Raw genomic sequence first — 230686 nt, 5'->3', positions numbered from 1 at the left:
TATCTCAAAAGAATAGACGAGGACAGATTTATTGGACTTCTTAATGTTAAAGATTTAAAAAAAATAGAAAAAGATAAGTTTCAAATTTTAGATTCAATTAGAAACTTAAAAGAAGATTTTGATGCACCGGTCACACTAAGTATCGGTGTTGGAGTAGGAACAGATTTTTTACCGGAGCTTGGGGAATTGGCGAAAAGTTCATTAGATTTGGCTTTAGGGCGTGGCGGAGATCAAGTAGCTATAAAGGATGTTGACGGAACAATTAGATTTTATGGCGGAAAAACAAACCCTCAAGAAAAAAGAACGAGAATTAAGGCACGTGTGGTATCCAATGCTTTGGCAGATATTGTTAATGATAGTGATAAAATTATTGTTATGGGACATAAGCGTCCTGATTTTGATGCTATAGGTGGTTGTATCGGTATTTATACTTTTTCGAAAATAGTCGGTAAAGAGTGTTATATCGTTTTAAATGAGAGCGATATGGATGAAACAATTAAGAAAATTATGGCTGAAATTCACTCGACGGATGAGAATCTTGCGAGAGTATTTGTAACAAGTGATGAGGCATGGGAACTTATGACACCGCAAACTACTCTTCTTATAGTTGATACGTCAGATGCCTCTCGTGTTATTGATGTCGGTATTTTACAAAAAGCAACTAAAAAAGTAATAATAGATCATCATAGACGAGGAGAAGATATTATTACTAATCCGCTGCTAACCTATATAGAGCCATATGCGTCGTCAGCATCGGAATTAATAGCAGAATTAATAGAATATCAAACGAAGATAGAAAAAATAACACCGCTGGCTGCTACAATAATGCTTGGCGGAATAGTTGTTGATACTCAAAACTTTTCTATAAGAACAGGGTCAAGAACTTTTTCTGCCGCAGGGTATCTTCGCAGTAATGGAGCAGATCCTACTAAAGTAAAAACAATATTAAAAGAACCTATTGAAAACTTTATGAATAGGGTAGAAATTATTAATAATTCCATTCAAAAAACGTCAGAGATAGTTATAGCATTAGCACCAAATGATAAAAAATATACTAATGTAATGCTTGCTCAAAGTGCTGATTTACTTCTTAGCCTTAAGGGGATAGAGTGCAGTTTTGCTGTCGGATATTTAGATGAAAATAAAGTCGGGGTATCGGCACGTTCATTAGGAAATATGAATGTTCAGTTGGTAATGGAAGAGCTTGGTGGTGGAGGACATCTTGCCAATGCGGCAACTCAAATTGAGGAGACGACAATTGAAGAAGTTCTGGAGAGATTGAATAAAGCGATAGATGAAATTTTATTAGCATAAAAAGGAGATATGGGACATGAAAGTAATTTTTGTAGAAGACGTAAAAGGTAAAGGTAAAAAAGGAGAAGTAAAAGAAATAGCAGATGGTTATGCGAAATTTCTTTTAAATAATAAGAAGGTAGTTATCGCTAATAATGCGAATATGGCAACTCTAAAAGGTCAACAAAAACGTGTCGAAAAAGATAAACAAGAGGAATTGGTTCAAGCTAATTTATTAGCTAAACAATTGGAAGATATTGAGGTAAAAATTAGTGTAAAAGCGGGAGAAGGGGGACGTTTATTCGGTTCTGTTTCTTCTAAGCAGATTGTTGAAGAGTTAAAAAAACAACATAACCTTAAAGTAGATAAGAAAAAAATTGACCTACCTCAAGGAATTCAGTCATTAGGGTACACTAATGTAAAAATAAAAATTCACAATGAAGTGCAAGGTGTGATTAAAGTACATGTGGTAGAACAAGCGTAAAAATGAGGTGGTAATATGAAGTATCATATTGATTCGGTCATTTTGGCAGAACAGTCGCTTTTAGGGGCTTTAATGAGAGATCCGGAAAAGTTGGTTGAGGTAAAGGCTGCTGTTGAAGTTGAAGATTTTTATGATGAAAGAAATAAAGACGTTTATAGTGCGATTTTGAGATTAGATGAAGCGGAAATTACACCCGATACTACTACGATATTTGAAGAAATAAACGACAGCGGGGCATTTCGAACATCAAATGCTTCATTATACATAGTGGAATTATATGATGTAACACCAAGTACACGTAATATTATGCACTATGCAACTTTGGTAAAACGCTATTCAATTTATCGTGAAATACGTGGAGCTCTTCTTAGCAGTACGGAGGAGATGAATGCGGGGAATGCTGATATTGATTCGTTGACAGCGACACTTTTCGATCAAGTTGAACGAGCTATGGAGCGTGCCAAACAATCACACTTTAAAAACATGAAAGATGTTACCGATGAAGTTTTTAAAGAAATATTGGCTAGAATGTCAGGTGAAGGGCAAAACGTTGCAATGCCAACCGGATTCAGTTCTTTGGATCAGTTGGTAGGACTGGGGAAAGGAGATTTGTTTATTTTAGCGGCAAGACCCTCAATGGGTAAAACAGCTTTTGCTTTGAATATCGCTTTAAATATTGCGGGTAAAAATCATAAGACTGAAGATGAGAAAAAAACGGTAGCACTTTTTTCTCTGGAGATGGGAGCGGATCAGCTGGTATCTCGTATGATTTGCAGTGAAGGAATGTTGGATTCTGAAAAAATTAAAAAAGGAACACTTGATAATGATGATTTATTTAAGTTAGAAACTGCGGTTCATTTTTTAAATCAGAAAAATATTTTCATTGAAGACAGTGCATTTATTAAGGTTAATGAAGTTAAAGCAAAATGTAAATTGTTAAAAAGTGAGCATGGATTGGATTTGGTCGTTATTGATTATCTTCAACTTCTACAAGGAAGCAAAAGAACGGATAATCGTCAGCAGGAAGTATCAGAAATATCACGAAGTTTAAAACAAATGGCAAGGGAATTGGACTGCCCTGTCATTGCACTTTCTCAACTTTCACGTGGTGTGGAATCACGTCAGGATAAACGCCCGATGATGAGTGATTTAAGGGAGTCGGGAAGTATTGAGCAAGATGCTGATATAGTATCATTTTTATATCGTGGAGATTATTACCGCAATGCTGATACAGATGAAAGTGAAATACAAGAACAAAACGATGTATCAACTGTTGAGGTAATTGTTGCAAAAAATAGAAATGGGCAAACCGGAACTGCCGAACTTGCTTTTATGAAACGATATAATAAATTTGTTTCAAAAAGTTATGGAGAATAAAAGGTAAGTAGGGAAAGAGCTTAAAATTTATATTGTTCTCACTTTAAAAATAAAAGTAAAGGGGAAAAGTAGTGAATAAAAAAAATAAAAGAATAATTTCGCTTGTTGTGGTAGTGGTATTAATATTTTTATCATTAGCAAAAGGAACGCTATCACAACAGAACGGTAATACAAAAAAAGAAGAAACAATCAGTGAGTATTTATGGTCATTTTTGGCAAATCAATCGACAACAAAATTAACATTAAAATCTGGAGATGATAACCAAATAATCCAAAAAATCTCTATTGAGGGAGAAATAACTTCGGAGATGACAAATGAATATTCAAAAAGTTCAGTTTTGAACCAGATAAAAACTGCAAAAAATAATTCAGATGTTAAAGCCATATTGTTATCTGTAAATACCCCAGGTGGTGGAGTATATGAAACTGCAGAATTATATAAAGCATTAAAAGAAAGTGGCAAAGATGTTTATGTTGTTATGAAAAAACAAGCAACCTCAGGTGGATATTATGTATCTATGGCAGCAAAAAAAATATTTGCCAATAATGAAACGACAACAGGTTCTATCGGAGTTATTATGAGTTATATCTCAGCTCAAAAGTACCTTAATGATAAAGGTATTAAACAAGAAACTATTCGCTCAGGAGAACAAAAAGCAATCGGCGGTGTTGCTGAAGATTTACCGGAATCAACAAGAAAAATTTTGCAAGAGCAAAATAAAGAATCATTTGATCGCTTTGTAAAAGTTATAGCCGAGGGAAGAAATATGAGTGAAGATGATGTTAGAAAATTAGCAGACGGCAGAACTTATAGCGGAACCCAAGCGGTAACGAATAAATTGGTTGATAAAATTGGTACGGAAGATGACATGATTAATTACATCAAAGAGGAGAAAAAGTTATCAAATCCAAGCGTTATTGAAATTCGCAGCGAACGTGCTTCAAGTAATTTTTTAACACGTTTTATTAGAGCAACTACACGTGCTTTTGTTTCAGAGTTAAATAGCGAAAGCTCAACAAGAATAGAAAAAAATTATCTAGGTTAGGTGATAACATGGAAAATAAACAACAAAACTTGGATAGAGAAAATTTCATAACTGAAAATGATAAAGAAGAGCTAAAAACGGAAAATATGACGGAAGAAACCAAAATAACAAAAGAAAATATAGAAGATTTTATCTTGCCGACAACATTAGAAGATTATAGAGAAATATCAAAACATTTTTATGCAGGTTTTTGGATAAGATTAATCGCTTATATAATTGATATAGCTGTTACTTATGCAATAACAGGACTTTTCAATACATTAACTTTCAATAAGTTAAATATCACGATGAACATACCGTTACTTGGAGAAAGTTCGCTAACTTATATCTTTGTTATGCTTTTCTATTTTGTGATTATGACTTATTCAATAAATCAAACACTTGGAAAAATAATAATGGGATTAAAAGTAGCGGCAATTTCTCCAAAAAAATTAACATTAATTGATGTTTTATACAGAGAAATTGTTGGAAGATTACTAAATATGGCATTGTTCAGTTTACCTTATTTAGTAGTTGCTTTTAATAGTAAAAAAATGGGTTTGCATGATTATATTGCAGATACTGTTGTAATAAAAGAAGATTTTATGAAATTAAGAACTCATATGAATAAAAAAATAGAACAGTTGAATATTAGATAAAAATGATTGCCTTAAAATTAAAAAGGGTATATTTAATTTATATGAGGTAGTTTATTTGTAAAAATTCGCTTTGTAAGATCTTTTATATCTAGTAGACCTTGCAGGGTGACTTATTAAAATCTCATTTTTAGAAATCATGATTTTTTAAGTCCCCTTTTTTTAGGGCAAATAATAGTGAGGTGGTAGTTAGTGAAGGAAAAGACTAGAAAAAAATTTATTTCTGAACGTGATAATCTTGCCGAAAGTTATAGAAAATTGGCAAGTGAAAAAATATTTAAACAAATAGAGAAATTAAAAGAATTTAAAAACTTAAATAAAATATTTATCTATGTTTCTTTTGGAAGTGAAGTTGCAACTGAACAATTTATAAAGAAATATCTTAATGAAAAAAAAATATTTGTGCCAAAAATTTCAGGCGAAGAAATGCTGATTATCCCCTTACATAAATGGGAGGAACTTAGAAAAAAAGGGGCATTCGGTATATTAGAACCGACTAATACGGATAATTATATGGGAGAAATGGATATTGCTATTGTTCCTAGTGTTGTATATGATAAAAAAGGTTATCGTATAGGGTATGGAAAAGGTTATTATGATAAATATCTATCGAAAACAGCACCTAAACTTATGATTGGTGTTTCTTATGAAAAAATATTACAGGAAAATCTTCCGATAGAATCTCATGATATTGCGGTTGATTTTGTTATTACTGAAAAAAAGGTTAGGGTAATAAATGAAAATTACTACAAGCGTTAGAACTAATGACAAATTAATAGAAAGAGCAAAAGAAATTGCGCATCAAAAAAAGTTTGATTACATTGAAAGAAAAAAACAAACTGTAAAGGATATTTTAAGAAAATATAAGGAAGTAGTTGTCGTTTATAAGGATAAATTAGTATATTATAATGAAGAAAATGAATTCTTTTTCCATCCGGATACGGCTTTTCTTAGAATTAAAAATAACGACAATGAACCGTTAATTGAAATAATCAATGCAGAAAATCAGAGAGTACTTGATGCGACAATGGGATTAGCAAGTGATAGTATTGTAATCAGCTATTATGGTCATAAAGTAGTGGCTGTTGAAAAAAGTGAAATTATCCATTTAATTGTAAGTAAAGGTTTAAAAAATTATATTTCTGATAATAAAATGTTAATAAAAGCATTAAGGAATATTGAAACAATTTTGTCCGATAACCTTGAATATTTAAAGAATTGTACTGATAATAGTTTTGATGTGGTTTATTTTGACCCGATGTTTATAAATTCAATTATGGAATCCAATAATCTACAAGGGATAGAAAAAATAGCAAGTAGGGATAGTTTGAGTGAAGAGTTGCTAGTAGAAGCGAAAAGGGTAGCAAGTAAAAAAATTGTGGTAAAAGCACATTTTCGTGATGATATTTTTGAAAAATTCGGTTTTAAAAGAATTGTGAGAAAAAATTCGAAATTTCACTATGGAGTTATAGAATTAGATAAGTAAATTTCTAAAATACAAATAAAAATAGGAGCGACTTAAAAATCGTGAGTTCATTAGAAACAAACTTTGTTTAGTCGCACCCTCTATATATTTTAAAACAAAATTATATTGATAACACTTATGATTTTATCAATATAATTTTGTTTTCGTTTTTCATCGCTTTTGTAGTAAGATACCCGTCAAAACTGGTTATATTTTTGAAATCTTTATATAAATTATTTTCTTCAGATTTAGCTTTTACAATTTGCTTGAATGCCTTGTAATGTTTTTTATACTCATTAAGTTCGACACCTTTTGTGTAACAAAGTTCAACAATATCAAGAAATTGAATTATAATACCGACTTCTTTCGGGGTATATAATGAGTAATTTATCGGATAATTAAATTCCATAGATACCTCTATTATTCAAAAGTATAACCAACTCCACGAACAGTACGTAAGTTTTTGTCAAAACCAATCTTACGAAGTTCTTTTCTAAGTCCGGAGATATAAACCTCAATAGCGTTAATAGTGGTTTCAGAATCAACTCCCCAAACACGATCAAAAATTTCTTCCTTTTCTAAAACAATATTATTATTAATAACAAAGAAAGAAAGAAGTTCAAGATATTTGCCTTTAATTGTATTTAAAGTAATTTCTTCTGTTTTAACAAGTTCATTTTTTAAATCAAGTGTAAGATTTTTATACGTGATTTTATTTTCTGCTTGGAGATTACTTCCACGTTGCAGAAGGTTAGCCATGGTAGAATTTATTAAAGAAGCTTCACAGTAGCGAGGTAGATATTCTGTAATTCTATGTTTCATCACTCTGGATTTTTCATCTGTAGATTCTGTAACGGAAAGAATAATAGTAGGAATTCTTTCTTCTTTCGTTTCTCTTGAGTAATCTAATATATCAATACCACCTTTTCCGGGTAAAATACTATCAGCAATAATAAAATCGTAAGAATTATTGTCGATTAGAGTGATAGCATCAATTCCGTTATAACATACATCAGCATCAAATTTTTCTGAAATAGCAGTCTTTAATCGTGCTGCTAAAAATTTATCATCTTCTATAATAAGTGCTTTAAGCATTAGAACTCCTCCTTTTTTATTTTTATACTCCTAGATAACTATTTTATAACTTTTGGCTGAAAAATACAACTAAAAAATGAAATATTTTTAACTTTCTTTACGGAAACAAAAGCGAAAAATTAAAATAGCCAGACTAATACCGATAAAAACTCCTAAGCTATCGATAAAAACGTCTTTTATATTTCCATCTCTATCAGCAATAAAAATTTGATGAAATTCATCGCTTATAGCATAAAGAACTGAGAAAGAAAAGCCTGTAAAAGCTATTTTTGAAATATTTATTTTATTTAGATTTTTTGAAAATATGTTGGTAAAATAATTAAATGCTGAAAAACCTAAAATAAAATATTCGCTAAAATGTCCAAGTTTTCTAATAAAGAAGTTATCGGAAATTTTTGAAGATTCATAACCCGCTTGGTGCGAAAATAAAAATATAATAATACAGATTATAATTAAAAAACTTAGAGAAAGGTATTTTTTGTATAAAAATTTAATAAAAATTTCCCCTTTATAATATTATAGTTATCTTTATATCTTTAATAATAACATATTTATAGAAAAAATGATATTAAAATGAGGTGAAAATTTTAAAAAAATAAGAATTGTATAATTTGATATAAAATTTAATAAGAAAGCGTCTTAGTGTAAAATAAATTGTGAATAAATATCGAAAATTTATTTTTTTTGTATAATTAATTGAGAAAGAATTATAAAGAATTTTTTTGTTTAGTTTTATGTTAATATTTATAATGAAATATACCGCAGAAAAAATTAAAATAAATAATTATACAATAAAATATTAAATAGCATGCAGTAGATAATTTAGTAAAAGTAAGACAATTCTAAAATTAGGAGATATTTTCTATCTTTTTTATTTTATACAGATATGATATAATTAAAGAAAACGAATGCAAACGGGAGGTAATTTTATGCCGAGAATAGTAGCAAAAGGGATAAAAAAAGATGATTTAAAAAAAATTAGCGGGGAGTTGTTTGATACAATTTCTAATATTATAGAAAGACCGCGTGAAGCTTTCACATTGGATTTAGTTGAAACTGTAGCAATTAGTGATGGTGAAGAATTAAGTCGTGTTAGAATTGAAATAAGTTGGGTAGCACGCCCGATTGAAGTTTGTGAAAAGGTTGCACAAGCTGTTAATAATCTGATTAAACCATTAAATTATGATAGAGTTATGGTTTCCTTTAATGATATTGATTTAAAAAAAGAATTTGATTTTGTTAAATAAATTTTAAAAGACTTTGGAGTCGTAGAATAATCTACGGCTCTTTTGTGTTATACATTGTATAAAAATAATTTAATTAAAAAATAGAATAAAAAATATATTTTCACTTGAAGTGTATGGCTATTTATGGTACACTAAAAATGAAATAAGTGTATGGCTATTTATGGTACACTATGAAAGGTGGGATTTTATGTTTAGTAATGGTAGCTTTTCTAACAAACCGCTTTATAAGCAAATAGTTGACGAAACAAAAGGGTTAATAGCGAAAGGAATGCTTAAGGAAAATGATAAGATGCCTTCGGTTAGAGAGTTTGCAAAAATAAAAAAAGTCAATATAAGTACCATTCAGAAGGCTTATCAACAGTTGGAAAATGAGAAGATAATTACAACAATAGTAGGGAAAGGAACATTTATAACAAATAATTTTGATAATATAAAACCAAACTATAAGTTAATTGACACATTGATTGAAGATTTAGTAAGAGAAGCAAAAGTTTTAGGGATAACTAAAGAAGAATTACTAAAAAAAATTAGCGATATGTTTGAAGAATAAGGCAGGGGATATTATGGATAAAAATGTAAACTTTAATAATGTTTTAAAAATAATTTTAGTAGAGTGGAAATTATTGGAATTATCAAAAGAAAAACTTTTTGAAAGAGTAGAGCAATTTTACGAAGGGGTGAATAAAAATGAAACTGAAAATAAAAAATTTGAGTAAAAATTTTGGTAAAAAGAAAGTGTTATCCAATATTAGCTTTTCGGTTGAAAATTCTGAAGTTGTTGCTGTTATAGGGAGAAATGGCAGTGGCAAAACTACACTTTTCAAGTTGATTGCGGGTATCTATGATTTGAAAGAAGGAGAGATGTTTATAGATGAAACTGATTTGCAGGATATAAAAAATGAAATAATTTATAGTCCTGACAAATTTAACTATTTTGAAAATGAGAAAATAAAAAATATAATACGCTACTATGAACTTTCATATCCGAAATTTTCTAAAGAATATTTTATAGCGGAGATTGAGAAAAACAAGATAGATTTAAGTACAAAGGTTTCTGAATTATCTAAAGGTCAAAGGGCTATTTTATCTGTTATTTTGAGCTTTTCTTGTAAAACTTGTTTTGTATTGTTAGACGAGCCGTTTGACGGTATAGATGTTTTAAATATTAATTTAATTATTGATTATATCATAGAAGCTCAAGAAAATGGTGTGGGGATTTTGATAAGCAGTCATCAGTTGGCATATGTTGAAAATATCAGTAACAAAATTATTTATTTAGATAATAAAGATTATTTAACGAAAGAGGTTAATCCAACCGATTATATAAAATATCAACTGGTTTATAAAGAAGAAATTCCACAAAGTATACTCCAAAATGAGAACATAGCCGTTATAAGTAATATCGGTAGAGTTTATACAGTTATAACTTATGGCGATAATGATAAGCTAATTAAAGACAGTGGAACTTTACAGTACGATAAGTTACCGGCTACGCTTGAGGATATATTTATATTACGAAATAGGGAGGGAAGATAATTATGTTCAATGATATTTTTAAAATAATTCAAATTTATGTAAAAAAATATTTTATTTTTATTTTAATATTGTTAGCGGGATTTGTTATTGTTTCCGGAATAACCACAGCAAACAGAATGAAAGAGTTAAAAGATGATATTGCCGGTTATGAGTTTGAGAAAAATATCGGTAATAATAAAAGAATAGAGAATAGTAAAATTATTAATGTAGATGAGCAAGAAAAAAACAGTTATAAACTAACAACTGAAAAAATAAAGTATATTGAAAATTTCAATGGAAAATTGTCAAAAAAAGAGCTAACGGAAATGCAGAATAGATTTGCTGTTGACGTTTATTTAGGAAGAATTTCAGAACAAAGTGAAAGGAACTTTTATCGTTCCGGCGATATAAATGTTGTTAAACAAAGAGAGCAATATTTTAAATATTTAAGCCAAGAAGAAAAAAATAATTTAAAAAAATACAATGAACTCAAAGCCAAAAGTTCTAATAATGGCAAGAATACAGGTAAAAATATAGAAATGTTAAAAATTTATCCGGAATATTTTGGGGATAATCCGATAAAAATAAAAATGTTTGTATTGGAAAATTTTGAGAAAAGTAAAACAGAAGTAAAAGAAACTTTGCATAACGAAAATACAAATATAATGTACATTATTTTAATGTTAGTTATTGTGGTTACTATTTTCGGATTTGAGTACCATACTAATTTTGGTAAATTTATAGCAAGTTTACCGTTTAAGAAGGAAAAAATATATTTTGCAAAGTTAATTCTTACGATAATCATTGTAGCGGTAGCGTATTTGTTGGTGGGTATTTCGAATGTTTTAGTAGTGAAAAATAGCGTTATATCGGAATTGTATTCTATTACAAATACCTTTACAGCCCATAGCAAGATCTTTATTTTAGGATTAGGTATAGTTATTTTAGGGGCAATAAGTTCCAGCTTTTGCGGAAGTATTATCAGCATTATAGCTATGTATGTTCCATTACTTACCCTGCATATCTATCCTATAATGATATTTTATATAATTTGGCTGGTTGTAGCAGGTAAAAAGTTAATAATCGAACATATAGTGATAAGTCCAAATTCTGTGCCGATAGCTTATTATGTAACTTATGTAGAATGGAAGTATATATTAATATGGCTCGGGGTAATGTTTATAATTTCTTTATTAATGAGTAAAGTTTACAAAAAACACAATATTGAAAGTGAAGGAAAATTTTTCACAATAAATATAATCGATAAATTACTGTACTTGTACGGAGTATTAGGAATAATAGCAGGAATGTATGCTATATTAGGATTAGCATTCTTTGTTAATAAGTATATAATTACAGTAATATCAGTAGTATTAATTCCGATAATTACATGGAAGTTGATGAATATTAAACTGAGAATATAAGAAATAATCAAAAGAAGAAAATCAATTTATATAATTACTTTGGTTTCGGTTTATTATTACGATTTTTGTGATAAGTAGGCTATAACTTTCTATAATAAAGAATATAATATTTTAAAATCAATGATATTTATGTAAATATTGTTGATTTTACTTTGTAGTAAGTGTTTTCTTAACTTTTTTATAGAAAAAGGGATAACAATCAAATTTTCTTAATTAACAATTATAGGTATTATTTGAAAATTCAAATATAATGTCAGTGTTTTTTTATAAGTTAATTTTAAGAAATTTAATTAAAATATAGATAGAACAATAATATTTATTTTAAGATATATTAAATATCTATGTATTGAGTGTAAAATTAGTATAATTATCTTTGTTAATTGCATGAAATAACGTTTTTGATTTAATAAGAAAAACTTTTAATTAAAAGCAGGAATTACAAGATATTTTCAGTAGAAAAATAAGAAATAATTATTCACATCTTAGTAGAAAAACTTTTTCAAGTATGATATAATATAAAAGAAAATTTATGAGAAAGGAATCTTCTATCAATAATGACAAATTTAGATGAAAATAAAGATGTATTAAACGATAATCTAACAGATAAGGGAAGTAAAACGGAAGGTTACTCAGATTTGTTAGAAAAAATAAGACAGCAGGTTGATAGCGAAAACAATTCAACTGTTCAAGAAAAATCTAATTTCACAAAAGACTTTTTAAGTGAATATAAAAAAGAAGATGTACAGGAAAATAAAGATGTACATAGTGAAACAGTTGTTTTAAATCGTGAAGATTTGCAAAAAGCATTTGAGCAGGAAAATGTTTCAAATGTTCCAAATGTTTCTGTAGAGGTAGGGAAAACTACGGAAAAAAAAGAACAAGGTGAAGTTGTTCTTGAAGTGTTGGGATTAAAAAAACGAATTGGTTTAAAAACCATAGTGGATGATATTACTTTTGAAATGAGAAAAGGTGAAATCATAGGGTTGCTTGGACCTAACGGCAGTGGTAAAACTACTATTATGAGAATGATGGTAGGGTTGACCAAAATTTCTAAGGGTGATGTTTACTGTTTTGAAAAACCTCTCGGTTTAGGGAAAACGAGAATGTTAAAAGAAATAGGTTCTATGATTGAAACACCTGAATTTTATAACTATATGTCAGGTTGGTCAAACTTGAAACAAATAGCAAGAACATGTGGAAAAAAAGTTAGCCGTTCAAGAATAAAAGAATTGGCTGAGTTTGTAGGGCTTAAAGATGTAATTCATAAGAAAGTTAAAACCTATTCTCTAGGAATGCGTCAACGTTTAGGCTTGGCGCAGGCTTTATTGAATGATCCTAAAATTTTAATATTGGATGAACCAGTTAACGGATTAGACCCACAAGGAGTTCAAGATTTCCGTAATAAGTTAAAAGAGATTGCAGCGACAGGGGTTTCAATCTTGATTTCTTCGCATTTATTGGATGAAATTGAAAGAGTTAGTGATAGAATTATCGTTATTGAAAAAGGTCACATTATAGCAGATGATAAATTGGCGAATTTGAAAGCTGATAATATCGTCAAAACGTTTGTTTCGACATATGATAACGAAAAAGCGGAAGCATTAATTGAGGAATTAGGTATTCGTTACAAAAAAGAAAATGCCGGATTTGTCTTTGAAAACTTATCAAGAGAGAATAAGGCTCAACTATTAACATACTTAGTAACGAACAATGTGGAATTGGATACTGTTAAGGTGCTAAGTACATCATTAGAGGATCGTTTCTTGGAAATTACCGGAAAGGAGAATAAATAATGAAATTGTTAATTAATGAATTTGTTAAAGATTATAAAAAGAAAACAACATGGTTGTATATATTATTAGTATTTTTAGTAATTATTGCCTATAATTTTTATTTATATAAAGCAGTAGGTGTTGACAGTTTTAATGCTGTTGGTTCTTTAGCAGGAATTACTGAAATTTCCGCCGGACTTGGCAGTATTTTGGTTTTAATTATGTTTGCCAATAATCTATCACAGGAATATTCAAAAGGAACGGTTAAATTTTTATACACAAAACCTAAGTCACGTTCTGCAATTTTAACTGCAAAAATAGTATTGGCTATTTTAAATTATTTTATTTTTGTTATAGTTGGAACAGTTTTTGAGTATATTATTAAAAACTATGTATTTTTTAAAGGTAAAATGGATTTAGGAAAACTTAATGAAACAATCGCAGAAGGTTATTTCGGACGAACAGTCTTGAATCAACTTATTATTTCTAATTTAGCGGGGCTTGCCGTTATGATATTTTATATATCTATGGTACTTTTGGTTTGCGTAGTATTCAAAACACAGATACTATCTCTTGTCCTTGTGATGTTTGCAGTTTTGGGCGGATCGATTATTCAAGGAATAACAGCACTGGCAGTTCAAAAATGGTCTTGGATAAAATATCATATGTTTGATGTGAATTTGTTCGGCAGTTTCTATAACCGTGAATCAAGTCGTAATCTTGTAAAATCAGTATATAAATTTGATGATGCCAATGCACTGGTGATTATGTTAGTAGCTTATACTGCGATATTTTTGATTATTTCGTATATAATTAACGCGCGTCGCGATATTACAATTGATTAATAATTTTAAAACTTTATAGATAACTAGGAGGTAAATATAGTGAGAAGTTCTTTGCAAAAAATAGAGCGAATTAAGGATATATTGGATTTAAACGGAAAAGTTTTGACTTATAAACACAGTGATGAAGAGATTACTTTGAATCTTGGAGAAGAGCAATTAAGTAGTATTTTCAGCAGATTTATAAAAAGAAATCTTTCAACAATTAAAAATGAATTAAATAATGGGAAACTCGTTAAATGTCAAAGTGGGTTGGGTATCTCTTGTCTGTTTATTCCGAGTGATAATGAAGAAGAATTTTACCTGTTAACTCCATTTTTAGAGTATCTTATTCCGACAAAATTATTCCACGAATCATTGACGAAATATGGTGCCAGTATTAGCGAATTGGTTTGTGATGTTTATTTTTCATTGCCAATCACCCCGAGAAAGAAATTTAATTATCTTGTAGAGCTTCTTATGGGTTCAGAAAATGTGGATTATTTAGATTCTATAGTTTTAATAGAAGACACAAGTGTAAAAAATGTAAGACGCAGTGCAGCTAAGAAAAATAATTATTTGAATAGTATTTTAGAAAGTGAAGTTAAATTTAAAAAGGAAATATTAGAAGCTGTAGTTGATGGTAACATTTCTAGGGTTAATATGTTGTTTGATTTAAGACATAAAATTCATGGTGTTGATGAAGAATCTGTAGAGCAAGGAATTAATGTAAGACGTAGAAAATCATATAATATGAACGACTTATTAAGATATGCTTTAGAACAACATAGCAATGATTATCTTGGAGTTGAGGAGTTATGGGTTAAAATAAAAAATAAACTTGATAACTATGATTTATCAGAAGATGTAATAAGAAGTTATTGCTTGTTGGTTGATAGAGAAAAATATAAAGATAAACAAGCTGTTGTAAGAAATTGTATAGCTTATATTAATGATCGTATTTCCGAAAAAATTAGTTTAGATAATGTTAGTGATTATTTAGGGGTAAATAAAAGTTATCTATCTTCAATTTTTAACAAAGATATGGGAATTAGTATTGTAGATTATATTCATGATAAGCGTGTATCAAATGCTTGTTATTTGCTAGAAAATACAGATTTCTCTATTTCGGAAATTGCGGATTATATAGGTTATTTTGATACAAGTTACTTTATTAGAATTTTTAAAACATTAATGAAAGTAACTCCATTAAAATATAGAGAATCCCTTTCAAAAAAATAAAGTATTCCCTATTTTGGAACTGTTCCCAAAACTTGTCTAAGTTTTGGGGACAGTTCCTTTTGTGGGGAATATTTTTGTAGCTAAAAATAAACTTAAATTATTTCAAAATCGTTACAACATTGAATTTATATTACAAATTAGAAATTTTATTGAATAGACTTTTGTAATAAATTATAATATAGTAGACGGTAAAGTTTAGAAATAAAAATGTAAGGAGTAACGAAAGATGAAGAAGAGTGGTTTAAAAGTAACTAGTAAAGTTATTGCCGGATTAGTTTTATTAACAGGAATTACGGTTATCCCGGCAAATGCGAACGAAGTTCAACCTGCTGCGGTAGACGTGAATGTTAAAGATGTAAAAGTAAGTGTTTATGAAAAAAATGGTCATTATTATGCGAAACTGACAACTACTAAAAATGTAACAAATGTAGTGGTGAGAGTAAGTGTAGATGGTAAATCAGAATTTATAATTAAAAAAGATGCGATTAAAGCTGGAGAAAATGTAGAGTATGAATTAAATATTAATGCTCCTGTTCCTGCTAAGGTGCTACCGAAAACAGCTGTGAAAAGAGAAACAATAAAAACTTCAACAACAGTTAAAGGTCATAAGTTTGATGTTACTGTAACTTATGATGTTGAAGCTAAAGAAGAACCTAAAAAACCTGAAGAACCTAAAAAGCCTGAAGATAAACCAAAACAAGAAACAGGTGAAAATAAAGGTAATGAGAAAAAACCTTCTGAAAAACCTAAAGAAGAAAAAACTCAACAAGCAACAAATTCAGCGGTAAAAGAGAAAACTCCGACTCCGAATAATGTAGTACCGGCGGAAAAACCGGCTTCAGAGGCTACTGTTGCTGTAAATAGAGCGGCAGCCGCACCGAGTGTATTACCATTAAATACTAGTAAACATACTAATTTTAAAACAAGTAGTACAGTTTTGAATACCCAAAAATCAAAACAAACTCAAACAACTAAGGCACAAACAACCAATCCGGCGGTAACAAAAACACAAACAACTACTTCAGTAGCTACCAGCCGTGAAGAACAAATTAGACAGGCGTATATCGCTAAAGTAAATCAATTACGTGCGATGAACGGTCTATCACAATTAAAACAAAATGCTGCTTTAAATATTGGAACTAAACAAAGAGCGACTGATGTATTGTCAAATCCTATTACATCTTCTATTCACGGGGTAAGAGGTTCATTAGAAAAATCGGCAGCTGCAGCGGCAGGATATGCTGATCCGCAACATATTTTATATAATGTAGCGGTAAGTTCTAATTATGGAACGCCGGAACAAGTAGCACAACGCTTATTGGATATTTTATATAAAGAAATCGGAAATGTTGTAACTCAATACCCTTATGGACATAGAAATACGTTACTTGACAAATCGGCAACCGAATTAGGTGTCGGTGTAACAATCGCCGGAGGTAGAGTAGCATTAGTTCAACACCAAGATCATCATGGAGCATTCCAAGGTAAAACTCCGATTCCCGGGGTATATCTTGACGGAAGCAGAAACTAGTATCGTATAGAATGTAATTAAAGAGAATACGCAAAGGTAAGGACTTTACTTTTTGGGTATTCTCTTTTTGTGTTTTAATATTAATCTTCAACAAAACTAAATAATTAAATAACTCTTTTAAAATTGCAAGTATGATAGTATAATAATATATATAGAGGAATGGGGGGTAGTGTATGTCTGAGAAGAAAAAATTAGATATGATAGTATGCGGAGGTTGAAACTCAAAAATAGGGCCGGGGGCTTTATCGAGTATATTAAGTGATCTGCCGAAAAAAGAAGATAAGAATTTAATAGTAGGGTATGAATCATCTGATGATGCTGCCGTTTATAAAATTTCAGATGATAAAGCCATTATTCAAACATTAGACTTTTTTACAACAATGATAAATGATCCGTATTTGTATGGACAAATTGCAGCTACAAATGCTTTAAGTGATGTTTATGCTATGGGTGGAGAAGTAATTTCCGCTTTAAATATTGTTGCATTTCCTGAGAGTATGGATTTAGAAATATTACATCAAATATTAAAAGGTGGTGCTGAAAAAGTTCATGAAGCCGGTGGAGTTTTAGCCGGTGGACATTCTATACATGATGCAACACCTAAGTATGGATTATCAGTTACAGGGGTAGTGCATCCGGATAAAATTTTGCAAAATAATAATTGTAAAGCCGGAGATAAGTTAATAATAACCAAGCCGCTTGGAGTAAGTATTATTAACACGGCATATATGATAAAAGGATGTTCTGATGAGGCATTTGCCCAAAGTGTAAAACAAATGACGACATTAAATAAATACTCGGCAGAGATAATGAGAGATTTCCCTGTAAATAGTTGTACTGATATTACAGGTTTCGGATTTTTGGGACATCTTGTAGAAATGTTGGACGGGAAATATTCAGCAGAAATTATTGCAAAGGATATTCCTTATATTGAAGAAGCATATGATTGTGCTAAAGAATTTATAATTACTTCAGGTGGGCAATTAAACAGAACATATGTGGAGCCTAATGTGGAATATAGAATAAAAGATTTTGCGTTAGAAGAAATAATGTATGATCCGCAAACTTCAGGAGGATTGTTAATAAGTGTACCGGCAAATGTAGTGGATGAACTTTTGGAGCGTTTAAATACACTTGATGTAAAAAGTGCGATAGTAGGAACGGTAATAGAAAAACAAGAAAAAGCAGTTATAGTGAAATAACTATAACATTAAAAAATAAATATTAATACTAAGGAGAAATTCAGCATGAAAAAACAACAATTAAATGCTAAAGGATTGGCTTGTCCTTTACCTGTTATTCAAACAAAAAAATTATTAGTGGAAAATGATGTAGTGGAAACAACGGTTGATAATTTTGTTGCAACTCAAAACTTGGAAAAATTAGCTACTCAGTTAGGATACAATTATTCTATGAAAGAAATATCTAATACAGAGTATATTGTAACAATAAAAAAAGATAAAGATTTAGAAGATGGTGTGGTTATTGATACTTTATTGGATAAATGCGTTGTTCCGGTTACCCAAGCAAAAAGAACATTAGAAGAAGAAACTAAAGTAATATTATTAGTAAAAGCACAAGAAAGTGTAGATAGCCTTGAGAAATTTGCTGCAAAAAATAATTATTCTTTTATAGTAAAAGAAGTAGAAAATGGATATAAAGTAATAATAGAGCGAGAAGAAAAAGAAAAACAACCGGAAATACCTGCGTTTAAAGATGATAGTTATATAGTTGTTATTAATAAAAGTATAATGGGGCATGGTAGTGAAGAATTAGGGAAACGACTAATAAAAGCATATCTTTACGGCTTGACAGAACAAGAAGTGTTACCGCAAAAAATAATATTTTACAATGGTGGAGCATTGTTGGTAGATAAAGAACGTAGTCATGTATTAAACGAACTTCGTGAATTAGATAATCGTGGTGTGGAAATAGTTTGCTGCGGGGCGTGTATAGATTATAATAAAATTGATTTAGCGGTCGGTAATCCGACAAATATGTATTTTATTGTAGAGGATATGAGAAAAGCTAATAAAATTATTCATCCGTAGGAGGCTCAATGGTAGAAGAAGGTTTAGTAGTATTTAACAATACTCATGATGCGATAAAGGCTGATGATATTTGTTTAAAAAAAGGAAATGGAGCTTCGCTTATTCCAACTCATCCCAGTATATCAGTAGGTTGTGGTTTTATGCTGAAAATAGCTTGGGAAAAATTTGATGAATTGGTAAAATTACTTCATGGCGAACAAATAGAATACAAGGGGCTGTACTATTCGAAAAAAATAGGAATTAAAAGAATGGTTGTTGAATTGAAAGATTATGAGTTAAAATAAATTTAAAAAGGAGTGGAACAAAGTAATATAGAGTTTTCTTATTAACTTTGTTCTGCTTTTAATAAAAATTGAGGCGGAAAATAGATGGAAAATAATGTAATAATTGGAACGGCAGGGCATATTGACCATGGGAAGACGACGCTTATAAGAGCATTGAGCGGAATAGAAACAGACACTACCATGGAAGAAAAAGAGCGTGGTATGTCAATAAATTTAGGATTTGCTTATTTTGACCTACCTAGCGGAAAACGCTGCGGTGTTGTTGATGTGCCGGGTCATGAAAAATTTATAAAAAATATGTTAGCAGGAGTAAGTGGCATTAACTTGGTATTGCTTTTGATTGATTCAAGAGAAGGTATTATGCCTCAAACAAAAGAACATATTGATATTTTAACGCTACTGAGTATAAAAAATTATATCATCGTTATGACAAAAATTGATCTTGTAGAAGAAGAATATAGAGAATTGGTAAAAGATGATATAGAAGAATTTATAAAAGGAACCGTGTTAGAAAATTCACCGATTGTAGAAGTTGATTCTATAAGTAAAAAAGGGTTGGATACTCTGTTGGAGATTATTGACAAAAAAACAGAAGATATAGAAGCGAAGAATATAGAAAAAAACGCACGCTTAAACGTCGATCGCTCATTTCAGGTAAAAGGATTTGGCACCGTTGTAACCGGAACTTTGACCGAAGGTGTAGTTGCTGTTGGTGATGAACTTACTATTTATCCCGGTGAAATTAAAGCTAAGGTTAGAAATATCCAAGTACATTCAAAAGATGTAGAAAAAGCCTTTGCCGGTCAAAGAACAGCTATAAATTTGGCGAATATAAAATTTGATGAGATAAGTCGTGGAGATACATTAGCAACAACCGGAAGTCTTACTAAAACGTATATGTTAGACAGCGAGATAACATTAATAGATGATTCGCGGGCTAATCTTGAACTTTGGGACAGGGTTCGACTTTATGTCGGAACTGTTGAAGTTATGGCAAGGATTGTGCCGTTAGGACAAGATGAGTTAAAACAAGGGGATAAAGGGTTTGCCCAGCTACGCCTAGAAGAAGAAGTCGCTGTGAAAAATTATGATAGATTTATCATAAGAACTTATTCACCGATGATAACAATCGGTGGTGGTGTAATTTTAGATGCCAACCCTAAAAAACATCGCCGTTTTAATGAAGAAATACTTAGAAAATTAAAAGTTCAATTAGAAGGAAATTCGAAAGAGTTGGTGGATAATTATTTGTTAACCCATATTCAGTACATTATCCCCAAAAAAGAACTTATTCAAGATTTGCAATTACCAAGTAACGAAATAGAGGAAGATTTATCATCATTATTGGAAGATAAAATAATTTATGAGACGAAATTAGGGTTTATTCACAGTAAAAAATATGAAGAATTGCTGGAAAGATTAAAAATCATTTTAAACGATTATCATAAACGCAATAGGTTAAAAGCAGGTATACCTAAAATCGAACTTATGTCCAAATTTAAGTTGGCACAAAAAGAAGTGCTTGAAATAATAAAGTTATTTATAAAAAATAATGAAGTACATTATATTGGTAATTTAGTTTCGGAAAAAGGTTTTGAAGTTAAATTAGACAATAAGCAAATAGCCGAAAAAAATCGTCTTGAAAAAGAATTGCTGAACGGTGGCTTTACACCGCCAACAATAAAAGATTTGACAAAAGGTATTAAATTCAGTTTGGAGATTTTAGAATCACTGGTGGATAATACTATTATTCGTTTAGATAGCGATTTAGTTTTGCATAAGGATATTCTTGAACAAGCGATAAATATGGTGGAAGATCATTTTAAAACAAATGAAAAACTTACATTGGCAGAGTTTCGTGATATGAGCGGATCAAGTAGAAAATACTCGATGGCTATTTTAGAATATATAGATAAACTTGGAATAACACGTCGTGTAGAAAACTATCGTGTTCTTAGCAAAAAAATAAAAAAGGGGGAAGTTTTAGGAAAATAATATAAAAAATTATTTTACCTAAACAAGAGAATATTATGAGTTATTATTTTGATTATGGTGCAACATCTTTAAAAAAACCAAAAGCTGTTGCTGATAAAGTATACGAAGTATTGTCTTCGGCACAATATGCAAATGCCTCTCGTGGTAGCTATCAGGAGGCTAATAATGCTTTTCGTGCCGTATTTGAAGCAAGAAAAGCAATTTCAGAATTTTTCGGTTTAAAAGATGAAAGTAGATTAGTATTTACAGGCAATTCGACAGAAAGTTTAAATATAGCAATTTTAGGATTACTTAATAAAGAAGATCATGTTATTACGACAACTATGGAACACAATTCTGTATTAAGACCGATTTATTTGGCACATGAAACTATCGGCTGTGAATATACAATTATAAAAGGGGATAAGACAGGACTTATATCTTATGAAGACTTGGAAAATGCGATTAAGCCCAATACAAAAATGATTGCCATTACTCACGGTTCTAATGTGACAGGTAATATTATAGATGTGAGAAAAGTATCGGAAATTTGTAAAAAACACAATCTTATTTTAGTGGTAGATGTTTCGCAAACAGCGGGAGTTATTCCTATTAATGTAGAAAAAGACGGCATTGATATCCTTTGCTTTACAGGACATAAAAGTTTATATGGGCCACAGGGAATTGGTGGTTTATGTGTAAATATGGAATCTCCGGAAATACGCCGTTATAAAGTTGGTGGCAGTGGTGTTCGTACCTTTGACAAAGTTCATCCGGGAGAATATCCGCTACGACTTGAAGCGGGAACTTTAAATACAGCAGGAATTTTGGGATTGTATGAAGGAATAAAATATATAAAAGAAAAAGGTATTGAGAATCTATATAAAAAACAAATGAGCTTTGCCAATAAGTTTTACAATTCTTTAAAAGGTTTGGACTGTCTTGAATTTTATGGAGATTTTTCTAAGAAAAAAACAGCGGTAGTATCACTAAACTTTAAAGGTGTACCGGCAGGAGATGTTGCTGATGTACTGGCAGAAGAGTATAATATCGCCATTCGAGCGGGCGCTCATTGTGCTCCGTTGATGCACGAGGTGCTTGGAACACGTGAGCAAGGTATAGTTAGGTTTTCTTTTTCGAGTATGAATACCGAAGAAGAAATTGATTATGCCATAAATGCAATAAAAAAAATAGCTGAAAATATTTAATTATAAATTTTATAAAGGAGAAGTATTATGCCAAATAAGTTGTTGTCGAAAATACCGGCAATAAATAAGATATTATTGTTGGATAGAATTAAAGAGTTAATAAACTCATATTCGGAAGTAGCGGTAAAATCTGCCATAAAAAGTTATATTGAAAATATAAAAAATAAAATTTTAAATGAAGAATTATATGAAGTACCCAGTTTAGAAAAAATAGTAGACGAAGTTAAAAAAATAGTAGAAAAAGAAGATGAAAATTCATTGCGTCGGGTAATAAATGCAACAGGAACTATTTTACATACAAACTTAGGGAGAAGTTTACTAAGTCAAAAAATAAAGGAAAATATTGAAAGTATAGCATTTAATTATTCAAACTTAGAATTTGACATTGATAATAAAAAACGTGGTAGTCGCTATGTTCACCTAATAGATATTATAAAAAAAATAACAGGAGCTGAAGATGTTCTTGTAGTTAACAATAACGCCGCAGCTGTATTGCTTACACTAAATACTTTGGTAAAGGATAAAGAAATAGTTGTATCACGTGGAGAATTGGTAGAGATTGGTGGAGCATTCAGAATACCTGAAATTATTAAACTAAGTGGCGGGATACCGATTGAAGTAGGAACAACCAATAAAACCCACTTAAAAGATTATGAAAATTCAATAAATGAAAACACCGGTGCATTGCTTAAAGTTCACACCAGCAACTATAAAATATTAGGCTTTACAAAAGAAGTTTCAAACGAAGAAATAGCATATTTAGCACGTGAAAATGAGTTGGTATCTATTAATGACCTAGGAAGCGGTCAGCTTGTTGATTTTTCAAAATATGGTTTACCTTATGAACCGACGGTAAAAGAAGTATTGGATAGCGGTATTGATATTGTAACTTTTAGCGGTGATAAACTCCTTGGTGGGCCACAGGCGGGAATTATCGTAGGTAAAAAAGAATATATAGATAAAATGAAAAAAAATCAACTTACTCGAGCATTACGTGTAGATAAGATGACTTTGGCTGCTTTAGAAGCAACGTTAAAACTTTATTTAGATGAAAAAGTTGCGCTAGAGCATATTCCGACACTGCATATGATCTCATTATCAAAAGAACGTTTATTCGGTAAGGCGGATGTATTAAAGACAAAATTAAGTGATTTAGATTTTATGATAACTATTGAGGAAGACAAGGCTGAAGTGGGCGGCGGAAGTTATCCGGCTAGTAGTTTAGAAAGTGTTGTAGTTAAGTTAGAACATAAAAATTTAAGTTCAACTGAAATAGAAAGAAGATTATTAGAAGTTGAAATACCAATAATTACCAGAATAAAAGATAATAGTATTATTTTAGATATGAGAACATTAAGAACAAGAGAATTTGATTTGGTAAAAAACTCATTGGAAAAAATTACAAAATAATATTATAAAAAGATTAATTTTCTAAATGTAAAGTATCGATAGATTAAAAGAAAAAATTTACCGGATAATTTTTGTAAAAAAATATTTTTTTCTAAATATTCCTGACTAATTTTTCTGAACAATAACGCTATGTACATTTGTAAATGATGTGAGACAAAAAAAGTAAAAAATAAATACCGGATATAATAGAATTACATAGAAGCTAGCTTCTATGTAAACCGTATGAAGCCCCCGACGTAAATTACATTATTTGATTAGATTTGCCAGCTTTAATTCCTTAGAGAACATTTCAGATTTCTAAAACTTATTTGTCAAGGATTTGAAAAAGGCGTAGCCCTTGTCCTTGACAAATAAGTTGTGAAATCTATTATCTAACAAGGAATTAAAGCCGGCATATTTTTATAGACTCTTTCCGTAACTCTTTTCTTTTTTCAACAGGAGAAAGCCAATTTAAAGTCTGCATAGGAAGACGGTTAGAGCGATATAGATACTTTTTCATCTGAGATATAAGATCATCATACGAAAAGAAAGATAAACGCCTGTAAAAACGTTCATTATCATTTCTATGACTACGTTCAACCTTACCGTTATGTCTAGGAGTTCTAGGTCTAATAAGTTGATGTTTAATGCCAAGATTATTACACAATACATCAAAAGGGTGTATTCGTTTAGTATCTTTAAAATGTGTAAATTCAAAACCATTATCAGTTTGAATTATCTTGGGTTTATACCCAAAATAATCAATAGCCATTTTAACAAATTGAACAGTAGAGTATGATGATTGTTCTTTAAAAGGGAAAATAAATCTTTCCCTAGTAGCTTCATCAATGATAGTATATTGATAAAATTTATCAGGAATTTCTCCTACATAACAACGTTTAGGAACATATTTCACATCAAGTTGCCATTTTTTACCAATTTCAGTAGGTGTATTATAGGGTTTAGGTTTATAAGGAATTACTTTTTTCTTAGTATCTTTATAAAAACCTAATTTTCTAAGCACTCTAAATAAAGAACAAGGATGTCTTTTATAACCTTTGTTGAATTTAAGTTTAGCATATAATTCAATCATAGAAATATTAGGATTACGTTTAATAAGATTTTTAATCCAAGACAATTCTTCAACTGTATGGGCGTTAGGGTGAATGGAATGAGGTCTATGAGACTTATCTATAAGAGACTCTTTAGTACCGTCATATTTTTTATTCCAACGCAAAAGAGAGGCTTTTGATATTTTATAGCGCCTACAAACAAAACGAATAGAGTTACCGTTTCTATAAGTTTTAACTGCAGCTATTCTTGTTTGTAAAGTATGAGGTATATATCGTTGTGTTTTTTCTATATTTTCTGTTATAATAGTTTTCATAAGAGTAAATTCCTTTTTTTGATTTGTAGGTAACTTCATTATACAGGATTTACTCTTCTTTTTTTTATTATATGTCTCACATCTATTGTAACACTACACTAATTTTTCTGAACAATAACGCTAATCATTGACTTTTTTAAGCATTTACTATATAATTAATCAAGAGTTTTTTGTATTTTAAACGATAATACTTAAAAGTATTTTTGGAGGAAGAATAAATGTCACAAATTTTAAATAAAGAAGATGGAAAAGTAGTTATCTCTTTTTCAGCATCAAAAGAAGATTTTTCGAAAGGCTTAGATAGAGCATTTGCCAAAGTTGTTAAACGTGTCAATGCACCCGGCTTTAGAAAAGGTAAATTACCTAGACCGGTATTTAACAAAATGTATGGGGAAGAATCTTTATATCAAGATGCGATTGATGCTATTTTACCGGCTGCATATACTAAAGCGTTAGAAGAATTGGAAGTTACACCGTTAGCAGTGCCTGACATTGATGTTAAAGAAATCAGTAAAGAAAATGGCGTAACATTTGAAGCTGATGTAGTAGTTAAACCTGATGTGAAATTAGGTGTGTATAAAGAATTAAACATTGAAAAAGAAACTATTTCTATAACAGATGAAGATGTAGAAGCAAGAATTAAAACTATTTTAGGTCGTGAGGCTGAATGGCAAATAAAAGAAGGAGAATCTAAAAAAGGTGATATAGTAGTAATCGACTTTAAAGGATTCGTTGGCGATGAAGCATTTGAAGGCGGAGAAGCTAAAGGGTATGAATTGGAATTAGGTTCAGGTTCATTTATCCCGGGATTTGAAGAGCAATTAGAAGGAAAAGTTGCACCGGTAGATACGGAAGTGAATGTAACGTTCCCGGAAAATTATCAAGTAGCAGATTTAGCGGGAAAAGCCGCACGTTTTGAAGTGACTATTCACGATGTAAAAGAAAAAATTCTACCGGAATTAACAGATGAGTTTATAAAAGAATTTTCTAAAGAAGCGGCATCAACGGTTGCAGAATATAAAGATAAATTAAAAGAAGAACTTAAACTTGAAAAAGAAGAATTAACAGAAAAAACTCATTCTGATAAAATTATTACAACAGTTGTTGAAAATGCGACTGTCAATATACCCGGAAAATTAATAGAACAAGAGATTGAATCAATGTTTGAACAATTTACCGGTAATTTATCTCGCCAAGGGTTGTCGTTTGACCTATATGAGCAACTTACCGGAAAAGGTACCGATTCGGTAAAAGAAGAAATGAAATCAGAAGCGGAAAATAAAATTAAAACATCATTTGTTTTAGGTGAAATAGCTGAAACAGAAAATGTTGAAGTATCGGAAGAAGAGATTGATTTAGAAGTAAAACAACTGGCTGAAATGTATTCTATGACTGATGAAGGCATTAGAAGTCGTATTAGTGTAGAAAGTTTAGTTTCAGAACTAACAGCTAAAAAAGTTGTTGATTTCTTAAAAGAGAATAACTAACAATAATTAATACTTAAATTATTTTGTAATAGATCCCTAAAGTTAGATAAGAATATGTCTAGCATTAGGGATTTATTTATAGAGTTATTATATGGAGATAAAATAAAAATTTATAGATTAAACAAGGAGAAAGGCTTGCAAATTTGCAAGCCTATATTATGAAAAAAATATTATTAACTGATTATCATTATATAATATCAACTTAAACTATAATTAAAATAAAAGAGAAAATAAAAGTTTACTAATTATTGATTGCTAAATAGTTATAAATGTTGCTAGAGTGCTTATTCGTAATGATTCCTTAATTTGAAATTCTATTGACTATTAGTACATAAACATATAAAATTAAAGTAGAAACAAAAGTAATTTTTAGGAGGAACATTAAAATGGAAAAATGTCAATGTGAACATCACTGCCATTGCCATGATGCTGTAGAAAATTGTGAGTGTGGTAATTGTAAAGAAGGAACTTGTAATTGTGAAGAAAATTGCAAATGTGGTTGTCATAGTGCAAAAGAAGATTGCGAATGTGGTAACTGCAAAACAGGAGAATGTCACTGTAATGACCATGCGGCATAAGGAAAAAAAGAAGGCTGATTTTTGTCGGTCTTCTTTTTTTAATATATTAAACTATATTAGCATGAATAGGAAAGTGATAACGAATATATTGCTTTTTTCTATTTTTAATTTAATAAATTTTAAAAATGCAATATATTTGCTCAGATATTATCACAATTTTGTCACAATATATTTAGAAGAGCAAACAATATATTATTTTCGCCTAAGTAATAAAAGAAATTCACTAAAATGTAAGCGATTTATTGTAAATAATTTAGATACGAAATGAATTTAATATTAATAATATATATATATTAATATTAAAAAATGGAATATATCTTATAAGAGTAATAATTTATTTCTGTATTAATATGAGTATGCAACAGAGAATTTCTATATTATCACAGATTAAATTGAAAATAAAAGCGAATATAGTAAAATCCTAATAGCTGTTTATAAATGTTGAAAATCAGTGTTAAATAAAGGGGGTTTTTAAGGCAAAGCAAATATTATTATTTTATTTCAGTTTGAAAATTTGACAACCAATTTTAAAAGTTGTATATTAGTGGAGTAATATATGAATACATAATTTATATACATTTAATATATATTAACTTTGGAGGTTATTATGGTAAAAACATCAAAAGACTTAACTAAACAAGAGCATTTAGAAATGTATGAACTAATGCAACTTATAAGAGATTTTGATATGGAGTTAAGTAAACTATACTCACGTGGTTTAGTTCATGGTATGACTCACTATTCTGTAGGAGAGGAGGCAGCAAATGTCGGTGCAATCTACCCGTTAAAAAAAGAAGATTTAATGTATTCTAATCATCGTGGTCATGGACAAACAATCGCAAAAGGTATCGAAATTGATCGTATGATGGCGGAAATTCTTGGTAAAGCGACCGGACAATGTAAAGGACGTGGAGGGAGTATGCACGTTTATGATTTAGAGCATGGGAACATGGGTTGCAACGGTATTGTAGGTGGCGGACACGGATTAAGCACAGGAGCTGCCTTAGCACAAAAAATGAAAAAAACCGATAATATCGTTGTATGTTGTATGGGAGATGGTGCAACAAATGAAGGAAGTTTCCACGAATGTTTGAACATGGCATCTAACTGGGATTTACCACTTATTTTCTATGTAATTAATAATAAATATGGTATTTCAATGGCGCAAGAAAGATGTATGCGTGTTGAAAAAATTACCGAACGTGCTGCCGCTTATAGAATTAAAGGTATCCATGTAGAAGATGGTAACGATGTTCTAGCAGTGTATGATGCAATGCAAGAAGCTATTGAGCATACAAGAAGCGGTAAAGGGCCTGTGTTGGTTGAAGCTGTATCGTATCGTTGGTTCGGTCACTCTGCTTCTGATGCCGGAAAATATCGTAGTCGTGAAGAAGTAGCGGAATGGAAGAAAAAAGATCCTAACGTAAAATATAAAAAATTCTTATTAGAAAATAATATTGCGACAGAAGAAGAATTAAAAGAAATTGAAACTAGAGCAAATGCAACTATCAATGATGCGGTAGAATTTGCAAAAGAATCACCACTATCTGAACCGGAAGTTGCATTCCAAGATAACTACGCTGATTAATTTGCGTAATATTTAATAAATACCAGAATAATATTTATACATAGGAGATTGATAGTTATGACTAAAGAAACAAAAATTATGACAATTCGTGAAGCCATCAAAGAAGCGATGACTCATGAAATGCGTGAAGATGAAAATGTATTTTTAATGGGTGAAGATGTCGGTATCTTCGGAGGAGATTTCGGTACTACTGTCGGTATGCTGGAAGAATTTGGCGAAGAACGTATAATTGATACACCGATTAGTGAAGCGGCTATTAACGGAGCAGCGGCAGGAGCTGCTTCTGTAGGAATGCGTCCAATCGTTGATGTAACATTCATGGATTTCGTAACAATAGCAATGGATGCTATCGTCAACCAAGCGGCTCCGATGCGCTATATGTTAGGTGGAGATGTTCAAGTGCCGGTAGTATACCGTTGTGCTTCCGGTGCGGGAACAGGAGCTGCAGCACAACACACTAAAGCATTAGAAGCGTGGTTTTGTCATATTCCGGGCTTAAAAGTAGTAGCACCGGGAACGGCGGGTGATGTTTACTCTATTTTGAGAGCATCTGTAAGAGATAATAACCCTGTTATCTTTATTGAACCAAAGGCATTATTTGGGCGTAAAGGTGAGGTAGAAGTTGGGAAAATTGGTGTTATCGGCAAAGGGGACATTAAAGCTGAAGGTAGCGATATTACATTAGTTAGTTGGGGACGTATGCTGGAGCGTAGTTTAGAAGCTGCAAAAGAGCTGAAAGAAGAAGGCATTTCGGTAGAAGTAGTAGATCCGATTACTTTAGTACCGCTGGATACTGATATTATTGTGAAATCAGTTAAGAAAACAGGTAAATTAGTAGTATGCCACGATTCATTTAAAACCGGCGGTTTTGGGGGAGAAATTGTTGCGCGTATTGCAGAAAGTGATGCGTTTGATTTCTTGGATAGTCCTATATACCGTGTGGCAGGAGCTGATACAAATATTCCATCAGCTAAAAATTTAGAAAAATTAGTTGTTCCGGATGTAGAAGACATTAAAGAAACAATTAAAAAAGCGATAAATAAAAAATAATAATTTAGTTAGCGAAGGATGTGAAATACAAAATGGCAGTAGAGGTTATTATGCCAAAAGCCGGCAGTGAAATGGAAGAGGGCGAAATCGTACAATGGTTTAAAAAAGAAGGAGATCATGTAGAAGCAGGAGAAGTCCTATTAGAAATCGTCACTGATAAAGTAAATATGGAAGTAGAAGCTGACGCTAGCGGTACACTTTTAAAAATATTGGCACAAGCTGGGGATGTAGTCCCTGTGGTACAAACTATCGCATGGATAGGGGAAAAAGGAGAAGAAATTCCCGGAGCAAGTGCAACAGGAGAGGTAGCACCAGCGGAAACAATAGTAGAGAAAAAAGTTGATGTGACGCCGGTTAAGGAAATAGAAAAAATAGATTATTCAGGATTGCGTGCAACACCTGCGGCAAGAGCGTATGCACGTGAAAAAGGAATTGATTTAGCAAAAGTTAAAGGAACAGGTGCTAAAGGACGTATTCACAAAGAAGATGTACTTGAATATAAACTTAACAGCAAGGTGAAAATTTCTCCGTTAGCAGAACGTATTGCTGAAATTGAGGGAGTTAGTACAACAGGTATTGTCGGTACGGGACCAAACGGTAAGATTATGAAAGCAGATGTGCTTGCAGTGCTTCATGGTACACCGAAAGCGGCACCGGTGAAAAAAGAAGAGGTAGCACCGGCAAAAGCTAAAAAAGCGCCGCTTGCACCTAATGAAAATCAATGGGGCGTTGTTGAAACGGTACCTATGTCGCCGATGCGTAAAGTTATTTCTAAACGTATGAGTGAATCTTATTTCAGCGCACCGACTTTTGTAGTTAATGTTGAAGTGGATATGACGGAACTATTAGCATTACGTAAAAAAGTTGTTGATACAATCATAGAAGAAACAGGTAAAAAAGCAACGGTAACTGACTTTATTTCATTAGCAGTTATTAAATCATTGATGAAACATCCGTATGTAAATGCTTCATTATCAAAAGATGAGAAAGAGATGTATCTACATCATTATGTAAACTTATCAATAGCTGTAGGTATGGACAGCGGATTAGTGGTACCGGTAATTAAAGGTGCAGATAAAATGAGTCTTAAAGAGTTAGTGGTAGCTTCTAAAGAAATTACAACAAAAGCTCTTAACGGAAAATTAAAACCGGACGAAATGGCTGATTCAACATTTACAATCAGTAATTTAGGTATGTACGGTGTTAAAAGTTTTGTACCTATTATAAACCAACCTAATACAGCAATTTTAGGTGTTAGTGCAACTGTACCGAAACCGGTTGTAATGAACGGCGAAATAGTTGTAAGACCGATTATGACTCTTACCTTAACAGCAGATCACCGTGTAGTAGACGGATTAGAGGGGGCTAAATTCATGAAGACATTGAAAGAAGCTATTGAAAATCCACTATCATTACTAATCTAATAATGATATAATGTTAAAGAGAAAATATATATAAACTAGTATTTAAGGAGTGAGAAAAACATGGCAGTAGAAGTTATTATGCCAAAAGCCGGTAGTGAAATGGAAGAAGGCGAAATCGTACAATGGTTTAAAAACGAAGGGGACGAAGTTAAAGAGGGTGAAGTCCTACTTGAAATTGTAACTGACAAAGTAAATATGGAAGTGGAAGCCGAAGCGAGCGGAACATTATTAAAAATCTTACATCCGGCAGGATCAACAGTGCCGGTAGTGCAAACAATCGCATGGATCGGACAACCCGGTGAAGAAATACCGAGTGCGGATGGAACGGTAGCGGAAGCTCAAGAAGTAGTAAAAGAAGTTGCAGCTGATGTCAAAGTTCCGGAAACTAAAAAAGAAAAAGTATTACCGAAACGTGAACGTCGTGGAGAATACGATGTTGCCGTTATCGGTGGTGGACCTGCCGGTTATGTTGCAGCTATTAAGGCGGCTCAATTAGGTGGAAAAGTAGCATTAGTTGAAAATCGTGAACTAGGTGGAACTTGCCTAAATCGTGGTTGTATCCCGACAAAAACATTCTTACACAATGCAGAAATTATTAACTATATTCACTCAGCAAAAGATCGTGGTATTAAACTTGTGAATGATGCCTTTACGGTGGATATGGAAAGAACCGTAGCGGTTAAAAATAAAGTTTCTAAAACATTATCAGGTGGAGTGGCAGGACTTCTTAAATCTTATGGTGTTAAAGTATTTAACGGTGTAGGTAGATTAACAGCCGATAAAAAAGTTGTTGTTGATGATAAAGAAACTATTGATGCTGATAACGTAATTTTAGCAGGTGGTTCTAAAGTTAGCAGAATTAATATTCCGGGAATGGATAGCGATAAAGTATTAACAAGTGATGAATTTTTAGATATTACGGAAGTACCGTCACGTTTAGCTGTTATTGGTGGTGGTGTAATCGGTTCTGAATTAGGACAGGCATTTGCAACATTCGGTTCTAAAGTGACTATTGTTGAAATGGCTGACAGATTAATCGCCAATATGGATAAAGATGCTTCTGTAGCATTAGAAAAACAATTTAGAAAACAAGGAATTAACGTTCTTACTTCAACTAAATTACTGGAAATTGTTGATAAAGGGCATGAAGTGGTAGTTAAAGTAGAAGGTAAAGCTGATATTGTAGCAGATAAAGTATTATTATCTATCGGACGTGTACCGGATAACACTTGTCTTGGAGAGCTAGCAGGTAAATTCGAAATGGAACGTGGACGTGTGAAAGTTGACGAGTATATGGAAACATCTGTAAAAGGTATTTATGCACCGGGAGATATTAACGGTACTAAGATGTTAGCACATGCAGCGTTCAAAATGGGAGAAGTTGCTGCTGAAAATGCAATGGGACATAGTAAAAAAGTTGACCTTAAGTCTACTCCGGCAGCAATTTATACACACCCGGAAGTTGCAATGGTAGGTTTAACAGAAGATCAGGCTCGTGAAAAACATGATGTAAAAGTTGGGCGTTTCAACTTTGCTGCTAATGGACGTTCATTAGCCTCTAACCAAGGTGAAGGGTTTGTTAAAGTAATTATGGATACTAAATATAGAGAAATTTTGGGTATTCATATTGTTGGACCTGTAGCGGCTGAAATTATTAACGAAGGATCAACGCTTATCCAAACAGAAATGACAATTGATGATGTGATGGATATTATTCATGGACACCCAACATATTCAGAAGCATTATATGAGGCTATGGCTGACTGTATTGATATGTGTATACATGCTCCTAAAAAGAAAAATAAATAATTAAAGAGAAAATATAAACCAACTCTCTAAAATTTGGATAAAAGTTTTAAGAGTTGGTTTTTTATTTGAGAAAATCTATAAATAAGGTTATCAGTAAAGAAATTTTTAAAAAATTTAGAATAATTAATTAAAAATATTTTCTTTTATTAATTTATATAATAATAATGATAGTATCTATAATTATAAGTCATGTTATGGAAATTTTTTTTAAATTTTAATTAATAAATTTTTATTATAGGATATTATTTTCTACCGCAATGCAGTATATCCTAATATTTTCTTTATGATATTATTAGTAAGATATAAAAAAATATGGTACAATCTATAGTGGGAAGTAAAAAAGATGATCTGGGGATTAATATTAAGGATAGGGTTTTAAATAACATATCTTTAAGTAATACAATAGGACATCTTTTTTATTTTTAAGTTTTAGTGAGTTGTTATATATATCAAGGAGGAAAAATAATGAAAAAATTTAAAATAGAGAATTGAAATTTTATTAAAAGAATTTACTCACAGCATTATTTTAAAGAAAGGAATGTTATTAACTAATGTCAATACTAAAAAAGAAAAAATTTAAAAATATAGTTAAGTTGCTAGGTATAACTGTTATATTTTTAATAACAACTATAATGAACAGCTTTATAAACAATAAAGCTGCTTACTCGGAGAATATAAAAGGATATCCTAATGTTGCAACCGCAACCTCTCCTGATAATATCTATCACGCTAAGGATAAAGCGAACAGATTACAAATTTATACCTCTGACGGTAAGGTAGCTGAAGATTTTACATTTTGTATAAATGAGGGTAAAGGAACTCCTACATATGACAATAACAGCGGTCATAGCTACGGTACATTTGAACGACTTAGCGGTTCGGATGCAACTACCCTAGTTAATGAGTATAAACGTAACCACGCTAATAACGGGTATCTTGGAGAAGTTACAATCCCGAATAATTTGAATGAACAACAATTTCATGAGCAAATTACCAAATTAATTTATATTTATCAGAAAGATAGAACTAATATTTTAGGTAGATCAGGGCTTGAGGCCTTAGGAGAAGCTCCTGCACGTAATGGGTTCTGGAATGTTATTCAAGACTGGGTATATTATTATACAGAAGGTGGAGGTAAGCACCCTACAAAATATGACTATCCGGCACAAAATGCTGCTTCTCAGATGGTAGGAGAATTGATAAAAAAACCTATTAAAGAAATAATTCCCGATGAAGATTTATTCGAATTAAGAGTCTATAAATCACAACCTATTGGAGGAATATGGACTAAAGGGGTTCAATCAATAGTTACAGGACGTATTACAACTAAACCTGCGGTATATTTCGGTAAACAAGCCTATAAAGAAGGGATTACCAATGAAGAAATAAAAGATATTTATACAAAAGAACAATGTTTAGCAGGTGCAAAATTTAAAATATTGGATGAAAACGGAAAACCGCTTGTGCTGGGCGATACAACAACAGAATTAAGTTGGGAAACAAACGGAAAACTTCAAGGTGTGCTATTAAATGCCGGAACATATTATTTAGTTGAGGAAAAAGCACCTGACGGTTATGAAAAAGAAGCCAATATTAAATTCCAAGTTGGGACAGACGGTAAAGTTAGCGTTCAGGAAAGTAGTACGGTAAAACTAGTCGATAATAATATTATTGTTTTAGATAAAAAAACAGAAACTAATAACTATAAGGTAAAAATTAAAAAAATTGGTGACGGTAATGTTATGATTTCCGGAGCTAATTTGGAACTGAAAAAAGATGACGGTAGTGTTGTAGGAACATGGACATCAGATAAAAACTTTGAAAAAGAGTTTAGCTTAAAAGAAGGAAAATATGTTTTAACAGAAAAATCTGCACCTAACGGTTACAAAAAAATTGATAAAGATATTGAATTTACAGTTGATAATCAAGGTAAAATTAAAGTTACAAGCGGAAATGAAGATGTTAATTTAACAGAACAGGATAAAACTTTAGAACTTAAAAATAAACAAGTTGAATTTATCGGAACTTATGCAACAACTAAGATAAATGATGTAGAAACCGGTAAAGAAGTAACAGTAAATAATAATACAACAGATAAAATAACTATTTTGGATCGCATTGATTATACAGGATTTTCATCAGGAAAATATGTTGCTTTTGCAAGTTTGATTAAAAATAATGATGAAAATAATGTTGTAGCAACAGCGAAAAAAGACTTTGAAGTCAAAAATAATGAAAGCAAAGGTTCAGTAACTGTTGATTTAAGTTTACAAACAGATAAACTAGATAAAGATAACAGTAATAAATTTACCGTTCTTGAAAAAGTATATAAAGCAGAAGATGTTCAAAACGGTACTGTGCAGGCAGGGAAAAAACCTGTAGCAGAGCATGTCGTTAAAGATGATCAAAACCAAACGGTTACAATTAAATCTATAGAGCAAAGTTTTGTATTTAACTTCTGGAAAGTTGATGAAAATGATAAACCGTTAAAAGGTGCAAGACTTAGAATTCTTGATGAACAAGGTAATCAAGTTCCATACCAAATTTGGAATTCATTAGAGGATAAATTTACACCGATTACACTTAAAGCAGGTACTTACACTTTAAATGAGGTTGTAACACCGAACGGGTATTACACACTTACAGATAAAAAATTCACTGTTGATACTAAAGGACAACTTAAATTTGAAAATATGGACGGAATAAAAATCAAATCCGAAGCAGGTGTAGGTTTTGAAATTCGTGTTACTAATAAGAAAATTGTGTCAAGTTTACAAACAACAGTAGAAGTAAATGGACAAAGTTCAACTACAGGACAACCGGCAGAAGTAACAGAAAACAAAGACGGGGTGAATGTAGTAGATACAATAAAATATAAAGGTTTAATTCCAAAACAAAAATATGAAGTAGTAGGTACTTTATACGAAGTTAAAGATGGGAAACTGGTAGATCCAAGTAAACCTATCACAATAAGTAACGGAGACGGCGAATATACAGTTTCAGATTCAGGTGAAGGTGAATGGAAATTAAACTTCGGAAAAGTGGACGGAGTGGAAGCCGGAAAATCATATGTAGTATATGAAACAGCAACTTCATTAGAAAAACTGGTAGATGAAGATGGTGACGGTAAACTGGATAAAAAACATGAAGTAGAACATAAAGATCCAAAAGATAAAGCACAAACATTTGTAGTAAAACCAAAAACACCTGAACAAAAAGAAGTACAATTCAGTAAAATAAATGTAGGTGGAAAAGAAATAGCCGGAGCAGAAATCCAAATAAAAGATGCTCAAGGAACAGTAGTGGAAAAATGGACTTCAAAAGAGAATGAAACTCATAAAGTAAAATTAACAGAAGGAACATATACATTCCACGAAGAAGCAGCACCAAATGGATATGTTAAAGTAACAGATATAACATTTACAGTAGATAAAGACGGAAATGTAAAAGTAACAAAAGAAAATGGAAATACTGTAAAAGCCGAAGGTAACAAACTAACAGTAACCGACCAAGAGGAACCTGTAACACCACAACCGAAGGAAGTACAAATCAGTAAAGTAGATTTAGGTGGAAAAGAACTGACAGGAGCGAAAATTAAAATCTTTAAAGATGGAAAACCTGTAGAGGAGTGGACATCAACAAATAAAGTACACAAAGTTAATTTAACAGAAGGAACATATACATTCCATGAAGAAGCAGCACCGGAAGGATACTTAGCGGTAACAGATATAACATTTACAGTAGATAAAGACGGAAAAGTCAAAGTAACAAATGTAAATGGAAATATTGTAAATGCACAAGGAAATAAACTAACAGTAACCGATAAAGATAAACCGCAACGGGAACAACCGAAAGAAGTGCAATTCAGTAAAGTAAACTTAGGTGGAAAAGAAATCGCCGGAGCAAAAATTCAAATCAAACAAGGAAATAAAGTAGTAGAAAGCTGGACATCAGCTGAAAACAACACATATAAATTAAAACTGGCAGCAGGAACATATACATTCCATGAAGAAGCAGCGCCGGAAGGATACTTAACGGTAACAGATATAACATTTACAGTAGATAAAAACGGAAACGTAAAAGCAACAAATGTAAATGGAAATATTGTAAATGCACAAGGAAATAAACTAACAGTAACCGATAAAGATAAACCGCAACCGGAACAACCGAAAGAAGTACAATTCAGTAAAGTAAACTTAGGTGGAAAAGAAATCGCCGGAGCAAAAATCCAAATTCTAAAAGATGGAAAAGTAATAGAAAGCTGGACATCAGTTGAAAACAAAACACATAAATTAAAACTGACAGCAGGAACATATACATTCCATGAAGAAGCAGCACCGGAAGGATACTTAGCGGTAACAGATATAACGTTTACAGTGAATAAAGACGGAAACGTAAAAATAACAAATGTAAATGGAAACACTGCAAAAGCAGAAGGAAATAAACTAACAGTTACCGATAAAGATAAACCAAAAGATCCGATACCGCAAAAACCAAAACCGAACTTACCTAAAACAGGATTAACAGGTAACGGTATGGCGGAAGTAATAGGAGGATTGTTACTAGTCGGAGCGGCATTAGCTTACTCAAGAAGAAGAAAAGGTTAATAACTAACCGAATAAAAACTGACCTAAAAAATTCTAATAGAATTTACCTATTAGCAGTCAGATTCAGTGGTTTATTAATTTGGGAATATATTAAAAGAGTTTTTTCCAAATCTAATAAAACTGTAGGGGTGACTTAACAAAATCAATTTTTAACGAAATCAGGATTTTCAAGTCGCTCCTTTTTTGTAGTATATCAATAAAAATTTTAAATATAACTTTATTATTGTCAAAAAAGGTTAAACTATGATACAATGTAGAAAAACACATTTAGGAGCGTAAATAATTATGGTAAATATTTATGATAAAGCAAACGAATTTGAAAGAGCATTAAGAAATAGTGATGAATATCAAGCATCAATAAAAGCTACAGAAGCATTATATGCAGATGAAGAAGCTAAAAAATTATATACTGAATTTGTATCAGTACAAAAAAAAATAATGGAAAAAGCAGATTCTGATAGTGAGCAATCAAAAGAAGAATTAAAAAACCTTGAAGAAATTCAACAAAAATTAATGGCTAATTCAAAATTTTTAGAGTTTATGCAAGTTCAACAAAAATTACAAATTCTTATTGAGGATTTGAATAAAATAATGTATAAACCGTTGGATGAATTATTTGAAAAATATGGAAATCAATAAAAATAATTTTTTATAAAATATGTAAATGAACAATATCCCATAAAACTCATTTGAGTTTTATGGGATATTTTATAATATTTAATTCTATATTGTGGAAAGATTATAGTTCTCCGTCAATATTTGCTTTATCAGTAATTTTAGCTACATCTGATTCAACAGTGGATTTTCCAGATTTTAAGTCTTCTACTGCTGTTTTAACTTTTGAAGCAATATCATCGCTTAAGTTAGGATTTTTCTCAGGAAGTCCAACACCATCTTCTTTGATTGTGAAGACTTTTGCTTTTCCGCCTTCAAATTTACCATCTTTAATTGCGTCTAATACTTGAGTTACAGCAACATCAATACGTTTAACTGCTGATGTTAAGATAACAGATTTTTCTACATCTTTATTATCTTTATCTTTAGCTTTGAAGATACCTTCTGAATATTGGTCTTTATCTACCCCAACGATCCAATGTTTAATTTCTCCGCTTTCTTTAACATCTTTAGTAGCTCTTTCTTGTGCTTCTTTAATAGATCCGCTACCTGTACCGCCGGCTGCTACGAAGATAACGTCTGCTCCTGCATCATACATTGTTGCTGCCAAAGTTTTACCTTTGTTTGTATCGTTGAATGATCCGCTGTAGTTATAAATGATTTTAATATCTTTATTAGCTGCTTTAGCACCTTGAACAAATCCTAAACCGAATTTCACTACTGCCGGAATTTTAGCACCACCGATAAATCCTACTTTACCGGTTTTAGATTGTAAAGCTGCTGCATATCCGGCTAAATATCCTGCTTCATGTTCAGCGAAGTTAATAGATTCTACATTTGGTTTTTCAACTACTCCATCAATAAAGATGAATTTTTTATCTCCAAATGAATCTGCTACTTTTGGTAATTCTTTTTCAAAGTAGAAACCTGCCAATGAAATAACATCAGATGCTTTCGCTGCATTTTGTAAGTTGGCAGCGATGTCACTTTGGTTTTTAGTTTCTATCGGATTAAGTGCTTTACCACCATTTTTTTCAACCCATGCTTTTACAGCTTCTACATTACTTTGGTTGAAACTTTTATCTTTTGCTCCGCCTTCATCAGTAACTACTCCGATTTTTAAATCAGATTTTGAAGATGAACCGCTATTATTAGACGATTTAGAAGAACATCCTACAATAATTAATGCTGCTGATAACACAACTGCAATTAGTGAAAAAACTTTTTTCATAAAAAATAATCTCCTTTATAATTGTATATATTAGTTATATTAAAATAATACCACAAAATAACTTAAATATCAATATTTTATTTATTTTAATACTACATATTTTTATAATGTTCGGGTTATAACGATTAAATACGTTTTCTTTTATATATAAAATCTTAATGTTCATTATTTATTTGTGCAATAGGCTAATACATATGAAAAATAAAGCATTTTCACAACTTTTTTTGACTTTGATTATCACTAAGATATTATTTTAATATATTAGTTTATAATTATCTAAATAATAATATTTATTTTATAAAAAATAAAAAATAAATCTGATTTTAAGTGTTATATTAGAATATTGTATATAAACTAGAAAATTTTTGTATGCAAGTAATTATTGCCTATTAAATCGAACGGATTACCGATAGAGATTTTGAAAAATAATGCTTAAATAAAAAAATCAGGATGAAATTTCATCCTGATTTTTTACTTTTTATAACTCGCCTTCAATATTAGTAGCTGTTCCTTTTTCTTTTAATTCAGAACCGGTACCGACTATTTCCACTTTACCTGATTTTAATTCTTCTACAGCTGCTTTAATTTTTTCCGTTGTAGTTTGATCTAAATTAGGATTTTCTTTCGGAATACCTACACCGTTTTCTTTAATTCCAAAGATATGATCGCCGTTTTTAAATTGATCTGCTTTTATATCGTTTAAAATTTTTGTAACGGCTACTTCAATATTTTTCACCGCTGAAGTTAAAACAGCTGATTTTTGATAGTCTTTTCCATCTTTATCTTTTCCTTTGAAGATTCCTTCTTCGTATTGATCTTTATCCACTCCGATAACCCAGTGTTTTATTTCTCCACTATCTTTCATATCAATAACGCCACGTTCTTTTGCTTCCGAGATGACACCGTTACCTGTGTTTCCTGCAGCTACGAAGATAACGTCCGCTCCTGAGTCGTACATTGTTGCTGCTAAGGTTTTACCTTTGTTTGTATCTGAGAATGTGCCACTATAGTTATACATAATTTTAACATCTTTGTTCGCTGCTTTAGCACCTTGGACAAAACCGATACCAAAACGCTCTACCGGTGGAATTTTTGTTCCCCCGATAAATCCTACTTTACCGGTTTTAGATTGTAAAGCTGCTATATATCCTGCTAGATAACCTGCTTCTTGCTCTTTGAATATAAGAGATGCAATATTCGGTTCATCAACAGAAGTATCTATATATAAGAATTTTTTATCTTTATTTTGTTGAGCAACTTTTGGAATTTCCTTTTCAAATTCATAACCTGCTACCGAAATTATATCAGATGCTTTTGTTGCGTTTTGTAAGTTTGCAGCTATATCTGATTGGTTTTTAGTTTCAATGACAGCCGGATCTTTTGAACCGTTAGCTTTTGTCCATGCTTGTATAGCCTCGACGTTAGCCTGATTAAAACTTTTATCTTTTGCTCCGCCTTCACCTGTTACTATACCGATTTTATAGTTTTTTCCATCGGTAGAGCCGGTTTCTTTTTTATCATTTTTTGATGAACAACCTAAAGTCACCAATGATAATGTTAATAAAATTGTTATAAGAGTGCGTATTTTTTTCATAATATCCTCCTTAGTTCGCTTTCTCTATAATATTTTATAAATACACAATAACACAAAATTTAAACGATTTCAACATGTTTTTTTAATTTTTTTACAGTAAATGAAAATTCTACTTTTTTTATTTGGTTTATGCTATAATATTTGTGATAAAGCATTTTCAGGAGGAATGAGGAATTATATGACTTACTATAATAATATTGTTGAAACGGCTAATTATATTATAAAATATTTTAATGCTAAGATAGATTATGCTGTAGTTCTTGGCAGTGGCATCACACTTGAATTAGAAAATCAACAAGAACTTGGCTATGAGGCTATCCCAAATTTTCCGGGAAATAATCGTGCTAATCATGTAAAAGGTCATGCTAATAAACTTACATTTGGGCAAATTGCCGGGAAAAATGTTCTGGTTCTTAATGGCAGACTTCATTACTATGAGGGACATAGTATGAAAGACGTTGCATTTATGACTTATGTTGTGAAATTTTTACAAGTAAAAGGGTTATTTATCACTAATGCTTGTGGAGCTGTTAATACCGATTTTTCTGAGGGGGAAATTGTTTGTCTTGATGATTTTATCTCATTGGTTAGTGATAATCCGTTAATAGGAGAAAATGATTTGCGTCTTGGAGAACGTTTTGTTGATATGACAACACCGTTCGATCCTTATTTAGTGGAAACACTAAAAAATTCTGCAAGGGAGTTGGATATTAATTTACCACAAGGTACTTACGGTTTTTTCCAAGGACCATACTTTGAAACCCGTGCCGAGATTCAGGCGTTTAAGACAATGGGATGTGACTTAGTCGGTATGTCTACCGTTCCCGAAGTTATTGCAGCAAATCACGCAGGGTTACCGGTGGCGGTTTTAGCTTGTGCTACTAATATGGCAACCGGTATTCAAGAGAAAAAGCATGATCATGAGCATGTTTTAAAAGTTGCAAAACAAATAAGTATTAATTTAAAACAATTACTTGTAAAAACTTTAGAAAATTTAAAATAGAGGTGTGTATTATGGAAAAAACAATTTTCGAAAAAATTATTGATGATGAAATTCCCAGTTACAAAATATATGAAGATGAACATGTGTATAGCTTTTTAGATGTTTTTCCAATTACTAAAGGTCATACTTTAGTAATCCCTAAAAAACATAGCCGTAATATTTTTGATTGTGACCCTGAAGTAGCAGCAAATATCGGTCGTGTTTTACCTAAAATTGCCAATGCGGTAAAAAATGCTTATGGTTGTGACGGTGTTAATATTTTTCAAAATAATGAAGAATACGCCGGGCAAAGTGTATTTCACCTGCATTTCCATATTGTTCCACGTTACAAAAATAAAGACGCTAACTTTGATAATTTGGAGATAAAATGGCCACCACAAAAAATTGAATCTGATGAATTTAAAGAAATTCAACAAACAATTATCAATAATATTAAGTAGTTTATAAGGAAAGTGCAAATAACATAGTAAACTTTTATAATTTATAAGTTTAGTTGTATAAAATTGTTAATTAATTCGGCGAAGTAATGACTTTTTTGGAGATTATTCTATAAAAGTCATTATTTTTTTGTAGTATGGTAATTTTAAAAAAGTTTTTATGCTATCCTTTGTGTATAATTTATTATGTTATTTAGTATTAAATAATAAAAAATTTGTTTTTAAATTATTGTTATAATTTTTAATTATTTCAAGAATAAATAATAACGTATACAATTCAGTTTACGACTGTAAAATAAAAAAGTACAAATAATAACAAATTAATAGTATAAAATTGTTTAAAATACTTTTCTAGTAAGAAAAAATATATTATAATATATAGGTAAGAAAATACAAAAGTGAGGTAAAGATATGTATGCTATAGAAATGCTGAACATTACTAAAAAGTTTGGCGACTTCTACGCTAATAAAGATATTACCATTCAGGTTAAGAAGAATGAAATTCATGCACTTCTTGGAGAAAATGGTGCTGGTAAATCTACGTTGATGTCGGTTCTTTTTGGGATGTATCATCAAGAAGAGGGTGTAATTAAACTTGATGGTAAAGAAGTTGACATCAAAGATCCGAAACATGCTAATAAATTGGGAATAGGAATGGTGCATCAACATTTTAAACTGATTAAAAATTTTACAGTTGCTGAAAACATTATCTTGGGAATGGAAGAAGTAAAAGGCGGTAAAATAGATTTAGAAACAGCTGCTGCGAAAATTTCAGAACTGTCAAAAAAATATGGACTTGAGGTAAATCCTAAAGCCTTGGTAGGAGATATTAGTGTCGGAATGCAGCAAAGGGTAGAAATACTTAAAATGTTGTATCGTGATGCTAACATTTTAATATTTGATGAGCCGACTGCAGTATTAACACCTGCGGAGATTGAAGAGTTTTTGGCAATTTTAAAAAATCTTCAAGCTGAAGGAAAAACAATACTCCTAATTACGCATAAATTAAACGAGATTATGGCAGTAGCCGATCGTTGTAGTATTATTCGTCGTGGGGAATACTTCGGTACTGTTGAGATATCTGAAACAACTAAAGAAAAATTAGCAAGTCTTATGATTGGTAAAGATTTGGAAATAATCAAATATGAGCGTTCACGAGATGGCGTGAAAAATATATTAGAAGTGGCAGGCGTTTATGCTGATACTACTGAAAAACAAAATATTTTACATGATTTCAACCTAGAAGTAAAAGAGAAAGAGATCCTTGGTATTGCCGGGGTTGATGGGAATGGCCAACAGCAATTTGTAGAGGTATTAAATGCTCTTTTAAAACAAACAAAAGGGAAAATTGTTTTTGAAGGGCAAGATATAACTACGCTATCAACATCAAAACGTAAAGAGTTAGGTCTTGAAATTATAGCAGAAGACAGACATAAAGATGGACTGGTTCTTGATTTTAGTATAGAAGAAAATGCGGTGTTGGAAAATTATTATACATCAAAATTTGCCGGTCGCGGTTTTTTGAAAAAACCTGTTATTTCTAAATTTGCAAAAGAATTATGTGAGAAGTATGATGTGCGAAAAGCAGGTGATGAAAAAATCTCTGCCCGTAGTATGAGTGGAGGGAATCAACAAAAACTTATTATCGGTCGTGCGTTAGAGTTAGATCCGAAATTATTAGTTACAACACAACCCACTCGTGGTCTTGATGTGGGAGCAATAAATGGTATTCACAGAATGTTGATAGATTATCGAGATAGAGGAAACAGTGTTCTTCTAATTTCGTTTGATTTAGATGAGATATTAACATTATCGGATAGAATAGCGGTTATTCATAACGGTAATATTATTGATGTTGTAGATAATGATGAAAATGTAACTAAAGAACAATTAGGTCTGCTTATGGCAGGGGTTAAGAAGTAGAGAGGAGAACGTATGTTAAAGAAAATTTTAACTAATGCGGTACTACCGATATTAGCTTCATTTATTATAGGTGCTATACTTATTTCAGCAATAGGAGCAACACCGGGTGATGTATTAAGTGTAGTAGGAGCTATTTTCTCAGATTCAAATAGTATAGCTGAGATTTTTGTATCAACTATTCCGTTAATTTGTACAGGGTTATCGGTAGCGTTCGCATTTAGAACAGGTTTATTCAATATAGGAGCAGAGGGCCAATTTATAATGGGTGGACTTTTTGCGGGGATTGTAGCTATTAAAATGCAGGGTATGAATTTTTACTTAGTATTGGTAGCTGCAATATTGGCTGGTATTATAGTTGGTGGTATTTGGGCAGGAATAGCCGGATATTTAAAAGCAAGATTTAATATTAGTGAAGTAGTTGTAACAATCATGCTTAATTATACGGCATTATATTTCGTTCAGTTTGCAGTTCCTAAGTTTATTCGTGGAACAAATGATATTATTTCTAAACCGATAGCTGATGATACCGGTGTTGGATATCTACATAATTCTCTGATTGAAGGAATTTTTAACAACTATCGTCTTGGTACGGATTTATTTTTAGCAATTATAGGTGTTATTATTTTCTATATCGTTATGGAAAAAACGGTATTTGGATATGAACTTCGTTCAGTAGGATTTAATCCGAATGCTTCTAAGTTTGTCGGTATGAAAGTTAATAGAAATACGGTTCTTTCAATGGCTATTTCCGGAGCTTTTGCAGGTTTGGGAGGAGCATTATACAATATGGGACCGGTAGGGCAGGTAGTAGCAGGTTCAACATTCCAAGGTTTTGGATATATGGGAATTGCGGTAGCCTTAATAGGTGCTAATACTGCATTAGGCTCATTATTAGGTGCGTTATTATTTGGATTCTTAGGTGTATTAACGCCACAACTATCATTTATCGGTATTCCAAAAGATATAGCTAATATTTTAATCGGCTTAATAGTATTATTTGTAGCAGCAAAAGCTATTTTTGATAATAAGTTACTTGATAAACTATTTAACAGTAAGAAACAGAAAGGAGAAAAATAGATGGATACAATATTATCACTATTAGACTCAATGTTACAATATACAGCACCTATTCTAATAGCAGCTATCGGTGGTTTCTATTCGGAAAAAAGTGGTGTTGTTAACATTGCCCTTGATGGTTTCGTAATTTTCGGTTCATTTATAGCTTCATTTATAGCGGTATCAGCATTTGACGGTTCGCCAACAATGACACAATTAATACTTTGCTTATTGATAGCAACACTTTGCGGTGGTTTAATGTCGCTTATTCACGCATTTATCAGTATTAATTTAAAAGCGGATCAGGTAATCTCCGGTACGGCGATAAACTTAATTACGCCGGCTATAGCATTATTTTTGGTCAACCATTTTAACGGAACATATGAATTACTTTTAGCTAACGGTTTTCCAAGATATACAATTGTCGGGAAATTTACGGTATATCCAACGGTTATGGTAGCAATATTGTTGGTAATTATTACCTATTATATTATTTATAAACGTCCGTTCGGATTAAGACTTCGTTCTGTTGGGGAAAATCCGCAAGCCAGTGATTCATTGGGACTTAATGTTTTTAAATATCGTTATATCGGGGTATTTATATCAGGGTGTTTAGCAGGATTAGCCGGAGCGATTATTGCAACAACATTTAGCCAAGGCTTTAATGCAGCAATTACGGTATATGGATTTGGTTACTTGGCATTAGCAGCTTTAATTTTTGGTAAGTACAATCCAATAACAATAACTTTAGCATCATTATTCTTTGGTGGAACTAAGGTATTTGCGGAAAAAGTTTCAATTTTAGCACCGGATTTACCGATTCCGGTATCGTTTTGGAATATGTTTCCGTTCGTTGCAACGATTATTGCCTTAATTGTCTTTTCTAAGAAAACTTCTACTCCTGAGGCACTTGGAGTACCTTATGATAAGGGTATGAGATAAAATAGAGAGTAGTTAACGATTAAATAGATAAATATAAAAAACTTTATATTATATTGAAAAAAATTAAAGATGACTGTTTTTGGTATGTAAAAGCAGTCATCTTTTTTGGTAAGTAAATACCACACAACACGTGGTTATATATCTTTTCCTTTAAATTTCGTATTTATTGAAGAACATTTTTGGATTAGTAAATTATTTTCTGTGCTTCATTTATTATGCAGTCAAACTTTTAGGATTTTTTGTGTTGGAATATACTTATATTTCAAATTCCAGTTGTTTTTCATTTGAAGACAGTATTTTATACTTGCCATTGGTAATATCAGCAATCCAATTATTAAAATTTTCAATATCTTCCTGTATAACATATATTGTATAAATGATTTTATCAGTGTAATCTAAATGATTTACGATAAAATTAGTTTTTTGAATTTCATATTCTATTTTTCCATTAAGATTATAATCCAACTCTATTTTTATTTCAAAAGCATTTTTTCTTTCGACGAGAGTTGAATTTTTTAAAGCGTTGATAACACCACCACTATAGGCACGTACAAGACCGCCGGTTCCTAATTTTGTACCACCGTAATATCTAATAACAACAGCACAGACATTTTTAATATTATTTTTCACTAAAATATCAAGCATTGGAGTTCCGGCAGTACCGCTGGGTTCACCATCATCATTTGCACGTGTTATTTCGTTATTATCACCAATAACATAACAAGAGCAAACATGAGTTGCATTATAGTGTTTTTTTCTCATTTTTTGAATAAATGTTTTAGCATCTTCTTCGTTATTAATTCGTACTAAATGTGTTATAAAAGTAGATTTTTTTTCGATAAATTCATCATAAGAATTTTCCTTAATTGTAATAAATTGTTTTGACATAGGTTCTCCGATAAATAAGTTTTTTAGTATTAAATCAAGTTTTGTAATCATTATCTTACAATGTTTGAAAAAAGTCAATATTATAGAGTAGCAAAATAGGAGTAGATCTAAGATATTGATTTCAAGAAATCAGTTTTATAGATCCACTCCTGAAAAACTATACCGTTTGTGTGTTTGTAAATGATACAGTTTTATATGAGTAGTTAGCATTTTAAAAGTTTATCTTTAAGATTAGATAAAACTTATTTTTGTTGTTAATTATTTTTATCGATAGTCGGACGATTTTCGTTACTGATAGTAGGATCATTTTTCAAATCCGCTTCCGATAGTCTATCAGGAAGATTAACCAATAAATCTTCAGGTGCTAAAGAAGTAAGACTTATAGGTTGGTATCTTGAAGCGGGAAGTAGATTTTTTGTTCTATATTCCTTGCGTCCGATAGCAATTCTACCTTGGTAGTAGATATTAAGCAAATCTGTAGCATTAGGTAATGATAAATCCAAGTTATTTCTTAATGCCGAAGAAGCGTATAATAGAGAACTTGGTTTTGGATAATAGTAATAAACACCATTATACATTACATCATAGCCGGATATTCTGTGTGATACTATTTCAATATCATCGTTAATGAACATTTTAATTGCTGAAGATATTTGTGTAGTTTCCAAGTTGTGTTCAACATTATTACCGGCAATATTAATTACTTCGTTAATTTTTGTTAAAGCATTTAAACTTTTAGCTTTATCAATTAATGCGTGGATAGCTTGTAGTTGTCGTTGACCACGTTCGATATCACTATCATAGTAACGACTGCGTACAAAAGCGAGTGCTTGCGCGCCACTTAGCGTATGCCAACCTTTTTTAAGTTTTATAGTATTTGCCTCTCCATTAGCGTTTTGTTCATCCATATCAAACGGAACGTATAAATCAATTCCGCCAAAAGCATCAACGGTTTGCTCGAATGCTTTAAAGTTTATTAATACATAAAAGTTAATAGGTGTATTAAGTAAATTTTCTACTGCATTAACTGTACCTTGAACGCCGTTGTACGCATGAGCATGAGTTATTTTATCAAAGAAAAAAGCATTTTCCGTATTATTATCTTTCTTATCTCGCATTAAAGTAAGAGAATCCCTAGGGATACTAACCATATCCATACGTTTTTTATCTTTATTTACAGTAGCTAAAATCATAGAATCGGTTCTACTATCCTCTCTTGTTTGCCCTTGAGCTGCACGAGAGTCATTTTCATCAATTCCTAAAAATAATACCGAGAATTTTTTAAAATTTGGATCCACAGAAGAAAGGTAATCGGCTTTTTTATACCCCTTATTAGCGGAAGAATGGAAGTTAAACAGTGTATATCCTGCAAAAGCAATCGTTCCAAATAATAATAAACCTATAACAGAAAGTATTATTCTTTTTAAACCGAATTTATTTTTTTTCTTATTTTCATAGCGACGTCTAGTTCTATCTCGTCTTGACATATTTTCAGTCATTCTAAATTATCCCCTTTAAAAAACATTTAACTTTTTTATTATACTATATAATTATCTATTTATCTACAAAAAAGAGATAATTGCTCCAAATAATAAGTAGAAATCTTTTGATATTATTGTTCTAATGTTTTAAAATAGATGTATTGAAATAAAAAATTAAGGAGTTTCTTATGCCGGAATTACCAGAAGTTGAAAATATAAAATTTGGTTTAGAAAACAAATTAAAAGAAAAGAAAATTATTGAAGTAACTTTTTCCGAAGTTGTACAAAATGGTCATTCTACCGGTAAGCAAACAATAGTAAAGCAAGATTTATTGGAATTTAGAAAAAATATTGTAAAAAAAACTATTTATAACGTTGTACGCCGAGGGAAATATTTATATTTTATTTTAGATAAAGGGTATCTTATTATCCATTTCGGAATGACGGGAGCTTTTTTTGTAGTAAAGGACGTAAGGGAAATAGATAATAAGAATTATTATAAACATCGACATGTTATTTTTAATCTAAATACCGGAGAAAAGTTGGTGTTTAGTGATATTCGTCGTTTTGGAGAGTTAAGGTATATAGATGATATTACAACATTTAAACCTTTTAACAATCTAGCGCCGGAACCGTTTGATTTAGGAACTGAACAATATTTTATATCTAAATTGAATGAGAAAAAATATAAAGAACAATCGATAAAAGCACTGCTTCTTGACGGGAATGTTTTTTGCGGTTGTGGTAATATTTATGATTGTGAAGTGCTATATAGAAGAAAAATTCATCCGTTAACTACAGCTGATAAACTTAGTTTATCAGATAAGAAAGGATTATTTAGAGAATTAGTTAATATTTTAGCGTTTGCGATTAAAGAAGGTGGCTCAACAATTTCTGATTATGTTCATACTGACGGTGGAGAAGGAAATATGCAAAATTTTCATCAAATATATGGTAAAAAGAATTGTCCTATAGGTCATAATGTTGAGAAGATAGAAATAAAAGGTAGAGCGAGTTATTTTTGTCCGATTTGTCAGAAAAGAAAATAAGAAGGAGATTGGATATTGGAGAATGCAATAGATTTTATAAAAAAGTACATTAGTGTAATAGTAGGTTCGGTTATATTTGCAGCAGGCTTGGAATTTTTCTTAATACCGAATAATATTCTTGATGGTGGTGTTATAGGTATTTCGATTATTTTTAGACATTATTTACCTTTACCGCTCGGAGTGTTTATTTTCATTTTAAATATTCCGTTTTTATATTTGGGATATAAGCAGATTGGTAGAGGTTTTGCAATTGCATCTATATTTGGGATTACGGTTTTATCCGTTGCGACATCGGTGTTTCACCCATATAAACCGTTGGTAACGGATCCGTTTTTAGCATGTATCTTCGGTGGTATTATACTCGGTATAGGAGTTGGACTTGTCATTAGGAATGGCGGGACACTTGACGGTAGTGAAATGTTTTCGATATATGCAACGAAAAAACTGCCTATTTCCGTAGGGGAAATGGTACTTGGTATTAATATAGTTATCTTTATTATATCTGGGTTTGTCTTTACATGGGAAGCGGCACTATATTCAATGATTAGTTATTTTATCGCTTCGAAAGTAATGGATATTGTTATAGAAGGGCTTAATGACTCTAAATCTGTTATGATTATTTCCGCTAATTATCAAACCATCAGTCAAGAAATTCAAGATAGATTAGGGCGAGGGGTAACATTACTTCATGGGGAAGGTGGTTACTCAGGTCATGAAACAAAAATTGTTTTTTGTGTTATTACTCGAATAGAAGAGTCTAAACTTAAAAAAATTGTTTTCAAAAATGATAAAAATGCTTTTCTATCAATAGGAACGGTAAGTGAAGTAAGCGGTGGAAACTTCAAGAAAAAAGATATACATTAATACTAATAAAACCGAAAATTTAGAGGAATTTTGTTGATGTTAAGTTATAAGTATGTAGTTATTTTTTAGAAGAATAAAATTTTAAAATCATGATTAATCTTAAAAATTAATCATGATTTTTTGTTTAATAATGATTACTTAGGACAAAAAAGAGTAACTATGGTATAATAAGATATAAATTTTACTAAGGATAATAATAATGAAAATTAAAGAGATAATAGTAGTTGAGGGTCGTGATGATACCAATCGGGTAAAAGAAGCGGTTGATTGTGATACGTTTGAAACAAACGGCTCGGCACTTACAAAAAAAAAGATTGAGCGTTTAATATATTTAGAAAAAACACGAGGTATTATTGTTTTAACGGATCCGGATTATGCAGGTAAACGCATAAGAAGTATTATTACAAATAATATTCCAACAGCAAAGCACGCTTATATATCAAACAAAAGAGCGGTTGATAGCAAGGGGAAAATCGGTATTGAAGCTGCAAAAAAAGAAGATATTGTAGCGGCGTTGAAAAAACTATATACACCGTTAACCGAACCGATAAATGAAATTACAAATGAATTATTGATTGAATTAGGTCTGGTTGGGGGAATGACATCAAAAATACTGCGTGAACAATTATGTGAATGTTTAAATATTGAATACACAAACGCTAAGCAATTATTAAATAAATTAAATATGTATGGAATAGAAAAAGAACGATTAATAGAAGAAATGAACAGAATAAATAAAGGATAAAAAGATGATAGGTACACCTAAAAAAACATTTGAAATATTAAAAAAACATGGTTTTACTTTTAAAAAAAGTTTAGGGCAGAACTTTTTGGTGGATGCTAATATATTAAATCGTATAGTAGACGGTGCGGGGATAGATAGTAATGTTGGTGTCATTGAGATAGGTCCCGGTATCGGTTCATTAACGGAAGCATTAGCTAAAAAAGCTAAAAAAGTAATTTCGTTTGAAATTGACGCTCGTTTATTGCCAATTCTATCGGAAACGTTGGCTATGTATTCTAATGTTGAAATTATTAATAACGACATATTAAAAGTAGATGTTGATTCAATTATTACTGAAAAAATGGCAAATTGTAAACAGATCATGGTTGTAGCAAATTTACCATACTATATTACTACGCCGATTTTGACACACTTAATAGAAAATACAACTAAAATTGATGGATATGTTGTGATGATGCAACGTGAAGTTGCTAACAGATTAAGTGCCGAAGTAGGAACAAAAGATTATAATTCTTTAACAATTTTATTGAATTACTATACTGATGTAGAATATTTATTTACAGTGCCTAAGAAAGTTTTTGTGCCGGCACCGAATGTTGAAAGTGCCGTTGTAAAAATTATGACGAAAGAGAAAAATGAGTTTGAAATAGAGGATGATTTTTTTAAATTTGTTAGATCTTGTTTTGTTCAACGTCGTAAAACGTTATTGAATAATTTAATATCAGGTTACGGTAAAGACAAAAAATTAGAATTTCAAATCAGTTGTAGTAATATAAATATAGATAGCACAAGACGTAGCGAAACATTAACACTAAAAGAGTTTTATGAGTTGTATACAGAGTTGAAAAATAAAAAATTAATATAAATTAAGGGAGAATTGGCATGGAAGAATTAAAAGACATTATTACATTATTTAGAAAAAAACGTGGCTGGAATGATTACAACAGTGAGGCAAATTTTGCAAAAAGTATTTCAATAGAGGCGGCGGAATTATTAGAACATTTTCAATGGGATGAAAAAAATTTTGATAAAAAGGAAGTTCAGGACGAACTTGCCGATGTCCTTATATATTCATTAGCGATGTGTTATCATATGAAAGTGGAGCCGAAAGAAATAATCAAGGAAAAACTTATTGATGTGGCAAGACGTTATCCGGAGAAAAATTGCTAAAGTTATTAACTAAGGGTAATATTTAGAATGTAATTTTAATATTTATTAACCTTAAAAATAAAAAAACTGGCTCTGTGTCAAATACGGGGCATGAGAAAAAATAAGGATAAAATGCTAAGCAATGCAGTGTTGCTTGGCATTTTTCAAAACGCCCTTAAAAGAAATATTATTTTTATACTCAGAAACAAATAACCTAGAAACAACTAAAATGCGTAATCTAAAGTTATAAAAGCTATTATAACCATAAGAAACTCTCTTTAAAACCTTTATCTTATTATTAATACCCTCCAAAGAACCATTAGAGATAGAATACCTAACACTATTAAGCATATACTCTTTATGTTTTCTCATAGTATTAATAGCCTTACTAACACCATCAGATAAACCGATAGTAGATTTTTCAATTAATTCTTTAAACTCCAACTCATTTCTATACCTTATTGCATATCTAATATCCTGAACTCTCTCATAGCTAGCCTTAAATATTACAATCTAATCCTAATAAATAATCTAAAATATCACGTCTAGTAACTAAACTCCTAAAACTCCTATTAAAGAAAAACCTACCATGAGTAACATTACTTTCATCTTCTAATATTAACTTCCAATTATTTTTTAAAAGAGTATAATTAATACCTTTTTGTTTTTTGTAAATATTCATTAGCTTAACTCTAGTTCTATTAAGTTCTCTATTAACATTTTGAATAAAGTTCTCTATTAACATTTTGAATAATATGAAACCTATCTATAACAATTTCAGCATTAGGAAACTTATTTCTAATCAACTTCATATAAGGAGTATAAATATCAATACAAATAGCCTTAACATTACTTCTAGCCTCTTTAGAAAATCTGGAAAAATAATTATTTAAAATATACTCAGTTCTACCATCAACTATATCAATAATCTCATGAGTTAAAGCATCTAAAAAAATAAAACTCATACCATTTTTACTATCTTTAGTAAACTTTAACTCATCAAAGCATAAATACTCAGGTAAGGTATTATAGTTAAGAATGTCTACATGGGATTTACATTTATAAAGAGTTCTTATAACAGTATTAACCGATACATTATTCATTTTGGCTATTTGTTTAAAAGATAAAGTATCAGCTAAATCACTCATTATAGAAAACTTAACATTTTTAGAAATACTACAGTATTTATCTACAAAAGAAGTAGTAGCTACAAATTTTTTATTACAAGTTTTACACTTGAAACGTTGCTTTCTTAGTTCCAAATAAGCAGGGATACCTGATATTTTTAATAGATTAATTCTAGTAAGTTCATTAAAGCCGTTTTTAACTACAGTATAACCTTTATTAAGACAACCACAGCATTTACACTTCTTGGGTTTATATGTTAAGGTACCTTTGAATACAAAGTACTTTTGATTATTTTTTATAGTTTCGTTATGTGTTTTCTCAATAGTTATATTTTTATCTTTTATTTGTAGTAGGTTTTTAATGAATTCTCCCTCTTTTATTTCTTTTGTTTTTGTGTTAAAATTATTCATGACAGATATCCTTTCATAGTTTATTTTTTTTGCACTTTAATTATATTGGATATTTGTCTTTTTGTATATTAAAAAACAATACGAGGTATGGATTTTTTCCCATGCCCCGTATTTATTATACAACCAAAAAACTCAGCCGATTAAGTTCGACTGAGTTTTCTTAGTTATCTACTTGTTTTAGTTTGTAGAACTTTTATATCTTTTGATTTGTAAAATAAAGCATATAATACTGTTACAAAGATAGTTAAGACGGCACATAAAATATAGATACCTCTATAAGAAAGTAAGCTGTGTACAGTACCTAGTGCGTACGGTCCGAATCCAAGACCGAGGTCAAGACCGATAAAGTAAGTAGAAAGGGCAATACCTACCTTAGTTGAATCAACCAATTTTAGACAAACGGCTTGACCATTTGACATAAATGTACCATATCCAAGTCCGATTAAAGCACCGGATAATAATAACATAAAACTACCATTTGTAAAACTTAGCATAATTAAACCAAGTGCAAGGAAAACAAAGCTGGGATACATTACGGCATTTTCTCCACGTGCATCAAAAATTCTTCCGGCAAAAGGACGAGTAGCTGTAATAATAAGTGCATAGACAACAAAGAAAAATGCACCTGCTGTACTTAGATGTAAATTATCTGCATAAATTGATAAGAAACCAAGTACACTGGAATACGCAAGTCCGATTAAAAATGCTACTAACGAGATAAATAATACTTTGTACTCAATAAATGTATTTAATGACCAACTATTAAGTAAAGATTTTTGCTCAGCAGACAGTTCAATATTTTGAACCGGAAAAAGAAAACAGAAAGCGGCAACGATTACTGATAATGCAATAGCTAATATAATAATTGCATTAAAACCAAGCATTGGTAACAGCAACATGCCTATAAATGGTCCTACAGCGGCAGCTAAACTGGTGCTAAGTCCATAGTAGTTAATACCTTCGCCGTTACGTGATTTTGGGATATATGCGGTAACAATAGCATTAGCGGCGGTAGAAATAGTACCGTAAGCAAACCCGTTTAAAAATCTAACGGTATCAAGTATGATAATATTATATGAAATAAGATAAGCAGCTGTTGTTATTAAGTAAATCAATGCACCGAAGCGCAAAATTTGTTTTCGACCGGCAATTTCCAATTTTTTACCCATATAAAGACGAGCGATAAGAGTACCTATAATATAAATACCGGCAGCGAAGCCTGCTTCAGCAGCACTGGAGTGAAGTTCGCCGGTAGCAAATTTAGCAGTAATAACCACAAAGCAATAGTAAATTAAAAATACAATAAAATTAATTGAAGTTATTGTGATAAAGCCTTTATTAAATAATTTTTCATTTTGAATAGTGTCACTAGAATGAGTGTCCATTAAAATCTCTCCTTGTAAAAAGTAATCTCTAATTTTTTCTTATATTAACTATAATACTCCTATGAAAATTAATTTTCAATAGGGAATTTTTTCATGAAATGATAAATATTCAATTTTCATCGTACAATAAAGGGAATAAGTTTAATATGTAAAAAACCCCTGAATATAACATTTTTTAATGAGTTTTATAAATAGAGAGATTTTTATTTGCTTAAAACAAAATAATGAAAACGAATTATTTCCAAAGTTTTCAAAAACTCTGTTAAAAGATGAAAACGAAATATTAAACGAAAATATATAACTTAAAATGCTCTTAATATATTTTTAATAATTTTTTAAAATAAGGATAGCTGATTATAATATTGTTTGATTCGGCATTCGGTAAAAGTTACAACGAAATAAAGAGTGTTGAAAGAAACGTTTTGGAAAAGCAGTTAAGTTAATTGCCCAAATAATTAATAAAATATTTAAAAGATGAGATTTTAATAAGAAAAAGTGTGATAAGAATATTAATGCTTATGGTGATTGTATTATTGTTATCGGCTGTATTAATTATACTTTATTAAAATTTGAAAGTAGTTTAAATATTAGTGATTTATAGAAGTAATTGTCAGATATTTTTAAAAAGTTTTAAAAAAGATATTGACAATTTTTAAAGTGTTTGTTAAAATAATGGCAAAGATAGAAAGAAGGAGAAAGAAATAAATGAGACTGTATCAAGTTGACGTATTACAACTGAATATTCGTTGGCAAAGCCACTAGATATGGAGTCGATCTTGTTTCTTAATCAAAAAGCATAGATACGACTCTCAACTGAGAAGTGAGTATCTATGTGGATTATTTGTGATACATGAACAAAGACCACATAGGAATATATCCGGGTGGTCTTTTATTATACTTTTGTTCATAGTAAGACTGTCGGGATAATGCCGGTGGTCTTTTTTTCGCATAGATACGCTTCGAAAATATATTAAAAATATTATTAACAAATTTAAAGGAGATATCAAAATGAAAATTAATAAAATTTTTGTAGCATTCGCAGTATTATTAGCATGCGTATTAGGTTATGGGGTTTATACGCATAATAAGGGTGATGAAACTTCTAAGCAACAGGAAAACAAAGAGGTTAAGGTTGGTGTACTTCAGCTGCTAAGTCATCCGGCTTTAGATCAGATTTATAAAGGCTTGGAGGATGGACTTGCAAAAGAAGGATATATTGTCGGGAAAAATTTGAAAATTGATCTACAAAATGCTCAAGGGGATCAAAGTAATTTGGCGAGTATGGGGCAAAAATTAGTAAGTGATAACAATGATATTTTAGTCGGTATTACTACACCTGCAACCCTGTCATTATCAAATTCAACAAAAGAAAAAACTATTATTATGGCAGGTATTACATATCCGGTAGAGGCGGGATTGATTCAGGCAGAAGATAAACCGGGCAATAATATTACCGGAGTTAGTGACAGAACACCGATTAAACAGCAACTTGAAGTCATGAAAAAAGTTCTACCTAATATGAAAAGAGTCGGTATTCTTTATACAGCGAGTGAAGATAATGCGGTAAAACAAGCTCAGGAGGCGGAAAAATTGGCTAAAGAATTGGGGCTTGAAACAAAAACGGCAACGGTAGCAAATACAAATGATATACAACAAGTAACGGAAAATTTGGCATCACAAACAGATGCAATCTTTGTTCCGATTGATAATACAATAGCAAGTGCAATGGCAACAGTGGTGAAAGTAACGGATGCTAAAAAAAATTCCGGTCTTTCCGTCAGCTGATACTATGGTAGCGGACGGTGGAGTATTGGGACTTGGAGTTGATCAATATAAAATTGGGCTTGAAACTGCTAAAGTAGTTGCCAAAGTCTTGAAAGGTGAAGATACAAAAACAATGCCAATAGTGTTGGCAAATAAAGGAGTTATTTACTTAAATGAAGCAAAAGCTAAACAGTTAGGTATTGAAATTCCAAAAGATATTAAAGATAAAGCAAAAATAGTTGATAAAAAATAATGTATTACAACTAATGTGTATGTTGTTTGTGTAATATTGATAGTAGAGGTAAATTATATATGGATTTAATTATATCGGCAATAGCTCAAGGTATGCTATGGGGGTTATTGTCATTAGGTTTATTTATCAGTTTTAGGGTATTAAATATTGCGGATATGACGACAGAAGGTGCATATCCGTTAGGTGCGGGTGTGTGTGTTATTTGTATTCATAACGGAATAAATCCTATTGTCGCAACATTAATAGCGATGTTTGCGGGAATGGTTGCTGGGATTATTACCGGTTTTCTTATTACGATATGCAAAATTCCCAGTTTGTTGGCAGGAATTTTAACTATGACAGCACTTCTTTCTGTAAATCTTCGTATTATGGGAAGACCTAATTTAAGTTTGTTAAATAAAGATACAATTTTCAGTAAATTATCACAGTTGGGTTTACCGACACATTATGATACTGTGTTAGTCGGTTGTTTGTTGTCAATATTAATTATCTTAGCGATGTCATTATTTTTTTCAACAGAATTAGGGCAAGCACTCATTGCTATCGGTGATAACAAAAAAATGGCAACTGCGTTGGGTATTTCAACAAAAAATATGACAATTTTAGGTTTAATGCTCGCTAATGGGATTATATCGTTAGCCGGTGCGATCTTAGCACAAAATAACGGGTATTCAGATGTTAATAGTGGCATTGGAGTGATTGTTGTAGCTTTGGCAGCTATTATTATTGGCGAAGTTATTTTTAAAGATGTAAGTTTTACACAACGTTTAGCCTGTATTATTTTTGGTGCTATTATCTACCGTTTGTTATTGGTTGGTGTTCTTAACCTAAATATTATTGCGGCAAATGATTTTAAATTAATCTCAGCGTTGGTGATTACATTATTCTTAACGTTATCGCAATTAAAGGTAAATAAAAGAGGCGGAAAGTAAAATGTCAAACATCGAAATAAAAAATATTAATAAAACATTTTTCCCTAATACCAATAGAGCACAACACGCTTTAATTGATGTTAATTTAACAATAAATAATGGAGACTTTATTACTATTTTGGGAGAAACGGAGCCGGAAAATCAACGTTTCTTAATGCTATTGCAGGTTCGTTTTTATTGGATAGCGGTGAAATTTTAGTGGACGGGAAAGATATTAGTAAAATTGTTGAATATAAACGTGCGGAGTTCATAAGTAGAGTTTTCCAAAATCCTTTAGATGGGACAGCGCCACGTATGACAGTTGCTCAAAACATGGCATTGGCACTTCGACGTGGTAAAATAAGGGGATTGAAAAAATCAATAACAAAAGAAGATAGGGTATTATTTAAACAGTTATTAAAAACTTTGGAGTTAGGACTGGAGGATAGGCTTGATAGTGAAATGGGACTTTTATCCGGAGGGCAAAGGCAGGCTATTGCACTGCTGATGGCTACGGTAAAGACGCCAAAATTATTACTTCTTGATGAGCATACTGCAGCACTTGATCCTAAAACTCAGAAAAAAATAATGGAATTAACACGAAAAAAAGTCGAAGAAAAAAAATTAACGGCATTGATGATAACGCACAATATTCAAGATGCGGTAAAATATGGAAATCGTATTATTATTTTACATCGTGGACGTTTAATTAAGGATATATGTAATGAAAAAAAAGAAAAGTTAGATTCGAAAGCAATTTATGAGTTGTTATATAATTTAGAAGATACGGAATAATAAGAGAACCAGCTTAAAAATATTTTTAGGCTGGTTTTTATATTTGATTAGTAAAAATAATTGCAATGATAATAACTATCATCAGTTATTGTAAGTATATTATTTTTATTTTTATTTCCATAATATTAAAAATATATGGGTTGCAATATATAAAATACGAAGATTAGTTTTTAAATTTAATATTAACAACCAAAGAAGCTAAAGTAATTAAATAATAGAGTTTACTAATTATTAAATTATACTTTTTGTTTCAATTAATAAAAAAATATTTAAAACAGTAGAAAGAGAAAAGTTATTATAATTTATTAACAAAAAAAATTATATTCAAGCATATAAAATGCTATAAATAGGAGTTTTCAAATGATAATATATATCATTTTCAAAATTAAAATAAATAAAAATATAATTTATAAAAATGAAAATAAAAAAATAGATAAACTGCACAATAAATTAAATAATAAAAAATAGCTGTATAACAAAAATGATAAAAAAATAACATTTCGCTATTTTTTTAAGAATATAAAATGTTGCGTTACTAAAAGAACAGCTGTATAATAACAGTGAGAATTATAGAAGGGAGATTTAGAAAATGGAATATATTTTTCCGCTTAAGCAACATGTAGGCGCCCCGTCTGAAGTAATAGTAGAGAAAAACTCTACTGTAGCAAGAGGTGAAATGATAGCAAAAAAACCGGATGCCGCATTGGGTAGTAATATATTTTCAAGTGTCAGTGGAATAGTAACTGATGTAACAGAAGAAAAAATAGTCATTGAAGAAAAAGATACAGATTTCTCTACATACAAACCGTTAACCTCTACTACACCTGAAGATTTAATAGCAGAATCGGGTCTGGTAGGATTAGGCGGCGCAGGGTTTCCGACTGCCGTGAAACTTGGAATACGTTTTGAAAATGGAACCGGAACAGTAATTGTTAATGCAGCAGAATGTGAACCGATATTATCACATAATATCGCACGTATAGAAGATAAGCCGGAAAATCTTCTTAAAGGATTGCGTATCGTAATGAATATAGTTAATGCTAAAAAAGGAATTATAGCGTTAAAAGGTATTCATTCGGAAGCTGTGCAAATATTAAAATCAGCTGTTCAAGATGATGATATTACCATTTTTGAATTGGAAAATATTTATCCGATGGGAGAAGAGCGTGCTATTATTAGAGAAAGTTTAGGAGTGTTGTTAAAACCGGATAAATTACCGTCAGAAGCAGATGCTGTAGTAATTAATGTAGAAACGGTGTTGAAAGTAAGAGAGATAGTAGAAGAGAAAAAACCGTTGATTGATAAAGATTTAACAGTAGCAGGTAAACTGACGGATGCCGGTAGTATCCATGTGTTATTCGATGTTCCTTTAGGGTCATCGGTCGGCTCACTATTTGATAAATGTGGAGGTTTAGATAAAGAGTATGGTGAGTTGATTATGGGAGGACCTTTTACAGGGAAAAGAACATATGTTGAAGCGCCGATTGTAAAAACTACAGGTGGTTTAATTGCCGCAGAAAAATTCTTACCAAGTCCTGAAAAAATAGGAGTATTGGTTTGTGCGTGCGGTGCAAATGAAGAAAGACTTCGTGAACAAGCAGCTAGTATGAATAGTGAAGTAGTAGGTGTGGAGTTCTGTAAAAATGCTATGTTGATGAAAAATGGAACCAGAAAATGTTTAAATCCGGGAATTTGTCCGGGACAAGTACAAAAGGTAATGTCACTAAAAAAAGCAGGTGCGCAGGCTGTTTTAATCAGCAACTGTACAGACTGTACGAATACTGTAATGTCTTGTGCTCCACAATTAAAATTGCCGGTTTACCATTGTACTGACGGTGCATTAAGATCCGTTAACTATAAACTGATAAGAAAATTTAAAAACTAATACGAGAGGAGAAGATATGAATATGGAATTTCGCTGACATATTTAAAATTATAAAGTAATATACATAAAAATAATACATATTGGGAGGTAAAACAATGTCTATTACAGTAGAAACATTAGAAAAACACTTAAAAGATCCAGCGATTTTTTGTTGTAGAAGAGAGAAAGGTCAAGTGATCGGAGCTGCCGATTTAGAAGATCCGGGTCTATTCGAAGACATGATTGATGCGGGATTGCTAACATTAAGTCCTGACGGGCTTACTATAGAAGAAGTGTTAGGAAGTACATTATTGGAAGATGTAGAAGCTTTAACACCGATAAAAAAAGAGTACTTGGATAAAGTAAACGAAGTACAAAAAGATATTACAGAAGAAAAACAAGGAAACGTGGTTGAAGAAGTAAAAGATGCTAAATCATCGGTTTATACACAAACAACTCACGGAGGTAATGGAATGATTCATATAGAAATTGGTAAAGCCGAAAAATTTGAAGGATTGAAATTAGATGTTCCTGTAGTAGTGGGTGCCGGAAATGCTCCGGAAGTGGCAGAAGCACCTGAAAAAGAAGAAAAATCAGGTGAGAAAAAAGTAATCCGCACATTAACTAAAAAACATATCAAAATAACAGATGTAAAATTAGGAGACAAAACTTCTATCAAAGATGGTGTTATTACAATTGATAAAAAATTAGCAAAAGCTGCACTTGGTGAAGATGAATTATGTAAAAAATTAGAGTTAGATGTTATCTATCCTGATAAACGTCACATCTACACTGAAACAATTATGGACGTGTGTCCTATTGCAACAAAAGTAGAAGGAAAACTTGGTGAAGGTGTAACTAAAGTATTAGATGGTGTAGTATTCATGCTAACCGGTGTTGATGAAGACGGAGTTCAAGTGCATGAATTCGGTTCTTCAGAAGGATTCTTAGATGAAAAAATGTTCTATGGACATCCGGGCTGTGCAGATGAAAACGACATTATTATTCGTTGTCATGCAACAATCGAACGATTATCAGGTATGACAAGACCGGGACCTTTTGCAGCACATAAATGTCAAGACTTTATTGTACAAGCAATTCGTGAAGAATTAAAACATTATGACGGTGAAGTAGTAAGAGAAGAAATATGTGAAGATGTAAGAAGAAGCGGTAACCCACGTGTTGTATTGGTTAAAGAAATTATGGGACAAGGTGCTATGCACGATAATGTTATTTGTCCGACAGAACCATGTGGTATCATTGGAGGTCAAAAAAATGTTGACTGCGGTAACGTGCCGATTATTTTAACACCGAACCAAGTACGTGACGGTTCTATTCACGCTTTAACTTGTATCGGACCTGCAACAAAAGAAATGACTCGTCACTACATTCGTGAACCGCTTGTAGAAGGTTTAGCAGAAGATGCAGAACTTGATTTAATCGGGGTTATCTGTGTTGGTTCACCACAAGTAAATGATGAAAAATTATGGGTATCTGAACGTTTAGGATCTTTATTTGAATCATTAGACTTAGACGGTGTAGTTATCACAACAGAAGGATTTGGTAACAACCATATAGACTTTATCGAACATATCGGTCAAGCAGGGGTAAGAGATATTCCGGTAGTAGGGGTTTCATTCTGTGCTTATCAAGGTCAGTTAGTAGTGGGTAACAAATATGCTACTGCTATGGTAGAAGAAAATATCGATAAAGGCGGATTTGAAAATGATATAGCCGGATGTTCTTGTGTAACACCGTCAGTAGCAGCACGTGCAATTCAAATGTTGAAAAACAAAATGGCAGGCGTAGAAGTAAAACCGGCAGAGAAAAAATGGAATAATGACGTTATTAATGCTAATAACAAACTTTTAGGTCTTCCGGAAACAGTATTAGTAGACAGTAAAACATATCACTAATTTAGGAGTAATAATGGATTATATTATAAATCCGGTAATGATGGGCGGCATAATTAAGGAAGTAAAAGATGATAAAGTAAAAATTCATCTTCACGGTCGTTTAGGCGTGATTACTGTACCGACAAAACTAATTAAGACAGATAATATTTTAGAGATGGGACATGTATTAGAATTTTACTTTAGTTATATTCAAGTAATGGAAGACCCTTATGAATATGATAGTTCAGATATACTTTATGAGGAAATGCAACCATGTTTACTGGGAGGAAAAATTACTCAAGTAAATGATACTGCCATAGAAGTAGCAATAATGGACGGATTGGGTACTATAGCTGTACCAAGACGTTGGGCGTTTACAACTGTGGTGTTAGAAGAAAATCAAGATGTAGAATTTTATCTTAGTCACATGAGAGTGATAGGAAAAAAGGAAATTACATTAGCTAGAGCTTAAGGAGAAAATACAATGAAATTAACAACAAAACCAGGGATGCAATCAGAAATTTTCGTGCCTATTACACCTAAAGCAATATTTACAGAACTAAAAAAACCGTTAAGCGAATGTAAAGTTGCATTTATTACAGCAGGTGGAATACATATCAAATCACAAGAACCGTTTAATACATCAGGGGACTTTACATATCGTACAATTCCGTTTGATACACCATCTAGTGAATTAATGGTAACACATGGTGGTTTTGATAACTCTGATATTAATAAAGATCCAAACGCAATGTTACCGATTGATAGATTACATGAATTGGTAGCAGAAGGATTTATCGGATCATTATCAAAAGAAACATATACATTTATGGGTGGAGGCGGTAACGTCGAAAAATTCACCAATGAAACAGGACCGGAAATTGCTAGAAAATTAAAAGAACAAGGTGTAGATATTGTATTATGTACAGGTGGATGTGGTACATGTCACCGTTCAGCAACTATCGTAACACGTTGCTGTGAAGAACAAGGAATGAGTTGCTGTGTAATTGCTGCACTACCACCAATTGCTCGTCAACAAGGGGCACCACGTATTACTGCACCTCACGTACCAATCGGTTCAAATGCAGGGGAACCTAATAATATCCCTATGCAAACAGCAATTGTTAAAGAATCATTAGAATGGGTAAGAGATTGTCCAAGTTTTAATGAAACAAAAATATTACCTTATGAATACCGTCATAACGTGTAATATTGAATGTATATAGAAATGAAGAAGGGGGGTATCCTCCTTCTTTGTTTGGAAAGGAGTTGTAGCTATGGGGTTAGGACCGAGTATAAAAATGACAACGCTTCATCACTATCGATGCCCACTTGTAGAGGTGGCGACAAAAGATAATGATATTGAAATAGTTGGAATTATAGTAAGCGGTGTTTCTGAAAGTTATGATGACAAGGTTTATTCAGCTAAGAGAGTAGGTGATATAGCTAAGGCCTTGCAGGTAGACGGTGCTTTAGTAGCTATCGACGGTTGGGGAAATCACCATATTGATTTTGTTAATATAATTGAAAGTCTCGGGAAAAACGATATTTCAAGTATAGGTCTTAGTTTTATCGGTTTGCAGGGACGATTGGTATGTACAAATCAATATATAGATTGTATCATAGACATAAATAAGGGAACAACAGGCTATGAATCATGTATGGTAGGCGAGAATAACTTGACGGATTATGACGCTAAAAAAGCAGTGGCAATTTTGAAAAATAAGTTAAGTAAACAACAACGATTGAATAATATAAACAGCAATAAAGAGTTAAGAGTAGGGAAGTTAACCAAAAAAGTGTTTACTATTAACGAAGTAACGTTCGGTGAAAAAACGGAGCTGATTGATAATAAGCTAATTATCAGAAAAAATATAGCTAGGACATTTATCTCATTTGATAAGAGAATTAAACAAATAAAAGTAAACATTATAAAACCGCATGAACATAATATTTTTGTCAATTCTAACTTAGATTGCATGCCAATAGCGTGTAAATATTCCGGAGAATTAGGAGAAGGTGTAACGCATGAATTAGCTGGTGTTACAGTTATGGTAACCGGAGTAAAAATAGGAACGGGTTATCAACCGGCGAATATCGGATCATCAGAAGGTGTATTAAAGGATAGAGTATATTTCGATAGAGCAGGGACACCCGGTACATCTGATTATATAATTCATATTGATTTCTCGTTTTTTGACGGAGAAGGTCGAACAGCGGATGGAGTTATCGGTGCACATCGACTGGCGGATTTAATTGTTCAAGAAATTCGTGGTGTATTGGTAAAAGTAGATAATATTCCATATAAAAAGTATGAGTATTATGATGTAAGAAAACCTGATAAAGCTAAAGTGGTTATTGTGAAAATAGTATCCGGTTTGGGAAATATGTATGATACGGTATTATTTCCTTTAGAACCGGGTGGAATACTTGGGGGACGTAATATAAGAGATAGTAGAAATCTGCCTTATGTAATAAGTGTAAATCAATGTCGTGATGGTGTTATTCATTCCTTGTTGTAAAATTATAAAATAATTAAATATTTTTTGAAGAAATAAGTTAGAAAGCAATGATGTAAATTAGAATAAAATATATAGTAGTTTTTGATAAAGGTTTAATAAAAACACTTAATATTTAATTTTAAATAAGTGTTCTACTTGCTTATTTTTAAAAATTATAGTTAGATATGAAGTTTAGATTATTTGATTAAGAAAAATTTATAAGAAAGAGGATTATTGTTTAATTTGATTTAATTACCAAGTTAAATAATAATCCTTTTTTACGTTTAACCTAAATACTGTCCGATTAATATACCTATGTATGTTCCGATAATATAACCAAGGGTGCCGACCAACATTGCCGGAGCAACGAGTGAATTCCAACCTTTTGAAATAGCCATAGCGGCAGCTGTTGTAGGGCCACCTATATTGGCATTTGAGGCGATAATAGCCTCTTCAATAGAAAAACGAAATAATTTAGCCGCTCCAAAGGTTACAAGCATATTAACAATTATCATTATTGCACAAAATAGAAGTAATAATGGTGATTTTTCAACAATTGCTTGAATTGAAGCAGGAATTCCAATGACAACAAAGAAAATATAAATGAGAAAAGTTCCTATTTCATTAGCACCTTTAAATGATGTGAAGTATTTAGGAAAAAGTGATGCTAATAGTACGGTCAGCGTTGTTACTAATAGATATTTGTTAGAAATAAATGCTATCAGAGGCGATTTGCCTAGGGAAGCGAGGTAAGTAGATAAGCTAAAGCTAATAGCTACTATAATAACCGCAGTGGCAAAAGTAAATGCAATATCTCTAACTGCTACAGTCGTTTTGCTGCTATCGCTACTGTGTTGCTGTATATTCGTTTTATTATCGAATGTTGTGATAAAAAATTTTCTAAATATTGGAAGAGTAGGTATAACTATAAGTATGAAAAAGTACAACACCATTAGCAAATTATCACTAACCGTTGCAGCGGAAATCAAATCAGCGGGTACTTCAAAAGCACTCGCAACAGCAACAAAGTTAACTCCTCCACCAATATACGAACCGGTCATCACCCCGGCAATATGATTAAGTGCCGGTACGAGATTATGTAAAGCAAGATAACCGAAAACTGCACCTAATATTGTTCCAAGTGAGCTGATAAGAAAAATAATAACCATTCGTCCGCTTTCACGCCAAATTTTTCTTAAATCACATTGGAAGAGTAACATCGCCACTGCAAGCGGAACAACGTATGTCCAGATTGTATCATATACTGGAGATTCAAGCGGAATAACATGTAGGTTACTTAACGTTGCGGCAATAATAAGACCGATAATCGCCCCGCTAATTTTAGAGGCCCAACGATATTTTTCTTCTAAATAGATACTTAACGTTGCGATAGCTATAATAATTGCCCATAATGCCCATGTGTTTTCTGAATTTATCATGATATGTACACCCTTTCATTAAATAATTAATATTATTATACAATAAAATATTAAATAAAACTATTATAAAAAACTGCTTAAATAATGAGTTTCTTGTAGATATTCATATTATTGTTAAAAATTATTTAAAAGTTTGTAGGAATTATCTGAAAAAATATTTTATAGTTATATGGATTTTAATGTAATTGTTAAGGTTAGTATATGTAATCAATTATAAAAGTTCCCCATATATCCGATAAAAAGTTTTATAGATAATTATGGGGATATAGTTATTAACGGCGTCTATTATAATAAATATAGTAGACGGCAAATAATACTACAATACAGTACAATGTAAAGTTTGGATTATTAAGATAAAATAACATTGCACGATTGGATGAACGCATTAAAACACCTTGAATAATAGACGGTGCAAATAAAATTGCCAGTATATAGACGCTTTTTACACGTTGAGCTACCAGAAGAAGTACAACTAATAAACCAACTAATAAAAAAATTGCTAGATATTTATTGATTATAATATTAAACATTGCAGGGAACGTGAAAGGATTATAATAGACAATAAGTGCCAGTGTCATAATTATAATTGTAATAATGGTATTTTTAGTACGTTCATCTAGTTTTGATTTATTAGTGTATAAAAATATATAACTCAGATAAAAGCCGCCATAAACCAATAAAGCGACGGCAAATGCTTCGGCAATATTGAGAATAGCAAACGGGTTGACTAAGATAGGTCCAAGATAAAACAGCATATAAATGCCTGTAGATATTAGTAAATTTCGTTTTAATGTAGTCATAAAAATCTCCTGAAAATTAATTATTTTAACAAACCGGAAAGTCCATAAGCAAGAAAAGAAAAAATAATAATTATAATTATTAAAACAACGGCACTGGTGTTAAAAGTATATAATAGAGGAACTGCCAAGACTGAAGTAATAATTGGAATTAAAATATTTCTTTCTAAAAAGAACGAAATCATAAGATTAATCGCAAATGATGCAAAGGTAAAAAATAATATCAGTATAAGTCCCATTTTTGATAAGTTATTTTCTTTGGAAAAATGTAAAAATAAAAATGGAACAACATAGTAAAAAATACTCGTAATTAAAAAAGTAAGTAAAACATTTTTAGTTTTCATGACATCTCCTAGGTTTAAATATAAATATATACCTCTCTAATTTTAATAGTTTAATGTAAATAAGTCTAGTAATTTATGTTGAATAGTAGGAAAATATTTTTTGATAACGGTTGAAAATATTTCAGATTTAACTTGTTAAAAAAGTTTAATTAGAGTAAAATAAATATAACAATACTAAAAAGGAGAATTGAAATTATGTCAAAAGTTCATGTATTTGATCATCCATTAATCCAACATAAACTATCTTTTATCAGGGATAAGAGAACGGGTTCAAAAGACTTTAGACAACTTACTAACGAAGTAGGGTCTTTAATGGCTTATGAGATAACTCGTGATCTGCCGTTGGAAGAAGTAGAAGTTGAAACACCGATTCAAGTTACTACTTGTAAACGACTTTCCGGTAAAAAGATAGTTTTTGTTCCTATTTTGAGAGCAGGTTTAGGGATGGTAGACGGTTTAATGAATTTAATACCATCGGCAAGAGTAGGGCATGTCGGGTTATATCGTGACCCTGAAACTCTTCAACCACATGAGTATTTTGTAAAAATACCAAGCAAACCGGAAGAACGTTTATTTATTGTCGTTGATCCGATGTTAGCAACCGGTGGATCGGCTATAGCAGCCATAAATTCATTAAAACAACGTGGAGTAAGTGATATTAAATTTATGTGTTTAATAGCAGCTCCGGAAGGAGTAGAGGCATTACGTTTAGCGCATCCTGATGTGGATATTTTTATAGCAGGTTTAGATGAAAAATTAAATGATCATGGTTACATCGTACCCGGATTAGGCGATGCGGGGGATAGAATTTTCGGAACTAAATAATGAAAAAGTGATTTTTTCATAAAATTTTGTAAAATTTTAGAAATGGCTGGTAAATATTTTAAAATGGTATTATAATATTCAATAGGTATTTCTTGAATTTATCATACAACAGATTTAGAAATATAAGATACATAAGAAAAGAGGTGAGAGAAATATATGGAAGAGCATACATATCTTATTACCAAAATGTTTGGCTATGACATAACGGTCAATATTCCTAGTGTAATCACAACTTTAATTACACTGTTGCTTACTTTTATTTTTGTGATGTTTATTACTAGTAGAATAAAATTAAGACCTGATAGCAAACGACAAAATGCAGCTGAGTTACTTGCAGTTTTTGTTAGCGATAACGTTATCAAAGGTAATGTAAGCTGGAAGAAGTATGGTAAAGGATTGTGGGCAACGGCACTAACACTTATTTCCCTTATTGCTGTAGCTAATACTATTGGTGTTCTGATAGAAGTAAGTTATGATGAAGTAGTTTATGTAAATTCAGTAACAGCGGATCCGACATTTACTTTCTCTCTTGCGTTGTTAGTTATAATCTTTACTCACTATGCAGGAATTAAGTACAAAGGAACAAAACATTACTTTAGCACATATACATCTGCGGGTATAGGTATTACACCGTTTAAGGTATTAGAGGAGTTTACAAATCTTCTAACCTTATCAATGCGTTTATTCGGTAATATTTATGCCGGAGAAGTTTTATTAGCACTTTTAGCATCACTTGCAACAGTTGGTGTTTTCGGTGCAATAGCCGGTATAGCCGGGTTGGTAGTGTGGAAAGGATTCTCACTATTTATTGGTGTTATCCAAGCGTATATCTTTACGATATTAACATTTACATATTTATCACATAAAATTAGTGATGAGCATTAATTTGCATTTTATATAACAAACACAAAAAATGTGTAAAATTAATAATTAATAAAAATTTATTTATTATCCAAGGAGGAAAATATAATTATGGTAGGATTAATTGGAGCAGGATTGGCAGCAGGATTGGCAGCGATTGGTGCCGGTATTGGTAACGGATATTTATTCGGTAAATTTATGGAAGGTGTTTCTCGTCAACCTGAAATCGAACCTAAACTTAAATCTAATGCGTTTGTAATGTTTGCACTTGTTGAAGCGGTGCCTATCTTAGCTATCGTAGTAGCGTTTATTCTTTCATTCAAATAATAAGTATATCCGATTAAAAGAACAACAAGAAGAACAGGAGCAGTCAGCAAATGAAAAATTTAGTATTTTTAGCTACTGAACACTCTTCTCATCAAGGTTTTAACTTGGGGAATATGGCTATTAATATGGTAGCTGTATTAATCTTATTGGTATTACTGAAAAAATTTGCTTGGGATAAATTAATTGATATGTTGGATGAACGTCAGCAGTTGGTAAACAATCAACTGGATGATGCAGCCAAAAATCAAAAAGAAGCATTGGTTTTACTTGAAGAAAATCAAGAAAAATTAAAAAATGCCCAAAAAGAAATAAAGGCAATGATGGAAGACGCACGTGAACAATCTAAGATTGAAAAACAGGCAATTCTTGATGAAGCTCGAAAACAAGCGGAACAATTAAAAGTAAATGCTCAACAAGATATTGAAGATGAGAAGAAAAGGGCACTTGAAGAAATTAACAAACAAGTTGCTGAACTATCTGTATTAGTAGCTTCTAAAATTTTGGAAAAAGAACTTAGTGAGTCACATGGTGATTTCGTAGAAAAAGTTATAAAAGAGGTAGGGGTGAAATAATGAGTAAATCAGTGCTTGCTAATAAAATCGGAGATTCATTATTCGATGTTGCACGTGACAGTAGCTCATTAGAAGAAGTTCTTAATGATTTGAAAGAAGTTGCTTTAGCAATTACTTCAAATGACGATTTTATTACTTTGATGAACAACCCTAATATAGAAAAAAAACAGAAAATAGAATTAATAGATGCTGCATTTACCAATGTAAATCGAAATGTTGTTAATGTAGTCAAAATATTAGCAGGAAACTTGCAAATCAGCTTAATAAATTTTGTTCTGGAAGAATTTGAAGAACGTTTTAATAGATATTCGAAAAATATTCTTGTTAAAGTCGAGTCTGCTAGTCAACTTACACAAGAACAAATTTCAGAATTAAAAGAAAAACTTAAAGCTAAGTTGCAACTAGATAATGTAGAAGTTAGTAATGTAATTGATAAGAGTTTAATCGGTGGTTTGAAAATAACTTATAATAATAAAGTTATTGATGCCAGTATAAAAGCAAGATTAAATAGCATAAAAAAACAAATTTCTAATATCTAGTAGAAATTGAAACAAGGAGGGACATAAATGGCTATTAAAGCTGAAGAGATTAGTGCATTACTAAAATCGCAAATAGAAAATTATCAGTTTGAAGTTAAGTCAACGGATGTCGGAACAGTAATTGAAGTAGGGGACGGTATAGCACGTGTATATGGTCTTAACGAAATAATGAGTGGAGAGCTTGTTGAATTTACAAAAACCGGAGTTATGGGGCTTGCTCAAAACCTTGAAGATACTAATGTCGGGATTGTAATTTTAGGACCAACTACCGATATTAAAGAAGGTGATGAAGTAAGACGTACCGGACGTGTTATGGACGTTCCTGTTGGAGAAGAATTAATTGGACGTGTAGTAGATCCGTTGGGTCAACCGGTAGACGGGCGTGGTCCGGTAAATACAAATAAAAGAAGACCGATAGAATCGCCGGCTGTCGGAGTTATGGGGCGTAAATCTGTATCTGTTCCATTCCAGACAGGTATTAAAGCGATAGACTCATTGGTACCGATTGGGCGAGGACAACGTGAACTTATTATCGGTGATAGACAAACAGGTAAAACAGCTGTTGCAATAGATTCAATTTTGGCTCAAAAAGGTCAGGATGTTATTTGTATCTACGTTGCTATCGGTCAAAAAGAATCAACAGTTCGTAGTGTTGTTGAAACGTTAAAAGAACATGGGGCATTAGAATATACCATTGTTGTAACAGCAGCGGCTTCGCAACCGGCACCGTTACTATATATAGCACCGTATGCAGGGGTAGCTATGGCTGAAGAATTTATGTTTAATGGAAAAGATGTAGTAATAGTATATGATGATTTATCTAAACAAGCAGCAGCTTATCGTGAGTTATCATTACTACTTAAACGTCCACCGGGGCGTGAGGCATATCCGGGGGATGTATTCTATCTGCACAGCCGTTTATTAGAACGTGCGGCACGTGTTAACGAAGATTTTGGTGGTGGAAGTATTACAGCATTACCGTTTGTTGAAACCCAAGCCGGGGATATTTCTGCGTATATTCCAACTAATGTTATTTCTATTACAGACGGGCAAATTTTCTTACAATCAGACCTATTTTTCTCTGGTATCAGACCGGCAATTAATGCAGGATTGTCCGTATCTCGTGTAGGGGGATCTGCACAAATTAAAGCCATGAAAAAAGTATCAGGGACATTACGTCTTGACTTGGCATCATACAGAGAACTGGAAAGTTTTGCACAATTCGGTTCTGATTTAGATCCGGCAACTCGTGAAAAACTTGAACGAGGTAAACGTACGGTAGAGGTATTAAAACAAGATTTACATAAACCTATTCCTGTAGAAAAACAAGTAATGATTTTATATGCTCTAACACATGGTTATTTAGATGATGTTGAAGTGAAAGATATACATAGATTTGAACAAGAATTATATGCTTATCTTGATGCACATCCGACAGAAGCTATAAGACATATACAAGAAACAAAAGATTTACCTGAAGAAAAAGTTATGAATGAAGTTATTGAAACATTCAAAAAAACTTTTGCTTAGTGTAAATTATTCAGTAGAAAAAGGTGGTGAACTAATTGGCGTCACTAAGAGATATAAAAAATAAAATCAACTCGACGAAAAAAACTAGTCATATCACTAAAGCGATGGAGATGGTATCAACATCTAAATTACTAAAAGCACAGACCAATACTCAAAAATTTAATCCCTACATGAAAAAAATGCAGGAAGTAATGGCTACTATTTTTTCAAAAGAGGGTAGTATTAAACACCCAATGTTGGAAAAAAGAGAACTGAAAAAAACTCTTTATGTAGTTATTACCAGTGATAGCGGATTATGTGGAGGGTTTAACTCCAATATTATAAGAAATTTTGTTAATACTACAAAAGAGCGACATACAAGTCATGATGAATATGGTATAGTTGCAATAGGTAATTATGGTGCTGAATTTTTCAGAAAAAATGGTTATAGCATCGTTGAAAGTTACAGAGATATACCGGATGAGCCAAGTTTCACTCAGGTTAAGGAGATTACTAATAAAGTTGTGGGATATTTTACTGATAAAAAATATGATAAAATCTATCTCCACTACAATCACTTTGTTAGTATGATTCAACAAGTTGTAACGGAAGATCAAGTTCTTCCGATAGAAAATACAACACAGTTTAAAAATTCTAATAACCAAGTAACAGGTGCTTATGAATTTGAACCCGGGGAAGAAGCGGTATTAGATGTACTGTTACCACAATATGCAGAGAGTATGATTTATGGAAGTATATTGGACAGTAAGGCTAGTGAACATTCTGCAAGAAAAACAGCTATGAAAAATTCAACTGATAATGCAGGAAATATTATTGATACACTTACGATTAAATATAATCGTGCAAGACAAGCAGCAATCACACAGGAAATTACCGAAATTGTTAGTGGAGCGGCGGCTGCAAAATAGAAAGAAGAAAGGAGAAGCTATTAAGTTAGCAAACAACATATGAATAAAGGTTATATTCTCCAAGTTATGGGACCTGTAGTAGACGTTAAGTTCGAATCAGGGCATATGCCTAATCTATTGAATGCTCTTGAAGTATTTGTAGATAAAGGTGATGGAAATAAAGAAAAATTAGTTCTTGAAGTTTCTCTTGAAATTGGTGATAATGTCGTTAGAACTATAGCGATGTCGTCTACTGATGGATTAAATAGAGGAGCGGAAGTAGTAGATACAGGAGCACCAATTTCAGTGCCGGTTGGAAACTTTACTCTTGGGCGTGTATTTAACGTTTTAGGTGAAGCGGTGGATCATGGGGAAGAAGCTGATAGCAATGTAAGAAAAGATTCTATCCATAAAGAAGCGCCAACCTTTGAAGAATTATCTACTCATGTAGAAGTATTGGAAACAGGTATTAAAGTAATAGACTTACTTGCACCTTATATTAAAGGTGGGAAAATCGGATTATTCGGAGGTGCAGGTGTTGGTAAAACGGTTCTTATCCAAGAACTTATTAACAACGTTGCGCAACAACACGGTGGTCTTTCGGTATTTACCGGAGTAGGAGAACGTACTCGTGAAGGTAATGACTTGTATTATGAGATGAAAGATTCAGGTGTTATTAATAAAACTGCCATGGTATTCGGACAGATGAACGAGCCGCCCGGAGCACGTATGCGTGTTGCATTAACAGGATTGACAATGGCTGAATACTTCCGTGATGAAGAAGGACAGGACGTATTGTTATTTATTGATAATATTTTCCGTTTTACGCAAGCAGGATCTGAGGTGTCTGCATTACTTGGGCGTATGCCGTCTGCCGTTGGTTATCAACCGACACTTGCTACAGAGATGGGGCGTCTTCAAGAGCGTATTACATCGACGAAAAAAGGTTCTGTTACATCTATTCAGGCGATCTATGTTCCTGCCGATGATTATACCGACCCGGCACCGGCTACAACATTTGCTCACTTAGATGCAACAACTAACCTTGAACGTGCATTAACTGAAATGGGTATCTATCCGGCAGTTGATCCGCTGGCTTCTACATCACGTGCTTTAGCACCGGAGATTGTAGGAGAAGAGCACTACCAAGTTGCGACAAGAATTCAAAGAACACTTCAAAAATATCGTGAATTACAAGATATTATTGCTATCTTAGGTATGGACGAACTTAGTGATGAAGATAAGAAAACCGTTGATAGAGCAAGACGTGTTCAATTCTTCTTATCACAAAACTTCCATGTTGCTGAACAGTTTACAGGGCAACCGGGTTCTTATGTTCCGGTAGAAGAATCAGTAGAAGCATTTAAAGGAATTTTAGACGGTAAGTACGATCATATTCCGGAAGATTGCTTCCGTTTAGTAGGCGGTATAGAAGATGTATTAGAAAAAGCACGTAAATTGGGAGTTGAAGTATAATACAATAGGAGGGTAAATTATGAATACTTTAAATGTAAGTATTGTCACTCCTAATGGAGAAGTTTACAGCACAAAAAACGCTTCAATGGTTGTTCTTGGGACTACCAGCGGGCAACTGGGTATTATGGCAAACCATGTTCCAATGGTTGTATCATTAGCGATAGGACCGTTAAAAGTGGCGTTTCCTGACGGGAAAGAAGAACGTATAGCTGTAAGTGAAGGATTTGTGGAAACACATAAAAATGACATAACTGTGATTGTTCAGACGGCAGAGTGTGCTGATGATATTGATGTAGAACGTGCTAAAAGAGCAAAAGAAAGAGCGGAAAAACGTTTATCTGAAAGAAAAAGTACACTTGATGTAAGACGTGCAGAGTTGGCATTGGCTAGAGCATTGGCTCGTCTAAAAGTTACAGAAAAATAATTGATAAAAGAGATGCGATGTGCTTGTCGCATCTCTTTTTTACGTTTATAATAATTTAAGAGAAAATATAAAGAAGTGGTGAAATATGAATTTAGAAAAGTACGTTGGGACATGGAAAAAGCCGAATGATTTTGACGAATTTTGGAATAGAAAACTAGAAGAGATAAGACAAGTTTCCTTGGATTATAAAATAATAAAAAAAGAGTTTTCTAATTTTGAAAATATTGAGTATTATGATTTGTACTTTACAAGTTTTGACGGCGCTGTAATATATGCAAAATATATAAAATCAAAATTAAATAAACCTAGCCCTGTATTATTTTATTTTCACGGATATCCGGCATCCGGTAGAAATTGGTTAGAAAAAACAGCATATACTTCTCTCGGGTATTCGGTATTAGCTATAGATTTTCGTGGACAAGGCGGAAAGAGTGAAGATATAGGTGGAATTTACGGTTCAACCGTCTTCGGTCATATAACAATAGGTTTAGATGATATAATTGATAATTTGCTTTATGTGAAAAATATAATGGATATGTGCCTTTTAGTTAGAATAGCCGGTGAGTTGGATGGAGTGGATAAAAATAATTTTGTAACTTATGGTGCATCACAAGGAGGAGCTTTTTCCATTATGTGTGCAGCTTTAAATAAAAATATTAAAAAATGTATTTCGTTGTATCCGTTTTTATCTGATTATAAAATGGTTTATGATTTAGATAGAGATACCGGCGCTTATGGGGAACTCAGATTATATTCACGCTGGTTTAATAATGATGAAAAGCGAAATAAAGAAATTTTTGATAAACTGGCTTATATTGATACAAAAAATTTCTCCGGCAAAGTTAGAGCAAAGGTATTGTTTGGAATGAGTGGGGTGGATAGTGATTGTCCTTTGGAAACACAATATGCAGTATTCAACAATCTAATTTGTGAGAAAAAATTATGTTTTTATAAAAAATACGATCATGAAGCTATAGTTCCTTATAATAACGAAATATTCAAATTTTTATTGGAGAGATAATATGAAATTAATTAAAAATAGGAAATTTACTTATACAAAAGAAAAGATAAAATTTGAACACCTAAATGCGGATTATTTTAGTATAAAATTTTTAGCGGTGGATAATTCGAATATTTATGCAGATATGCTTGTTCCGAAAGGGAATATAAAAGGAGTTATAATCGAATTTCCGGAGTATGAAACACAAAATAAGGATTATTTAACTCTTAGTCGATATTTAATACTGGGATATGCAGTAGTAAGTATTCACGTTCGGGGACAGGCAGGAAAAAGTGAAAATAAACAACCGGGATCAATCTATTTTCCATATGTAGAAATTTTTAGCAATGAACCTTATTACAAATTTGTTTATCAAGATGCTCTTGATATAATTCAGATAGTAAAAAATGAATTTTCTAATATTGAGTTATTGTTGTTTGGAGTAGGGCAAGGGGCTGCACTTAGTGTAGTTTGTGCAGCTTTTAATAAAGATATTAAAAATTTATTTATCGCCGATATAGCTTTGTGTGATTTTAAAGAAATTTATAAAGAAAATAAAGATGAGGATTATTATTTGGCAATAAGAAAATTCTCAAGAAATTATCCTGAAAAAGAAGATTATTTATTAAAACAATTAGACGAAATAGATATACTGAACTATGCAGTCAGTGTGGGAAGCAAGGTGTATTATTGTTTTTCACAACTTGATGTAAAAACACCTAAAAATTGCCAAGAAAAATTTTTAGCATTATTAAAAAATAAAGAAGTAATTAATTATCGAAAATTGGAATATAAAGAAATTTTTCAGCATGCTTTTGACGATTTTATATTGAAAAAATTGTCAGAACGAAATTAATAACTTAACAGAATCTTTGTTAATAATTAACAACAGAGTAGCAAATATATACTGTTATTTTAAAATAGATTTAATGCTAATAAAATAATAGTTAGATTGCCGTAACATTTGAAAAAATAACATATATATAGTAAAATTATGAATAAGTTATATCAAGAAAGAGGTTAAATTAAACCGTTATGGATCTCAGTATCTTAATAAAAATTTTAATAATAATATTATTACTTATGGCTTCTGCTGTTTTTGTAATGTTTGAGTTTGCGTTGGTGAAACTTCGACCTACTCGTGTTAAAGAAATAGCGGAAGAAGGGAATAAAACAGCGAAGATATTGTTAGTTATGGTGGAACAGTTAGACCACTATTTATCAGCTACACAATTAGGAATTACAATCGTTTCGCTTGGTTTAGGTTGGTTGGGAGAATCAACGTTTCATGCGTTATTTAGACCGTTATTCGATTTGATGCGCTTAAATGAGACTTTAACACATACTATTTCATTGGTAGTTTCATTTGCGTTTATGACATTACTGCATGTGGTATTGGGTGAGTTAGTTCCTAAAACAATAGCTATTCAAGCGGCAGAAAAAACTTGTTTTAAAGTCGCATGGCCAATGTATATGTTCGATAAAGTGATGAGACCTTTGGTTTGGTTGCTTAATTCATTAGCAAACATTGTTGCAAAATTATTTGGATTTGAACCTGCGGCAGAACATGATGATATTCACAGTGAACAAGAATTACGTACCATTATGAAATTATCTCGAGCACACGGACAAATTAATGATATAGAATATCGTTATGTGGAACGTGTATTTGAGTTTGATAATAAAATCGCAAAAGAGATTATGACACCGAGAACAGAAGTAGAGGCTATTGATATGAGCGATTCCCTTGCTGTCATAATGCGTCAACTCAAACAAGAAGAGTATACTCGTTATCCCGTTATAGAAGACGGAGACAAAGATCAAATTATCGGGATATTGAATGTTAAAAAATTGTTATTTACTGATAAAAAATTAGAAACTACAGAAGACTTGGAAGAATATATTACTCCTGCTATAAAGGTATTTGAACATACTCCAATTTCACAAGTATTAGCTACAATAAAGCAAAATCGTGAACACATGATTGTCATAACTGATGAATATGGTGGAACAAGCGGAATAGTTACCTTAGAGGATATAGTGGAAGAATTAACCGGTGAAATTCGTGATGAATTTGATGAAGATGAACAAAGTTTAATAAAAAAATTAAAAAATGGTCATTATTTAATCGACGGGTGGGTTCCTATTCAAGATGTGAATGCTTTGTTTCATGCCCAATTACCGCATGAAGAAGTCGATACAATCGGTGCATATGTTTATTTAGAAAAATATGAAGCGAAAGTTGGGGCAGAATACTCAATAGATACCTTAACTTTCATAGTAAGAAAAGTAGAAGAAAATCAAATACGAACCCTTGAGGTATGGAAGGATAATAAATAGGCTTCAGTCAAAGACTGTAGCCTATTTTATAGTGTATTAAAATGTTAAAGCGAATATTACAATAATTGAACACTTTAATTATGCGTTAAATATAAGATTTTACTTTACTAATACGAACAATAATGGTATTATATACATATAATATACGAATTAGGAGTATTACATGAAATTAAAAAGAAGCGAACGAATAGTGGTAATGACGGAATATTTATTGAATAATCCGAATAAATTAATTCCACTTACTTATTTTGTATCAAAATTTAATCAAGCAAAATCTTCGATAAGTGAAGACATTTATATTATAAAAAACGGTTTTAAAGAAGAAAAGATTGGAGAAGTAAAAACATATGCCGGAGTGAGCGGTGGTGTTATTTTTACTCCGACTTTAGTAGAAGAAGATGCGGTAAAAATACTTAATGAGTTTGTAGAAAAAATAAAAGAAGGGGATAGACTTCTTGCCGGCGGTTATATCTTTATGTCGGATATAATCGGTAATCCGAGTTTAATGAATAAGCTGGGACGCGTAATTGCCACAGTTTATAAAAATAAAGAAATTGATGCTGTTGTTACTGTTGCGACAAAAGGGATACCTGTTGCATATGCTATAGCCTCTATTTTAAATAAACCGGTAATTATTATTCGTCGTGATAATAAAGTAACTGAGGGAACGACTGTTGCGATTAATTATGTATCAGGTTCTACAAAAAAAATTGAAACAATGATTTTATCAAAACGCAGTTTAAAATCACAATCAAGAGTATTGTTAGTTGACGATTTTATGCGAGGTGGCGGTGTCCTTACCGGAATGGAAAGTCTTATTAGTGAATTCGATGCTGAGGTCATAGGGAAAGTAATTATTACTCAATGTTTTGACTCAGTAAGGGAACATGAGGAAGATTATTTATATTTATCAAAAATAAATAATATTGATGAATATAACGGAACATTTGATGTTAAATTAGGTAATGTTATAGAAAAATTAAGACAAGCGGAAAATGAGGAATTAAAAAATGAGTAATAGATATGCGGTGATATTAGCGGCAGGTAAAGGTACACGAATGAAGTCAAAACTATATAAAGTTTTGCATAAAGTTTGTGACAGAACTATGGTTGAGCTTGTGTTGGACAGTTTAAATGATTTGAAAATGGACGAGGTAATTACAGTAGTCGGTCACGGTGCCGAAAAAGTAAAAGAGGTACTTGGAGATAGAACGAAATTTGTTTTACAGGCAGAACAATTAGGAACGGCACATGCTGTAAAAGTAGCTAAGGATATGCTAAAGGACAAGAACGGAACAACTATCGTCATGTATGGAGATACACCTCTTATTCGACCGGAAACCATTAATAATATGTTGGATCATCATGAACAAACGAAGGCAAAAGCAACGGTGTTGACAGCATATGCAGATAACCCTTTCGCATACGGAAGAATTATTCGAGATACTAACGGTAAACTGGAAAAAATAGTAGAAGAAAAGGATGCTGCCGAACCGGAAAAGCAAGTTAAGGAAATTAACTCAGGGATTTATTGCTTTGATAATAAATTATTGTTTGAAATGTTGGAAGAAGTAAAAAATGATAATAAACAAGGTGAGTATTATTTACCGGATGTCTTATATTTAATAAGAAATCGAGGGGAGATAATTGAAACTTATCTTTGTAATGATTTTGATGAAACATTTGGAGTAAATGACAGAGTAGCGTTGGCATATGCGGAAAATGTTATGAGAAATAGAATTAACACTAAACATATGTTAAATGGAGTTACTTTGGTTGATCCGGCTAATACTTATATCGCTCCAAATGCTATCATAGGAAGAGATACGACAATTTATCCGAATGTGACGATTAAATCAAATACCGTTATAGGAGAAGATTGTCAAATCAAGCCAAATTCATATTTAGAGAATTCTATAATTAAAAATGGTGTTAAGGTGTTATCATCAACTGTTACAGATTCTATTATCGGTGCCAATACGAGAATAGGTCCGTATTCTCATATTAGAAACAACTGTGTTCTTGGAGAAAATGTGAGAATTGGGAATTTTGTAGAACTTAAAAATACAAAATATGGAAACGGTTCTAAAACGGCACATTTAAGTTATTTAGGTGATACAACTGTAGGTAGCAACACCAATATAGGTTGTGGAACAATAACTGTAAACTATGATGGGAAGAATAAATATCGTACTACCATAGGAAGTGATACGTTTATCGGTTGTAATTCTAATTTAATTGCACCGGTAGAAATAGGAGATGGTGCTATTGTTGCGGCGGGAACAACGGTAACCAAAAATGTGCCGGATGATGCGTTGGTAATAGCTAGGGCAAAACAAGAAAATAAAATCGGTTATGCTAAAAAACTTCCTGCGGGAAGAAAATAGAAATATATTATACTTTAATTGAATTTAAAAGTGTTATACAAAAATATAGAAAATAAATTTTGGCAAAATTAGTTGCATTTTTTCAGAAAATAATTTATATTTCTGTATATGTAGGGAAATACTAACTGTATAGAAATTTTAAATAATCTATTTTACCGATTTAACTTATATTACAAGAGTGGAACAGAAGAAAATATATTCTGTTTCACTTTTTAATTTCTTGAAATAAGTACATAAAAAGTATATAATTGATAGTAAGCGGAAATGTATTAAATTTTTAACATTGTATTATAATAAAAAAAATAAGGAGTTATTATATTGAAATCAAAACATCAAAAAATATTAGAATATATAAAAAGTCTACCTATAGGAAGTAAAATTTCTGTAAGACAGGTGGCAAAAGAATTAAAAGTTAGTGAAGGAACAGCATACAGGGCTATAAAAGAGTCTGAAAATAGAGGGTTTGTATCATCTATCGAAAGAGTTGGAACTGTTCGTATTCAGAAAAAAGAACGTGATAATGTAGAAAAATTATCTTATTCAGAAATAGTAAATATTGTAAGTGGACAATTAATTGCCGGTCGCGGAGGTGTTCATGAAATTGTTCAAGATTTTGCGATAGGTGCGATGGATTCCGAACAAGTAGGACAGCATATTAGACAAGGAACACTATTGATTATCGGAAATCGTCCGAAAATCATAGAAATGTCATTAGATAAAGGATGTGCCATTTTAGTAACAGGTGGTTATATTCCTAATGAGAATATAAAAGCAATGGCGGATAAAAAAAATCTACCGCTTATAATTACACCGCATGATACTTTTTCCGTAACGCATTTAATTAACCGTGTTACGAATGACCAAATTATTAAACGTGATATTATTACAGTAGAAAGTATTTATATTAAAGTTGAAAAATTATATACCATTAATATGAATGATACCGTAAAAGATTGGTATGAACTTCAATTACAAGTAGGGCATACTCGTTATCCGGTTGTTAATGAATATGGAAAATTAGTCGGTATAGTTACCGCACGTGATGTATTTTTAAAAGATAAAGATTCTCTTATTAAGGAAGTAATGGAGAGAAAAGTAGAAACAACTACGCTTGATACACCAATATCTTCAGTAGCTAATACAATGCTTTCTGAAGGCTATGAATTGATGCCTGTAATTGATAACAAAAATACTCTTTTAGGTGTTGTAACACGAAAAATAGTTATAAACTCATTATTAACTAATAATCGTTTCCAAGAAGGGCATAATAATGATACCTTTGATGAAATTATGAGAAAAGGTATTGTGCCACGTGCTGACGGTTTGCAGGTAAAAGTAATACCGCAAATGTTAGACCAATTCGGTACTTTTTCCGGTTCAGCGTTACTAAGTATTATAGATGAATCAATTCATATAACCAGCTATAATTACAACAGAAGTGAAGTACTTATGCAAAACACGTCATTGTACTTTTTAAAATCAGTTCCATTAGATAGAACTATAACTACAAAGGTTACTATTTTAAGCATAGGTAGAAAAACTGCGAAGTTTGATGTTGAAGTATTTGATAAAACCGACTTGGTGGCTAAAGCAATGGTAACGTGTCAAGTATTCCAAAGAAATTAGTAGAAAGAAGAATTGTAATGAATAAAGATTATGAAACATTATATGAAGAAATCTTTCTTAAAATAAAAGAGAGTGATAAAATTATTATTCATCGCCATGAAAGACCCGATCCGGATGCTTATGGTTCACAAGGAGCAATGTATCAAATAATTAAAGCCAATTTTCCCGAAAAGAAAGTAATAACAGTAGGAAAAGATTCGCCATCATTATGTTTTTTATTTAAAAATAAAGAAGTAACGGAAGAAGATTACAAAGATGCGTTGGTAATTATAACCGATACTGCAAATTTCCCAAGAGTAGATGGTAAATTATTTACAAAAAATAACTTTCTAATAAAAATAGATCACCATCCGCCGTTGGATAATTATGCTGATATAAATTTGGTTGACACGGAAGTTTCGTCGTGTAGTGAGTTGATTTATAATTTCTACACTTATATAAATAAAAAATATGGTATAGTACTAAATGATGAAGCGGCAAAATTATTGTATTTAGGTATAGTAGGAGATACAGGAAGATTTTTATTCCCAAATACAAGTGCTGATACCTTAAGGGTTGCTTCAGAGCTTATTAAATATAATTTTAATATGAGTAAGTTATTGGATAAAATGGAAATTATTGATGATAATATTATGCGTTTTAGAGCGTTTATCTTTGATAATTATAATGTTTATCACGACGGGGTGGCATATTTAAAAATTACTAAAGAGGATATGGATAAATATAAGGTAGATCCGGGGGAGGTATCAACCGGTGTAAATTTGATTCGTAATCTAAAAGGACTGTATGCTTGGTGTTTCGCTATAGATGAAGGTAATAAGGTTCGCGTGAGATTGCGTTCTAAAGGGCCTATTATAAATACACTTGCAGAAAAATATGCAGGTGGTGGGCATCCTATGGCAAGTGGTGCAACCGTAAAAAACTGGGCTGAATTAGATGATTTACTTGATGATTTAGCAAAATTGGTATCTAACTATAGAAAAGAAAATGAAATTTTAGATTAAAACAAAAATAAGGTTGGGTAGATGATAATTTACTCGACCTTGTTGTTTGATTATAATAAGATATAGGAGGTGTGATATGCAGTTAGATCTATTAATTTCACCGAGCGGTTTTGGGAAGACCGATTTTATACTTAATGACATAGATAAAAATAGAAAAAATAGCAAGATAATAGTTTTAACGCCGGAGCAAAACAGTTATAATTTTGAAAAATTATTATGTGAGAAATTTGGCGGTACTTTTAACATTGATGTTATGAATTTTTCCAGTTTAACAAAAAAATTATATAAAAAACTAGGAATAGATACTTCAAATTCTTTAGGAGATGATATTAAACCATTTTATTTTTATAAAGCTGCCTTGAATTTAAAAAATAGTGATAATTTTTTAGTAAGAAGAATTTTGCAAGATAGCAGTTTTATTGAAGTGGTGCAAGATATTATAAGAGAATTAAAGCAATATAGAATAACTATTAATAGATTGGAAGATTATTTAGAAAATAATAAAAATCCGGAAGAAGCTCATAAAAATAAACTTGAAGCAGTTTTAGAAATTTATCTGGAATATACGAAATTGGTAAAAAAATCTTTCTTAATGGATAAAGAAGACTACATAGATGAGTTTTTACTTTATTCAAAGTATTTAGATTTAAGTAATTATATTTTTTATATAGATGCTTTTTACAATTTTTCTTTGCAAGAGTACAGTTATATAGAAAAACTAATTCAACTTTCTAAAAGAGTAGTATTTAGTGTAATAGCAGATGCAAACAGATATTTTAATGTAGACTTGAAGCAGGTGGCGGAAGGTTATGAAATAGAAAATATTAAATACAATAAATTTTACTTGGCGGATCTTCATGGTGACAATAAATATAAACTTGATATGTTTAGAAAATCTCATGAGGTAGTTGCTAATTTGAATGAAATACTTAGAAAAAATTCTAATATTGATTTTAATATCATTGCCATGGTAAAAAACAAAAATATAAATACGTTGTATTTTAAAATAAAGGAAGATACAGTTATAAATTCTAAAATTATAAACACTCATATCGGACGTTTTAAAGGTGTATCTAATGAATACTTAGCTAATAATTATTATAAAGCATTTAAGTCTTTAAAAGAATCGGACGACAGTATAAAAATAATTCGTGCTAAAAATAAAGAATTAGAAGTAAAGCAAGTAGCGAGAGAAATTTTGAAATTAAAATCGGAGAAAAATATTTTAGAAAATGATATAGCAATTTTGTATCGGGATAATACCTATGAGAATTATATTAATATTTTTAATGATTATGGTTTAGTCATTCACCTTGATAAAGATGAAAATGTAAGTCATCATCGATTAATAAAATTTTTAACATTGTCTTTAAACTTTGACCCCAAAAATTTTAAAGATAGTATAATAAAAATATTAAAAACACGTTTAACAAATATTGAAAAAATTTATAAGCAAAAAATGTTATCAGTTATTTTATTCAATGACAGTAAGCTAAGTAAAAGCGAGTTTGATAAAAGGGTGAAATTATTAGATAAAGAAAAGATAAGCGGTGTAATTATCAAGGATATTTCTATTTATGATATCGACAATATTTTAACAAGAAAATTAATAACAAAACTTGAAGATTTAAAAATAGATTACTTTACAGAACCTGTTTTTGATTTTAGTACAGAACAATTATTTGTGTTGGCAGAAGCCTTAACTGAACTAACAGAAAAAATACAAGCTATAATTAACGAAAAAAATAAAAAGATAACAGCTTATATAAAACAAATAGAACAGCTATTTAGTTATTGTGATATTAAAATGACTTTAGATAAAGAAGATGGTGAGTATGACAATATAGAAGAGTTGAAAATAGATAGTATTGATCGTCAAGTTTACAAAAAAACATTAACCTTATTAGATAATATAAATAATAATTTTAAAAACGAAGTATTAAGTTATAATAAATTTGTTGATTTATTAACTATAGGTTTATCAAAAATAAAATATCGCAGTATCCCCGAAATAAATAATTCGATAATAATGTCAACAATGGATCTTGCGAAAGTTGAAAATAAAAAAGTTGTTTTTGTTATTGGTTTTAATAAAGAAGTTCTTCCGAAATCTAAAAAAAGTGGTTTATTAGATGATAATGATAAAGAATATTTTATTACGAAAGAGTTATATATATCCCCGACCGTAAAAGCTTCATTGATAGATGAAGAGTTTGTTGCTTATATAGCATTAACAAGGGCAAAGGAATGTACATATATTAGTTATAGTAGCATTGATAAGAGTTTTAAAGAAAGTTTCGCCTCTACTTATCTAAATGTAGTAAAATCTATGCTGGTCAATATTTCAGAGAAAGAAACAGATAAAATATTGGAGTTTAATATTAATAATTATAGTTACTATTTGGAGAATATAAATGAAATCTACACAGCGCAGGAGTTTAATTACTTATTCGTAAAAATATACCGTCGTTATCAAGAGGTGAAAGGTAGCGAAACAAAAGAAGTTTCTCTATTATCACAATTAATAACGTTTTTTATAAATAACTATATTGGTTTGAGAGAACAGGAAACTAAGATAGAAACGGAAGTTTATTCAGAGTTGAATGATAGAATATATTTTTCTAATAATAATGTGGTGAGAAACTATCTACCTATGATTATAAAAGATTACAAATTTAAGTTATCGGAAGAAAATATTAGTAAGTTTTTAGAACTTCATGGAGATAAATTTTCAAATTTCAGTATTTCCAAAATTTCTGATTTTGAAAAAAACCCGTATTTATTTTTTATAAAAAGAATGTTGGGAGTTAAGGAAGATAGTAAAGTAGAACTTGACAATTTAGTAACGGGAAGATTTTTCCATGCGGTATTAGCTGATGAAAAAATTATAAATTTTATAAAAAACTCGGCAAATAAAGTAGATTTAGAATATTTGGAAGATATGGAAATTATAGAATTATTTAATATTCAAGAGAAGATAGAAAGTGTAGTTTACAATTCTACTAATAAAGATATACTGGAAACTCTACAATTTATTAAGATTTTAAATACATATAGTTATAATTTAAAAATATTAATTAGACGTTTAGTACTGGCTGTTGCAATAGAAATTAAGTATGTTGCTTTAACAAAATATGAGCCGAAATTTTTAGAGAAAAAATTCGAGTTAGTTATTTCTGAAGATAAAATTAGTTGTAAGGAGTTAGAAACAGGTAATGTTATAACCAAGAAATTAGAAAGAATATATAATGTTCCAACTTTGAAATTTACCGGAACAATAGATAGGATAGATGTTTTAAATAAGAATATTTTGGTTATAGACTATAAAAGTAGTGAAACGAATTTTAAATTGGATATGTTGGAGTTAGGATTTGTTTCACAGGTTTTAACCTATGCTCTGGCGAGTGAAATGCTTCTTAATAAAAAAAGTGATGATATTTTCGGTGTTTTTTACAGGGAAATAGCAAAAATTGGAAAAGAGCTAAGTAAATTTAGATTAAGAGGAATAGCTAACAGTGATTTAGTAAATCTTAGTGAATTTAAAGAAATTACAAGTGATATTATGTATCTTCGTATTACAAAAAAAGGAATACATGGTTCGGATATTCATAAAGCGTACAACAGTAGAGAACTTTCAATAATAACGGCTAAAAATTTAGATAACATAATGGTTGCTTTAGAAAAAATTTATACATTTGAGTATGTATTGGATGATTATGAAGTATCGGATAACTATATGTCAGAAAAACAAACTCTATATAACTATTCATCCAATACTGATACAAGGTTGGAATATAAACATAAAGTAGATATTAGTAAAAAGGAATTAAGAAAGAAAATTTTGGAAAGAAAATAATATTAAATTATCAGAAAATTCCACTCTTTTATCTTGACAATAATTTTTTATAGTGATATACTTTGAGTAATCTTAATAAAAACCAAAACTCAAATAAGTACAAAATGGCTATAATTAATAGAGAGTGTCGGTGGCTGAAAAGACATATTATAAAATTTTGGAAAATGGTTTGAGTGGTTAATGAAGTAAACATTATGTGAACTTTATTCGGGTATCCACGTTATAGGAAAGGCTATGTTGGTAGCTTAGAAAGTAAAAAATAAGGTGGTACCGCGGACGACGCCCTTATTCTGCATTTGCAGAGTAAGGGGGTCTTTTTTATTTATTACAATTTGAAAGGAGAAATATATGATTGAGTTAAAAAATGTTAACAAAATTTATAATAATAAGGTTCACGCCTTAAAAGATATTAATTTAAAAGTGGAAAAAGGTGATATATACGGGATAATAGGCTATTCCGGTGCAGGAAAATCAACGCTTGTCAGATTGTTAAACGGTTTGGAAGTTGCAACGAGCGGTGAAGTTATTATTGATGGTGAAGATTTTAATAAAATTAATGAAGAGCAACGTCGTCTAAAACGTCAAAAAATCGGAATGATTTTCCAACATTTTAACTTGTTGTGGAGTAGAACGGTTGCTGAGAATATTGCTTTTCCATTGGAAATTTTAGGTAAATCAAAATCTGAAATTAAACCAAGAGTAAGAGAACTTGCTAAATTAGTCGGTTTAGAAGATAGATTAAATTCTTACCCATCGCAACTATCAGGAGGTCAAAAGCAGCGTGTCGGTATTGCGCGTGCTTTAGCAGGAAACCCGACAATTCTTTTATGTGATGAGGCAACAAGTGCATTAGATCCCGAAACAACTGCGGAAGTACTTGATTTAATAAAAAAAATTCATGCTGAGACTAATATTACAGTGGTACTTATCACTCATGAAATGAATGTTATTAAAACAATCTGTACAAAAGTAGCTGTTATTGATAATGGAGGAATAGCGGAGAATGGTTTAGTTACTGATGTATTCTATCATCCGAAACAAGAGGTTGCAAAAAAATTCTTAAGTCAAACATCGTTTGCTTCGCAAACTGAGGAACAAGAAAATATTAAAGAATGGAAAGAAACATTTACTGATGGTGTTATAATTAAATTTACATTTAGTAACAGTACTTCGAAAAAACCGATTTTAAGCACATTAGTAAAAGAAATAGATTTCGATTTTACGATTATTAACGGACATCTTGATAAGACAGCAGATGCAAATATTGGAACTTTATTTGTTCAATTAATAGGAACAGACGAAAATATCCAAAAAGCAATTACAAAATTAAATGAATTAGGAATTTTAACGGAGGTGTTATAATGTTTGATTTTTCACGAATTAACTGGGATAAGGTACAAGGAAAGACAGTCGAAACATTAATAATGACTTTTGAGTCATTGATATTAGTTTTTATAATAGGGTTGTTTTTAGGGTTGTTATTGTATGTTACGTCAAATAGCAAAAGTACGTTCGGACGAGGATTTTATACCGTAATAACGGCAATCGTTAATATTTTTAGGGCAATACCTTTTATTATTTTGATTGTATTGTTATTACCGTTTACTAAAATTTTAGTTGGCAGTATTATAGGAGTGCAAGCGGCAATACCGGCGTTAGTTATTTCAGCCTCACCGTTTTATGCCCGTTTAGTAGAAATTGGTCTACGTGAAGTAGATAAAGGTGTTATTGAAGCGGCACGAGCAATGGGAGCAAAAAATTCAACAATTATTTTAAAAGTTCTTATACCGGAAAGTTTACCTGCGATTGTTTCAGGTATAACGGTAACAGCTATTGCCCTTGTCGGTTCGACTGCAATGGCAGGAATTATTGGAGCCGGCGGATTAGGGAATCTTGCTTATCTTGACGGTTTTCAACGTAATAATAATACCTTGACATTTGTAGCTACAATACTAATTTTAATTATAGTTTTCGCTCTACAATTTTTGGGAGATGCGGTTGTTAAGATAATAGATAAACGATAAAGTAGTTGAATAAAAAACAATAATTGGCACAGATGATTTTTAACTTTGAGTTGTTTTAAATAAAAATTTTTAAAGTTTGATAGATTTTGTAAGGTGGGATTGAAAGTAGATTTCTTTGAGATCATAATTTTCATCTCGCCTTTTAATTAATTTTTAATAACCTTTGTTAGAATTTGTAATATAATAGAATGATTATTTTTCAAGAGAGAGTTATTATGAAAAGCTATAAATTTTTAGAAAAAATAAGTGAATACGAAAAAAGCCTAAAGACAGCTTACATTAATAATATTTACAAAAATGCCAATCTTACTTATAAACAACTGCTGGAATATTCAGATAAACTTGCATATTATATACAAGAACGATTAGGTTACGATAAGACGCCAATAGTTGTCTATGGGCATAAACATCCGTTTATGTTGGTGTATTTTTTAGCGTGTGTGAAATCAGGAAGAGCTTTTTGTCCTGTTGACACTAATACTCCTAAAGAGCGAGTGGAAGAAATAGTAGATACAGTTAATACTAAATTGGTTTTAATTACAGAAGACATAAAATTGGAATGTGAAACTTTAAGTGTAGAATATGCAGAAAAAATTATTGCTACCGGTAAAAATAGAATAAATTCTAAATATTATGTTCAGGATGAAGATATATATTATATTATTTTTACATCAGGTAGTACGGGAAAACCTAAGGGTGTTTGTATTACTTACAATAATTTGAATAATTTCCTCAAGTGGTATACAGGGTATTATAAAGATAAAACAGAACTCACTTTTTTAGGACATCCGCCGTTTTCATTTGATTTGTCGGTTATGTCACTATGGCCTGCGTTATTTTTAGGTGCTACTCTTATTCAAATAGACAGAAAACATCAGGAAAATTTTAAAGATATGTTTATAGAACTATCTAGTTCTCAAGCTGATATTTGGATTTCAACACCGTCATTTATTGAAATGTGTTTTATGGATGAAAGGTTTAATTATAATTTACTTCCTAAAATAGAACAATTTATCTTTTGTGGAGAAAAACTTTTCAGTACAACGGTAGAGAAAATTCACAAGAAATTTCCTAATTCACAGGTTATTAATACTTATGGGCCAACCGAATCAACGGTTATGGTTACATGGATAGAAATAACAGAAGAGATAAATAAGAAGTATTCTACTAACCTGCCGGTAGGTGTGATAAAACCGAAAAGTCAGGTAGAAATAGTAAATCCGGATACTAACGGTAAAGGAGAAATTGTCATTATTGGGGATACGGTTGCTAAAGGATACTTTAAAAATGAAAAAATAACGAAAGAAAAATTTTCAACGAAAAAAATTAATAATACGGTACATCGTAGTTATCGAACCGGTGATATGGGTTATTTTGAAGACGGTTTTCTTTTTTGTGAAGGACGGATGGATTTTCAAGTTAAGTTACATGGGCATAGAATAGAGTTGGAGGATATTGATGCTAACCTATTAAAAAATAAGAAAATAAGGCAAGCAGCGACAATACCCAATTATAAAGATGAAAAAGTTCATAGTTTAACTACATATATAGTCTATGGTGAAAATATAGAACAACGCTTTGAAGTTATAAAAAAAATAAAATCGGAATTAAAAAAACTGGTTCCTGATTATATGATTCCTAAAAAAATAATTTTCCTAGATGAAATGCCACTTAATAATAACGGGAAAATAGATAAGAAAAAATTAAAGGGGATGTAAAATGAATTATTTTGAAGGTAATGAATTTTTCTTTTTTCTTATCATAGCGTTATTAGTTGGATTTATACTGAAATTATTTAGAAAAAATATAGAATATTATATATTGTTATTGTCAATTGTGTTTGCGGGTGTTATTTATGGTAAAAGTACATTAATGTTGTGCTATTTGGTAATTTTTATTGTATTTGAATATTTATTAGTATTTATTGCCCAACGTAACACAAATAATAAAAAGTTATTGAAATTATTAATATTTATTTCGATAGCACCGTTAGTATTAAACAAAATATTTACACTTGCAAGTATCCAACTTTTTACTTTTATCGGTATATCGTATATGTCGTTTAAAACAATTCAAATAATAGTTGAAATATACGATGGGGTGATAAAAGAAAAAATATTACCGGTAGAATATTTAAACTTCTTATTGTTTTTCCCAACAATTAGTTCAGGCCCGATAGATAGAAGTAGACGTTTTAAAGAGGATATAAAAAATGATTTATCAAAAAAGGAATATTTTGAGTTGGCAGGAGAAGGTGTATATCGTTTAATACTTGGTCTTTTGTACAAAGTTGTAATATCAACCTATTGTTATCATTACCTGATAACGTTAACAAATCATGGGGTTATTTCTTATTCAGTTAAATATATGTACTTATACACATTATATTTATTTTTTGATTTTGCCGGATACAGTTTAATGGCTGTAGGAAGTAGTAATATACTCGGTATACAGACACCGTTAAATTTTAATAAACCTTTTTTAAGTGTAGATATAAAAGATTTTTGGAATAGGTGGCATATCACATTATCAACATGGCTTAGGGATTTTGTATTTTCAAGAGTATTTATTTCAACCACTAAGAAAAAGATTTTTAAAACACGTCTTAATACAGCAATGTATGCTTATATGGTTAATATGATTTTAATGGGATTATGGCACGGATTGACCTTTAGTTATATTATATATGGTGTTTATCATGGAATATTAATGGCATGTTTTGAATATTATCAGAAAAAAGTAAAATTTTATAAAAGAAATAGGAATAAAAAATGGTATAAGGTAGTAAGTTGGGTTATTACGTTAAATTTAATCACATTCGGTTTATTTATTTTCTCAGGAGAAGCGGAGAAAGTAATACGTGTGATACTAAAAGTATAGGAGTAGAATAATGAGAGAAGAAATATTAGATATGTTGGAAGAAATCTGTGAAGATGAAATTGTAAAAGAAGATTTAAATGTTAATATGAAAGAAGAGGGGTTAATGGATTCATTAGCTTTTGTAGAAATGCTGGCGCATATTGAGGAAAATTTCGGTATTGTGATAGCACCGACAGAAGTAACATATGAAGAAATTGATACGCCGAATAAAGTTATTAGTTACTTGGAAAATAGAGTATAGTAATATGGCGAAATTAAAAGCATTTATTTTAGCTGTTGTATTAGTTGCACTGTCCTTAACGATGTTAAAATGTACTTATATAAAAAAAATAGAAAATTATTATAAAGTGGAGGATAATAGAGTTCGTTATAATATTTCAGCGGAAAAATATAAAAGTTATGATATATTAACAAAAAATATGACAAAAAATACCACCGTTTTATTAGGTTCATCGGAATTAACGGCAACGATTAATGAAAAGTATCATCCCAAAAATATTTTTAATTATAATGATTTTAATATAATGCAAATAGGTGTAGGAAATTCACAAAATATTATTCATGCGGCAACATTGGGTTCAATAGGAAATGCTATACCTAACAATAAGGTTGTTATGATTGAATCTATTCAGTGGTTTGATAATAAAAACGGTATTCAAAAAGATGCTTTTATCTCCAAAATTTCTGAAGAACACGTTTTTAATACTATGAATAATCCAAAAATAATGAAGAAAACAAAAGAAAAATTTATTAACCGTGTTATAGAATTAGCATCAAACAATAAGGAAATGGCTAAAAAATTTGAAAGTTATAAAAAATATTTTATAGATAACAAAGGTAGCGGTATTACTAGAAAATTTTTAGAATTAGATAATTATATTACCGGTTTTAAAACAAAATATAAGTTTTATAAAAATAACAGCATTGAAAATTATTCATTAAACGGAGCTGTAACACCGAAGTATAATTGGGAAGAACTTAAAGAACATTTTACAAATGAGGCTAAAAAACAAACAAGTAATAATGAATACGCTATAGAAAATAGTTATTATGATAAATATATCCGTAATAAGTACGAAAGTTTAAAAGATATTTCAAAAAATACGATGTATAATGATTCACCGGAGTATAAAGATTTAGATATATTTATCTCCATTGCCAAAGATTTAGGTATTGAATTACGTTTTGCACTTTTTCCATCAAATGGTAAATGGAATGATTATACAGGAATTACTAAAGAACGTCGAAAAGTTGCTTATGATAATATAAAAAGAATTGCTAAAGAAAATAATATAGAAATTTTTGATTATAGTAATAAAGAGTACGAAAAATATTTTTTATATGATACTATGCATTTAGGTTGGAGAGGATGGATAGACTTTGAACGAGATTTATACAATTTTGCAAAAAAAACTTAATGGTAAGTATAGCTTTTTATTGTGGACGATATTTTTCTATGCAGTTCTTATGATAATAATTATTTATTGTTTTATGACGGACTTTTCTAATGTAAAGGAGTTTGTTTACAGCAATTTTTAAAATAAAAGAACTAGAAGAAAACAATACATTGCATTGTTTAACTTCTAGTTTTCTTTTGTTTTTTAGTTTTTTTTCTAAGTTGTCCGATTAGAAAACCCACACCTTGACCGCAAAGGCTAAAGAAGATATATCCTAAACCATAAATTAAAATATCAAAATTCAATATAATTGTACATGATATTAAATAAAAAATTCCAATTATAAGTGAAAAGATATAGCTGAAATCAAGTTTGCTATACGCATATAAGAACGATATACAAAAACTTACAATAGGATATATAAAAATAAGTAATAAAATAATCATCCCGGATTTATTTGATATAAAATATGAACACAATGGTAAGATAATAAATAAAAAGAAAGAAAAAATCAAGTATGGTACTTTTTCTAAAAACTTCTGCATAATGCTCCTCCTAAATATAGACTTATTCTATCATATATTGAAATAAAAAACAAATGTAATCGGCTGTTTAATGGGAATAGACTGAGAATATCAATATATAAATTATGGATTATATAAGTTTATAGTATCTCTAATATAGAAATAGATATTTCATTATTAATAATTACAGTATATTAATAAAGTTAAAATTTCAGTTTGATTTTTAAAAGATAAATTTACCAATATAAAAAATAATATAATAATTTTATGATATTATTAAGGATTAGAAATAAAAAATATTATGCACAATAATAAGATTTGAAATAGCTTTCAACGTATGATAAGATATATAAGTAGTACATGAAAGGAGATAAAATAATGAAATTTTTTATAGATACTGCTAATGTAGATGATATTCGTCTGGCAAATGATTTAGGTGTAGTTTGTGGAGTAACTACCAATCCATCATTAATCGCAAAAGAGGGAAGAAACTTTGAAGACGTTATTAAAGAAATTACAGAAATAGTAGACGGTCCAATTAGTGGAGAAGTAAAAGCGACAACTGAACATTGGGAAGATATGGTAAAAGAAGCACGAGAAATTGCTAAAATTCATCCGAATATGGTTGTAAAAATTCCGATGACAGAAGACGGGCTACGTGCTGTAAAGATATTAAAATCAGAAGGTATAAAAACAAATGTAACTCTTATTTTCAGCGCCAATCAAGCATTATTAGCCGCACGAGCAGGGGCGACTTATGTTAGTCCGTTTTTAGGGCGTTTAGATGATATTTCACACAACGGTTTATTGTTAATTGAGGAAATTGTAGAAATTTTCGCCAATAATGACTTAGATACAGAAATTATTGCGGCTAGCGTTCGTAATCCGATTCATGTAGTCGAGTGTGCAAAACTTGGCTGTGATATTGCCACAGTACCATATAAAGTAATAAAACAGATGATTGCTCATCCATTAACAGAAATCGGTATAGAAAAATTCAAACAAGACTATAAAAAAGTATTTGGAGAATAGTGAATATTAGTTAAGTGATAACTAATAAATAAGGCAACTAGTTAAGCTTTATTAGATAGTAAGAAAAAATAAACCTTTAAAAAAACCGGCATATGCCCAGAAATTTGGGCATAGAGTATAAAACAAAAAGCCTTAAACGTTTATACTTTAAGGCTTTTCTAACTTTATTATTTAGTTTCTCTGTGTAAAGTCACTTTTTTTAATCTTGGACAGTATTTTTTAAGTTCAATACGATCCGGATTATTTCTTTTATTCTTTTTAGTAATGTAGTTTCTATCACCACATTCAGTACAAGCTAATGTTACATTTACGCGCATGAATATAACCTCCTATAAAATTTATCTTAACAACTTTTTCATACAACAGAAATTATTATACCACTACTTTAATCATTTTTCCAGCATAAAGTGTAATTTTTTAGAAAAACTTATCGTTTTATTTAAAATCATATTTGATTATTATAGTTATTAATTTATTTATATACCACTTTTAAAACAGTAAAACAAATTCTTTATTGTAATTTATAAATGTACAAACTTCATTTTTCAATATTAAGTTGTGATTATATCGTATTTAGTTTGTTGCTTAGTTGTATTTATGGTATAATATGTTGTGTTGCACAGGAGGTTATATGTTTGAATTTTTAAAGAAAAATAAACCTGAAATTAAAACAGAAAATGAAAAACTAAAAAAAATCCCAACACATGTTGCTATTATTATGGATGGAAATGGTCGTTGGGCTAAAAAAAGAAATATGCCACGTATCAAAGGGCATTATGAGGGTATGCAAACCGTAAAAAAAATTACTAAATATGCTTCAAAATTAGGAATAAAATATTTAACGTTATATGCGTTTTCTACGGAGAATTGGGCGAGGCCGAAAGAAGAAGTAAGTTATTTGATGGATCTACCGGAGAAAATGTTCAGTAGCTTTATGCCTGAATTAATGGAAAATAATGTTAAGATTAAAGTTATCGGTGTAGTTGAACAATTACCAGAAAATACTCAAAAAGCGGTGTTGAATGCTATTGAGCAGACAAAGGATAATACAGGACTGCATTTGATTTTTGCTTTAAATTACGGTTCTAAAGATGAAATAGTTTCGGCAGTAAAAAAAATAGCAAGTGATGTAAAAAATGAAAAGTGTGATATTAGTGATATTAATGCAGATATAATCAGTAATAATCTTTATACAAAAGGGACGCCGGATCCGGATTTATTAATAAGAACATCCGGGGAACAGCGTATTTCAAATTTTTTGTTATGGCAAATAGCGTATAGTGAATTTCTTTTTACCAAAGTTGCATGGCCGGATTTCACTGAAGCGGAGTTTTATAATGCACTATTGGTATATCAGAGTAGAGATAGACGATTTGGAGGTCTTAATGAAAACTAGAGTAAAAACGGCGATAGTTGCCTTAATTATTTTTGTACCATTATTATATCTGGGTAATTGGTATTTCAAATATACGACGTCAATACTTGGGATATTGGCTATGTATGAAATAAATAAAATGACATTTAAAAAAATAAACAATTCAGTATTATTAATTAGTGTGATAGCCGGAGCAATTATTTATACTAATTATCCCTTGCCGGCTGTTTATTTTTATAGTGTATTCTTTTTAATCGGCATAGCTTTTTTAATGACAGTAGTAATAAGTGGACATAAGATAAAACTCACTGAAATTGGTGTTATTATATTTCTAACTGCTTATGTTTTTGTTGGTTTTTATAGTCTATTTATGTTACGTGAGTTAGGCTTATCATATGTACTATATTTGTTGTTTACAATTTGGGTAACTGATAGTTTTGCTTATATAGGCGGAATGAAGTTCGGAAAAAATAAAATTTCACCAAATATTAGCCCGAATAAATCAATAGAAGGTTCTGTAATTGGTAGTCTATCATCAATTGTAGTAGCGTTATTATTTTACTTTATGACAACTATATTTACTAATATAGTTATGGCTGTTATAATCACATTGGTAATTAGCGCCATTGGACAGATAGGTGATTTAATAGAGTCAGCTTACAAACGTGAATGTGGTGTAAAAGATAGTAGTAATTTATTACCGGGGCATGGCGGAATTTTTGATCGTTTTGACTCCGTAATATTGGCAGCACCATGCTTAGCATTGTTGCTTAATTTAATAGCATAGTTTATAGAAGGGAGTATTAGATGCAAGGAATAATCGCATTTATATTAATATTTTTTGTTGTTGTAACAATACATGAGTTCGGTCATTTTATAGTTGCAAAACGTTCCGGTATTTTATGTCAAGAGTTTGCAATAGGAATGGGGCCGAAGATTTTCCATAAAAAAATAGGAGAAACAAACTTTACAATTCGTTTACTACCAATTGGCGGTTATGTTAAGATGCCCGATAATGTTTTTGATTTTAACAATGATGTATCACCATATGATTTAAAAAAAGGTATGCACGTTAGTTTAAAATTAGATAATAATGATAAAGTTGAGAAAATTATTCTTGATAAAACAAATGATGTTGACTTATTACCAATTGAATTAAACGATTTTGAATTAACTGAACAATTATTTATTGAAGGTTTTGTTGGGGAAGCTATTGAAAGATATAGTGTAAGAAAAGATGCTTGTGTAGTTTTTAATGGAATGGAAGAACAAATCGCACCCATTGAGCGTATGTTTTCATCACATTCATGGGGGAAAAAATTCTGGACACTATTTGCAGGCCCGTTAATGAACTTTGTTTTAGCACTGGCGATATTTTTAGGAATATCTTTGTATAGCGGCGTTCCAACTAACAGTACACGTCTGGGAGAATTAGCAACCAATTATCCCGCTGCTTCGGCAGGTTTAAAATCCGGTGATGTAGTTACTGAGGTTAATGGAGAAAAAGTATCAACATGGGCTGAAATGACAAGTAAAGTTATTGCTTCTAACGGTAGTGAATTAACACTAAAAGTAGTGTGTGACGGTCAAACACAAGAAATTAAAGTAACTCCGAAAGAAGATACAACGATAAAAAAAGGCAAAGAAGTAAAAACATACAAGTTAGGTATTAATCCTGCCTATGAGAGAGATTATCTAAGAGCTATCAAAAACGGCTTTTCTCAGACATTGTATTACGGAACGATGATTTTTACAGGTATTGTTAACTTATTTGTTTCAATATTTAGAGGGGGATTTAGTCTAAATCAACTAGGAGGGCCGGTGGCAATTTATGAAATGTCCAGCGCGGCTGCTCAGAGTGGGTTAATTACAACATTGCGTTGGACAGGAATACTAAGTGTAAACTTAGGACTTATGAATTTAATTCCGATACCGGTGTTGGATGGCGGTCGTATTGTTTTCGTTATTTACGAAGCAATATTTAAAAAACCGATTAATAAGAAGGCTCAATATTACATGACTGTTGCATTTGGTTTATTGTTAATGGCATTAATGTTGGCAGTTACATGGAATGATATTCAACGACTGTTTGGAAAATAAAGCAACTCCTCTTAGACAGTTGATTTTCAAAGTTAGATAAATATTTATACAAAGAATTTAGTTCTATACTGAACAGAACTAAATTCTTTTAGTTTTTTGTTATTACACAAAGTTTGGTACTAATTTCTATTATATTTTAGTTATTTGTGATAATATGGTAACTAATCAAATTACTTTATAAAGGATGAGTATTATGAATATTAGAAAAATTGTTAAAGAAAATAACCTTGAGGAATTGTTTAATGCTGTAAAAATTGGCATAGAAAAAGAAGGCCAACGAGTTCTGGAAAGTGGTGATATTTCTAAAACAGGTCATCCTAAAACATTCGGAATAAGACAAAAACATCCATATATTCAAACAGATTTTGCAGAATCTCAGATAGAGCTTATCACTTCACCTGAAAACTCTGAAAAAAATGTACTTCGTTATCTGGCGGCAATACATGAAGTTGTTTTAAAAAATCTTCCTAAAGATGAATTTATATGGCCGCTTAGTATTCCGGTAAAATTACCTAATGAAGAAGATATTAAGGTAGCGCAGTTTGAAGATAAATGGGATGTAGAATATAGAGAGTATTTAGTAAAAAAATACGGGAAATATAAACAAATGGTTTCGGGTATTCATTATAATTTTCAGTTATCTGATAATTTAATGAAGTCTATAGCTGATATTGAAAAAAAAGATATAGTAGATGTAAAAAATAATATTTATATGAAATTGGCTCGTCAATTTATTCGCTATCAGTGGCTACTTGTTTATTTATACGGTGCAAGTCCGTTAGTAGAGGATAAGTATTATTATAATAGTAATGATAAACCGAAAGATTATGTAAGAAGTATAAGAATGAGCCGTTTTGGTTATGTCAATGATGAAGATATTGTTGTATCTTATAACTCTTTAGAAGAGTATATTGATAATATAGTATCTTATGTAGAAACCGGAAAACTCATTGCAGAAAAAGAGTTCTACTCTAGCGTCCGTTTTAGAGGAGAAGATACTGTAAAAAAATTTTTAAATAACGGTATTAAGTATATAGAATTTAGACTATTCGACTTAAATCCGTATGCTCCTTTCGGAATTTTGGGAAAAGATATTCGTTTTATTCATTTATTTATTAAAACTTTAGTATGGTTAGATGAAAAAAATGCTGTTAAATCGGTAGAAATAGGAAAAGAGTACAGTGAGAAGATAGCTTTGGCGCACCCTTTGTCAAAACCTGAGTATTTAGAAGAAGGTTTGGAACTTTTGGATAATATGAAGGAAATGGTTAAAGAGCTAAAATTATCGGAAGCAGACTTAACTCTTATTGAAGAAAAAGAAAATGAATTAATAGATTCAACACTCACAATAGGCGGCAGATTGGTTAGAGATTATAAAAATACTTCACCGCTGGAGGTGGGAATGAAACTTGCAAAAAAATATAAAAAGCAAGCAACGGAAAATTATTATTCACTAAAGGCATTTGAAAATATGGAACTATCTACCCAAGCGTTAATAGAAGACGCAATAAGAAATGGAATTAAAGTTGATATTATTGATGAAAATGACCAATTTATACGTCTGGAGTGGAATAATCAGGTGGAGTATGTTAAAAACGGAAATATGACAAGTAGAGATAGTTATATTTCACCACTTATTATGGAAAATAAGATAGTTACGAAAAAAATTCTCGCTGAGCAAGGCTTTAGAGTACCTAAAGGGTATGAAGTATCAACTTTAGATGATGCTGTTATGGTATTTAATTATATAAAAAATAAACCTGTTGTCATTAAACCTAAAAGTACAAATTTTGGATTAGGAATTACCATTTTTAAGTATGGGATAAATGATATAGAAACCTATTCAGAAGCGATTAATTTAGCGCTAAAAGAAGATAAAGATGTAATAATTGAAGAATTTATCGAAGGAACGGAATATCGCTTTTTTGTAATCGAGGGTAAAACAAAGGCTGTTTTACTTAGAGTTCCGGCTAATGTTGTTGGTGATGGAGTTCATACAATAGAAGAGTTGGTAGAAATAAAAAATAACAGTTCATTACGTGGTGATGCCAAAAAAACACCTCTAAAAAAATTGGAGCTTGGCGAAATAGAACAGTTGCAATTAAAAGAGCAAGGGTTAACGATACATACAGTTTTGAAAAAAGGACAAGTAGCAAACTTAAGAGAAAATTCCAATATTAGTACCGGTGGTGATTCTATAGATATGACAGATGAAGTTCACAGCAGTTATAAAAAGTTAGCTGTAAAAATTTCGGATGCCATGTTAGCAAAAGTGTGTGGCGTGGATTTAATAATACCAGATATAAAATCGGAAGTAGATAACAATAATTATGGAGTGATAGAAGCAAACTTTAATCCTATGATGATGATGCATATTTATCCATATAAAGGTAAATCACGAAGATTATCACTTGATGTTTTGAGAATGCTTTTTCCGGATAAAAATATAATATAAAAATAGGGGTTTATCTAAAGTTAAAAATTTAATAGAATTTACTTATTAGCAGACAGATGCAGTAGTTCGTTAATTTTAAACTATTTAAAAAGTTTTTCAAAACTAACGAATTGTGTGGGAGCGACTTAATAAAATCAATTTCTAATGGAATTATGATTTTTGAGTTGCTCCTATTTCTATATTTTATATTATTATTGTTATGGGTATATATAAAGTAAAAATATATTTTTATCTACATATTGATGTAAAATATAAAAATAGTATATAGTGAAAAAATGAAAATAAAATTTTCTTAATGTATTTCTTATTTTAAATTTTGATAATTATAAACAAGATAATTTAGTTATTAACATGATGAAAAACAAATTATAACTAAGATTATTTAACATTTATAATGTAAAAATATTAATTAGTAAAAAAATAAACATTAGAAATCGTATTCAATGTTTGAAATGACTAAAATACAAACATTTACAAACGTTATGTAAAATGATATAATTTATGTTGTATACAAAGGTGTACACGTCATATTAAATTAATTTATAAATAAAGGAGGTACTAGGATGGTAGGAATTATCATCGCAAGTCACGGTGAATTTGCTGCTGGTATTAAGCAATCGGGAACTATGATTTTCGGAGAACAAGAAAAAGTAGAAACTGTTGTATTTATGCCAAACGAAGGCCCGGAAGACTTGCAAAGAAAACTTCAAGAAGCTACAAAAAAAGTAGATTCTGAAGAAATTCTTTTCCTTGTAGATTTATGGGGTGGAAGTCCATTTAATCAAGCGAATAAACTGTTTGAAGAAGCCCCGGAAAAAAGAGCTATCGTCGCAGGTCTTAACTTGCCAATGTTGATTGAAGCATATGCAAGTAGATTAACAATGACAACTGCACACGAGATAGCCAAAGCTATCGCTCCAACAGCGATTGACGGTGTGAAAGTTCGCCCTGAAGAACTTCAACCGAAACAAGAGCCGGTTAAACAACAATCGGTTGCACAAAGCACTATTCCGGAAGGGACGGTTTTGGGTGACGGCAAAATTAAATTTGTACTGGCACGTATTGATACACGTTTACTACACGGACAAGTAGCGACTAACTGGACAAAATCTACAAATCCTAACAGAATTATTATTGTATCAGATTCAGTATCAAAAGATGAATTGCGTAAAAAACTTATTGAGCAAGCAGCTCCTCCCGGAGTACGTGCTCACGTAATTCCATTAGATAAACTTGTTCAAGTGTATAATGATCCGCGTTTTGGAGATACTAAAGCGTTATTGTTATTTGAAACACCGCAAGACGCATTAACAGTTATTGAAAAAGGTGTAGAAATTCCTGAATTAAATATCGGTTCAATGGCACACTCTGTAGGAAAAGTTCAAATTAATAATGTTTTATCATTAGATCAAGATGATGTAGATGTCTATAAAAAACTTCGTGATTTAGGTGTCAAATTTGATGTTCGTAAAGTATTGAGCGATAGCCCGGTAGATTTATTCAAATTAATTGAAGCAAAATCAAACGAAGGTTTAAAATTATAATTTAATTATGTATTTATATTAGGAGGACACAATGGATTTTAATATTCTTTCAGTGATTTTAGTCCTTGTAGTTGCTTTTTTAGCAGGTATGGAAAGTATCTTAGATCAATTCCAATTCCATCAACCAATTATTGCATGTTCGCTAATCGGTTTGGCTACGGGACATTTAACAGAATGTATCATTTTAGGTGGTGCGTTACAATTACTAGCTTTGGGATGGGCAAATATCGGTGCAGCTGTTGCACCAGATGCAGCATTGGCATCAGTAGCATCAGCGATTATTTTTGTAAAAGCTGCTAATTTTTCTGCTGATGGACGTAACATTGCGATTGCAGCAGCTATCACATTAGCAACAGTAGGATTAGTATTAACAATGGCAGTTCGTACATTGGCGGTGGTAATAGTACACCGTGCTGATAGTGCGGCAGAAAACGGTAATTTTGCGGGAGTTCAATTCTGGCATTATGTAGCATTATGTATGCAAGGATTACGTGTAGCAATTCCGGCAGGTTTACTAATGTTTATTCCGTCAGAAGCGGTTAAAAGTGGTTTAGAGGCACTACCGGAATGGTTCTCAAAAGGTATGACTATCGGTGGTGGTATGGTAGTAGCAGTAGGTTTCGCTATGGTAATTAATCTAATGGCGACAAAAGAAGTATGGCCATTCTTCTTCTTAGGTTTTGCATTAGCACCGTTAAAAGAATTGACACTTATTGCGACAGGTATTATCGGATTATGTATCGCTATTGTTTACCTAAATCTTTCTAATAGAAAAGGTGGTGGCGGTGGATCTGCCTCATCAGGTGATCCATTAGGTGATATATTAAATGATTATTAGTAGGAGGAACGAATAATGGAGAGAAAAGTTACATTAAGTAAAAAAGATCGTCGTAGCGTTATGTTGCGTTCTCAGTTCCTTCAAGGATCATGGAACTATGAACGTATGCAAAATGGTGGTTGGGCATTCGCTCTAATCCCGGCACTTAAAAAATTATATCCGAATAAAGAAGATGCAACTCAAGCATTAAAACGTCATTTAGAATTTTTTAACACACACCCATATATTGCAGCACCTATCCTTGGGGTAACACTTGCTCTTGAGGAAGATCGTGCAAATGGTGCGGAAATTGATGATGCAGCTATCCAAGGTGTTAAGGTCGGAATGATGGGGCCGTTAGCCGGTATTGGAGATCCTGTATTTTGGTTTACAGTTCGACCAATTTTAGGAGCTATTGCAGCGTCACTAGCTTTAGGTGGTTCTATTTTAGGACCTTTGTTATTCTTTATCGCATGGAATGCTATACGTATAGGTTTCCTATGGTATACACAGGAATTTGGTTACAAAAAAGGTTCAGAAATTACTAGTGACCTTTCAGGCGGTATCTTACAAAAAGTTACAAAAGGTGCATCAATTCTTGGTATGTTCGTAATGGGTATTTTAGTTCAACGTTGGACTAATATCAGCTTCCCGTTAGTAGTATCAAAAGTACCGTTAGATGATAAGGCATTTATTCATTTCCCTGGAGAAAAAGAACATATTACAGGTGGTGTACTTCAAGATATTATTACAAAAGTGCAAAGTGGAGAATATTCTTTAACACCGGAAAAAGTAACAACATTGCAAGATAACTTAAACCAACTTATTCCGGGCTTTGCGGCATTACTATTAACATTCGTATGTATGTGGCTATTAAAACGTAAAGTAAGCCCAATCATAATAATCTTCGGATTGTTCGCATTAGGTATTTTAGCACATGTAGCCGGAGTAATGTAGAAATATTAAATATAGACCATTTATAATTAGAATTTCAAGTCTGATTATAAATGGTTTTATAAATTATAGCAGTCTATCATAAGAATAAATTAAAGATTTATAGGATATAAATTTTAAAAATATGACTGTTATCTCTTGCAAATAGTAAGAAAAATTGATATTATAACTAAATGTATATAGCACATATAAAGGCAAGAATACGGCTTGCAAGTTTCTACCATCTGACCTTAAATTAGATGACTATGGGCATTTTTTATATTATATTTTATTTAATAACTTTAAATTGAATATATTAAGAAACTAAAGAAAATTGCCTACTTTTATTTAAAGGGGCGATTTTTTATTTTAATATATTATTATTAAATTTTATAAAAAATTTTCATAAGGTATTATTTGTGTTACAAAAACTATAAGGAGATATTATTTTGAAAACATTTATTTTGAGTTTACAACACGTACTTGCTATGTATGCGGGAGCTGTTATTGTTCCCATTATTGTAGCAGCGGGGCTAGGACTTTCTTCTGAACAGACAACATATTTAGTTTCTGTTGATATATTTATGTGTGGAGTTGCAACTTTTCTACAAGTTTATAAAGGTAAATTTGTCGGTATTGGGTTACCGGTTGTTCTCGGTTGTACTTTTACAGCAGTAGCACCGATGATCTCTATTGGAAAAAATTTCGGGCTTGCTACAATGTATGGAGCAATTTTTATTTCAGGATTGGTTGTTGTTCTTATATCACCGTTTTTTGCTAAAGTGGCTAAGTTGTTTCCACCCGTAGTAACCGGTAGTGTAGTGACAATTATTGGAATTACTTTAGTTCCGGTAGCGATGAATTATATAGCCGGAGGGCAGGGATCAGCTGATTTTGGGAATCCTAAAAATATTCTATTGGCATTTGTAACATTGATTATTATTTTAATAATTTATAAATTTACAACAGGATTTATTCATTCAATAGCTATTTTATTAGGTCTTGTAATAGGGACAGTGTTGGCAAATTTTATGGGAATGGTAAGTTTTGCAGAAGTAGGTCAAGCCGGATGGTTTCAACATCCTACGCCGTTTAAATTTTCGGGATTTGAATTTAAGAGCAGTGCCATTTTAACCTTTGTTATTGTTGGAATAGTAAGCATGATAGAATCTACGGGGGTATATTATGCACTTGGAAATATTTGCGATAAAAAAATTGGAGAGCAAGATTTAAGAAGAGGATATTTAGCAGAAGGATTAGCAGTAATGTTAGGTTCAAGCGTCAACGCCTTTCCATATACTACATACTCTCAAAATGTCGGACTTGTTCAAATTTCCGGAGTAAAGAGCAAAAAAGTAATGTATGTTATGGTATTATTGTTACTAGTGTTTGGTTCAATACCGAAAATTGGGGCATTAGCAACCATAGTACCTCAGCCGGTTCTTGGTGGTGCGATGATTAGTATGTTTGGAATGGTACTCGCTTATGGGGTAAAAATGTTGGGGAGTACAGATTTTGCAAAGCAAGAAAATCTAATGATTATTGCCTGTTCGGTAGGATTAGGATTAGGAGTTACAACAGTACCGACAGCTTTTGCCAAACTACCGGAGTTTATAAGAGTATTTACGGATAGTGGAATAGTATTGGGAACGATTGTCGCAATTGTAATGAATTTAGTATTTAATAGAAAAAGTAAAGTTAAAAATAAATAGGAAAAATTTATAATTGAAGCAGGAATTATAAATTAATTATAGATTAGAAAAAGAAGTTTAGCTATTTTAAAAAAGTTATTTTTTGTATTGATAAATTTTATTTTAGGTTATAAAATATATTTAATAATTTACAGAGATGGTAATAAAGCTATAAAAATACATATATTACATATCGGGAGAGTAATCGTTGATGAAGCATTGTCATTTTATAAAAAAGGAGAAAATAAAATAGCGTGGACGGGGATATTTCGCTCAAAAAAACAACAAATTTCTATTCTGGTTTCAATTTACTTGATAGAACACCCAAAAGGATTAATTCTAATTGATACAGGATGGCATATTAATAATAGAACACATCAAATAAAAAATTTGTTATTTCAATATCCGGTCATAGTAAGGGATTATGTGCAACAAAAGTTAAAAGTTTGAATGATGAACACTATGTATTATTGGCGTCGAATGCGGGTTATGCAGCACGTTCGTGGGAAGAAAACTTAACACCGGGTGTTGTCGAAAATAGAGAACAAGCACAAAAATCACTTGATTGGGTTAAAACTCATACAATAAATGAAAATTGTATTGAAGTATTAGCAAATCATGATGATAAAGTAGAACCGCATATTATACGGTTATAGAAGTATAATAGCACATAAAGATATTGCAAAATAACTAATTATTAATTATTTAACGAAAAGAGAATACTGTAAGTAAGATAATATTTTGAAGATAAAAAATAATATTGAAGATGAGATAGATTGGATAAAATTTATCTCATCTATTTTTTAATTTAAAATAATTTTTAAAAAAATCGTAGCTAATTTAATCGTTTAACATCCAATTTTCAAAAGAACAGATATTTTCATCATCAGAAATAAATGAAGTTAATTCTTGTTCAAACTCTTCAATCAGCTTTGAATTATTTACATTTGGATATGGGTTTCTAATAATATAGCAAATCCGAGGAGGCGGTGGGGTTGTTAATGTGAAAAAAGTCAGATTAGGATTAGAACGCATGGCGCCGTTGATTACGGACATTGGTGCAACTCCCCAACTGTCATCTTGAATGTATCGTTGAAGCATGGAACCGGTATTAATGCTTAAGGCAGGGTGGCAAGATGGGTTGAAATGAAGGTCGTGCCAACTTTTATAATCTAACCCCCAGTTCAGTAAAACTTCTTTTTCGGTAGGTAACTCACCACAGTCCATATCGTTATGATAAGGGCTGTTTTTGCTACAGATGAGATACATAAGTTCTCGATAAATAGGTTTACTAACAACATCAGGATAGTTAATTCTTGAAAAGACAAAACCTATGTCAGCAATGCGGTCTTCCACCAATGAATATATCTCAGAAGAATGGTGAGTTCTTATATTCAGACGAATATTTGGATGTGTGGACATGAATTTTTTAAAAAATGATACGAAAGTATAGTTGTTCACTGCATCCACACTGGCGATTGTTAAAGTTTGTATATTTTCAATATCTTTTAGATGTTGGGTGTCCTTCCAAAGAGAAGCCCATTGGCTTGCAATTGGAATGAATGAATGTCCATAATTTGTAAGTTCCACTCTCCTATGACCTTTGTTTCGTATTAAAAGTTGTACTCCTAATTCATTTTCAAGTTGTTGAAGTCTTGAAGAAACTGTTGATTGTGATACATACAAATACTTTGCAGCAGCTGAAATACTTCCGTAAGTAACAGTTGTTAAAAAAGTTTCTATTTGTTCATAAAACATTTTTATATTCTCCTTCGTTTTCACATTTATTTTCGTTTTATAAATAACGAATTTATTGATATTTTATATCAAAAATATCTGTTTTACAAGTAATATATTATATGATATATTAAAATCATAGAAAAACAAAACTCAGAATACAGTACTGAACCTTGAAAATTATTATTAAAACAAAGGAGTTACCATTATGGAACAAAAACAATTAATCGCAGCTATAAAAAAAGTGGATACAGCCAGTATTTCAGATGCAATGGATAAACTAGGGATTTCTTGTGGTTTACTAGGAATTCAAGCGGTTGCCGGTGGGAATAAAATCTGTGGAGAAGCATTTACGGTTCATTATATCCCCTGTGGACTAGAAAAAGGCAATGTAGGAGATTTTATTGATGATGTAGAACCTGGGCAGGTTGTGGTCATTGATAATGGCGAACGAACTTATTGCACAGTATGGGGAGATATTATGACCTATACAGCAAAAACAAAGGGAATTGAAGGAACGGTGATTGATGGTGTCTGTCGTGATGTTGACGGTATCAAAGAATTAGATTATGGAGTTTATACAAAGGGTAAATATATGGTTACAGGAAAGGAACGTGTAACGGTCGATGCGGTGAATATTCCGATTGCTATTTCCGGAGTTCAAGTTCGCCCGGGGGATATTATTCTTGGAGATGATTCGGGTGTATTAGTAATTCCAAAAGAACGAGCAGAAGAAGTTCTTGTAATTGCTAAACATATTGAAGAAGTAGAACAAAAGATTATTGCTGAAGTAAAAAATGGTAGTACTTTGAAAGTAGCACGTGAAAGATTCGGCTATCATAATCTACAATCTAAGAATAAATAAAAGGAGGGATTTTTATGGTAGCAACATCTCGTAAAAAAACGGCAGCAATTCTTTCGCTTTCTGCCATCATGTACACTGCATATGTTGGTCCGGGCTTTGCTTCAGGAACACAGACGGTTTCTTATTTTAACAATAAAGGATGGATTGGTATTTTTCTCGGCCCAGCATTAGCAGGTTTGTTATGCTTTGTTTTTAGTATTCTTCTCTTTGAAGTTAATCGAATTTATCAACCGGTGTCTTATAGAGATGCCTATAACACTATTTATCGACCTAAAAGATTGCAACTTTTTTTCGGAACTTTTAAAGAAATTCAGGTTATTTCAGTTGTTCTGATTGCCTTATCAGCACAAATTTCCACAACAGCAATTCTGTTAAATCAGATATTTGGCGTGCCAAGAATTATTGGAACTATTGGTTTTTGTATTCTAGTGTTGCTGTTTGCACTCTTAGGGGCTGGAGTTCTTCGTAAGATGGGAGCTATCTTTGGAATTGCCGTATTATTAGTTTGTGCAGGAGTAGCAATTATCTGTCTTAAAAATGCTATCCCTCTTGCTAATAATTATTTGGAAGAACATATTTCCTATACATCTTATGGGTTTTCAGCATCGCAAGCCTGGTTTTCGATGTTGACTATTGTTGTCTTTTTCATGAATGGTTATGATGCCTGTGTACCGGCATCACGAGGTGTTCTAAAAACGAGAAAAGATATTATCTTACAATCTACTGTAACTGCAGTGCTATGTGCAGGTTCTACTATGATTTTTACATATATCTTTTCTGCAGGAATGCCGGATATTATGAAAGAAGACATTCCAACACTTTGGGCAATTGACACACTTTCAAACTCCGGAAATTTTTCTAAAATTTTATATGCTATATTTGCCATTGGTGCTATGGTTTCAAGCTCGGTTGCCTTTATATTTACAGTTTGTAATCGTTTTGAGCCATTGCTTGCAAAGAAATGGAAAAACAGTAGTATTTCAGTACGAAAATTTTTAATTGCTATAATTTTTGTATTGATTTGTACATTTGGATCAAGCCTAGGTTTGATTAATATTATTAAATACGGTTATGGTGGATTTACAATGATAGTAGGACCTGTTATGTTGATACCATTAATCGTGAGCGTTCCATATAGACTATGGAAAGATAAAAAAGATGGAATTCTTGATGAAAATTACACATTGATTACAAAAACTTCAGAAAGGTAGGGAAAGTATGAATTTAACAGAGGAAGTAAGACAAAAATTATTAAAATTACCAACAGGAAATATTGCAGATAATAATAATTTAGTTCCCAATCAAGGAGTTATGGATACAGCGATTAAACCTGTAGATTTTAGAATGAAGATGGTTGGCAGAGCTTTTACGGCCAGATGTTTTCCAGGAGATAATTTAGCACTTCATCAGGCAATTTATGCCTCAAAACCGGGAGATGTTTTGATATTAGACCTTCATGGATATGTCAACGCAGGTCATTTTGGAGATATTATGGCAACAGCGTGCAAACTCCATGGGCTTGCCGGGATTGTTATTGATGGTAGCTGTCGAGATGCTGAAGATATAAAAAAACTTGGGTTTCCTGTCTTTTCAAGAGGATTTAACCCATCAGGTACGGTAAAAGAAAGTCTAGCTCAGTTGGATATACCGGTTCACTGTGGAGGTATTCAGATCAATCCAGGAGATATTATAGTTGGTGATTGTGACGGTGTTGTCGTCATTCCTAAAGAATATGAAGATAAAGTATTTGAAAAAGCTTTGGCTAAATTCGATCATGAGGTGGAAGTTATTAGGAAGTTGAAACAAGGAAAAACAACTTTGGAAATATATGGATTTGATAAAATTATTAAAGAAAAAAGTATCTTAAAGACTTTATAGTAAAAATTTGAGAAGAAATATTTTTCTCAGAGGTAAGTTCTTTGAAATTTTATTTTAGTAGAAAAAAACTCATCATAAATTTTTAAGAGGAACTTTGGTATATTTTGATTAATTAGGTAGTTGTTAATGGGGTCAAAGTAACAGTTTATTTTAAAATGGAAATGGTGACAAGGGTTTAAACTTAATAAAAACTAAGCAATCATTCAAAACACGAGTGATTGCTTTTTTACTTATATAATATATAATAATTGAGGTATTACACCTAAAAAGGAAAATAGCAAAATTTATGTTATAATAAAAATAATATAATAGAGGAGAACTGGTGATGAATTTAACGCAGTATAAGTATTTATTATTTGATTTAGATGATACATTATTAGATTTTAAAAAAGCGGAAAGAAGAGCATTTAAAAAATTATTGTTAAACCATAATATAGAATATAGTGATGATTTATTTGAAAAATATATTACAATAAATAAATCATTGTGGAGAAAACTTGAATTAGGAGAGCTTAGCAGTAAAGATGTAACTAAGGGGAGGTTTAAACGTTTTTTTAGTTTATTAAATAAAGAAGTTAATGATGAGAAGTATGATAAGGAGTATAGAATTTATCTGGCAGAAGGTAACCAAGTATTTAAAGGAGTACCGGAACTTTTAAAAAAATTAGCACAAACTCATAAACTTTATATCGCTACTAACGGCGTAGCGGCAACTCAACGCACCCGATTTAAAAATAATAAACTAGATGAATATTTTGATTATATATTTATTTCAGAAGAATTAGGGTATAAAAAACCTGATAAAGAATTTTTTGAAAAAGTATTTGAAATAATTGGAAGTAAAAATAAAAGTGAAGTATTGATGATAGGAGATAATCTGGTATCTGACATACTAGGTGGGAATAATTTTGGAATAGATACCTGTTGGATAAACGCAGAAGATATAGAGAACATCACAAATATAATTCCGACTTATAAAATAAGAAGTGTAATGGAGTTAATAAGATAAAAATTATTATTAAAAAATATAATTCAACAGAAAATATGAAAGGTACTTGATTGTACTCCTAATGATGTGTTTAGTTTTGATGATGATTATGAAAAGGAAGAAGATGAGCAAAATTAAGTTAAAAGACGAAAGTGCATTGAATGGACTTTATAATGAAATAAATATTATAGTTGCTTATTCAGGTAATTATATCGTGAGGATATAAATTAGAATTGTAGAGGTTAGGCATGAATAAAAAATTGGAAGAAATGAGTTTAAAAGAACTTTGGCAACTGTTTCCGATATTTCTAGTTGAACATAATAAAGAGTGGATAAAATGGTATGAAGAAGAAAGAAAATTGATATTATCAGCAGTGCCGAGTAAAAGTATAAAAAGAATATCTCATATCGGTAGCACAGCTATATTAGGAATATTGTCAAAAAATATTGTGGATATATTGGTTGAAGTAAACGACAAGGCGGATTTAGATTTTGTTAAAAATATTCTCATAAATAATAGTTGGCTTTGTATGAATATGACTGAAACCCGCATTACATTAAATAAAGGGTACACAGAACAAGGATTTGCAGAAAAAGTATTCCATCTTCATATTAGACTTGTTGGAGATAATGATGAACTGTATTTTAGAGATTATTTGAATGAGCATAAGGAAATAGGCAAAGAATATGAAATTTTAAAACTGTCACTTTGGAAAGAATTTGAACATGATAGGGATGGATATACCAAGGCAAAAACAGATTTTATAAAAAAATATACAAATTTAGCAAAAAGTTTATATGGAAAAAGATACTAACCAAATTAGAAGTTGTGGAGGCGTAAATGGATATAAAAATAAAAGAAGTTGTAGATAAACCGGAAAAGGAAGCAGTATCGAGAGAAGTATTATATGACCTTCCGGAATGGTTCGGCATGCCGGAAAGCACGGAAGATTATATTCGTGATTCACAGGACAAGCCTTTTCTCGCTTGTTATATGAATGATAAGCCCGTTGGTTTTGTTGTATTAAACGCAACCAGCAAGGATTGTGCAGATATTTTTGTAATGGGCATAAAAAAGAAATTCCATCGAATGGGTATCGGATCGGTACTTAATGAAGCATACGAAACTATGGCAAGGAAGTTGGGTTACACATACTCACAGGTAAAAACGGTACAGATGGGACATTACAAAGAATATGATATTACCAATAATTTTTATATAGCGATGGGATATAAAGAATTGGAATGTTTTCCGACTTTATGGGACGAATGGAATCCGTGTCAAATATATATTAAATATCTTGGAGTGTAACAAATCGGCCCTATGTCAAATACGGGGCATGAGAAAATAAGAAAAAAAAGCTAAGCAGTACAAAGTTGCTTAGCTTTTCTCTTTTTCGGCTTTGACAGTTGATATTATTTTAAATCCATCCCTCTTCAGTTGCCTTTTTTACAGCTTCCGTTCTATTTTTACAATTTAGTTTTGCTAAGATATTAGAAATATAATTTCTGGTAGTACCCTCCGATAAAAATAAATTGGTAGCAATTTCCTTATTTGATAAACCTTCTTTAATGTTTTTTAATAAAATAATTTCTTGATTTGATAATGGGTTATGATTTGAAAAAATATTTTCCATAAGTTCAGGAGAGTACTCTTTTTTACCTATTAGAACATTATGGATAGTTTGCATAAGTTCTTCTATAGAGCGATCTTTAAGAACATAGGCATCAACATTATTTTTAACGGCACGTTCAAAATAACCGCTACGTTTGAAGGTGGTTACTATAATAACTTTGGTGGGAATATTATTTTTTTTAATCCATTCCAACACGTCCAAACCTGTCATTTTCGGCATTTCAATATCTAAAATTGCAACATCAATATTGTTATTTTTTAAGTAGCTTAAAGCCTCTTTTCCGTCACCAGCTTGAACAACATTTTCTATGTCTTCTTCCATTAATAATAATTTTGTCATGGCATCTCTTAACATACTCTGATCTTCAGCAATAAGCAATTTCATAAAAAATCCCCCTATTATTTTATAATTTTTTCGGTATAATTACTTGAATTTTTGTTGGATTATTTTTTGATATAATCGTAATAGTTCCATTTACTATTTTAATTCTTTCATAAATAGATTTTAGTTCATTTCCGGTTATTTCTTTAAAACCGACTCCATTATCTGTTGAAATAATGGTTATATCATTTTGTTTTTCATTAAGAATTAATGAGCAGTTGTCAGCATTGCTATGTTTAATAATATTATTTATCAACTCTTTTAAAATCATAGTAGTGGTAGTAGTGGTCCAACTGCTAAGTTCTTTGGTATAAATATTATTTTCTATTTTACATTTAATCTCTGCCAACGAAGTAATATCTTCAATAATTTTTAATTCTTCGTTTATTGTTCGATATTTTAGATTGTTAATAATAGAACGAGTTTCGTGCATAGATTTCGTACTGATTTCTATAATTTCACGAAGTTCATTTTGTGCTTCTTCTAATTTATTTTTTATTAAAAGTTTTTCTGCAAGTTCGGCTTTAAGTTTTAGCATAACAAAAACATGGCCTATACTATCATGTAAATCACGACTTATTCTATTTCTTTCATTTTCTGCTAATAAAATATTAATATGTTCGTTGTGTTTTCTATGTTCTTCCTTAAGTTTTTTATCAAAATATGCTTTGCGTTGGAAAATAAAAGTGGCTAAGCATAAAACGTAAAAACAAGACATAATAAATTTTTCAGGAATGCGGTAGTTCCCAAAAAGAATAGCTATTATTAAAAAGTTCAATATAGTAAAGAAGCTCGTAATTCTATATGAACGAAATGAAATATCTTTAAAATGCCAGACTATCAGATTACTAAGATAAAATGAAAATAGCATATTCATAGGATGAATCCAAATTGTCATGTAGATAATATAACAGGATAGATAAAACCAAAGAATAAAACTAATATACTTGTTATTAGCATAAATCATGGAGATATAACAAATTATAGCTGGTAATGTAAGCAATAACGTATATTTTGGATAACTTCCATCTAATACATATGTAATAGGAAAGGCGAAAAATATTAACGAAATATAAAAAGGGAAATTAGCCAATTTTTTAATTAAGTTTTTCATAGAAAACTCCTTCTACTATATTTTGATGTTGATAAAGTGAATTTAAAAAACTTTATTTACATTTTAGCATAAAATATAAAGTGTGTGAATAAACTAGATAATTATTCACACACTTTAAACAATTATTTAATTTCCATTTTTCTTTTAATAACTAAAGTAAGAATAATAAAACCAACGCCATAGGTTAAGAGAATGCCAAGGGAATTAAAAGAAAAGGTACCTTCTTTTATATATTTATTGACAAAGTTTAATAAATGATAGGTTGGAGTTACTTTTGAAATATTTTGTAACCATTCCGGGAAAAGATAGGTAGGCCACCATAAACCGCCTAGCATTGCTAAACCTAAATATAAAATATTAGACAAAAGACTTAATTTTTCCGTAGATTGAATTAAACTAAGAATAAGACCTATTCCTAAGAAAGTTGTACTACCTATAACCATTAAAATTCCTGCCATTATCCACTCTTTAGCACTCATATTGACATCACGTAAGAAATGACCGACCGTAAAGACAACAATAACTGCTATGATAAAAGTTACTAAAAGACGGGTAAAACGAGCAAAATAGTATTCAACTAATTTAATTGGAGCATTATCAATAATACTTAGGTAACTATTGGTTTCATCTTCTCTAATAGATAGCGGTAAAGAAAATAAAGCGAAACTGATACTGCTAAATGCTGTCATAGAAATAAGCATATCTTTAATGACACGAGTTTGAACACTCGGATCATCGAATTGTTGCATTCCCGAAAACAGTATAAAGAATATAACCGGAAATCCAAGACCCATTGTGAAATTTGATATGTTTCGTTTAGTAAGAATAAATTCCATTTTTAATAATGTTAAAAAATTTTTCATAATAATAACTCCTTAATTTTCTTTAGTAGTAGTAAAAATACTATCTAACAAAGTTCTATTTTGTACTTCCAAATCTTTAAAAGTACAACCGTTTCTTTCTAATAATTTCCAGATGTTATCTGCATCTTTAGTAAGGAAACTGAAACTATCTAGTTTAACTTCTAGACTGTATATATTTTCACAATTTTTTAATAAGTCAAAATATTTAACAGGAAGGGTAAATAGTTTTTCCACATCTTCAGCGCGCATGGCGTGCGGTGTGGTATCACGTATTAGTTCTCCTTTATGAAGAACCAGTATTCTGTCTGCTGTATGTTCGACTTCTTCAATGTAATGGGAAGAGTAGATAATCGTTGCTCCTTGCTTTTTTAAGTCATTAACGATTTCCCAAAAACGAACACGTGTAGAAGTATCCATACCGGCTGTCGGTTCGTCTAGGAAAATTATTTTAGGTTTTCCGATTAAAGTTAATACAAAAGACAATAATCTTCTTTGCCCTCCAGATAATTTTGATGCGAGATTTTCTTTTTGGTTATCATCAAAGCAAAGAATTTTATCTATTTCTTCGATATTAAGATGTTCAGGATAAATACTTTGAACAAAGTTAATTAATTCTTTTACTTTTAATTTATTGGGAATTTTATTCTCTTGTCTTAGCGCATTAACATATCTTTTTAATTCCAAATTTGTAGGCTTTAGACCGTTAATTGTAATATTACCTGAATTGATAAATTTATTACCCAAAAGACAATTCATTAATGTGGTTTTACCCGCTCCGTTAGGTCCTATCAATGCTAGGTAATCACCTTCATAAACATCAAATGAAATATTTTTTAGAATATTATTAGATTTAATGGTTTTAGTTATATTTTTTACTGAAATAATTTTTTTATTATCCATTTTTATTACCTCTTGTTATTTTGTAGTTACATTATATCATAGAAAAAATATAATTTTTCAGTAGGAGAAGTCATATAAAAATATGACAAATGTAATATATCAATAGCTTAACTTTAAAATGTATGCCAAATTTTTATTAATAATCAATTTTTTAAGTTATCTAACGTCAAAAAAGTACAATTTAATTCCAGATTAGAAACGATTTTTCTAGCAATAGTTTCTACAGGGAGAGGATAAACATTTTTGAAGAATTTAATTCCTAAAGTTGAAAAAATTTTGATAGGTATGACATTTAGATAAGAAGATAATCGGTTTTTCCCATACATTAAACCGGGTTTTACGATAAGGTAATCCAATCCTGAATTAATAATAAGTTTTTCTGCTTCCAGTTTACTGTTTAAATAACTTTTAAATCCACCTTGAGCAGATATAAAAACTAATTTTTTAATATTGGATTTTTCACAAAGTTCAATAGATTTTTTAACACTTAATGTATTTATTTTGCTATACTGATTTTTATTTTTTATAGTACCTATAAGATGAATAGCAATATCAAAATTATAGTTTTTGAGATTAAGGGTATTGATGGAAAAAATATTGGCACATATCCAAGGAAGTTGAGTGTTATTTGCGGTACGTGAGAGATAAGAAACAAAATGATCATGTTTTATTAACTCATAACTTAGGGATTTTCCGACAAAACCGCTACCACCGATTAAAAGTATATTCATAAGCAAATACCTCGTGAAAATATTAATTATATTTCAAGTTCATTTTATAAAATAGTAACATAGTAGAAGATAAAAGTAAAAGATTGTGAAAGGTATGGAGGTTGTAGTTATGAAAATAGGATTAGTTTTAGAAGGTGGAGGTATGAGAGGTCTTTACACTGCAGGGGTGTTAGATGTATTTTTAGAGAGTAATATAAAAGTAACTGATGTTATTGGTGTTTCAGCAGGAACGTTGTTCGGTGTCAATTTTGTTTCAAAGCAAAAAGGACGAGCGTGGAGATATAATAAAAAATATGTTAATGATAAAAGATATATGAGTGTATTAAGCCTGCTGAAAACCGGAAATTTGATAAATAAAGATTTTACCTACTATAGAATTCCGTTTCAATTAGATGAATTTGATAATAGAGTTTTTAAAAATTCAGAAATTAATTTTTTTGCAACAGTTACCAATATAGAAACAGGAGAAGCGGAATATATTAAAATCACAGATGTTTTTAAACAAATGGAAATATTAAGGGCTACATCTGCATTACCATTTATTTCGGAGATAATAGAAGAAAATGGGAAAAAATATTTAGACGGAGGGATAGCTGACAGTATTCCGGTAGAATTTTTTAAAAAACAAAACTTTGATAAAATAATAGTTATTTTAACAAGATCAATAGATTATCGTAAGAAACAGAGTAACGGTTTATTGTACAGGTTGTTTTACGGTAAGTATCCAAGATTGGTAGATAAACTAGAAAATAGATATAAAAATTATAATAATACTGTAGAGAAGATAATAGAACTGGAAAAAAACAATGAAATATTTGTCATAAGACCGAGTGAAGCCATTACAATAAAGAGATTGGAAAAAGATATAGATAAACTTCAACATATTTATGAACTGGGTAAAAAAGACGGTCATGATATAATTAAAAAATTGAAAGAATATCTGGCAGAATAAATAGTATACTGCATATGGAAAATCTATAATAAAATTATAAAAATAATAAGAGGGTGAAAAGATGAGTAATATAAAAGAAATATATTTAGCAGGCGGTTGTTTTTGGGGAGTAGAAGAATATTTTTCAAGATTAGACGGTGTGGTAGAAACAACCGTTGGATATGCTAATGGAAATTCAGAAGTAGCAGAATATAAATTGTTAAAACAAACCAATCATGCTGAAACTATTTGTATTAAATATGATATTGATAAAATTAGTTTAAGAGAAATCTTATTACATTATTTTAGAATAATAGATCCGTTAAGTGTTAATAAACAAGGAAACGATGTAGGAACACAGTATCGTACAGGGATTTATTATACCGATGAAGAAGATTTAAAAGAAATAGAGAAGGTATATAAAGAAAAAGAAGACGAATATCATCAAGCATTGGCAGTAGAATTGGAAGTTTTAAAAAATTATATAAAAGCGGAAGAATATCATCAAGACTATTTGAAAAAAAATCCGAACGGTTATTGTCATATAAATCCGAACTTAGCATCTGAACCATTAATAGATAAAACTAAGTATAAGAAAAAAGAAAAAGAACTTTTGAAGAAAGAATTAACACAAGAACAATATGCCGTAACGATGGAAAATTCAACAGAAAGCCCTTATACAGGGGAATATTGTGATAAATTCGAAGAAGGAATTTATGTTGATATTACAACAGGAGAACCGCTTTTTTCTTCGGAAGATAAATTTCATTCCGGTTGTGGATGGCCAAGTTTTTCTAAGCCGTTTAGCGTAGATGTTGCAAAGTATTATAAAGATAATTCTCATCTAATGGAGAGAATAGAGGTTAGAAGCAGAATAGGAGATTCGCATTTGGGACATGTATTTACCGACGGACCGAAAGAATTGGGAGGATTGAGATATTGCATTAATAGTGCAGCATTAAAATTTATTAAAAAAGAAGATATGGAAGAAGAAGGATATGGAGATTTAATACCATATATTAATAGAAGATATTCTAAGTAATAACGATTATCATTTAGTGTAGAAGAGAATTTTATTTTAGATATTTTTCAGCTAAAAAAGGAATTGTTTTCGAGATTTTATCATTTAAAAAGTGAAACAGTATAATAACAGTTATAAAAAAATGATAAATTTTCAAGCAATGATTGTAATATTAATTTTTTACGTTTTCTTTACTATTTCATTTATTTTCTATTAAATTTCATAATATTTAATACAAATATTTTATCATATAACAGGTAAAATATTGTAACAGAGAAGTAGTGTAGTATAACTGGAGTTCACAGTTTATACACAATTTCAAAAAAAATAATGTTGTATTATCCATATAGTTGATGTAAACTAAAAGTGTAACAAATAGTTTAATTATAAATTTATTTATCACACATTTATTATAAAATTTTAAGGAGTGAAATATATATGACAACAATTGCAGAAAAAAAAGCTTTCGTTGGTGGTAAATGGCAAACAGAAATAGATTTAGTGGATTTTATTAAATCTAACTATACAGAATACAGAGGAGATGCTTCATTCTTAGCTGGGCCTACTGAAGCTACTAAAACTTTAGTAGAAAAATTCAATGATTTGATGCGTCAAGAACGTATTGCCGGTGGAACATTGGACATGGATACTAGTATTCCTTCAACAATCCTTTCACATGGACCTGGATATATAGAAAAAGATTTAGAAAAAATAGTAGGATTGCAAACTGATAAACCGTTAAAACGTGCTTTAATGACATTCGGTGGTATTAACATGGCAGTTAACAGCTGTAAAGCATATGGTTATGAAGTAGATAAAGAAGTTATTAAAATCTTTACTGACTACCGTAAAACACACAACCAAGGTGTATTTGATGCATATACTCCGGAAATGCGTTTAGTAAGAAAATCTGGTGTTATTACCGGACTTCCTGATGCTTACGGTCGTGGACGTATCATCGGTGACTATCGTCGTGTTGCTTTATATGGTGTTGATCAATTAATCGAATGGAAAAAAGAAGATTTAACAAAAATCGGTGCTGACGGAGTAATGACTGAACATGTTATCCGTGATCGTGAAGAAGTGAGTGATCAAATTCGTGCTTTAGGCGAATTAAAAGGATTAGCTAACATTTATGGATTTGATATTTCAAAACCGGCAACAAATGCTCAAGAAGCAGTTCAATGGTTATACTTCGGATATTTGGCAGCTATTAAACAACAAAACGGTGCTGCGATGAGTATCGGTAACATTGCTACATTCTTAGATATTTATATTGAAAGAGATTTACAAGACGGAACACTTACTGAAGAAGGTGCTCAAGAGTTAATTGACCACTTAGTTCTTAAATTACGTTGCGTTAAATTCGCTCGTACTCCGGAATACAACCAATTATTCTCTGGAGATCCAATCTGGGCTACTTTAATCGTAGGTGAAATGTTAGATGCTGAAAGATCATTAGTAACAAAAACTGACTTCCGTTTCATCCATACATTAGATAATATGGGTAACTCTCCGGAACCAAACTTGACTATTCTTTGGTCTAGTAAATTACCAACCGGATTTAAAGAATTCTGTGCTGAATCTTCAATCAACCACAGTGCTATTCAATATGAAAGTGATGAATTATTAGCGGACTTCCTAGGAACTTGTGATAAATCTATCGCTTGTTGTGTAAGTGGTATGACTACAGGTAAAGATATGCAATTCTTCGGTGCTCGTGCTAACTTAGCAAAAGCATTATTATACACAATCAACGGTGGTCGTGATGAAAAACTTGGAATCCAAGTAGGGCCAAAAACAGAACCGCTACGTGGTGTATTAAACTACGATGAAGTATGGGAAAAATTCGGTGGATTTATGGATTGGTTATGTAAATTATACATCAACACATTAAACGTAATTCACTACATGCATGATAAATATTCTTATGAAAGTTTAGAAATGGCATTACACGATACTAACGTTAGACGTTTCATGGCAACCGGTATTGCAGGATTCTCAGTAGCGGTAGACAGCTTATCAGCTATTAAATATGCTAAAGTAACTCCAATTGAAGATGAAACAGGATTAGCAGTTGATTACAAAATTGAAGGTGAATTCCCAACATTCGGTAACAACGATGATCGTGCTGATGACATAGCGGTTGAGTTATTAAAAACATTTATGACTAAATTGAAAAAACACCCAACTTACCGTGCAGATGAAACTACAACATCTATCTTAACAATTACTTCTAACGTAGTTTACGGTAAAAAAACTGGTAACACTCCGGATGGACGTCGTGCAGGAGAACCGTTCTCACCAGGTGCTAACCCAATGAACGGACGTGACCAAAGTGGTGCGTTAGCTTGCTTAAGCTCAGTAGCTAAATTACCATATGAATACAGCCGTGATGGAATCAGCTTAACAGCGGCATTCACTCCAAATTCATTAGGTAAAACAAAACAAGATCAAATCAAAAACTTAACAGCAATGATGGACGGATACTTCAAAAAAGGTGGTTACCACTTAAATACTAACGTATTTAACAAAGAAACTTTACTTAAAGTTATTGAATCACCAGAAGATTATCCAAACTTCACAATTCGTGTATCAGGATACGCTGTACGTTTAATCAGTTTAACTCCGGAACAACAACGTGACGTATTAAGTCGTACAATGCACCAATTCATGTAATAAAAGTAAAAAAGACAGGAAAGGTAGGGGGCTTTTAGCCCCCACTTTTTTATGTTACAAATAAACAAATAGATTTACATATAATTATAAGATAATATATAATGATTATATGAATAAAATATTAGTAAAGGAGGAGGCAAGCTATGAAATTGACAAATTTAGCACCAGTAGAAGAAACTAATGAGCTAACTGCTAATATACATTCTGTTGAGTCGTTCGGTAACGTTGATGGGCCGGGGATTAGATATGTAGTATTTTTCCAAGGTTGTATGTTAAGATGTAAATATTGCCATAATCCGGATACTTGGAGAATGCATAATCCAGATGCAAAAGTGGTTACAGTGAGCCAATTAACCAAAGAGATAGTAAAATATCGTGATTTCTTTGAAGCCAGTAATGGGGGCGGAGTAACCGTTAGTGGAGGAGAATCATTATTACAAATAGACTTTATATTGGAGTTATTTAGAAAATTAAAAGAGTTAGGTATTAATACTTGTGTTGATACCTGTGGCGGATTTTATGTAAATGCTCCAAGTATGAACAAAAAAGTCTTGGAACTAATATCTCTTACTGATTTATTTTTATTGGATATAAAGCATATTGATGATGAACATCATATAAAATTAACAAAAAGAACAAACAAAAATATACTTCAATTTGCTGAATTTCTTAGCGATAATGGAGCGAAAATGTGGATAAGACATGTTCTTGTACCTAAATGGACAGATGACGATTATTATTTACAAAAATTACGTGAATATATTGATACATTGCATGGTGTAGAACGTGTTGAGGTATTACCTTATCATGATATGGCGAAGTTTAAATATAAAGAACTTGGAATAAAATATGAATTAGATGATATTAATCCGCCAACCAAAGATAGAATAGAAAATGCTATAAACATTCTCGGAGCAAGAAATGATGTTAGTTAAAATTATTTTTCAATAATGGATATTATTTGACAAACATAATTAATTTTGATATACTGACGGAGCAATATAAATACTTATCAAGAGTGAGTGAGGGATGAGGCCCGATGAACTCCGGCAACCTAGTCGATTGATTAAGGTGCTTTCCTTAGCAAAGTTAACTTTGAACGATGAGATATGAAGACCCCTCGTTTCAAGGCGAGGGGTTATTTTTATTATAAGGATAAATGAGATAGTTTTATATTAGTATCAGAAATAAAATATTTAGGAGATAAAAAAATGAGTAAAACATATTTATTTACATCAGAATCAGTAACAGAGGGGCATCCGGATAAAATTGCAGATCAAATATCTGACGCAATTTTAGATGAGATTTTAAAACAAGATCCATACGGAAGAGTGGCGTGTGAAACTTGTGTTAACACCGGTTTAGCAGTTCTCGTTGGAGAAATATCAACAACGGCTAATATAGATTTTCAACAAATAGTAAGGAATACTATAAATGAAATAGGATATAATGATCCGAGAAATGGCTATTCAGGAGATCATATTTCGGTTCTTATAGGACTTGATAAACAATCACCCGATATTGCACTTGGAGTTGATAATTCTTTAGAAACTAAAGAATCATCTGAAGTAAAAGAGGTAGGTGCAGGAGATCAAGGTTTAATGTTCGGTTTTGCAACTAATGAAACAGATTCTTATATGCCATTACCTATTTATCTAAGTCATAAATTGTCAAAACAATTGGCAGATGTTAGAAAAGATGGAACTTTATCTTATCTAGGACCTGATGGAAAAGTTCAAGTTACAGTAGAATATGACATTAATCATAAAGTAAAAAGAATTGATACTATAGTAGTATCGGCTCAGCACGATAAAGAAATACCTCAAAAACAAATTCATGCTGATATTAAAAAATATGTAGTAGAACCATGTTTAGATAGAGAATTGTTAGATGAGAATACGAAATATTTTATTAATCCAACAGGTCGTTTTGTAATAGGAGGACCGGTAGGAGATGCCGGTTTAACAGGAAGAAAAATAATCGTTGATACATATGGCGGTTTTTCTCGACATGGTGGAGGTGCATTTAGCGGTAAAGATGCAACGAAAGTTGATCGTTCCGGAGCATATATGGCACGTTATATTGCTAAAAATATTGTAGCAAGTGGGGTCTGCGATAAAATTGAAGTTCAATTGGCGTACGCTATTGGTGTTGCTAATCCGGTATCAATTTTCGTAGAAACATTCGGAACTTCAAAAGTTGATGAGGGAGAGATTGTTAAAACCATAAAAAAAGAATTCAAGTTGACACCAAACGGTATAATTGAAACATTAGATTTAAGAAGACCAATTTTCAAAAAAACTGCCGCTTATGGCCACTTTGGACGTGATGATGAGGACTTTACTTGGGAAAGATTGGACAGAGTAGAGGAATTTAAAAAATTATTAAAATAGAAATAAAAATTGGAGGCGACTTAAAAATCGATTTTGCAGAGTCGCCTCTGCACAGTTCATTAAATTTTGGAAAAGTATTTAAAGCGGATTGCCAAATTAATTAATACTGCGGACAACTACTAATAAACGAATTCTATTAAAGTTTTTAGCTTTTAAGATAACTCCGGTTCTTAATTTTACTTAAGTAGTTAATATTTGTAATAATATAGTTGCATATTGTTTGAAAAAACGGTTATTATGATGTTTAATATATATAAGGATATATTAAGAAAGTTGGAGATAGGCATGAATTTATACAATCAAATAGGAGAAAGAAATATTGACCTGTTAGTAAGTTATATGTATGATGATATTATTCCAAATGATGATAGAATTAATGTTTTATTTTCTAATGGTTTTGATAGAATAAAGGTAGAGCAAAAAAAATTTTTTAGGTTATTTCTTGGAGAACCGGGACATTCTATTTTTAATACACCAAATTTAAAGAAAAAGCATATAAATTTGCCAATCTCAATAAATGAAGCGAAGTATTGGTTTGAGGATTTTGAAATTGCATTGAATAGATTAGAGATAGATCCGGCAATAAAAAAATTTTTAAGTCAAAAAGTTAATGCACTTACAGTTCAGATGATAAATACTATAAAATAAAAAAACTGAAATTTAGAGGATTATTATGTTATAGATCTAAATTTCAGTTTTTTATTATGCAACATTTTCTTCTTCATCCACCTTAGTGAATATCTCTTTAAGCATTTCAGGACTGGCAGCCGTAATAAATTTAATAGAAGATTTTATATTGTATAAAAATGCTTCATCTTTATGGATTCTATGTGCTGAAATAGCACCTTGAATACTGGTGAAAAGCCATTCGCTAATAGGATTACATAATTCTTCTGCGATATTTTTATCAAAAAGAGCATCGGCAAGAAGCAATCTCCAATTTTCAAGTATGTCACTACATTTTTCAGCAATTACAGGTGAAAGTTCTGCAGTTTCTAATGCTAATAGCGTTAAAGAAAAACCACTTCGTTTACATGCCTTACCTTTTGAAATAAATAAATCAAAAATCGCAGTTAAATATTCTTCCAAAGTTTTCTCTTTTGGAGAAATAGTTTTAAATTCCTTTTTAACATTATAACTTATTTTATCCAAAGCTTCTAAGTAGATTTCATCCTTTCCTTTTGGGAAATAATAATATACGCTTCCTTTAGGGGCTTTTGCTTTTTTAATTATATCCTGAACACTTGTCAGAGAGTAGCCCTTAGTTCAAACGTTTTGGACAGTGGTTAATATAATGTTTTCTTTAACTTTATTATTAAGTGTCATGTCGTTTCCCTCCCTTATACACCAATCTGTATTCTTATTATACAATATTTATATACAAAAAATCAATAATATATAATAATTTATTTTAAAAATATAATTTAAAGAATTGCTAAATTAAAAGTGATGAGAACGGTTTACTTTTTAAAAAAATAAAAAATAAAATATAAAAAATAAAAAATAAATCACCACTAAAAAAGAAAATAGACTTAAATGTAATTTTTGTAAGTTACTAGGTAGATAACAGCCAAAATATTGAATAAATAGCGATTTTATAGTAAAATATAGAGTGATATTTGTAAGGAGATTGCCATGGTAAAAAAGAAGATATTTCAACTGTGTGTAGAGTTGACAAATGGAGAATTAAGCTCAAAGGCTTTAAAAAAATTGACAAAATCGAATTTAAGTAGATTAATGATACAACCTTTTGCGAAGGTATATGATATTGATACTGATGAAATTTTAGATGAATTAGATGATTTTAGAAATTTGAATGAATTTTTCATAAGAAAATTACACCCAAATGCCAGACCTATCGACAAAAAAGAAGATAGTTTCGTTAGTCCGACAGATGGTGTGATTTCAGAAGTAGGTCATATTTCTGAAAATAGTACATTTATTGTTAAAAATCAGGTATATAATGTAAAAACGCTGGTAGGTGATAAAGAATTCGCTGACAAGTATAAAGGTGGAACATATATAATTATTTATCTAAGTCCTAAGAATTATCATAGAATACATTTCCCGCTTAACAGCCAAGTAAAAGAGGCTTATAGTTTAGGAAAGTATTCATATCCGGTCAATAAGCTGGGATTAGAGTTAGGGGATAATATATTAAGTTACAATTATCGTCAGGTTTATAAATTATCAGGAAAAATTAATTATACACTGATACCTGTAGGTGCTCAAAATGTAAACTCAATTATTCCGACTTATGAAAGTATTTATGTTAAAAAAGGAGATGAGTTAGGGTATTTTGAATTTGGTTCTACGGTCGTGTTATTATTTGAAAAAGATAATATTCTATTAGAGGAAAATTTAGAAAACAAAGTAATTAAGATGGGAGAAAAAATAGCTACGGTATTGTAAGCTGTTGAGTGATATTAGTGATTTTAAGAAGATATTTTTTACCGGATGATTTTATAGAAAAATATGAGTTTATTGATGTTGAATATATGAATATGCACAATAAAAAAGTAATTATTTCCGATTTAGATAATACGCTTATTTCGTGGGATAGTAAAAAAGATACAAAAGAGTTGAATCGTTGGTTAAAACGAATGCGTAGAGCCGGATTTGATATTATTGTAGTATCTAATAACACAGAAGAACGTGTTGAAGAATTTTGTAAACAACTTAATTTACAGTACGTTGCAGGAGCTAAAAAGCCATTTACAACCGGTTTTAAAAAAGCTCTTCATAAGTTGAATAGAAAGCCGGAAGAAGCTATTATTTTAGGTGATCAAGTGTTAACGGATATATTGGGTGCTAAGAGTTTTGGCGTAATGAGTGTACTTGTTAAGCCAATTTCAAAAACAGATGCGTTTAAAACAAGAATTAACCGTTTTTTTGAAGGGATAATAATAACAATTCTAAAAAGAAAAAAAGTATTTCCACAGATGAAAGTATTAAAATATAAACTCACCAAAAAAAAGGTAAAGGGCAATAATGGAGGATATATTGGATAATAAATTATATTGTATAGGATGTGGAGCGGAAGTTCAATCAGAGAATCCTAAAAAGCAAGGGTATTTACCTAATAGCGTAATTGAGAAAAATAAAGATAAAGACTTAGTTTGTAAAAGATGCTTTCGTTTGAAAAATTATAATGAAGTATCTGATGTTGAATTGGGTGCGGAAGATTTTTACGCCTTAATAAAGACGTTATCCAAGAAAAAAAATGCTCTTATAGTTAAAGTGGTGGATATTTTTGATTTTTCCGGAAGCTGGATTGAGGATGTAGTAGATATAGTTGGTAATAATAAAGATATAGTTCTTGTTGCTAATAAAATAGATTTGTTGCCAAAATCAGTTAAAGAAAACAAGATAAAACAATGGCTCTTTAAAATGATGAAATCAAAAGGAATAAAAGTGAAAGATATTCTTTTGATTAGTGCTATTAAAAATTATGGAGTTGAAGAATTAGCATATAGACTGGATGAGTTAAGGGAAGATAAAGACATCTATATAATTGGAGCGACTAATGTCGGTAAGTCGACGCTTATCAATAAGTTAATAGAATTGACCAGTGGAGATAAAAATGTAATTACAACTTCACATTTTCCGGGAACAACTTTAGGTATGATAGAAATACCGCTAGATAAGGTAACCAGTATCTATGATACACCGGGGATTATTTTAGACTATGATATTGCACATTATTTGGATTCGAAAAGTTTAAAATTAGTAATGCCGAAAAAAGAAATAAAAGCACGTGTTTTTCAATTAAATTCGAAGCAAACGTTGTTTTTTGGTGGAATGGCAAGAATGGATTTTGTTTCAGGAGAACGCCAAAGTTTTACAATATATGCTTCAAATTTAGTAGAAGTTCATAGAACGAAATTGAGTAATGCCGAAACAATATTTGAAAAACATTTAGGAACAATGTTAAAACCGCCGTTTAAAGAGAATGTATCAATTTTTAGACAGCAGGTTAAGAGAAGTTTTAAAATAGATAATAAGAAGATGGATATAGTGATTTCAGGATTAGGGTGGATTACGGTAAATAGTGATAAAGGGTGTCTTATAGATATTTACACACCGAATGAAATAGAAGTATTTGTAAGAGAATCAATAATATAGAAAGAAACGAGAATATATGTTAAAAGGAAAACAAAAAAGACAATTAAGAGCTTTAGCACATCATCTAACTCCAATTTTTCAAATAGGAAAATCCGGAGTAACAAGCGATATGGTTAAAGGTGTAAGGGATGCTTTAGAGCGAAGAGAGTTGATAAAAGTCAGCATACTCCAAAATTGTGATGAAGATAAAAATGAATTAGCTACTCTGTTAGCGGAAAGAACGACTTCGGAATTGGTACAGTTAATCGGAAATACAATAGTTTTGTATAAACAAAGTTCAAAAGAAAAGTACAGAAAAATTGAGTTGGTGAAGTAGTATGAAAATAGCACTTTATGGGGGAAGTTTTGATCCTATCCATATAGGACATCTTATCACAGCAAGTTGTGCGTTAGATTTTTATAATTTAGAAAAAGTGATTTTTATTCCTTCGCATATAACACCGCTGAAGGAAAGAATTTTAAATGCCAGTGATAAAGATAGAGCTAAAATGGTAAGTTTAAGTATAGAGAGTAATAGAAAATTTGAATTAAGTGATTATGAAATAAGAAATTCTGCAATAAGTTATAGCTTTAATACGGTGAAATATTTTAAAGAATTTTATCCGGACGATAAGCTGTATTTTATAATTGGAACGGATAGGGTAAAAGATTTAAAAAAATGGTATAATATAATAGAGCTTTCAAAAATGGTGACTTTTATTTTTGTTGCAAGAGATGAAGAGAGTTTAAGAAACATTATTGAAAATGATGATTTTTATAAATCTATAAGCTATGAAATAATGCCGTCGCCAATTATTGAAATAAGTTCCAGTTTAATAAGAGATAATATAAAGAATAACAAAAATGTAGATTACATGATTACAAAAGAATGTAAAAATTACATAGAGGAGTTGAGTCTATATGGATTTTCAAGAAATTCAAAATAAAGTAAAAGAAATATTACCGGAAAAACGATATGAACATACATTAAGAGTAGTAGAAGTTGCTAAACATTTGGCACAAGTTTATGGAGTCAGTGAGCAAAGAGCAGCTCTTGCCGCTTTAGTACATGACGTTTGCAAACCGATGGACGAAGTGGAAATGAAAAAATATGTTATCTTACATAATTTAGATGTGAAGTTGCTTGATTATCCTGTAGCTGTATTACATGGGCCGGTGGGAAGTGCTTATATTGGAGAGAAGTTTGGTATTGAAGATGAAGAGGTAAAACTTGCAGTTGCTACCCATACATTCGGTAGAAAACATATGACTCTACTTGAGAAAATAATTTTTATTGCTGATTATATAGAACCGCAAAGAAAACATCCACACCTAAAAGAAGTAACAGAAATAGCCGAGTACGATTTAGATGAGGCGGTAAGACTTGCTGCAAAATATACATTAGTATATTTGATTGATAATGATGAGAGAATTTATCCGTCGTTGTTAGAATGTTATAATTATTATAATATAAAAAATTATCGAGTAGGTTTTAAAGAAAAAAATAAAGATAAAATTTTAGCGGACGAAAAAACGATAACTATAAGAAATAAAAGTGAAGCACACTTCAAAAAAGGAGATTTATTGGAGGCAACTACATATGAAGATCCGGATACAGTGTTTGCCACTTTGGAAGTAGATTTGGTAAAACCGGTAACCAGAGAAACATTGATTGAACGTTATGCTAAGTATTACGGTGTTACATTAGAAGAGCTGATAAATAAATTAGCGGAACGTTATCCGGATGATGATGTATTATATGTAGTGATGTTCCACATTATAAAAAAATAAAGAAAGAGGATACATAATGAAAGTGGAAAATTTATTAAAGATGGTAGTTGATGCTTGTGATGATAAGCATGGATACGACATCGTAGCTTATGATTTAACAGATGCAGGAGTATTGTATGATTATACCGTTATTTGTCATGCTCCAACATCAAGACAAGTAGAAGCTATAGCTAATGAAGTAAGAGAAAAAGTATTAAAAAGCGGTGTTGACATTTACAGTACGGAAGGTTTAAAAGAGGCTAGGTGGGTTCTTATGGATTTAGGTGATGTAATTGTCAATATTTTGACAAGGGATGACAGAGAATATTATGAATTAGATCTGTTATTTGAAAGATATCCACTAAAAGAGGTTTAAAATGTATAAAAATTTAAGTGTTGTTTATGACAAATTAATGGACGTTGATTACGATACTTATAAAGAGATAATACGAGAAGAATTAGGAGATAAAGAAGATCTTCTAATTCTTGATTTAGGTTGTGGGAGTGGTGTATTACTTACAGAACTGAAAAAATATGGCGGTGTTTTTGCAATAGATAATAGTGAGGAAATGCTTGCTTTAGCAAGTCAAAAAGAATCCGGTGTTAATTATTTTGTGATGAACTTGCTAGATATAGAGAAATTAAATCAAAGTTTTAATTTTATTGTAAGCGCATTTGATGTGTTTAATTATCTGGAAGATTTTCAACAATTTAAAACAGGATTAAAAGGTGTATATAATTCACTGGAAAAAGGTGGGAAATTTATTTTTGATATTCATACACCGAATAAAATTAATACTATGATAAAAAATAAAGTGTTTGCATACGATGATGATGAAATTAGCTATATATGGTTTACCTATAAAACGGAAAATAATTTAGAAGTGGAGAATGAGCTTACATTTTTCATTAAAGAAAAAAATAACCTATATAAGAAATTAGAAGAATATCAAAGGCAAAGAACGTATGATATATGTGAAGTGAAAAAAGAAATAAAAAATATAGGATTTAAAATTAAAGATTATTTTTGTGATTTTGACAGGGAAAATAAAAATTATAAAAATTCGGAAAGAATAATATTTGTTTTAGAGAAGTAATTGGCAGTTACTTCTTTTTTATTATTTATCATTGTAGTTATTTTAAGATTTCTTATTTTTGTATTTTTATAATTAAAATACATATTTTTTAAAAATAATTGTTGACGTTTGTAGACAAAGGGAATATAATAATATATAGGTTACAGTTGTAGACGGAAATCAATCAAAGGAGAATTAACGAATGGTGCTTAATATTTCTGAAGCAGAGTGGGAAGTAATGCGAGTAGTTTGGAGTAATATAGATACTACAAGTAAGATTGTTATTAATACGCTGAGTTTTAAGAAAGGGTGGTCAGTTTCTACAATCAAGACATTACTTTCAAGATTAGTTGAAAAAAATATGTTAAATACAAGAAAACAGGGTAATAAATTCATTTATAATGCGGTATATAGTGAAAATGATTGTCTTGAGAGTATTACAAGGGAATTTTTAAGTAAAATTTGTGCAAGGAAAACCGGTTTAATAATGGAAATCATAATAAATGAGGACAGACTAAATGTAGAAGATATAGATAATATTATTTCAAGATTAAAAGAAAAGAAAAAAACGGCTAAAAAAATAATAGAATGTAATTGTGTTAAAGGTCAATGTACCTGTCATAATAATGGTCAATGTATTTGTCATAGATAACAAATTTAGGAGGAGAGAAAAATGAAACAATTTAAAATAGATGGAATGGGTTGTATGCACTGTGTAAGGGTTATAGAGGAGACTGTTTGTGCTTTAGATAATGTGAAAAGTGTGAGTGTTGATTTTGAAAATAAAGTATTGACTGTTGAATATTCTGAAAGAGAAAAGGTTGATGAAGTAATAAAAGCAGTGGAAGAAATTGGTTATGAACTTACTGAAATTTAGGAGATGATAATATGAAAATAGAAGCATTCGATATAGAGGGGATGACTTGTGCGGCATGTGCAATGAGAATAGAAAAGGCTATTTCAAAACTAGATTCGGTAGATGTGGCTAATGTAAATCTTGCTGGTGAGAAATTAACAGTAAGATATAAAGATAATAAAACTACTGATGAAATAATAAATAAAGTTGAAAAGGTAGGATATAAAGCAAAATTGCAAGAGGAAAGTTCCTTTACAGAAAAAGAGAATAAAAAACAATTAGAATTAAGTAAAATAAAAAGTAGATTAATTGTTTCTATCATTTTTGCTTTACCGTTACTGTATATTTCCATGGCAGAAATGATAAATTTACCAAATATAATAGATATGAATACAAATTCAAAAACTTTTGTAATTATCCAATTTATTTTGGTTATTCCTATTTTATATATGGGAAGAAATTTCTTTATAAAAGGTTATCGAACATTATTTACAGGGTATCCTAATATGGATTCTTTAGTTGCTTTGGGAACAAGTGCAGCATTTATTTATAGCCTATATAACAGCATTAGGGTTTTAGATGGAAATATTCATGCTGTTCATCATCTTTATTATGAATCGGCAGGAGTTATATTAACATTAATAACACTTGGTAAATATTTTGAAAGTTTATCAAAAGGAAAAACAATGGAAGCTGTAAATAAATTAATTCAACTAACTCCTGAAAAGGCAACATTGATTAAAAATAATCAAGAGATAATTATTAAAGCTACAGAGTTATTAGTTGGAGATATAGTAGGGGTTAAAGCAGGAGAGAAAATTTCAGCTGATGGTGTTGTAGTTTCCGGAAATGCTGTTATTGATGAGGCTATGTTGACCGGTGAAAGTATGCCGGTAGAAAAAAAGAAGGATGATAAGGTTGTAGCAGGTACTATTAATACAAACGGTTATATTACTTTTAGAGTAACTGATGTAGGAAAAGATACTACTTTGTCAAAAATTATAAACTTAGTAGAAAATACCCAAAATAATAAAGGAGAACTATCTCGTTTGACAGATAAAGTAGCCGGAATTTTTGTTCCAACGATAATAGTGTTGGCATTAATCTCCGGTTTATATTGGTATTTTATTGCCGATAAGAACATAGAATTTTCACTAACTATTGCTATTTCTGTATTGGTAATCGCCTGCCCATGTGCGTTGGGATTAGCCACCCCTACGGCAATAATGGTCGGTGCAGGTAGAGGGGCGGAAAATGGAATTCTTATAAAAAACGGTAAAGTTTTAGAAATTATTTCAAAAGCCACAGCGGTTGTTTTGGATAAAACCGGTACAATAACAAAAGGTGCTCCTGAAGTAACTGATGTAAACGTAAAAAATTATGATAGAGAAAACTTTTTAATATTATTAAAAGCATTAGAAAAAAAATCAGAACACCCGTTAGCAAAAGCGGTTATTGACTATACTGATAATATTTCAGATATTCAAGTGGAAAATTTTGAGACGATAGTAGGAAAGGGAGTTAGAGCAAATTATAATAATAAAAAGCTACTTTTAGGTAATAAAAAACTCATGAATGAAAATAATATTGATATTTCTAAATTTGAAAACGAAATAAATGATTATAACAATGAATCTAAAACAGTAGTTTATTTAGCAGAGAATAATATGTTATTAGGTATTGTTGCTATTCGTGATGAAATTAAAGAAAGTAGCAGACTTGCAATTAAAAAAATGATAGATTCCAACTTGGAGGTTATTATGTTAACCGGTGATAACAGACAAACAGCAGAGAAAATTGCCGGTGAAGTTGGAATAAAAGAAGTAATAAGTGATGTTCTTCCTGATGAGAAATCTGCCGCTATAAAAAAATTACAAAATAAAGATAAAATAGTAATAATGGTTGGGGATGGTATTAACGATGCTCCGGCGTTAGTTCAAGCGGATATAGGTGTTGCAATAGGAACCGGAACAGATATAACATTAGATTCATCTGATATAATTTTATTAAAAAATGATTTGGCAGATGTAGTTAAAGCAATAAATTTAAGTAAAAAAACCGAAAAAAATATAAAAGAAAATTTATTTTGGGCATTTATTTATAACATTATTGGAATACCGATGGCAATGGGCGTATTTTACGCATTTGGCGGTATGCTTCTTAATCCGATGATGGCAAGCTTGGCAATGAGCTTAAGCTCTGTATCTGTTGTATTAAATGCCCTAAGACTAAAAAGAATAAAATTATAAAAAGGCTGTATAAACAGTCTTTTTTAGTATATATTATTTTACAAATATTTAAGCAATGGTTAGTAGTGGTATGGACGCCTACAACTAACCTAGGTTAATTCTAGAATTTTTAGGATATCATAATATAATTATTACAAATCAATAATTATATATAAAAACCTTTTAAAATATGATATACTGGTATTACTAATTATAAAAGAGGGTCAGTACTATGGGGAAAGATAAAAAAACGATTGTGATAACCGGAGCTTCTAGTGGAATAGGTAGGGAACTCGCTTATCAGTTTGCAGAAAAAGGAAATGTTCACTTAATATTAGTATCCAGAAGAAAAGAAGCTCTTGATAAAGTAGCCAAAAAATGCGAAACTTTTGATGATGTAACTACAAATACATATTCAGTTGATATTGGAGATAAGGAACAAGTAGATAAACTGATAGAAAAATTAGATAATATTAATATATTGATTAATGGTGCCGGCTTCGGAATTATGAAAGAGTTCAGTGAATTTAATGATTACGAAGTAGTTAAAATGTTTGATACAAATGTTATAGGAACGATACAACTAACTAATGAAATTGCTAGAAAAATGCGTGAGAAAAAATCAGGAACTATTGTAACTATAGCATCATTATCAGGGAAAATAGCAACTCAATATACATCAATTTATTCAGCAACAAAATTTGCGCTTATGGGTTATTGTAATTCTTTAAGATTAGAATTAAAAGAAGATAATGTTCATGTTATGACCGTAAATCCCGGTCCGGTTGCGACAAATTTCTTTAGTGCTTCGGACGAAAATAAGAAATATTTAAAAAAATTGGGTGATAAAACTATTACGCCAAAAAGTCTTTGTAGAAAAATAATAGTAGGTATAGAAAGAAAAAAACGTGAGGTGAATACACCGGTTAAATTGGCGTTAGGTGCAAAAATTAATATGATATTTCCAAAACTAGGAGATGAACTAATTTATAGTATATTTAAAAAGCGATAAAATATATAAGTTGAATTTTTATGGAATTATATTATAATTGAAGAAGAGAATAAAAAAGGAGATTATTTATAGTGTCTAATAGTATTTTAGAGGAATTAAAAACAAAATTTGAAGATTTTGCGAGCGAGTTGGAGAATATCGAACCTGAAAAGGTAGACTTATCACAAATTGATAGATTAATAGCTTTGGTAGAAGAATTAGATAATGAAATAAAAACTATAAAATAGAATACAAGGGGCTAAATGAAATCAAGTGATTTCTTTATTTAGCTCTTTTTATATGAGGATAAAATGGAAAAGAAAAATAACAGCAAGAAGATAAATATTTTATTAACGATAAAAAAAGTTGGAATTAATGGTGAGGGAATAGGGTATTATAAAAAGAAAATTACTTTTGTCAAAGGGGCATTACCCGATGAAGTGATTATTTGTGAAATAGTTGAAGAAACTCCAAAATATATTATAGGAAAATTAATAAAAATAAAAGAAGTTAGTCCATATCGTGTTGAAGTGAAAAAAGAATATGCAGAAAGCGGAGCATACCAATTACTTCATGTTGAGTACAAAAAACAATTAGAGTACAAGCGTTCGATATTAATAGACGCTTTTGATAAATATTATAAACTCCCTAAAACTGATAAATTAGTTTTGAAAACATTAGCTAGCCCGTTGACAGAACACTATCGTAACAAAAATCAATTTCCTGTTGCTGTACGTAACGGCAAGGTTATAGCCGGATTGTATAAAGAAGGGACAAATGAGTTGGTTGAAATAAAGAAAGACTTAGCCTTACACAATAATGGAAATAAGATTACTCAACTTGCTACAAAATGTTTAGAGAAATATAAAATAGTTATCTCAATGAATAAAAATCATTATGGAGTAAGATATATAGCCACACGAACATCATTTTATAACGGAGACGTTCAGCTTATTTTTGTTGCCAATACTGAGAAAATAAGAAATCTTGATAAAGTTATAAATGAGATTAAACATGAAAAAAATGTTAAAAGTATAGTGTTAAACATCACTAATGATAAAGACCACTTAGTAATGGGTGAAAAAAATATTACACTTTATGGTGATAATTGTATAATTGAAAAAATCGGAGATATTCAATATAAATTATCAGCAAATTCATTTTTCCAATTAACCCCGCTGCAAACAAAGAAACTTTATGATAAGATAGTAGAGTTTGCTGATTTAAAAGAGCATGATATAGTGTTGGATGCTTTTTGCGGTGTTGGGACGATAGGGCAATATGTAATAAAAAAATGTAAAGAAGTGTACGGTGTTGATATAGTAAAAGAAGCGATAGAAGATGCCAATAATAATGTTAAACTTAACAATTTGACAAATTGTACTTATGTAGCAGGTGATGTGAACAAAATAGTACCTAAGTGGATAAAAAAAGGTATTAACTTTGATGTTGTGATAGTTGACCCTCCACGTGCCGGGTTGGGACATCTAACCAGAAATCTTTTAAATATCGGAGCGAAAAAAATTATCTACGTTAGCTGTAATCCATCAACCCTTGCTCGTGATTTAAAGATATTAGCAAGAAAATATAAAATTCATCGTATTCAACCAATAGATATGTTTCCGGGGACACCGGCGATAGAAGCGGTAGTAGAGTTGGTAAGGAAGTAGAATAATAGCGATAATAAATGATAAATAAAATTATCTAAATTGTAGTAAGAAATTATAAATTTCAGTAAGGGGGGAATAATTTTGGATAATAAATTAGAATATCTAAAACAAGAGATTATGGGAGATGATGAAAATAGAAAATATACGGATAAAGGAATAGAACCACTATTTTCAGCTCCTAGTACGGCAAAAATTATGATAATAGGTCAAGCACCGGGGATAAAAGCACAAGAAAGTAAAATATTCTTTAATGATAAAAGTGGTATGAAACTGCGTGAATGGATGGGTATAAATGATGAAATATTTTATAACTCCGGTTTAATAGCCGTTGTACCGATGGATTTTTATTATCCGGGAAAAGGAAAAAGTGGAGATTTACCACCACGAAAAAATTTTGCTTCCAAATGGCATAATAAAGTATTGGAATTATTACCAAATATTAAACTAATTATTTTAGTAGGAAAATATGCTCAAGATTATTATTTATGTGATGTTAAAAAAGAAAATCTAACGGAAACTGTGCATCACTACAAGGAGTATTTACCACAATATTTCCCAATAGTGCATCCATCTCCATTAAATTTTCGTTGGCAAAGTAAAAATCCATGGTTTGAAAAAGATGTTGTACCGGTGTTAAAAGAAAAAGTAAGGGAAGTATTGGACAGTTAACTCAAACAACGTTCGGAAACAATATCGGAGGTAGTATGTTTTAGAATACTTAAAATTTACAGTTAACTCAAACAAGCAGCAGATTGAATTGTGCTAAAAATGGGTTTTAGAATACTCAAAATTTGCAAATAACTCAAAACTGACTATGAGAAGAAAATATTAAATTTTTTCCCATTAGTCAGTTTTTGTAATAAAACTTTTACCATTTTACTAATTTGTAGGACGTTTTATCGCCATAATATAACAACAATGATGAGATAATCCGTTCTATTATGTCTTTATAAGAGGTTTGTATTATAACTTCTGCTTTACCTGAAATAACGTTAAAGGCATTGCCACTTGAAATTGAGAGAATATCAATTTCGGGATATTTTGATATTTTTCTTACAAATTCACTTACTATAACAGTCGCATCTATTGTACTATGAGGTTCAGCACCATGACCGCCTTTTCCGATTATAGTTAGTTTCCATTTATTCATTGCTATTCTCCTTTAAATTTTGTATTACTTCGTCGGCGTTAAAGGCAAGATTTAGGAAAATACTTGCTGTATATTGCATAACACGTTCTTCAAAATCAAAATTCGGATGATGATGTGGATATTGAGCAAAAGTATTATTTCCTGCACCGATTAGGAAAAATGCACCGGGGATATTTTCTAAATAATAGGCAAAATCTTCCCCAATCATTAATGGTTCAACCTTTTGTAAATTCAGTTCGGGTAGAATATCTTTTGCTTTAACAAGAATTTCTTCCGTACCTTTTTTGTGATTAATCAATGGAGGATAACCACCATAATAAATAAATTCTATTGTTGTATCCGGATATTCACTTTCTAATGATTTACATAATCTGTTTAATTTATCTAGCACAGTTTTGTGAAGTTTTTTATTAAAATGACGGATAGTTCCTGTAATACTTGCACATGATTTGGTACTCTCGAATTTTCCCAAGGTAATAACAAGAGTTTCACGAGGTTTAGAAAAACGAGAAACAATTTGTTGTGTAAGACTGACAAACTCAGCACCTATAATATTTGCATACTTTTTAGAAGTAATTTTAACTTCAAATCTATCAGCTGCTGCACAAAGTTCTTTATAATTAAATCCTAGTATACCTAACGGAAGCGGTGTCCACAGGTGTGCACCAAAAATCGCATCTACATCAATAAGGCAACCGTCATCAATCATCGGTTTAGCACCACCCGGTGCTTGCTCTTCCCCATATTGAAAAATTGCGACAACATCACTGGTAAGTTTATCGATATTTTTCATAAGTATTTTGCAGGTAATCAGTAGTGCGGTAGTGTGACCATCATGACCGCAAGCGTGCATTACATTCGGAATAGCAGATTTATATTCAGTATTTTTAGCGTCATTAATAGGAAGAGCGTCAAAATCAGCACGAAAAGCTATAGTATTTTTACTATTTGGTACTTTAATGCGAGCAACGATTCCATTTAGTCCCACATGTGTACGAATATCGGTAATACCGATATTTTTTAAATATTGTTCAATAAATTGAGAAGTTTTTATTTCTTGGAATGATACTTCCGGATATTTATGTAAATACCTACGTAGTTTGATAATTTCAGGGAAATATTTTTTATTTCATTTTTTATTAATGTAGTAATCATAAAATCTCCTTAAAATGTTATATAAATTTTATTATAACATAAATAACAGATGAATATATTAAAAAATAATATTAGTGATAAAATTTTATCTGTGTTATTATTACAAAGAATAGAAATTAATCATCTAATGTGTTATAATTTTTCTATATAATGTTTTGTTATAAGGTGGAATTGTTATGGTAAGAAAAGTAAAAGTAATTGCAACATTAGGAAATAGTACAGAAAAAATTTTAGAAGACATAATAAAAAATGATGTTGATGCAATATTAATAGACAATTACTATGGAGAAGAAGAGGAAAATATTAGAAGAATAGAAGAGGTAAAAAAACTACGAGATAAAAACGATGTTAATACAGCTATTATATACGATTTAGCTCATATATATGCTCAAAGCAAATATAAATTAATTAGAATTGAAGAGAAAAATATAGAGTTTGCATGTAAGCAAGACGTTGATTTTATTTCTTGTCCTTTTGTTAGTAACTTAGATGAAATAAGAAAAGTAAAAGCAATTTTAAAAGAACATAATAAAGAAAATATAGGCTTGATCGTAAAAATAGATTGTAAGGAAGCCTATGAAAATATTGATGAAATAATAAGTTTTGCTGATTCTATTATGATTAATAGAGATGAACTTGGAATGGAAATGCCATACCAAAACCTTCCAAGTGTACAAAAAGAAATAGTTCAAAAAGCTAATAATTCTATGAAATCTGTGATTTTGACAACACAGATGTTGCATTCTATGATTTATAATCCACGTCCGACACGTGCTGAAGTATCAGATGTTGCTAATGCTATTATTGACGGAGTAGATGCTATAATGCTTATAGAAGAAACAGCAATAGGAAGTTATCCGAAAGAAGCGTTAGAAACAGTAGACAGAATTATTAATTATATAGAACAACAGGATATTTTTAAAGAAGATAATGAGTATAAAAATCATACAATGGGAATAGCTCATGCTATCGCAATTTCTATAAAACATCTATTGGATTCTATCGAAGTGAAAAATATTGTAACTTATACAAAATCCGGGCAAACAGCAAAATTTATTGCAAGATATAGACCTAAAGTTCCAATTTTAGCAGTAGTTTCAAATAAACAAAAAGCAAGGCAGTTGGCTTTAACAAGAGGTGTAGTTCCTTTTATAGAAGAAAAAACGCTAACTACAGAGCAAATGCTAAAATATGCAACAAGCTATTCTGAAAAAGCAGATTTGGCGCATAAGGGTGATTTTATTTTAATAACAGCGGGTCAACCGGATCTTGGGAAAAAAGATGTACCACCAACAGATTTTGTTAATATAAGAGAAGTATAAAAATCTAACAATTAAATATGGTGAATTAGCCTACAAAATTCAGGTTGTTATAATAAGTGCAGAGCATAAAAATTCCCCCAAAAGACTTATATAAGTTTTTTGGGGTATTTTGTTCTTTTATACTTATAGTAAATTTTAGTTAAAAACTATTTAATTGCTATTTTTTAAACTAAAATAACTTATAATAGAGCAGATAAGCATAATTATTGAAGTTATGTAAAATGGTGTAATAAACGGCTCTAAATGTAATTTTTCCGGTAGTTTGGTAAGTACTAGCGGTGTTAAAATAACTCCTATATTTCCACCGACTAACAGAACGCTCGTTGAAAAATTAATAAATTTATTTTCCAATTTTTTAGAAATATAAAAGAAATTAAATGACATTGTACCAACAAAACTGATTCCTATTAAAACCGCAGCAGCGTAGAATAGTAAGGTATTATTGGATACAGCAAAAATAAAGCTGCCAACAGTCATAAAACCGAGCATAATGGTTAAAGTTAAATTTTTAAAGTTTTTAACCAGTTTACCAAATAAAAATCCTGAGAAAATTCCGCTAATAGCTAAGACGGTTAGTAAATTTCTTGTTACATCCGGTGAATAAAAATATTTTCCTGCTAAAAGAGTAGGAATTTTTATAGTAGCACCCATATAACAAATTCCAACAAAGAATGTTAACAGAGTTAAAATAACAGTTTCTTTATGAAATTTCACACTTACTTTTTTGCTGATTTCGTTATCGGTATTAGGAACAAATATTAAAAACAAGAAAAATATAGGTAGTGCCAGTGAATATACCAGAAAAATATATTGCGTACCAAATATTAGTAAATACCCGGAAATAAATGTAGTGAGTGCTTTGCCTATATTTAAAAATGCTGTCCTCATACCAATCATTGTTCCTTTAGTTTCACCGTCAAAAAAATCACTGATCATACTTATAGATAGAGAATTGAATAATCCAATACCTGCGCCTAAAAGAAGTCTACTAATAAGAACTATTTTGAAATTTGTGGTAAAAATCGGTGTCAGACCCGCAAAGAAAATAATAATAAGTCCGAGAAGAACCGTATTTTTTTTACCAAGATATTTTATAACAATATTACTTATCAAAACAAAAATAGTAATCATCATCGCAGGAATAGTTGCTAAACTTTCAACGGAAGCTAGTCCAATATTAGAATTTTTTGTATGATATAAATTATACAAATTGGGAATAACCGGAGAAATGGCTAAATGCGACATAAGTAATATAGAAATGCTAAGTAGAGAAAACTTAGCGATATTATTTAATTTCATGTTAATCTCCTAAAGTTTTTTTATATATTTACCAATTATAAAAAAAATAAGAATTAAGGTCAAGAAAAAAGTATTAATTAAAGTTTGCTAATCCAATATCTTAAAGTAGTACGTTCATCTTCTTGTAGTTCATTTTCGAATATTCCATTATTTGCTTCTATAGTTTTCTTAGAGGCAATATTTTTCTTGTCACAGGTAACAAGAATTTTTTCTAATCCAATTTCATTAAATAAAAATTCACAACCAAGTTTTAATGCTTCTTTTGCATAGCCTTTTTGACGCTCACTTTTTCTTATGCTATAACCAATATGTCCTCCATGTTTAAATAGATAATCATTTAAACCATGGCGGGTATTAATAATACCTACAAGATGATCGTCGTTCATAATAAGAAAGGTATGAGCTGTAACAAAATTTTTGGGGCAGGTTTCTTTATGTTTATAATTTTTTAAACTTTTAATAAAATCAGTTATATTCTCATATTTTTCAAGGTTTAATCCACCATGAATAATTTCATTATTATCAATAAATTCTTGTTTATATGATAGTATTTCGTCTTTAAGTTCAATAGTCGGTTCAATAAGTTTAATCATATTATCTCCTTTAGTATAGAGTTAAAAATTTAATATTATTATAGCATATATGAAGTTATGATGAAATTTTTAATAATTAACAGTTGTATTTTTATTAAATAAAAATTATAATGTTAAGGATATTGATTTTTAATAGTCTATTTGATAGAATAAATGTAAGTTTTAAAATAAAGATGCTTAAAAGGTGGAGGTAATAATGCGAATTTTATGTATAGGAGATAGTAATACTTGGGGCTTTGTACCCGGAGATGAAAATTTAAGAATGGAAAAACGCTGGACAAAAATTTTATCTGAAATTCGTTCAGAAGATGAAATAATAGAAGAAGGATTATGTGGCAGAACAATTACGGCAAAAGATACTATAGTACCTGTAAGATGTGGAGTGGATACATTACCGATTTTAATGCTTAGTCATGTTCCTGTTGATTTAGTTATTATAATGTTAGGGACTAATGATTTAAAAAAACAATTTAACCCTAGTGCAAAACATTTGGCACGAGGTATGGAAGAATTTATAAAATATATAAGAAATCCACATTTAGTGGAGGGATATAAAATACCGAAAATCTTAGTTGTTTCTCCGGTTTATTTACGTGATGAAATAGTAGAAAGACAAAGTTCTTTTGGAGAATTTGATGAAAATAGCTTAAAACAATCTAAATTTTTACCACAGACATTTAAAGAAATAAGCGATAAATACGAGGTAGATTTTTTAAATGCGGCAAGAGTAGCGGAAGCATCACCAATAGACTGTATTCATTTAGATGAAAAAAAACATGAGCAACTGGGTCGTTATATTGCCAGCAAAGTATCAGAAATATTAGATTATGAAGAAGCAAGATAGTGGGAAAGAACTAATTCTATAACTTAGGATTAGTTCTTTTTATGTTGAAAATAAAATAAGATAATAATATAAAAATAATAGTTAGAAGTATAACGATCAATGAATAATTTAGTATCATGCTCAGTAGTGAGCCAAGTAGAAAAATTAGAAAAATAGTTACAAAAAAATATTTAGAATATTTACAGCCTTTTTTGTTGTATTGATTTTGCAATAGATTACCGACTAAAAAGAAGAAAACTCCCATTATAAATAATAAAAATAATTTATTTTCGGTTAGTTTTGGAAGTGTAAAATTAATAATACATAATCCCAGTATAATAAAATAATTATGATATAGGTAACTGTTTCCTGATTGATTAATCAGGAAAAAATCTATAAAGCGTTCGATATTTATTTGATAAAATAGATACAATAAAGCAATAATAACAAATATAATAAACCAATTTTTTTGTTCGGTAGTAATAAAGTTATTTATAATAATAGAACTAAATAAACCTGTTGTAAAAATAAAGCAACGTTTAACAACATGAGAAAAAATAATGGTTTTAGCATGAAGTGAACGTGAGATAAAACTGGGAAGTAGCCAACTTGTAAAGAAACTAATCATAATAAATAATAATGAATATGGTTGAGGTAAAATAATACCCAAAAATAAACTGAAAGTACGACCGCTAAGAATATAAATAAAAGGCTCAGTTATCTTTTTTTCTATAAGATCGGTAACGATAAAATACTGAACAGTATGCTGAACAGTAAGTATAAAAGATAATATAGTTAAATACAATATTAAATTTCTGTATAATATAGTCCAGTGATAAGTATCAATATTATTCAATGTTATTATTAAAATACAAATTTGAATAATCATAAAAACAATATTAAATAAAGAATTTTTTCCGTAACGATTAATATGGATCATCTCAATATTCCAAGTATTTACAAAAATAATAAATATAAAAAGAAAAGAAAGAAAAAAATTAAAACCTAATGAAGAGTTATAACTACCAAGAATTATATTAAAAATATTACAAAAAGCAAAAGAAAAAATAAAATCATATAATAATTCAGTTATACTAATTTCTTTTTTTAAAGTTTTATTCAAAGAATTATTCATAGCCGCTCCTTTAAAGTTTTATAGTTATATTGTATCAAAAATTTTTTAAAAATTGAACCCAAATAATATAGCCAAAAATATGAAAAGTAAAATTAATCAAATATTCAGTACAGTGGAGTAGTAAAGTAATTGAGATATATTTAACGGTGTTTTGTCTAAGATTATGAAATGTAATTTTTGTAATAAAAGGGTCAGAATTATCTACTAAAATTCCTAAAAAATATTTAATAATAAAAAGATTAATTTTAAATTAATTGATCTCAAAAAATTCAATTTTAAAATTAATCTCTTTACAATTATCTATTATTTTTTAAATTTCTTATGTATTTCTGTATAGAAAATCAAACCGACTAATGTTAATGCAACACCGCTTACTGCTAATGTGAATTGAGTTATAATAGCAGCAATGACAATATATGCTCCGCCGACAATAGCAATTATAGGTATAATTGAATATAATGGAACTTTATAAGGTCTTGGTAATTCAGGTTCTTTTTTTCTAAGAACAAATACAGCGAAAAATGTCAAAATAAAGAAAATCCATATTGTAAACAGCAAGAAGTCTGTTAATGTGTCAAACTCTCCTGTAAACATCATTGCAATAGTTAGTACAAGTGTAACAAGAGCAGATATATAAGGAATAGAAAAGCTGTTAAGTTTTATCCATATATTTTTAAACGGTATTTGATCTTTCATAGCCATAGCGTAAGGGACACGAATAGCGGTCATAGTGAAGCCGTTCATAGTACCGTAAACACTAATCATGATACCGATTGTGATTATCTTACCACCATAAGAACCGAATAATTTTGTTGCAACATCATTAGGAACATTACCATTTCCGGCGATTTGTTCCATTGGCATAGTCATTAAATAAGCAACATTGATAAGTAGATATATTGCGGTGATAACCAGTAAACCATATAAAATTGCTCTTGGTAAATCACGTTTTGGATCTTTCATTTCTCCGGCTACGGTACCAACATTAATCCAACCGTCATAACCATACATTGCCGCAAGCAAGGCTGCACCTACAGCTGATAAAGAAGCACCGCCTAGTGAGCTGTTACCGGAACCGGTAGGTAAAAATTCTATCGTTGTCGGATTAGGTTGCAATAAACCGAAAACTATAATTGCTATAATAGGTATTAATTTGCAAATAGTTGCTACCGTTTGAATACGACCGCTAGCCTTACTGCCTAATAAGTTTAAACAAGTAACAGTTGCTGCCCCACAAGCTCCCACAAGGATAGAATATTTTTTATCTATATGAAACAAATTGGTAAATTGTGTAGCAAAAATAGCTGATGCTGCCGCTATACTTGCCGGATAATAGATGACTGCCTGAGCCCAACCAAGCAGATAAGACATAGTTTTTCCATAAGCACGTTCCACCCAAACAATCATTCCGCCGGTTTCAGGAATAGCTGCAGCTAATTCCGCTGTGGTAAGTCCAGCGCAAATACTGATGATACCGGCTAAAATCCAAGCAAGTAAACCAAGGCTGACATTACCGGTGGTTTTATAAATAATTGCTGCCTTAAAAAACACTCCGGAACCAATTACGACTCCAACAACTGTAGAGAAAGCACCGAAGAAACCGATATCTTTTTTTAAATCATTCATAAATAAATCTCCTTCTATAAAAAAATAAAATACATATTCAAAAATTTAATGTGAAATAATTTCCATCATTAGCACAAAAATTTGAAAATGTTTTCTTGCAAGTATATTATATATTATTTTTGAAGACTAAACAATACTTAAAGTCAAATTTGTGTTAATTTATCTAACTTAAATCTGACATTATAACATTAAAAAATAAAATAAGTTAATTAAAAAAATTAATTAACTTATTTTTCAAGTTTAAAAACATGCTTAATAAAACTATATAAAACATATATAACAATAATAGTAGCTAATACTTCACTGAAATATACTCCTATTTTAAGAATGAGAGAATTATTTCCCGTATCATAATAGTAATTATAGGTTTTTTGAAAAGCCATTCCACAGATAACTAGTGGGAAAGTAAAAGCTGAATAACTAGGATAGAATTTTCTATTTAGTAGTAAAGGCAGTTGGATAAGAACAAACATATAAAATATAAAACAGAGAATTAATAAAATTTTTATAATCAGTTCTGATTTATTAGTAATTCCAATCATATAGCTTGCAAGGAGTAGTCCACCCGGTGCAGAAAAAATAGTTAAGGTGGGAAGTGCGGCAACATTTAACTTTTTATACACATATACCCTATACAATACAAAAGGTATTAAAATAATATAGTTAATAAACGAAAACCAAAAAAATATTTTGCCCAGCATTTCAAGATTATAAGAAATAGCTGTAACAGTTACAACTGCAGGCCCTACGAATGTAATAAACCATGTTGGAAAAATAAATTTAATATTTTGTTTTTTAATCAAAAAATTACTAACAACGAAACAAAGAACAAAAATATCCAATGCAATGCCGAATACCCAAATAATACTCATTGAATACCCAAGGTATTTCTTAAAGTATGTACTTAGTAAAATTATTGACATGGGAAAAGTAGAAAATACGGTAGCTATTAAGGGATTAGTAAATTCCGATTTTAATATTTTAGGAGTAATAGAAAATTTAATCGTCAATAATATAACGATAATTAGTGATATTAAACTAAAAAATAATTGTAATAAGGAGCTATATGTTGCTAAAAGATTTCCCAGTGCCACGCTCCCTAAAGCCAGACCGGCTATTGGTATGGGGATTTTATTAATAAATTTCATATTTTTGACCTTTACTTTATAATTTTAATGCCATTATAAACCAGAAAATAAAAAAATTCAATAAATATAATAATAAAGGGTAACAAAAAACGATTAAAATGTGTTATAATAGTGTTTATGTGGAAAAGATTAGATAAAAAAGAGCTAGAAAGGAACACAACATGACAGAAGAAATCAAAGTAAATGATGCACTTGAATTAAATGATCAAATGGTTGTGCGTCGCGAAAAAATGGATGCAATGCGTAAAAACGGTATAGATCCATTTGGTACAAAATTTGAAAGAACTCATTTATCAAGTGAACTTGTGAATGAGTATGATAAATACAGTAAAGAAGAACTTTCTGAAAAAAATATCTCTGTAACAATAGCAGGTCGTGTAATGACAAAACGTGGAAAAGGTAAAGCTGGGTTTGCTCACGTCCAAGATTTAGGAGGGCAAATTCAAATCTATGTACGTCAAGACAGAGTAGGAGATAGTTATGAGTATTTTAAAACATTAGATTTAGGGGATATTGTCGGGGTTAGCGGTGTACTATTTAAAACAAACGTGGGTGAATTATCGGTAAAAGCCGATAAATTTGAAATTTTGACAAAAGCATTACGCCCTTTACCGGACAAATTTCACGGTCTTAAAGATGTTGAAGAACGTTATAGAAGACGCTATGTTGATTTAATTATGAATAGCGAAAGTAAAGAAACTTTTATTCTTCGTTCAAAAATTATTCAAATTATGCGTAGTTATTTAAACGAACGTGGTTATTTAGAAGTTGAAACACCCATGATGCACAGTATCGCCGGAGGGGCTGCGGCAAAACCGTTTGTAACCCACCACAATGCGTTGGATATGCAGTTATTTATGCGTATAGCCTTAGAGTTACCGTTAAAACGACTTATTGTGGGTGGATTGGAGAAAGTATATGAAATAGGACGCGCATTTCGTAATGAAGGTGTATCAACACGACATAATCCGGAATTTACAATGATAGAGTTATACGAAGCATATGCGGACTTTAATGATATTATGGATTTGACAGAATCAATGATTGCCTATATTTGTGAACAAATTCACGGAACAACTAAAATTACCTACGGTGAAGATGAGATTGATTTGACACCAAAATGGCGTCGAGTGCATATGGTTGATATTATTAAAGAAGTAACAGGAATTGATTTCTGGGAAAAAATGACAGACGAAAAAGCTCATGATTTAGCTAAAGAACACAATGTGCCGGTAAGAAAAGATATGAAAGTTGGGCACATTATTAATGAATTTTTTGAAACGTTTGTTGAAGAAACATTAGTTCAGCCAACATTTGTCTATGGTCATCCTGTAGAAGTTTCTCCGTTAGCAAAAACTAATGTAGATGATCCGAGATTTACCGATAGATTTGAACTGTTTATTGTGCGTCGTGAACATGCTAATGCGTTTAGTGAGTTAAATGATCCGATTGATCAAAAACAACGTTTCTTAGATCAAATGGACGAAAAAGATGCAGGTAATGAGGAAGTTTATGAGATGGATGAAGATTTTGTAGAAGCATTAGAATATGGTATGCCACCGACCGGCGGGTTAGGAATCGGTATTGATAGACTTGTGATGTTACTTACAAATTCCACATCAATACGTGACGTATTGATGTTCCCATATATGAAAAATAAATAAGATAATAAATACCTAGAGGTTGATTAACAATCTCTAGGTATTTTTTGAGTAATTATTATTTGGTAACTATAGTAATTTTAATTTAAGTATATATTGTGTCATTTCACTTTGTTGCACTAATATGTGATCTATAGGTTTAGTATTTTGATTTTGTTTTAATTGAATCGACCACATTATTTAGCAAGTCCTTCAGAAATTTTATCTAAATTCCATTTCATCATATCGTAGTAGCTATCTCCTCTTTCACCTTTTTCAGCAACAGAATCTGTAAAGATTTTAGCATAAATAGGTATATTAGTATCTTTAGATACAGTTTTCATTGGGCGATCATCTACACTACTTTCAACAAATAATGACGGAGTTTTAGTTTTACGAAGTTTTTCCACAAGTGCTTTAATTTGCTCAGGTGTTCCTTCTTCTTCAGTGTTAATTTCCCAAATGTAAGCTGATGGTACATTATAAGCTTTAGAGAAATATTTGAAGCAACCTTCACTAGTTACAATCATTTTTTTCTCGGTAGGGATATTATTAAATTTATCTTTTGCTTCATTATCCAATTTTGTTAATTTTTCTAAGTAGTTTTTAAGATTTTGTTCATAAAAATCTTTATTTTTTGGATCTTTTTCTATTAATTGTTTAGCTATATTTTTTGCATATATCATTCCGTTTTCAAGATTTAACCATGCGTGAGGGTCTTCTTTACCTTTTTCATTTTTACCTTCTAAATAAATAACTTCAACACCGTCGCTTACTGCATAGTAATCTTTATTTTCAGTTTTATTAGCATTTTTTACAAGTTTTGTAAACCAAGCATTGCCACCTGTTTCAAGATTTATACCATTGTAAAATATTAAGTTAGCTTCTGAAGTTTTTTTCACATCATCAGGTAAAGGTTCATATTCGTGTGGATCCTGTCCGACCGGAACTATACTGTGTAAATCAATTTTATCACCGGCGATATTTTTAGTAATATCCGCAATAATAGAGTTGGTAGCGACGACTTTAAGTTTAGTAGTTTCGCTGGTATTTGAATTGTTCTTTTGACCTGCGGAACAGGCAAAAAGCCCGACAACTAATGCCAAAAGAAGAGAAATAAAACCTAATTTTTTAATATTTTTCATATTAATAGGTCCTCCTTTATTAAAATAATTTTTTATAAAAACATTAAATAATTTTATTTAATTTTTGAAAAAACGCTGTTTTGGTGCTATGAAGAAGCTGATAACAAATATAACGGCAGATGTTAATACAATACTGGAACCTGCAGCAATATTAAATGAATAACCTATAAATAATCCTAACACAGAAGATACAGCACCTATTGTTGAAGATAAAATTATCATAACTTTTAGGCTGTTTGCGTAAAGATAAGCTGTAGCAGCCGGTGTAATAAGCATAGCAACTATTAAAATAGTACCAACACTTTGCATAGCGGTAACAGAAACCAACGTTAATAAAATCATTAGAAGATAATGATAGAAGTTAACTTTCATACCCATAGCCTGCGCAAGTAATCCATCAAAAGAAGTTATCAGTAACTCTTTGAAAAATAACTTAATAATAAGTAGGACAAACATACCTACGCCGATGGTGATATACATATCAATATCTTGAACGGCAAGGATATTACCGAATAAGATGTGAAATAAATCTGTTGAACTGTTAGCAACTCCTATAAGAATAACCCCAAGTGCAAGAAATGAACTAAAGGTAATTCCAATAGCGGTATCACTTTTAATAATAGAGTTTCCTTTTATATAAGTAATAATAACAGATGCTAAAAGTCCAAAAATAATAGCTCCGATAAAGAAGTTAATACCTAGAATAAAAGATACTGCAACACCCGGTAAGACAGCATGAGAAATAGCATCTCCCATCAAGGACATACCGCGAAGAATAATAAAGCAACCAACTGCACCGGCTACAATACCAATAATAATAGCCGTAATTAGAGCGTTTTGTAAGAAGTGATAATTATATAAACCATCTATAAATTCTTTAATCATATTATTCCCCTCCTGTTACAAAAATATTAGAACCATAGGCTCTTTTAAGATTTTCTTTAGTAAAAGTATCATCAGTATTCCCGAAAGCTATAAGCTGTTTATTAAGAATAAGTATTTTATCAAAATAAGATTTTACCTTGCTCAAATCATGGTGAACGATAAGAATAGTTTTACCTTGTGCTTTTAATTCTCTTAAGGTATTCATTATAATATCTTCACTAACAGAATCAATTGCGACAAAAGGTTCATCTAAAAAAATATAGTCCGCTTCTTGAACTAAACATCTGGCTATTAGAACCCTTTGAAATTGTCCTCCGGATAATTCGCTAATTTGTCTGTCGGCAAATTCAGTTAAATTAACAATTTCTAATGCTTTTTTAACCTTCTTCCAATCCTCGGATTTCAAACCGTGAAATAGTTTTATTTTCGGATACAAACCTAAAGAAACACACTCTTTTACTTTAATTGGAAACGTATAATCTATATTTATTTTTTGTTCGACATAAGCAATATTTTTTAATGATAAATTTATATCTTTATTATCAATATTAACATTACCGGTAAAATTAATAATACCTAGCATAGCTTTTAATAAAGTAGATTTTCCGGCACCATTTGGTCCGATAATTCCGATTATATTGGATTTGGTTATATTTAACGATACATTATCAAGTGCCGGTACCAATTTATAAGTAACGGATAAATTTTTTATTTCAATCATAATTCCCACTTCCTATCTTTTACTTCTACACAATAGTTTACCCTAGGAAACATTATAAGTCAAGGAAAATTTTTGGAACTATAGTGAAAATGATAGGAAAATTAAAAAGACATGTTACTGAGTAAGGGGTTATAAAATAATTTTCTAAATATTCAATAAAAGTAAGAAACAATATATTTTACAATAGGAGTATATTATTTGCGGAAAAATATAAAATAAAAAAACCTACCTTACAAAAAATATTGTAAGGTAGAAATAAGGGAGTAAATATGAAAAGTCTTTATTATAAGCTAGGGAGACTTATAATAAAAGAACATTCGAAGTAATATAACAATTACTTCACTAATAATTATATCAGAAGTATATACAAAAAACAAGAGAAAAATAAATTCTTTTCCAAAAAGGGAGATAAATAATTTATTAAAATATTAATAGTGAAATTATTACATAAAAAGATTAATATTTTGAGAATTAGTTACTAATTATTTATATTATAAATATGGATAGTAGCTCTAGTTAGATAAAATTATAAATTATAATAAAAATATAAAATAAATTTTATAAAAAACATGTCTATTAATATAATATTTAGAAAAAAATTATATAAAAAAATGTACATAATATACAAAAATTTTTCTACTTGTGTAAATGAAAATGCTTAAATATATTTATTCTTAAAAAAAGAAAAATAAAGAGCGAATATAAAATATTTAGAAAAAATTAAAATATCATATTTAATATGATTTTAAAGTACAAAAATAAAATACGTCTCTATTTGAAAATAGAGATCGCATTTCAAAATTATCATTTAACTTCATATTTTTCTCTTACCAGTTTTGCCACTTGTTCACAGTACTTATCTGTTAATTCGTCAGTGCTGGCTTCCACCATTACGCGAATAAGATTTTCAGTTCCGGAAGCTCGAAGAAGAATTCTACCGTTATTTTCCAGTTCCTTTTCCACTTTTTTACATTCTAAAAGTATTTCTTCATCTTCCATTACTTCTTTTTTGTTGTTAACTTTTATATTTACTAACTTCTGCGGGTAGATATTTACTTCGTCGGCTAATTCTTTTAATGATTTACCGGAATTTTTTATAATACTAGCTAACTGAACGGCGGTTAAAATGCCGTCGCCGGTAGTGGCGTAATTCATCATAATAATATGCCCTGACTGTTCTCCACCAAGAGAATAATCATTTTTTCTCATTTCTTCAACTACATATCTATCCCCGACAGAAGTTTTTTTAGAGGATAACCCGTTTGCTTCTAGGGCTTTATAAAAACCGATATTACTCATTACAGTAGAAACGACCATGTTATCTTTTAATTCATTATTATCTTTTAGATGTTTAGCTAAAATAAACATAATTTTATCGCCATCTACAATATTTCCTTCATTATCGACTGCTAAAACTCTATCACCGTCACCATCAAAGGCAAAACCAACATCAACATTATGTTCTTTAACAAAATCTGCAAGAGTATGTATTTTGGTTGAACCTACATTATCGTTGATATTAATTCCGTTAGGTTTGCAACCGATAGTTTCTATATCTGCTTCTAAATCTCCAAATAGAAACGGAGCGACTTGGGTTGTAGCACCATTTGCGCAGTCAAGTGCAATACTTAATCCCAACAAATCATTATTAATTGATTGTTTAATGTGTTGAATATATTTTTGAGTTAGTTCGGTAGCAAGATATGTTTTTCCGATTTTATCAAATGAAGTATTTTTTATTTCATTTGAAGAATTAATTAGGTGTTCTATTTTCAGTTCTTCATCATCTGTTAATTTAAAACCATCCGGTCCAAATATTTTAATTCCATTATCCTGATAAGGATTATGTGATGCCGAAATCATAATCCCGCTGTCAGTTTCCATAGTTTTTGTTAAATAGGCAATAGCCGGAGTGGGGATAACGCCGATAGGCATAACATCAACACCGACACTTGTAAGGCCGGCGATAAGAGCGTACTCAATCATATCACAAGATATTCTGGTATCTCTTCCTATTATTACTTTTGGATGTTCTTTTTTATTCGTTAACAATGTTCCAAGTGCTTTACCAACTTTAAAACTCAAATCGGCTGTTAATGTTTTTCCTGCAACACCACGAATACCGTCTGTTCCAAAATAGTTTCTCATAAATATGACTCCTTGTTTAATAATCTATAAAAATATTACTATATAAAACAAAATAAGTCAAGATGTGAATGATTAAGAGTAGCTGAAAAAGGCTGTAGTTGAAGAGTTATTAACTAAAAAATCGACAATTAATGCCGATTTTAAATATTATTTATTTAGTTTTTTTATATCCTCTAAAACTTTTTTTGCTTCATCAGTATTATTTTTAGAGTAGATTTTTTTGTTAAAAATAATAGCATTAAGTGAAATCATGTGTGCCGATACCGGAGCTACTAAGAATAGAAAAAGTATAGCTAGCAAAAATTTGTATTCAAATACTTCCAAATATCTGTAGAAGTAAATAAAACCTGCTATTAAAATTAGTTCTACTGCGAATGAACCTGTAACACCTGCCGCATGAATTTTTGTTAATTCATCAGGAAGTCTTATGAAACCTATTATAGTTGCTATCATCGAAACTATTGCTACTAAAATAAGGAGTATAACAATAATGCTTAAAATATTATTTAGTATCATTTTTGAAAACCTCCTTTTTAGCCAAAAATCTAGCTGTAACCACAGTACCTACTAAACAGATAATAGCAATTATCAAAATTAGTGAAACATAAGAAAATGTTTTGTAATACATACTTACTAAGACTATTAGGCAAATAAGCGGCATAGCCAGTAAATCACTTGCAATCAGTTTATCAAAAATACCGGGTTTTTTGACGATATAAGTTAAAAGAAAGAGTATCATTGCAAGGGAGGTGAAAATACCTAATAATATTGTGTATTCAACTATTTTATCCATTTAAGTCAACCTCCAATATTGCTTTTTCAAAACTGTTTTTAATGCTCACAATTTCTCCTTCAATATTATCTGTATCTAAACAGTGAACGAATAATGTTTTGTTATTGTATCCGACATTAACGGTTAAAGTCCCCGGTGTCAATGTAATCATATTAGCAAGTAATGTAATTTGCCAATTTTTTTTAATTGTAAGTTCATATTCAAAAATGACCGGATTGACATCTAAGTTTTTTCTAAACATCATTTTTAGAACATTTACACCTGCTTTTAGCAACTCTACAAGAAATATCACTATAAGTTTTAACCACTTGTAAGCATAAGTATAATAAAGTTGTTTGCCGATAGAAAATTTAAAGAAAATTTTTCTAAAGATAAAGAGTATAACCATACCCCAAAAATATCCGACAAAGAAATATTCCAAGTTATAATTACCAGAAAAGAACATCCAAAGAATACCGATAAAAATATTTATTAAAAATTGTATTGCCATGAATTATGCTCCTTTCTTTAAGACTAAGTCAATATAGTCTTTTGAATTTAAAATGGTAGAAATTCCACGTTCAAAAAATCCGTCTAATAAATTACTGCTTACTCCAATAATTAGTGCAATAGCAACCAATGTAACTAAAGGGATAAGAATACCTTTAGGAAGTGGTTTTAATACTAAATTCTTATTAATATTGTCGTAAAAAATATTAAGGAATATTCTAATTAGTGAGTAAAATACCACAAGTCCGGATAGTGTAACAACACCGGCTACAAAAATTTGGTGATCAATAACAAGACCTTTTACAATTAGGGCTTTACCGTAGAAACCGCTGAATGGTGGAACACCGGCAAGCGACAGAGTTACAATAAGAAATACCCAACCTAAAGTGGGATATTTATTTATAAGACCACATTTTTGTAGGAATTTAACACCGCTAGCGTAGATAATCAAACCTACAATAATAAATAAGGCTGCTTTAAGAAGAATATCATTTACGGCATAGAATAATGCCCCTTTAACGCCGAAAGAATTTAATGTGGCTGTTCCGGTTACCATAACGCCGAGTGATATGACTATGTTAAAGATAACTATTTGTTTTAAATTTTTTTGATATATTGCACCTACTGAGCCTGCAATAATTGATATAGTACCGAGAATAAGTAAGTAAGTTTTAATAAAACTTGATTCCGAATAGAATAATCCGTATGTTCTAATAATAGAGTAAAGTCCGACTTTGGTTAATAATGCCCCGAAAATAATTGAAATTGAAATCGGAGGTGCTGCATATGAACGATTCATCCAAGTAAATAGAGGAAACAATGCACCTTTCATACAAAAAACAAAAATCATTACAGCACCAACTAGGTAGATACCGCGTCTATCCTGCATATTTGCTATTGTTTGTGAGATGTGAGCCATATTCAAACTACCGACAATAGTATATAGATAACCAATGCTGATAACAAACAAACTTCCTGCGAAAACATTCATCAACACATAACTGATAGAAGATTTTAATTGTTCCTTATTAATTCCCACTAACAGCAATAAGTAAGAAGACATTAATAAAATTTCGTAGAAAACAAACAAATTAAATATATCTCCTGTTGTAAACGCTCCGTTGATACCAACCATAATCAGTAAAAATCCCGGGTAAAAGAAACTGAGTTCTCTTTTTTTATCAATAGTTTTAAAAGAATAAAACAGTGTTGCCAAAAACACAATGCCGGATGTAGTAACTAGAATACTGTTTAATCCATCTAATGTTAAGGTAATACCGAAAGGTGAAGCCCAATTTCCCATTTCTAATATTAGAATTTCATGTTTATTAACCATATAAATGTTAAGTATCGAAAATCCTAATGTTAGCAGTGTAGCTGTAAAAGCAAGTAATCTTTGCATCGCTACACGACGTCTGAACAGAATTGTAATAGCAGCAAATAGAAGAGGTATAAAAATCGGAATAACCGGCAAATTACTTAGCATAGTGAGTTTCCTCCTTTATATTTTCAACATCCTCTAATTCAATAACATTATCGCTGCCTTTTAGTTTATAGTTTGCTATATATATTGAAATAAGTAGACATGTTACAGCAAAACCGATAACGATAGCTGTTAAAATAAGTGCTGCCGGAATGGGGTCTACATAGTTTTTCCCAAGTTCTGAAATAATGGGAATGGCACCATCACCAAGACCACCGGAAATTAAAATTATTAAGTTTGCTGCATGACCGAAAAGCCCTACACCTATAATAATACGAATCATACTCTTAGAAAGCATTAGGTAAACACCAAAACCGACAAGAATACCGCATAAGATAATCATATAAAATTCCATTATTTACCGTCCTTTCCAAAAGCTAATATAACAGACATTAAAACTCCAACGACAATTAGGTAAACTCCAAGATCGAATATTGCTGCTGTGTGCAGCTCCATTTCTCCCATTAGCGGAACATGTATATGAGTAAAATGGTGTTTGAAGAAATTTTCACCGGTAACAATGCCGCTAAATGCCGTACCGACAGAAAATAAAAGTCCTATTGCGGTTACATATATATAGTTAATCGGTAGTAACTTAGTAACACGTTTAATACCATAGGTAAACATCGATAAAGCTAATGCCATTGTACAAAGAAGACCGCCGACAAAACCACCGCCCGGTAAGAAATGACCGCCAAAGTATAAACTTAGAGATAGTAAGAATATACAACTGGATATAATGGCTGATAGTGATTTTAAAATTAAATCATTAGTTTTCATCTTTATTACCTCCTCGTTTAATAATTTTAAACATTGCATAAATAATTAATGCAACCATAGTCATAACTGTAATTTCAAACAAAGTATCAAATCCCCTGAAGTCAACAATAATTACATTAACGATATTTCCACCGCCGGAACTTACCACATTATCAAAATAAAATTGGCTTATTGCTGACGGATTTTTATACGCATAAGAAACCAGACCGACAGTTATAAAACTTATACCGGTTAATCCTGCAATAATCGCATTGGTAAGTTTAAATTTTTGCTTTTCAACATGTTTGGTTTTATTTGTTAGCAAAATAAATGCGATTAAGAAAATAATTGTTGAAATTGATTCTATAACAAATTGAGTCATTGCAAGATCAGGGGCTCTGAATGTAACATAGAGTGCAGTCATCATAAAGCTGACACCTGAAGATAAAATAATCAACACTAAACGATTGTAACAGCGCGCCATAGCGATACAACAAATAACAATACAAATACCAATAATTATATTCATTATATGAACACTTGAGAAAGAATTGATAATAATCGGTTTTCCAACAGCAACATAACCAGCTAAAATAGTAATCGATAAGCTAAGAAAAATATAACTCATATTACGTTTTAGTTCATTTGTAATAAATTTATTATGAAGATAACCTGCACCGGCATGAAGCTTTGTACCTAAGCTATTGTATAAACGATGGATAGATATAATACTAGGATTATACTTGTAAATAATATTTTTGGCAGCAAATGTTTTATAAATAAATATTCCAATTAAAACAACTAAAATTGTAGTAATTAATTCTTTAGATAAAAAATTGTCATGGGAGATGTGAGAAATAATTTTATTATTTGTAACATCTCCGGCTAATGCTGCATTTTGTGCCGGTATAATGATGTAATCTTTAATAAAACTATTAATTATAACAAAAACAGCTAAAATAACAGGTGCGACAGTTATTTTTTTATCAGGTAAGTGTATTTTTGTTTCATTAGAGAAAGTTTTATTAAAAGTACCTAAAAAAGGTTTGAAGATTAAAATAAATGAATATATAAAAGTACCGAGCGACGCTATAACCACTAAAATAGCGATAATAATATATAAACTGCTTGTACTGATTAATCCATAAACACTTGTTAAGAAATACTCTTTAGAGAAAAATCCACTTAATGGTGGTATTCCTGCCATGGAAAATCCTGCAATAATACTTAAAATAAAACTTATCGGTAAATAAGCTCTAATTCCACGCAATTTGTTGACATCACGGGTGTGAAAGGTATGATCAATAATTCCGGTAATCATAAATAAACAAGCTTTAAATGCAGCGTGATTTATAATATGAAAACATACAGCATAAAATGCAAACGTGTAAATATAATGATTCTTGTCATATAATCCTAAGTTTGCAATACCGATCATTAACGTCATCATACCAAGTTGGCTTATAGTGGAGTATGCTAAAATTCCTTTTAAATCTTTAAGGAAAATTGCAGAAATCGAACCGATTAACATTGTTAAAGTACCGAAAATAATTAAAATATTTCCAAATGACGCACTGAATGAAAAGATAATTCCAACTCTCAGCAGTAAATATATGCCGGCTTTAACCATTGTTGCCGAGTGAAGATAACTACTAATCGGTGTTGGTGCTGCCATGGCATCAGGTAACCAGATATGGAACGGAAATTGTGCGGATTTGGTAAATGCTCCAAACAATATTAGAATCATTGCCGGTATATACTTAGAAGTATATTTATTATTCTGGCTGAAAGTTATTATTTCACTAATATTAAAACTACCTGTAACATTATTAAGAATAAAAATTCCAAGCAACATTAAAACGCCGCCAAACACAGTAATAATAAGTGACTTCAATGCACCTTTACGTGAAGCATCATTTTCATGCCAATAACTGATAAGTAAAAATGAAGAAACAGAAGTCAGTTCCCAAAACATATACATACTTAGCAGATTATCAGATAGTACAACCCCTAACATTGCCGACATAAAAATCAGTAGGAAAATATAAAATTTATGTAGCTTAGGATCATTTATATCCATATAATAACATGAGTATAAAATAACAAGAGTTCCGATTCCTGTTATAAGCAATGTGAATAGTAGAGATAGTCCGTCAAGTTTAAAATTTATATCTAGGCCTACATTAGTTGCAAACGCCAAAGACTTATATACTATACCACCTGAATAAATATTTTTTAGTTGTGAGAGAAAATATCCAAATAACACGAGCGGTACAATTACAACGACTTTTCCTAGGTGAATGGTTTTAAAGTTTTTTCTAATTGTTGGAATAAAAAACATAACAATCACCGGTAAAAATACAGTTAATTGTAACATAAGAAAACCTCTTTCTAATATTTTTTTGTTATAGCTTTAATTATATAATAAATTGTATGAAAATACTATTGAAATCGTTAAATGATAATGACAATATTTTACAGAAAATATTTAAAAGATTTATTTATTAATGAATTTTATAAAAAAGTGTAATAAAAGTTTTGATAAATATTTCTTTTATTAAATAACATTTTATTAAGTAAAAATCTTTCTTTAATTAACGGATAATAACAGAAATCTTTGTGTTTGATTGGTTTAAGCAAAGATAATTATTTTTTTAAATAAGTCTTGTTTAAGAGTTGGAAAAAAGGTATAATAATGTTATCAAACTAATAAATGGAGGGAACAACCAATGTCAAACAAACAAACACCACATATTAAACCGAATGGAGTTGAAATAGCAGAAACAGTGCTATTGCCGGGAGATCCATTAAGAGCGAAGTTTATTGCTGAAAACTTTTTGGAAGATGCCGTTTGCTTTAATGAGGTACGTGGTATGTTAGGATATACCGGAACATATAAAGGTAAAAAAGTTTCGGTTATGGGTACTGGAATGGGACCTGCCAGTATAGGAATTTATTCATATGAATTAATTCATGTATTCGGAGTAAAAAATTTAATTAGAATTGGAACGTGTGGAGCACTACAAAAAAATATAAAATTATATGATGTGATTTTAGGAATGGGTTCATCTACGAACTCAAATTATATGCATCAATACAATATTCCGGGAGAGTTAAGTTTAACTGCTTCGTTTGACTTGTTATTAAAAGCATACAACAAGGCACAAGAAATGGGGCAACCGGTACATGTCGGCAATATTTTATGCAGTGAAATTTTCTACAATTCTGACAAAAATGCTATGGAAAATTGGATTAAAATGGGAGTTCTGGCTGTGGAAATGGAAAGCACGGCACTTTATGCAAACGCAATAGCTGCAGGTGTTAATGCTTTGACTATTTTAACAGTAAGTGATTCATTAGTAACAGGAGAAGAAACTACTCCGGAAGAAAGACAAACAGCATTTACAAAAATGATGGAAATAGCATTAAACTTAGCATAAAAATAAAAAGTATTTTAGAGGTGAAGCATGAGTAACTATAAAGAATTATATGATAAATGGTTAAATAGTTCGGTATTAACCGATGAAGAAAGAAAGCAACTTGTTGATATTGCAAATAATGAAGAAGAAAAAGAAGATCGTTTCTACAAAGAATTGGAATTTGGGACTGCCGGATTACGTGGAAAAGTAGGAATGGGTTCTAATCGTATGAATCGTTTTATTATCGCTCGTGCAACAAAAGCATTAGCACAAACGATTATTGATAACGGTTTGCAAGATAAGGGGATAGCTATTGCCCATGATCCACGTTTATTTTCAAAAGAATTCGCAAAACTGGCAGCATTGGTAATGGCTAGCAACGGTGTAAAAGCATATCTTTTTGAAGATTTACGTCCAACACCGGAATTATCATTTACTATACGCTATTTAAAAACTGCAAGTGGTATTAATATTACAGCTAGTCACAACCCAAAAGAGTATAACGGTTATAAAGTATATTGGCAAGAGGGTTCACAAATTAAATCAAATATCAGCGACAAGGTGCTTGAATATATAAACTCAATGGACATTTTTGATAATTATGTAACCCTGACGGAAGAAGAAGCTATTAAAAAAGGATTGCTTATTTATATCGGTAAGGAAATAGATGAAAAATTCTATAAAGAATCATTAGATTGTGCTATTAATGATGATAATATTGATAAAGGCATTTCGGTAGTTTATACACCACTAAATGGTGCAGGGTATAAAGCAGTAACAACAGTGTTGGCGCACCGTGGTTTTAATAATGTTTATGTAGTAGAAGAGCAAAAAGATCCGGATGGAACATTCCCAACTATCGAATATCCAAATCCGGAAGATACGGCAGCTTTTGAATATGGGGAACGTCTTGCTAAAAAAGTTGATGCCGATATTCTTATTGCAACGGATCCTGATTGTGATAGACTTGCAGTTGAGGTAGTACACGATGGGGAAATAATATCCTTTAACGGTAACCAAACCGGTGCCGTTTTAGTGCAATATGTTATCGAAAACCTTGCAAAACAAGGAAAATTACCGAAAAATCCTGCATTAGTAAAATCAATCGTAACATCTAAAATGGTTGAACCGCTATGCAGTGAGTATGGAGTAGAAGTTATTGACGTTTTAACAGGGTTTAAAAATATTTGTGCATTACCGAATGAGTGGGATACAACCGCTGAAAAAAATTATGTAATGGGATATGAAGAAAGTATCGGTTATAATGTAGGGACATTCCTACGTGATAAAGATGGTGTTACAATAGCAATGCTATTGGTGGAAGCGGCAGCATTTTATAAAAAACAAGGTAAAACATTGGTTGATGTACTGGACGAATTTTATAAAAAATATGGATACTATTTAGATAAAACTATTTCGATCGTTTTAGAAGGGGCAAGTGGAGCTAAACGTATAAAACGTATGATGGAACAATATCGAGAAATCTTCGCACGTGAAATTGCGGGAAGTAAGGTAGCTGTAGTAACAGATTACTTAACTCAGAAGGAAAAAATAGTAGCAACGGGTGAAGAAAAAGATATAACAATTGAAAAAACAGATGCAGTAAAATTCAGTTATGATGATGAATCATGGTATACTCTTAGACCGAGTGGAACAGAACCGAAAATTAAATTATATATTTATGTTAAAGCTGATGATAAATCGGTAGCGGAAGAAAAACTGGTAAAATTTGAAGAAAAAGTATTAGAACTGCTTTACTCAATTAAGTAATTAAGGAAAAAGGTAAGGATAGTTATATTCTTGCCTTTTTCTTATTTCTTGTTTATTGAACAAAGGTGTAATAGTTATAGTAGAAAAAAGGAGTGATAATTAATAAAATGACAACAGTATTAAATTATAAAGATACAATGATAGAGAACTTTCATACAATATATCCCAACCATATGAATAGACATGATACGCTATTTGGAGGTCAAACATTATATTGGTTAGATGATGTTCAAGGTTTAGTAATTAGAAGATACACACATCTGCCATTCTTTACAGCAAGTATTGACACTTATCAATTTTTAGATGTTGTACATAGACACGAAGCATTGATAATAAGAAGTTATATTTCCAGAGTTGGAACTAGAAGTGTGGAGATTTTTGCTGAATTAAGTGCTTTTAATCATGAAACAAGAAAAACACGTTTGGTGGGAATTTGTTTTTCAACATTTGCGATAAATAGAGAAACAAAATTAGAAGAACCGTTACCGCAAGTTGAATATACGGATGAAATTTCTAAATTTGTAAGTAGCAGCTACTCAGATAGACAAAGTGGGAAATTAACAGCTAGAGAATTTTGCAAAGAATATTTAAAATATTATAATAGATAGGACTAAGGGTTAGTAGTGAACTAACTCTTTTTTGTGATAAAGAATTTTAATTTTTCAAATGTTACCCCCTTACATTTAGTAGAAAAGTATATTATAATATAAGTAAAGTAAATAGATGAGGTAAATAATAATGAAATATGAAACTATGTTGGAACGTTTTTTAGGTTATGTTAAGTTTAAATCAAGATCTGATTCCGGTAGTACGACAATACCGTCAACACCGGAACAAAAGGATTTTTTGCGTATGTTAAAAGGACAATTGGAAGAATTAAATTTAAGTGATATTGTTTTAAATGAAAAAAATTGGTTTTTGACCGCTACACTTCCGGCTAATACTGATAAACCATATGATACTATTGGGTTTATTTCTCATGTTGATACCGCTGATTTCAATGTAGAAGGAATTAGTCCACGTGTTATAGAAAACTATAGTGGCGAAGATATTGTTTTAAACAAAGAGAAAAATATTATTATGACGATGGCTGAATTTCCAAATCTTAAAAATTATAAAGATTTAACGTTGATTACAACAGACGGGACAACGCTACTAGGTGCTGATGATAAAGCAGGTATTACCGAGATAGTAGAGGCTGTTAAATATTTGAGTGAGCATCGTGAAATAGAACATGGGGATATTCGAATTGCTTTTGGACCGGATGAGGAAATAGGACGAGGTGCTGATCATTTTGATGCTAAAGGTTTTGCAACCGATTATGCTTATACTATGGATGGTAGTGTGTTAGGAGAACTTCAGTATGAAAGTTTTAATGCAGCACAGATAACATATAAAATTACCGGAGTGAGTGTTCATCCGGGGACAGCAAAAGGAAAAATGAAAAATGCTAATATGATTGCCGTAGAGTTGGCATCATTATTCCCGGAAAAAGAAGTACCGGAACATACAGAAGATTATGAAGGTTTCTATTTGTTACATAATATGCAAACAAGAATAGAAGAAGCGGAATTGGTGTATATTATTCGTGATCATGACAGAGAAAAATTTTTGGCACGAAAAGCCTTTTGTGAATCAGTTGCTGCAAAAATTAATGAAAAATATGGTAATGTAGTTGAATATGAATTATTTGACCAATATTATAATATGGGAGACGTAATTAAGGAAGATAAACGCTGTGTTGACGTTGCAGAACAAGCGATTAAAAATGTAGGGGTAGTTCCTATTATTATTCCAATACGTGGAGGAACAGACGGTTCTAAAATCTCATATATGGGAATACCGACGCCGAATATTTTTGTTGGTGGTGAGAATTTCCATGGCCAATATGAATTTAGCTGTTTAGAACATATGAAAAAAGCAGCTGACGTTATTGTAGAAATTGCTAAATTAGCAAAAAAGTAGAAAAAATAACACCATGGTGTGAACGATAAATAAAGAACTTTCTAAGTAGAAAAACAAGTATTTTCTTCTTAGGAAGTTTTTTAATGATTAAATTAAGTTGTAAAATAAAGTGAAAGATATATTTTAATGACGTTTACATATTAAAAAATAAAATTAATATTAAAATATATTCAATGAAAACGGTATAATGTAATAAAAAATATGATATAATGTTCTTAATTAAATATAAAAATACGCTATTAACAAATATCTTCAAAAGATAAAAATAATATATTGAGGGAGTAACAATAATTTATTATGAAAAATTTTAAAACATAGAAAAAACATAGAGAATCCAAACTTATAATAAATGAAATACAGGAGAAAATAACAATGAATGAAAATAAAGAATGGTTTTTAGGATTAGATATAGGGACTGCCAGTGTGGGATGGGCAGCAACAGATACAAATTATAATCTGTTAAAATTAAAAGGTAAAAAATCATGGGGAGTACGCTTATTTGATGAAGCACAAACAGCAAAAGAAAGACGTGACTGTAGGTCAAAAAGACGTCGTTTAGCACGTAGAAAATGGCGTTTAGGGTTATTAGAGGAATTATTCGCTGAAGAAATTAATAAAATAGATCCGAACTTTTTTATGCGTCTTAGAGAAAGTAAATATAAAGTAGGTGATAAAACAGAAAATGTTCCTAGTATCTTGTTTAATGACAAAAATTATACGGATAAAGAGTATTATCGTGACTATAAAACAATATATCACCTACGTGCAGATTTAATCCATAAAAATAATCCGGATATAAGAGAATTGTTCCTTGCAATACATCATATACTAAAATATCGTGGGCATTTTTTATTTGCCGGACAACAATTTAAAGGCTCTGAAATAAAAGACAATATAAGAGAATTACTACAATATAATTCACTAAATATCAAAATAGATATAACTGATGAGCTTATTAATAATATAGCAGAAATATTGTTGAAAAAGAAAAACTCTACAGATAAGATAATAGAGTTTAAAAAATTATTTGCTGATGAAAAACAATTAATAGAGGCATTACGTTTAGCACTTGGTAATAAAACTCAACTGGCAAAATTATTTGATATAGAAGCATATAAAGAACTTGATATATCAATTAAAACGATTTCATTCAAAGAGAAAATATATGAAGATGTCCGTAGTAACTATGAAGAAATATTGGGAGAATACATTATAGTATTAGATACTGCAAAACTTATATATGACGCAATTATTTTATCTGAAATAAAAATCAAAAATATGACAATTTCAGAATCTAAAGTAATCAGCTATGAAAAACATGGAAAAGATTTAAAACAATTAAAACAGTTAATAAAAGAAGATAGCAAATTATCAAAAAAAGAAAAAAGACAATTATTTGAAAATATATTTGTTAAAGAAGATGAAAAAGAAGCGAATTACGTTAATTATATCGGGAAAAATAATGTGGGAAGTTCAAAATCATCTTGTTCTTATGAAGATTTTAAAAAATCTTTAATAAAAGAATTAAAGTATTGTGAAGAAAGTAAATTGAAGCAAGATATTCTTGCTGAGTTAGAATTAGAGACATTCCTTCCCAGACAGCGAACTAAAGATAATTCGGTTATTCCATATCAAATCCATAAAGAAGAATTAGAAAAAATATTAAATAATGCCGTACAATATCATCCATTTTTAAATAATACCGATGAATATGGTATTAGTATTAAAGAAAAAATAATACAATTACTTGAATTTAGAATACCGTATTATGTCGGTTCGCTAAATACATCGCACAAAGTTGGTAATGGAGGTTTTTCATGGTCAGTACGAAATAAAGGGTATGAACGTACAGCGGTTACTCCTTGGAACTTCAATAAGGTAATAAACAAAGAAGAAAGTGCTAAAAACTTTATTGAAAATTTAACCAATCAATGTACATATCTACTGTACGAAGATGTACTTCCTAAACATTCATTACTATATTCAGAGTTTACCCTACTCAATGAATTGAATTCAATAAATTATGGTGGTAAACGTTTAACTGTAGAACACCGTAATTTAATTATAGAGCGTTTCTTTAAACAATCTGCACCAAAGGCAACAGGAAAAGAATTAAAAAAATTTCTAATGTCAGAAGGAGTAATTGACGGAAAAGATGAATTATCAGGTTTTGATATTTCAATAAAAAATGATTTAAAATCATATCGTGATTTTAAAAAAATTTTAGGAGAAAAATTTGATTCTGAAAAAGTGGAGAAAATGATTCGCTGGATAACGTTATTTGGAGAATCTAAACAACTGCTGGTTGATAAAATAACAAAAGAATACGGAGATATTTACTCATCGGAGGAGATAAAAAAAATATCCGGTTTAACATATAAAGACTGGGGACGACTATCTGAAAAACTGTTAACAGAAATAGTAAGTAGCCAACTGTATGATGAAAGTACAGGAGAGTGTTTTAATATTATTAATGCAATGCGTAATAATACTCTACTTTTTATAGAATTATTAGGAACTAATTACGACTATTTTGAAAAAATTAATACATATAATGGAAAATTACGTAAAGAAATAACAGAAATCACACCTCATATACTGGATGATTTATATGTATCCCCTGCAGTAAAACGTTCTATATGGCAGGTAGTACGTATAGTGGAAGAACTAAAAAAAGTAATAGGTTCTGAACCGAAAAGAATATTCGTTGAAACAACACGTAGTAATAAAGAAAAAAAAGGTGATGACGGACGCAAAGATTCTCGGAAAAAAGCATTGTTGGAACTATATAAAAAAATAAAAACATCTGATATAGCTGAATTAGAAAAAGCTCTAGGGCATACAGTAGATTTTGATAAGAAAAAACAAGATTTAACTGATATTGATAATAATAAGTTAAAAGCAAGAAAATTATACTTATACTATACTCAATTAGGTCGTTGTTTATACACTGGAAAAGCAATAGACTTAAATAACTTATTTGGTAGCAATAGTGAATATGATATTGACCATATTTATCCACAAAGTAAAACAAAAGACGGTAGTTGGAATAATTTAGTATTAGTCAACAAAACAGAGAATTCAAAAAAATCTAATGGTTTAATAAGTGAAAGTATTCAAAGAAAAAATAAACATTTTTGGAGATTTTTAAAAGCAAAAAATCTTATTTCGGAAGAAAAATATAAACGATTAACAAGAACGGAAGATTTTACAGATGGTGAATTAAGCGGTTTTATCGCACGTCAATTAATAGAAACATCACAATCTGTAAAAGTAGTATCGAAAATCTTACAAAACTTAAATCCTACAACTGAACTTTGTTTTTCAAAAGCGGAAAATGTATCTGATTTTAGACAGGAATTCGGGAAAATAAAAGTAGGCAAAAGAAAAAATTTAACAGAAGAAGAACAGAAAAAAGCCAAAGAAGGGCAATTAATTAAAGTTCGTGATTTAAATGATTTACATCACGCAAAGGATGCCTACTTAAATATCGTTGTAGGTAATGTATACCATATAAAATTCACACGAAATCCTAAGAACTTTATTCGAAAAAATTTTAAAAATAGAGAATATACATTGAATACACTATTTTATAGTGATAAGGTTGAACGTAACGGAGAAGTAGCATGGGAAAAAGGAAAAACTGAAGAAATAGTTAGTTCAGTAATGTGTAATAATTTAATAAATGTAACACGAAGAACTTCTGAACAGAAAGGTGCATTGTACGAGGCGACAATCTATAAGGCAAATGCAGCGAAAGAAGGAAGTTATTATCCGGTAAAAACAAACAATAAAAATCTAAAAAATGTAACGAGATATGGCGGATTTACCAGTATAAAAATTGCATATTATTCAATCTTCAAGTACGATATTAGAAATAAAGATAAAGTTAAAGAAAATATCAAAATTATTCCAATTCCTATTTATATTTCACAAAATATAAAAACAGATTTAGATTTAATTAATTTTGCTGAAAAACAAATAAAACTTAAAAAAGGTGAAAATATAGAAAATTTACAACTTATATATAAAAAATTAAATATAGGCGCTTTAGTAAAAATAGATCATTATCCTTATTATATCGGAGGGAAAACAGATGATAATTTTTACGTTGATGGAGCTGTCCAAGTATTGCTCTCTTCTGATATTGAACGATATTTAAAAGAAGTGGTTAAATTTGTTAATTTTCAACGTGAAAATAAAGAAGCAAAAGTTTCAAAAGAACATATTTCATTAGAAGAAAATATAAAATTATATAATACGTTGGTATGTAAAATGGCAACAAAAATTTTTACACACAAAAAGAATAACAAATATAATGACTTGACACAAGATAAAGCAAAAAATACATTTAATAAGTTAAGTTTAGAAGAACAATGTAAAGTGTTATTGGAAATATTGAACTTATTAACAAATAAAAAAACAACATTTGATTTAAGTTTAATTAATGAAAAAACTTCCAGAGTAAAATGTGGATTTAATTTATTAAATCAAAAACAATTTTCAATAATTGAACAATCAGTAACCGGATTATATGAAAAAGAAATAAAAATAATAGAGGATTAATATGAGTTGGAGAACAATAGTAATTAGAGATAGGGCTAAATTAGATTATAGTTTAAATTTTATGACCGTACGCAAGGAAAATGAAACTAAAAAAATTTGTTTAAATGAAATATATATGCTTATTATAGAAAGTACTGCTGTGAGTATCACAGCGGTACTACTTAATGAATTAAATAAAAACAAAGTAAAGGTACTTTTTTGTGATGAAAAACGTAATCCAAGCTCAGAGTTAATTTCACTATATGGTAGCCATGATACAAGTTTAAAATATCGTAAACAGATGGAATGGTCAAATAAGATTAAAGCACATGTTTGGACACGAATAGTGTATGAGAAAATATACAATCAAATGCAATTTTTGAAAAAATTAGGAAAAAATGAGCATAAACTTCTTGAACTGTATTTATCAGAGTTGGGTTACAACGATGAAAGTAACAGAGAAGGTCATGCAGCCAAGGTATATTTTAATGCATTGTATGGTATGGATTTTAGTCGTAATAAAGAGTGCTTTGTTAATTCTTGTTTGGATTATGGATATGCAATAATTTTATCAGCTTTTAATAGAGAAATTGCGGCTAGTGGATATTGTACTCAATTAGGTATTTGTCACAGAAATATATTTAATAAATTTAATCTGGCAAGTGATTTTATGGAACCTTTCAGAATATTAATAGATGAAGAAGTTTATTCATATACAGAAACAGAATTTACAAAAGAACATAAAAACAGGTTAGTTAATATACTCAATCGAACTATTTGTATAGAAAATAAAAACCAAACGGTAGCCAATGCAATAAAAATATATTGTCAAAGCTTATTCAATGCATTAAATGATAGTGATTTAGAGTATATAAAAATGTATAAATATGAGTTATAGGTTTATGAGAATACTAGTAATGTTTGACCTGCCTACTGAGACATCGGAACAAAGAAAAAATTATAGAAAATTTAGAAAAAACCTAATAAAAACCGGTTTTATTATGATGCAAGAATCGGTCTATGTAAAATTATCAATGAATCAAAATAGTACCGACCTAGTAATTAAAAGCATTAGAAAATATTGCCCTGATGAGGGAATAGTACAAATTCTTACTGTAACAGAAAAACAATTTTCTAAAATGGAATTTTTGGTAGGAGAGTCGCAAAACGAATATGTAGATTCAGATGAGAGGTTTATTGAATTATGAAGATTGTTAATAGAGAATGGCAAAGAAGTATTGAATTAAAAGAAAATATAATTAATACTATAATATTGGAAAATAAACAATATTTTCGTGAATGTGTTCGTTCATTAAAATTACAACATCAAGGTGATGAGGGTTTATTTATATTTTCAGATGGATTAAAAGAGATATCACTAGCTAAGTATAGTTATCTAATTACAGATTTATTTAATTTAGATATTAATAATAAAAAAATACTGACTAAAATATATACAGAATTAATGAAATATGCAGTAGAGAACTATATAGAACTAAATACCATTCAAACTAACCTGCTAAATTATTATGAAAATCTTATTCATAGCTCTTCATTGGAATTAGAATATAGAGATGAATTAGATATAATGGGGATGTTAAAACTGGCAGATTTTAAGATAAATTTAATAAGTAATAACGATCTAGAAAAATTGATAAAATATTTAAAAGTATTAGTTGAATTATGTGGTATAAAGGTCATCTTTATTGTGGGATTACATATATACTATACAGAAAATGAAATTAAACAGTTATATAAAGAACTGTGTATAAACAAAATAAAAATTATTAATATAGAAAATCAACAATATAAAAATTTATCAACAGTCGATTATACGGAAAAAGTATATATATTCGATGAAGAAAATTGTGAAATATAACTTGATTTTTTATGGAAGCGGTTGTACAATATAGGTATACTCGAAATTTACAAAAGAGTTCAAATAAAAATTTATTTAAATTGCCGATAGGTCGCTCATTGTGAGCGATTTTTTTAAGAAGATATTCAAAATTATATATATATACCAAACTTCAATTTGAGGTTTGAGTTAACTGTAAATTTTGAGTATTCTAAAACAACTGAATTAGAGAAACTTTCAAAAGAATCGTTTGAGTTAACTGTAAATTTTGAGTATTCTAAAACTATAAGTACTCTTTTACATTTAATTCTGTGTTTGAGTTAACTGTAAATTTTGAGTATTCTAAAACACTTTGATTAAAACTAGAAAAGAAACCACTGTTTGAGTTAACTGTAAATTTTGAGTATTCTAAAACATATATAAAATTTTAATACTATGATCTGTTGTTTGAGTTAACTGTAAATTTTGAGTATTCTAAAACAGCGATTGTAATTAAATATCAGTGGAAAGGGTTTGAGTTAACTGTAAATTTTGAGTATTCTAAAACAGGGCAACCTTGGGATAATATGAGTGGCTCGTTTGAGTTAACTGTAAATTTTGAGTATTCTAAAACTAAAAGAATAGATTGGTTAGTTTATCAAAAGTTTGAGTTAACTGTAAATTTTGAGTATTCTAAAACCTGACTTCTCACGCATTTCACGATAAGTTCGTTTGAGTTAACTGTAAATTTTGAGTATTCTAAAACTATTTTCCATGAATATAACTTCTTCAAAATGTTTGAGTTAACTGTAAATTTTGAGTATTCTAAAACAGGTCTGCTTGAAGAGTACCATAAATGGTGTTTGAGTTAACTGTAAATTTTGAGTATTCTAAAACACCGTCAGAAGCAGCGGCAGCAACTCGTCTGTTTGAGTTAACTGTAAATTTTGAGTATTCTAAAACTTTTTCTTTGTCATAACTAAGATACTGTTGGTTTGAGTTAACTGTAAATTTTGAGTATTCTAAAACGAAATCCCATGCCCCCTGAAAAATCATTTTGTTTGAGTTAACTGTATAGTTAAATACGGAATATAGGAGTATAATAGAAAAAATAAAGATAAAATAGTAATATGAGAAAAAACTCATTTTTACTATTAATTTTTTGGCTCTGTGTCAAATACGGGGCATGAGAAAAAATAAGGATAAAATGCTAAGCAATACAGTGTTGCTTGGCATTTTTCAAAACGCCCTTAAAAGAAATATTATTTTTATACTCAGAAACAAATAACCTAGAAACAACTAAAATGCGTAATCTAAAGTTATAAAAGCTATTATAACCATAAGAAACTCTCTTTAAAACCTTTATCTTATTATTAATACCCTCCAAAGAACCATTAGAGATAGAATACCTAACACTATTAAGCATATACTCTTTATGTTTTCTCATAGTATTAATAGCCTTACTAACACCATCAGATAAACCGATAGTAGATTTTTCAATTAATTCTTTAAACTCCAACTCATTTCTATACCTTATCGCATATCTAATATCCTGAACTCTCTCATAGCTAGCCTTAAATATACAATCTAATCCTAATAAATAATCTAAAATATCACGTCTAGTAACTAAACTCCTAAAACTCCTATTAAAGAAAAACCTACCATGAGTAACATTACTTTCATCTTCTAATATTAACTTCCAATTATTTTTTAAAAGAGTATAATTAATACCTTTTTGTTTTTTGTAAATATTCATTAGCTTAACTCTAGTTCTATTAAGTTCTCTATTAACATTTTGAATAAAGTTCTCTATTAACATTTTGAATAATATGAAACCTATCTATAACAATTTCAGCATTAGGAAACTTATTTCTAATCAACTTCATATAAGGAGTATAAATATCAATACAAATAGCCTTAACATTACTTCTAGCCTCTTTAGAAAATCTGGAAAAATAATTATTTAAAATATACTCAGTTCTACCATCAACTATATCAATAATCTCATGAGTTAAAGCATCTAAAAAAATAAAACTCATACCATTTTTACTATCTTTAGTAAACTTTAACTCATCAAAGCATAAATACTCAGGTAAGGTATTATAGTTAAGAATGTCTACATGGGATTTACATTTATAAAGAGTTCTTATAACAGTATTAACCGATACATTATTCATTTTGGCTATTTGTTTAAAAGATAAAGTATCAGCTAAATCACTCATTATAGAAAACTTAACATTTTTAGAAATACTACAGTATTTATCTACAAAAGAAGTAGTAGCTACAAATTTTTTATTACAAGTTTTACACTTGAAACGTTGCTTTCTTAGTTCCAAATAAGCAGGGATACCTGATATTTTTAATAGATTAATTCTAGTAAGTTCATTAAAGCCGTTTTTAACTACAGTATAACCTTTATTAAGACAACCACAGCATTCACACTTCTTGGGTTTATATGTTAAGGTACCTTTGAATACAAAGTACTTTTGATTATTTTTTATAGTTTCGTTATGTGTTTTCTCAATAGTTATATTTTTATCTTTTATTTGTAGTAGGTTTTTAATGAATTATCCCNACATCCTTGTTCTTTATTTAGAGTGCTTAGAAAATTAGGTTTTTATAAAGATACTAAGAAAAAAGTAATTCCTTATAAACCTAAACCCTATAATACACCTACTGAAATTGGTAAAAAATGGCAACTTGATGTGAAATATGTTCCTAAACGTTGTTATGTAGGAGAAATTCCTGATAAATTTTATCAATATACTATTATTGATGAAGCTACTAGGGAAAGATTTATTTTCCCTTTTAAAGAACAATCATCATATTCTACTGTTCAATTTGTTAAAATGGCTATTGATTATTTTGGGTATAAACCTAAGATAATTCAAACTGATAATGGTTTTGAATTTACGCATTTTAAAGATACTAAACGAATACACCCTTTTGATGTATTGTGTAATAATCTTGGCATTAAACATCAACTTATTAGACCTAGAACTCCTAGACATAACGGTAAGGTTGAACGTAGTCATAGAAATGATAATGAACGTTTTTACAGGCATTTATCTTTCTTTTCGTATGATGATCTTATATCTCAGATGAAAAAGTATCTATATCGCTCTAACCGTCTTCCTATGCAGACTTTAAATTGGCTTTCTCCTGTTGAAAAAAGAAAAGAGTTACGGAAAGAGTCTATAAAAATATGCCGGCTTTAATTCCTTGTTAGATAATAGATTTCACAACTTATTTGTCAAGGACAAGGGCTACGCCTTTTTCAAATCCTTGACAAATAAGTTTTAGAAATCTGAAATGTTCTCTAAGGAATTAAAGCTGGCAAATCTAATCAAATAATGTAATTTACGTCGGGGGCTTCATACGGTTTACATAGAAGCTAGCTTCTATGTAATTCTATTATATCCGGTATTTATTTTTTACTTTTTTTGTCTCACATCATTTACAAATGTACAGTAGTAGGTTTTTAATGAATTCTCCCTCTTTTATTTCTTTTGTTTTTGTGTTAAAATTATTCATGACAGATATCCTTTCATAGTTTATTTTTTTTGCACTTTAATTATATTGGATATTTGTCTTTTTGTATATTAAAAAATAATACGAGGTATGGATTTTTTTTCATGCCCCGTATTTATTATACAACCAATTTTTTTGGCTCTATATTAAATACGGAGCATAAGAAAAAATAAAAGAATTTCATTAAAGAAAATAACAAGACGAATTAGAAGATAATATTATTATTGTGTGCTGTGTCTAATTTCTTTGTGTATTTTACAATATATTATTTATATTTATCATTAAAGTCAAAAAAAGTCAAAAAAATTTAAAAAAGGTATTGACTTTTTTTGACCTTAATGATATTATTGTATTATGTAATTAGCAGTCAAGTGATTAGAGTGCTAAAATACAATTTGAAGAATAGGTGATAAAAATGTTAATAGAAAGACAGGTACTCATTCTTCAATCTATAGTAGAAAATTTTATTACAACCAATCAACCGATCGGCTCTAAGCAATTAGCGGAAAATATAGATTTTAGTTCGGCAACGATACGAAACGATATGAGTAAGCTGGAAAAAGAAGGGTTGATAAGAAAGACGCATATTTCATCAGGACGAGTTCCATCAGAAAAAGGTTATCGTTACTATGTAGATTATATCAAAAAAGAATATGAACTATCTAATAGTGAAAATGAAAAACTAAAAGAACTTGATAATGATAAGTATGTTTCAGAAAATAACTATCTTGAAAAAAATGCAATTATTCTTTCTGATTTAACAGATTGTACGGCGGTTATTTTAGCACCGACTAAAACAGATAGGCGTATTAATAAGATAGAAGTTATTTTATTGAGCAGTCGCAGTATTCTTGTTATTTTAATAACAAGTATAGGAGAAGTATTCCAACAAAACTATAAATTAGATGCAGATTTTACCGCAGAAGACATAGCAGAAGTGAATAAACTCTTACAAAGTTATTTTTATGACGTAGATATGGCAACGGCACATGTGATTATTCATGGAGAACTTGAACAATATTTAAAAGATAAGGTGAATAATTACAATATGATAGTTGTAGCTTTAAATAGATTATTGCAAAATAAAATTAAAAAAACTATAGCATTAGGGGGTAAGTACAATTTACTTAAACAACCCGATATAGATAATGTAGATAAATTAAAAGAAGTAGTATCGCTCTTAGAAGATGATAAAATAGTCGAGTTGCTGGATAATAACAGTAATAGTGAGGAATTAACTTCTATAAAAATAGGAAAAGAACTCGCACTGGAGAATATAGATGATTTATCATTAGTTTCTAGCAAGTATAATACATCAAAAGGTCAAGGAATTATTGCAGTATTTGGACCAAAGAGAATGGACTATTCAAAGATTATGACACTTATTTCATGTGTGCGGGATAATCTTAACAATAATTTAAAATAAATAGGAGGTAGAGATGACTACTGAAGAACAAAAAGAAACTCTACAAGAAGAAGTAGCGGAAGAAGTCGTTGCTACTGAAAAAGTAGAAGAGGAAATAGCAGAAGAAAAAACTGCTGAAGAACTATTGCAAGAAGAAGTGGAGCAATTGAAAGAAGAAGTTAAAAATTCCGAAGATAAGTATTTAAGACTATATGCAGAATTTGAAAACTTTAAAAAACGCAAAAATCAAGAGATTGATACGATAAACACTTATAAAAGTCAAAAGATAATTACAGAAATCTTACCAAGTTTAGATAATTTAGAGCGTGCGTTGCAGTTGGAAACCGATAATGAAGAAGTTCAAACCGTATTAAAAGGTGTAGAGATGGTTTATGAGGGGTTGCAAGCAGCACTGAAATCAGAAGGCGTGGAATTAGTGGAAACTGAAAATGCTCAATTTGATCCGAATATTCATCATGCAGTAATGCAGGGAGAAGACAGCGACAAAGAAAGTGGAATGATATTGGATACATTCCAAAAAGGTTATAAATTAAAAGATAGAATAATAAGACCGGCAATGGTTAAAGTTAATTCATAAAATGCTTTATTAAAACTTTGAACATCTAAATAAAGATGTAAAATTATGTAATAAAAGGAGTATAGTGATATAAATTATTTTTATATGATTATACCAAACCACAAAAAATTGAAAAATAAAGAAAATATTAGGAGGACAATAATATGTCAAAAATTATAGGTATCGACTTAGGAACAACTAACTCATGTGTAGCGGTATTAGAGGGAGGAGAAGCAAAAGTAATTCCCAATCCGGAAGGGAACAGAACAACACCGTCTGTTGTAGCATTCAAAGGTGATGAAATTCAAGTCGGTGAGGTAGCAAAACGTCAAGCAATTACTAATCCAAATACAGTAATCTCAATTAAACGTCACATGGGTACAGATTACAAAGAAGATGTGAATGGTAAAAAATACTCTCCACAAGAAATTTCAGCGATGATTCTACAAAACTTAAAAGCAACAGCTGAAAGTTATCTTGGAGAAAAAGTAACTAAAGCGGTAATTACAGTACCGGCTTACTTTAACGATGCTCAACGACAAGCAACAAAAGATGCCGGTAAAATTGCAGGGTTAGAAGTAGAACGTATTATCAACGAGCCAACGGCAGCGGCTTTGGCTTATGGTTTAGAAAAAACTGATGTTGATCAAAAAGTATTGGTATTTGACCTTGGTGGTGGTACATTTGACGTTTCTATTTTAGAATTAGGTGATGGTGTATTTGAAGTATTAGCTACATCAGGAGATAATTTGCTAGGTGGAGATGACTTTGACCAAGCAATTATTGATTACTTAGTAGCAGAATTTAAAAAAGAACAGGGGATTGACCTTTCACAAGATAAAATGGCAATGCAACGTCTAAAAGATGCAGCTGAAAAAGCTAAAAAAGATTTATCAGGTGTAACTTCAACACAAATTTCACTACCGTTTATTTCGGCAGGTGCTAGTGGACCGGTTCACTTAGAAAATACATTAACAAGAGCAAAATTCGATGAATTGACTCACAGTTTAGTAGAGAGAACATTGGTTCCAACTCGTCAAGCACTTAAAGATGCTGAGTTAAATCCAAGTGAAATTGATCAAGTGATCTTGGTGGGTGGTTCTACTCGTATTCCGGCAGTGCAAGATGCTGTTAAAAAAGAAATGGGCAAAGAGCCTCATAAAGGTGTGAACCCTGACGAAGTAGTGGCAATGGGTGCAGCTATTCAAGGTGGAGTAATTACAGGAGATGTTAAAGATGTAGTATTATTAGATGTAACACCATTATCATTAGGTATCGAAACTATGGGATCAGTGATGACAGTGTTAATACCAAGAAATACTACAATTCCGACATCTAAATCTCAAGTATTCTCAACAGCAGCTGATAATCAACCGGCGGTAGATATTCACGTGCTTCAAGGTGAGCGTCCGATGGCGACCGATAACAAAACTCTTGGAAGATTCCAACTTTCAGATATACCTCCTGCACCGCGTGGAGTACCTCAAATCGAAGTTACATTTGATATTGATAAAAACGGTATTGTTAATGTTACTGCTAAAGATCTTGGTACTCAAAAACAACAAAAAATTACTATTGAATCTAGCAGTTCGTTAACTGATGAAGATATTGATAGAATGGTTAAAGAAGCCGAAGCTAACGCTGATGCTGACGCTAAACGTAAAGAAGAAGCAGATGTAAGAAATGAAGCAGATCAATTATCATTCCAAGCTGATAAAGCATTAGAAGAAGCAAAAGATAAAGTTGATCAAAGTTTATTAGATAATATTAAAACTAAAAATGATACGCTAAAAGAAGCAATTAAAAATAATAACTTAGAAGAAATTAAATCTGCAAAAGATGAGTTAAATAAAGCTGTTCAGGAGATGACAATGAAATTGTATGAACAAGCTAATGCTGCGGCAGGAGCACAAGGTACAGATGCCGGAGCAACAAACTCAAAAAATGATGATGATACAATTGATGCAGATTTTACAGAAAAAAAATAATTTAAGATAACAACAAACAGGAGCTAGGGGCGTAAAGCTCAATGCTCCTGTTACTATTATAGGAGAGATAAAGATGGCGAAAAGAGATTATTATGAAGTGCTTGGACTAAGTAAAGGTGCAAGTGCTGCTGAAATAAAAAAAGCGTATCGCAAGTTATCGAAACAATATCACCCGGATATTAATAAAGAACCTGGGGCAGAGGATAAATTTAAAGAAATAACAGAAGCCTATGAAGTGTTAAGTGATGATACTAAAAAAGCACAATATGATCAATTTGGTCATGCTGCGTTTGAAGGTGGCGGAGCAGGTCAAGGCGGTTTTGGAGGATTTGGAGGAGGATTCTCCGGATTTTCAGGTGAATTTGATGACTTAGGAGATATATTCTCAAGCTTCTTCGGTGGCGGTAGCGGCAGACGTAATCCGAATGCTCCACGTCAAGGAGAAGATTTGTTACATCGAATACGCATTTCATTTACTGATGCGGTGTTCGGTACTAAAAAAACTATAAAATTACGTAAAGACGTAGAATGTGACCATTGCCATGGAACCGGTGCGAAAGATCCGTCGTCGGTAACTGAATGCCATAGATGCCACGGAACAGGACAAGAAGCAGTAATTCAAGATACACCGTTTGGACGCATACAAAGTCAAAGAACATGTTCAGAATGTGGCGGACGTGGTAAGGTTATTAAAGACAAATGTTCACATTGTTTCGGAAAAGGATACAATAATCGTGAAGTAGAGTATGAAGTGGAAATTCCGGAAGGAATTAGTTCAGGACAACGTGTAAGACTACAAGGAAAAGGTGGTGTCGGTGTGAATGGAGGCCCCGCCGGAGACCTATTTATAGAAGTAATAGTAGCTGAAGATTCATATTTTCATAGAGAAGATGATGATATTTATACAGAATTGGAAATATCACCTGCCCAAGCAGCATTAGGTACTAAAATAGATGTTCGTACTCTAACCGGTGAAATTGAATTGACAGTTCCGGCGGGAACACAACACGGACGTAAATTCCGTCTATCCGGTAAAGGTGTGAAAAATGTAATGGGTTATGGACATGGTGATCACTATATTGTAGTTTCAATCAAAATTCCAAAAAATCTATCATCGAAAGAACGTGAATTATATTTGGAATTAGCAAAACTGAATGGTGAAAAAGTAGAAGAAGATGAAAGTTTCCTTGATAAAGTAAGCAGAAAAGCAAAAGATTTATTTGATTAATAACTCTTAAATTTATAAGTATTATAGGTATAAATAAGAAAATATTTTTGAGGAAATGTTTGTCAAAAAATTATATATTATTTTACAAACATTGCTATTAGGCTCATCGCCATTCTTAGTGGTGAATTTCTTAAGGTTGCCTTACCACTATATAGTTAGCAATAAAAAATATTTTGTATATAAATATATAATTTAATACAAAACAAACGACGAGTTCTTCTTAGGCTCTGTGTCAAATACGGGGCATGAGAAAAAATAAGGATAAAATGCTAAGCAATGCAGTGTTGCTTGGCATTTTTCAAAACGCCCTTAAAAGAAATATTATTTTTATACTCAGAAACAAATAACCTAGAAACAACTAAAATGCGTAATCTAAAGTTATAAAAGCTATTATAACCATAAGAAACTCTCTTTAAAACCTTTATCTTATTATTAATACCCTCCAAAGAACCATTAGAAATAGAATACCTAACACTATTAAGCATATACTCTTTATGTTTTCTCATAGTATTAATAGCCTTACTAACACCATCAGATAAATCGATAGTAGATTTTTCAATTAATTCTTTAAACTCCAACTCATTTCTATACCTTATTGCATATCTAATATCCTGAACTCTCTCATAGCTAGCCTTAAATATACAATCTAATCCTAATAAATAATCTAAAATATCACGTCTAGTAACTAAACTCCTAAAACTCCTATTAAAGAAAAACCTACCATGAGTAACATTACTTTCATCTTCTAATATTAACTTCCAATTATTTTTTAAAAGAGTATAATTAATACCTTTTTGTTTTTTGTAAATATTCATTAGCTTAACTCTAGTTCTATTAAGTTCTCTATTAACATTTTGAATAAAGTTCTCTATTAACATTTTGAATAATATGAAACCTATCTATAACAATTTCAGCATTAGGAAACTTATTTCTAATCAACTTCATATAAGGAGTATAAATATCAATACAAATAGCCTTAACATTACTTCTAGCCTCTTTAGAAAATCTGGAAAAATAATTATTTAAAATATACTCAGTTCTACCATCAACTATATCAATAATCTCATGAGTTAAAGCATCTAAAAAAATAAAACTCATACCATTTTTACTATCTTTAGTAAACTTTAACTCATCAAAGCATAAATACTCAGGTAAGGTATTATAGTTAAGAATGTCTACATGGGATTTACATTTATAAAGAGTTCTTATAACAGTATTAACCGATACATTATTCATTTTGGCTATTTGTTTAAAAGATAAAGTATCAGCTAAATCACTCATTATAGAAAACTTAACATTTTTAGAAATACTACAGTATTTATCTACAAAAGAAGTAGTAGCTACAAATTTTTTATTACAAGTTTTACACTTGAAACGTTGCTTTCTTAGTTCCAAATAAGCAGGGATACCTGATATTTTTAATAGATTAATTCTAGTAAGTTCATTAAAGCCGTTTTTAACTACAGTATAACCTTTATTAAGACAACCACAGCATTCACACTTCTTGGGTTTATATGTTAAGGTACCTTTGAATACAAAGTACTTTTGATTATTTTTTATAGTTTCGTTATGTGTTTTCTCAATAGTTATATTTTTATCTTTTATTTGTAGTAGGTTTTTAATGAATTCTCCCTCTTTTATTTCTTTTGTTTTTGTGTTAAAATTATTCATGACAGATATCCTTTCATAGTTTATTTTTTTTGCACTTTAATTATATTGGATATTTGTCTTTTTGTATATTAAAAAACAATACGAGGTATGGATTTTTTTCCATGCCCCGTATTTATTATACAACCAGTTCTTATACTCGCCGTTTGTTTTTAGTTTTTATTTCTCATTTTTTCTGCGTGTCATTAATAATGATGTTGCTAATAATAATCCAACGCCAACGGTAGTCGTATCTGTAGCAATTCCTGTATTTGGTAATTTTCTTACATTATCTTTAGTAGGTTGTTTGCCTGAACCAAATTTTTTGTTTTCTTTGCTATGATCATTAGTTGGTGGAGTTTTGAGATCATCATCTTTACCTGGATTAACAGGTTCAGTTGATTTAACACCCGGAATAATACGAGAATATGGGAACGGATCTTTATATTGTAAAAACTGTTCGTTTGTTAATTGTTTTAAATATTCAACAACGATAGAATCCATGGTAGCACCACCTTCTTCACGTGCACCTCCCAACATAGTATAGCCGTCGCCACCTACGGCTAGAAAATCGTTGGTAGCCATGTAGTAAGTTTTTTGTAGATCAAGAGGTTCGAATTTTCCTGTTTGTTTATTTAATATTTCAATAGAATAAACTCTTTCACCGGGTTTTTTATGCGGATCAAAACCAACTTTAACAGAGCTGGATGATTGTAAGAAACCGCCGTTACTACCTAATTGCGGTTTTCCTTGAGCGTCCAGTATCTCTTTACCATCATTATCAGTATTTATTAGTGCACGAAGAGAGTGTTCGTACATTTTTTTCACATCAGTACCTTTTACTTGAATTTGGGTAAGTTGGTTACCGAAAGGCATTGCCTTAATAATATCACCCACAGTAATAGGAGAATCTTTTTTCAATGTAGTACGAATTCCTCCACCGTTAGTTACGGCGAAATCGGACTCATGTTTAAATACTTTAGCATTATAGAGTGCGTCTGCGATTAAGTTTCCAAGATTAGTTTCTTTTGTTCTGACATTTTCGCTTGTCCCTTCTAATGTATAGGGTGCTTTATCAATAACAACTACACTTCCTTTTTTATCAAATTCAGCTTGAGCAGCTTTAACAATTTTTTCAACGTCTGCATTAGGAATTAAGTTTTTAGCATAATCTCCGGAATAGGTTTAGTGAATGTTACTCCTTTAATTCCTACAGGATTGGTTTTTGTAGCTGTTTCCGGAGTAGTAACACCAACAATACCGATTTTAACACCTTTTTCTGTAATTATTGTAGACGGTTTAAATAATCGTTGTCCATTTTTATAAACATTTGTAGAAACAATAGGGAAGTTAAGCCATCCGCCATTATTAGTATTGTTTTTGTATTTTTCTACAGTATCAAGCCCGAAATCAAATTCATGATTACCGGCTGTCATTGCTTTATAACCGATTTTATTCATAGCTTTTGCCATATCTTCACCTTTTGATTGGTTGGAAATCGGAAGACCTTGAAAGGCATCGCCGGCATCAAGAGCGATAACTGTTCTTTCAGGATTATTTTGTTTTTCATTATCGATTAATGTTTTTTCACGGGCTGAACCGTAAGACGATGGTGTACCTTTATATTCTTCGTATGCTAAACGACCGTGCATATCGTTAGTATGAAAAATAGTAAATGGTACTTTATCGTTTATGTTATTTGCATTGTTTGCAAATGCAAACGAACCGGTAAATATCTGTGATATTAAAATAATAAATGTGAGTAGAAAGGTTACTATTTTAGATGATTTTAATTTCATCATGTGTCCTCCTGAATATAAAAATAAATTTTACGTTAAAATAACGCTTACTTAAATTATAACATAAATTTTCAATATAACTGTATAAAGTGATATAAAATATATAACTTTTTTTGTTAATGTTTTTATAGTATACTATATATATATTAATAAATCTCCTAATTTAATTACTGAAACAGCATATTAATAACATTAGTATTATAAATTGTATTAATATATAGATGGAAAATTTATAATTATTAACTATATATTTTAATAAAATAGTGTTTATTTACTATATAAATGTAATAATTCAATATATTGGAAGAAAAATTTTAAATAGGTTTGAATAAGATGCAAAGCAAAATACTTGGTTTTTGTTTTTTATAGTTGTAAAATACATTATTAAATATAAAAGTTAGGTGGAAGAGGTTGTGTTTGGTGATATAAAAAATATTATATTTGATTTGGATAATACACTTTATCATTTTAGTTCAATATGGAAAGAATCAAATGAGAGAACGTTTAATTATTTTGGTTATAATAATTTTATAAATTATGAAGATTTTTTTCTAAAGTATAAAGAAGTAAACAATGAATTGATTAAGAAAATTCGTAGCGGGGAATTAAGATTTAAAGAATTGCGTTTTGAAAGATTAATAACCACTTTTGAAAAATTTGAAATTTCTTTAACGAATGATGATTGTAAGGTGTATTACGAAAAGCAGTTTGAATTTATTAATGATTTAATTGTACCGGATATAGAGTTAATAGATAAAATAAAAGATTTGAAAAGACAATATAATTTGGTAATATTAACTAACGGTAAAGCACTTGAACAACGACAAAAAATAAAAAAACTGGGTTTGGAAAACTTATTTAAGTTATATATTTCAGAAGAAACGCATATTAGTAAACCGAAACCGGAAGCATTTATTAATATATTGGAAGAAAATGATTTTTTGCCGGAAGAAACTTTAATGATTGGTGATTCTATTTTTTATGATATAAAACCCGCAAAAAAATTAGGGTGTAGGACGTGTCTTATAGATAGAAGATGGCATTTTGATGATGAGGGTAAAAACTTAAATTATGACGGTTACAAAGCAGATGATGTAAAAATTGTATTAGATAACTTATTAAAAAAGATATAAGAAGGAAAAACAAAATAAAATAATTAAAAATTATATTTATAAATATAAAATATACATAAAAATATTTATTTTATATTAATAAGAAATAAGATTTCAAAAATATTTAATAATAAAATATTTTAAAGGGTTTTTATAATTTAAAAGAAGTTTTATTTTATAAATTTTAAAATATATAGTTTAAAAATTATTATTTTTTTAGTTAAAGTGATTGTATTGAAAATATAAATCTGTTATAATACTAATTGTAAATAAACCTTAGTGATTACTAAGTAATCAAAATATTAAAGGGGGAGGAAATTTACAATGAAAAAACATAAATTATTAGCTATATCAATGGCAACTTTATTATCATTTACATTAGCAGGATGTAGTAAATCTTCATCAAATCAAAGTTCAACAGATGGGAATGCGACTGTAAAAGATATGAAGGGGGAAGAATTGAATAAAATTGAAAAAGATGACAAAGAAAAAGAAAAATACCTTGTTATCGATGTAAGAGATGCTAAAGAATATAATGAAGGGCACGTGAAACATGCTATTAATATTCCGGTAGGGGATATTGAAAAAAATGTAGATCGTTTGAGTGCTTGGAAAGATAAAAAAGTAGTAACTGTATGTAATACAGGTAAAAAAAGCAAAGAAGCAGCTGAAAAACTTGTCAAAGCAGGATTTAAGGATGTAACTAATGCTCAAGGCGTTAAAGATTACAAAGATTACGAAATCAGTAAATTTACTACTTTATTAGCGGATGATTTCCAAAAAGCTATTGATGAGAAAAAAGGTCAATTTATAGATGCAAGAGATAGCAAAGATTATGATAAAAAACATATTGAAGGTGCTATTAATGTAGATTCTAAAAAATTAGATGACTTAGAAGCAAAATTACCGAAAGATAAAGAAGCACCGATTTATACATATTGTTATAGTGGAAATCGTTCATCAGTTGTAGCTAAAAAATTAACAGAATTGGGTTATAAAAATGTGTTCAATGCTTTTGACGGCGTTAAAGAACATGAATATAAATTTTAATAATTAGTAAAAAAGGAAGGAATAATTATTTAATGAAGAATAGCAAATTATTAGCTATATCAATAGCAACATTATTATCATTAACGTTGACGGGGTGTTCATCTACAAGTAAAGGAACGGATAACAACGGGACTACATCGGTAAAAGAGATAAAAGGTGAGGATCTTAACAAAATTGAGAAAGATGATAAAGAAAAAGAAAAATATCTTGTTATTGACGTAAGAGATGCTAAAAGCTATAAAGAAGGTCATGTAAAACATGCAATTAATATACCTGTAGAAGAAATCGACAAAAGCATAGAGGAATTAAGAACATGGAGAGAAAAATCTGTTGTTGTTTATAGTGATGATACTAAAAAAACAAAAGAAGCAGCTGAAAAACTTGTCAAACAAGGTTTTAAAGATGTTTCAAATGCACAGAACATTAAAGATTTTAATTATGATTTAGTTAAATACACCAGTTTAACAGGAGCAAAATTCCAAGATAAAATTTTAGCTAAAGAAGATGCAGTATTTCTTGATGCCAGAGATAAGAAAGATTTTGACGAAAAACATGTTGACGGTGCTAAAAATGTAGACTCTAAGAAATTAGATAATCTTCAAGATATTTTACCGGAAAATAAAGAAACTCCAATTTATACATATTGCTATAGTGGAAATCGTTCTTCTGTTATTGCCCAAAAATTGATAGATCTAGGGTATAAAAATATTTTTAATGCCTTAGATGGAACAAAGGAATATGATTATAAATTTGAAATGGCTGATTGTTGTAAGGAAGGTAACAAAGAAGGTCACGAAAATCACAACCATTCAAATCATAATAATTCAGAACAAAAACATGAAGGACACAGTCACTACAATATTAGTAAGATGAAAGGCAGGGAAGACGACGTCTTCCCTTTTTCTATAAAGATGAAAGAAACAATTATATTATTTACACGTGTTCCTAAAGAAGGGACTACGAAAACAAGACTTTATGATTTTATAACACCAAAACAAGCGGTTGAGGTTCAAAAAAAACTATTAATAAAAAATTATAATACTCTAAAAAGTAGCGGTAGAAAAATAAAAATTTATCATGATGGAAATAAAGATGACGACAATAATATGGAAGATTTGTTATCAATCAAAGATTTTTATTATCAAAATGGAGAAACACTTGGTGATAAGATGTACAATGCGATTAATAATGAGTTAGTAAATGCTGACAAAGTATTGTTGATGGGATCGGATATTTTTAATCTTAATAATAACATGATAGAGCTTGCTTTTAAAAAATTAAATGAATATGATGTTGTCATTAATCCAAGTGAAGATGGTGGATATTTTTTAATAGGAATGAAAAAACCGATAAAAGAAGTTTTTGCATTACCTAGTTATGGTGATGCTAGTGTGCTGGAAAATCTGATAAGAGTTTGTAATAAAAATAAAATTAGTTATTTTTTAGGAGAAACAGCCCTAGACATTGATACTAGAGAGGATTTATTATCAGCGGAAACTGGATTTAAAGATATTGTTTTGCTAGGTGCCGGAGAGTATAATATCAATTTTACATTTACAGATAATAATAAAGATAAAAAGGTATTGCGTATTAATATGAAAAGTCAGATGAATTTAACCAATCAAATTGAATATGAATACGAAACTTTAAAATTATTAGAAAAAAGTAAGGTTACACCTAAAGTATATGACTTGGTAACTAAAACAAAATTATTACCGTACAAATACTTGACGATGGAATTTTTAAACGGAAGAGTATTAGATTATGATAAAGATATGAATATAGCAGCGTATTTACTTAGTTCAATTCATAATACAGCATTTGGAGAAAATAATTTAATTCATGCTGCTAATCCGTTTCAGTTAATGTATGATGAATGTAGTGCGATGGCAGAGGAGTATCTTAATTGGGAATATACAGATAGTGTTGTTGGTAGTTATATTCATTTATTTTTAGATAAGTGTAAAAAACTTATCCCTAAAAATTACATTATAGACAAACCGTGTATCATTAATACAGAACTTAACTCGGGTAATTTTTTAATTGGTGATACTAAAGAAAATAGTTATGTTATTGATTGGGAGAAAGCGTTAATTGGGGAATGTGAACAAGATTTAGCTCATTTTTTAGCTCCCACGACAACATTTTGGAAAACAGATAAAATATTAACAAAAAATGAAATTGATTTGTTTTTGTCCGAGTATAGTAAGTATCGTTCATATAATGAAGAACGTTTTGAACGTTATCTCATTTTTAATTGTTTACGTGGTGTAACGTGGTGCAGTATGGCGTTTAGACAGTATAGTGAAAAAGATAAAATGCTAATGGATGAGTTTACATTTAAAAAAATATCCGCATATGTTAGTATAGAATTTTTGGAAAAAATATCAAGGTATTTTAGTTAGGAGGAAAGTAATGACAGAATTTATTCAAAGTTTCGGTGTTGCTGCACCAATAATCTATGTATTGATGTTTACAATTTTGCCGGTATTTTTCTTTCCGGTACCGATATTAGCGGTAGCCGGAGGACTTGCTTTCGGTTTTGTAGAGGGAAGTTTATTAACTTTTGTCGGAGCTTCGATGAATTGCTATTTAATGTTTATAATTTCACGTCGTTTTGGACGAGAATGGGTTAGAAATTATTTAAAGAAAAAAATGTCACCAAAACAACATGATAGAATTTTTAATGTAAGTGATGATAAATTAATGATGAGCTTAGTAATTCTTAGACTAATACCACTGGTACCATACAATATGATAAATTACGGTTATGGGTTAACTAATATTTCAGTATCAAAATATATGATAGCAAGTGTTCTAGGAATTATACCGGGAACAATAGTTTTTCTAAACTTTGGAGCAACAAGTACTAATGTGTTTAGTAAAGAATTTTTGATAGCATCACTTCTTGTTATTTTATTAACAGTAGGTTCAATTTATTTGTCAAAAATAGTAGAAAAAAGAGAACAACAAAAAAATAATAATGAAATAAATAAAAAATAATAAAGAAAAAATTAATTTTATAGTATTGTTTTGTTGTATAATAATTAATGAAATAGATTATATTATAAATACAAGGCATAGAAAAGTGATATGTACCCCTTTTACCGGTTTGTCCGGGAAAAGGGGTATTATTCTTTATATATATAAGATTTCTACTTCAGCAAAAGTAGCACTACCTATTAAATTTAGTGAGATTTCGGATTCTTTTTGTAAATTTAGAGGGTAAGTGATTTCAGATATTGTAGAATTAATATTATTATTGATATTCCATTCTTTTGGAATAAATAATTTAACGGTTGAAAAAGTAGCTGAAATATCTAGAGTAAACTCTTTACTATAGTAAGTGTTTAACTTTTCAAAATAGATATTTGTTGTACTAAATGTGGATGTTGATGCAAAATAGTTTGTATCGTTAATATTAATATAAAAAGAATTATTTCCAAAAATAATATTAGAAGATTTCATATCTGAATATTCTTTTTTATATTTTTTAAATTCTTTATATTTTAGTTTTTTTGGTAAAAGTAGAGAAGCACCTATACTAAGAAGTAAAGCGGATATAAATATTTTTCCTGCTGAAATATCAAGAAAATAAAAATTTTTATTATATATATAGAATAATAATGCTAATGGAAAAATAGTTCCAAAGGAATCAAAATCTATAATATTTTTAATAATAATATATCCTAAAACTATGGTACTTATTATTAGGAAAATAATTCCTTTAGGAAATAAGATTGTATCTCCTAAAAAGATAATTAGAGCAGTTATTGCTAAGATAGCACCTAATAATTTTTTTTTCATATAAATTACCTCGTTTCTTTTAATTTTTCTTTTAAAATTTTATAGTAATGACGTGATATATGAGTTTTTTTGTTACTATTGATAAAAGAAGCAGAACTACTTCCTGAAAATGATTTTTCTAATGAAAGTATAAGTTTTAAGTTTATAATTGTAGATTTAGAAGCTCTACAAAAATAATTAGGAATAATTTCTTCAAGTTCATATAATTTGAATTTAACTTCAAAGAAATCATTTTTCGTATGAGCATATACTTTGTTCATATCAGTATCAAAAAATAAAATTTCTTTTAAGGAAATGAAGTATTCTGTATTTTCTTTGTAGAAAGTTATATTAGGTGAGGAAGAAATTGCCTTCTCTATAGTATTTTTAATTTCTGTTATTTCCGATGAAAACTCAGGTGCTTTTATGTGTACTTCCATATTATCTAATGATGTATCTATTTCAATAATAACTTTCATAATATACTCCTTTCGTAGTTCTTATTTATATAATACTACATAATCAGTTGTTTGATAAGGGCTTTTAAGTAAGTGGTAAGATAAGAAAGGTAAGTGGTAAATTGTTTTTGATAAGATGAGTTTAATTTAGTTAAGAGCGAATTTAGGGATTTGTAGTTTATTTTATAAGTTATTGCTTTTTTTATTTTTTTATTGTATAATATCTCTTGTACGTGGGAGTGGATGAGTTCTGGTGTGCTCTCTAGTCTTCAAAACTAGTATGAGGGGTTAGGAGCCTCTTGGGTGGGTTCGATTCCCACACATTCCCGCCAAGTGTTTTTATAATGGATTATCGGTATAAAATTAGGAGTTCCTAACTTTATATCGTTTTTTTAGTTACCATAAAAATTAAATTTTTTAATAAAAAAAATGAAACAGTATATTTTTTATTTAGTTAAACGCTTTTAATTGAAGTGTTAGTATAAAAATGTACTGTTTTGTTTTATTTTATAACAGATTAAAACAGTTATATCAAGGATTTTTAATTAAAAAACATGTATATAACACTTTACAATATGAAACAGAAGTTATATAATATATTTATACATAAATAATTATTGATAAATTAAATTTATTAATTTAATGGAGGGCAACAATGGCTAAAGAAATTTTTGATGAGCTGAAATTAAAATCTGGTGCAACACTGAAAAATAGAATATTTATGGCACCAATGACGACACAATCAGCTTTTTATGACGGCGGAATAACAGATGAAATTGTAAAATATTACGAACATAGAGCAGGCGAAGCCGGTGCAATAGTAGTAGAAAGTTGTTTTGTTGAAAAACATGGGCGAGGTTTTCCGGGAGCTATAGGTATTGATAGTGATGATAAAATATACGGTTTAACTAAATTAGCGACAGCTATTAAAAATTCAGGGTCAAAGGCACTTGTTCAATTATATCATGCAGGTAGAATGGCGTGGCCGGAATACAATGGCGGTGCTGAACCGATTGCTCCAAGTCCGGTAGCTGCACTCAGACCTAATGCACCTGTTCCGAGGGAAATGAGTGAAGAGCAAATATTAGCTATGATCCAAATGTTTGCTGATGGAGCAAAACGTGCGATAAAAGCCGGCTTTGACGGAGTGGAAATTCATGGAGCAAATACATTTATCGTTCAACAATTCTTCTCTCCACATTCAAATAGAAGAGAAGATCATTGGGGTGGTAATAGAGAGAATAGAGCAAGATTTGCTATTGAAGTTTTAGAAGCTATAAAAAAAGTTGTAAAAGAATCTAAGAAAGAGAATTTTATTATCGGATATAGATTTTCTCCTGAAGAATTAGAAATACCCGGTATTCGATTTGAAGATACAATGTATTTACTGAATGAACTTGCAAAACATGATTTAGATTATGTTCATTTTTCAATGGGAATATATACAAGAAGTTCTATAGTAGATACTGATGATCCGGAGGAATTGATTACACAATTTTTGGCACGTCGTTCACCTGAACTTGCTAAAATACCTGTCGTTGGTGTAGGTGGAATATTACAACGTAAAGATGCAGAAGAAGCATTAAAATTAGGGTATGATATAGTATCTGTAGGTAAAGGTTTTTTAATAGAGCCACGTTGGGTAAGTGCAATTAAGATGGATAAAGCTGTACCGGATTTTGCCGATAAAAATTTACAACATGAGTTATTAATACCGGCACCATTGTGGGACTTTATGTCATATATGGTTTCTGATCCGGAAATAGAAAAAGCAAAACATGAACGTATTAAAAAGCTACAACAAGTTAAATTAGAATTTAAAGAGGGAAGTTATGATGTAGAAGCTAGAGGGCATAATAATAGTCTTCCGATGAAAGTAACATTCTCTAAAGAAAAAATTGAAAAAATTGAAGTAGATAATAGTGAAGAATCTGAGGGATTATCAGAACAAGTATTTAAACGACTTCCAAAACAAATCATTGAAGGGCAAACATTAAATGTTGATGCCATCTCAGGAGCATCATCTTCAAGTAAAGGTTTAATAGAGGGTGTAGCAGAGGCTGTTAAATTAGCAGGTGCTGATCCGGAAGTGTTATATGTAAGACCTAAACCGGTGGTGAAATGGGTTAAAGAAGTAGTCGAAGAAGAAACAGATGTAATAATTATCGGTGGCGGAGCAGCAGGAATTGCCTCAGCATTAAGAGCTGATGAATTAGGATTAAGAGTTACTTTAATTGAAAAACAATCATTTATCGGAGGAGCTATTTCGATAAGTGGAGGTAATCAAGTAGTAATTGGTTCTAAGTTACAAAAAGAACTAGGAGTTACCGATGATACTCCTGAATTGATGTTTGAAGATTTTATGAAAAATGGAAACAATAAAAATGTTCCGGAGTTACTTAATCTGCTAGCAAATAACGTTGGACAAACAACAGATTGGTTAACCGATTATGTTGGTGTAGAATATGATCTTAAAGGAGGACTGCATGTTTTAGCAGAATACCGCAAAGATAGAGAGTTAGCTTATAATCATGGCGGTCACGGTTTTGCCGGAGCTGCCAGAAGCAAGATGGCTAATAGTAATGTGAGATTACTACTTCAAACTAAAGCAAAAGAGTTAATCTTAGATAATAATGGAAATGTTACAGGATTAATAGCACGAGAAGAAACGGGTAGAAAACATATTATTTCTGCAAAAGCTGTTATTTTAACGACAGGTGGGTATGGTAACAATAAACAACTTCTAAGTAAAGAATTAGGAAAAGTATTATTCTACGGAACAAAAAGCTCAAATGGAGAAGGCTTGGTTATGGCTACAAAAGAAGGTGTTGATGCAGCAACTCGCCTAATGGAATATGGGAAAATTTATCCAAATGGGATTGAAGTATCAAAAGGGTATGCTAAATCTACAATCGGAGGTAATATCGCTGTACTTCGTGAAAACGGCTTGTTAGTAAATAAATTCGGCGTACGTGTCGTAAATGAAAGAGCAAGTAACCATGATATATTAGATGTATTAATGGAGCAAGAAGATCAAACTTTATATATGTTGTTGGATCAAGAGCACTTTGATATTTTTAAAGAAGCGGTAGCGGAAGGCGGAATTTCTGAACAGGATATTGAACGCTGGTTAGATAATAATGGTGAAACAACACCGCAATTCTTCCATGCGGATACCCTAGAAAAATTAGCCGAACTAGCACATATGCCACAAGAAAGTTTATCTCAAACAGTATCACGTTATAATAGTTTTGTTAAGAACGGAAAAGATGAAGATTTTAATAGAGAATTACGTTTCTTACAAAAAGAAGTTGGATCAGGCCCTTATTATCTGGTAGAACAAAAACCACGTTTTGCAACAACTATGGGTGGTTTAGTAGTTAATGACAGTTTAGAAGTAGTTAACAAAAAAGGTACAGTTATAAATGGATTGTACGCAGCCGGAGAAGTAGTCGGCGGTGTAATGGGAACAGATTCACCGTCAGGTGCCAATAATGCTTGGGCATTAACTTCAGGAAAACTGGCAGCAGAATCAATAAAAAGTAAATTTAAAAAGTAAAATAAAAAAGTTTTCTGTGCATAACTGTAATTGCACAGAAAACAACTTAATAATATAAAATTTATTTATCAAAATAATGACTACAAAAATCTTTAAAACGCAAAGCAGTCGGAGTTATAAAACCGTCTTTTCTCGTAGCAAGATATAGCCAACGTGGTTCATGTTTATCAAGAATTTCAAGAACTTTGACAGGATATGCCTGTATAGTAACGATATTCGGCATAATTGCTATACCGTGATTTTGAGAAACAAAGCCTAAGATGGTATGATCTTCATTCGCTTCAATGGCAATATTCGGTTCAAAGTTAACAGATTTCATCAGATTATCAAGATATGGGCGAAGACCGCTATTTTTATCGAAATATACGTAAGGATAATCGGCAGTATCTTTAAGATATACAGATGTTTTATTCGCCAATGGATGATCATTAGGAACTACCAAATAAACATTTTGTTCAATAAGTGGTTCAAAAACGATATTATCAATATCCTTAACAAATGATGTAATGGCAATATCTATTGTTTCATCTTCCAAACCTTTTAGCAGTTGGAATGAATTACCTTGGGTAAAAGAAAGTTTCACATTGTGATTTTCTTCTTGTTCAAGAAAGTTTCTGGTAAGGCTTGGTGCTATTTCAGAACCTGCTGTGTAGACAAAACCGAAGTTTATCGTTCCGGAATTAGGGTTGAGCTCTTCATTGATAATAGAAATAGCTTGGTTAAGTTTACCAAGTGCTACTACTACATGGTTATAAAAAATGTGACCGTATTTAGTAAGTTGGATATTACGTCCTACCTTTTTAAATAATGGTATACCGATTTCTTTTTCAAGTTCAGAGATAGTGTAGCTAAGATTTGGTTGAGAAGTATTAAGTTTTTTAGCAGTTTGAGTCATATGCTCCGTTTCTGCTAAAAGTACGAATGCTTCAAGTTGTGATATGTTCATATATGGACTCCTTATTTATTGATAAATATATTCTATCATTTATTTTAAAAAAATTCATTAATTTTATATAAAATATATTAAAATTGCAAATAACAACAATAAAAAATATACAAATACTCAAGGGGGAATAAACAATGAGTAAACAAGCACCTATAACGGTTAGTTCATGGACACTTGGAGATGAGTGTAAATTTGAAGATAGAGTAAAAGCAGCAAAAGAAGCGGGATTTGAAGGAATCGGTCTTCGCGCTGAAACATATGTTGATGCTTTAGCAGAAGGGTTACATGACGATGATATATTGAAAATATTAGAAAAATATAATATCAAAGTAACTGAAGTCGAATATATAGTTCAATGGGCGGAGAATAAACGTTCATATGAACAAAAATATAAAGAACAGTTATGCTTCCATATGTGTAAACTTTTTGGAGTAAATCATATTAATGTCGGTCTAATGGAAAATTATTCGGTAGAACATACAGCACAAAAATTAAAAGAACTTTGTCAACGTTCATATCCATATGTTATTGGAGTAGAGCCGATGCCTTATAGTGGAATTCCGGATTTTGATAAAGCGTATGCTGTAGTAAAAAAAGCCGGTGTAGAAAATGCAAAAATTATTTTAGATTCATGGCATTGGGTAAGAGCCGATCAATCATATCGCACATTAACAAAAGATGAAGCGGAACTGATTATTTCAATTCAAATTAATGATGCTTATGAACGACCATATGCAAAATCAATTTTACGTGATGAGAGTATGCATGATCGTTTAGCACCGGGAACAGGAGCTAAAGATACAGCAGGTTTTGTAAGGATGATTAAAGAATCCGGTATTAATCCAAAAGTAATTGGTGTTGAGGTGATTTCTGACAGCATTTTAGCAAAAGGGATAAAAGAAGCCGCTAAGTATAATTTTGATAATACAGTTAAAGTATTAGGTCAAGTGTGGAAAGAACAACTTCCGGAAAATAAATAAGGAAAAGAGGTAAAAAAAATGGATAAATGGTTAGGATTAGACGGAAAAGTAGTAGTAACAGGTGCTGTAGGTGGAATGGGTAGAACAATTTGTGAAGAGTTTGCAAAACAAAATGCAAAAATTGTACTGTTAGATTTATTTAAAGATAAAGCTGATGAATATGCTCAATACTTAACAGCTACTTACGATGTAGAAACATTGAGTTTAGCAGTAAATACAACAAAAGAAGATACAGTAGATCACGCAGTAGAAGCTGTTAAAGAAAAATTTGGACGTGTGGATATTTTGGTGAATACAGCAGCGATGTTAAGAGCATGCCCACTGGAAGATTTACCATTAGATGAATGGCGACAAACTATTGATGTTAATTTAACAGGTTACTTCTTAGTGTCACAACGTTTCGGACGTCTTATGATTGAGCAAAAATATGGTAATATGATTCATATTTCAACGATTGCATCAGTATTTCCTGAAACATATAGTGCAGCATACAGCCCAAGTAAAGCCGGGGTAAATATGTTGTCACGTCAAATTGCTGCAGAATGGGGAGAATTTGGAGTACGTAGTAACTGTATTCAACCATGCTTTGTTAAAACTCCATTATCAGAATCATTCTATGCCGATCCTGAAGTAGAAAAAGGTCGTAAAGCATTAACAGCAAACAAACGTATCGGGAACACAATGGACATTGCTAATGCGGTATTGTATTTAGCGAGTGATCGTTCTAATTATACAAACGGTCATGAATTAAGAGTAGAAGGTGGATTCGGCATTATGATGGGTGATCAGACACCGAAACCGGGCGGACGTCGTGAGTTTGCTGTGAAAGAACATGAAGCATATCTAAAAAGAATAAACAAAAAATAAGATATGTCACAAGATAGATAAGTATTGAAATTTTGAAAATAAAACAGTAATAATACTTATCTGTCTGTCATACTATAATTAGAAAATTTATGGAGATAGTGTATGGCGAGTAACAATAATAAAAATTATCTTCCACTTATAGCATTTTTACTAATAAATTATATATTTCAAGGAATGGATCAAATAATTATTTCTCAAAATATGTCAACATTCGAAGAATTTTGGAAGGTTGAGGAGAATAAAGTTGCTTTGGTAATAAGTGCATTAGGTGTTGGTAGAATTATTAGTATAAATTATGCAGGATATTTTTCAGATAGATACGGAAGAAAAAAAGGGGTTTATATAGGTCTAGCCTGTTATCTAATTTTTTACATAGGGCTGTTATTATTCCCAAGTTATATAGCAGCGTTTATCTTAACGATGATAGCGGGTATAGGGAATGCGTTTTTAGACACGGCAACTTATCCGGCTATATCAGATGCTTATAAAGAAGATAGTAGTTCGTTTAATGTCTTTGTTAAGGCAGGTATATCAGGTGGACAATTCATACTACCTTTAATGACGCAATTTGTCTTACTTAGAAATCTATATTTCGGATGGCCGTTTATAATTATTGCTATATGTATAGTATTTAACTTTGTAGTAATTTCCAGAATAAAATTTCCACCGATGTATAAAGAAATAGTAAAAGAAAAAGAGGATCTTGTGCAAAAACCTAAATCAAAAATAAGTATTGAGGGTGTTGCACTTCTAACATTCTCATTTATATCAGCATCATTATTTAATATTTTTATTATATGGATACCGAAATTTGCACAGCAAACTATAAATATTGGAAAATCTCAGAGTTTAACATTTGTAACTATTTATAGCGTTTGTTCAATAATATCAGTATTTGCAACATCATTTATGGTGAAAAAAGGGCTTAATGTTCCGATGTATATGGCATTTTGTTGTATAGTTACAGCATTGGCACAAATTAATATGTTGATAAACACTTCAATAACTTCGATAACTATAGTTAGCTTAGCGGTAGGTTTCTTCGCGGCAGGAGGGATATGGCAATTAGGTGTATCTCTTCTACTGGAATTTTTTCCGGATAATAAGGGGAAATTCACCGGTATGTATTCGCTATCAACATCTATTTCATTAATGGCAACACCTTATTTGACAGGATTAATCGCAAAACAATCAATAAAAACGGTTTTTGCTTATAATATGCTTTTAGGAATTATGGGGATGATTTTATTACTAATAGTAACATATCGCTATAATAAAGTTTTAAAACCGTTAAAAGTAAAATAAAATCTTAAAAAGAAAAAGAGGTAAAGAAAATGACAAAAATTACAGAACGTTTAACAGGACACACATTATTAATCAGTTTAATCGCAACACCAATTAGACACAGTATGTCACCAACAATGCACAACGAAAGTTTTAAAAAACTAGGTTTAGATTATGCTTATCTTGCATTTGAAGTAGGTAATAAAGAATTAAAAGATGCAGTTCAAGGTATTCGTGCTTTAGGTATTCGCGGTTCAAATGTATCAATGCCAAATAAACAAGCGATTATTCCTTATTTGGATGAATTATCTCCGGCAGCAAAATTGGTAGGGGCAGTTAATACGGTAGTTAATAAAGACGGTAAAGGACATTTAGTAGGTCATGTAACAGACGGAACCGGTGCTGTTCGTGCATTAGCGGAAGAAGGTGTGGATATTAAAGACCAAATTATTACTTTAACCGGTTGTGGTGGAGCCGGTACGGCAATAGCAATCCAAACAGCATTGGATGGAGCAAAAGAACTTCGTATCTTTAATATTAAAGATGCTACATTTACTAATGGGGAAGAAACTGTTAAAAAAATTAATGAACATACAAAATGTAAAGCAACACTGACAGATTTGGCAGATCAAACGGCATTTAAACAATCAATCGCAGAAAGCAGTATTTACATTGATGCAACCGGCGTTGGAATGAAACCGTTAGAAAATGAAAAATTAATTGATGATCCGGCGGTAATTCGTCCTGATTTAGTAGTATTTGATGTAGTTTATTCACCGAGAGAAACTAAATTATTAAAATTTGCTAAAGAACATGGGGCTAAAAAAGCGATTAACGGTCTTGGAATGATGATTTACCAAGGTGCAGAAGCATTTAAACTATTCACTGGAGAAGATATGCCTGTAGAACATGTTAAAAGTGTGTTATTCGATGAATAAAAATTAGTTGATAAAAATAATATTATACTTAATTTTTGGGCAATGTTTATAGCGGAGTAATTTAAAATAATTTATACATTTTATTTTTAGAAGTTTTTTCTTAAATCTTAGCTGAAAATATATAAAATCCACCTGTAATAAGAGATAGTGAAAATTTTTTCTCAGCTATGTAACATTGTTAAAAAATAAAAAAGATAAAATTTGTAAGTTATCAGTTTTGGAAATAAATTTTATAAGGAGAAAAATTATGGCTAAACTAACTGTTGGTGATGTAGTTTTTGGAGAAGGACGTCCGAAAATAATAGTGCCTATTGTTGGGAAAAATGAAGAGGAAATACTCGAAGCAGCAAGCAATATTAAAACTATTGATTGTGACTTGGTAGAGTGGCGAATAGATTTTTTTGATAAAGTGGAAGAACAAGGTGAAGTATCCGAACTATCGAAAAAGATAAGAAAAATAATTGACAGACCACTTTTAGTGACGTTTAGAACTAAAAAAGAAGGTGGGGTACTGGAATTATCAGATAATAAATATTTTGAAGTTTATAATGAAGTAGTAGAAAATGGTAATATAGATTTATTAGATGTTGAGTTATTTATGCCTGTTGAAGAAGTATCGGCACTAATAGAAAAAGCACATGTCAATGACGTAAAAATAGTTATGTGTAATCACGATTTTGATAAAACACCGGTGCGTGATGAAATTGTAAATCGTTTAACAGCAATGAGCAAAAAAGGCGCGGATATTTGCAAAATTGCGGTAATGCCAAATAGTAATAAGGACGTTATAACATTATTAGACGCAACACGTATTGCAAAAGAAAAAATTAATCAACCCCTAATTACAATGTCAATGGGGGCATTGGGGATGATTAGTCGTGTTTCAGGAGAAGTATTCGGCTCAACAGCAACATTTGGTGCTGCAAAACAATCATCAGCACCGGGGCAAGTGCCGGTAGCCCAGTTAAGAGAGATGTTGGATACATTAAAATTAAATTAAAGGAGAGAACAATGGTACAAAAAGCAAAAAAACCATTTATTCTTACAGCATTAGCACTGTATTTTACATATTTTATTCATGGTATAGGTGTATCAATTTTAGCACAGTATAAAAGTGATTTGGTAGCCGCATGGGGGGAAAGTAACCTAGGGTTAGTAATTCGTGTCAGTGCCGCACTAGGGTTAGGGCGTCTTATTTCACTGCCGTTTTCAGGTGTTATTTCAGATAAATTTGGACGTAAAACATCGGGATTAATTGGTATAGCCTTTTATGTATTGTATTTTATCGGAGTAGCAACGTCAACTTCAATGTGGATCGCATATGCTTTTGCCGTTATGGGTGGTATTGCTAACTCGTTTTTAGATACATGCGTAACACCGTCAATTTTGGAAATTTTTAAAGAAAAAGGTGCAGTAGCAAATATGTTTACTAAATTCTCAATTTCTATTGGGCAATTAGTATTACCGTTTTGTATTGGGATAGTATCAGGTATGAGTTTGCCGTATACAACACTATTTTATTTGGCAGGTATTTTAATTGCATTGGACGGATTGCTAATTATTTTCTTAAAATTCCCGAAAATGAATGCTGATGCCGGAGAAAAAGCACAAGAAACAAAAATGAAATTTGATTCTACAGCAATCTCATTAATACTAATCGGTCTAACATGTACAGCAACATTCCAACTATGGTTAAATTGCAATCAAGAATTAGGGAAAATGTATGGCTTGGCTAATCCGAGAATGATTCAAACTATGTATGCAGCCGGAACTATCTGTGCGGTATTATTCACAGCGTTGGTAGTATTGAAGAAATTAAAACCTGTTGATGTTTTGGTATTATATCCAACTATTTCATTTATAATGTTGTTAGTTACATACTTCATTAAAACTCCAACTATTTGTTTAGTAGCAGGTTTTGTTATTGGATATGCAGGAGCGGGTGGAGTGTTACAACTTGCGGTATCGACAGCTAATGAATTATTCCCAACAAATAAAGGTAAAATTACCTCAATCGTAATGATTTCATCAAGTGTTGCCAATTATGTAATACTTGAAATTGCGGGGTATATTACAAAAGCAAGTCCGGCTAACGGTCCGGTAAATATTGTTTTATTTAATGCGGGTATAACGTTAATCGGGGTTTTATTGGCGTTGTATGTAAGAAAACAATTCAAATTAAAATTGGCATAATAAAAAGCACTTGGTATGACTTTTCATACTAAGTGCTTTTGCTATTATTTTATTTTTTTTGCTAGCAATGTAGCAAATCTTAGTTTATATCGATTTCCATTAGCATCTGTTTTATGTAGATGCCCAAAATCTTCATTATATTTGATAAGCTCCCAATCTTTATAAAAATCTTTTAATTCGTTTTCTCTAAATGTAAAAGGAAATGGCATAGGAGACGGGGCATCATCTGTAGACATAGCAGAAACGATTAAGTTGTAACCGCCAATATTTGTTTGTTTTTGCATATTATAAATAATACTTTGGATTCTCGTAGGATTAAGAAACATAAAAACAACAGTTGAATAAATAAAATCATACTTATCTCGAATATTAGCTGTATTAATATCGTAGTTAGCTACAATAATATTCAGATTTTCTTCCTGTGAAATATTAGCTAAGTATTGCAAATTTTCAAAGTTTGTGTCAAGGGCGGTTACGTTAAAACCTAGAGAAGACAAAAATAAAGCATTTCTTCCTTGACCAGAACCGAGATCAAGTGCTTTACATTTTGAAATAGTTTGAACAGCTTCTACTATTTCAGAATGTGCAGGATTAAGGTCATATCTATTAGAAAAGTAATCTTTAGGTTCACAATAAAGTTCGAAATAACATTCCAAGTTTTTAGACATCGGTGCTACTCTATACCAAACTTCAGGCTCAATAAAAGGAATATCAGTTTCAGGCGTAAAGATAAATTCTTCTATAATATCACCATGTTCAGTAAGAGAAACAAATTTTAATTTTCCTTTTAGAATAGTTAATTTAGCCCAGATACCGGTACGGGTGTTATGTTTTTCTCTAAACTCTTTAGGAATAGATAAAGCATTCCAGTTAGGTAGCCTTTTATAACAGACAAGATTTTTTTTCATAATTATCTCCTTTAATATAATTCTTTTCTATTATAACATGATACCAACTCAAATAAAATCAAAATTTTGAAATTGATCTTTATATTTATAATTGGTTAAGTGTGGTACTTTTGTTTACAATTCATTTGTAACTATATACATAATTTAAAGAAGGATAACAATAATATTTATTTTGATAAAGTGTATTTCCCGGTTTTATAGTCAATATTTACTCCTTTTTGAAAATTATAAATAAAGACGTTATATCTAATATCGGCACCATTATCTTCAACGGACATAGCTTCCATAATTACACCTTGTGCTACTAAATCATTATCTTTAAATACCGGTGTAACACGATAGCGAACATGTTTTTTTGTTTTTTTAACATATTCAGCGACCTGATTTTCAAAAGGAATCATATTATGATTCATAAATCTTGTTCCTGTCATAAGGTTTTTTTCATTTGCATTTTCTCCGGATAGTTGGAAAGCGATTAAGTGGGAGCGATCATAAACATGTGTGGTTTTGTTAGTTTGCCAGCCACTGGGACGAATATGAGAAATTTCTTCTCGTTTATTTGTAGGCATAAGATCAACACCGATAACAGCGTTGGCTTGTCCAACTCTACCCAGATTATCTAGGTTAGAATAATTTTCGAATGATTTAATAGATAGATCTTCTTTGCTAAAGTAGGGGGTATTGTTATTTAATATTTTATAGCTATTATTATTAGTTGCCTCACTCTCATCAGGTGCATTAAGAGAAGTCATAACTTCTTGGGGAATAGCTCCGGTAGCGGAAAAATCAGTATTTTGTGAGGAATGATTTGACTTATAAGTATGTTTAGCGATAAAAATCGCAATTAAAACAACAAGTATAATTGATATAATAGTAAATAGATTAGTTTTTCTTTTTTTTGCCATATATTCTCCTTTAAAAATAATTAAGAGTGGATGAGCCACTCTTAATAGTTATCGTTATTTTTTAAAATAGTTAATTCCCATCGCATCTTTTACTTCATCAAGTGTAGTTGCTGCCACACGTTCCGCTTTTTCACTACCGACTTTTAACATATTGTATAATTCAGCCTTATCTTTAGCAAATTCTTCACGACGTGAGCGAATAGGTAGTAAAAATTCTTGCATTACTTCATTTAACCTATTTTTCAACTTAACATCACCGAGACCTCCACGGCTGTAATGTTCTTTTAACTCAGCAATTTCATCTTTACGTGGATCAAAAATATCAAGATATTTAAAGACAACGTTTCCTTCTACTTGACCGGGGTCTTCAATGCGAATATGATTAGGATCAGTATACATCTTCATAATTTTTGCTTTAATATTTTTTTCACTATCTCCTAAATAAATACCGTTATTTAGTGATTTACTCATTTTGCCTTGTCCGTCAATTCCAACAAGACGGGCGTGATTTTTTGGAGGTAGCACTATTTCAGGTAAAACAAGTACTTCTTTGTTATATGTTCTATTAAAATCACGGACAATTTCACGGGTTTGTTCAATCATCGGTTTCTGATCTTCACCGACCGGTACATGTGTCGCTTTAAATGCTGTAATATCGGCTGCTTGGCTTACAGGGTAGGTGAAAAATCCTGCCGGAATACTCTCACCGAATTTTTTGTCGCTAATTTCCTGTTTAACAGTCGGATTGCGGTGCAATCTGGAAATAGTAACCAAGTTTAAGTAGTACATATTCAGTTCAGCAAGTTGCGGTATTTGTGATTGGATAAAAATCGTTGTTTTTGTCGGATCTATTCCAACAGCTAAATAATCCAGTGCGACTTCTGTAATGTTCTCAATAACCTTAGTGGGGTTATTGGCATTATCTGTTAAGGCTTGTTGATCTGCAATCATAATAAAAACATTTGTATCATTTTCAGCTTGTAATTTTACACGATTTTGAAGAGAGCCAACGAAGTGACCTAAATGTAACTTTCCGGTTGGTCTATCTCCGGTTAAAATAATTTTTGTCATAATAGCAAACTCCTTTTATTTAATTTATAAATTTCTAAAATAATGTCATAAAAAATATTATTTATAACTAATATCCTTTAAATTATATCATATAATTAAAGTTAAGTGGTTGAAATAAAGAAAAAAAGTGTAATTTTATTTTGAAAAACTCCTTTTTGTTGTATAATGTATAACGAGTAAATAATTTATGTTAGGAGAAAAAATATGATTTATATTGAGTCAAAAAGTAACGATCCACGTTACAATACAGCGTTGGAATTTTATGCTTTTAATGAACTTGCGAAAGAAGATGATGTATTCATGTTATGGATAAATGAACCTTGTATCGTTGTTGGGAAAAACCAAAATACGACGGAAGAAATTAATCAAAAATATTGTGATGAACATGGAATAAAAATAGTTCGCCGTGTAAGCGGTGGAGGTGCAGTGTATCATGATTTGAACAATTTAAACTACACTATTATTTCTAACGGAAGAAGTGGTGAAGAATTTGACTTTAAGTCATTTTCACAACCGGTTATAGATGCTCTGGCTTCAATGGGAGTAAAAGCAGAATTTACCGGACGTAACGATCTTGAAATAGATGGACGAAAGTTTTGTGGAAATGCACAATATATACGTTCCGGAAGAATTATGCACCATGGATGTCTATTATTTGATGTGGATACGACCGTTTTAGCAAATGCCCTTAAAGTATCAAAAGATAAAATTGAATCAAAAGGTATTAAATCTGTTCGTTCAAGAGTAACAAATATTAAAGAACATTTACCAAATCAAGAAATGGCAGTTCAGGATTTTGAAAAAGCGCTTAAGAATTATATGAATGAAAAATATGATATGGTAGATTTTATACCGACTGAAGAAGATGAGAAAGCAATAGCAAAAATTCAAGATGAAAAAAATAATTCTTGGGATTGGGTATATGGAAAAAATCCGGATTTTAATATTAAACGTAACAGAAGATTAAAAACAGGAAAAATAGAAGCTAATATAATGGTTGAACATGGTATCATCACCAGTATTAAGTTTTTTGGAGATTTTTTCGGTGTGATGGATGTAGAAGACATTGCTGAAAAATTGATAGGAATAAAATATAACAAGGAAGCTGTAAAAAAAGCACTGGAACAAGTAGATATTAATTCTTACTTTTTAGGTGCGACACTAGAAGAAGTAGTTGATATTTTAGTAGATTAAAAAGTATATATTATTTTACAAATATTCTAACATTGCCATTAGACTTGTTGCTGTTCTTAGTGGTGGAATACTGGCTTCACCTGAGATTATAAGCTCAGGTGAACCTTAAGAAATCCACTGCGTAGCAGTTAGTTCTTAAGGTTGCCACACCACTATAGAATCAGCAACAAATAATATTTTGTATATAAATATATACATTATTTTATCAATTTGATAAATCTAATGAGCAAAATAAAGTATATAACAAGAACATGAATTTCAAGAAATGTGATGATAATGAAATTCGCAATTATTAAAATATTATGTATAATTTTTAAACTATAAATAAGGAGGATTATAATCATGATTATAACAACAACACCTAATGTTCCGGGAATGGAGATAGTAGAATATAGAGGTTTCGCTACTGGGGAAGTAGTTGCAGGGATTAATTTTTTACGGGACATGGGAGCAGGCTTACGTAACTTTTTTGGCGGACGTAGTCAAGGTTATGAAGAAGAAATTATTCAAGCACGAAAAGAGGCATTGATAGAATTACAAGAACGTGCCGCTAATATGGGAGCAAATGCTGTGATTGGTATAAGAGTAGACTTTGACACACTTGGTCAAGGCGGGACTATGTTATTAGTTACTGCTACCGGTACAGCGGTGGTAGTTCGCTAAAATAATAGAAAAATAATAAAAAATAGTTTATAATATGTGTAACAAAACGTATATATAGTAAAATTTTTTATAAAAGAAAGGATTTAAATAATGAAAAAAGTATTTAACATTAAGAAGTTATTTGCTATCTTATTGTTAGTATTTACTTTAGTAGTCACAGCTGTAGTGGTGACCGAGTATAATAAAAAAAGCAACTCAAATTCTCCTTCATCAAATACAACAACTACAACTGCAGGGTATAAAGTAAGTCAAGAGGAAAAAGATTATTTAAATAAGCGTTTTTCAGAATTATCAAAAGTAAATAATGAAACAGTAGCATATATATATGCACCGGGAACTGAGTTAGATGAACCTGTTGTGCAAACAAATGATAATGAAACATATTTGAATAAAACATTTGAAGGTGGAAATGTACCATATTTAGGAACTGTGTTTATGGATATGGACAATAAAAAGGACTTTAGTGATAGGCTGACGTGGTTATTCGGACATGCTCGTGGTAGTAAAGTAGGGGATCATAGAATGTTTAATGATGTTAATTTTTACGACAAGCAAGATTATATGAATAAACATAAATATGTGGTTGTAGAAACACCGGAACGTAAGTATTACTACGAAGCGGCATTTTTAACTATTGTACCGGAAACAACGTCATTTTATCGTTTAGACTTTGAAAATGATAATGATTTTTTAAAGCAATTAACAGATGTTAAAAAAGATGCTAAGACTAAAAATGATAATGTGGTATTAAAAGGTAATGATAAGTATCTTGTATTATCAACGTGCCGTGAAGAAGATGAAACAATTCGTTCTAATCTTTACTTACGTTTAATTCCGGATGAAGAAATGAATGATTTCTTGGCAGAACATAAAGATGAATTAAAATATGTAGCGACAAGATAATAAATAATAAAAACAATCTATTGATGAAAATCGATAGGTTGTTTTTTTCTTGACTTAGATAATAGCGATTTATACAGAATGCAATATTAGAAATGAAAAATAGATTATATGTTATTATGTTTTATTCAAAAATTCAATTTGATAATATGACAATAGGACATATACAAACTGTATTGATAAATGATACACATATTTTAGCAACTGGAGTATATAATTTATTTTGGAGTTTGTTTTTAAATATATTACTGTTTGTTTCATATTTGGTTATACTATTTTAACTAACGTGAAGTTATTCCTTATCAGTATATTAATGCTTCCATTTTTAATAATTATATATTTGTTTATTGGAAAAAAATAGAAGCAATAACTAATTGTTTACAAGAAAATAAAGATGAAAGTACGATGTTGTTATATGAGAACTTTTCTACTTCAAGGATTTTAAAGGTAAATGATATGATGAAATTTAGATTTTTTAAAATTATAAATATATTAACTAAATCGTCAAAAAAACTAAATTCAGAATTAAGAGAAAGCAATAAATGTTTTACTATTATAGAAAGGGAGGTATTAAGTTGATAATGAAAAGAAAAACCTATATAACCATATAGATTGTTATAAAAAATTTAAGGAATTTACATAGTTTATTTCATGTGGTCAATTTTTTGTTAATACTAGGAGTTATATTTTATTAATAGTTACTTTTACTTTCTAAGTTAAGCGAATATTTAATAAATTCAATAAGAGCAACTCTAAAAATCATTTTTAAAAATCAATTTAAGGGCTGCTCTTATTAGGTTATTTTATACTTCTACTATATTATTTTTTGGCATCAATCTAAATTCTCTTATCAAGAAGAATACCGACACACTAAATGCACAAATATCAGTTATCGGTGTTGCATAGATAATTCCTTCAATGCCGAATGTATGAGACAGTATAAATAACATTGGTAGAAGAATAATTATTTGTTTAGTTAATGCTATAGTCACCCCGATTTTTGGTTTTCCGATAGCGGCAAAAAATGTTGAACTGGAAATTTGAATACCGTTAATAAAAGTAAATAGTAAGAAAAATCTCATATACTTAACGGCAAATTCAAAGTACAGTTCGTTACCGTTACCAAAAGCGGCAACAATTTGTTTAGGAAATATTTCAAATATTGCAAAGAACACTACAGAAATAATTATTGCATATTTCATCATATAATTCATTGTTTCCCTAACTCTGTCATATTTTTTAGCACCATAGTTAAACCCAAAAATAGGTTGAGCACCTTGAACAAGACCGATAACGATAGCGATAAAAATAATGTTAATTTTAGCGACAATACCGGCAACAGCGATAGGTATATCATTTCCATAAACAGATTCTTTACCATAAATATTTAGTAAATTATTTGTTACTATTTGAATAATCATATTAGATCCTTGGAAGACAAAAGAAGTCATTCCAAGTGAAATAGAAATTTTTAGCAATGATATTTGAGGAATGAAATCCTTTTTCTCAAATTTAACGCTCTTAAATCTAGGAAAGTAAAATATTAAAATCATAGCTGATAAAAATTGACTAATTACTGTTGCCCAAGCAGAACCGGCAATCCCCCACTTGAAACCGAAAATAAATATTGGGTTTAAAATGGTATTAAGGATAGCGCCGAAAACAATAGCAATCATTGAATATTTTGGACTGTTATCCGAACGAACAATAGGGTTTGTACTTATAGAAATAAGTAGAAACGGTATCCCAAGTGATGAAATACCGGCAAATGTTTTGGCATAACTAAGTATTTCATCTGTTGAACCAAATACGTACATTAACGGTTCTAAAAAGATATGAACTAAAATAGTAAGTATTATCCCGATAATAAATAATGACATTACAGATGTCCCGACAACTGATTTTGCCTTGTCGGGATTTCCGCGTCCAAGTTCCAAATTGAAGTTAGCGGCAGCACCAATTCCAATCATAAGACCTACAGCAAGGCAAATAGTAGTAATAGGGAAGGCGACATTTGTAGCTGCGTTACCTAGATAGCCGACCCCTTGTCCTATAAAAATTTGATCAATAATGCTGTAAAGTGCGTTAATTATGTTAGCTGTAATTGCAGGCCATGCAAAAGATATGAGTAGTTTTTTTACCGGCTTTATTCCGAGCGGGTTTTGTGTCATAGATTGTGGCATAAAAATCTCCTTTTAAAATTCTAATTGTGGTAGTAATGTTTTACGCATCTGATGTTATTTTATTCATTAGTTTATACAATGTAGAAATTTCATCATTTGTTAAATTTTTTAGTGCATGTTGTTCACTTTTGATGATAATATTTTCATTATTAAGAATAAATTCCTTACCTTTATCTGTTAAGAATAATGTATAAGATCTGCGATCTACAATTCCTCGTTTACGTTCAACATAGTTTTTTTGTTCAAGAACATCAATGTGGCGTCCTATTACATTTCTATCTTTTTTATTAATTTGGGCAAGTTGTGCTTGAGTTGACCCTTCATTTTCAGCAATAAAAATAAGGGTGATAAAGTTACCGTAAGTAATACCAATCTCAGTTAGGAGATCTTTAGGATAGTTTCGAATAATTTCCAATGCACCTATAAACTGATGACTTAGCGTGTCTTTAAGTAGCATAATAATTCTCCTTAAAATAATATACTCTATATATTATATACCTGATATATCATTTGTCAATAGAAACATAATAAATCAAAAAGATAAAAAAGGAAATAATGCCAAAAATATGATTTTAAGAAATCAAATTTTGTTAATACCTCCTATCGTAAAATTTACCGGGTATTCAGAATAGTTTTGTAAAGTAAATTTGGACATTGAAAAATTACTAACCGAAATTAAATACGTATTTTTATTAAAAATTGAGATTTTAAGCGAGTTTTTTGGGTATTATTAACTTTCCCTACCGCCGGTTACAGAAATATCATCTTTTTTATAGTATTTTACAGCTGTTTTTATTATTGACACCAGTGATTTTACAATGGTATTCAGTTCCATAAATGGCATATCAGGTTTATCCGCTATTTGTTCTTTTATATAAGGAATGTGAACAAAACCGGCGGAAAAAGGGATATTTTCCTTTTCGGAAAAATACAAAGCATCGTACATAATATGATTGCAAACAAATGTTCCTGCCGTATTGGAAATATCAGCAGGGATATTCTCTTTTTTTAAATTTTCCACAATTACTTTTATCGGGAGAGTGGAGAAATAAGCGTTTTTTCCGTCATTACGAATGGGTGTATCAATGGGTGCGTAGCCATCGTTATCCGATATACGGGCATCATCAATATTAATGGCGATGCGTTCTAGTGAAATATTTTTTCTACCACCGGCTTGACCAACACAAATAACAATATGTGGTTTAAAATTTTCGATTTCCTTTTTTAATAATAAACTACTACGTTTAAACGCCGTAGGGAGTATGATTTTTTTAATTGTTATATTATTAATAGAATTGGGTAGAGATTGAACCGCAAGTTCGGACGGATTTATATTTTCGTTATCAAACGGTTCAAATCCTGTAATTAATACTTTCATAAAATTTTCTCCTAATAAAGTTTTTATTATCTATTATAAAATAATTTTTTCTTTTTGATAAGTTGTAAAATAAAGAATTCACATTTTTGATACATATATTTTTTTAGACTTTTCTTCATAAAAGATATTCCAAATATAAAAATTTAATACAAAAAGAGAGCCAGAATTTCTAACTCTCTTGTTTTTACAAAACATATATAAGTATTGTTATCAGACTTTACTGATATACAATGCAAGTATTATTTTGCTGCACTTGTTTTAGGTAAAAATTTAGCTAAAACAGGTTTTCCGTCTTTACCTACAACTACATTACTGTTTTTATCTAATTGGATTTTGTTGCCGTTTTTATCAATGACAACTTTGTTACCATTTTTATCTTTAGTAACTTTTCCGCCTTGAGCAACGATATCAGCTTCGATGCGTTGTGCGTTAGTACGGTTAGCTTCTTCCCCTGTTTCATCATAATAATTACCTTGAGCTTTTGCAGCTGCAATAAATCTTTCCTCAAATTGTTTGCGGTATTTGTTAGTTACATTTGTTAATACCTCAGCTTTAGCTTTAGCAAACTCGACTTCTTTTTCAGAAACTGCTTTTTTTAATTTAGCTTTTTTGTCAGAAAAGTCATGTCCAGAGTAACCTGAATTGATAAATTTAGAAAGTTCAGCATTTGCATTATCTAATGCTTTTTTAGCAGGTAGAGTTGCTGCTAAAGCTTCAGCTTCTTCATTTATTTCCGCTTTATGTGCGGCAATTTGTTTTTCTGCTTCATCAGCTGCATCACGCCAAGAAACGTATTTTTTTTGAGTTAACTGATTAGAAGATTTAGGATTTTCTCCTTGAGCTAGTGCTACCGGAGCAACCGCTGTTACTACTAAACCAGCTGCTGTTAGAACTGTTAATAATTTTTTCATGATAATATCCTCCTTTCCTTAAAGACTATAATACATTATATATATATATATATTGTCAAGTAGAAATATAAAGAAATAATTTTTTTCTCTTAAAAAAATAACGATTTAAAATTGTATTTCATCTAAAAAAGTGCTATTATATTTAAAATAGGGGTGAGAGAATGTCAAGAGAAGAAAAATTTAAAACAATTATTCAAACTATTGATACATCGGGCTATAGTAAAAGAAAAAAGGCTAATATAAACTCTTGTGAAATGAAGACATTCCGAGAAGCGAAAGATTTTTGGCTGGCTTCAAAATACTCTAAAAATAAATATGCGGATTACAAACCATTTCAATTTGTAGACGGTGAAGGTGTAAGGTGTTCAATATATCTTAGCGGTTGCTTGTTTGGTTGTAAAGAATGCTTTAACGAAAGTATTCAAAATTTTAATGCCGGAAAAGATTACACTATGGAGTTGGAAGATAGAATAATTTCCGATTTAAGACATCCCTATGTTCAGGGATTAACAATTTTAGGAGGAGAGCCGTTTTTAAATACTAAGGTTGCTTTATCATTAGCAAAAAGAGTAAGAATGGAATTTGGTAATACTAAAGATATTTGGGTGTATAGCGGTTATACATATGAGCAACTGTTAAAATCCAGCGATGATAAAAAGGAGTTATTGGCACTTTGTGACGTTCTTGTTGATGGACCTTTTATAATAGCATTAAAAGATTTAGGTCTTAGATTTCGTGGGAGTAGTAATCAAAGAATAATAGATTTACGTAAATCAACAGCGGAAAATATTGTTTTATATTTGGACTAAAAATCGATTTACTTAAAAGTTTTATTTTTTTATAAAAGTGTCTACATTATATTATGACGCAGTAGTTTACAGGTGCTTAAATTTACTACAAAAAGTTTTCAGAGCATTTAGTAAAGCTTGCGGGGGTGACTTTAAAAAATGATTTTTTTAAAAATCATAATTTTTTAGTTGCTCCCTTTAAAATTTTATATATTATTAGTAGAAAAGAGAGGAGTTTTTTATTTGAAAAACATATTTCAGATATTTAGAAATGATATTAAAGAAATATTCAGAAAGACAAGAACATGGTTAATTATAATAGGTCTTATGGTATTGCCTTCGATGTACGCATGGCCTAATATATTATCATCATGGGATCCATACGGACATACTAATCAGATAAAGGTTGCTGTTGTGAGTGAAGATAAAGGAGCAACAGTTGAAAATAATAAGATAAATCTTGGGAAAAATCTCATAGAGGGATTAAAAAATAATAAGAATCTTGATTGGCAATTTGTAGAAACAAAAGCACAGGCGGAAGATGGTGTTAAGATAGGTGATTATTATGCCAGTATAGTGATACCGGAAAATTTTACCGAAGATCTTACATCAATTACACGAGGTACACCGGAAAAAGCAACAATAGAATATACGGTAAATGAAAAAATAAATGCTATTAGTCCTAAAATAACAAATAGCGGGGCTTCTGCAATAGCGAATAACATTAGTAAATCTTTTGTTGAAACGGCAAATGGAATTATCTTTGAGAAACTTCATGAAGCCGGTATAAAATTTGAAGAAAATTTACCATCTATTGAGAAAACAAAAGAAGAAATACTAAAATTAAATGATAATTTTTCAAATTATGAAAGTGCTTTAAATGAATTAATTAACAAGGTAGAACGTGGGCAAAATATTATAAGTGCCATACATACAACTTTACCGGAAGTAGATAAGGTGGCTACCAATAGCATTATGTTGGCTGATAAAGCGGAGATAGCTATTAGTAATATAGAAGGTTTTAATGCGAAATTATTACCGAAGATAAGTGAACATTTATCAGAAGTTGAAAATATTTCTAAAGATGCACATGAAATAGCACTTGAATTTCAAAATAAACCAACTAAAAAGGATGAATTAAAAGCTAAAATGAAAACTTTAGATAGTAGATTTTCTACCGGTATTCAACGTTTAGAGCTTGTGAAGAATATTTTTTCTTATTTTAACAAACTGTCCGGTGAAAATTTATTTAACAATCAGTTGAATAGAGTAAATAATTTAATTGCTGATATTGAAAAAATAAGTGAATTAAATAAAAATTTTTACAATAATATTGATAAGTATGACGAAATAACTACAGAGGCTAAGGAACGTTTTGTAGAGGGAACACAGAGTATTAATGAAACAGCATATAATTTTAATCAAGGATTAAATGGTGAAGTAGCACCGTTGATAGAAAACGTATTATCAAAAGCAAAAGTAAATGCGGAAAAATTTTCAAATATTATTTATGAAGCACAAGGAGAACTTCCGATAATTTCTAATAAATTAAGTGAAGCGGAAATGAAAGTTAATATGGCTCATAATAAGTTGCTGACATTAAGTTCCGAAATGCCGACAATAAAAGAAAAAATTAAAAAATTGTCAGAAGAGATAAAAGAAGCGGAAGGTAAAGTTGATACAAATTCACTCTTTAATCTTTTAAAAGTAGATTATAAGAAACAGGCGGAATTTTTTGCCAATCCCGTAAATTTACAGGAAAATAAATTATATCATATTTCGAATTATGGTTCAGCTATGACGCCGTTTTATACGGTACTTTCAATTTGGGTAGGTTCACTATTAATATCTTCGTTATTAACAACGAAAGTTGAAGATAAAGATAAGAAATACAAGCCTTATGAAAAATATTTTGGGCGTTGGTTGTTGTTTATGATAATAGCACTATTTCAAAGTATGATAGTAACGCTTGGGGATATGTATGTCCTAGGAACACAGGCGGTATCACCATATCGTTTTGTAGTGTATGGTTTATTAATTGCTTTATTATTCTCATCAATCATATATACATTAGTTTATATTTTTGGAAATATTGGTAAAGCGCTGTGTATTATATTGTTGGTACTACAGCTTGGGAGTTCAGGAGGAACTTTTCCTATTCAAATGACTGCGAAATTTTTCCAAACTTTATATCCGAAAGTTCCATTTACATATTCAATAGGTTTATTGCGTGAAGCGGTAGGTGGAGTCTATATACCTGCTGTTGAGCGTGATATGAAAATATTATTAACTTACTTGGTAATAGTATTGGTGATAGGTGTTATTGCGGTAAGTCTTATAGCAAAATCTGAAAGGTTAAGTAGAGAACGAGGAAAATCAAAATTATTTTTATAATTAAAATAAGGAGAGATAAGAAACTTAGAGAGATTCATTATCTCTTTTCTTAATTTCCCAAAAAATAAATATAAGAATATTTTTTTTCTTATATTTCAAAGGTTTTCTATAAAACACGTACTTTTTAGTAAATTATAAAATTAGAATTATATTTCGAGGTATATTTTTTATATAAATATAATTATCTAAAAAATTACATAGTAATTTTCCAATAAAATTAAAGGTTGCAAATATCTTACTTTTTTTGTTACAATATAGCTATAAAATTTTGAAAGGGGATATTCATGGAGAAATATTCATTAAAAAATGACTTCCTTGGGGAAGCTATTGGTTCTTTTATTTTAGTTTTATTTGGAACGGGAGCTGTAGCAGCGGCTGTATTATATGATGCACATCAAAGTCTATTTCAAATAGGAACGCTATGGGCATTAGCTGTAACTTTTGGTATATATATGACAAGAAACTTAAGTAATGCACACTTTAATCCGGCTGTATCGGTTGCCATGGTTTTAACGGGGCGTATGAGTGCTAAGAGATTGCCAACTTACATTTTAGGACAGTTCGTTGGTGCATTTTTAGGAGCGCTAACGGTATATGGAGTATATGGTTCATCAATTTCTCAATACGAAGCTAAGAAAAATATTGTGCGCGGGACATTTGAATCGGTAACAACTGCTAAAATGTTCGGTGAGTATTATAATCAACCGGGCGGTTATTCGATTTCAATGCCATTGGCAATTTTTGTCGAAGCGTTGGGAACATTCTTATTGGTTCTTATGATTTTCTTATTTACAGAAGGAGCAAACGTAGGAAGACCGAATGATAATACGGCACCAATTCTAATAGGGTTAACAGTTGGTGCATTATTAGCATTATTAGCATCGATTACTCAAGCAGGTATGAATCCGACACGTGATTTTGCACCACGTCTGGTAGCGTGGATGTTCCGTTGGGGTAGTGCGGCATTTCCTGATGCAAGCGGTGGATTTTTCTGGGTATACATTCTTGCGCCGATTGTTGCAGGTATATTGGCTGGCTTCTTCTTTACTAAGGTATTAGAACCGGCATTAAAAAAACAAAAAGAGTTAAACAAATAAAAACTTTAATAATCAAAGGAGAATCCTAGTATGACTAATAAAACAGATTTAATTTTAGTAGGTGGCTTTTTAGGAGCAGGGAAAACCAGTCTTCTATGGGAAATAGCAAAACGTTTAAATAAAAAAGGGAAAAAAGTCGGTTTAATTACTAACGACCAAGCAAGTGAGCTGGTTGATACTTCGTTTTTAGAAACTAATAATGATATTGTTGAAGAAGTAAGTGGAAGTTGTTTTTGTTGTAACTTCGGCGGTTTTGCAGATGCAATCGCTCATTTACAAGAAGCGAACAACAGCGATATTATTTTAGCAGAACCTGTTGGTAGCTGTACTGACCTTTCAGCAACAATTATGCAACCTCTGAAAGAAAAATATAGTAATAGTGTAAATCTAAAACAATTAACAGCACTAGCTGATCCAGTACGTTTAAAAGCGGTATTAAAAGACCATTCCAATTCAGGTGATTACATTATTTATAAACAATTTGAAGAAGCTGATGTAATTTTAATCAACAAAATAGAATTATTATCAGATGATGAATTAAATGATTTAGTTGAAAAAACTAAAAAAGAATTTAATAACGAAAATGTTTTAACAGCCAGCGTTAAAACAGGTGAAGGTTTAGATGAGTGGTTTGATTATATTATCAATAGTAAAAAAGAAGTTGGACGTAGAATTGTAGAAGTTGATTATGATACATATGCCGACGGAGAAGCGTTATTCGGTTGGTTAAACGGTACATACAGTATCGAAAAAGAAGAAAACTTCGGGGAATTGGCTAAGAACTTTTTAGCTAATTTAGGAGAGCGTTTCGACTCACTTAACTTAAATGTAGGGCATGTGAAATTTTTATTACAAGGTGCTAATGAAGGTATTGTCGGTAATATTGTTGGTGAAAAAGAAACTGGTAGTTTAAGAATACTGGATAGCAAGAGTGATAAGATATTCTTAACAGTTAATGCACGTGTAGAAGTACATCCGGATAAACTGGTGGAAATAATTAAAGAAGAGGTTGACCGTGTGTTTGCTAAAGTAGGTTACAAACAAGAAAAACTAAACGCATTAATTCCGGGCAGACCAAATCCAACATTTAGATATAGAGAAATAGTTAAATTATAAGATTATATAAATAAATTTAGAAGCAGGCTGTTGCAAGAGTAATAGCCTGTTTTAGTGTTTTAAAGGTATGTTATTTAATCTTATAAATATGTTTATAGTTTATGATTTATATTTAACTAGATTTTAATTAATATTTGTATAATTAGGTTGCAATATAATTATAGTGAGGTGTGTAAGAAATGAGATTATTACTTGCTGAAGATGAAAGAGATTTATCAGATGCCTTAGAGGCGATGTTAAAACATAATAATTATTCAGTTGATACTGTTGATAATGGGCAAGATGCGTTGGATTATTTATTACTGGATGATTATGACGGAGCTATTTTAGATGTGATGATGCCTAAAATGGATGGAGTAACCGTCGTTCAGAAGTTAAGAGAAAGTAAGAAAAATACTCCTGTTTTACTATTAACAGCAAAATCAGAGGTTGAAGACAAAGTATACGGTCTTGATAGCGGAGCGGATGATTATTTGACAAAACCGTTTGTTATAAAAGAACTATTAGCACGTGTACGTTCGATGACAAGACGACAAGCTACATTTACAAGTAATGTTCTTGAACTCGGAAATGTAAGTCTGAGTAAGTATACTTTTGAATTATCTACTGAAAAAGATAAGGTAAGATTATCGAATAAGGAATATCAAATGATGGAAATGTTAATGCGTAACCCGGGGAATGTTATTCAGACAGAGCAATTTTTAGAGAGAATATGGGGTTATGACAGTGATTCTGAGATAAATGTTGTTTGGGTGAATATTTCATATCTTAGAAAAAAACTTAAAGCCTTAGATGCAAATATTCAAATCAAAGCAACAAGAAATGTTGGTTATACATTGGAGATAATAGATGTTCAAGAGTCTTAGAAGAAAATTTATAACCACTGCCGTTTTGAGTGTAACGGTAGTTATAGTTCTTATGGCAGGAACATTAAATTTTATCAATTATTATAAAATAGGACAACGTGTTGATGCAACATTGTATGAAGCGGCAAATTCTTCAACTTTAACAGCGGTGTTTAGTGAAGACGGTGATGATTTGGTTATTACCAAAAATGCTTCCAGTGCAACTACTTATAATGGTTTTTCCGTGGTTAAAGTTAATTCGGAGGGTAAGGTAATTCGCTCTTATAGAGATGATTCGCTTTTAGAAAATCATGAATCTGTACAAAAATTAACTAATGCAGCGATAGAAAGACCGTATAATAATGGGTACGTGGGTAGTTATAGGTTTCTTAAAATAAAAACAAGCGTTGGAGATTTAATTTTATTTCTTAATATTCAACGTGAATTAGATTCATATCATTCATTTGTAAGAAATACTGTTATTATATCAACAATAGTTATATTATCCGTATTTGTTTTAATAGTTTTAATGTCTAAAAAAGTTATTTTGCCAATTCAGCAAGGTTATCAAAAACAAAAGCAGTTTATTACAGATGCCAGTCATGAACTTAAAACTCCACTTGCTATAATACGTTCTAATACAGATGTTCTTGAACTCGAAAATGGAGATTCTAAATGGACAAAAAACATTCAAAATCAAGTCGATAGATTGACCAGCTTAGTTAACAGTTTGGTTGTCTTTAGTAGAATGGAAGAAAAAGATAATGTGGAGAAAGTTAAGTTTAATCTTTCAGAATGTCTAAAAACAAGAATAGAAGATTTTGAAGAACTTGCAAATTTTCAAAAAAAACATTTTCTTACTGATATAGATAATAATGTACATTATAGCGGAGAACAACAGGCAATAGTTCAGTTAATGGATATATTACTGGAAAATTCTATAAAATACGCTCCTAAGGATACGCAGATAAATGTATCCTTGAAGAAAAATCGTCGTCACGCAACGTTAAAAGTATCAAATGTGGCAAACGTTAAAAAAGGGGATCTAAGAAAAGTATTTGATCGTTTTTATCGCTTGGATGAATCGAGAAATAGTAATATTAAAGGGTATGGAATAGGTCTGTCGATGGCACAAGTAATTGCGGAAAAACATAAAGAAACAATTAAGGCTTATGCACCTGAAGATGGAATTTTTAAAATTGAAGTGCGTTTTACCCTTGATGAGCATAAATAGTGTAGAGTAAATAAGAAGATGTATTATCAAATACACCTTCTTATTTTGTTATAAAAAAATTCAAACAGGAAGTTATTAAAATTTCCCGTTTGAACTTTTTTTAATTGTTTTGTTCTTCTTGGAATTTTTTAGCGATAGTAGCTTCAAAATCTTCCGGTATTGAACGTTGTTTGATAATGATTACATCAGACTTAGCGTAACGCACAATACCTTCAGATACAGAACCCATTAGCATACGTTTGAATCCTGTTAAACCTGAAGATCCACAAACTACAAGGTCAATGCCTTTTTCGTCGACAATGTCTTCACTTAAAACAATTTTAGGAATACCTTGTTCAACAATGCCGAATACTTTTGTTAAGCCGTCTTTCTTAGCAGATTCCACATAGCTGTCAACTAATTCTTTTGTTCTTTTGTAGAATGAATTGAAAATATAAGGGTCTGATAATCCGGAAGTAGCGATTGTTGCATCTATAACAGAAGCTATATAAAGCTCAGCATCTTCGTTTCTTTTGGCAATAGCTACTGCGTTTTTAAAAGCCCATTCAGCTTGTTTAGAACCATCAACTGCAACTAATATTTTTGAGTATTTGTTTTCCATAGCGAGAACCTCCAAACCTTATTATCTTTACTTATATTATAACATATTTCGAAAGAAAGTAAAATTATTTTCAAAAAACTTACTTAAATTCTTTAGTGATAAAGCCATAAAACAATCAGATAATCGAGATATTAATCAATAGAAAGTTATATAATTTTTATTTTTTAGTTAACGATTACATTATAGTAGTTAAATTTATTTTTTATAGTTAATTATTTATCACTTAATTCTGAAATAATCTTCGCCGTATAATTTTCCGGAATAGAGTAATGCTTAATAACGATAACATCACAATTTGCATATCTTACTATTCCTTCTGAAACAGAACCGATTAAGACACGTTTGAGACCAGTAAGTCCGGAAGATCCGCAAACAACTAAATCAATATTATATTTTTCTAAAATATCTTCAGTAATAACGATTTTAGGGATGCCGACTACAGCAATGCCTGTAGCAGCAATTCTGTGTTTTTTTGCTGCGGTTGCATAGCCGTTAACTAATTTTTCAGCAAATTCTAAGTGTTTAGCAGTATAATTATTTCCTAAACTATTTGTACTTGAGATTGTTTTATCAACAACAGAAACAATAAATAAGTGAGAACCATTATTTTTTTTAGCGATAGATACCGCATTTTCAAAAGCCCACTCAGCTAGATACGAACCATCAACAGCAACTAAAATATTTGAATAATTATTCTCCATATGTATAGCCTCCTTTGTAGTATATACATTTATATCATATCATATTACAGTTTAAAAATAAAACGTTTTCTTATATAGAAAATATAGCCGGTGTAGTGTTACAATAGATGTGAGACATATAATAAAAAAAAAGAAGAGTAAATCCTGTATGATGAAGTTACACCAAATCAAAAAAAGGAATTTACTCTTATGAAAACTATTATAACAGAAAATATAGAAAAAACACAACGATATATACCTCATACTTTACAAACAAGAATAGCTGNACACCTACTGAAATTGGTAAAAAATGGCAACTTGATGTGAAATATGTTCCTAAACGTTGTTATGTAGGAGAAATTCCTGATAAATTTTATCAATATACTATTATTGATGAAGCTACTAGGGAAAGATTTATTTTCCCTTTTAAAGAACAATCATCATACTCTACTGTTCAATTTGTTAAAATGGCTATTGATTATTTTGGGTATAAACCCAAGATAATTCAAACTGATAATGGTTTTGAATTTACGCATTTTAAAGATACTAAACGAATACACCCTTTTGATGTATTGTGTAATAATCTTGGCATTAAACATCAACTTATTAGACCTAGAACTCCTAGACATAACGGTAAGGTTGAACGTAGTCATAGAAATGATAATGAACGTTTTTACAGGCATTTATCTTTCTTTTCGTATGATGATCTTATATCTCAGATGAAAAAGTATCTATATCGCTCTAACCGTCTTCCTATGCAGACTTTAAATTGGCTTTCTCCTGTTGAAAAAAGAAAAGAGCTACGGAAAGAGTCTATAAAAATATGCAGGCTTTAATTCCTTGTTAGATAATAGATTTCACAACTTATTTGTCAAGGACAAGGGCTACGCCTTTTTCAAATCCTTGACAAATAAGTTTTAGAAATCTGAAATGTTCTCTAAGGAATTAAAGCTGGCAAATCTAATCAAATAATGTAATTTACGTCGGGGGCTTCATACGGTTTACATAGAAGCTAGCTTCTATGTAATTCTATTATATCTGGTATTTATTTTTTACTTTTTTGTCTCACATCATTTACAAATGTACATTTCTTATATAGAAAATATAGCCGGAAATAATATATTTATTATTTCCGACTATACGCTTTATTCAATTACGGTTATCAATCTGGTTCTTTTATGCTCTTTTCCATCAATATTTACTTTGTAAATAATTTCATAAGTTCCCGGTAAGTTTTTGTCAAAATTGCTTTCTATTATAAGTTTATCTAAATAAGACTGACCGGCTTTACGCGCAATAACATCGGTACTGTCTAAGGGTATTTCGGTTCCGATTTTCACCGTAATATTTTCAGGTACAATAAAATAAAATGTACGCTCAAGACGACGCTCAAGACGTTTTCTATATTTTTCTTCATCTTCGGCACTCATTCTATCTCTTAATTTTTCGTCAACGAGTGGCATAAGTTCTACTTCGGTATCAGCGATACAGATTCTGCTGTTTACTAAGGTAAAAGTTTGAGTTCTACCCGGACCGCAGTACGATTGACAGCCGATAATAAATTCAGCATTAGGAGCTTTTTTCTTTAATTTTGGAATAAGAGTTTTTAAGTTTACTCCAAGACAATCGTCACATAATCTGAAAGTAACTTTATCTTCTGTGATAATGTCTTTATTTTTATTTTCAGCCATTGTAGTATCCTTTCATCTATTTTTAATTATTGACCAACCAATTATAACATATATATACTTTAAATAAAATTTTTTACCTTGTTTTTAGAAAGTATTTTTTTAAAACACCATTAGCAACTATTAAACAGGTGAAGAAAATTAAAACATGAATAACAATTTTTGTAACGAGTGCTGTGAAGAATTCTTCAGGTACCATTTTAATTAAATTAGACTCATCCGGACTAAGAAGCCATAAATCATTTGAAAAAAGGATAGTGTGGAATTTTAACCAAAATGTATTGAAGTTAACGGAAATAACAATTCCAAGAATAGCAACTGCAAGTACAAAGGAAATTGACACTTTGTTAAAAATAGCAGTCAAGTAATTTAAAAATTTCCATTTTAATAAAAATAATAAAAGTATTGTCAAAAAAACAAAAATTATATAACCGCTAATCATAATATAATAACTTATATCATAAAGTTTTTTTACATCTATCATATGAAGAATATCTTTAGTAGAGTACCAAGCGGTGTTTAAAGCGGCATCTCCTTTTAAATAATTCAATAAATTATGAGTATTATTAATAAGTTCGGGATAAGTTGTGCCAATATTATTAGCTAAATTTTCTTTTTTATAGAAGTTTTCATAAAAGGAAAAATTGAAACAGTTATAAAAAATAATAGCTAGGATGGAACTGATTAATAAAGAAATAGTTTGAATAATGATAAGTAGATTAATTTTTATTTTGTTCATAGTATCCTCCATAATTTTATTATATCATAAATTGAAAGATTCAAAATGATGGTATTAAACTAAAAGTTAAAATTTTAATAGGAGTTACTTATTAGTAGTTAAACACAAGTAGTTTTACTAATTTGAAAATTTACTTTTAAAAATTTTTTTCAAATCTAATAAATTGTTCGAAGAAAACTCGAAAATTTTTTTAAACGAAATCATAATTTTTTAGTTGCTATCGGTTGAAAAAAAATTTTCTATCCTTTATAATAAATTATAACAAAGTTATAAAATTTTATAAAGGATAGAAAAAATGAAACAGTACATACCAATAGTCGATTTTATAGCGGAAATTCTTGGCGAAAAATGTGAAGTAGTTCTTCATGATTTACGTGGAGATTTGAATAAGAGTGTTATTTATATAAAGAACAGTTTATCGGGGAGAACAATAGGTTCACCTGCAACAGATTTATTAGTGGATATTCTCAATAAAAAAATATATAAGAGAAAAAATTATCTGACAAACTATAAAAGTCGTTCAGAAAATGGTAAAAAGTTTAAATCATCCAGTTTTTTTATAAAGAATAGTGATAATGAATTAATTGGAATGATTTGTGTTAATATAGATTATTCAGAAGAGTTAATGATGTTTAACAAATTAGAGGAATTTCTTGAGCAATTTTCTAAGGTTAATAATAAAGATTTTTACAACAAAGAACAAAGTGATGAAATTGAAAATTTATACGGAACGGTTGATAATATAATCGAAGATACTATTTATAAAGTAACAGGGCATTATAATTTGGACAATGTAAAATTAAAAAAAGATGATAGATTAAAAATAGTGAGCATTTTAAACGAACGTGGATTTTTCACCTTAAAAGAATCCATTTCACAGGTTGCTACTATATTTAATATGTCAGAGGTGAGTATTTATAAATATATTCAGGAAATAAAAAATAAGGAGGACGAATAAAATGAAAGGGGTAAATACAAATTTACTTCATGGTTATCCGGTAATAGATAATTATACGGGAGCGGCATCTATTCCTAAATATCAAACTTCTACTTTTGATCAAAAGGATTTTTATACTGATGGGAAAAAATATTGCTATAGCAGATTTGCCAATCCGACAATAGTTGCTTTGCAAAAAGCTATAGAAAAATTGGAAAATGCTAAATATGGCTTTGCTTTTTCTTCCGGAATGGCAGCTATAACAACTGCACTTATGACTTTGAAAACCGGAGAGCATATTATACTTCCGATAGAGGTTTATGGCGGTACTTATCAGTTTTGTTCAGAAATATTACCGAGGTATGGGATAGAAACTACGTTTACAGATTATAGTAATCTAAATAATGTTGAAAAACATATTAAAGATAATACAAAGATTATTTATATAGAAACGCCGTCAAACCCGTTATTAAAAATTTCAGATATAATAGAAATAGTTAAGTTAGCGAAAAAAAATAATATTAGAACTATTGCAGATAATACTTTTATGACACCGATATATCAAAAACCGCTTGAACTCGGTTGTGATATAGTTGTAGAAAGTATGACAAAATTTATTAACGGTCATAGTGATGTAGTAGCGGGAGCAATAGCTACAAATAATGAAGAGATTGCCAAAGAAATTTGTTTACTTCAGAAAAACTTTGGTGGTATAATGGGAGTAGAAGATGCGTGGCTAACTCTTCGTGGTATGAAAACTATGGGACTTAGAATGGAAAAATCAGTTACCAATGCACTAAGTTTAGCCGAATTTTTAGAAAAACAGGAAAAAATTAAAAAAGTCTACTACCCTGAACTTACCAGTTGTCAATATTTTGATATTCATTCTAAACAAGCCAGTTCGGGAGGAGCTGTCTTATCTTTCGATTTTTATTCTAAGGAAGATATGGATAGTTTTTTAGAAAAAATAACTATTCCGATTTTTGCGGTCAGTCTTGGCGGGGTTGAATCTATTATTTCACATCCTGCAACGATGTCGCACGCTTGTATGAGTAAGGAGGATAGATTGGCTCAAGGAGTTACGGATACTCTTTTAAGATTATCTTGTGGTGTAGAAGATTTAGAAGATTTGGTGGAAGATTTAGAACAGGCATTAAAATAAATAATTAATTAAGGAGATTTTAAGATGAAAATAGAAAAAGTAAACACTCAGAAAGCACCTAAAGCGGTTGGTCCATATGTTCAGGCGAATAAAGTAGGAAACTTAATTTTTTGTTCAGGACAATTAGGTATTAATCCGGAAACCGGAAAAATAGTAGAAGGTGGAGTGTTAGAAGAAGCAAAACAAGTATTTAAAAATATTGAAGCTGTATTAGAAGAAGCGGGAAGTTCAATGAATCACGTAGTAAAATCATTGGTACTTTTGAAAGACATTGCAGATTTTGTAGAAGTAAATAAAATTTATGCGGAACAATTTAACGATGTTCTTCCTGCACGTTCAGCGTTTCAAGTAGCAGCATTACCGTTGGGCGGAAATATAGAAATTGAAGTTATTGCTGTAGAAAAATAACATTATATTGGACAGAATAAAATTAAGATCGGGGTCAATGTTCTCCGGTCTTAATTTATTATTTTGTGGGCTACTATTGTATTATTAATTTTGTAAGAATAGTAAATAAATACGGCATAGATAAGAAAGTTGTTTATTATTACTTTTTTATGTAATTTTATTTTACAATATGACAAAATGAAAATTTGTAGAAAAATTAATTGAATATATATTTTAGTTCTTGACAACAACTGGAGTTTAGTATAATATATTTAAGTAAACAGTGACAAATGAGGTAAAAAGAAGTTTATTTTATATTCTTATAATTTAGAAGAGAATTTAATCCAGTGGCTGAAAGATTAGATAATAATAGGTAAAATAAAGAACGCTTTTTGCACAATTTAATAAGGAAATAAGGTATTAATTGTGATTAATTAGTACGAATTAGGGTGGCACCACGAGAAATAATATCGTCCCATATAAGCTGAGGCTTGTATGGGGTTTTTTATTTAAAAAGAAAGGAGAATATTATGGTTATAACAATGCCGAGAGGTACACAAGATATTTTGCCGGAAGAGAGCAAAAAGTGGCAATATATCGAAAATAAATTAAGAGAAATTAGTAATAACTTTTGTTATGAAGAGATAAGAACACCTATGTTTGAATCTACGGAATTATTTAGTAGAGGTGTTGGTGATACAACGGATATTGTTCAAAAAGAAATGTATACTTTTTTAGATAAAGGAAACCGTTCGATAACTTTAAGACCGGAGGGAACGGCAGGGGCTGTTCGTTCTTATATCGAAAATAAATTATTTGCTAAAACAATTCAACCGCAAAAATTGTACTATGTTGGGCCAATGTTCAGATATGAAAGAAAACAAAAAGGACGTTACCGTCAATTTGTTCAATATGGTGTAGAAGTTATCGGAGACGAAAGTCCTAAAATTGATGCAGAAGTAATTAGTCTTGCATATAATATATATAAAATGTTTGGAATTGAAAATATAAAGGTCAGTATAAATTCATTAGGTAACCCGGAAGAAAGGCAAGCATATAATGAAGCATTGATTAAACATTTTGAACCGCGTATTCATGAATTTGATGAGGATTGTAACAATCGATTATATAAGAATCCGATGAGAATATTGGATTGTAAAGTAGATGCTAATCACGAATTAGTAAAAACAGCACCTAAGTTATTAGAATATTTGGGAGAAGAATCAAAACAATATTTTGCAGAAGTTCTCAAGCATTTGGATAACTTAGGAGTAAAATATGAAATTGACCACAATTTAGTAAGAGGCTTAGATTATTATACTCATACCGCATTTGAAATAATGATAGATAATCCGAATGTAGAATTAAAAACACTTTGTGGTGGTGGTCGTTATAATGGATTAATAAAATTATTGGAAGGACCTGAGGATAAAAAAGGAATAGGTTTTGCACTTAGTATTGAGCGATTATTATTAGCATTAGAGAGTGAAAATATACAATTACCTATTGATGAAACTATTGATATATTTGTAGTATCCATGGGAGAAAAAGCCGGGACTTATGGTGTGAAATTAACAAATGATTTACGTCTAGCAGGTTTTAAAGTTCAAAATGATTATTTTGATAAGAAAATGAAAGCACAGATGAAAATAGCCGATAGATATAATGCAAAATTTTCTATCATTGTAGGAGAAAGTGAACTTGAAACGGCGGAAGTGATTATTAAAAATATGGCAAACTTTGAGCAAGAAAACATAAAACAAGAGAATATAATATCATATTTAGAGATGAAATTGAGAGGAGAACAGTAATGAGTGCATACGGAAGAACAGAATATGCCGGTCATATAGATGAGAAATATATTGGGAAGAGAGTAACGATAAAAGGTTGGGTAAGTAAACGTCGTGATTTAGGAAGTCTTATTTTTATTGATGTGAGAGATAGAATGGGTATAGTACAATGTGTTTTCTCAGGGGAGAAAAATGCCGAAATACATTCACTAGCCGAAACATTAAGAAATGAGTTTGTTATTTCTATAGAAGGTGAAGTAGTACCTCGTAGTGAAAATACAATAAATGAAAAAATAGCATCAGGGAAAGTGGAGATTATTGCTGACAAATTGGAAATTTTATCAACGGCTAAAACTTTACCGTTTGTCTTAGACGATCCTTCTTTATCAAGCGAAGAATTAAGATTAAAATACCGTTATCTTGATCTAAGACGTAGTGAATTGGCAGAAGTTTTGCAACTGCGTTCAAAAATAACTAAGGCAACACGTGATTATTTAGATAGCCAGTTATTTATTGATGTTGAGACACCAATTTTAACAAAATCAACACCGGAAGGAGCACGTGACTATTTGGTACCAAGTAGAGTTCATCCCGGGGAATTTTATGCTTTACCACAATCGCCGCAATTATTTAAGCAACTATTAATGGTAGCAGGATTTGACAGATATTATCAAATTGCAAGATGTTTCAGAGATGAAGATTTACGTGCAGATAGACAACCCGATTTCACTCAAATAGATATGGAAATGAGCTTTATGTCACAAGATGAGATTATTTCTATAATTGAGGGATTAATTGCTCATGTTATGAAAGAAGTAAAAGGAGTAGATGTAGTTTTACCATTTCCACGCCTAGACTATGAAGAGGCAATGGAGAGATTTGGTAGTGATAAACCGGATACTCGTTTTGATATGGAATTGAAAGATGTCAGTGATTTAGTTAAAAACTTAGATTTTAAGGTGTTTTCTAATGCAGTAGAACAAGGCGGAGCTGTAAAATGTATTGTTGCTAAAAACTGTGCAGAAAAATACTCAAGAAAGGACATTGACGCATTAGGGAAATATGTGGCTAATTACGGTGCGAAAGGTTTAGCTTGGGTAAAAGTCACAGAAGATGGTTTTAACGGAGCTATTGCCAAGTTCTTTACAGATGAAGTGGCACAGGAAATAGTGGCTAGAGTAGATGCTGAAGTAGGGGATATTATTTTATTTGCGGCGGATAGTAAAAAAGTTTGTTATGCTTCTTTGGGAGCTTTACGACAAAAATTGGCAGCTGATTTAGATTTGATAGATAAAAATAAATATAATTATCTATGGGTAGTAAATTGGCCGTTGTTGGAATATGATGAAGAAAAAGGTCGTTATAGTGCAGCGCACCATCCGTTTACTATGCCGAAAATAGAAGATGTTGAATTGTTGGAAACAACACCTGAAAAAGCATATGCTCAGGCGTATGATATTGTTCTTAACGGATATGAATTAGGTGGTGGAAGTATTCGTATTTTTGATAGAGAAATACAATCTTCAATGTTTAGGGCATTAGGATTTACAGAAGAGCAAGCTCAAGATCAGTTCGGTTTCTTGTTAGATGCTTTTGAATATGGAGTACCACCGCACGGCGGGTGTGCGTTAGGATTGGATAGATTTGTTATGTTATTGGCAGGACGTGATAATTTACGTGATACAATAGCATTTCCTAAAACGGCGAATGCAGCTGATCCGATGACACAAGCACCATCGCCGGTAGATTTGGAGCAATTATTGGAGTTGAATATTTCATTACTAAGAAAATAATTATATAAAAACGCTGAAATCAGGATTATTTTGGCGTTTTTTCTTAATATAGAAAAATATTATGAAAACGTTTGTTGAATTTTTTTGATATAAGTAGTAAAATAATATTATCAATAAACAAAAAAGGAGACTATATAATGAAAAAGAGGACAATATCAGTTATTATGGCAACTACGGTGCTGTCAATAGGCACGATAGGTACTACTGTAAATATTAATACAGTAAAAGCTGTAGAAGATGCAAAAATAGTAGCAAATATTGGAGAGATTCAAGGTGAAGGGCATCAATCGGTATTAGCGGGGAAAAAAATAAAAGTTAGCAATGTAGTAGTTACGCATAAAGATAAAACAGGGTTTTATGTTCAAGATATAACTCCTGACAATAACAATAAAACTTCAGATGCTATTTATGTTGCAAGTAATGTTCAAGTAGAAGTTGGAGATAAGTTGACAATAGAGGGTACGGTTAAAGAAGGATATATGGAAGAATATAGTATTAAACCCGGTACAACTTTCAAAGCTCCAGCAGGCAGTCTTACCGTCACACAGTTAGTAGATGTTAAAGTTGAGAAAAACGGAACATCATCATTGCCGGAGGCAATAGATATTTCTAAAAAAATGCCGAAAGATATAGTGGATAACAATATTAACTCATATCAACCGGAAACTGAAGCATTAGATTATTGGGAAAGTTTAGAAGGGATGTTGACAACTGTTAAAAAACCGCGTGTTCTTGGCCCGCAGTATAAAGGAGATATTTACGTTTTACCGAGTGATTATAACGGATTAACGCTTAATAATATAGGTGGTGTAAATTTACGTCCTAATGTTCAAAATACAGAAACATTACCGATTATCGTGGGGAATAAATTTATAGCTAAAGCTAAAGACTATTTTAATGAAGATATTACAGGTGTAGTAACATATAAAAACAAAACATACAAAATAGATCCAAAAAACATTCCTACACTTCAAGACGGTGGATTAACTAGAGAAATTTCAAAAATATATCCTGCGGAAGATAAACTTACCATAGCTTCTTATAATATTGAGAATTTTTCAGCAAATACAAACGGTCAAGATGAAACGCCTGAAGAAAAAGTAAATAAAATAGCAAAATCATTTATTGATGAGATACATAGTCCTGATATTATTACATTAATAGAAGTTCAAGATAATAATGGGGGTATAAATGATGGAACTGTTGATGGAGTTAAAAGTGGCGAAAAATTAGCCAAACGTATAGCGGAATTAGGCGGTAAAGAATATAAATATACAGAAATAGCACCTGTTGACGGAAAAGATGGAGGGAAACCGGGAGCAAACATTCGAGTAGCATATTTATATAATCCAAAAAGAGTGACCTTAGTAGAAAAAGAAAAAGGTAGCAGTACGGAAGCTGCGGTATTTAAAAACGGTCATTTAGAAAAAAATCCGGCAAGAATAGATCCAATGAATCCATCATTTGACAAAGTAAGAAAATCGTTGGCAGCAGAATTTGATTTCAAAGGGGAAAGAGTTGTAGTTATAGCGAATCATTTGAAATCAAAATTGGGTGATGATGCAGTTTACGGTTCAACACAACCGGCAGTTCAAAATACTTTACCAAAAAGATTGGAAGAGGCAAAAATTTTAAACAATTTTATAAAAGAAGGCTTAAACCAAAATCCTGATTTAAAATTTGTTTTAACAGGAGATTTCAATGACTTTGATTTTTCGGAAACAGCACGTTTGATAGCCGGGAATGAACTGGTAAATCTGATGCTAAAACATCCGGCAAAAGATCGTTATTCTTATTTCTACCGTGGAAGTAATCAAAGTTTAGATAATATTTTTGTGTCTAAAAATATAGAAAATAAAGTGGTATTTTCACCGGTTCATATAAATGCCTCATTTATGGAAGAACATGGAAGAGCATCGGATCACGATCCTGTTATTGTTCAAATAGATTTCAGTAAAAAAATCGAAGAACAAGGAGGTGGCACAAAACCTGATGAAAAAGATAAAGGTGGTAATAATAAAGGCGGTAAAACACTACCCAAAACGGGATTAGTAGCTGAAACGTCACTAATAGGATTATTAACACTTGTGAGTGCATTATATTTGTTGCGAAAAAAAGTAAAATAATTTAATTATAAAAAATATATAAAATATGTAAAATATGGGCGATTACCAATCGTTCATATTTTTTTATAAAAAAGTATTGACAATAATAAACAAAGATGATAAACTAATACACGTCTTCGCACGAAGACGGAACAAATATTCAAATCAAATAAACTTTTTAAGAAAAGTAGAAAAAGACCTTGACATAATAAAAAGTAAATGATAGAATAATAAGGTCTTCAAGAAAGAAGACGAACAGTAAAAGATTTTAAAGTAGGAAAAGTTAAGGAAAAGAAAAAAACTTGACAAACCTGAAATAAAATGATAAGATAGAAAAGTTGCTAAAGCAACAAATTGAACATTGAAAACTAAACGAATTAAGTCAACGTAATTCCAAAAAAGGACAGTTCAAAAAGGAACTATAAAACTTTAAAAAGAGCTAAATCAAGCAAACAAATAAGAAAATATTTGGAGAGTTTGATCCTGGCTCAGGACGAACGCTGGCGGCGTGCCTAATACATGCAAGTCGAGCGA

General features: G+C 30.6%; 211 protein-coding genes, 1 tRNA gene, 1 rRNA gene, 5 pseudogenes, 1 CRISPR repeat array and 2 riboswitches (1 of these 221 cut by a window edge). Of the genes and pseudogenes, 156 read left to right on the top strand and 62 right to left on the bottom strand.

The window, feature by feature from the left end; all coding sequences use genetic code 11:
* From BQ7358_RS03820 to BQ7358_RS03790, 7 genes are all read left to right on the top strand, one after another.
* A protein-coding gene (locus BQ7358_RS03820; RefSeq protein WP_062174498.1) for a DHH family phosphoesterase crosses the window boundary here: on the top strand, window positions 1–1314 show its 3' portion. 636 nt of this gene lie to the left of the window's left edge; only the last 1314 of its 1950 coding nucleotides appear in the window; the start codon falls outside the window, past its left edge; its stop codon occupies window positions 1312–1314.
* A gap of 16 nt (window positions 1315–1330) precedes the next feature.
* A complete protein-coding gene (rplI, locus tag BQ7358_RS03815; RefSeq protein WP_062174496.1) occupies window positions 1331–1777 on the top strand; it encodes a 50S ribosomal protein L9 in 447 nt (148 codons plus the stop codon).
* Window positions 1778–1792: 15 nt separating this feature from the next.
* Complete coding sequence (gene dnaB / locus BQ7358_RS03810) at window positions 1793–3154, top strand: replicative DNA helicase (protein WP_062174494.1); 1362 nt, start codon at window positions 1793–1795, stop codon at window positions 3152–3154.
* Between the two features lie 71 nt (window positions 3155–3225).
* Window positions 3226–4200, top strand: a complete 975-nt coding sequence (gene sppA, locus BQ7358_RS03805; protein WP_062174492.1) for a signal peptide peptidase SppA — start codon at window positions 3226–3228, stop codon at window positions 4198–4200.
* Between the two features lie 8 nt (window positions 4201–4208).
* On the top strand, window positions 4209–4838 hold the full coding sequence (locus BQ7358_RS03800; RefSeq protein ID WP_083577633.1) for an RDD family protein: 630 nt from the start codon (window positions 4209–4211) through the stop codon (window positions 4836–4838).
* 189 nt (window positions 4839–5027) lie between these two features.
* Window positions 5028–5594, top strand: a complete 567-nt coding sequence (locus BQ7358_RS03795; protein WP_072520230.1) for a 5-formyltetrahydrofolate cyclo-ligase — start codon at window positions 5028–5030, stop codon at window positions 5592–5594.
* Complete coding sequence (locus tag BQ7358_RS03790; RefSeq protein WP_072520229.1) at window positions 5572–6321, top strand: class I SAM-dependent methyltransferase; 750 nt, start codon at window positions 5572–5574, stop codon at window positions 6319–6321. Before BQ7358_RS03795 ends, BQ7358_RS03790 begins: the two co-directional genes overlap by 23 nt.
* Before the next feature lie 115 nt (window positions 6322–6436).
* On the opposite strand, the gene BQ7358_RS03785 is transcribed toward BQ7358_RS03790, so the two are convergent.
* The 3 genes from BQ7358_RS03785 to BQ7358_RS03775 all read right to left on the bottom strand — a co-directional run bounded on the left by BQ7358_RS03785 (window position 6437) and on the right by BQ7358_RS03775 (window position 7842).
* Complete coding sequence (locus BQ7358_RS03785; protein WP_062174484.1) at window positions 6437–6709, bottom strand: UPF0223 family protein; 273 nt, start codon at window positions 6707–6709, stop codon at window positions 6437–6439.
* Window positions 6710–6720: 11 nt separating this feature from the next.
* Complete coding sequence (locus BQ7358_RS03780) at window positions 6721–7395, bottom strand: response regulator transcription factor (RefSeq protein WP_062174483.1); 675 nt, start codon at window positions 7393–7395, stop codon at window positions 6721–6723.
* 87 nt (window positions 7396–7482) lie between these two features.
* Window positions 7483–7842 carry a VanZ family protein gene (locus BQ7358_RS03775; protein WP_268762345.1) on the bottom strand — a complete coding sequence of 120 codons (360 nt, stop codon included), beginning with the start codon at window positions 7840–7842 and terminating at the stop codon, window positions 7483–7485.
* A gap of 482 nt (window positions 7843–8324) precedes the next feature.
* On the opposite strand from BQ7358_RS03775, the gene BQ7358_RS03770 reads away from it, so the two are divergent.
* The 15 genes from BQ7358_RS03770 (at window position 8325) to selA (ending at window position 23874) form a co-directional block, all read left to right on the top strand.
* Complete coding sequence (locus BQ7358_RS03770) at window positions 8325–8642, top strand: DUF1904 family protein (RefSeq protein WP_062174481.1); 318 nt, start codon at window positions 8325–8327, stop codon at window positions 8640–8642.
* 187 nt (window positions 8643–8829) lie between these two features.
* Window positions 8830–9192 (top strand): GntR family transcriptional regulator, encoded by a 363-nt coding sequence (locus BQ7358_RS03765; protein ID WP_062174479.1) that lies wholly within the window; start codon window positions 8830–8832, stop codon window positions 9190–9192.
* A gap of 13 nt (window positions 9193–9205) precedes the next feature.
* On the top strand, window positions 9206–9358 hold the full coding sequence (locus BQ7358_RS08675; protein ID WP_156439988.1) for a hypothetical protein: 153 nt from the start codon (window positions 9206–9208) through the stop codon (window positions 9356–9358).
* Window positions 9330–10178, top strand: a complete 849-nt coding sequence (locus BQ7358_RS03760; protein WP_062174477.1) for an ATP-binding cassette domain-containing protein — start codon at window positions 9330–9332, stop codon at window positions 10176–10178. The genes BQ7358_RS08675 and BQ7358_RS03760 overlap by 29 nt, the downstream gene beginning before the upstream one ends.
* Window positions 10179–10180: 2 nt before the next feature.
* The gene (locus BQ7358_RS03755) at window positions 10181–11581 is read left to right on the top strand and encodes an ABC-2 family transporter permease (protein WP_062174475.1); all 1401 of its coding nucleotides are present in this window, start codon (window positions 10181–10183) and stop codon (window positions 11579–11581) included.
* A gap of 554 nt (window positions 11582–12135) precedes the next feature.
* Window positions 12136–13374 (top strand): ABC transporter ATP-binding protein, encoded by a 1239-nt coding sequence (locus BQ7358_RS03750; RefSeq protein ID WP_062174473.1) that lies wholly within the window; start codon window positions 12136–12138, stop codon window positions 13372–13374.
* A complete protein-coding gene (locus BQ7358_RS03745; protein WP_062174471.1) occupies window positions 13374–14198 on the top strand; it encodes an ABC transporter permease in 825 nt (274 codons plus the stop codon). The genes BQ7358_RS03750 and BQ7358_RS03745 overlap by 1 nt, the downstream gene beginning before the upstream one ends.
* A 39-nt stretch (window positions 14199–14237) precedes the next feature.
* Window positions 14238–15416, top strand: a complete 1179-nt coding sequence (locus BQ7358_RS03740; protein ID WP_062174469.1) for a helix-turn-helix transcriptional regulator — start codon at window positions 14238–14240, stop codon at window positions 15414–15416.
* 226 nt (window positions 15417–15642) lie between these two features.
* Window positions 15643–16947 (top strand): CAP domain-containing protein, encoded by a 1305-nt coding sequence (locus BQ7358_RS03735; protein WP_072520227.1) that lies wholly within the window; start codon window positions 15643–15645, stop codon window positions 16945–16947.
* Between the two features lie 173 nt (window positions 16948–17120).
* A complete protein-coding gene (selD, locus tag BQ7358_RS03730) occupies window positions 17121–18149 on the top strand; it encodes a selenide, water dikinase SelD (protein WP_082729140.1) in 1029 nt (342 codons plus the stop codon).
* A gap of 45 nt (window positions 18150–18194) precedes the next feature.
* The gene (gene yedF / locus BQ7358_RS03725) at window positions 18195–18998 is read left to right on the top strand and encodes a sulfurtransferase-like selenium metabolism protein YedF (RefSeq protein WP_062174462.1); all 804 of its coding nucleotides are present in this window, start codon (window positions 18195–18197) and stop codon (window positions 18996–18998) included.
* Between the two features lie 8 nt (window positions 18999–19006).
* Window positions 19007–19282, top strand: coding sequence for a putative Se/S carrier protein (locus tag BQ7358_RS03720; RefSeq protein ID WP_062174460.1), 276 nt, complete (start codon window positions 19007–19009; stop codon window positions 19280–19282).
* 84 nt (window positions 19283–19366) lie between these two features.
* Window positions 19367–21277 (top strand): selenocysteine-specific translation elongation factor, encoded by a 1911-nt coding sequence (gene selB, locus BQ7358_RS03715; protein WP_072520225.1) that lies wholly within the window; start codon window positions 19367–19369, stop codon window positions 21275–21277.
* 35 nt (window positions 21278–21312) lie between these two features.
* Window positions 21313–22464: an aminotransferase class V-fold PLP-dependent enzyme gene (locus BQ7358_RS03710; RefSeq protein WP_062174456.1), complete on the top strand. Its 1152-nt coding sequence runs from the start codon at window positions 21313–21315 to the stop codon at window positions 22462–22464.
* 27 nt (window positions 22465–22491) lie between these two features.
* Entirely contained in the window at window positions 22492–23874 is a 1383-nt protein-coding gene (selA, locus tag BQ7358_RS03705) for an L-seryl-tRNA(Sec) selenium transferase (protein WP_062174454.1), read from the top strand.
* A gap of 382 nt (window positions 23875–24256) precedes the next feature.
* Here the strand turns inward: selA and BQ7358_RS03700 are convergent, their stop codons facing one another.
* Window positions 24257–25240, bottom strand: a complete 984-nt coding sequence (locus BQ7358_RS03700) for a DDE-type integrase/transposase/recombinase (protein ID WP_072520185.1) — start codon at window positions 25238–25240, stop codon at window positions 24257–24259.
* 218 nt (window positions 25241–25458) lie between these two features.
* On the opposite strand from BQ7358_RS03700, the gene tig reads away from it, so the two are divergent.
* The 8 genes from tig to BQ7358_RS03660 all read left to right on the top strand — a co-directional run bounded on the left by tig (window position 25459) and on the right by BQ7358_RS03660 (window position 38422).
* Window positions 25459–26727 (top strand): trigger factor, encoded by a 1269-nt coding sequence (gene tig / locus BQ7358_RS03695; RefSeq protein WP_072520224.1) that lies wholly within the window; start codon window positions 25459–25461, stop codon window positions 26725–26727.
* 386 nt (window positions 26728–27113) lie between these two features.
* Window positions 27114–27305, top strand: a complete 192-nt coding sequence (locus tag BQ7358_RS03690; protein ID WP_021753629.1) for a hypothetical protein — start codon at window positions 27114–27116, stop codon at window positions 27303–27305.
* A gap of 607 nt (window positions 27306–27912) precedes the next feature.
* On the top strand, window positions 27913–28893 hold the full coding sequence (locus BQ7358_RS03685; protein ID WP_062174450.1) for a thiamine pyrophosphate-dependent dehydrogenase E1 component subunit alpha: 981 nt from the start codon (window positions 27913–27915) through the stop codon (window positions 28891–28893).
* Between the two features lie 57 nt (window positions 28894–28950).
* Entirely contained in the window at window positions 28951–29943 is a 993-nt protein-coding gene (locus BQ7358_RS03680; protein WP_062174448.1) for an alpha-ketoacid dehydrogenase subunit beta, read from the top strand.
* A gap of 32 nt (window positions 29944–29975) precedes the next feature.
* Window positions 29976–31367, top strand: a complete 1392-nt coding sequence (locus tag BQ7358_RS03675; RefSeq protein WP_062174447.1) for a dihydrolipoamide acetyltransferase — start codon at window positions 29976–29978, stop codon at window positions 31365–31367.
* A gap of 60 nt (window positions 31368–31427) precedes the next feature.
* Window positions 31428–33176, top strand: coding sequence for a dihydrolipoyl dehydrogenase (gene lpdA / locus BQ7358_RS03670; protein ID WP_062174445.1), 1749 nt, complete (start codon window positions 31428–31430; stop codon window positions 33174–33176).
* A 551-nt stretch (window positions 33177–33727) separates the two neighbouring features.
* Window positions 33728–37783, top strand: coding sequence for a SpaA isopeptide-forming pilin-related protein (locus BQ7358_RS03665; RefSeq protein WP_072520223.1), 4056 nt, complete (start codon window positions 33728–33730; stop codon window positions 37781–37783).
* 285 nt (window positions 37784–38068) lie between these two features.
* Complete coding sequence (locus BQ7358_RS03660) at window positions 38069–38422, top strand: YlbF family regulator (protein ID WP_062174440.1); 354 nt, start codon at window positions 38069–38071, stop codon at window positions 38420–38422.
* A 100-nt stretch (window positions 38423–38522) separates the two neighbouring features.
* On the opposite strand, the gene BQ7358_RS03655 is transcribed toward BQ7358_RS03660, so the two are convergent.
* Window positions 38523–39629 carry a BMP family lipoprotein gene (locus tag BQ7358_RS03655; RefSeq protein WP_062174438.1) on the bottom strand — a complete coding sequence of 369 codons (1107 nt, stop codon included), beginning with the start codon at window positions 39627–39629 and terminating at the stop codon, window positions 38523–38525.
* Between the two features lie 478 nt (window positions 39630–40107).
* Window positions 40108–41223, bottom strand: a complete 1116-nt coding sequence (locus BQ7358_RS03650; protein WP_062174436.1) for a BMP family lipoprotein — start codon at window positions 41221–41223, stop codon at window positions 40108–40110.
* A 178-nt stretch (window positions 41224–41401) separates the two neighbouring features.
* Here BQ7358_RS03650 and BQ7358_RS03645 point away from each other — a divergent pair, with 178 nt between their 5' ends.
* The 5 genes from BQ7358_RS03645 to BQ7358_RS03625 all read left to right on the top strand — a co-directional run bounded on the left by BQ7358_RS03645 (window position 41402) and on the right by BQ7358_RS03625 (window position 46584).
* Window positions 41402–42226, top strand: a complete 825-nt coding sequence (locus tag BQ7358_RS03645) for a purine-nucleoside phosphorylase (protein ID WP_062174434.1) — start codon at window positions 41402–41404, stop codon at window positions 42224–42226.
* An 11-nt stretch (window positions 42227–42237) separates the two neighbouring features.
* On the top strand, window positions 42238–42666 hold the full coding sequence (locus BQ7358_RS03640) for an HIT family protein (protein WP_062174432.1): 429 nt from the start codon (window positions 42238–42240) through the stop codon (window positions 42664–42666).
* A gap of 408 nt (window positions 42667–43074) precedes the next feature.
* Complete coding sequence (locus BQ7358_RS03635) at window positions 43075–44586, top strand: ABC transporter ATP-binding protein (RefSeq protein ID WP_062174430.1); 1512 nt, start codon at window positions 43075–43077, stop codon at window positions 44584–44586.
* A 12-nt stretch (window positions 44587–44598) separates the two neighbouring features.
* The gene (locus tag BQ7358_RS03630; protein WP_062174428.1) at window positions 44599–45663 is read left to right on the top strand and encodes an ABC transporter permease; all 1065 of its coding nucleotides are present in this window, start codon (window positions 44599–44601) and stop codon (window positions 45661–45663) included.
* Entirely contained in the window at window positions 45664–46584 is a 921-nt protein-coding gene (locus tag BQ7358_RS03625) for an ABC transporter permease (protein ID WP_062174427.1), read from the top strand.
* 255 nt (window positions 46585–46839) lie between these two features.
* Here the strand turns inward: BQ7358_RS03625 and BQ7358_RS03620 are convergent, their stop codons facing one another.
* Window positions 46840–47472 (bottom strand): YigZ family protein, encoded by a 633-nt coding sequence (locus BQ7358_RS03620; RefSeq protein ID WP_072520222.1) that lies wholly within the window; start codon window positions 47470–47472, stop codon window positions 46840–46842.
* Between the two features lie 254 nt (window positions 47473–47726).
* A complete protein-coding gene (locus BQ7358_RS03615) occupies window positions 47727–48971 on the bottom strand; it encodes an LCP family protein (protein ID WP_062174423.1) in 1245 nt (414 codons plus the stop codon).
* A gap of 170 nt (window positions 48972–49141) precedes the next feature.
* Between BQ7358_RS03615 and mutM the strand changes: the two genes are divergently transcribed.
* From mutM to BQ7358_RS03590, 5 genes are all read left to right on the top strand, one after another.
* Window positions 49142–50002: a bifunctional DNA-formamidopyrimidine glycosylase/DNA-(apurinic or apyrimidinic site) lyase gene (gene mutM / locus BQ7358_RS03610; RefSeq protein WP_062174421.1), complete on the top strand. Its 861-nt coding sequence runs from the start codon at window positions 49142–49144 to the stop codon at window positions 50000–50002.
* 15 nt (window positions 50003–50017) lie between these two features.
* Window positions 50018–50866 (top strand): YitT family protein, encoded by an 849-nt coding sequence (locus tag BQ7358_RS03605; protein ID WP_062174419.1) that lies wholly within the window; start codon window positions 50018–50020, stop codon window positions 50864–50866.
* 199 nt (window positions 50867–51065) lie between these two features.
* Window positions 51066–51611, top strand: coding sequence for a ribonuclease M5 (rnmV, locus tag BQ7358_RS03600; protein WP_062174417.1), 546 nt, complete (start codon window positions 51066–51068; stop codon window positions 51609–51611).
* A 4-nt stretch (window positions 51612–51615) separates the two neighbouring features.
* Complete coding sequence (rsmA, locus tag BQ7358_RS03595) at window positions 51616–52476, top strand: 16S rRNA (adenine(1518)-N(6)/adenine(1519)-N(6))-dimethyltransferase RsmA (RefSeq protein ID WP_062174414.1); 861 nt, start codon at window positions 51616–51618, stop codon at window positions 52474–52476.
* Between the two features lie 17 nt (window positions 52477–52493).
* Window positions 52494–52781, top strand: a complete 288-nt coding sequence (locus BQ7358_RS03590) for a nucleotide pyrophosphohydrolase (RefSeq protein ID WP_021753522.1) — start codon at window positions 52494–52496, stop codon at window positions 52779–52781.
* A gap of 114 nt (window positions 52782–52895) precedes the next feature.
* Here BQ7358_RS03590 and BQ7358_RS08995 read toward each other — a convergent pair whose 3' ends face one another.
* The 4 genes from BQ7358_RS08995 to BQ7358_RS03580 all read right to left on the bottom strand — a co-directional run bounded on the left by BQ7358_RS08995 (window position 52896) and on the right by BQ7358_RS03580 (window position 55683).
* On the bottom strand, window positions 52896–53204 hold the full coding sequence (locus BQ7358_RS08995) for a transposase (protein ID WP_159428385.1): 309 nt from the start codon (window positions 53202–53204) through the stop codon (window positions 52896–52898).
* 55 nt (window positions 53205–53259) lie between these two features.
* Window positions 53260–53505 (bottom strand): hypothetical protein, encoded by a 246-nt coding sequence (locus tag BQ7358_RS08990; protein WP_106388771.1) that lies wholly within the window; start codon window positions 53503–53505, stop codon window positions 53260–53262.
* The gene (locus BQ7358_RS08985) at window positions 53474–54298 is read right to left on the bottom strand and encodes an ISL3 family transposase (protein WP_106388770.1); all 825 of its coding nucleotides are present in this window, start codon (window positions 54296–54298) and stop codon (window positions 53474–53476) included. Before BQ7358_RS08985 ends, BQ7358_RS08990 begins: the two co-directional genes overlap by 32 nt.
* A gap of 164 nt (window positions 54299–54462) precedes the next feature.
* Window positions 54463–55683 (bottom strand): MFS transporter, encoded by a 1221-nt coding sequence (locus BQ7358_RS03580; RefSeq protein WP_062174411.1) that lies wholly within the window; start codon window positions 55681–55683, stop codon window positions 54463–54465.
* Window positions 55684–56691: 1008 nt separating this feature from the next.
* On the opposite strand from BQ7358_RS03580, the gene BQ7358_RS03575 reads away from it, so the two are divergent.
* The 10 genes from BQ7358_RS03575 (at window position 56692) to BQ7358_RS03540 (ending at window position 65687) form a co-directional block, all read left to right on the top strand.
* A complete protein-coding gene (locus tag BQ7358_RS03575) occupies window positions 56692–57468 on the top strand; it encodes an ABC transporter substrate-binding protein (RefSeq protein ID WP_231723781.1) in 777 nt (258 codons plus the stop codon).
* Window positions 57434–57700 carry an ABC transporter substrate binding protein gene (locus BQ7358_RS08980; protein ID WP_231723780.1) on the top strand — a complete coding sequence of 89 codons (267 nt, stop codon included), beginning with the start codon at window positions 57434–57436 and terminating at the stop codon, window positions 57698–57700. The genes BQ7358_RS03575 and BQ7358_RS08980 overlap by 35 nt, the downstream gene beginning before the upstream one ends.
* A 59-nt stretch (window positions 57701–57759) precedes the next feature.
* Entirely contained in the window at window positions 57760–58632 is an 873-nt protein-coding gene (locus BQ7358_RS03570) for an ABC transporter permease (protein WP_062174409.1), read from the top strand.
* Between the two features lies 1 nt (window position 58633).
* The gene (locus tag BQ7358_RS08975; protein ID WP_231723779.1) at window positions 58634–58831 is read left to right on the top strand and encodes a hypothetical protein; all 198 of its coding nucleotides are present in this window, start codon (window positions 58634–58636) and stop codon (window positions 58829–58831) included.
* Window positions 58810–59406, top strand: coding sequence for an ABC transporter ATP-binding protein (locus BQ7358_RS03565; RefSeq protein ID WP_234971565.1), 597 nt, complete (start codon window positions 58810–58812; stop codon window positions 59404–59406). Before BQ7358_RS08975 ends, BQ7358_RS03565 begins: the two co-directional genes overlap by 22 nt.
* 589 nt (window positions 59407–59995) lie before the next feature.
* A complete protein-coding gene (gene prdC, locus BQ7358_RS03560; protein WP_062174407.1) occupies window positions 59996–61291 on the top strand; it encodes a proline reductase-associated electron transfer protein PrdC in 1296 nt (431 codons plus the stop codon).
* 95 nt (window positions 61292–61386) lie between these two features.
* Window positions 61387–63186 carry a D-proline reductase (dithiol) proprotein PrdA gene (prdA, locus tag BQ7358_RS03555; RefSeq protein WP_062174405.1) on the top strand — a complete coding sequence of 600 codons (1800 nt, stop codon included), beginning with the start codon at window positions 61387–61389 and terminating at the stop codon, window positions 63184–63186.
* A gap of 13 nt (window positions 63187–63199) precedes the next feature.
* Window positions 63200–63637 (top strand): CBO2463/CBO2479 domain-containing protein, encoded by a 438-nt coding sequence (locus BQ7358_RS03550; protein ID WP_062174403.1) that lies wholly within the window; start codon window positions 63200–63202, stop codon window positions 63635–63637.
* Window positions 63638–63649: 12 nt separating this feature from the next.
* Window positions 63650–64375, top strand: coding sequence for a D-proline reductase (dithiol) protein PrdB (gene prdB, locus BQ7358_RS03545; protein WP_062174401.1), 726 nt, complete (start codon window positions 63650–63652; stop codon window positions 64373–64375).
* Between the two features lie 67 nt (window positions 64376–64442).
* The gene (locus tag BQ7358_RS03540; RefSeq protein ID WP_062174399.1) at window positions 64443–65687 is read left to right on the top strand and encodes a glycine/sarcosine/betaine reductase component B subunit; all 1245 of its coding nucleotides are present in this window, start codon (window positions 64443–64445) and stop codon (window positions 65685–65687) included.
* A 263-nt stretch (window positions 65688–65950) separates the two neighbouring features.
* Here the strand turns inward: BQ7358_RS03540 and BQ7358_RS03535 are convergent, their stop codons facing one another.
* The 3 genes from BQ7358_RS03535 to BQ7358_RS03525 form a co-directional block, all read right to left on the bottom strand.
* Window positions 65951–67105, bottom strand: a complete 1155-nt coding sequence (locus BQ7358_RS03535; RefSeq protein ID WP_072520221.1) for a DUF819 family protein — start codon at window positions 67103–67105, stop codon at window positions 65951–65953.
* 272 nt (window positions 67106–67377) lie between these two features.
* Window positions 67378–67905 carry a hypothetical protein gene (locus BQ7358_RS03530; RefSeq protein WP_062174395.1) on the bottom strand — a complete coding sequence of 176 codons (528 nt, stop codon included), beginning with the start codon at window positions 67903–67905 and terminating at the stop codon, window positions 67378–67380.
* 20 nt (window positions 67906–67925) lie between these two features.
* Window positions 67926–68246, bottom strand: a complete 321-nt coding sequence (locus BQ7358_RS03525; RefSeq protein WP_062174393.1) for a hypothetical protein — start codon at window positions 68244–68246, stop codon at window positions 67926–67928.
* Between the two features lie 195 nt (window positions 68247–68441).
* Between BQ7358_RS03525 and upp the strand changes: the two genes are divergently transcribed.
* The 23 genes from upp (at window position 68442) to dltD (ending at window position 94222) form a co-directional block, all read left to right on the top strand.
* Complete coding sequence (gene upp / locus BQ7358_RS03520; protein WP_062174391.1) at window positions 68442–69071, top strand: uracil phosphoribosyltransferase; 630 nt, start codon at window positions 68442–68444, stop codon at window positions 69069–69071.
* A gap of 156 nt (window positions 69072–69227) precedes the next feature.
* The gene (atpB, locus tag BQ7358_RS03515; protein ID WP_062174389.1) at window positions 69228–69956 is read left to right on the top strand and encodes a F0F1 ATP synthase subunit A; all 729 of its coding nucleotides are present in this window, start codon (window positions 69228–69230) and stop codon (window positions 69954–69956) included.
* An 87-nt stretch (window positions 69957–70043) separates the two neighbouring features.
* A complete protein-coding gene (gene atpE, locus BQ7358_RS03510) occupies window positions 70044–70259 on the top strand; it encodes a F0F1 ATP synthase subunit C (RefSeq protein WP_021753375.1) in 216 nt (71 codons plus the stop codon).
* A 50-nt stretch (window positions 70260–70309) separates the two neighbouring features.
* Window positions 70310–70831: a F0F1 ATP synthase subunit B gene (gene atpF, locus BQ7358_RS03505; protein ID WP_062174387.1), complete on the top strand. Its 522-nt coding sequence runs from the start codon at window positions 70310–70312 to the stop codon at window positions 70829–70831.
* Entirely contained in the window at window positions 70831–71370 is a 540-nt protein-coding gene (gene atpH / locus BQ7358_RS03500) for an ATP synthase F1 subunit delta (RefSeq protein WP_062174385.1), read from the top strand. Before atpF ends, atpH begins: the two co-directional genes overlap by 1 nt.
* A 27-nt stretch (window positions 71371–71397) precedes the next feature.
* On the top strand, window positions 71398–72900 hold the full coding sequence (atpA, locus tag BQ7358_RS03495; RefSeq protein WP_072520220.1) for a F0F1 ATP synthase subunit alpha: 1503 nt from the start codon (window positions 71398–71400) through the stop codon (window positions 72898–72900).
* Window positions 72901–72935: 35 nt separating this feature from the next.
* Window positions 72936–73808 (top strand): ATP synthase F1 subunit gamma, encoded by an 873-nt coding sequence (gene atpG, locus BQ7358_RS03490; RefSeq protein WP_062174381.1) that lies wholly within the window; start codon window positions 72936–72938, stop codon window positions 73806–73808.
* Window positions 73809–73847: 39 nt separating this feature from the next.
* Entirely contained in the window at window positions 73848–75263 is a 1416-nt protein-coding gene (atpD, locus tag BQ7358_RS03485) for a F0F1 ATP synthase subunit beta (protein WP_021753370.1), read from the top strand.
* A 19-nt stretch (window positions 75264–75282) separates the two neighbouring features.
* Entirely contained in the window at window positions 75283–75687 is a 405-nt protein-coding gene (locus BQ7358_RS03480; protein ID WP_062174379.1) for a F0F1 ATP synthase subunit epsilon, read from the top strand.
* Between the two features lie 85 nt (window positions 75688–75772).
* Window positions 75773–76708: an acetylxylan esterase gene (locus BQ7358_RS03475; RefSeq protein ID WP_062174377.1), complete on the top strand. Its 936-nt coding sequence runs from the start codon at window positions 75773–75775 to the stop codon at window positions 76706–76708.
* A gap of 1 nt (window position 76709) precedes the next feature.
* A complete protein-coding gene (locus BQ7358_RS03470; protein WP_062174374.1) occupies window positions 76710–77543 on the top strand; it encodes an acetylxylan esterase in 834 nt (277 codons plus the stop codon).
* Between the two features lie 179 nt (window positions 77544–77722).
* Window positions 77723–79027, top strand: coding sequence for a hemolysin family protein (locus BQ7358_RS03465; protein WP_072520219.1), 1305 nt, complete (start codon window positions 77723–77725; stop codon window positions 79025–79027).
* Window positions 79028–79190: 163 nt separating this feature from the next.
* The gene (gene purR, locus BQ7358_RS03460; protein ID WP_062174370.1) at window positions 79191–80045 is read left to right on the top strand and encodes a pur operon repressor; all 855 of its coding nucleotides are present in this window, start codon (window positions 79191–79193) and stop codon (window positions 80043–80045) included.
* Window positions 80038–81414, top strand: a complete 1377-nt coding sequence (gene glmU, locus BQ7358_RS03455) for a bifunctional UDP-N-acetylglucosamine diphosphorylase/glucosamine-1-phosphate N-acetyltransferase GlmU (protein ID WP_072520218.1) — start codon at window positions 80038–80040, stop codon at window positions 81412–81414. The genes purR and glmU overlap by 8 nt, the downstream gene beginning before the upstream one ends.
* 318 nt (window positions 81415–81732) lie before the next feature.
* Entirely contained in the window at window positions 81733–83040 is a 1308-nt protein-coding gene (locus BQ7358_RS03450; RefSeq protein ID WP_062174366.1) for a DRTGG domain-containing protein, read from the top strand.
* Between the two features lie 17 nt (window positions 83041–83057).
* On the top strand, window positions 83058–84044 hold the full coding sequence (locus BQ7358_RS03445) for a DHH family phosphoesterase (RefSeq protein WP_062174365.1): 987 nt from the start codon (window positions 83058–83060) through the stop codon (window positions 84042–84044).
* 76 nt (window positions 84045–84120) lie between these two features.
* Window positions 84121–87900: a PD-(D/E)XK nuclease family protein gene (locus BQ7358_RS03440; RefSeq protein ID WP_062174363.1), complete on the top strand. Its 3780-nt coding sequence runs from the start codon at window positions 84121–84123 to the stop codon at window positions 87898–87900.
* A gap of 348 nt (window positions 87901–88248) precedes the next feature.
* Window positions 88249–89262: a methionine ABC transporter ATP-binding protein gene (locus tag BQ7358_RS03435; RefSeq protein ID WP_072520217.1), complete on the top strand. Its 1014-nt coding sequence runs from the start codon at window positions 88249–88251 to the stop codon at window positions 89260–89262.
* Window positions 89262–89924 (top strand): methionine ABC transporter permease, encoded by a 663-nt coding sequence (locus tag BQ7358_RS03430; RefSeq protein ID WP_062174359.1) that lies wholly within the window; start codon window positions 89262–89264, stop codon window positions 89922–89924. Before BQ7358_RS03435 ends, BQ7358_RS03430 begins: the two co-directional genes overlap by 1 nt.
* A 215-nt stretch (window positions 89925–90139) precedes the next feature.
* Window positions 90140–91642 (top strand): D-alanine--poly(phosphoribitol) ligase subunit DltA, encoded by a 1503-nt coding sequence (gene dltA, locus BQ7358_RS03425; RefSeq protein ID WP_062174357.1) that lies wholly within the window; start codon window positions 90140–90142, stop codon window positions 91640–91642.
* 1 nt (window position 91643) lies between these two features.
* The gene (dltB, locus tag BQ7358_RS03420; RefSeq protein ID WP_062174355.1) at window positions 91644–92804 is read left to right on the top strand and encodes a D-alanyl-lipoteichoic acid biosynthesis protein DltB; all 1161 of its coding nucleotides are present in this window, start codon (window positions 91644–91646) and stop codon (window positions 92802–92804) included.
* A 10-nt stretch (window positions 92805–92814) separates the two neighbouring features.
* Window positions 92815–93045 (top strand): D-alanine--poly(phosphoribitol) ligase subunit DltC, encoded by a 231-nt coding sequence (dltC, locus tag BQ7358_RS03415; protein WP_174222366.1) that lies wholly within the window; start codon window positions 92815–92817, stop codon window positions 93043–93045.
* Between the two features lie 4 nt (window positions 93046–93049).
* On the top strand, window positions 93050–94222 hold the full coding sequence (gene dltD / locus BQ7358_RS03410; RefSeq protein ID WP_062174351.1) for a D-alanyl-lipoteichoic acid biosynthesis protein DltD: 1173 nt from the start codon (window positions 93050–93052) through the stop codon (window positions 94220–94222).
* A gap of 158 nt (window positions 94223–94380) precedes the next feature.
* Here the strand turns inward: dltD and BQ7358_RS03405 are convergent, their stop codons facing one another.
* A complete protein-coding gene (locus BQ7358_RS03405) occupies window positions 94381–94746 on the bottom strand; it encodes a hypothetical protein (protein WP_062174349.1) in 366 nt (121 codons plus the stop codon).
* A gap of 357 nt (window positions 94747–95103) precedes the next feature.
* Between BQ7358_RS03405 and fsa the strand changes: the two genes are divergently transcribed.
* Entirely contained in the window at window positions 95104–95757 is a 654-nt protein-coding gene (gene fsa / locus BQ7358_RS03400) for a fructose-6-phosphate aldolase (protein ID WP_062174347.1), read from the top strand.
* 167 nt (window positions 95758–95924) lie between these two features.
* On the opposite strand, the gene rpmG is transcribed toward fsa, so the two are convergent.
* Entirely contained in the window at window positions 95925–96074 is a 150-nt protein-coding gene (rpmG, locus tag BQ7358_RS03395; protein WP_003145675.1) for a 50S ribosomal protein L33, read from the bottom strand.
* Between the two features lie 314 nt (window positions 96075–96388).
* Between rpmG and BQ7358_RS03390 the strand changes: the two genes are divergently transcribed.
* The 10 genes from BQ7358_RS03390 to BQ7358_RS08965 all read left to right on the top strand — a co-directional run bounded on the left by BQ7358_RS03390 (window position 96389) and on the right by BQ7358_RS08965 (window position 107328).
* Entirely contained in the window at window positions 96389–97153 is a 765-nt protein-coding gene (locus BQ7358_RS03390; RefSeq protein ID WP_062174345.1) for an undecaprenyl pyrophosphate synthase, read from the top strand.
* Window positions 97143–97919, top strand: a complete 777-nt coding sequence (locus tag BQ7358_RS03385) for a phosphatidate cytidylyltransferase (protein WP_062174343.1) — start codon at window positions 97143–97145, stop codon at window positions 97917–97919. The genes BQ7358_RS03390 and BQ7358_RS03385 overlap by 11 nt, the downstream gene beginning before the upstream one ends.
* A 20-nt stretch (window positions 97920–97939) precedes the next feature.
* Window positions 97940–99232: an RIP metalloprotease RseP gene (gene rseP / locus BQ7358_RS03380; protein WP_062174341.1), complete on the top strand. Its 1293-nt coding sequence runs from the start codon at window positions 97940–97942 to the stop codon at window positions 99230–99232.
* Between the two features lie 193 nt (window positions 99233–99425).
* Window positions 99426–101687: a bifunctional glutamate--cysteine ligase GshA/glutathione synthetase GshB gene (gene gshAB / locus BQ7358_RS03375; protein WP_072520216.1), complete on the top strand. Its 2262-nt coding sequence runs from the start codon at window positions 99426–99428 to the stop codon at window positions 101685–101687.
* 563 nt (window positions 101688–102250) lie between these two features.
* Entirely contained in the window at window positions 102251–103231 is a 981-nt protein-coding gene (locus BQ7358_RS03370; protein ID WP_062174336.1) for a mannose/fructose/sorbose PTS transporter subunit IIA, read from the top strand.
* Between the two features lie 31 nt (window positions 103232–103262).
* On the top strand, window positions 103263–104069 hold the full coding sequence (locus tag BQ7358_RS03365) for a PTS mannose/fructose/sorbose transporter subunit IIC (protein ID WP_062174334.1): 807 nt from the start codon (window positions 103263–103265) through the stop codon (window positions 104067–104069).
* A 15-nt stretch (window positions 104070–104084) separates the two neighbouring features.
* A complete protein-coding gene (locus BQ7358_RS03360) occupies window positions 104085–105005 on the top strand; it encodes a PTS system mannose/fructose/sorbose family transporter subunit IID (RefSeq protein WP_174222365.1) in 921 nt (306 codons plus the stop codon).
* 161 nt (window positions 105006–105166) lie between these two features.
* Window positions 105167–105268, top strand: a riboswitch (purine riboswitch).
* 162 nt (window positions 105269–105430) lie between these two features.
* Entirely contained in the window at window positions 105431–106693 is a 1263-nt protein-coding gene (locus BQ7358_RS03355; protein WP_072520215.1) for a nucleobase:cation symporter-2 family protein, read from the top strand.
* Window positions 106694–106780: 87 nt separating this feature from the next.
* Window positions 106781–107122 (top strand): MBL fold metallo-hydrolase, encoded by a 342-nt coding sequence (locus tag BQ7358_RS08970; protein WP_072520214.1) that lies wholly within the window; start codon window positions 106781–106783, stop codon window positions 107120–107122.
* A gap of 20 nt (window positions 107123–107142) precedes the next feature.
* Window positions 107143–107328: a hypothetical protein gene (locus BQ7358_RS08965; RefSeq protein WP_231723777.1), complete on the top strand. Its 186-nt coding sequence runs from the start codon at window positions 107143–107145 to the stop codon at window positions 107326–107328.
* Between the two features lie 184 nt (window positions 107329–107512).
* Here BQ7358_RS08965 and BQ7358_RS03340 read toward each other — a convergent pair whose 3' ends face one another.
* Window positions 107513–108454 (bottom strand): LysR family transcriptional regulator, encoded by a 942-nt coding sequence (locus BQ7358_RS03340; RefSeq protein ID WP_156439987.1) that lies wholly within the window; start codon window positions 108452–108454, stop codon window positions 107513–107515.
* Window positions 108455–108617: 163 nt separating this feature from the next.
* Here BQ7358_RS03340 and BQ7358_RS03335 point away from each other — a divergent pair, with 163 nt between their 5' ends.
* The 6 genes from BQ7358_RS03335 (at window position 108618) to BQ7358_RS03310 (ending at window position 113452) form a co-directional block, all read left to right on the top strand.
* Window positions 108618–109274, top strand: a complete 657-nt coding sequence (locus BQ7358_RS03335) for an RraA family protein (RefSeq protein WP_062174324.1) — start codon at window positions 108618–108620, stop codon at window positions 109272–109274.
* 14 nt (window positions 109275–109288) lie between these two features.
* Window positions 109289–110485 (top strand): hypothetical protein, encoded by a 1197-nt coding sequence (locus tag BQ7358_RS03330; RefSeq protein ID WP_062174322.1) that lies wholly within the window; start codon window positions 109289–109291, stop codon window positions 110483–110485.
* A 7-nt stretch (window positions 110486–110492) separates the two neighbouring features.
* A complete protein-coding gene (locus BQ7358_RS03325; RefSeq protein ID WP_062174320.1) occupies window positions 110493–111152 on the top strand; it encodes an RraA family protein in 660 nt (219 codons plus the stop codon).
* A gap of 325 nt (window positions 111153–111477) precedes the next feature.
* Window positions 111478–112161 (top strand): YjjG family noncanonical pyrimidine nucleotidase, encoded by a 684-nt coding sequence (locus BQ7358_RS03320; RefSeq protein WP_062174318.1) that lies wholly within the window; start codon window positions 111478–111480, stop codon window positions 112159–112161.
* Between the two features lie 227 nt (window positions 112162–112388).
* Window positions 112389–112955, top strand: coding sequence for a GrpB family protein (locus BQ7358_RS03315; protein WP_062174316.1), 567 nt, complete (start codon window positions 112389–112391; stop codon window positions 112953–112955).
* A 26-nt stretch (window positions 112956–112981) separates the two neighbouring features.
* Complete coding sequence (locus BQ7358_RS03310; protein ID WP_062174314.1) at window positions 112982–113452, top strand: GNAT family N-acetyltransferase; 471 nt, start codon at window positions 112982–112984, stop codon at window positions 113450–113452.
* Window positions 113453–113561: 109 nt separating this feature from the next.
* Here BQ7358_RS03310 and BQ7358_RS03305 read toward each other — a convergent pair whose 3' ends face one another.
* From BQ7358_RS03305 to BQ7358_RS03285, 5 genes are all read right to left on the bottom strand, one after another.
* Window positions 113562–114161 carry a response regulator transcription factor gene (locus BQ7358_RS03305; RefSeq protein WP_062174312.1) on the bottom strand — a complete coding sequence of 200 codons (600 nt, stop codon included), beginning with the start codon at window positions 114159–114161 and terminating at the stop codon, window positions 113562–113564.
* Window positions 114162–114180: 19 nt separating this feature from the next.
* A complete protein-coding gene (locus tag BQ7358_RS03300; protein WP_062174310.1) occupies window positions 114181–115272 on the bottom strand; it encodes a sensor histidine kinase in 1092 nt (363 codons plus the stop codon).
* Between the two features lie 122 nt (window positions 115273–115394).
* Window positions 115395–116135, bottom strand: a complete 741-nt coding sequence (locus BQ7358_RS03295; RefSeq protein ID WP_062174308.1) for an ABC transporter permease — start codon at window positions 116133–116135, stop codon at window positions 115395–115397.
* 12 nt (window positions 116136–116147) lie between these two features.
* Window positions 116148–117035 carry an ABC transporter ATP-binding protein gene (locus tag BQ7358_RS03290; protein ID WP_062174306.1) on the bottom strand — a complete coding sequence of 296 codons (888 nt, stop codon included), beginning with the start codon at window positions 117033–117035 and terminating at the stop codon, window positions 116148–116150.
* 143 nt (window positions 117036–117178) lie between these two features.
* The gene (locus tag BQ7358_RS03285; RefSeq protein WP_062174304.1) at window positions 117179–117766 is read right to left on the bottom strand and encodes an NAD(P)H-binding protein; all 588 of its coding nucleotides are present in this window, start codon (window positions 117764–117766) and stop codon (window positions 117179–117181) included.
* A 109-nt stretch (window positions 117767–117875) separates the two neighbouring features.
* Here BQ7358_RS03285 and BQ7358_RS03280 point away from each other — a divergent pair, with 109 nt between their 5' ends.
* The 6 genes from BQ7358_RS03280 to BQ7358_RS03255 all read left to right on the top strand — a co-directional run bounded on the left by BQ7358_RS03280 (window position 117876) and on the right by BQ7358_RS03255 (window position 125438).
* Window positions 117876–118718 (top strand): patatin-like phospholipase family protein, encoded by an 843-nt coding sequence (locus BQ7358_RS03280; RefSeq protein ID WP_072520213.1) that lies wholly within the window; start codon window positions 117876–117878, stop codon window positions 118716–118718.
* A 61-nt stretch (window positions 118719–118779) separates the two neighbouring features.
* Complete coding sequence (gene msrB / locus BQ7358_RS08960) at window positions 118780–119739, top strand: peptide-methionine (R)-S-oxide reductase MsrB (RefSeq protein WP_082729138.1); 960 nt, start codon at window positions 118780–118782, stop codon at window positions 119737–119739.
* Between the two features lie 417 nt (window positions 119740–120156).
* Window positions 120157–122397 carry a formate C-acetyltransferase gene (gene pflB, locus BQ7358_RS03270; RefSeq protein ID WP_021753650.1) on the top strand — a complete coding sequence of 747 codons (2241 nt, stop codon included), beginning with the start codon at window positions 120157–120159 and terminating at the stop codon, window positions 122395–122397.
* A 143-nt stretch (window positions 122398–122540) separates the two neighbouring features.
* A complete protein-coding gene (gene pflA, locus BQ7358_RS03265) occupies window positions 122541–123332 on the top strand; it encodes a pyruvate formate-lyase-activating protein (RefSeq protein ID WP_021753651.1) in 792 nt (263 codons plus the stop codon).
* Between the two features lie 71 nt (window positions 123333–123403).
* Window positions 123404–123506: riboswitch (SAM riboswitch) on the top strand.
* 102 nt (window positions 123507–123608) lie between these two features.
* Window positions 123609–124790 (top strand): methionine adenosyltransferase, encoded by a 1182-nt coding sequence (metK, locus tag BQ7358_RS03260; protein ID WP_062174297.1) that lies wholly within the window; start codon window positions 123609–123611, stop codon window positions 124788–124790.
* Between the two features lie 285 nt (window positions 124791–125075).
* Entirely contained in the window at window positions 125076–125438 is a 363-nt protein-coding gene (locus tag BQ7358_RS03255) for a globin domain-containing protein (RefSeq protein WP_062174295.1), read from the top strand.
* A 54-nt stretch (window positions 125439–125492) separates the two neighbouring features.
* Here the strand turns inward: BQ7358_RS03255 and BQ7358_RS03250 are convergent, their stop codons facing one another.
* A complete protein-coding gene (locus tag BQ7358_RS03250) occupies window positions 125493–125942 on the bottom strand; it encodes an LmrA/YxaF family transcription factor (protein ID WP_234971564.1) in 450 nt (149 codons plus the stop codon).
* A 12-nt stretch (window positions 125943–125954) separates the two neighbouring features.
* Window positions 125955–126041: pseudogene (locus BQ7358_RS09280) on the bottom strand (TetR family transcriptional regulator); the annotation flags it as partial.
* A gap of 384 nt (window positions 126042–126425) precedes the next feature.
* On the opposite strand from BQ7358_RS09280, the gene BQ7358_RS03240 reads away from it, so the two are divergent.
* The 15 genes from BQ7358_RS03240 to BQ7358_RS03175 all read left to right on the top strand — a co-directional run bounded on the left by BQ7358_RS03240 (window position 126426) and on the right by BQ7358_RS03175 (window position 138154).
* Window positions 126426–127202 (top strand): phosphatidylserine decarboxylase, encoded by a 777-nt coding sequence (locus BQ7358_RS03240; protein WP_062174294.1) that lies wholly within the window; start codon window positions 126426–126428, stop codon window positions 127200–127202.
* Window positions 127203–127219: 17 nt separating this feature from the next.
* Window positions 127220–127801: a YqeG family HAD IIIA-type phosphatase gene (locus tag BQ7358_RS03235; protein WP_062174764.1), complete on the top strand. Its 582-nt coding sequence runs from the start codon at window positions 127220–127222 to the stop codon at window positions 127799–127801.
* Window positions 127794–128915: a ribosome biogenesis GTPase YqeH gene (yqeH, locus tag BQ7358_RS03230; protein ID WP_062174292.1), complete on the top strand. Its 1122-nt coding sequence runs from the start codon at window positions 127794–127796 to the stop codon at window positions 128913–128915. The genes BQ7358_RS03235 and yqeH overlap by 8 nt, the downstream gene beginning before the upstream one ends.
* Before the next feature lie 16 nt (window positions 128916–128931).
* Window positions 128932–129231, top strand: coding sequence for a ribosome assembly RNA-binding protein YhbY (yhbY, locus tag BQ7358_RS03225; protein ID WP_062174290.1), 300 nt, complete (start codon window positions 128932–128934; stop codon window positions 129229–129231).
* Between the two features lies 1 nt (window position 129232).
* Window positions 129233–129841, top strand: a complete 609-nt coding sequence (gene nadD, locus BQ7358_RS03220; RefSeq protein WP_062174288.1) for a nicotinate (nicotinamide) nucleotide adenylyltransferase — start codon at window positions 129233–129235, stop codon at window positions 129839–129841.
* Window positions 129816–130685, top strand: a complete 870-nt coding sequence (gene yqeK / locus BQ7358_RS03215) for a bis(5'-nucleosyl)-tetraphosphatase (symmetrical) YqeK (protein WP_062174286.1) — start codon at window positions 129816–129818, stop codon at window positions 130683–130685. The genes nadD and yqeK overlap by 26 nt, the downstream gene beginning before the upstream one ends.
* Before the next feature lie 16 nt (window positions 130686–130701).
* On the top strand, window positions 130702–131040 hold the full coding sequence (gene rsfS / locus BQ7358_RS03210) for a ribosome silencing factor (protein ID WP_062174284.1): 339 nt from the start codon (window positions 130702–130704) through the stop codon (window positions 131038–131040).
* A 1-nt stretch (window position 131041) separates the two neighbouring features.
* Window positions 131042–131761, top strand: coding sequence for a class I SAM-dependent DNA methyltransferase (locus BQ7358_RS03205; RefSeq protein WP_062174283.1), 720 nt, complete (start codon window positions 131042–131044; stop codon window positions 131759–131761).
* A gap of 181 nt (window positions 131762–131942) precedes the next feature.
* On the top strand, window positions 131943–132392 hold the full coding sequence (locus BQ7358_RS03200) for a CopY/TcrY family copper transport repressor (protein WP_062174280.1): 450 nt from the start codon (window positions 131943–131945) through the stop codon (window positions 132390–132392).
* Between the two features lie 21 nt (window positions 132393–132413).
* On the top strand, window positions 132414–132617 hold the full coding sequence (locus BQ7358_RS08955) for a heavy-metal-associated domain-containing protein (RefSeq protein WP_072520212.1): 204 nt from the start codon (window positions 132414–132416) through the stop codon (window positions 132615–132617).
* An 11-nt stretch (window positions 132618–132628) separates the two neighbouring features.
* Window positions 132629–134845, top strand: a complete 2217-nt coding sequence (locus BQ7358_RS03190) for a heavy metal translocating P-type ATPase (protein WP_072520211.1) — start codon at window positions 132629–132631, stop codon at window positions 134843–134845.
* Window positions 134846–135056: 211 nt separating this feature from the next.
* Complete coding sequence (locus BQ7358_RS03185; RefSeq protein WP_062174279.1) at window positions 135057–135836, top strand: SDR family NAD(P)-dependent oxidoreductase; 780 nt, start codon at window positions 135057–135059, stop codon at window positions 135834–135836.
* A 71-nt stretch (window positions 135837–135907) separates the two neighbouring features.
* Window positions 135908–136063 carry an SE1561 family protein gene (locus BQ7358_RS08760; RefSeq protein ID WP_021753667.1) on the top strand — a complete coding sequence of 52 codons (156 nt, stop codon included), beginning with the start codon at window positions 135908–135910 and terminating at the stop codon, window positions 136061–136063.
* Between the two features lie 63 nt (window positions 136064–136126).
* The gene (rlmD, locus tag BQ7358_RS03180) at window positions 136127–137485 is read left to right on the top strand and encodes a 23S rRNA (uracil(1939)-C(5))-methyltransferase RlmD (RefSeq protein ID WP_062174277.1); all 1359 of its coding nucleotides are present in this window, start codon (window positions 136127–136129) and stop codon (window positions 137483–137485) included.
* Window positions 137486–137566: 81 nt separating this feature from the next.
* Window positions 137567–138154 carry a uracil-DNA glycosylase family protein gene (locus tag BQ7358_RS03175; protein WP_231723774.1) on the top strand — a complete coding sequence of 196 codons (588 nt, stop codon included), beginning with the start codon at window positions 137567–137569 and terminating at the stop codon, window positions 138152–138154.
* A gap of 199 nt (window positions 138155–138353) precedes the next feature.
* On the opposite strand, the gene BQ7358_RS03170 is transcribed toward BQ7358_RS03175, so the two are convergent.
* Together BQ7358_RS03170 and BQ7358_RS03165 are read right to left on the bottom strand one after the other, a co-directional pair.
* Window positions 138354–138635, bottom strand: coding sequence for a peptidase dimerization domain-containing protein (locus BQ7358_RS03170; protein ID WP_062174274.1), 282 nt, complete (start codon window positions 138633–138635; stop codon window positions 138354–138356).
* Complete coding sequence (locus BQ7358_RS03165; RefSeq protein ID WP_371524243.1) at window positions 138628–139689, bottom strand: M20 metallopeptidase family protein; 1062 nt, start codon at window positions 139687–139689, stop codon at window positions 138628–138630. The genes BQ7358_RS03170 and BQ7358_RS03165 overlap by 8 nt, the downstream gene beginning before the upstream one ends.
* A 277-nt stretch (window positions 139690–139966) precedes the next feature.
* Between BQ7358_RS03165 and BQ7358_RS03160 the strand changes: the two genes are divergently transcribed.
* Window positions 139967–141112 (top strand): pyruvate kinase, encoded by a 1146-nt coding sequence (locus tag BQ7358_RS03160; protein WP_062174273.1) that lies wholly within the window; start codon window positions 139967–139969, stop codon window positions 141110–141112.
* 150 nt (window positions 141113–141262) lie between these two features.
* Here BQ7358_RS03160 and BQ7358_RS03155 read toward each other — a convergent pair whose 3' ends face one another.
* Both BQ7358_RS03155 and BQ7358_RS03150 read right to left on the bottom strand, forming a co-directional pair.
* Complete coding sequence (locus BQ7358_RS03155; protein WP_062174271.1) at window positions 141263–142411, bottom strand: MFS transporter; 1149 nt, start codon at window positions 142409–142411, stop codon at window positions 141263–141265.
* A 77-nt stretch (window positions 142412–142488) separates the two neighbouring features.
* The gene (locus tag BQ7358_RS03150) at window positions 142489–143004 is read right to left on the bottom strand and encodes a GNAT family N-acetyltransferase (RefSeq protein ID WP_062174269.1); all 516 of its coding nucleotides are present in this window, start codon (window positions 143002–143004) and stop codon (window positions 142489–142491) included.
* Between the two features lie 196 nt (window positions 143005–143200).
* On the opposite strand from BQ7358_RS03150, the gene BQ7358_RS03145 reads away from it, so the two are divergent.
* Window positions 143201–143848 (top strand): GDSL-type esterase/lipase family protein, encoded by a 648-nt coding sequence (locus BQ7358_RS03145; RefSeq protein ID WP_062174267.1) that lies wholly within the window; start codon window positions 143201–143203, stop codon window positions 143846–143848.
* Window positions 143849–143864: 16 nt separating this feature from the next.
* On the opposite strand, the gene BQ7358_RS03140 is transcribed toward BQ7358_RS03145, so the two are convergent.
* From BQ7358_RS03140 to BQ7358_RS03130, 3 genes are all read right to left on the bottom strand, one after another.
* A complete protein-coding gene (locus tag BQ7358_RS03140; protein WP_072520209.1) occupies window positions 143865–144962 on the bottom strand; it encodes a low temperature requirement protein A in 1098 nt (365 codons plus the stop codon).
* Between the two features lie 303 nt (window positions 144963–145265).
* Window positions 145266–146588 carry an APC family permease gene (locus BQ7358_RS03135; protein ID WP_062174262.1) on the bottom strand — a complete coding sequence of 441 codons (1323 nt, stop codon included), beginning with the start codon at window positions 146586–146588 and terminating at the stop codon, window positions 145266–145268.
* 227 nt (window positions 146589–146815) lie between these two features.
* Window positions 146816–147736 (bottom strand): TDT family transporter, encoded by a 921-nt coding sequence (locus BQ7358_RS03130; protein WP_062174260.1) that lies wholly within the window; start codon window positions 147734–147736, stop codon window positions 146816–146818.
* A 161-nt stretch (window positions 147737–147897) separates the two neighbouring features.
* Between BQ7358_RS03130 and lysS the strand changes: the two genes are divergently transcribed.
* Window positions 147898–149400 carry a lysine--tRNA ligase gene (gene lysS, locus BQ7358_RS03125; RefSeq protein WP_062174258.1) on the top strand — a complete coding sequence of 501 codons (1503 nt, stop codon included), beginning with the start codon at window positions 147898–147900 and terminating at the stop codon, window positions 149398–149400.
* Window positions 149401–149573: 173 nt separating this feature from the next.
* On the opposite strand, the gene BQ7358_RS03120 is transcribed toward lysS, so the two are convergent.
* From BQ7358_RS03120 to mbhE, 11 genes are all read right to left on the bottom strand, one after another.
* Window positions 149574–150512: a metal ABC transporter substrate-binding protein gene (locus tag BQ7358_RS03120; RefSeq protein WP_040461226.1), complete on the bottom strand. Its 939-nt coding sequence runs from the start codon at window positions 150510–150512 to the stop codon at window positions 149574–149576.
* Between the two features lie 66 nt (window positions 150513–150578).
* Complete coding sequence (locus tag BQ7358_RS03115; protein WP_062174257.1) at window positions 150579–151406, bottom strand: metal ABC transporter permease; 828 nt, start codon at window positions 151404–151406, stop codon at window positions 150579–150581.
* 1 nt (window position 151407) lies between these two features.
* The gene (locus BQ7358_RS03110; RefSeq protein WP_062174255.1) at window positions 151408–152127 is read right to left on the bottom strand and encodes a metal ABC transporter ATP-binding protein; all 720 of its coding nucleotides are present in this window, start codon (window positions 152125–152127) and stop codon (window positions 151408–151410) included.
* 804 nt (window positions 152128–152931) lie between these two features.
* On the bottom strand, window positions 152932–154275 hold the full coding sequence (glmM, locus tag BQ7358_RS03105; protein ID WP_062174253.1) for a phosphoglucosamine mutase: 1344 nt from the start codon (window positions 154273–154275) through the stop codon (window positions 152932–152934).
* Window positions 154276–154422: 147 nt separating this feature from the next.
* The gene (locus BQ7358_RS03100; RefSeq protein ID WP_062174251.1) at window positions 154423–154791 is read right to left on the bottom strand and encodes a cation:proton antiporter; all 369 of its coding nucleotides are present in this window, start codon (window positions 154789–154791) and stop codon (window positions 154423–154425) included.
* On the bottom strand, window positions 154778–155068 hold the full coding sequence (locus tag BQ7358_RS03095; RefSeq protein WP_062174249.1) for an MrpF/PhaF family protein: 291 nt from the start codon (window positions 155066–155068) through the stop codon (window positions 154778–154780). The genes BQ7358_RS03100 and BQ7358_RS03095 overlap by 14 nt, the downstream gene beginning before the upstream one ends.
* A complete protein-coding gene (locus tag BQ7358_RS03090) occupies window positions 155061–155558 on the bottom strand; it encodes a Na+/H+ antiporter subunit E (RefSeq protein WP_072520208.1) in 498 nt (165 codons plus the stop codon). Before BQ7358_RS03090 ends, BQ7358_RS03095 begins: the two co-directional genes overlap by 8 nt.
* Before the next feature lie 3 nt (window positions 155559–155561).
* Window positions 155562–157043, bottom strand: a complete 1482-nt coding sequence (locus tag BQ7358_RS03085; protein ID WP_062174245.1) for a proton-conducting transporter transmembrane domain-containing protein — start codon at window positions 157041–157043, stop codon at window positions 155562–155564.
* Complete coding sequence (locus BQ7358_RS03080; RefSeq protein ID WP_062174243.1) at window positions 157033–157395, bottom strand: sodium:proton antiporter; 363 nt, start codon at window positions 157393–157395, stop codon at window positions 157033–157035. The genes BQ7358_RS03085 and BQ7358_RS03080 overlap by 11 nt, the downstream gene beginning before the upstream one ends.
* Window positions 157395–157820, bottom strand: coding sequence for an MnhB domain-containing protein (locus tag BQ7358_RS03075; RefSeq protein ID WP_062174242.1), 426 nt, complete (start codon window positions 157818–157820; stop codon window positions 157395–157397). Before BQ7358_RS03075 ends, BQ7358_RS03080 begins: the two co-directional genes overlap by 1 nt.
* A complete protein-coding gene (gene mbhE / locus BQ7358_RS03070; protein ID WP_062174240.1) occupies window positions 157810–160176 on the bottom strand; it encodes a hydrogen gas-evolving membrane-bound hydrogenase subunit E in 2367 nt (788 codons plus the stop codon). Before mbhE ends, BQ7358_RS03075 begins: the two co-directional genes overlap by 11 nt.
* A gap of 352 nt (window positions 160177–160528) precedes the next feature.
* Between mbhE and deoD the strand changes: the two genes are divergently transcribed.
* The 8 genes from deoD to csn2 all read left to right on the top strand — a co-directional run bounded on the left by deoD (window position 160529) and on the right by csn2 (window position 171377).
* Complete coding sequence (gene deoD / locus BQ7358_RS03065; protein WP_062174237.1) at window positions 160529–161239, top strand: purine-nucleoside phosphorylase; 711 nt, start codon at window positions 160529–160531, stop codon at window positions 161237–161239.
* A gap of 27 nt (window positions 161240–161266) precedes the next feature.
* A complete protein-coding gene (locus BQ7358_RS03060; RefSeq protein ID WP_062174235.1) occupies window positions 161267–162988 on the top strand; it encodes a phospho-sugar mutase in 1722 nt (573 codons plus the stop codon).
* Between the two features lie 107 nt (window positions 162989–163095).
* Window positions 163096–163596 carry an acyl-CoA thioesterase gene (locus BQ7358_RS03055; protein WP_021752439.1) on the top strand — a complete coding sequence of 167 codons (501 nt, stop codon included), beginning with the start codon at window positions 163096–163098 and terminating at the stop codon, window positions 163594–163596.
* Window positions 163597–163726: 130 nt separating this feature from the next.
* Window positions 163727–164953 (top strand): peptidase T, encoded by a 1227-nt coding sequence (pepT, locus tag BQ7358_RS03050; RefSeq protein WP_062174233.1) that lies wholly within the window; start codon window positions 163727–163729, stop codon window positions 164951–164953.
* A gap of 372 nt (window positions 164954–165325) precedes the next feature.
* Window positions 165326–169519: a type II CRISPR RNA-guided endonuclease Cas9 gene (cas9, locus tag BQ7358_RS03045; protein ID WP_072520207.1), complete on the top strand. Its 4194-nt coding sequence runs from the start codon at window positions 165326–165328 to the stop codon at window positions 169517–169519.
* A gap of 1 nt (window position 169520) precedes the next feature.
* Entirely contained in the window at window positions 169521–170396 is an 876-nt protein-coding gene (gene cas1, locus BQ7358_RS03040) for a type II CRISPR-associated endonuclease Cas1 (RefSeq protein WP_072520206.1), read from the top strand.
* 4 nt (window positions 170397–170400) lie between these two features.
* Window positions 170401–170706: a CRISPR-associated endonuclease Cas2 gene (gene cas2 / locus BQ7358_RS03035; protein WP_062174230.1), complete on the top strand. Its 306-nt coding sequence runs from the start codon at window positions 170401–170403 to the stop codon at window positions 170704–170706.
* Window positions 170703–171377: a type II-A CRISPR-associated protein Csn2 gene (gene csn2, locus BQ7358_RS03030; RefSeq protein WP_062174228.1), complete on the top strand. Its 675-nt coding sequence runs from the start codon at window positions 170703–170705 to the stop codon at window positions 171375–171377. The genes cas2 and csn2 overlap by 4 nt, the downstream gene beginning before the upstream one ends.
* Window positions 171378–171538: 161 nt before the next feature.
* Window positions 171539–172364: a CRISPR direct-repeat array (repeat unit 36 nt; unit sequence GTTTGAGTTAACTGTAAATTTTGAGTATTCTAAAAC).
* A 181-nt stretch (window positions 172365–172545) separates the two neighbouring features.
* Here the strand turns inward: csn2 and BQ7358_RS09275 are convergent.
* A pseudogene (locus tag BQ7358_RS09275) lies at window positions 172546–173899 on the bottom strand (ISL3 family transposase).
* A gap of 12 nt (window positions 173900–173911) precedes the next feature.
* Between BQ7358_RS09275 and BQ7358_RS03020 the strand changes: the two are divergent.
* The 5 genes and pseudogenes from BQ7358_RS03020 to dnaJ all read left to right on the top strand — a co-directional run.
* A pseudogene (locus BQ7358_RS03020) lies at window positions 173912–174553 on the top strand (DDE-type integrase/transposase/recombinase); the annotation flags it as partial.
* A 728-nt stretch (window positions 174554–175281) separates the two neighbouring features.
* Window positions 175282–176292 (top strand): heat-inducible transcriptional repressor HrcA, encoded by a 1011-nt coding sequence (hrcA, locus tag BQ7358_RS03015; protein ID WP_231723773.1) that lies wholly within the window; start codon window positions 175282–175284, stop codon window positions 176290–176292.
* 13 nt (window positions 176293–176305) lie between these two features.
* The gene (grpE, locus tag BQ7358_RS03010) at window positions 176306–176869 is read left to right on the top strand and encodes a nucleotide exchange factor GrpE (RefSeq protein ID WP_062174226.1); all 564 of its coding nucleotides are present in this window, start codon (window positions 176306–176308) and stop codon (window positions 176867–176869) included.
* Between the two features lie 143 nt (window positions 176870–177012).
* On the top strand, window positions 177013–178836 hold the full coding sequence (gene dnaK / locus BQ7358_RS03005; RefSeq protein ID WP_072520205.1) for a molecular chaperone DnaK: 1824 nt from the start codon (window positions 177013–177015) through the stop codon (window positions 178834–178836).
* Window positions 178837–178909: 73 nt separating this feature from the next.
* Window positions 178910–180064, top strand: coding sequence for a molecular chaperone DnaJ (gene dnaJ / locus BQ7358_RS03000; RefSeq protein ID WP_062174221.1), 1155 nt, complete (start codon window positions 178910–178912; stop codon window positions 180062–180064).
* A 269-nt stretch (window positions 180065–180333) separates the two neighbouring features.
* Here the strand turns inward: dnaJ and BQ7358_RS09140 are convergent, their stop codons facing one another.
* From BQ7358_RS09140 to BQ7358_RS02985, 4 genes are all read right to left on the bottom strand, one after another.
* On the bottom strand, window positions 180334–180942 hold the full coding sequence (locus BQ7358_RS09140; RefSeq protein ID WP_234971554.1) for a transposase: 609 nt from the start codon (window positions 180940–180942) through the stop codon (window positions 180334–180336).
* Window positions 180911–181735 carry an ISL3 family transposase gene (locus tag BQ7358_RS09135; RefSeq protein ID WP_062172723.1) on the bottom strand — a complete coding sequence of 275 codons (825 nt, stop codon included), beginning with the start codon at window positions 181733–181735 and terminating at the stop codon, window positions 180911–180913. The genes BQ7358_RS09140 and BQ7358_RS09135 overlap by 32 nt, the downstream gene beginning before the upstream one ends.
* A gap of 156 nt (window positions 181736–181891) precedes the next feature.
* Complete coding sequence (locus BQ7358_RS02990) at window positions 181892–182791, bottom strand: 5'-nucleotidase C-terminal domain-containing protein (protein ID WP_268762344.1); 900 nt, start codon at window positions 182789–182791, stop codon at window positions 181892–181894.
* 74 nt (window positions 182792–182865) lie between these two features.
* Entirely contained in the window at window positions 182866–183510 is a 645-nt protein-coding gene (locus BQ7358_RS02985; RefSeq protein WP_062174215.1) for a metallophosphoesterase, read from the bottom strand.
* Window positions 183511–183923: 413 nt separating this feature from the next.
* Here BQ7358_RS02985 and BQ7358_RS02980 point away from each other — a divergent pair, with 413 nt between their 5' ends.
* The 4 genes from BQ7358_RS02980 to BQ7358_RS02955 all read left to right on the top strand — a co-directional run bounded on the left by BQ7358_RS02980 (window position 183924) and on the right by BQ7358_RS02955 (window position 188675).
* On the top strand, window positions 183924–184643 hold the full coding sequence (locus tag BQ7358_RS02980) for an HAD family hydrolase (protein ID WP_062174214.1): 720 nt from the start codon (window positions 183924–183926) through the stop codon (window positions 184641–184643).
* Between the two features lie 303 nt (window positions 184644–184946).
* Window positions 184947–185672 (top strand): rhodanese-like domain-containing protein, encoded by a 726-nt coding sequence (locus tag BQ7358_RS02975; protein WP_062174212.1) that lies wholly within the window; start codon window positions 184947–184949, stop codon window positions 185670–185672.
* A gap of 32 nt (window positions 185673–185704) precedes the next feature.
* Window positions 185705–188077: a TIGR04282 family arsenosugar biosynthesis glycosyltransferase gene (locus BQ7358_RS09230; protein ID WP_327058532.1), complete on the top strand. Its 2373-nt coding sequence runs from the start codon at window positions 185705–185707 to the stop codon at window positions 188075–188077.
* A 10-nt stretch (window positions 188078–188087) separates the two neighbouring features.
* The gene (locus BQ7358_RS02955) at window positions 188088–188675 is read left to right on the top strand and encodes a TVP38/TMEM64 family protein (protein ID WP_062174206.1); all 588 of its coding nucleotides are present in this window, start codon (window positions 188088–188090) and stop codon (window positions 188673–188675) included.
* A gap of 135 nt (window positions 188676–188810) precedes the next feature.
* On the opposite strand, the gene BQ7358_RS02950 is transcribed toward BQ7358_RS02955, so the two are convergent.
* Both BQ7358_RS02950 and BQ7358_RS02945 read right to left on the bottom strand, forming a co-directional pair.
* Window positions 188811–189479: a hypothetical protein gene (locus BQ7358_RS02950; RefSeq protein ID WP_062174204.1), complete on the bottom strand. Its 669-nt coding sequence runs from the start codon at window positions 189477–189479 to the stop codon at window positions 188811–188813.
* 5 nt (window positions 189480–189484) lie between these two features.
* On the bottom strand, window positions 189485–189937 hold the full coding sequence (locus BQ7358_RS02945; protein ID WP_072520204.1) for a LytTR family DNA-binding domain-containing protein: 453 nt from the start codon (window positions 189935–189937) through the stop codon (window positions 189485–189487).
* A gap of 214 nt (window positions 189938–190151) precedes the next feature.
* Here BQ7358_RS02945 and BQ7358_RS02940 point away from each other — a divergent pair.
* Both BQ7358_RS02940 and BQ7358_RS02935 read left to right on the top strand, forming a co-directional pair.
* Window positions 190152–190248, top strand: a tRNA-Sec gene (locus BQ7358_RS02940).
* A 323-nt stretch (window positions 190249–190571) separates the two neighbouring features.
* Complete coding sequence (locus BQ7358_RS02935) at window positions 190572–193475, top strand: NADH-dependent flavin oxidoreductase (RefSeq protein ID WP_072520203.1); 2904 nt, start codon at window positions 190572–190574, stop codon at window positions 193473–193475.
* A 61-nt stretch (window positions 193476–193536) separates the two neighbouring features.
* On the opposite strand, the gene BQ7358_RS02930 is transcribed toward BQ7358_RS02935, so the two are convergent.
* A complete protein-coding gene (locus BQ7358_RS02930) occupies window positions 193537–194421 on the bottom strand; it encodes a LysR family transcriptional regulator (protein ID WP_062174200.1) in 885 nt (294 codons plus the stop codon).
* 134 nt (window positions 194422–194555) lie between these two features.
* Between BQ7358_RS02930 and BQ7358_RS02925 the strand changes: the two genes are divergently transcribed.
* The 6 genes from BQ7358_RS02925 to BQ7358_RS02900 all read left to right on the top strand — a co-directional run bounded on the left by BQ7358_RS02925 (window position 194556) and on the right by BQ7358_RS02900 (window position 200683).
* Complete coding sequence (locus tag BQ7358_RS02925) at window positions 194556–195401, top strand: sugar phosphate isomerase/epimerase family protein (protein WP_062174198.1); 846 nt, start codon at window positions 194556–194558, stop codon at window positions 195399–195401.
* Window positions 195402–195419: 18 nt separating this feature from the next.
* Window positions 195420–196268, top strand: a complete 849-nt coding sequence (locus BQ7358_RS02920) for an SDR family NAD(P)-dependent oxidoreductase (protein ID WP_062174196.1) — start codon at window positions 195420–195422, stop codon at window positions 196266–196268.
* Between the two features lie 102 nt (window positions 196269–196370).
* Complete coding sequence (locus BQ7358_RS02915) at window positions 196371–197573, top strand: MFS transporter (protein ID WP_062174194.1); 1203 nt, start codon at window positions 196371–196373, stop codon at window positions 197571–197573.
* A gap of 29 nt (window positions 197574–197602) precedes the next feature.
* Window positions 197603–198490 (top strand): shikimate dehydrogenase, encoded by an 888-nt coding sequence (locus tag BQ7358_RS02910; RefSeq protein ID WP_197415950.1) that lies wholly within the window; start codon window positions 197603–197605, stop codon window positions 198488–198490.
* Between the two features lie 247 nt (window positions 198491–198737).
* Entirely contained in the window at window positions 198738–199490 is a 753-nt protein-coding gene (aroD, locus tag BQ7358_RS02905; RefSeq protein ID WP_062174192.1) for a type I 3-dehydroquinate dehydratase, read from the top strand.
* A gap of 11 nt (window positions 199491–199501) precedes the next feature.
* Complete coding sequence (locus BQ7358_RS02900; RefSeq protein ID WP_072520202.1) at window positions 199502–200683, top strand: MFS transporter; 1182 nt, start codon at window positions 199502–199504, stop codon at window positions 200681–200683.
* A gap of 44 nt (window positions 200684–200727) precedes the next feature.
* On the opposite strand, the gene tehB is transcribed toward BQ7358_RS02900, so the two are convergent.
* From tehB to trpS, 3 genes are all read right to left on the bottom strand, one after another.
* A complete protein-coding gene (tehB, locus tag BQ7358_RS02895) occupies window positions 200728–201591 on the bottom strand; it encodes an SAM-dependent methyltransferase TehB (protein ID WP_062174190.1) in 864 nt (287 codons plus the stop codon).
* Between the two features lie 167 nt (window positions 201592–201758).
* Complete coding sequence (locus tag BQ7358_RS02890; RefSeq protein ID WP_062174188.1) at window positions 201759–202496, bottom strand: DNA/RNA non-specific endonuclease; 738 nt, start codon at window positions 202494–202496, stop codon at window positions 201759–201761.
* A 54-nt stretch (window positions 202497–202550) separates the two neighbouring features.
* On the bottom strand, window positions 202551–203567 hold the full coding sequence (gene trpS, locus BQ7358_RS02885; protein ID WP_062174187.1) for a tryptophan--tRNA ligase: 1017 nt from the start codon (window positions 203565–203567) through the stop codon (window positions 202551–202553).
* 204 nt (window positions 203568–203771) lie between these two features.
* On the opposite strand from trpS, the gene BQ7358_RS02880 reads away from it, so the two are divergent.
* From BQ7358_RS02880 to srtB, 3 genes are all read left to right on the top strand, one after another.
* Complete coding sequence (locus BQ7358_RS02880) at window positions 203772–204761, top strand: lipoate--protein ligase (RefSeq protein ID WP_062174185.1); 990 nt, start codon at window positions 203772–203774, stop codon at window positions 204759–204761.
* Between the two features lie 342 nt (window positions 204762–205103).
* Window positions 205104–205424 (top strand): heavy metal-binding domain-containing protein, encoded by a 321-nt coding sequence (locus BQ7358_RS02875; protein WP_062174183.1) that lies wholly within the window; start codon window positions 205104–205106, stop codon window positions 205422–205424.
* Window positions 205425–205514: 90 nt separating this feature from the next.
* Window positions 205515–206327: a class B sortase, LPKTxAVK-specific gene (srtB, locus tag BQ7358_RS02870; protein ID WP_062174180.1), complete on the top strand. Its 813-nt coding sequence runs from the start codon at window positions 205515–205517 to the stop codon at window positions 206325–206327.
* An 800-nt stretch (window positions 206328–207127) separates the two neighbouring features.
* Here srtB and BQ7358_RS02865 read toward each other — a convergent pair.
* The 4 genes from BQ7358_RS02865 to BQ7358_RS02850 form a co-directional block, all read right to left on the bottom strand.
* On the bottom strand, window positions 207128–208507 hold the full coding sequence (locus BQ7358_RS02865) for an MATE family efflux transporter (RefSeq protein ID WP_072520201.1): 1380 nt from the start codon (window positions 208505–208507) through the stop codon (window positions 207128–207130).
* Between the two features lie 40 nt (window positions 208508–208547).
* Window positions 208548–208964 (bottom strand): MarR family winged helix-turn-helix transcriptional regulator, encoded by a 417-nt coding sequence (locus tag BQ7358_RS02860; RefSeq protein WP_062174176.1) that lies wholly within the window; start codon window positions 208962–208964, stop codon window positions 208548–208550.
* A 273-nt stretch (window positions 208965–209237) separates the two neighbouring features.
* Window positions 209238–209885, bottom strand: coding sequence for a pyroglutamyl-peptidase I (gene pcp, locus BQ7358_RS02855; RefSeq protein WP_062174173.1), 648 nt, complete (start codon window positions 209883–209885; stop codon window positions 209238–209240).
* Window positions 209886–210124: 239 nt separating this feature from the next.
* Complete coding sequence (locus BQ7358_RS02850; RefSeq protein ID WP_072520200.1) at window positions 210125–210796, bottom strand: hypothetical protein; 672 nt, start codon at window positions 210794–210796, stop codon at window positions 210125–210127.
* A 254-nt stretch (window positions 210797–211050) separates the two neighbouring features.
* Between BQ7358_RS02850 and nrdG the strand changes: the two genes are divergently transcribed.
* The 6 genes from nrdG to BQ7358_RS02820 all read left to right on the top strand — a co-directional run bounded on the left by nrdG (window position 211051) and on the right by BQ7358_RS02820 (window position 218270).
* Window positions 211051–211605, top strand: coding sequence for an anaerobic ribonucleoside-triphosphate reductase activating protein (nrdG, locus tag BQ7358_RS02845; protein ID WP_231723820.1), 555 nt, complete (start codon window positions 211051–211053; stop codon window positions 211603–211605).
* 222 nt (window positions 211606–211827) lie between these two features.
* Window positions 211828–213978, top strand: coding sequence for a YhgE/Pip domain-containing protein (locus tag BQ7358_RS02840; RefSeq protein ID WP_072520199.1), 2151 nt, complete (start codon window positions 211828–211830; stop codon window positions 213976–213978).
* A 284-nt stretch (window positions 213979–214262) separates the two neighbouring features.
* Complete coding sequence (locus BQ7358_RS02835) at window positions 214263–215075, top strand: MIP/aquaporin family protein (protein WP_062174166.1); 813 nt, start codon at window positions 214263–214265, stop codon at window positions 215073–215075.
* Between the two features lie 30 nt (window positions 215076–215105).
* Complete coding sequence (locus BQ7358_RS02830) at window positions 215106–216191, top strand: GTP-binding protein (protein ID WP_062174164.1); 1086 nt, start codon at window positions 215106–215108, stop codon at window positions 216189–216191.
* Window positions 216192–216370: 179 nt separating this feature from the next.
* The gene (locus BQ7358_RS02825; RefSeq protein ID WP_021752481.1) at window positions 216371–217057 is read left to right on the top strand and encodes a response regulator transcription factor; all 687 of its coding nucleotides are present in this window, start codon (window positions 216371–216373) and stop codon (window positions 217055–217057) included.
* Window positions 217041–218270 (top strand): sensor histidine kinase, encoded by a 1230-nt coding sequence (locus tag BQ7358_RS02820; protein ID WP_062174162.1) that lies wholly within the window; start codon window positions 217041–217043, stop codon window positions 218268–218270. Before BQ7358_RS02825 ends, BQ7358_RS02820 begins: the two co-directional genes overlap by 17 nt.
* Before the next feature lie 100 nt (window positions 218271–218370).
* Here the strand turns inward: BQ7358_RS02820 and BQ7358_RS02815 are convergent, their stop codons facing one another.
* Window positions 218371–218871: a universal stress protein gene (locus BQ7358_RS02815; protein WP_062174160.1), complete on the bottom strand. Its 501-nt coding sequence runs from the start codon at window positions 218869–218871 to the stop codon at window positions 218371–218373.
* 212 nt (window positions 218872–219083) lie between these two features.
* A complete protein-coding gene (locus BQ7358_RS02810; RefSeq protein ID WP_062174159.1) occupies window positions 219084–219572 on the bottom strand; it encodes a universal stress protein in 489 nt (162 codons plus the stop codon).
* A gap of 260 nt (window positions 219573–219832) precedes the next feature.
* On the opposite strand from BQ7358_RS02810, the pseudogene BQ7358_RS02805 reads away from it, so the two are divergent.
* Window positions 219833–220387 (top strand): annotated as a pseudogene (locus BQ7358_RS02805) (DDE-type integrase/transposase/recombinase); the annotation flags it as partial.
* 537 nt (window positions 220388–220924) lie between these two features.
* Here the strand turns inward: BQ7358_RS02805 and BQ7358_RS09270 are convergent.
* Window positions 220925–221242: pseudogene (locus tag BQ7358_RS09270) on the bottom strand (immunoglobulin-like domain-containing protein); the annotation flags it as partial.
* Between the two features lie 73 nt (window positions 221243–221315).
* Window positions 221316–221978 (bottom strand): TIGR01906 family membrane protein, encoded by a 663-nt coding sequence (locus BQ7358_RS02795; protein ID WP_062174153.1) that lies wholly within the window; start codon window positions 221976–221978, stop codon window positions 221316–221318.
* A gap of 295 nt (window positions 221979–222273) precedes the next feature.
* Here BQ7358_RS02795 and BQ7358_RS02790 point away from each other — a divergent pair, with 295 nt between their 5' ends.
* The 7 genes from BQ7358_RS02790 to BQ7358_RS02760 all read left to right on the top strand — a co-directional run.
* Entirely contained in the window at window positions 222274–222936 is a 663-nt protein-coding gene (locus BQ7358_RS02790) for a helix-turn-helix transcriptional regulator (protein WP_062174151.1), read from the top strand.
* A gap of 1 nt (window position 222937) precedes the next feature.
* Window positions 222938–224077 carry a trans-sulfuration enzyme family protein gene (locus BQ7358_RS02785; RefSeq protein WP_062174149.1) on the top strand — a complete coding sequence of 380 codons (1140 nt, stop codon included), beginning with the start codon at window positions 222938–222940 and terminating at the stop codon, window positions 224075–224077.
* Between the two features lie 24 nt (window positions 224078–224101).
* The gene (locus tag BQ7358_RS02780) at window positions 224102–224485 is read left to right on the top strand and encodes a RidA family protein (RefSeq protein ID WP_072520197.1); all 384 of its coding nucleotides are present in this window, start codon (window positions 224102–224104) and stop codon (window positions 224483–224485) included.
* Between the two features lie 509 nt (window positions 224486–224994).
* A complete protein-coding gene (hisS, locus tag BQ7358_RS02775) occupies window positions 224995–226275 on the top strand; it encodes a histidine--tRNA ligase (RefSeq protein ID WP_072520196.1) in 1281 nt (426 codons plus the stop codon).
* Complete coding sequence (aspS, locus tag BQ7358_RS02770) at window positions 226275–228047, top strand: aspartate--tRNA ligase (RefSeq protein WP_062174143.1); 1773 nt, start codon at window positions 226275–226277, stop codon at window positions 228045–228047. Before hisS ends, aspS begins: the two co-directional genes overlap by 1 nt.
* A gap of 137 nt (window positions 228048–228184) precedes the next feature.
* On the top strand, window positions 228185–230173 hold the full coding sequence (locus tag BQ7358_RS02765) for an endonuclease/exonuclease/phosphatase family protein (protein WP_062174141.1): 1989 nt from the start codon (window positions 228185–228187) through the stop codon (window positions 230171–230173).
* Between the two features lie 444 nt (window positions 230174–230617).
* A 16S ribosomal RNA gene (locus tag BQ7358_RS02760) occupies window positions 230618–230686 on the top strand; the annotation flags it as partial.

It is taken from the genome of Gemella massiliensis, from assembly GCF_900120125.1.
In the GTDB taxonomy this organism is placed as follows: Bacteria; Bacillota; Bacilli; order Staphylococcales; family Gemellaceae; genus Gemella; species Gemella massiliensis.
Note: the sequence above shows the minus strand (reverse complement) of the source record. Positions and strands in the feature narration are given on the sequence as shown.

What these genes read in the sequence shown, in the direction of transcription:
- rplI (WP_062174496.1), top strand. Translation starts at nt 1,331, where the DNA reads ATGAAAGTAATTTTTGTAGAAGACGTAAAAGGTAAAGGTAAAAAAGGA.
- dnaB (WP_062174494.1), top strand. Translation starts at nt 1,793, where the DNA reads ATGAAGTATCATATTGATTCGGTCATTTTGGCAGAACAGTCGCTTTTA.
- BQ7358_RS03800 (WP_083577633.1), top strand. Translation starts at nt 4,209, where the DNA reads ATGGAAAATAAACAACAAAACTTGGATAGAGAAAATTTCATAACTGAA.
- BQ7358_RS03790 (WP_072520229.1), top strand. Translation starts at nt 5,572, where the DNA reads ATGAAAATTACTACAAGCGTTAGAACTAATGACAAATTAATAGAAAGA.
- BQ7358_RS03785 (WP_062174484.1), bottom strand. Translation starts at nt 6,709, where the DNA reads ATGGAATTTAATTATCCGATAAATTACTCATTATATACCCCGAAAGAA.
- BQ7358_RS03780 (WP_062174483.1), bottom strand. Translation starts at nt 7,395, where the DNA reads ATGCTTAAAGCACTTATTATAGAAGATGATAAATTTTTAGCAGCACGA.
- BQ7358_RS03770 (WP_062174481.1), top strand. Translation starts at nt 8,325, where the DNA reads ATGCCGAGAATAGTAGCAAAAGGGATAAAAAAAGATGATTTAAAAAAA.
- BQ7358_RS03765 (WP_062174479.1), top strand. Translation starts at nt 8,830, where the DNA reads ATGTTTAGTAATGGTAGCTTTTCTAACAAACCGCTTTATAAGCAAATA.
- BQ7358_RS08675 (WP_156439988.1), top strand. Translation starts at nt 9,206, where the DNA reads ATGGATAAAAATGTAAACTTTAATAATGTTTTAAAAATAATTTTAGTA.
- BQ7358_RS03760 (WP_062174477.1), top strand. Translation starts at nt 9,330, where the DNA reads ATGAAACTGAAAATAAAAAATTTGAGTAAAAATTTTGGTAAAAAGAAA.
- BQ7358_RS03755 (WP_062174475.1), top strand. Translation starts at nt 10,181, where the DNA reads ATGTTCAATGATATTTTTAAAATAATTCAAATTTATGTAAAAAAATAT.
- BQ7358_RS03750 (WP_062174473.1), top strand. Translation starts at nt 12,136, where the DNA reads ATGACAAATTTAGATGAAAATAAAGATGTATTAAACGATAATCTAACA.
- BQ7358_RS03745 (WP_062174471.1), top strand. Translation starts at nt 13,374, where the DNA reads ATGAAATTGTTAATTAATGAATTTGTTAAAGATTATAAAAAGAAAACA.
- BQ7358_RS03735 (WP_072520227.1), top strand. Translation starts at nt 15,643, where the DNA reads ATGAAGAAGAGTGGTTTAAAAGTAACTAGTAAAGTTATTGCCGGATTA.
- yedF (WP_062174462.1), top strand. Translation starts at nt 18,195, where the DNA reads ATGAAAAAACAACAATTAAATGCTAAAGGATTGGCTTGTCCTTTACCT.
- BQ7358_RS03720 (WP_062174460.1), top strand. Translation starts at nt 19,007, where the DNA reads ATGGTAGAAGAAGGTTTAGTAGTATTTAACAATACTCATGATGCGATA.
- selB (WP_072520225.1), top strand. Translation starts at nt 19,367, where the DNA reads ATGGAAAATAATGTAATAATTGGAACGGCAGGGCATATTGACCATGGG.
- BQ7358_RS03710 (WP_062174456.1), top strand. Translation starts at nt 21,313, where the DNA reads ATGAGTTATTATTTTGATTATGGTGCAACATCTTTAAAAAAACCAAAA.
- selA (WP_062174454.1), top strand. Translation starts at nt 22,492, where the DNA reads ATGCCAAATAAGTTGTTGTCGAAAATACCGGCAATAAATAAGATATTA.
- BQ7358_RS03700 (WP_072520185.1), bottom strand. Translation starts at nt 25,240, where the DNA reads ATGAAAACTATTATAACAGAAAATATAGAAAAAACACAACGATATATA.
- tig (WP_072520224.1), top strand. Translation starts at nt 25,459, where the DNA reads ATGTCACAAATTTTAAATAAAGAAGATGGAAAAGTAGTTATCTCTTTT.
- BQ7358_RS03690 (WP_021753629.1), top strand. Translation starts at nt 27,114, where the DNA reads ATGGAAAAATGTCAATGTGAACATCACTGCCATTGCCATGATGCTGTA.
- BQ7358_RS03685 (WP_062174450.1), top strand. Translation starts at nt 27,913, where the DNA reads ATGGTAAAAACATCAAAAGACTTAACTAAACAAGAGCATTTAGAAATG.
- BQ7358_RS03680 (WP_062174448.1), top strand. Translation starts at nt 28,951, where the DNA reads ATGACTAAAGAAACAAAAATTATGACAATTCGTGAAGCCATCAAAGAA.
- BQ7358_RS03675 (WP_062174447.1), top strand. Translation starts at nt 29,976, where the DNA reads ATGGCAGTAGAGGTTATTATGCCAAAAGCCGGCAGTGAAATGGAAGAG.
- lpdA (WP_062174445.1), top strand. Translation starts at nt 31,428, where the DNA reads ATGGCAGTAGAAGTTATTATGCCAAAAGCCGGTAGTGAAATGGAAGAA.
- BQ7358_RS03665 (WP_072520223.1), top strand. Translation starts at nt 33,728, where the DNA reads ATGTCAATACTAAAAAAGAAAAAATTTAAAAATATAGTTAAGTTGCTA.
- BQ7358_RS03660 (WP_062174440.1), top strand. Translation starts at nt 38,069, where the DNA reads ATGGTAAATATTTATGATAAAGCAAACGAATTTGAAAGAGCATTAAGA.
- BQ7358_RS03655 (WP_062174438.1), bottom strand. Translation starts at nt 39,629, where the DNA reads ATGAAAAAAGTTTTTTCACTAATTGCAGTTGTGTTATCAGCAGCATTA.
- BQ7358_RS03650 (WP_062174436.1), bottom strand. Translation starts at nt 41,223, where the DNA reads ATGAAAAAAATACGCACTCTTATAACAATTTTATTAACATTATCATTG.
- BQ7358_RS03645 (WP_062174434.1), top strand. Translation starts at nt 41,402, where the DNA reads ATGACTTACTATAATAATATTGTTGAAACGGCTAATTATATTATAAAA.
- BQ7358_RS03640 (WP_062174432.1), top strand. Translation starts at nt 42,238, where the DNA reads ATGGAAAAAACAATTTTCGAAAAAATTATTGATGATGAAATTCCCAGT.
- BQ7358_RS03635 (WP_062174430.1), top strand. Translation starts at nt 43,075, where the DNA reads ATGTATGCTATAGAAATGCTGAACATTACTAAAAAGTTTGGCGACTTC.
- BQ7358_RS03630 (WP_062174428.1), top strand. Translation starts at nt 44,599, where the DNA reads ATGTTAAAGAAAATTTTAACTAATGCGGTACTACCGATATTAGCTTCA.
- BQ7358_RS03625 (WP_062174427.1), top strand. Translation starts at nt 45,664, where the DNA reads ATGGATACAATATTATCACTATTAGACTCAATGTTACAATATACAGCA.
- BQ7358_RS03620 (WP_072520222.1), bottom strand. Translation starts at nt 47,472, where the DNA reads ATGTCAAAACAATTTATTACAATTAAGGAAAATTCTTATGATGAATTT.
- BQ7358_RS03615 (WP_062174423.1), bottom strand. Translation starts at nt 48,971, where the DNA reads ATGACTGAAAATATGTCAAGACGAGATAGAACTAGACGTCGCTATGAA.
- mutM (WP_062174421.1), top strand. Translation starts at nt 49,142, where the DNA reads ATGCCGGAATTACCAGAAGTTGAAAATATAAAATTTGGTTTAGAAAAC.
- rnmV (WP_062174417.1), top strand. Translation starts at nt 51,066, where the DNA reads ATGAAAATTAAAGAGATAATAGTAGTTGAGGGTCGTGATGATACCAAT.
- rsmA (WP_062174414.1), top strand. Translation starts at nt 51,616, where the DNA reads ATGATAGGTACACCTAAAAAAACATTTGAAATATTAAAAAAACATGGT.
- BQ7358_RS03590 (WP_021753522.1), top strand. Translation starts at nt 52,494, where the DNA reads ATGGAAGAATTAAAAGACATTATTACATTATTTAGAAAAAAACGTGGC.
- BQ7358_RS08990 (WP_106388771.1), bottom strand. Translation starts at nt 53,505, where the DNA reads ATGTTAATAGAGAACTTTATTCAAAATGTTAATAGAGAACTTAATAGA.
- BQ7358_RS08985 (WP_106388770.1), bottom strand. Translation starts at nt 54,298, where the DNA reads ATGAATAATTTTAACACAAAAACAAAAGAAATAAAAGAGGGAGAATTC.
- BQ7358_RS03580 (WP_062174411.1), bottom strand. Translation starts at nt 55,683, where the DNA reads ATGGACACTCATTCTAGTGACACTATTCAAAATGAAAAATTATTTAAT.
- BQ7358_RS03575 (WP_231723781.1), top strand. Translation starts at nt 56,692, where the DNA reads ATGAAAATTAATAAAATTTTTGTAGCATTCGCAGTATTATTAGCATGC.
- BQ7358_RS08980 (WP_231723780.1), top strand. Translation starts at nt 57,434, where the DNA reads ATGCTAAAAAAAATTCCGGTCTTTCCGTCAGCTGATACTATGGTAGCG.
- BQ7358_RS03570 (WP_062174409.1), top strand. Translation starts at nt 57,760, where the DNA reads ATGGATTTAATTATATCGGCAATAGCTCAAGGTATGCTATGGGGGTTA.
- BQ7358_RS08975 (WP_231723779.1), top strand. Translation starts at nt 58,634, where the DNA reads ATGTCAAACATCGAAATAAAAAATATTAATAAAACATTTTTCCCTAAT.
- prdC (WP_062174407.1), top strand. Translation starts at nt 59,996, where the DNA reads ATGGAATATATTTTTCCGCTTAAGCAACATGTAGGCGCCCCGTCTGAA.
- prdA (WP_062174405.1), top strand. Translation starts at nt 61,387, where the DNA reads ATGTCTATTACAGTAGAAACATTAGAAAAACACTTAAAAGATCCAGCG.
- BQ7358_RS03550 (WP_062174403.1), top strand. Translation starts at nt 63,200, where the DNA reads ATGGATTATATTATAAATCCGGTAATGATGGGCGGCATAATTAAGGAA.
- prdB (WP_062174401.1), top strand. Translation starts at nt 63,650, where the DNA reads ATGAAATTAACAACAAAACCAGGGATGCAATCAGAAATTTTCGTGCCT.
- BQ7358_RS03540 (WP_062174399.1), top strand. Translation starts at nt 64,443, where the DNA reads ATGGGGTTAGGACCGAGTATAAAAATGACAACGCTTCATCACTATCGA.
- BQ7358_RS03535 (WP_072520221.1), bottom strand. Translation starts at nt 67,105, where the DNA reads ATGATAAATTCAGAAAACACATGGGCATTATGGGCAATTATTATAGCT.
- BQ7358_RS03530 (WP_062174395.1), bottom strand. Translation starts at nt 67,905, where the DNA reads ATGACTACATTAAAACGAAATTTACTAATATCTACAGGCATTTATATG.
- BQ7358_RS03525 (WP_062174393.1), bottom strand. Translation starts at nt 68,246, where the DNA reads ATGAAAACTAAAAATGTTTTACTTACTTTTTTAATTACGAGTATTTTT.
- upp (WP_062174391.1), top strand. Translation starts at nt 68,442, where the DNA reads ATGTCAAAAGTTCATGTATTTGATCATCCATTAATCCAACATAAACTA.
- atpB (WP_062174389.1), top strand. Translation starts at nt 69,228, where the DNA reads ATGGAAGAGCATACATATCTTATTACCAAAATGTTTGGCTATGACATA.
- atpE (WP_021753375.1), top strand. Translation starts at nt 70,044, where the DNA reads ATGGTAGGATTAATTGGAGCAGGATTGGCAGCAGGATTGGCAGCGATT.
- atpF (WP_062174387.1), top strand. Translation starts at nt 70,310, where the DNA reads ATGAAAAATTTAGTATTTTTAGCTACTGAACACTCTTCTCATCAAGGT.
- atpH (WP_062174385.1), top strand. Translation starts at nt 70,831, where the DNA reads ATGAGTAAATCAGTGCTTGCTAATAAAATCGGAGATTCATTATTCGAT.
- atpA (WP_072520220.1), top strand. Translation starts at nt 71,398, where the DNA reads ATGGCTATTAAAGCTGAAGAGATTAGTGCATTACTAAAATCGCAAATA.
- atpD (WP_021753370.1), top strand. Translation starts at nt 73,848, where the DNA reads ATGAATAAAGGTTATATTCTCCAAGTTATGGGACCTGTAGTAGACGTT.
- BQ7358_RS03480 (WP_062174379.1), top strand. Translation starts at nt 75,283, where the DNA reads ATGAATACTTTAAATGTAAGTATTGTCACTCCTAATGGAGAAGTTTAC.
- BQ7358_RS03475 (WP_062174377.1), top strand. Translation starts at nt 75,773, where the DNA reads ATGAATTTAGAAAAGTACGTTGGGACATGGAAAAAGCCGAATGATTTT.
- BQ7358_RS03470 (WP_062174374.1), top strand. Translation starts at nt 76,710, where the DNA reads ATGAAATTAATTAAAAATAGGAAATTTACTTATACAAAAGAAAAGATA.
- BQ7358_RS03465 (WP_072520219.1), top strand. Translation starts at nt 77,723, where the DNA reads ATGGATCTCAGTATCTTAATAAAAATTTTAATAATAATATTATTACTT.
- purR (WP_062174370.1), top strand. Translation starts at nt 79,191, where the DNA reads ATGAAATTAAAAAGAAGCGAACGAATAGTGGTAATGACGGAATATTTA.
- glmU (WP_072520218.1), top strand. Translation starts at nt 80,038, where the DNA reads ATGAGTAATAGATATGCGGTGATATTAGCGGCAGGTAAAGGTACACGA.
- BQ7358_RS03445 (WP_062174365.1), top strand. Translation starts at nt 83,058, where the DNA reads ATGAATAAAGATTATGAAACATTATATGAAGAAATCTTTCTTAAAATA.
- BQ7358_RS03440 (WP_062174363.1), top strand. Translation starts at nt 84,121, where the DNA reads ATGCAGTTAGATCTATTAATTTCACCGAGCGGTTTTGGGAAGACCGAT.
- BQ7358_RS03435 (WP_072520217.1), top strand. Translation starts at nt 88,249, where the DNA reads ATGATTGAGTTAAAAAATGTTAACAAAATTTATAATAATAAGGTTCAC.
- BQ7358_RS03430 (WP_062174359.1), top strand. Translation starts at nt 89,262, where the DNA reads ATGTTTGATTTTTCACGAATTAACTGGGATAAGGTACAAGGAAAGACA.
- dltA (WP_062174357.1), top strand. Translation starts at nt 90,140, where the DNA reads ATGAAAAGCTATAAATTTTTAGAAAAAATAAGTGAATACGAAAAAAGC.
- dltB (WP_062174355.1), top strand. Translation starts at nt 91,644, where the DNA reads ATGAATTATTTTGAAGGTAATGAATTTTTCTTTTTTCTTATCATAGCG.
- dltC (WP_174222366.1), top strand. Translation starts at nt 92,815, where the DNA reads ATGAGAGAAGAAATATTAGATATGTTGGAAGAAATCTGTGAAGATGAA.
- dltD (WP_062174351.1), top strand. Translation starts at nt 93,050, where the DNA reads ATGGCGAAATTAAAAGCATTTATTTTAGCTGTTGTATTAGTTGCACTG.
- BQ7358_RS03405 (WP_062174349.1), bottom strand. Translation starts at nt 94,746, where the DNA reads ATGCAGAAGTTTTTAGAAAAAGTACCATACTTGATTTTTTCTTTCTTT.
- fsa (WP_062174347.1), top strand. Translation starts at nt 95,104, where the DNA reads ATGAAATTTTTTATAGATACTGCTAATGTAGATGATATTCGTCTGGCA.
- rpmG (WP_003145675.1), bottom strand. Translation starts at nt 96,074, where the DNA reads ATGCGCGTAAATGTAACATTAGCTTGTACTGAATGTGGTGATAGAAAC.
- BQ7358_RS03390 (WP_062174345.1), top strand. Translation starts at nt 96,389, where the DNA reads ATGTTTGAATTTTTAAAGAAAAATAAACCTGAAATTAAAACAGAAAAT.
- BQ7358_RS03385 (WP_062174343.1), top strand. Translation starts at nt 97,143, where the DNA reads ATGAAAACTAGAGTAAAAACGGCGATAGTTGCCTTAATTATTTTTGTA.
- rseP (WP_062174341.1), top strand. Translation starts at nt 97,940, where the DNA reads ATGCAAGGAATAATCGCATTTATATTAATATTTTTTGTTGTTGTAACA.
- gshAB (WP_072520216.1), top strand. Translation starts at nt 99,426, where the DNA reads ATGAATATTAGAAAAATTGTTAAAGAAAATAACCTTGAGGAATTGTTT.
- BQ7358_RS03370 (WP_062174336.1), top strand. Translation starts at nt 102,251, where the DNA reads ATGGTAGGAATTATCATCGCAAGTCACGGTGAATTTGCTGCTGGTATT.
- BQ7358_RS03365 (WP_062174334.1), top strand. Translation starts at nt 103,263, where the DNA reads ATGGATTTTAATATTCTTTCAGTGATTTTAGTCCTTGTAGTTGCTTTT.
- BQ7358_RS03360 (WP_174222365.1), top strand. Translation starts at nt 104,085, where the DNA reads ATGGAGAGAAAAGTTACATTAAGTAAAAAAGATCGTCGTAGCGTTATG.
- BQ7358_RS03335 (WP_062174324.1), top strand. Translation starts at nt 108,618, where the DNA reads ATGGAACAAAAACAATTAATCGCAGCTATAAAAAAAGTGGATACAGCC.
- BQ7358_RS03330 (WP_062174322.1), top strand. Translation starts at nt 109,289, where the DNA reads ATGGTAGCAACATCTCGTAAAAAAACGGCAGCAATTCTTTCGCTTTCT.
- BQ7358_RS03325 (WP_062174320.1), top strand. Translation starts at nt 110,493, where the DNA reads ATGAATTTAACAGAGGAAGTAAGACAAAAATTATTAAAATTACCAACA.
- BQ7358_RS03320 (WP_062174318.1), top strand. Translation starts at nt 111,478, where the DNA reads ATGAATTTAACGCAGTATAAGTATTTATTATTTGATTTAGATGATACA.
- BQ7358_RS03315 (WP_062174316.1), top strand. Translation starts at nt 112,389, where the DNA reads ATGAATAAAAAATTGGAAGAAATGAGTTTAAAAGAACTTTGGCAACTG.
- BQ7358_RS03310 (WP_062174314.1), top strand. Translation starts at nt 112,982, where the DNA reads ATGGATATAAAAATAAAAGAAGTTGTAGATAAACCGGAAAAGGAAGCA.
- BQ7358_RS03305 (WP_062174312.1), bottom strand. Translation starts at nt 114,161, where the DNA reads ATGAAATTGCTTATTGCTGAAGATCAGAGTATGTTAAGAGATGCCATG.
- BQ7358_RS03300 (WP_062174310.1), bottom strand. Translation starts at nt 115,272, where the DNA reads ATGAAAAACTTAATTAAAAAATTGGCTAATTTCCCTTTTTATATTTCG.
- BQ7358_RS03295 (WP_062174308.1), bottom strand. Translation starts at nt 116,135, where the DNA reads ATGAAAAATTTTTTAACATTATTAAAAATGGAATTTATTCTTACTAAA.
- BQ7358_RS03290 (WP_062174306.1), bottom strand. Translation starts at nt 117,035, where the DNA reads ATGGATAATAAAAAAATTATTTCAGTAAAAAATATAACTAAAACCATT.
- BQ7358_RS03285 (WP_062174304.1), bottom strand. Translation starts at nt 117,766, where the DNA reads ATGAATATACTTTTAATCGGTGGTAGCGGTTTTGTCGGAAAATCCCTA.
- BQ7358_RS03280 (WP_072520213.1), top strand. Translation starts at nt 117,876, where the DNA reads ATGAAAATAGGATTAGTTTTAGAAGGTGGAGGTATGAGAGGTCTTTAC.
- msrB (WP_082729138.1), top strand. Translation starts at nt 118,780, where the DNA reads ATGAGTAATATAAAAGAAATATATTTAGCAGGCGGTTGTTTTTGGGGA.
- pflB (WP_021753650.1), top strand. Translation starts at nt 120,157, where the DNA reads ATGACAACAATTGCAGAAAAAAAAGCTTTCGTTGGTGGTAAATGGCAA.
- pflA (WP_021753651.1), top strand. Translation starts at nt 122,541, where the DNA reads ATGAAATTGACAAATTTAGCACCAGTAGAAGAAACTAATGAGCTAACT.
- metK (WP_062174297.1), top strand. Translation starts at nt 123,609, where the DNA reads ATGAGTAAAACATATTTATTTACATCAGAATCAGTAACAGAGGGGCAT.
- BQ7358_RS03255 (WP_062174295.1), top strand. Translation starts at nt 125,076, where the DNA reads ATGAATTTATACAATCAAATAGGAGAAAGAAATATTGACCTGTTAGTA.
- BQ7358_RS03240 (WP_062174294.1), top strand. Translation starts at nt 126,426, where the DNA reads ATGGTAAAAAAGAAGATATTTCAACTGTGTGTAGAGTTGACAAATGGA.
- yhbY (WP_062174290.1), top strand. Translation starts at nt 128,932, where the DNA reads ATGTTAAAAGGAAAACAAAAAAGACAATTAAGAGCTTTAGCACATCAT.
- nadD (WP_062174288.1), top strand. Translation starts at nt 129,233, where the DNA reads ATGAAAATAGCACTTTATGGGGGAAGTTTTGATCCTATCCATATAGGA.
- yqeK (WP_062174286.1), top strand. Translation starts at nt 129,816, where the DNA reads ATGGATTTTCAAGAAATTCAAAATAAAGTAAAAGAAATATTACCGGAA.
- rsfS (WP_062174284.1), top strand. Translation starts at nt 130,702, where the DNA reads ATGAAAGTGGAAAATTTATTAAAGATGGTAGTTGATGCTTGTGATGAT.
- BQ7358_RS03205 (WP_062174283.1), top strand. Translation starts at nt 131,042, where the DNA reads ATGTATAAAAATTTAAGTGTTGTTTATGACAAATTAATGGACGTTGAT.
- BQ7358_RS03200 (WP_062174280.1), top strand. Translation starts at nt 131,943, where the DNA reads ATGGTGCTTAATATTTCTGAAGCAGAGTGGGAAGTAATGCGAGTAGTT.
- BQ7358_RS08955 (WP_072520212.1), top strand. Translation starts at nt 132,414, where the DNA reads ATGAAACAATTTAAAATAGATGGAATGGGTTGTATGCACTGTGTAAGG.
- BQ7358_RS03190 (WP_072520211.1), top strand. Translation starts at nt 132,629, where the DNA reads ATGAAAATAGAAGCATTCGATATAGAGGGGATGACTTGTGCGGCATGT.
- BQ7358_RS03185 (WP_062174279.1), top strand. Translation starts at nt 135,057, where the DNA reads ATGGGGAAAGATAAAAAAACGATTGTGATAACCGGAGCTTCTAGTGGA.
- rlmD (WP_062174277.1), top strand. Translation starts at nt 136,127, where the DNA reads ATGGAAAAGAAAAATAACAGCAAGAAGATAAATATTTTATTAACGATA.
- BQ7358_RS03170 (WP_062174274.1), bottom strand. Translation starts at nt 138,635, where the DNA reads ATGAATAAATGGAAACTAACTATAATCGGAAAAGGCGGTCATGGTGCT.
- BQ7358_RS03160 (WP_062174273.1), top strand. Translation starts at nt 139,967, where the DNA reads ATGGTAAGAAAAGTAAAAGTAATTGCAACATTAGGAAATAGTACAGAA.
- BQ7358_RS03155 (WP_062174271.1), bottom strand. Translation starts at nt 142,411, where the DNA reads ATGAAATTAAATAATATCGCTAAGTTTTCTCTACTTAGCATTTCTATA.
- BQ7358_RS03150 (WP_062174269.1), bottom strand. Translation starts at nt 143,004, where the DNA reads ATGATTAAACTTATTGAACCGACTATTGAACTTAAAGACGAAATACTA.
- BQ7358_RS03145 (WP_062174267.1), top strand. Translation starts at nt 143,201, where the DNA reads ATGCGAATTTTATGTATAGGAGATAGTAATACTTGGGGCTTTGTACCC.
- BQ7358_RS03140 (WP_072520209.1), bottom strand. Translation starts at nt 144,962, where the DNA reads ATGAATAATTCTTTGAATAAAACTTTAAAAAAAGAAATTAGTATAACT.
- BQ7358_RS03135 (WP_062174262.1), bottom strand. Translation starts at nt 146,588, where the DNA reads ATGAATGATTTAAAAAAAGATATCGGTTTCTTCGGTGCTTTCTCTACA.
- BQ7358_RS03130 (WP_062174260.1), bottom strand. Translation starts at nt 147,736, where the DNA reads ATGAAATTTATTAATAAAATCCCCATACCAATAGCCGGTCTGGCTTTA.
- lysS (WP_062174258.1), top strand. Translation starts at nt 147,898, where the DNA reads ATGACAGAAGAAATCAAAGTAAATGATGCACTTGAATTAAATGATCAA.
- BQ7358_RS03115 (WP_062174257.1), bottom strand. Translation starts at nt 151,406, where the DNA reads ATGATTAAAGAATTTATAGATGGTTTATATAATTATCACTTCTTACAA.
- BQ7358_RS03110 (WP_062174255.1), bottom strand. Translation starts at nt 152,127, where the DNA reads ATGATTGAAATAAAAAATTTATCCGTTACTTATAAATTGGTACCGGCA.
- glmM (WP_062174253.1), bottom strand. Translation starts at nt 154,275, where the DNA reads ATGAGAAACTATTTTGGAACAGACGGTATTCGTGGTGTTGCAGGAAAA.
- BQ7358_RS03100 (WP_062174251.1), bottom strand. Translation starts at nt 154,791, where the DNA reads ATGATACTAAATAATATTTTAAGCATTATTGTTATACTCCTTATTTTA.
- BQ7358_RS03095 (WP_062174249.1), bottom strand. Translation starts at nt 155,068, where the DNA reads ATGGATAAAATAGTTGAATACACAATATTATTAGGTATTTTCACCTCC.
- BQ7358_RS03090 (WP_072520208.1), bottom strand. Translation starts at nt 155,558, where the DNA reads ATGGCAATACAATTTTTAATAAATATTTTTATCGGTATTCTTTGGATG.
- BQ7358_RS03085 (WP_062174245.1), bottom strand. Translation starts at nt 157,043, where the DNA reads ATGCTAAGTAATTTGCCGGTTATTCCGATTTTTATACCTCTTCTATTT.
- BQ7358_RS03080 (WP_062174243.1), bottom strand. Translation starts at nt 157,395, where the DNA reads ATGGAATTTTATATGATTATCTTATGCGGTATTCTTGTCGGTTTTGGT.
- BQ7358_RS03075 (WP_062174242.1), bottom strand. Translation starts at nt 157,820, where the DNA reads ATGAAAACTAATGATTTAATTTTAAAATCACTATCAGCCATTATATCC.
- mbhE (WP_062174240.1), bottom strand. Translation starts at nt 160,176, where the DNA reads ATGTTACAATTAACTGTATTTTTACCGGTGATTGTTATGTTTTTTATT.
- deoD (WP_062174237.1), top strand. Translation starts at nt 160,529, where the DNA reads ATGTCAAACAAACAAACACCACATATTAAACCGAATGGAGTTGAAATA.
- BQ7358_RS03060 (WP_062174235.1), top strand. Translation starts at nt 161,267, where the DNA reads ATGAGTAACTATAAAGAATTATATGATAAATGGTTAAATAGTTCGGTA.
- BQ7358_RS03055 (WP_021752439.1), top strand. Translation starts at nt 163,096, where the DNA reads ATGACAACAGTATTAAATTATAAAGATACAATGATAGAGAACTTTCAT.
- pepT (WP_062174233.1), top strand. Translation starts at nt 163,727, where the DNA reads ATGAAATATGAAACTATGTTGGAACGTTTTTTAGGTTATGTTAAGTTT.
- cas9 (WP_072520207.1), top strand. Translation starts at nt 165,326, where the DNA reads ATGAATGAAAATAAAGAATGGTTTTTAGGATTAGATATAGGGACTGCC.
- cas1 (WP_072520206.1), top strand. Translation starts at nt 169,521, where the DNA reads ATGAGTTGGAGAACAATAGTAATTAGAGATAGGGCTAAATTAGATTAT.
- cas2 (WP_062174230.1), top strand. Translation starts at nt 170,401, where the DNA reads ATGAGAATACTAGTAATGTTTGACCTGCCTACTGAGACATCGGAACAA.
- csn2 (WP_062174228.1), top strand. Translation starts at nt 170,703, where the DNA reads ATGAAGATTGTTAATAGAGAATGGCAAAGAAGTATTGAATTAAAAGAA.
- hrcA (WP_231723773.1), top strand. Translation starts at nt 175,282, where the DNA reads ATGTTAATAGAAAGACAGGTACTCATTCTTCAATCTATAGTAGAAAAT.
- grpE (WP_062174226.1), top strand. Translation starts at nt 176,306, where the DNA reads ATGACTACTGAAGAACAAAAAGAAACTCTACAAGAAGAAGTAGCGGAA.
- dnaK (WP_072520205.1), top strand. Translation starts at nt 177,013, where the DNA reads ATGTCAAAAATTATAGGTATCGACTTAGGAACAACTAACTCATGTGTA.
- dnaJ (WP_062174221.1), top strand. Translation starts at nt 178,910, where the DNA reads ATGGCGAAAAGAGATTATTATGAAGTGCTTGGACTAAGTAAAGGTGCA.
- BQ7358_RS09140 (WP_234971554.1), bottom strand. Translation starts at nt 180,942, where the DNA reads ATGTTAATAGAGAACTTTATTCAAAATGTTAATAGAGAACTTAATAGA.
- BQ7358_RS09135 (WP_062172723.1), bottom strand. Translation starts at nt 181,735, where the DNA reads ATGAATAATTTTAACACAAAAACAAAAGAAATAAAAGAGGGAGAATTC.
- BQ7358_RS02985 (WP_062174215.1), bottom strand. Translation starts at nt 183,510, where the DNA reads ATGAAATTAAAATCATCTAAAATAGTAACCTTTCTACTCACATTTATT.
- BQ7358_RS02975 (WP_062174212.1), top strand. Translation starts at nt 184,947, where the DNA reads ATGAAAAAACATAAATTATTAGCTATATCAATGGCAACTTTATTATCA.
- BQ7358_RS09230 (WP_327058532.1), top strand. Translation starts at nt 185,705, where the DNA reads ATGAAGAATAGCAAATTATTAGCTATATCAATAGCAACATTATTATCA.
- BQ7358_RS02955 (WP_062174206.1), top strand. Translation starts at nt 188,088, where the DNA reads ATGACAGAATTTATTCAAAGTTTCGGTGTTGCTGCACCAATAATCTAT.
- BQ7358_RS02950 (WP_062174204.1), bottom strand. Translation starts at nt 189,479, where the DNA reads ATGAAAAAAAAATTATTAGGTGCTATCTTAGCAATAACTGCTCTAATT.
- BQ7358_RS02945 (WP_072520204.1), bottom strand. Translation starts at nt 189,937, where the DNA reads ATGAAAGTTATTATTGAAATAGATACATCATTAGATAATATGGAAGTA.
- BQ7358_RS02935 (WP_072520203.1), top strand. Translation starts at nt 190,572, where the DNA reads ATGGCTAAAGAAATTTTTGATGAGCTGAAATTAAAATCTGGTGCAACA.
- BQ7358_RS02930 (WP_062174200.1), bottom strand. Translation starts at nt 194,421, where the DNA reads ATGAACATATCACAACTTGAAGCATTCGTACTTTTAGCAGAAACGGAG.
- BQ7358_RS02925 (WP_062174198.1), top strand. Translation starts at nt 194,556, where the DNA reads ATGAGTAAACAAGCACCTATAACGGTTAGTTCATGGACACTTGGAGAT.
- BQ7358_RS02920 (WP_062174196.1), top strand. Translation starts at nt 195,420, where the DNA reads ATGGATAAATGGTTAGGATTAGACGGAAAAGTAGTAGTAACAGGTGCT.
- BQ7358_RS02915 (WP_062174194.1), top strand. Translation starts at nt 196,371, where the DNA reads ATGGCGAGTAACAATAATAAAAATTATCTTCCACTTATAGCATTTTTA.
- BQ7358_RS02910 (WP_197415950.1), top strand. Translation starts at nt 197,603, where the DNA reads ATGACAAAAATTACAGAACGTTTAACAGGACACACATTATTAATCAGT.
- aroD (WP_062174192.1), top strand. Translation starts at nt 198,738, where the DNA reads ATGGCTAAACTAACTGTTGGTGATGTAGTTTTTGGAGAAGGACGTCCG.
- BQ7358_RS02900 (WP_072520202.1), top strand. Translation starts at nt 199,502, where the DNA reads ATGGTACAAAAAGCAAAAAAACCATTTATTCTTACAGCATTAGCACTG.
- tehB (WP_062174190.1), bottom strand. Translation starts at nt 201,591, where the DNA reads ATGAAAAAAAATCTTGTCTGTTATAAAAGGCTACCTAACTGGAATGCT.
- BQ7358_RS02890 (WP_062174188.1), bottom strand. Translation starts at nt 202,496, where the DNA reads ATGGCAAAAAAAAGAAAAACTAATCTATTTACTATTATATCAATTATA.
- trpS (WP_062174187.1), bottom strand. Translation starts at nt 203,567, where the DNA reads ATGACAAAAATTATTTTAACCGGAGATAGACCAACCGGAAAGTTACAT.
- BQ7358_RS02880 (WP_062174185.1), top strand. Translation starts at nt 203,772, where the DNA reads ATGATTTATATTGAGTCAAAAAGTAACGATCCACGTTACAATACAGCG.
- BQ7358_RS02875 (WP_062174183.1), top strand. Translation starts at nt 205,104, where the DNA reads ATGATTATAACAACAACACCTAATGTTCCGGGAATGGAGATAGTAGAA.
- srtB (WP_062174180.1), top strand. Translation starts at nt 205,515, where the DNA reads ATGAAAAAAGTATTTAACATTAAGAAGTTATTTGCTATCTTATTGTTA.
- BQ7358_RS02865 (WP_072520201.1), bottom strand. Translation starts at nt 208,507, where the DNA reads ATGCCACAATCTATGACACAAAACCCGCTCGGAATAAAGCCGGTAAAA.
- BQ7358_RS02860 (WP_062174176.1), bottom strand. Translation starts at nt 208,964, where the DNA reads ATGCTACTTAAAGACACGCTAAGTCATCAGTTTATAGGTGCATTGGAA.
- pcp (WP_062174173.1), bottom strand. Translation starts at nt 209,885, where the DNA reads ATGAAAGTATTAATTACAGGATTTGAACCGTTTGATAACGAAAATATA.
- BQ7358_RS02850 (WP_072520200.1), bottom strand. Translation starts at nt 210,796, where the DNA reads ATGAAAAAATTATTAACAGTTCTAACAGCAGCTGGTTTAGTAGTAACA.
- nrdG (WP_231723820.1), top strand. Translation starts at nt 211,051, where the DNA reads ATGAAGACATTCCGAGAAGCGAAAGATTTTTGGCTGGCTTCAAAATAC.
- BQ7358_RS02835 (WP_062174166.1), top strand. Translation starts at nt 214,263, where the DNA reads ATGGAGAAATATTCATTAAAAAATGACTTCCTTGGGGAAGCTATTGGT.
- BQ7358_RS02830 (WP_062174164.1), top strand. Translation starts at nt 215,106, where the DNA reads ATGACTAATAAAACAGATTTAATTTTAGTAGGTGGCTTTTTAGGAGCA.
- BQ7358_RS02825 (WP_021752481.1), top strand. Translation starts at nt 216,371, where the DNA reads ATGAGATTATTACTTGCTGAAGATGAAAGAGATTTATCAGATGCCTTA.
- BQ7358_RS02820 (WP_062174162.1), top strand. Translation starts at nt 217,041, where the DNA reads ATGTTCAAGAGTCTTAGAAGAAAATTTATAACCACTGCCGTTTTGAGT.
- BQ7358_RS02815 (WP_062174160.1), bottom strand. Translation starts at nt 218,871, where the DNA reads ATGGAAAACAAATACTCAAAAATATTAGTTGCAGTTGATGGTTCTAAA.
- BQ7358_RS02810 (WP_062174159.1), bottom strand. Translation starts at nt 219,572, where the DNA reads ATGGAGAATAATTATTCAAATATTTTAGTTGCTGTTGATGGTTCGTAT.
- BQ7358_RS02795 (WP_062174153.1), bottom strand. Translation starts at nt 221,978, where the DNA reads ATGAACAAAATAAAAATTAATCTACTTATCATTATTCAAACTATTTCT.
- BQ7358_RS02790 (WP_062174151.1), top strand. Translation starts at nt 222,274, where the DNA reads ATGAAACAGTACATACCAATAGTCGATTTTATAGCGGAAATTCTTGGC.
- BQ7358_RS02785 (WP_062174149.1), top strand. Translation starts at nt 222,938, where the DNA reads ATGAAAGGGGTAAATACAAATTTACTTCATGGTTATCCGGTAATAGAT.
- BQ7358_RS02780 (WP_072520197.1), top strand. Translation starts at nt 224,102, where the DNA reads ATGAAAATAGAAAAAGTAAACACTCAGAAAGCACCTAAAGCGGTTGGT.
- hisS (WP_072520196.1), top strand. Translation starts at nt 224,995, where the DNA reads ATGGTTATAACAATGCCGAGAGGTACACAAGATATTTTGCCGGAAGAG.
- aspS (WP_062174143.1), top strand. Translation starts at nt 226,275, where the DNA reads ATGAGTGCATACGGAAGAACAGAATATGCCGGTCATATAGATGAGAAA.
- BQ7358_RS02765 (WP_062174141.1), top strand. Translation starts at nt 228,185, where the DNA reads ATGAAAAAGAGGACAATATCAGTTATTATGGCAACTACGGTGCTGTCA.